Below are 230,686 nucleotides of genomic sequence, written 5' to 3'. Positions count from 1 at the left end.
GGGCGACGCGGCTGGGTCAAACCCCGGCGCGAACTGACCACACGATTCTGGCGGCGTTCGGGCATCCGCATCGTGCGCCGACCGAAGGTCAATCTGATTGCCAGTGTGCTGGTGTTGATCGTCCTGGCCAGCTGCGCCGGCCTGGTGCGCTACAACTACGACGATCGCAAGGCCCTGCGGACTTCGGCGCCGAGCTCCATCGGGTACGCCGCGCTGGATCGCCATTTCCCGGTGAATCAGTCCATTCCGCAATACATCCTGGTCCAATCGCCGCATGACCTGCGCACGCCCAAGGCCCTCGCGGACCTGGAACAGATGGCGGACCGGGTCAGCCAACTGCCGAATGTTGCTGCCGTCAGCGGCATCACGCGCCCGACCGGCAATGTGCCGGAACAATTCCGGGCGACGTATCAGGCCGGTGCCATCGGCACCCTGCTGGCGGACGGGTCCACCCTGATCAAAGATCACACAGGCGACCTCAACCGGTTGGTCGCCGGCGCGGGCACGCTGGCCGACAACCTCGGCAACGTGCGAGGCCAGGTCGTCCAGCTCGCCGCGAGTGTGCAGGAACTGGAGAGCGCCTTCGCGTCGGCGAAGAACCAGTACAGCGGCGACGCGCTGGTGAAACAGGTCGACCTCACGGCCCAGCTCGTCGACCATGTCAACGCGATCAGCAATTCCATGGGTTGGAACTTCTCGGCGGCCAAGAACGTCTTCGCCTGGATAGGCCCGGTGCTGGCGGCGCTGCAGGGCAACCCGCGATGCGATGCCGATCCGTCGTGCAGCGACACCCGCGGGGCGTTCGAGCAACTGGTCGGCCCGCAAAACCAAGCGGACCTCGATGCGATCAACGAGTTGGCCCATCGACTGCAGGAGTCCCCGGACAAACGGACGCTCAAGGCGTCGACCGACCGCGTGCGCGCCTCGCTGGCCAAGCTCACCAAGGTGTTGCACTCCATGGGGTTGGACAAACCCGGTGGCATGCAAACGAATCTGAACACTGTGCAAGACGGCGCGAACCGATTGGCCGGTGGCAGCCGCCAGGTGGCCGACGCCGTTGCTCAACTCGTCGACCAACTCAAGCAGCTCGGTAGCGGACTCAACGAGTCGGCGGCGTTTCTGTTGTCACTGAAACGCGATGCGGCACATCCGGCAATGGCCGGGTTCAATATCCCGCCCCAGCTGCTGCAATTGGAGCAGTTTCAGAAGGCGGCCAAGGTCTTCATTTCGCCGGACGGCCACTCGGTGCGGTATTTGGTTCAAACCAAACTGAATCCGTTCAGCACGGAAGCCATGGATCAGGTCAACGCGATCATCGCGGCGGCTCGTGGAGCGCAGCCGAATACCGCGTTGGCGGACGCCACCGTGTCGATGGCCGGATATACCGTCGCGCTGAAGGACACGCGTGACTACTACCAGCACGATATCCGGTTCATCATCGCGGTGACGCTCATCGTCGTCCTTTTAACCTTGATCGCCCTGCTGCGCGCGGTTGTCGCGCCGCTGTATCTGGTTGCTTCCGTGGTCATTTCGTATTTGTCGGCGGTGGGCATCGGCGTGCTGGTATTTCAATATCTATTGGGCCAGCAATTGCATTGGAGTGTGCCCCCGCTGGCATTCGTGGTGTTGGTCGCGGTGGGGGCCGACTACAACATGCTGCTCGTCTCGCGAATGCGCGAGGAGTCTGGACACAGCATGCGTTACGGCATCATCCGGACGCTGGGCTCGACGGGCGGCGTGATCACCGCGGCGGGTCTGATCTTTGCGGCCTCGATGTGTGGCCTTTTGTTCTCCAGCATCAGCACCGTGGTCCAGGGCGGTTTCGTGATCGGGGTGGGCATATTGCTGGACACCTTCTTGGTGCGCACCATCACCGTTCCCGCCATCGCCGCGCTGGTCGGACGGGCGAACTGGTGGCCGTCACAGGGGGGCGTGCCGTCGCCAAAACCGTCACTGGATGGACGCGCCGAGCCGCGGCCCGGTTAGCACCTGCACATGATGTATGTGAGACTACGAGGCGAATTCGAGCGGTCAGGAGTAGGGATGAAGAAACTACTCGCGGGAGTGACGGCGCTGGTAACCGTCGGTGCCACAGGGTGTTTCGGCGTCAATACCGCGACCGCCGACGAGTCGCCCATCGGCGGTCCGCCGACTCCGGGGGCCCCGGGCGACCAGACTGCGTTCGCGCTCGGCGGCGCTCACGTTCTGGGCATCCCCTACGACGAGTACATCCGTCAGGAGGGCGCCCAATGGTTCCCCGGTCAGAAGCGCGAAATCGTCCGTTACCCGGCGGGCCAGGTTCAGGGGCACGTGCTGGAGCGGCTCTTCCCGGGCATCGGCAAGCTCGATGAGCAGTTCCCGGGGCTGGGCGCGGACGGCCCCAGCGTCGGCGAGTCGGTGGACGTGGGAATCGACAACCTCGATGCGGCGATCCGCACCGGCCGCCCGGGTACGGCGATCGGCTTGTCGGAGGGCGCGTTCGTGGTCGACGGCGTGCAGGCTCGGCTGGCGAACGACCCGACCGCTCCCCCGCCCGACAAGCTCAACTTCGCCACGTTCGGCGATCCGATCGGGCGTCACGCCTTCGGTCAGAGTTTCCTGACCGCCATGTTCCCGGTCGGCAGCGTCGTCCCCGCGCTCGACTACACCATGCCGCCGCCGTATGAGAGCCAGTACGACACAAACAGGTTCGTGGCCGCGTACGACTCGATCGCGGACTTCCCCGACCGGCCGGACAACATGTTCGCGCTCGCCAACACGCTGCTCGGCCTCGCCACCGGTCACACGGCGGTGGCCTTCACGAACCCGAGCATGGTGCCGCCGCAGAACATCAGGACGACGATCAACTCCAGGGGCGCGAAAGACACGACGATCATGGTTCCGGAAAAGCACCTTCCGCTGGTCATGCCGCTGAAATACGTCGGGATTGACGAGGACACGCTGAACAAGCTCGACGCGATCCTGATTCCCCGCGTGAATGCGGGCTACTCGCGAAACGACGACCCGTCGACCGCCCCGGTTCAGGTGGACCCGGTGCACGGCTTCGACCCGGCGGAGGTCACCGCGCCGGCCAACCAGGCGACCTTCGGCGGCGACGCCGACCCGCTCTCGCAGATCCTCGCCGGTGCCACGTCCGTGTTCTCGCACGGCGCAAGCGAAGTTACCGACTGAGCGCGCCTATGTCTCAGTCGTCGATCCTCGCCATGCTGCACGGACGCGCCAGCCTGCGGCCCCACGACGTTGCCTACACGTTCACCGACTACCAGCACGACTGGGACGGTGTGCGCGAGACGCTCACGTGGTCGCAAGTCTCGCGCCGCACACTCAATGTGGCACGGGACCTCGGCCCGCACGGGTCGGTCGGCGACAGGGCGGTGATCCTGGCGCCCCAGGGCCTGGATTACATCGCGGCGTTCCTGGGGTCTATGCAGGCCGGGCTCATCGCCGTGCCGCTGCCGCTGCCGCATCGCGGTTCCAGTGATGCGCGGGTCAGCGCGGTCCTCGCCGACACGTCGCCGTCGGTGGTTCTCACGACGTCCGACGTCGCGGAGGATGTCGCCGAATACGTCGACCGGGCACGCATGGACGATGTCCCCAAGATCGTCGAAATCGATTCGATGAACCTCGATGTCGAGGGCGAAGCAAACGTTCCGACGGATGATTTGCCGACCGTCGCGTATTTGCAGTACAGCTCGGGTTCGACCCGAACGCCGACCGGGGTGATGATTTCGCATCGAAACCTCGAGGCCAATTTCGAACAGCTGATGCGCAGCTTCTTCGTGGACTTCGGAACCAAGTTTCCGACCGAGGCCACGATCGTGTCGTGGTTGCCCTTCTACCACGACATGGGTCTGGTGCTGGGCGTCTGCGCGCCCATCCTGAGCGGCCACCGCGCCGAGCTGACGAGTCCGGTCGCGTTCTTGGAGAGGCCGGCCAGGTGGATGCGAACGCTGGCCGAACATCCGCACACCTGGTCGTCGGCGCCCAACTTCGCCTTCGACCTGGCCGCCCGCAAGACCACCGACAAAGACCTGGCCGGCCTGGACCTCGGCGACGTGCTGGGCATCATCAGCGGCGCGGAGCGTGTCGAGGCGGCCACCCTGCACCGTTTCGTGGATCGGTTCGCGCACTTCAATTTCCGGGACCACATGATGCGTCCCTCATACGGCTTGGCCGAGGCGACCGTCTTCGTGGCGACCGGCACGTGGAGTGAATCCGCGCCGGCGGGCCACTTCGACGCCGAAGAGCTCGGGGCGGGCCGCGTTCGGCCGTGCGCACCCGGAAGGGGAACGGCGACCGCGAAAGCGACGGCGCTCGTCAAGTACCGCGTGCCGCAGTCGCCCATGCTCCGGATCGTCGACAGCGACACGAGCCGCGAATGCCCGCCCGACGCGGTCGGCGAGATCTGGGTGCACGGCGAGAACGTCGCCGACGGATACTGGCGCAAAACGCCGGCCGAGCAGCGATGCTTCGGCGCCACGCTCGTCGACCCGTCACCGGGGACGCCCGACGGTCCCTGGCTGAGGACCGGCGACCTGGGTTTCATCCACTCCGGCGAGCTGTTCATTGTCGGCCGCATGAAGGACCTGCTGATCATCCGCGGGCGCAACCACTATCCCGAGGACATCGAGGCGACGGTCCAAGAGATCACGGGTGGTCGGGTCGCGGCGATCTCGGTGCCGGTGAACAGCACCGAGAAGCTGGTCACGGTCATCGAGCTGAAGAAGCGTGGCGATTCCAGCGGGGAGACCCACGACGTCAGGCACTGGCTCACCTCCATCAAAACCGACGTCACCTCGGCGATTTCCAATAACCACGGCGTGAATGTCGGGGACCTCGTCCTGGTACCGCCCGGGTCCATTCCGACCACGACAAGCGGCAAGATCCGGCGCGCCGCCTGCGTGGAGCAGTACAGCCAGCACCAATTCGCCCGTTTGGACGCCTGAGCCCGCCCGGTGGACGCGCGCGCGCCTGCCGGTAGCGCGCTTCGCATAATGGTTCCACCCCCGCAGCGGCAAAGGAGCCACGATGAGCGCAACCAGCACTGACCGTCCCCTACGCGTCATCCAGTGGACGACCGGGAACATCGGGCGGCGCTCGCTGCACGCCATCATCGGGCGGCCCGACATGGAACTCGTCGGCGTGTACGCCCACGGCGAGGAGAAGGTCGGGGTCGACGCCGCCGAATTGGCGGGCTGGCCGGAGCCGACCGGGGTGCAGGCCACTAACGACATCGACGCGCTGATCGCCCTGGGCGCCGACGCGTGTTGCTACAACCCGTTGTGGCCCGACATCGACGAGCTGGTGCGGCTGCTGGAATCGGGGGTCAACGTGTGCACCAGCGCGGCCTGGATCACCGGCGGCAAGCAGACGCCGCAGGACCGCAAGCGAATCGAAGACGCCTGCCGACGCGGCAATTCGACGATCTTCGGCAGCGGCGCGCACCCGGGCATGACCAACATGGTCGGCATGGTGCTGTCCGCCTCGTGCGAGCGCGTCGACGAGATTCGCATCACCGAGTCGGTGGACTGCTCGACCTACGAATCGGCCGAAACCCAAACCGCCATGGGGTTCTCGCAAGACCCCGACACCCCGGGGCTGGCCGACAGTGTGCGCCGGGAGAGCGAGGTCTTCGCCGAGTCGGCCGCGATGATGGCCGACGCGATCGGCGCGAAGCTGGACAAGATGACCTTCGACGTCACGTTCACCGCGGCGACCGGCGACTCGGATCTGGGGTTCATGAAGATTCCCGCCGGAACCGTCGGCAGCGTCTACGGCTACCACCGCGGCTGGGTCGGCGATCGCAACGTCGTCAGCGTCGGGTTCAACTGGACCATGGGCAACCATGTCGTCCCGCCCAAACCACTCGAGCACGGGCACGTCATTCAGGTGTTCGGCCTGCCCAACATGCGCACGGTTCTGCACTGCCTGCCGCCCAAGGACTGGACGGAGCCCGGGTTCATGGGATTGGGAATGATCTACACCGCGATGCCGGTGACCAACGCCGTCCCGGCGGTGGTGGCGGCCAGGCCGGGCATCGTGACGCTGGCGGATTTGCCGCCGGTCACCGGCCGGCTCGCCCGATAGGGCCTATGCCGTTCGCCACAGCCGGCCGCCCCAGGAGGAACGCTTGCGTGCACTATGGTTAGGATGCCTAGCTGAGCAAATTTTCCGTTGACATCGATGTCGTCGGCGATGGTTGGTGAGCTTTGCGGCGAGGCCCGAAGCGGTGGGCGAAAGGCGGTCGGGTGATGGCTGATCCGAAATCAAGTCCTCGCCCCGGTGTCTTGACCCGCGTGCTGCAAAAGGCGTGGATCCCGCTGCTGCTGGTGGTCGTTTTGGCTTTGTCTGCACTCGTGGTGTCACGGCTGCACAAGCTCTTCGGCTCGGAAGATCTCAACGCGAACGCCGGCAAGGGGATCGAAATCGTGCAGTTCAACCCGAAGGTCGTCGTCTACGAGATTTCCGGCGCCCCGGGCACCACGGCAAACATCAACTATTGGGACGAGAACGCCAACACGCATCAGGTCGACAACGCGCCGCTGCCGTGGTCGACGACGATCTCGACCACGTTGCCCTCGGTGAGCGCCAACATCATGGCGCAAAGCAACGGCCCCACGATCAACTGCAAGATCACCGTGGACGGCGTCGTCCGCGACAACCAGAACTCCGACGGCCATAACGCCCAGACCTTCTGCCTGGTGAAGTCCGCATGAGCAATGTGAACAACGAGACCGATTCCGGCGCCAGAAGCGCCGAAGACGACGCAGCCACCGGCCCGATCAGCACTCGCGGCCTGTCGAAGGCCGAGCGCGGCCACCGCCCCTACCTCCCCCACGCGATCCGCATCTTTGCGATCCCGATCATCCTGGGCTGGTTAGTGATCACCGTCTTGGTGAACGTCCTGGTCCCCTCCCTGGAAGTGGTCGGCGAGGCGCATTCGGCGCCGATGACTCCCCTGGACGCGCCGTCGATGAAGGCGATGATGCGGCTGGGCAGTAACTTCCACGAATTCAACTCGAACAGCACCGTGATGATCGTCCTGGAGGGTCAGCAGCCGCTGGGCCCGGACGCGCACAAGTACTACGACAAGCTGATCCGAGACCTGCGCAAGGATCCCGCGCACATCCAGCACATCCAGGACTTCTGGGGCGACCGCCTGACCGCTGCGGGAGCGCAGAGCGCCGACGCCAAGGGCGCGTACGTGCAGGTGAACCTCGCCGGTAATCAGGGCACCACGCAGGCCAACGACTCCGTGGACGCCGTCCGCAAGGTGATCGATGAGAACAAGGCGCCACCCGGCGTGAAGGCCTATGTCACCGGCCCCGCGGCGCTATCCGACGACATGCACATCATCGGTAACGCCAGCCTGGCCAAGATCACGCTGTTCACTCTGGGCGCGATCGCGATCATGCTGCTGCTGGTCTACCGGTCGATCGTCACGACGCTGATCCAGCTTTTCATGACCTTCGTGGCGCTGGCGTGTGCGCGGGGCGTCGTCGCGGTTCTGGCCTATAACAACGCATTCGGGCTCACCACGTTCGCCGCCAACATCCTCACCATGCTGGCGATCGCCGCGGGAACTGACTACGGCATCTTCCTCGTCGGGCGATATCAAGAAGCGTTGGCCGCCGGTGAGGACCGAGAAACGGCTTACTACACCACATTCAAGGGCGTCGCCCCGGTCGTCCTGGGCTCCGGACTGACGATCGCGGGAGCGACCTACTGCCTGAGTTTTACCCGCCTGCCCTGGTTCAACACCATGGGCGCGCCGGTGGCGATCGGCATGCTGGTCGTGGTGCTCGCCGGGCTTTCCCTCGGCCCCGCGGTCGTCTTCGTCGGCAGTCGCTTCCACTTCTTCGAAAGGCAGGCGAAGCGAGGGCGACTGTGGCGCCGGGTGGGCACCGCGGTAGTGCGTTGGCCCGCACCGATTTTGGCCGTCAGCGCCGCCATCGTCCTGGTCGGCATGGTGGCACTGCCGGGCTTCAAGCCCAGCTACAACGACCGTCACTACCTGCCGTTGTCAGCCCCCGCCAATCAAGGGCAAGAAGCCGCGAATCGGCACTTCTCCGAGGCCCGGATGAACCCCGACTTGTTGATGGTCGAATCCAACCATGACATGCGAAACCCGGCCGACATGCTGGTATTGGACCGGGTGGCGAAAAACGAGATGCGCACGCTCGGCATCGCCATGGTTCAGGACATCACCAGGCCGCTGGGCATCCCGATTCAGCACAGCTCGATTCCGTTCCAGAACAGCGTCCAGAGCCAGACGACGATGCAGAACATGGGCTTTCTCAAGGAGCGCATGAACGACATCCTCAAAATGGCTGATGACTTGCAGACCCAAATCGACACCACGCAGCGCCAGTACGAGGTGTCGCTCGATTTGGCCAACGCCGCCGACGACAGCGCCAAGACCACGCAGGTGACGTCGCAGATCACCGACAGCCTGCGCGACCACATCGCCGATTTCGACGACACGTTCCGGCCGGTCCGCACGTACTTCTACTGGGAGAAGCACTGCTACGACATTCCCGTGTGCATCGGGCTGCGATCTTTGTTCGACACGTTCGACGGGTTCGACCAATTGGCCGAGCAGTTCCACTATTTGACGACCGACATCACGCACACCGCCAAAGCGTCACGCGACCTGACCGAGCTGTTTCCCACGCTGATCGCCACTTTGAAAACGACCAGAGGCATCACGCTGACGCTCTATCAGACGTTCAAGGCGATGATCGACCAGATGGAGGCGATGAGCAACACCGGGATCGTCATGGGTCAGAGCTTTGATCAGTCGAAGAACGACGACTTCTTCTACCTGCCACCAGAAGCCTTTGACAACCCCGACTTCCAGACGGGTCTGCGCATGTTCTTGTCGCCGGACGGTAAGTCGGCGCGATTCTTCATCACCCACCAGGACGATCCGATGACGCCGGAGGGAATCGAACGGGTGGCGGCCGAACGCACCGCCGCGCAGGAGGCGCTGAAGCAATCCTCGCTGGCCGACGCCAAGGTGTATCTCGGCGGAACCGCCGCGACGTTCAAGGACATGGCTGACGGTGAGAAGTACGACCTGATGATCGCCGTCATCGCGTCACTGACGCTGATCTTCATGATCATGCTGCTGCTGACCCGAAGCGTGGTGGCCGCGCTGGTCATCGTCGGCACCGCTGCCAGCTCGATCGCGGCGTCTTTCGGTCTGTCCGTGCTGATTTGGCAGGATTTGTTCGGCATCAATATCCACTGGATCGTGATGGCGCTGGCGGTCATCATCCTGTTGGCCGTGGGATCCGACTACAACCTGCTGCTGGTGTCCCGGTTCAGGGAAGAGATCCATCACGGCCTCAAGACCGGGATCATTCGGTCGATGGCCGGGACCGGTGGGGTGGTGACGGCCGCGGGTCTGGTGTTCGCGTTCACCATGGCGTCCATGCTGGGGAGCGATCTGCGCGTGCTCGGTCAGTTCGGGTCGACGGTCTGCATCGGTCTGCTGCTCGACACGCTGATCGTGCGCACACTGCTGATGCCGTCGATCGCTACCCTGCTCGGGCGGTGGTTCTGGTGGCCGCAGGTTGTTCACCCGCGCGGCGACAACGCGCGACGGCCGGTCAGCGCCTAGGCCGATGGTGGCGACCCGCAGCGCCCGGCTACGCCGCGCTTGCGATCGCCACTAAGCTTCGGCGAGCGCCACGCTCACCGCGACCGCGCCCGCGCCGACGTGCAGCGCCAGCACCGGTCCCAGCTCGGTGACGATCGCGGGCTCACACGCCGGTAGCCGCTTGCCCAGCGCCGTCGCCACCTCGGTGGCGCCGTCCGGGTTGTTGACGTGGTGCACCGCCAGGGCTGCGGTGCCGTCGCCGACGACCTGGCAGACCCGGTCGATCATCGCCTCCGTCGCGTGACTGATAGTCCGGACCCGTTGGGCCAGAACGAGTTTCCCGTCATCGATACGCAACAACGGTTTGAGCGCCAACGCGGTGCCCAGCCAGGCCTTGGCGCCCCCGATGCGGCCGCTGCGGCGCAGGTTGTCCAGCCGGTGCACCACGATGAAGGCGTGTCCGCGGGCCACGGCCTCGCGGGCAGCATCCGCGACGGTGTTCAGGTCACCGCCCGTGGCCGCCGCCCGGGCGGCGGCCAGGGCAACGAATCCGGTGCCCATCGCCGCCGATTTGGAGTCGATGACCCGCACGTTGGGATCCAGGTCGGCCGCGGTGCGCTCGGCGGCCCGGCAGGTTCCCGACAGCGCCGACGAAATGTGCACGGCCACCACACCATCGGCGCCGCTGTCGGCCAGCGCCTGTTGGTACGCGTCGGCGAGTTCGGCCGGGGTCGCCGCCGCGGTGGTCGCCGCCAGCTTGTGGATGTCACCCGGAATGTCGTCCACGCCGTCACGCAGGTCGGTGCCGTCGAGCAGGATGTGCAGGGGCACAACACGTATCCCCCACTTGTCGAGCAGGTCGGCCGGCAGACGGGCCGACGAGTCGGTCACCACCACGACAGTCACGAGCGCTACCCGCGGGGTTTCTCGTTCGAGATGCCGGCCTCGGCGAGCGCCTTGAGCATCAGCTCCGCGACCGCCTGGTGGGCCTCGAAATTCCAATGGATTCCGTCGGGGTTTCCCCGTCCGTTCATCACGTGTTCTGCGACAGCGGCTTTGAGATCGACCAGCGGTACATCGTGGCTTTGCGCCCACGCGGTGATGGCGGCCACGGTCCCCGCCCGACCGTGGTGGGCCCGGCCGTAGGTGTCGGCGATGTGCACCGACGGCAGCGAGGCCACGATCGGGATCCCGGGGCGGTTGAAATCGATTGCCCCACGAGTCTGTTCGAGATAGTCGGCGCTCAGGTGCGGCGGCAGGGCGGGCCTGGCCACCGGGGAGAGCCTGGGCTGCAGCCACCCGTAGCCGTCGCGCACCCACCGTCGCAGCCACGGCGGTCGCACGTAGCGGATCAGCTCACGCAGCGCGGTGGGCAGCACCGACGGCAGCGAATCCATGCCGCCGGTGGCGAAGATGACGGCTCCCGCGCGCGGTAGCGCCGCCCACGCCCGCGGGTCCTGGGTTGCCGCCCACCAGACGTCCCGACACGTCCAGCCGATGCGACCGATCAGTTCCACATCCCAATCCAATTGGGCGGCAACGATGTTCGGCCAGATGCGGGGATCGTCGGCTGGTAGGCCGCCGGTGGGGCCATAGTAGGCCAGCGAGTCGGCGAAGATCAGCAGTGTGGGACGTTGTTCAGAGGACATCGTTGGACACCTGTGCCGAGGCGTTCCATACGTCCAGACGCCAGCGGATGCTCTCGAATTCGTCGTCCTCGTCGCCGGAATGGCCGGAAAGCTGAACCCAGCTGGCGTTGCCCATGCCACCCAGAACCGGCCAGTTGCCGACGGGAAGCTTCAACAACGCGGCCGACAGCGCGGCGATCAGCCCGCCGTGGGCCACCAGCACCACCGGGCGGTCCGGCCCGTCGGGATCACCCCATTCCGGCTCGGCGGCGGCCAGTTCGGCGACCAACGGCACGCTGCGCGCCGCGACGTCCACCCGGCTTTCGCCGCCATGCGGGGCCCAGGTGGCGTCTTCGCGCCAGGCCAATCGGGCGCCGGGGGCCTGCGCGTCGACCTCGGTATGGGTCAATCCCTGCCAGTCACCCAGATGCGTCTCCCGCAGCCGCTGATCCACCCGGATCGCCAAGCCGGTCACCTCCCCCAGCCTGACCGCGGTGTCGTAGGCGCGATGCAGGTCCGACGACACGATCAGCAACGGCTGCACCTTGCCCAGCACCTCGGCGGCGGCGATGGCCTGCGCCCGTCCGAGTTCGCTGAGTTCGGAATCCAGCTGGCCCTGCATCCGGCTGCCGGCGTTGAACTCGGTTTGCCCGTGCCGCAACATGATCAGCCGACGAATCTTCATTGCGCGCTCGAGTCTTCGGAGTCCCCGCCGCGCTCGTCCAGGTCCACCGGCACCACCGGGCAGTCGCTCCACAACCGGTCCAGGGCATAGAAGTCGCGGTCGTCCTGGTGCTGAATGTGGACGACGATGTCGCGATAGTCCAGCAGCGTCCAGCGGCCTTCGCGGGTGCCCTCGCGCCGCGCGGGTTTGTAGCCCGCCTTGCGCATTTTCTCCTCGACCTCGTCGACGATGGCGTTGACCTGTCGCTCGTTGGACGCCGAGGCGATCACGAAGCAGTCGGTGATGGCGAGCTGGGCGGAGACGTCGATGACGACGACGTCGTCGGCGAGCTTCGCGGCGGCGGCGCCGGCGGCCACCGTCGCCATGTCGATGGCTTCCCGCGTGGCGCTCACCTGGGCTCCTCGCCGCCCGGCTTGCTGTAGAGCCGCCGCTTGGAGACGTACTGCACGACGCCGTCGGGCATCAGGTACCACAGCGGACGGTGCTCCTCGGCGCGGCGGCGGCAGTCGGTCGACGAAATCGCCAGCGCCGGAATCTCGACGAGCGTCAACGCGTCATCGGCGAGCTCGCCCAGGACGCCGGTGATGTGGTCGTGGCTCAACTCGTAGCCGGGGCGGCTGACGCCGACGAAGCGGGCCAGGTCGAACAGTTCCTCCCAGCCTTGCCAGGACAGGATGGATTCCAGCGCGTCGGCGCCGGTGATGAAGAACAGCTGGGAATCCGGGTTCAGCGCGCGCAGGTCGCGCAGCGTGTCCTTGGTATAGGTGGGGCCGGCGCGGTCGATGTCGACCCGGCTCACCGAGAACCGGGGATTGGACGCCGTGGCGATCACCGTCATCAGATAGCGGTCCTCGGCGGCGGAGACGTCGCGGTCCTTCTGCCAGGGCTGGCCGCTGGGCACGAACACGACTTGGTCGAGGTCGAACAGGTCGGCGACCTCACTGGCGGCAACCAGGTGGCCGTAATGGATGGGGTCGAACGTCCCACCCATCACTCCTAACCTGCGAAGCTGCTTTTGCACGATGTGCCAGCTTACTTGAGGCGGTGATCAGGGCCTGTCCGAGCTGTCGTCACATGCGCCCCATCAGTCCCCGCTCGGGGTCGCATGCCTTGTGCCCACCTCCGAGCGACAACACCGGAGGCGGGCCGGCTTGTCGCTCGGAGGTGGGCGCAAGCAGTGTCGTCTCGGACGGAGACTGCCGTGACTGGTGTGACAAGAGGTGCGGCCAGGACCTCCCACGGGCAGCCGTGGCCTCACACGGGCAGCAGCGACCTCACACGGGCAGCAGCTGGTCGATCACCGCGGCCAACTGCTTGGCGGACCGGCATTCGTGCATGGCGATGACCTCTTGATAGCGCGGCACCGCCGAGTCGCCGCTTCCCCACAGATGCTTGGGCTCGGGGTTCAGCCAGTGTGCGTGCCGGCTGGCGGTCACCATGTGCGACAGCAGCTCGGTTTCCGGGTTGCGGTAGTTGGTGCGGCCATCCCCCAGCACCAACAGCGAGGTGCGCGGGGAGAGCACGTTCGGGAACGCCTGCACGAAAGACGCAAACGCGTTGCCGTAGTCGGAATGGCCGTCGCGGCTGTAGACGCCCGACTCGCGGGTGATCCGCTGGATGGCCACGGCCAGGTCGGCCTCGGGCCCGAACATGTGGGTCACTTCGTCGGTGGTGTCGATGAACGCGAACACGCGAACGCGCGAGAACTGTTGGCGCAGAGCGTGTACCAGAAGCAGGGTGAAGTGACTGAAGCCGGCGACCGAGCCGGAGACGTCGCACAGCACCACCAGTTCGGGCCGGGCGGGGCGCGGCTTGGCCAGCACCACGTCGATCGGCACCCCGCCCGTGGACATCGACTTGCGCAGCGTCTTGCGGAGATCGATCGACCCGGCGCGGCTGCGCCGCCGGCGCGCGGCCAGCCGGGTCGCCAGGGTCCGCGCCAACGGCGCGACCACCCGGCGCATCTGGCGCAGCTGCTCGCCGGAGGCGCGCAGGAATTCGACGTTCTCGGAAAGCTGGGGTATGCCGTACATCTGGACGTGATCGCGGCCCAGTTGCTCCGCGGTCCGCCGCTTGGTCTCAGCGTCGACCATCTTGCGCAGCTGGGTGATCCGCTGCGCCGCAAGGGCTTTGGCGATCTCCTCCTGTGTGGGTGTGGGTTCGTCGCCGTAGGAGGCGAGCAGCCCGGCCAGCAGCTTGCCCTCGAGTTCGTCCAGGGCCATCGCCTTGAGCGCCTGGTAGGACGAGAAGGACGGGCCCCGGCTGGAACTGTATTTCCCGTAGGCCTCTACGATGCGGGCGATCATCGCCACCAGGCGCTCGTCCATGTCGGCCAGATCGGGGTTGTCGGCCAGCAGATCCAGCAGCATCTGGCGCATCGCCTCGACGTCGTCGGGTGGCAACGCGTTGTCGTCTGGGGTGTCGTCGGCCTCGTCCTCGGCGACCACCGCGCGCGCGCCCAGCGCCGCCGGGAACCACAGGTCGAACATGGCGTCATACGTTTCGCGATGATCCGACCGGCGCAACACCGCGCACGCGATCCCCTCGCGCAGCACCTCGCGGTTGCCCAGACCGAGGGTGGCCATCACCCGGCCGGCGTCCACCGTCTCCGACGGGCCGACCGAAATCCCCGCTGCCCGAAGCGCTTCCACGAAGCCGACCAGGTGCCCGGGCAGCCCGTGCGGGGCGAGCGGCCGGGAGGGGCGTATGCGGCGGGCGGCCATGGCGGTGTTCCTAGTTAAGCCGCAGCTCGCCGGCCGCGCGCTGTTGGTCGGATTGATGCTTGAGCACCACGCCCAGTGTGGCGGCGACGACCGCGTCGTCGATGGTGTCCAGGCCCAGCGCGAGCAGCGTGCGGCCCCAGTCGATGGTCTCGGCGATGGACGGCACCTTCTTGAGTTGCATCCCGCGCAGCACGCCGATGATGCGCACCAGCTCCTCGGCCAGGTGTGCGGGCAGCTCGGGAACGCGGGACAACAGGATGCGGCGTTCCAAATCGGGGCTGGGAAAGTCGATGTGCAGGAACAGGCAGCGACGCTTGAGCGCCTCGGACAGTTCGCGGGTCGCGTTGGAGGTCAGCACCACCAGGGGCGTGCGCTCGGCGGTGATCGTGCCCAGTTCGGGCACGGTCACGGCGAAGTCGGACAACACCTCCAGCAGCAGGCCCTCGATCTCGATGTCGGCCTTGTCGGTCTCGTCGATGAGCAGCACCGTGGGCTCGGTGCGCCGAATGGCGGTCAGCAGCGGACGCTGCAGCAGGAACTCCTCGCTGAACACGTCGTCCTTGGTCTGGTCCCAGTCCCCGGAGCCGGCCTGGATGCGCAAAATCTGCTTGGCGTGGTTCCATTCGTAGAGCGCGCGGGCCTCGTCGACCCCCTCGTAGCACTGCAGGCGCACCAGGCCCGACCCCGTGGCCTGGGCCACGGCGCGGGCCAATTCGGTCTTGCCCACGCCGGCCGGGCCCTCCACCAACAACGGCTTGCCGAGGCGGTCGGCCAGGAACACGGCCGTCGCGGTGGCGGTGTCGGGCAGGTAGCCGGTCTCGGCCAACCGCCGCGAGACGTCGTCGATGTCCTCGAACAGCGGCTTTGACCGGGCGGGCACACTCACAATCGGTTCTCCTAAAACGCTTTCTGCACGGGGATCTCAGGCCGGACGCGTCTGTCCGTCTCCCCACGCGATCCATTTGGTCGAGGTCAGTTCGGGCAGCCCCATGGGACCGCGGGCGTGCAATTTCTGGGTGGAGATGCCGATTTCGGCTCCGAAACCGAATTGCTCCCCGTCGGTGAACGCCGTGGACGCGTTCACCATCACCGCCGCGGCGTCGATAGCGTCGGTAAACCGTTGCGCCGCAGCCATATTGGTGGTCACGATGGCCTCGGTGTGGCCGGTGCCGTACTCGTTGATGTGGGCGATCGCGGCGTCGATACCGTCGACCACCGCCACCGCGATGTCCATCGACAAGTACTCGCGCCGCAGATCGTCCTCGTGTGCGTCCTGGGAAAAGCCCCCATGCACGGTCACGCCGGCGTCTTGCAGGGCGGTCACCAGACGCGGCAACGCCTCCTCGGCGATCGTGGCGTCGACGAGCAGCGTCTCCGCGGCGTTGCAGACGCTCGGCCGACGCGTCTTGGAATTCAGCAGGATCCGCTCCGCGACGTCCAGATCGGCGCCCTCGTGGACGTATACGTGACAATTGCCGACCCCGGTTTCGATCGTGGGCACCTGCGCGTCGCGGACCACTGCGTTGATCAGGTTGGCTCCGCCGCGCGGGATCACCACGTCGACCAGGCCACGCGCCTGGATCAGATGCGTCACCGTGGCGCGGTCGTCGGACGAAAGCAGCTGCACCGCATCGGCCGGCAGGTCCTCGCTGACCAGCGACGCCCGCAACACCTGCACCAGCGCCTGGTTGGACCGGGTCGCCGACGAGCTGCCGCGTAACAGCACGGCGTTGCCGGACTTCAACGCCAAGCCGAACGCGTCGACGGTCACGTTGGGTCGGCCCTCGTAGATCATTCCGACGACGCCGAGCGGGACCCGCTGCTGGCGCAGCTGCAGCCCGTTCGGCAGCGTGTAGCCGCGCAACACCTCCCCGACGGGATCGGGGAGCCCGGCGACCTGACGCAGGCCCGCCGCGATGCCCTCAACTCGCTTGGTATCCAAGGCCAGTCGGTCGAGCATCGCGGTCGGCGTTCCGGCGGCGCGGGCGGCCTCGACGTCTTCGGCGTTGGCGGACAGGATCAATTCCGCGTGGGCGGTGACGGCGTCGGCCGCCGAGCGCAGCGCTTGGTCTTTGGCGACGGTCGGCAACAATGCCAGCACACGGGAGGCGACGCGGGCGCGGCGGGCGGCGTCGTGCACCTCCCGGCGCAAATCAGGCTCCCGCTGTTGGGCCGCTCCGCTGCGCAATGGTGCCTGCAGACTCATTGAACCAGGGTATCCGGCCGCAAAAGCCCGGGTGACGCGGGCCGATCTACCCGACGCGCTCGCCGCGCCGGGCGGTGCGCACCTTGCTGCGCCGCTCCTCGAGGATGGTGCCGAAGTTCTGCAGCAGCGCCGGTGCGCGCATCACGAGATGCTCGATGTGTTCTCGGTCGATTTCGAGCGCCGTGACCTCTTCGACCGCATACGCGCTGGCCAGGTTGGGTTGGCGGGTCAACGCCGTCAGTCCGAGGAACGCCCCCTCGGACAGGGTGCTGATGGGCACGACCGTCCCGTCGTCGGCGGTGGCGGTGAGCTGCACCCGGCCGGCCACCAGGAACGTCATCGCCGTGGGCACCTGTCCGGCGTCCTCCACGAGCTCGTCGGTGCCGTATCGGACGATTCGCGCCGAGGAGCGCAATGACCGCTGTTCTTCGGTGCTGAGCCGCAGCGCCGGCGCCACCACCTCGTGCAGCGCGTGCTCCACGCGTTCGACCGTCGAGAAGTCGTCATCGGCGTCGTCGAGGTGCAGATTCTCCCGTCGGGCGGCGTACCAGGCCCACCGCAGGAACGTGGCCGTCGCGGCGCCGGCGTCGGCGGGTGAGTCCAACCCGATCGTCGTGCGATACTCGCCGGCGCCCACGGGCACCGAGCGAGGCACGCTGCCGGGCTTGAGCTGTGGCAGCGCCCGGGCCACCCGCGACAGCACCGCGCACACCCGGTCGGGCGCGTCGGCGGCGGAGAAGGTCGTCGTGATCGCCACTTTGTGCGGCCCGGGCGGGCGACTGAGGTTGGTGAACGACGTGGTGGCCAGCGCCGCGTTCGGCATGATCCGGATTCCGCTGCCGGTGTCGATGTGTACGGCGCGCCAGTTCACCTCGACGACGCGTCCGCGCGCGGTGCCGGTGTCGAGCCAGTCGTCGATCCGGAACGGTTGCTCGAACAGCATGAACAGGCCCGAGACGATCTGCCCGACCGAGTTCTGCAGCATCAGACCGATGACGACCGACGTGACGCCCAACGCGGTGAACACCCCGCCGATCCGCACACCCCAGATGTACGACGACATCACCGCCAGGCCAACGCAGATCAGCGCTATGCGGGCCACGTCGATGAAGATGGTGGGAAGCCTTTTGCGCCAGCTCTTTTCGGGAGCCCGCTCGAACACGGTCGCGTTGAGCCCGGACAACAGCAGCACCACCACCAGCAGGCCGAACACGGTGGTGAGGATGCGCACCGGGATGTCGCCGGCCGGAATCCCCGAGGCCTGAACCAGGAGCAACAACAGCGCGGCGAGCGGCAGCAGGTAGTTGCGCAGCAATCCGACCTGCCGGGCCAGGGGGCTTTGCCTGCGCAGCAGCGCATCGTGTAGTTCGGTCAGCAGGATCATCCCGACCGGCAATCCGATCGCGATACCGACCGCCCAGTAGAACCATGACGAGCCGAAGATGTTCATCACCGCTCCAGCAACCGGTAGATGGCCTGATCGGTCCCGCCGACCGAAATCGTGCCCGCCGCAGTGAACTGCCGGACATCGCGCATCGCTTCGTACACCTGCGAGCTGACATAAATGCCGGCCTGCGGTGCGCCGCTGTGCATTTGGTAGGCCAGACTCACCGCGCCGCCCCACATGTCGTAGACCAGGCCGGAGCGGCCCACCAATCCGCTGACCACGTTGCCGGTGTTGACGCCGACGCGAAGGCCCAGCTGATGGCGGCTTTGGCTGTTGAACCGATCGATGATGCGGCCGATTTCGAGGGCGAAGTCCACGGCACGGTGGATGCTGTCCAGTCGCGGGGTGACGACCCCACAGCTGGCGAGATAACCGTTGTGGAACGTGCGGATCCGTTCGACACCAAGGGATTCTGCGGCCGAATCGAACTGCCGGAAAAGTTCGTCGACGGTGCCCACCAATTCGTCTTCCGGCATCTCGGTGAACATTTCGTCGAGGCCGACGATGTCGGCGTAGATGATGGCGACGTCCTGATGTTTTTGGGCGATGGTCTCCTCGCCCTCGCGATAACGCTGCAGCACCGACTCGGGCATCAGGGCCAGCATCAGGCGATCGTTCTCGCGGCGCTGCTCGTTGAGCAGCTCCTCCTTGATCGCGAGGTTGCGGCTCATCTCGTTGAAAGCCGCCGTGAGATCGCCGATTTCGTCGCGGGTGCGCACCGGGATGTTGATGTCGTAGTCGCCGGAGCTGATCTTTCGGGTTCCCTCCTCGAGGCGCCGGACCGGGCGCACCGCCGCCTGGGCGACGAACATCGAGGCCACACAGATGGCGAAAATCATTGCCGTGACTGCGATCACGAGGTTCTTGCTGAACCGGCCCAGCCGCGCAAAAGCGTCGGAGTTGTCGCGGGTCGCCAGGATCGACCAGTGCAGATCGGAGTTGGGGATGTCCAGCGGCGCGTAGGCTTCCAACTCTCGATTGCCCGTGTAGTCGGTGGCGCTCATGACGCCGGTTTCCCCGCGCTGCGCGGCGCGAAGACCCGCGGTCGGCACCGGCTGGACCAACGTGGTGCCCCCCAGCCGCAGGGCCCGGTCCACGACGTCGGGCGGGGTGCCGGCCTCGATGGCCTCGTGCCGGTATTGTTTCGGGTCTTCGATGAATACCCTTGAGTCGGAACGCATCAGGTCGTCGGGGCCGGCCAGGTAGGTCTCGGTGGCCGGACCCATCCCCGCGGCTTCCCAATGCTTGTTGGCGGTCATGATCGTGTTGATCTTCCCGATCGGCACCGGCAGGGCCATGACCCCTTCGAATTTGCCGTTCATGCCGACCGGCGACACCACCCACGCGGTGGGGGTGTCCAGTTGCGGCTGATACTGCTGAAAGTCGGTGATCCAGACGAAGTCGACATCGTTGGACGCCACGGCTTTTTGGTAGGCGCCACGCAGGTTGGATCCGCGATAGGGACCGGTGAGAATGTTGGTCCCCAGATCCGGACCCTTCATGACGCTGTAGACGACGTTGCCCTGCATGTCCAGCAGGAGCGCATCCCGGTAATCGAAACGCGTGACGATGCCGCGCAGGAAAAAGTCGAAGCGGGCGTTGGCGGCCGACCACGCGCTGCCGTCGCCGGCGTCCTCGGCGGGCGGCGAGTCGGCCGTCGGCCTGGGCGCCGCGGTGTAGTGCGCCTGAAGGTATTTCTGCGCGTTGGAACTCGGCAGCACCGCCTTGAGATCGATCGCGTTACCGGTGATCCGTTTGATCGGTTTGATCATGTCGTTTTCGTAGTAATTGACCAGGGTCTGTTCTTCGGCCGGCGTGATGTTCGCGTTGGCCAGTTGGGCGAAGGCGGTGCTGAGGTTCGCCGTCGCTTCGTTGATGCCGAAACCGCCACTTTGCACGATCAGCGAACTCGTCAGCTCCCTGAACAACGCCTGCACTGCCCGCTTCTGGGACTCGCGCATCTCGATGAGCCGTTCGGATTCGACTTCCCGCAATGCGGTGCGGCCGGACACGGCTCCGATGAGACCGATCACCGCGACGCCCAAAATGCTCGAGAGCAGCATGGTGATCAGGATTTTGGATTGGATGCCGAACCGGAAACGGCTGCGCGGCTGGCGCGTACGCGTGACGGGCTGGTGAGCCGGGCCGGGTTCGATGCGGGGTGCGGCATCGGTTAGCTCGCTGGTCGTCAATTGCCTGCCCCTTTTCTCGGGATCCAGCTCCTCACGCAGCAGACTAGCGCGCGCACGCCGAGATATTGATGCGTTTGCCGTGACGCGATTGGGCGTCCAAAGCGCCGGTGCCCCACGTGTGCATCGCCATCGCGACGCGACTAACGTCGGGCCCCATGGCAGGGGTATGCGTAGTGGGCAGCGTGAACATCGATCTGTCGCTGGGCGTAGGCGCCCTCCCGCGGCCCGGCGAAACGGTGTTGGCGTCGTCGATGACACAAGCCCCCGGCGGCAAGGGCGGCAACCAGGCGGTGGCAGCCGCGCGCGCGGGCGCGCGCGTGCAGTTCGTCGGGGCCGTCGGCGACGACCCGGCCGCCGAGCAGTTGCGCGCCCACCTGCGGGCCAACGGTGTCGGGCTCGACGGGGCCGTGGAAATCCCCGGGCCCAGCGGCACCGCCGTCGTCGTCGTCGATGCCTACGCCGAGAACACCATCGTCGTGGCGCCGGGAGCCAACGGGCGGTTCACGCTGACCGATGACCGCGCGCGCGGCGTGGTCGCAGACTGCGATGTGATGTTGACCCAGCTGGAGATTCCGGTCGACACGGCGATCGCGGCGGCGCAACACGCCCGGTCGGCCGGAGCGGTCGTCGTCGTGAACGCCTCACCGGCCGGCCAGGATCCCGCTTCGCTGGGCGAGCTGGCGGCCGCCGCCGACGTGGTGATCACCAACGAAGAGGAGGCCAACGAATGGCCTTGGCGCCCAGCACACCTGGTGGTCACCCTGGGTTCGCGCGGCGCGCGCTACGCCGGCGCCGACGGCGAGTACTCGGTGCCCTCCCCCGCGGTGGACGCGGTGGACACCACCGGCGCCGGCGACGTGTTCGCCGGTGTGCTGGCCGCGAACTGGCCGCCCAATCCCGGCTCGGCGGGTGAGCGGCGACTCGCGCTACGCCGCGCCTGCGCGGCCGGCGCGCTGGCGACGCTGGTTCCCGGCGCCGGTGATTGCGCACCGGACGCCGAGGCGATCGACACGGCGCTTCAGAACGCGTCCTAGCCGCTTTGCCCGCGGCGGCCGCGCTCTAGTCCTCGGGGATTTCGCGTTCGATCTCGTCGAGCCAGATGCGCGCGGACATGTCCGAGGGGGCGCGCCAGTCACCCCGCGGCGACAGCGCGCCGCCGTGCGACACCTTGGGCCCGTTGGGCAATGCCGAACGCTTGAACTGGCTGAACGAGTAGAACCGCTGCACGAATACCTGCAGCCAGTGCCGGATTTCCTTGAGCGAGTACGACGGACGCTTGTCTTCGGGAAATCCCGGCGGCCAGTTGCCTTGCTCGGGATCGCTCCACGCATGCCAGGCCAGAAACGCGATCTTTGACGGCCGGAATCCATACCGCAGCACGTGGAACAGTGAAAAGTCTTGCAGCGCAAACGGGCCAACTTTCGCCTCGCTGCTTTGCAGCTCTTCCTCTTCGCCGCTGGGAACCAGCTCCGGCGTGATCTCGGTGTCGAGCACGGACTGCAGCACCTCGCTGACCTTCGACTCGAACTGCTGCGAGGAAATCACCCAGCGGATCAGGTGCTGGATCAGCGTCTTGGGCACGCCGCCGTTGACGTTGTAGTGCGACATCTGGTCGCCGACACCGTAAGTCGACCAGCCCAGGCCCAGCTCGGACAGGTCGCCGGTGCCCAGCACGATGCCACCGCGCTGGTTGGCCAGCCGGAACAGGTAGTCGGTGCGCAAGCCGGCCTGGACGTTCTCGAAGGTGACGTCGTAGACCTTCTCGCCGCGCGAGAACGGGTGATCGATCTCCTTGAGCATCAGCTGCGCGGTCTCGCGAATGTCGATCTCGGCGAACGTCACACCCAGGGCGCGGCACAGCTCGATCGCGTTGCGCTTGGTGCGGTCCCCGGTGGCGAAGCCCGGCAGGGTGAACGCCAGAATGTCGCTGCGCGGGCGTTGTTCGCGGTCCATCGCCCGCGCGGCGACGATCAACGCGTGCGTCGAGTCCAGCCCACCGGATATCCCGATGACGATCTTCGGGAAATCCAGCGCGCGCAAACGCTGTTCGAGGCCGGCTACCTGGATGTTGTAGCCCTCGAAGCAATCCTGTTCCAGCCGTTGCGGGTCGGCGGGCACGAAGGGGAACCGCTCGATCTCACGCCACAGCCCGATGTCGCCGCCAGGCGGGTCAAGCCGGAACTCGATGCGCCGGAACGACTCCGCCGTCGTCCGGTGGTGGCGCCGGTTGTCGTCGAACGTGCCCATCCGGAGCCGTTCCGAGCGAAGCAATTCGAGGTCGACGTCGGCGACGCTGCGCCGCTCCCCCATCGGAAAGCGCTCGGACATGGCCAGCAGGACACCGTTTTCGAACACCATGGTCTGCCCGTCCCAGGCCAGATCGGTCGTCGATTCGCCCGCGCCCGCAGCCGAATACACGTAGGCGGCCAGGCAACGAGAGGAGGCCGAACGAGCCAGCAGGCAGCGGTCCTCGGCGCGGCCGATGGTGATCGGGCTACCGGAAAGGTTGGCCAGCACCGTCGCACCCGCGAGCGCGGCCTCGGCGCTGGGCGGAATCGGCACGAACATGTCCTCGCAGATCTCCACGTGCAGCACGAGGCCGGGCACGTCGGAGGCGGCGAACAGCAGATCGGGACCGAACGGCGCCTCGACCCCCGCGAGCCGGATGGTGCCGCGCTCGTCGTCGCCGGGCGCGATCTGGCGGCGCTCGTAGAACTCCCGATAGGTGGGCAGGTACGACTTCGGCGCCACGCCGAGCACCTCGCCGCGGTGGATGACCACGGCGGCGTTGTAGATGCGGTGCCGGTGGCGGACGGGCGCGCCGACCACCAGGACCGGCAACAACTCGGCGGAGGCCGCGACGATGTCCGCGACGGCCCTGTCGACGTCGTCGAGCAACAGGTCCTGCAGGACGATGTCTTCAATGGAGTAACCGGACAGCGTCAGCTCCGGGAAAACGGCCAGCGCTACGCCGTCGTCGTGGCACTCCCGGGCCATCCGCAGGACCGCCTCGGCGTTCGCCGCGGGGTCACCGATGACGGTGTGATGCGTGCACGCGGCGACGCGGGCAAAGCCCTGGCTGTAAGCGTTGTAAAAGTCCATCGCCCTTCCATTGTCGCCTCGGGGGTGTCAACTCCTCGCCGCCGGGTATCCCCAACGCCATGAGCGACACTGCGGTCCTGGTCGTCGACATGATGAATACCTATCAACATCCCGACGCTGACGATCTAATACCCAATGTCGAGAAGATCATCGAGCCTTTGACCGATTTGGTCCGGCGGGCACGCACGTCCGACGAGGTCGACCTGATCTATGTCAACGACAATTACGGCGATTTCACCGCCGAGTTCTCCGGGATCGTCCGCTCGGCGCTCGACGGCGCGCGGCCCGATCTGGTGAAGCCGATCGCGCCCGCCGAAGGCAGCCGGCTGATGACCAAGGTCCGCCACAGCGCCTTTTATTCGACCGCGCTGGCGTACCTGCTGAGCCGGCTGGACACCAAGCGGTTGATCATCACCGGCCAGGTCACCGAGCAATGCATCCTGTACACGGCCCTGGACGCGTACGTGCGGCACTTCCCCGTCGTGATCCCGACCGATGCGGTCGCCCACATCGACGCCGACCTGGGCGCGGCGGCCTGCAAGATGATGGAGCAGAACATGTCCGCCGAGCTCACGACCGCGGCGGACTGCCTGGACCCGGCCTGATCCGTACCCTGGGCAGGTGACCGTCTCCCGCGCAGAATCCCCCGAGTTGGTCACGCTGCTGGCCGGGCGCCGGATCGCGGTGCTGACGGGCGCGGGCGTATCGACCGATTCCGGCATCCCCGACTACCGCGGGCCCGATTCCCCGCCCAGCAACCCCATGACCATCCAGCAGTTCACCGGTGACGCGGCGTTTCGGCAGCGGTACTGGGCGCGCAACCACGTCGGTTGGCGGCACATGGCCGACACGCTGCCCAACGCGGGACATCGGGCGCTGGCGGCGCTCGAGGACGCGTCGGTGGTCACCGGCGTCATCACCCAGAACGTCGACCTGCTGCACACCAAGGCCGGCAGCCGCAACGTCATCGACCTGCACGGCACCTACGCGCGGGTGATCTGCCTGAGCTGCGGCCACACCGTGAGCCGCGCGGCGCTGGCCGAGCAGCTGGAGGCGCTCAACCCCGGATTCATCGAGCGCGCCGAGGCGATCGGCGGGCTGGCGGTGGCTCCCGACGCCGACGCCGTCGTCGCCGATACCGCGTCGTTCCGCTATCTCGACTGCGTGCGCTGCGCCGGCATGCTCAAACCCGACATCGTCTATTTCGGCGACAGCGTTCCCAAAGACGTTGTGGCAGCAGCCTATAGGATGGTCGACGAGGCCGACGCGCTGCTGGTCGCGGGGTCGTCGCTGACGGTGTTCTCCGGTTATCGATTCGTGCGGCACGCGGCCGCCCTGGGCATCCCGGTCGCCATCATCAACCGCGGCAGCACCCGCGGCGACGACCTGGCCACGGTGAAGGTCGACGGCGGCTGCTCCGAACTGCTCGCGCTGCTCGCCGACGAGTTATCGCCGCTGACAACGCATTAGAAGGTGCACGGCATGCTGCGCACGGCGTGCACGAAGTTGCCCGCCAGGTACGTCGGCTCGCCCGCCTGGATGCCGGGCAGCTGACGAAACAGCTCGTGAAAGATGGCGCGCAGCTGCGCGCGGGCGACGTGCGCCCCGAGGCAGAAGTGCAGCCCGCCACCGCCGAAACCGACGTGCGGATTGGGGTCGCGCGCCAGGTTCAGGCGTTCGGGATGGTCGAACGCGTCGGTGTCCCAGTTGCCGGACGGGTAGAACATCACCACCTTCTCCCCCGCCAGAATGGTCTGACCGCCCAGCTCGATATCCGTTGCCGCCGTGCGGCGGAAGGTCATGACCGGGGTCGCCCACCGGATGAACTCCTCGACGGCGGTACCGATCCGGTTGTCGAAATCATGGAGAAGCCAAGCCTTTTCGTCGGGAAAATCGGTGAGCGCCTTCAGGGTGTGGCTGATGGTCTGGCGGGTGGTGTCGTTGCCCGCCACCGAGAGCAGCACGAAGAACGCGGCCACCTCCGCGTCTTCCAGGCGGTCCCCATCGACTTCGGCGGTGACCAGGCTGCTGATGAGGTCGTCGCCCGGGCGCTCGCGGCGTTCCGTGGCCAGGGTGCCGACGACCTGGTGAAGGTACAGCTGGTTCTCGACCAGGACTTCCATCGCCGGACGTCCGTTGAGGAATTCCGGGTCGGCCCAGGAGACCAGGGCGTCGGTGGCGTGCGCCATGCGCTCGCGCTCGGATTCCGGGATTCCCGTCATGTCCGAGAGGGTCCGGATGGGCAGCTCCTTGGCGCAGTGGTCGACGAAATCCGCACCGCTGCCGGCGGTCCGCAGTTCTTCGACGATGGTCTTGGCGTTGGCCTTGATCGAGTCTTCGATGCGGCGCACCTGCCGCGGGCTCAGCGCGGCGTGGGCCAGCTTGCGCAACTTGGTGTGCCGCGGCGGATCCATCGCCAAGAACGACTGCGACGCCTCGAGCAGCTCGACGGGAATGCTCTCGAACATCACCCCCTGGCCGGACAGGAAGGCGTCGTTGTTGCGGCTGACCGCGACGATGTCGGCGCGCCGGGTGACCGCCCAGAAGCCGGGATCGGTGGGATCGGGCATCAGCGAGTCTTCGACCGGAGGATGCCAACTGACCGGGCGCTCGGCGCGCAGCACGGCGAAGGAGCGTTCGCGATCCGCCGCCGTCGTGGACCAAAACGCCCGCGAGGACAGGTCGATCTCGTCGTAGGCGCGGCCGGACTTCTCGGCCCCGGGTGTACCCGTCATCACGGCCATGGCGCTGTCCCCTCCTGTATGACGCCGGTCACAAACTCCACGCGACGATATGCCTAGACAGTATGTCTAGTCAAGATGTCGAAAGCTCGGCTATGCTCGGCGCATGCCGTCGCTCACCCGCAAGCCGCCAGGCCATCGAAGCGTGGGGCGCGAGCAGCGGCGCGAGCAAATGGAGCGCCGGCTGCTCGACGCCACCGAACGGCTGATGCGCGACGGCGCGAGCTTCACCGAGCTCAGCGTGGATCGGCTCTCCGGCGAGGCGGGCATCTCCCGCGCCAGCTTCTACATCTACTTCGAGGACAAGGGCCATCTGCTTCGCCGGCTCGCGGGCCAGGTGTTCGGCGACCTGGCCGACGGCGCGCGGCGCTGGTGGACGGTGGCCGGGCGGCACGACCCCGACGACGTGCGCGCGGCGATGAGCAGCATCATCGCCATCTATCGACGGCACCAAGCGGTGCTGGTCGCGCTCAACGAGATGGCCGCCTATGACCCACTGACCGGGGAGGCGTATCGCGAACTGCTGACCGGCATCTCCGAACAGCTCACCCGGGTCATCGAAGAGGGCCAGGCCGACGGCTCGATCCGCCCCGAGCTGGCGGCGCTCACCACGGCCAGCGCGCTGACCTGGATGGTCGAGCGCGCCTGCCAGCAGAACCTGCCGGCGCAGCCGCCCGACTACGACGCCGAGCTGGCCACCACCCTGGCCGAGATCGTCTGGGGCGCACTGTATCTCAAGCCCGCCTCGGAGCATTGATCGCGTCGGTCCGGACCGCGCCGGGCTCTGCTACACCGCCACCAGATCGTCGGCGTGCACCGCGGGCCGGCGCAGCTCGCCGGGCAGCTCGCTGGTGGAGCGGCCCATCATGGTGAGCAGTTCCGTCGCGTCGTAGGCGACCACGCCACGGGCCACCATCGCCGCGTCCGGCCCGCGCAATTCGACGACGTCGCCGCCGAAGAACCGGCCGGACACCGCGGTGATCCCCGCGGGCAGCAGCGAGCGGCGCTGCCCGACGACCGCGCGCACCGCCCCCTCGTCGAGGGTCAGCGCGCCGGCGGCCTCGGCGGCGTAACGCACCCAGAACCGCCGCGCCGACATCCGGGCCGGCCGCGCGGCGAACACAGTGCCGACCGACGCGTCGGTGAGCGCGGTCGAGGCATCGGACGCCGCGGCCAGCAGCACCGGGACGCCGGCGTCGGCGGCCAGCAGCGCCGACGACATCTTCGAGGTCATGCCGCCGGTGCCCAAATCACTGCCGGGCCCGGCGATCACACCGACCAGATCCGCCGAACCCGATACCTCCGGGATGAACCGGGCGCCTTCGGTTTTGCGTGGATCGGAGTCGTACAGCCCGTCGATGTCGGACAACAACACCAGCGCCTCGGCGCCGACCAGGTGCGCCACCAGCGCCGAAAGCCGGTCGTTGTCGCCGAACCGGATCTCGTTGGTGGCCACCGTGTCGTTCTCGTTGACGATGGCCACCGCATGCAGGGCCCGCAGCCGATCCAGGGTGCGCTGAGCGTTGGTGTGCTGGGCGCGCATCGAAATGTCGTGCGCGCTCAGCAGCACCTGCCCGACCGTGCGGCCGTACCGGGCAAACGCGGCACTCCACGAATTCACCAGCGCGACCTGACCGACGCTGGCCGCGGCCTGCTTCGTCGCCAAATCCCGTGGGCGACGGGACAATCCGAGAGGTTCGATGCCGGCGGCGATGGCACCCGAGGACACGATGACGACGTCGGTGCCCGCCTTCATCCGCGTCTCGATCGCGTCGGCGAGACCGGCCAGCCGGCCGGCGTCGAATACGCCGGCTTCGGTGGTCAACGCGTTGGTGCCCACCTTGACCACCAGGCTGCGCGCGTTCCGGATGGCGTCGCGCTGCGGGGTCATGACTCCTCACCGCCGCCTCTGGTTCTGCGCCGCCCCTCCGCATCGCTGCGCTCTGCATCGTCGCCGGTGCGGCGCTGCCGCCGGGCGGCCTTGCGCTCCGCGGCCCCGACCCGCTCGCTGCGCTCGAGCCGCGCGTCGGTTCCCCTGCCCGACAACGTAACCTGCTGTCCCGCAGGCGTTTGCGGCTCCCAATCGAACGTCATGTCGCCGATGGTCACTTCGCACCCCGCGCGCGCACCCAGCCGCAGCAGTTCCTCCTCGACTCCGAGGCGCGCCAGGCGGTCGCCGAGATACCCCACGGCCTCGTCGTTGTCGAAGTTGGTCTGACGCACCCAGCGTTCGGGCCGCGCGCCGCTGACCACGAAGGCGCCCGGCTGCTGCGGATCCGGCTCGACGCGAAAGCCGCTGTCGTCGACGGGGATCGGACGGATCACCGGGCGGCGCGGCACGATCTCGGGTTGGGCGGCCTTGTATTCCGAGATCATCGTCCACAGCCCAAAGATCAATGGCTGCAGACCTTCTCGCGCGACGGTCGACACCAAGAACACCGGCCATCCGCGCTCGGCGATCTCGTCGTAAACGAATTCGGCGAGCTCGCGCGCCTCGGGGACGTCGATCTTGTTGAGCACCACCGCGCGGGGCCGGTCGGCGAGATCGCCCAGCGTCGCGTCCCCCCGCAGGGTGGGCGTATACGCGGCGAGTTCGGCCTCGAGCGCGTCGATATCGGAGATCGGGTCGCGGCCGGGCTCGGCGGTGGCGCAGTCGACGACGTGCACCAGCACGGCGCATCGCTCGATGTGCCGGAGGAAGTCCAGGCCCAGGCCGCGGCCCTGCGAGGCGCCGGGGATCAGGCCGGGAACGTCGGCGACGGTGAAGGTGTGCTCGCCGGCCGACACGACGCCGAGGTTGGGGACCAGCGTGGTGAAGGGGTAGTCGGCGATCTTGGGTTTGGCCGCCGAGATGGTGGACACCAGCGACGACTTGCCGGCCGACGGGAAGCCGATCAGGCCGGCGTCGGCGACGGTCTTGAGTTCCAGCGTCAGGTCGCGGGTCTCGCCCTGCTCACCCAGCAGCGCAAAACCGGGAGCCTTGCGCGCGCGGGAGGCGAGCGCGGCGTTGCCCAGGCCGCCGCGACCACCGGCGGCGGCTTCGAAGCGGGTGCCCGCGCCCACCAGGTCGGCCAGCAGCCGGCCGTTGTCGTCGAGGACGATGGTTCCGTCGGGGACTTTGACTTCCAGGTCGGCGCCGGCGGCGCCGTCGCGGTTGCTGCCCATCCCCTGCTTGCCCGACGGCGCGGTGACGTGGGGATGGAAATGGAAGTCGAGCAGGGTGTGGACCTGGGGATCGACGACGAAGACGATGCTGCCGCCGCGGCCGCCGTTGCCGCCGTCGGGGCCGCCGAGTGGCTTGAACTTCTCGCGATGGACCGAGGCGCAGCCGTTGCCCCCGGAACCGGCGCGCGCATGGATGACGACGCGGTCGACGAACCGAGGCATCGTGGGTCCTCTCACCCGTCTCGCTCGCCGAACGTGCGGCTACTGCGAGAATTGCCTCGAATTATCGCAGTGGGTGCACGCTCGCGGCGCTCAGTCGGTGGCTTGTCCGGCCGCGACGATGTTGACGGTCTTGCGGCCGCGCTTGATTCCGAATTCGACGGCGCCGGCTTCCTTGGCGAACAACGTGTCGTCGCCGCCGCGCCCGACACCAACGCCCGGGTGGAACTTGGTGCCGCGCTGACGAACGATGATCTCGCCGGCCTTGACGACCTGGCCGCCGAATCGCTTCACGCCCAGCCGCTGTGCGGCGGAATCGCGACCGTTGCGCGAGCTAGAAGCGCCCTTCTTGTGTGCCATGCCTTCGCCTTTACTACTTGATGCCGGTGACCTTCAGGACCGTCAGCTGCTGACGGTGGCCCTGACGCTTGTGGTAGCCGGTCTTGTTCCGGAACTTGTGGATGCGGATCTTGGGGCCCTTGGTGTGCTCGAGCACCTCGCCGGTGACCGCGACCTTGGCCAGCGCCGCCGCGTCGGTGGTCACCTTGGCGCCGTCCACCACCAGTGCGACCGGCAGCGACACATTCGAACCCGGCTCAGAGTCGAGCTTCTCGACCTTGACCACGTCCCCGACGGCGACCTTGTACTGCTTGCCGCCCGTCTTGACGATTGCGTAGGTCGCCATCGTTGCTCTGCTCCTTCTTCTAGCCGCTGCTCGGCGCGTCGCGCGCGAACCAGCCGCGGTGCACGTGGTGGGTCTGGGTTGCGGGCCTGCTCCGATTCCCCGGGAGTCCCGCTGCCGCCGGCCAAAGCTTAGTCGCCCGGCCTGACGACAACTGTCCAAGGGTACGTGACCAGCGGCTACAGGGTCAAACCGGACACGACCTGGCTGTCGGGGCTCAGTCCGCGTGGATCGGCGGCCCGGCGGGCCTGCCCGCCGCGCGTCGGCGCCGGGGGCGGCCCTGGGTTGGGCCGCCCTGGTCCGCCGTGGCCGAACCGCCGTCGTCATCGTCGGAATCGTCGGAGTCCTCGGTGTCCAGGTCGTCGTCGTCGTCGAGTTCGAGGTCCTCGTCGTCGTCGCCCAGGTCTTCCTCGTCATCGAGGTCGTCGTCATCCGAGTCGTCGTCCGAGTCGTCGTCGGAATCGTCGTCCGAGTCGTCGTCGGTGTCGTCGTCCGAGTCGTCGTCGGAATCGTCGTCCGAGTCGTCGTCGGTGTCGTCGAAGTCCTCTTGGTCGGTGTCGGAGACGTCCTCGTCGCGCCGCGCCTTCTTCTCGTCGAACTCGTCGCTGGTTTCCTCGGTGGCCTCGTCGGATTCGTCGTCCTCGGATGCCGTCTGCGTGGACGAGCCGGCCGCCATCGCTTTGAACATCGGGTGCTCGCCGGGCGAATGGACGGGCACCTTGGCCACGACCGGCTCCTCGGCCTTGTTCTTCTTGCGCCGGCCGCGCCGGCCCCCGGACTCGGACTTGCGGCCGTTCGACGGGGCCGAATCCACCGGGTCGGTGTGCAGCAGGATGCCGCGGCCGCCACAGTTCGGGCACGACGTCGAGAAGGCCTCGACCAGTCCGGTGCCCAACCGCTTGCGGGTCAGCTGCACCAAACCGAGCGACGTCACCTCGGACACCTGATGGCGGGTGCGGTCACGGGCCAGCGCCTCGGTGAGCCGGCGCAGCACCAGATCGCGGTTGGATTCCAGCACCATGTCGATGAAGTCGATGACGACGATGCCGCCGATGTCGCGCAGCCGCAGTTGGCGCACGATCTCCTCGGCCGCCTCGAGGTTGTTCTTGGTGACCGTCTGCTCGAGGTTCCCCCCGGAGCCAGTGAACTTGCCGGTGTTGACGTCGACCACCGTCATCGCCTCGGTCCGGTCGATCACCAGGGTGCCGCCCGAGGGCAGCCAGACCTTGCGGTCCATCGCCTTGGCCAGCTGCTCGTCGATGCGGTGCACGGCGAACACGTCCGGCCCGCTCGACCCGTCCGGCCCGGCGGGCGGCTCGTATTTGCTCAGCTTCGAAACAAGGTCGGGCGCAACGGAATTCACGTATTCGTTGATGGTGTTCCAGGCCTCGTCCCCGGAGACGACCAAGCCCGCGAAGTCTTCGTTGAACAGGTCGCGGATGACCTTGACCAGCACGTCGGGCTCTTCGTAGAGCGCCACGGCGGCCCCGGCGGCCTTCTCCTTGATCTCGATGGCCTTGGCCTCGATTTGCTTCCAGCGCTCCTGCAGGCGGGTGACGTCGTTGCGGATGTCGTCTTCCTTGACGCCCTCGGACGCGGTCCGGATGATCACCCCCGCGTCGGACGGCACCACCTCGCGCAGGATCTCCTTGAGGCGCTGGCGTTCGGTGTCGGGCAACTTTCGGCTGATCCCGGTCGACGACGCCCCCGGCACGTAGACCAGGTAGCGGCCCGCGAGCGACACCTGCGTGGTGAGCCGCGCCCCCTTGTGCCCGACCGGGTCCTTGCTGACCTGGACGACGACATAGTCGCCGGGCTTGAGCGCCTGTTCGATCTTGCGGTCGGACCCGCCGAGTCCGGCGGCCTCCCAGTTGACCTCGCCGGCGTAGAGCACGCCGTTGCGGCCGCGGCCGATGTCGACGAAGGCCGCCTCCATCGAGGGCAGCACGTTCTGCACGATGCCGAGGTAGATGTTGCCGACCAGGGACGCCGACGCGGCCGAGGTCACGAAGTGCTCAACGACGATGCCGTCCTCGAGGACGGCGATCTGGGTATACCGCGAACCCTGGTGTGGCGGCTCGCTGCGGACCCGGTCCCGGACGACCATGACGCGTTCGACGGCCTCGCGGCGGGCCAGGAATTCGGCCTCGGTCAGCACGGGGGGGCGGCGCCGCCCGGCGTCGCGGCCGTCGCGGCGTCGTTGGCGCTTGGCCTCCAGCCGAGTCGAGCCGTCGATGCCCTTGATCTCGTTGCTCGCGCTGCCGCCGTCGCCGCCGTTCTTGCCATTGCGGGGCGGCCGCTCGTGCACGACCGTGTTGGGCGGGTCGTCGGGTGAAGGCCCTTCGTCGTTGTCGTCGCCCGATCCGGATTTGCGGCGCCGGCGCCGGCGGCGGCGACGGCTGCCACCATCCGCCGAACCGTCGTCACCGCCCTCGGAGTCGTCGCCGTCGTCGGAGTCCTCGTCGTCGGCGTCGTCGGAATCGCCGGAGTCGGACTGGGCGCCCTTCTTGCCCCGGCCCTGCGGCTCGTCGTCGTCGTCGCCGTCGTTCTGGCCCTCGGGTCCGCCCTGCTCGCCGCGCCCGCGGCCGCGGCCCCGGCGGCCGCGACGGCGCCGCCGGTTCGACGGGCGGTCGACCTGCTCGTCGTCGTCGCCGTCGGAATCGTCGGAGTCGGCACCCTCGTCGGTGTCGGTGTCGGTGTCGGTGTCGGTGTCATCGTCGCTGTCCAGTGGCTGCGGCGCGACGAAGAGCGGCATGTAATGCGGCCGCTCGGCGGCGTTGTCGGGGGTTTCCAGCATCAGCCGGGATTCGGGTTCGCCGGCATCCACGACGGGTTCGGTGGCGGCGTCCGGGGATTCCTGGGCCTGGGCGGCCAGCAGGTCACGCACCCGCACCGCGTCGGCGCGGTCCACGGTGGAGTGTGCGCTGCGAATCCGCCCGTCCAGCTCGCTGAGCGCGTCCAGGACCCGTTTGCTGGTGGTTCCCAGCGTCCGGGCCAACGAATGGACCCTCAACCGGTCGGGCAGCTCCCCGGACCGGGCCGATTCTTCTGATGGGTCTGCAGTTGGTGCACCGTCTACCACGTATTCTCCTCAAGCCCCCGGGCGCGTCGTTGCGACGCGGCCACGCGAGGGCTTCGCTATGGGCCCGGGTCACTTCTCCCGGGCTTGTGATGGTCTCGCCCCGAGCGGCTCAGGTTAGAACCCACTCGGCGCCGTGCTGAATGACGGCCTGACATGCAGCGAACCAAGGCGACGGGGCTATGGTCGCGCTTGTCTAAGTCTTCATTCGGGTGTCTGACGCCGGTCCGGCGACGTTCACCCGACATCAGTATCCCACATCACGTCGGCGCCCAAGCCACACCTGATGCAGCCCGGTCGGACGAACCCCGGTCCGCAACGCGCCGCGGGGACGATCGTCGCAGCTCTAGGCGTCGGGAAACCAGAGCCCGATTTCTCGCTTGGCCGACTCGATCGAATCCGAGCCGTGCACCAGATTGAACTGCGTCTCGAGCCCGAAATCGCCCCGGATCGTGCCGGGGATCGCCTTCTCGACCGGGTCGGTACCGCCCGCGAGCTGCCGAAACGCCGCGATCGCGCGCGGTCCCTCCACGATGGCCGCGACCACCGGCCCCGAGGTGATGAATGCCAGCAACGACTCGAAGAAAGGCTTGCCCTCGTGTTCCGCGTAGTGCTGGGCGGCGAGGTCTTGGCTGACGTGCCGGAGTATCAGCGCGGCGAGGGTGAGGCCTTTTCGCTCGATCCGGCCGATGATCTCCCCCACCAGCTGTCGCTGGACGCCGTCCGGCTTGATCAGTACCAATGTCCGTTCGGTCACGGCGGACAGCGTACCGCCGGGCTACCCCTGCCTGCGCCGGACCTCGGCCCGGAAGTAGGCGATCAAGCCCCACAACCCGGTGAACAACACGCCGATGAACCCCACGCCGGGATACACGGCGAAGCCGGCGAGCAGGATCACCTGCACTCCGAGGTTGGCCCAGATGGCCCAGGGTTTGCGCTGCACCCCGCCCATCAGGATCAGCAGTACGGCCAGGCCGATCAGGTAGGCCAGCGACGCCGTCGTGAGGCCTCCGCCGACCGCGCCCACCACCGGGATCGCGAGCAGCACCACGATCGCTTCCAGAAACAGCGTGAGGGCCATCACCGCGCCGAAGCTGCGCCAGGGGTCGGGCCGGTTCTGGTCGGTCACTGCGGATCACGCCCGAACAGGGTGCGCGCCGCGCCGGCGGTGACGACCGAGCCGGTGATGACGATCCCGGTCCCGGAGAAGTCCTCGGCGTGGCCGTCGAGCGCGGCCCCCTCCACCTCGGAGTCGACCAGCGCGGTCGCGACGTCGATGGCGTCGCGCAGGTTCTCGGCGGTGCTCACCCGGTCGGGCCCGAACGTCTCGCGCGCCGCCAGGGCCAGCGATTCGACATCGACCGCCCGCGGGGACCCGTTGTGGGTGACCACGACGGCGTCGAACACCGGTTGCAGGGCGGCGAGGATGCCGTCGACGTCCTTGTCGGCCAGCACGCTGAGCACCCCTACCAGATAGCGGAAGTCGAATTCGCCCGCCAGCGTCTGCGCCAGCGCGGCGGCACCGGCGGGGTTGTGCGCGGCGTCGATGAACACAGTGGGCGCGCTGCGCATCCGCTCCAGCCGGCCCGGGCTGACGACGGCGGCGAAACCCGCGCGAACCGCCTCGACGTCGAGCTGACGCTGCGCGCCGGCGCCGAAGAAGGCCTCGACGGCGGCCAGCGCCAGGGCCGCATTGTGCGCCTGGTGTTCTCCGTGCAGCGGCAGGTAGACGTCGGAATACACCCCGCCCAGCCCCTGCAGCTGCAGCACCTGCCCGCCGATGGCGACCTGGCGGCCCAGCACGGCGAACTCCGAATCCTCGCGGGCCACCGCGGCGTCGGCTTGAACGGTTTGGGCCAACAACACTTCCATCGCCTCGGGCGCCTGACGCGCGATGACCGCCACGGTGTCGGGTGCGCCCTCGGGCGCCCGGGTGATGATGCCGGCCTTCTCCCCCGCGATGCCGGCGAGGTCGTCGCCCAGGTAGTCGACGTGGTCGAGGGCGATCGGGGTGATGGCCGCCACCGGGGCGTTGATCACGTTGGTGGCGTCCCAGCGCCCACCCATCCCCACCTCGACCACGGCGACGTCGACGGGGGCGTCGGCGAACGCGGCGAACGCCATCGCGGTCAGCACCTCGAACTTGCTCATCGCGGGCCCGCCGGCGGCCTGCGATTGCGCGTCGACCATCTGCACGAACGGCTCGATCTCGCGGTAGGTCGCCACGTACTGCGCGGGGCTGATCGGCTTGGCATCGATCGAGATGCGTTCCACCGCCGATTGCAGGTGCGGGCTGGTGGTGCGCCCGGTGCGCCGGTGCAGCGCGGTGATCAGCGCGTCGATCATCCGGGCCACCGAGGTCTTGCCGTTGGTGCCCGCGACGTGGATCGACGGGTAGGCCAATTGCGGTGAACCCAGCAGGTCCATCAGCGCGCTGATCCGGGTCAGGCTCGGCTCGATCTTGGTTTCGGGCCAGCGCTGGTCCAGCAGGTGCTCGACCTGCAACAGGGCAGCGATCTCGTCCGGGGTCGGGTCCGGGGTGGGAACCGCGCCGGGAACTTCGGGGTCCTCGGCCCACTCGGGCGGCTCGGTCATTGCAGCCCGGCTAGCCGCGCGTTGATCCGCTCGGTTTCCTCCTGTGCCAGGCGTTGACGGTCCCGGATCTTGTCGACGACGTTTTGGGGGGCCTTGCCCAGGAAGTCCTCGTTGGCCAATTTGGCGGTGGTCGACGCCAGCTCCTTGTGGGCCGCGGCCAGATCCTTTTCCAGCCGGCGACGCTCGGCGGCGACGTCGATGGTGCCCGAGGTGTCCAGTTCGACGACGACGGTGCCGCCGCTCAGCCTGACTTCCACCGACGCCGACGGGCGGAATTCCGGCCCGGCGGCCGTCAGCCACGCCAGCGACGTCACCGCGCTCACCTGGGTGCCCAGATCGGCTCCCTCGACGCCCGTCATCCGGGCCGGCACCTTCTGGCGGTCCGCCAGCCCCTGATCGCTGCGGAACCGGCGCACCTCGGTCACCAGCTTCTGCATGTCGGTAACGCGTTGCGCGGCAACCTGATCCAGGGCTATCCCGGACGGCTGCGGCCAGTCGGCGATCACCAGGGTCTCGTTGTGGGTCAGCGCCTGCCAGAGGGCCTCGGTGATGAACGGGATCACCGGGTGCAGCAGCCGCAGCAGGGTGTCCAGCGTCGCCGCCAGCACCGCCGTCGTGTGCGCGACCCCCTCGGCCAGTTGCGTCTTGGCCAATTCCACGTACCAGTCGCAGAATTCGTCCCAGGCGAAGTGGTAGAGCGCTTCGCAGGCGCGGCTGAACTCGTAGTTGTCGAACGCCGAATCGACTTCCGCGCGAACCTCTTCCAGTCGCCCGAGGATCCATCGGTCGGCGTCGGTGAGTTCGGCCGGCGGGGGCAGGGGCGCCAGCTGCGCGCCGTTGAGCAGCGCGAAGCGGGTGGCGTTGAACAGCTTGGTGCAGAAATTGCGCGACGCCCGGACGTGGTCCTCGCCGATCGCCAGGTCACCGCCCGGGCTGGCGCCGCGGGCCAGCGTGAACCGCAGGGCGTCGGCGCCGAAGAGTTCCACCCAGTCCAGCGGGTCGATGACGTTGCCCTTGGACTTGCTCATCTTGCGCCCGGATTCGTCGCGGATCAGCCCGTGCAGGAAGACATCGGTGAACGGCACCTGCGGGCCGCGGCGACCGTCCAGGGTGATGGCGTCGTCGTCGCCGACGAACGTGCCGAACATCATCATCCGGGCCACCCAGAAGAACAAGATGTCGTAGCCGGTAACCAGAACGCTTGTGGGGTAGAACTTTTCGAGCTCGGGGGTCTTGTCCGGCCAGCCCAGGGTGGAAAACGGCCACAGCGCCGAGGAGAACCAGGTGTCCAGCACGTCGGGGTCCTGTTCCCAGCCTTCCGGCGGCGTCTCGTCGGGACCCACGCACACCTGCTCCCCGTTGGGCCCGTACCAGATCGGGATGCGGTGGCCCCACCACAGCTGCCGCGAGATCGTCCAATCGCGCATGTCGTCGACCCAGGCGAACCAACGCGGCTCCAGGCTTGCGGGGTGAATCACGGTGTCGCCGTTGCGCACCGCGTCGCCGGCCGCCTTGGCCAGCGACTCGACGCGGACAAACCACTGCAGCGACAGCCGCGGTTCGATCGGTTCACCGCTACGCTCGGAGTGCCCGACGCTGTGCAGGTATGGTCGCTTCTCCTCGACGACGCGGCCCTCGGCGGCCAGCGCCTCGCGGACCGCGACGCGGGCCTCGAAGCGGTCCATCCCGTCGAATTGCGTTCCGGTATCGACGATTCGGCCCTTGGTGTCCAGGATCGAGATCATCGGCAACCCGTGCCGCAGCCCGATCTCGAAGTCGTTCGGGTCGTGTGCGGGCGTGACTTTGACTGCGCCGGTACCGAATTCGGGGTCCACGTGCTCGTCGGCGACGACGACCAGCTCACGGTCGACGAAGGGATGCGCCAGTGTGGTGCCGACCAGGTGGCGGTATCGCGCGTCGTCGGGGTGCACGGCGATCGCGGTGTCGCCGAGCATCGTCTCGACCCGGGTGGTCGCGACCACGATGTGCGGCTGCGAGTCGTCGAGCGAGCCGTAGCGGAACGACACCAGCTCGCCCTCGACGTCGAGGTAGTCGACCTCGATGTCGGAAATCGCGGTCTGAAGCACCGGCGACCAGTTGACCAGCCGCTCGGCCCGATAGATCAGCCCGGCGTCGTAGAGCCGCTTGAAGATGGTGCGGACGGCCCGCGACAGGCCCTCGTCCATGGTGAACCGGTCGCGGCTCCAGTCGACCCCGTCGCCGAGCCGGCGCATCTGGCCGCCGATGGCGCCGCCGGACTCGCGCTTCCAGTCCCAGACCTTCTCGACGAACAGCTCCCGGCCGAAGTCCTCCTTGGTCTTGCCGTCGACCGCGAGCTGCTTTTCCACCACGCTCTGGGTGGCGATGCCGGCGTGGTCCATTCCCGGCTGCCACAACACCTCATATCCCTGCATCCGCTTGCGGCGGGTCAGGGCGTCCATCATGGTGTGTTCGAGCGCGTGACCCATGTGCAGGCTGCCGGTCACGTTCGGGGGCGGCAACACGATCGAGTAGCCGGGCTTGGCGCTGGCCGGGTCCGCCGCGAAGTATCCGGCGTCGACCCACTTCTGGTAGATCGCGCCCTCGGCCGCAGCGGGATCCCACGACTTGGGCAGGTCGGTGGCGGGGCTGGGGCTGGCGGTCACCCGTCAATTCTAGGGAGCGCCGTTTACCCTCGTGTAAGTGCCCGAACCGTGAGCCGGGTCACCCCGCGAGCCGTTCAACCTGCAAGGACACACCCGCGGCGGGGAACCGGTCCAGCAGCGCGTCGCCCATCGCGGCGGCGGGCGTGAGGACGCCGTGCAGGTCCGGGAGCTTGTCACGGTCGAATGCCAGCGCCATGCCGCACTCCCCCAGCAGCACCGACGTCGCCTTGTAGCCCGGGTCGCCGCGCTGTTCCATGCGCGCCACGTAGCGGGCCCCGGTGCTGGTGGTGGTGTAGGTCTCGATGCGGTAGTAGCCGCGCTCGCGGGCGGACTCGCTCGGGCCGGTGCCCGCTTTGGGCACGATGCGCTCCACCAGCCGGCGCGGCAGGAGCCGGAAATAGCGGCTGCCCAACCCGAAGGTCGCGGCGCCCACCCCGCCGACCACGGCGGAGGCCACCGGCGCGATCGGCGACGAGCCCAGGCTCATGCTTTCGCTGTAGCGCAGCTGGCGGCCGTAGGCCCAGTCCAGCAGTGCGTTGCTGCGCCGCACGATCCGGGTGTTGTAGGGCGCCATGACGAAGCCCGCGGTCCACAGCCCGCTCAGTTCCGGCGCGATCCGACGACCGCGACGCCAGGGCAGGTCGGGCTGCGGACCGATGTCGGGTTCGGCGCCGCGGTCGCTGCTGAGCGTGTACGGGTCGGCGAGTTGGCGGCGGGCCTCGGGATCGCGGGACGCGGTGTCGAGCACCTCCAGCATCGACGCGACGGTGCCGCCGGACACCCCGCCCGAGAAGGAACGGACCACCAGGTCGGTGTCGGCGAGCTCGCCGGCGCCGTCGTCGCGCGCCGCGCGGTACAGCGCATACACACTGAGGTCCGAAGGCACGGAATCGAATCCGCACGCGTGCACGATGCGGGCGCCGGTATCCGCGGCCTGCTTGTGGAATTGGTCGATGCTGTCGCGGACGAACATCGCCTCCCCGGTCAGGTCGGCGTAGTCGGTGCCCGCCGCGGCGCAGGCGGCCACCAGCGGCAGCCCGTAGCGCGTGTAGGGCCCGACCGTGGTGATGACGACCTGGGTGCGCGCCGCCATCTCGTTCAGCGTCGAGGGCGATGAGGCGTCCGCGTTCAGGACGGGCCACGACCGCGCGGTTTCGCTCAGCGTGTCGCGGACGGCGCGCAGCCGGTCGGGCGACCGGCCGGCCAGGGCGATCCGTTTGTCCGGTGCCGAGCGGGCCAGGTAGTCGGCGGTGAGCTTCCCGACGAAGCCGGTCGCCCCGTACAGCACAATGTCGAATTCGCGCGGCGTTGCGGTCACGGGCCCGACGCTACCCGACTACGGGGGTGGCGACCGCTGGAGACAAGGAGTGCCGGGCACGGGGCCCGGCACTCCTTATATGTGCGGCTTATATGTATGCCAGAAGCCGTCGGTCAGCCGCGGCGTCCGCACACCGGCCAGGCGCCGATGCCCTGAGAATGCAGCACGTTCTCGGCGACGCGGATCTGCTCCTCGCGGCTCGCGCCGGACGGGGAACCGCTACCGCCGTTCGCGCGCCAGGTGCTGGGCGTGAACTGCAGGCCGCCCGCGTAGCCGTTGCCGGTGCTGATGCTCCAGTTACCGCCCGACTCGCACTGCGCGATGGCGTCCCAGTTGACGCTGTACGCCCTGACGGGCGGGGGCGGCGGGACGTCCGGGCCAGGAGGCGGCGGAACGTTCGGGTCGAAGCCCACGGGCGCCGGCGGGGCATCCGGAGCCGGAGGGGCATCCGGAGCCGGGGGCGGAGGCGCGTCCGGGGCCGGGGGCAGGGCTTCCGGGGCCGGAGGCGCGTCTGGCGCCGGGGCGTCCGGCGCGGGGGCGTCCGGGGCGGCAGCAGGAATGTTCGGGTCGAAGCTCACCGCTTCGTCTGCGTGGGCGGTGGCCGACGGGATGGTCACGAGCGTGCCCGTGACCGCGGCAAGCATGAGCGTCTTACGGACGTTCTGCAATATCTTTCCTTTCGCTGCGCGCGCGCCAAAGCAAGCCCACGCAGGTGGGCTGAAGGTGTTTGGCTTGAATGCCTGCTTTGGAACGTGCCGTCTGGGTCAGGCACGACAGCGGCGGGCCAGGTATGCCCGGCGGGTTGTCACCCACCGACCACGGTTGGGCTCTCGCCGTCCGTGGCGCCGCTCACACGCGGGTCCGTGGATTCAGTTTTGTTGATTACTTTTCCGTAACCCGTTGCGGGCTAACAGGGACCGTAGAGAACGCCGGCGCGTTCGTCATCTTCGGAAATCGCAGATCTCGTTTCGGTAACGACGCGATCACGCGGTGATAGCAGGCCCGTTCACGCAGGTCACGGTCGAATTTTCGGCGCGGAGGCGTCGGCCGGATCCGCAAACAAATGGTGAGCCTAATCACGCGTATTTTGTGAGCTGGCGCACGATTATTCGGGTCGATATTGCCGATTCGCCGCAGTGACAACGCATCTGCTGTCCACGTCGGAAGGGGGCGCAGCGTACCGCATGCCGGCACCGCTTCTCACGTCGCCACGCGGGAAAGGCAAGAAAAAGTCGAGAGCAGCCGAATTGCGGTGTCTTACAGAGATATTCGTCCGTCACAGTCCCACCCAGCCGAGTCGGTCGGTCAGACGTCGTGGATTATGCCTTCTGGCAACGACTTTCGCTAAACGTGCTCAGCGACAAGATCTTTCAGGAATGGGGGGCGCCTTTGCCGCAGGCCGGGATTCCCTGGGGCGCATGCACCTGGACAGCGCCAGGACGGGCGCGGGCATTTCCGCGAGGAAGCCTCAAATCGACACTGCCCCAACGGATCACGACGGATTACAGGCCGGCGCAGCGGACGGCGTCAGGCCTGCAGCTGCGCCAGAGCGCGCAGGTCACTCTCCGAGTTGACGTTGGCCAGGAAACGCGATTCCGGCAGCACGATCTGCTGGGCGTCGGAGGCGTCGATCAAGGCACGCATCGAGCGGGCACCGGCGGCGACCAGGCCGTCGATCCGCTCGGCCAGATCGGTGCGATACACCGCGGCGAGGTAGTGGCTGCGGCCGTCCCACGGCAGCACGATTTCGGCGTTGGTCTCGGTGGCCAGCCCAATCAGGTCGTCGATCAAACTCGCTGACAGCAGCGGCATGTCGACGGCGCAGACGAAGGCGAAGCGTGCGCCCGTTTCCGCCGCGGCGCGCAGGCCGCCCCCGGTCGCCGGCAGTGGCCCCTGGCCGCGCACCTCGTCGCGAAGCACGCGCGCCGGCACCTCGGGCAGCGGTTGCCCCGGCGCGGCCATCACGAAGATCGGCTCGCAGCGCTGGGACACCACCCCGACCACGTGCTCGAGCAGCGTGGCGGCCCCGCCGGGACCCGGCAGGGTCGCCTTGTCGCGGCCCATTCGCCGCGATTCGCCGCCGGCCAACACTATTCCAGCCAGGGACACTGTGGTGTCCGGCACCCGCTCGGCCACGTCAGTCGACGGTCCAGGTGTCGCGGCCCCGCAGCAGCGATTGCAGTGCCGCGGAGTCGAACGGCTTCGCCGACTGGGCCGCCTGAATCTGCGAGCGGGCCGCGTCGTCGTAGGTGGGCCGGTTGATGTTGCGGAAGATGCCCAGCACCGTGTGCTCGAGGTTCTGATCCGACAGCCGCGACAGGGCGAACGCGTAGGCCGAGTTGTCGCTGTGCGCGTCGTGCACCACGATCTCGTCGACGGAGACGTCGGCGGTCTTGGCCACCTCCAGACCGAACCCGGACTTCACCACGCAGTATTCGCCGTTGGCGCCGAACACAATTGGCTCGCCGTGACGGACGTTGATGACCCGCTCCTCGGCGCCTTCCTTGCGCAGCGCGTCGAAGGAGCCGTCGTTGAAGATCGGGCAGTCCTGCAGGATCTCGACGACGGCGGCGCCCCGGTGCCCGGCGGCGGCGCGCAGCACCTCGGTCAGGCCGTTGCGGTCGGAGTCCAGCGCGCGGCCGACGAAGGTCGCCTCGGCTCCCAAGGCCAGCGACACCGGGTTGAACGGGTGGTCCAGCGACCCCATCGGGGTCGACTTCGTGACCTTGCCGACCTCCGAGGTGGGCGAGTACTGCCCCTTGGTCAGCCCGTAGATCCGGTTGTTGAACAGCAGGATGGTGATGTTGACGTTGCGGCGCAGCGCGTGGATCAGGTGGTTACCGCCGATCGACAGGGCGTCGCCGTCGCCCGTGACCACCCACACCGACAGGTCCTCGCGGGCCAGCGCCAGGCCGGTGGCGATGGCGGGCGCACGGCCGTGGATCGAGTGGAATCCGTAGGTCTCGAGGTAGTAGGGGAAGCGGCTCGAGCAGCCGATGCCGCTGATGAACACGATGTTCTCGCGGCGCAACCCGAGGTCCGGCAGGAAGTTGCGGATGGTGTTGAGGATGACGTAGTCCCCGCAGCCCGGGCACCAACGCACCTCCTGGTCGCTGGTGAAGTCCTTGGACTTCTGGGGCTGGTCCTCGGCGGACAAGGTGGGGACCCCGTCGTTCTTGGTCAACTTCGGGGTCACACCGAGGTCTTTGCCCGCCAGATTGCCGATCAGGTCAGTCACGAGCGCCGCTCCTCCTCATCGCTTCGCTCTGCGTCGGCGCCGGCGCGAATCATGCGCCCGCCCCAACCGTTGCCGCCGCCATTCTGGCGACCATCGTCTTGTCGTTCTCGACTTCGGCCAACGTCCCGCCGAGCGCGGCGCGGATGACGCGGCCGATCTCGTCGGCCAGGAACGCGACACCCTGCACCTTGCTGACCGACTGCACGTCGACCAGGTACTTGCCGCGCAGCACCAACGCCAGTTGGCCCAGGTTCATTTCGGGCGCCACCACCTGCGGGTAGCGCCGCAGCACCTCGCCCAGGTTGGCCGGGAAGGGGTTGAGGTAGCGCAGGTGCGCGTGCGCCACCTTGATGCCCTTACGCCGGGCGCGGCGGCAGGCCTCGCCGATCGGGCCGTAGGAGCTGCCCCATCCGATCAGCAGCAGCTCGGCGTCGCCGGTCGGATCGTCGACCTCGAGATCGGGAACGGAGATGCCGTCGATCTTGGCCTGCCGCAACCGGACCATGAGGTCGTGGTTGACCGGCTCGTAGGAGATGTTGCCCGAGCCGTTCGCCGCTTCCAGACCGCCGATGCGGTGCTCGAGCCCCGGCGTGCCGGGAACGGCGAACTGCCGGGCCAGCGTCTCGGGGTCACGGGCGTAGGGCTGGAACGGTTCGTCGGGCTTGGCGAAGGCGTGCGTGATGCGCGGCAGCGTGCTGACGTCCGGAATGCGCCACGGCTCCGAGCCGTTGGCGATCGCGCCGTCGGACAACACGATCACCGGGGTGTGGTACGAGACCGCGATGCGCGCGGCCTCGAGCGCGGTTTCAAAGCAGTCCGACGGCGAGCGGGGCGCGAGGATCGCCACCGGCGACTCGCCGTTGCGGCCGTACAGCGCCTGCAGCAGGTCGGCCTGTTCGGTCTTGGTGGGCAGCCCGGTCGAGGGCCCGCCGCGCTGCACGTCGACGACGAGCAACGGCAGTTCTGTCATCACGGCCAGCCCGAGCGCCTCGGACTTGAGCGAAATGCCCGGCCCCGACGTGGTGGTCACGCCCAGCGCGCCGCCGTAGGAGGCGCCGATCGCCGCGCAGATGCCGCCGATTTCGTCCTCGGCCTGGAAGGTCAGCACGTTGAAGTTCTTGTGCTTGGACAGCTCATGCAGGATGTCGGAGGCCGGCGTGATCGGGTAGCTGCCGAGCAGGACCGGGATGTCCGCGAGCTGGCCGGCCGCGACGATGCCGTACGCCAGTGCGGTGTTTCCCGAGATCTGGCGGTATTCGCCCGACGGGAGGGTCGCCCGGGACACCTCGTAGGTGGTGCCGAACGCCTCGGTCGTCTCGCCGTAGTTCCAGCCGGCCTTCAGCGCCAGCACGTTGGTCTCCGCGACCTCGGGCTTGCGGGCGAACTTCTCCCGGATGAACTTCTCGCTGGTTTCGATCGGCCGCCCGTACATCCACGACAGCAGGCCCAGCGCGAACATGTTCTTGGCGCGCTGGCCATCCTTCTTCGTCGCGCCGATGGCCTCGACCGCGCCGAGCGTCAGCGTCGTCATCGCGACGGAATGCACGACGTAGTCGGACAACTCGTCGGTCTCGAGCGGGTTGGTGACGTAACCCACCTTGGTCAGGTTGCGCTTGGTGAACTCGTCGGAGTTCGCGATCACCATGCCGCCGCGGGGCAGGTCGCCGATATTGGCCTTGAGCGCAGCCGGATTCATCGCGACGAGCACGTCCGGCCGGTCGCCGGCGGTCAAGATGTCGTAGTCGGCGATCTGAATCTGGAAGGACGAGACGCCGGGCAGGGTGCCTGCGGGGGCGCGGATCTCGGCGGGATAGTTCGGCTGGGTCGCCAGATCGTTGCCGAAAAGCGCTGCCTCCGAAGTGAACCGGTCGCCGGTGAGCTGCATGCCGTCTCCGGAGTCACCGGCGAAGCGAATGACGACCTGTTCGAGGCGCTGACGGGCAGATCCGTTCGGGGAAGCCCCGTTCTGTGAGTCTGATCCGGCTCCGCTGCCGTTCGGATCCACGTCTTTGCCCTCCATTTGTTCACCGGACAGACAGTTCGCGCAGCTTCAGGTTACGCGTCAGCGAAGGGAGTCTCCGGCCATCACGGTTTTATGTCACTGGCGGTACCAATTATGGCACTGATTTTCGATCGCCATGGCCGACTCCGCCGCGTCATCTCGGCCGCGTTCTCGGGCAAAAGGCGACGTCAGCGCCGTCTACTGACGAGTAGCCCAGTAAACTGTGGTGTTGGTCACGTCTTGCGCGTTACCCAACCGTCGTTCATACCGTGTCTGCTTCCGGATGCCGCGCCTCCGCCGCCGCTTTTGGCCGCCGCCGTTTCCGGCATCGCAACCAGATACAACACGAACCCGGCGCCCGCCAGAGCACCCAAGAACGCGAAGGCGACGTTGTAGCCGGCCGCGACCACGATCGAGCCCGCGACGAGGTTCGACACCGCGGCGCCGACGCCCGTCGCGGCCGTCACCGCCCCCAGGCTGACGTTGAAGCGACCGGTCCCGTGCGTCACGTCCTGCACGACGAGGGGAAACAGCGCGCCGAACACGCCGGCCCCGACGCCGTCCAGCAGCTGCACGCTCACCAGCCAATAGGGGTTGTCCGAGAGCGTGTAGAGAAAGCCACGGGCGGCCAGGACGGCGAACCCGGCCAAAAAGATCGGCTTGCGGCCCCAGGAATCGACCTTGGCGGGGCGTGCTGGGGAGCTCCAGGAGCTAGTTAGGCGCTCTTGTCGCGACGCTCGGTGCGCGACGGCTTGCGCGGCACGATCGTCGGCAACACGTTGTCCTGCACGGTCTCCTTGGTCACCACGACCTTGGCGACGTCGTCGCGGCTCGGGATGTCGTACATCACCGGCAGCAGGACCTCTTCCATGATGGCGCGCAGGCCGCGCGCGCCGGTGCCGCGGTGGATCGCCTGATCCGCGATCGCCTCCAGGGCGTCGTCGGTGAACTCGAGCTCCACGCCGTCCATCTCGAAGAGCCGCAGGTACTGCTTGACCAACGCGTTCTTCGGCTCGGACAGGATCTTGACCAGCGATTCGCGGTCCAGGTTGGTGACCGAGGCGACCACCGGCAGCCGGCCGATGAACTCCGGGATCAGGCCGAACTTGATCAAGTCCTCGGGCATGACCTCGGCGAAGTGGTCGGTGGTGTCGATCTCGGCCTTCGAGCGGACCTCGGCGCCGAAGCCCAGGCCCCGCTTGCCGACGCGCTCGTAGATGATCTTCTCCAGGCCGGCGAACGCCCCCGCGACGATGAACAGCACGTTGGTGGTGTCGATCTGGATGAACTCTTGGTGCGGGTGCTTGCGGCCGCCCTGCGGGGGAACCGACGCCTGGGTGCCCTCCAGGATCTTCAGCAGGGCCTGCTGCACGCCCTCCCCGGAGACGTCGCGGGTGATCGACGGGTTCTCGCTCTTGCGGGCGATCTTGTCGACCTCGTCGATGTAGATGATGCCCGTCTCGGCGCGCTTCACGTCGTAGTCGGCGGCCTGGATGAGCTTGAGCAGGATGTTCTCGACGTCCTCACCGACGTAGCCGGCCTCGGTCAGGGCGGTGGCGTCGGCGATGGCGAACGGGACGTTGAGCATCTTGGCGAGCGTCTGGGCCAGGTAGGTCTTGCCGCAGCCGGTGGGACCGAGCATCAAGATGTTGGACTTGGTCAACTCGACCGGCTCGTGGCGCGAGTCCCGGCCCTTTTCCCCGGCCTGGATGCGCTTGTAGTGGTTGTAGACCGCGACCGCCAGCGTCCGCTTGGCGGTGTCCTGCCCGATGACGTAGCCCTCGAGGAACTCCCGGATCTCGATCGGTTTGGGGAGCTCATCGAGCTTCACGTCGTCGGCGTCGGCAAGCTCCTCTTCGATGATCTCGTTGCACAGATCGATGCACTCATCGCAGATGTACACACCGGGGCCAGCAATGAGTTTCTTGACCTGCTTCTGGCTCTTCCCGCAGAACGAGCACTTCAGCAGGTCCCCGCCGTCTCCGATGCGTGCCATGGTGCGTCAGTGCCTACTTCCTCTTCGCCGTTGGACTTCCCTGTCCCGCATGTATTCACCGACGCTACCCGCTTGATCGGGCCCGCCGCGACCATAAACGCCGAATCGCGCCCATGGTATTTGCGGGAGTTCATGCCGCTTCCGTATGGAGGAAAGATATAGCCAGACGGTGCCCGTCGCTCGCGAAAGACGCGCTTTGCGTGTCTTTGGCGTGTCGCGGTTGTAATGCGACCGAGTCCGGCGGCCGCCCGATCCCGCCTCCGACGGAGGTGCCGACCCGACCCCGAAACGATCACACGAGGCGTGCGTGAACCCCCAAGAAATCACCCTACAGTGGCCACGTGGGTTTGGCCGTGGGCTTGCGGTGGCCCAGCGGAACCGTGCTGCTCGATGGTGGCTTGGCCACCGAGCTGGAAGCGCGCGGCCATGACCTGTCCGACCGGTTGTGGTCGGCCAGGCTGCTCGCGGACGCCCCACGCGAGATCGTCGCCGTCCACGCCGCCTACTTTCGCGCGGGGGCCACGATCGCGACGACGGCCAGCTACCAGGCGTCGTTCGAGGGTTTCGCGGCGCGCGGACTGGATCGTCGGGAAACCGACCTGCTGTTGCGCCGCAGCGTCGAGCTCGCGAAGGCCGCGCGGGACGAGGCCGGCGCGGTGGGCCTGCTCGTCGCGGCCTCGGTCGGACCGTACGGCGCGGCGCTGGCCGACGGCTCGGAATACCGTGGACGCTACGGCCTGTCGGTCGGGGCCTTGGCGCGCTGGCATCGGCCCCGGCTGGAGACCCTGGCGGACGCCGGGGCCGACGTCCTCGCCTGCGAGACCGTTCCCGACGTCGACGAGGCGGAAGCGTTGGTCGACGTGGTGCGCTCGGTCGGGATGCCGGCGTGGCTGAGCTACACCATCGACGGGGCCCGGACCCGCGCCGGGCAACCGCTGACCGAGGCCTTCGCGGTGGCCGCGGGCGTCGACGAGATCGTGGCCGTCGGGGTCAACTGCTGCGCGCCCGACGACGTGTTGCCCGCGATCGCGAGCGCATCAAAGATCGGCAAGCCCGTCATCGTCTATCCGAACAGCGGCGAACGCTGGGACGGTCGCGCGTGGGTCGGCCCGCGCACGTTCGCGACGGAGCTTGCGGCGCAGTGGGTTTCGGCGGGCGCCCGCATTGTCGGCGGCTGCTGCCGGGTCGGCCCGGCGGACATCGCCGAGCTAGCCCCCTTGCGCCGAGCGTGCAATCAGGGCGAAAAATCAGCCGAAAACTCGCCGTGAGTGCACGCTCGGCGAAAAGGGGCTACGCGCTCTGGGCGGAAAGCTTCCGGTACTCCAGCACGGTGTCGATGATCCCGTAGTCCTTGGCCTCTTCGGCGGTCAGGATCTTGTCCCGGTCGGTGTCCTTGCGGACCGTCGCGGCGTCCTTGCCGGTGTGGCGGGCCAGCGTGGTCTCCATCAGGGTGCGCATCCGCTCGATCTCGGCGGCCTGGATTTCCAGGTCGGAGAACTGCCCCTGGATGACGCCCTGCAGCGAAGGCTGGTGGATCAGCACCCGGGCGTTGGGCAGCGCCATCCGCTTGCCCGGGGTCCCGGCGGCCAGCAGCACCGCGGCCGCCGAGGCGGCCTGCCCCAGGCACACCGTCTGGATGTCGGCGCGCACGTACTGCATGGTGTCGTAAATCGCCATCAGCGAGGTGAATCCGCCGCCGGGCGAGTTGATGTACATGGTGATGTCGCGGTCGGGGTCCAGCGACTCGAGCACCAGCAACTGCGCCATGATGTCGTTCGCCGACGCGTCGTCCACCTGGACGCCGAGAAAGATGATGCGTTCCTCGAACAGCTTGTTGTAGGGATTCGACTCCTTGACACCGAAGCTGGAGTGCTCGATGAACGACGGGAGGATGTAGCGCGCCTGGGGCTGGGTTTCGGGGTTCACTGGGCTTCTCCATTGGTGATGTGGGCGGCGCGGGTGATGATGTGGTCGACGAAGCCGTATTCCAGGGCTTCCTGCGCGGTGAACCAGCGGTCGCGGTCGGAATCCGCCTCGATGCGTTCGATCGACTGGCCGGTGAATTCGGCGTTCAGCCGGAACATTTCCTTCTTGATGACGTGGAACTGCTCGGCCTGAATGGCGATGTCCGCCGCGCTCCCGGTCACCCCGCCCAGCGGCTGGTGCATCAGGATGCGGGCGTGCGGCAGCGCGTACCGCTTGCCCTTGGTGCCCGCGGCCAACAGGAACTCGCCCATCGAGGCGGCCATGCCCATCGCGTAGGTGGCGATGTCGCACGGCGCCAGCACCATGGTGTCGTAGATCGCCATGCCGGCACTGATCGAGCCGCCGGGCGAGTTGATGTAGAGCGAGATGTCTTTGGTGGAGTCCTCGGCGGCGAGCAGCAGAATCTGCGCGCACAGCCGATTGGCGATTTCGTCGCTCACCTCCGAACCCAGGAAGATGATGCGCTCGGACAGCAAGCGCTCATAGACGGAGTCCGTGAGGTTGAGACCCTGCGAGTTTGAACGCATGTCAGTCACGACCGGGGTACCTGCTTTCTGTCAGATCTGTCTTCACCGACACTAACCAACCGGGCCCGCCGTTTCGCGGCCACGCGCCCCTGAAACGGGCGCGTTCGCTCACAGCGTCATCGCGCGGTCACTCCTCGGCGTCGGCCTTCGTGGATTCTTCGGCGTCACCGGAGACGTCATCGGCGGCCTCGTCCGCCCCCGCGCGCTTGCCGAAGAACTCGTCGGTGTCGACGGTGTTTCCGGCGGTGTCGGTGACCGTCGCCGCGCGGATCACCTCGGCGATGGCCAGCGCCCGGCGCACATCGGCGAACATGGCCGGCAGCTGGTTGTTCTCCTGAAGGTAGGCCACGAGCTGCTGGGGCTCGATGCCGTATTGGCGCGACGTGGCCACCAGCCGCTCGGTCAGGTCGTCCTGGCCGACCTGGACCTCGAGCTCGTCGGCGAGCGCGTCGAGCAGCAGCTGCCGTTTGACGTCGGTCTCGGCGGCGGTGCGCGTCTCGGTCTCGAACTCCTCGCGCGACTTCCCTTGCTGGGCGAGCACCTCGTCGAGCTTGGATTCGTCGTGGTCGAGGCTGTGCAGGGCGTTGTGCAGCGCGCTGTCCACCTGCGCCTTCACGATCGCTTCGGGCAGCGGGATGTCGACCTGCTCGAGCAGCGTGTCGATCGCGGCGTCGCGGATGGCTTCGGCCTGCTGCGCCCGCTTGGTCCGGCCGACCTGCTCGCGCAGGTTGGACCGCAGCTCCTCGATGGTGTCGAATTCGCTGGCCAATTGGGCGAACTCGTCGTCGGGCTCGGGCAGCTCGCGCTGTTTGACCGACTTGACCGTGACGGTCACCTGCGCGTCCTTGCCCGCGTGCTCGCCGGTGGCCAACTGCGCGGTGAACTCCTTGGATTCGTCGACGGACAACCCGACCAGCGCCTCGTCGAGGCCCGCGATGAGCCGGCCGGAGCCGACCTCGTGGGACAGCCCCTGCGCGGCGGCGCCCGGCACCTCTTCGCCGTCGATGGTGGCCGACAGGTCGATGGAGACGAAGTCGCCGTCGGCGACCGGCCGGTCCACCCCGGTCAGGGTGCCGAATCGAGCCCGCAGGGACTGCAGTTCGGCGTCGACGTCGTCGTCACTGACCTCGATCGGGTCCACCGAGATGGTCAGCGAACCCGGGTCGGGCAGGGTGAGCTTGGGCCGGATGTCGACCTCGGCGGTGAACGCCAGCTCCTCGCCGTACTCCTTCTTGGTGACCTCGATCTCGGGCTGGCCCAGCGGGTGCACCTCCGACTCGGCGACCGCCTGTCCGTACCGCGCGGGCAGCGCGTCGGTGACGACCTGGTCGAGCATCGCCTCGCGGCCGAAGCGGGCCTCCAGCAACTTCGCCGGCGCCTTGCCGGGCCGGAAGCCGGGCAAGCGCACCTGCCTGGCCAACTCCTTGTAGGCCCGCTGGAAGTCCGGCTCGAGTTCGGAGAACGGGACCTCCACATTGATGCGCACCCGGGTGGGGCTCAACTGCTCGACGGTGCTCTTCACGGGTGTGCTCCTCGGTGCTCGTTCCTGGTCGTCGGTGGGCCGCGCAGCGTGCGGCCGGTCGTGCTGGTCGGGGTGACAGGATTTGAACCTGCGGCCTTCCGCTCCCAAAGCGGATGCGCTACCAAGCTGCGCTACACCCCGCGCTGACCTCGATGATCCTAAGGCCCCGCAAAGCCAGGTCCGTCACAGGCTTGGGCGGCGACCTCGCGGACCTCACGGAGTGATCACAAAGCCGCGTCGATTAGATTTGATCTTCGTCGCCAGCTACAGTCACGCTCGACTAAATACATGCGGGCGTAGCTCAATGGTAGAGCCCTAGTCTTCCAAACTAGCTACGCGGGTTCGATTCCCGTCGCCCGCTCGGGGCTAACTATCTGCTCGATAGAGAGGCGCCATGAGCGACCTGACGACGGACCCGTCGATCCATGGCTCATGCGCGTCGGATTTCGTCGGGGTTCGCGACGCGTTCGAGCGCAATTTCACCCTGCGCGACGAGGTCGGTGCGGCCGTCGCGGTGTGGGTGGACGGGTCTCTCGTCGTCAACCTGTGGGGCGGCTGGGCCGACGCGGCCCGCACCCGGCCCTGGCAGCAGAACACCCTGACCACGGTGTTGTCCGGCACGAAGGGCCTGTCGGCCACCTGCGTGCACCAACTGGCCGACCGCGGCGAGCTGGACCTGCAGGCGCCGGTGGCCCACTACTGGCCCGAGTTCGCTCAGGCGGGCAAACAGGACATCACGCTGGCGATGGTGATGAGCCACCGCTCCGGCGTGATCGGGCCGCGCACCCGGATGCGCTGGGAGCAGGTCGCGGATTGGGACTACGTCTGCGAACAGCTGGCCGCCGCCGAGCCCTGGTGGGAGCCGGGCACCGCGCAGGGCTACCACATGACCACCTTCGGCTTCATCATGGGCGAGGTGTTCCGCCGGGTCACGGGCCGCACGATCGGTCAGTACCTGCGGACCGAGATCGCCGAACCGTTCGGCGCCGACGTCCACATCGGGCTGCCGCTGGCCGAACAGCACCGCTGCGCCGAGCGGATCAACAAGCCGCACGCCCGGGACCTGCTGGCCGACGCGAAGGCGCCGGGCTGGCCGACCAGCCTGGCCGAGCACCCCAAGGCGGGCCTGTCCGTCTCGATGGGATTCGCCCCCGACGACGAGCTCGGCTCACACGATCTGGGCCTGTGGCGCGAACTCGAGTTCCCCGGCACCAACGGTCAGGTGTCGGCGCTGGGGTTGGCGACCTTCTACAACGCGCTCGCCCAGGAGAAGGTGCTCAGCCGCGAGCACATGGACCTGGTGCGGGTCTGTCAGGGCGGGCTGGAAACCGACCTGGTGCTGGGGCCGCGGGTCGCCGACCACGGCTGGGGTCTCGGATACATGCTCAACCAACGCTGCGTCAACGGACCCAACCCGCGGATCTTCGGCCACGGCGGGCTGGGCGGCTCGTTCGGGTTCGTCGATCTCGAGCACCGCATCGGCTACGCCTATGTGGCGAATCACTTCGACCCCACCAAGGCCAACGCCGACCCCCGCAGCCTGGTCCTGTCGAACGCGGTCTACTCCGTGCTGGGTGTCATCTAGCGGCGCCGTTAATGGCCGCCGCCACCGCCGCCACCGCCGCCGTGTCCACCACCGCCGGGGCCACCCCCGCCGGGGCCACCGGGACCGCCGGGCCCACCCGGTCCGCCGGGCCCACCGGGACCGCCCAACCCACCGGGACCGCCGGGTCCGCCGGGGTTGAGGTACGGATTAGGCCCGGGTCCGCGCCAATTGTCGTGGCAATTCCCGGTGTCCCAGTTGTCGCCCCAGCCGGGGTCCCAGAAATCGCCGGGGCACCACTGCGGGAACGGAGCGGGATGCGCCTGCGCGTCGGTCGCGACGCCCAGCCCCGCCAAGCCCAGACCCGCGATGGCGGAAATCGTTGCTGCTGATCGAGCGAGAGTCTTCATGGAGACAACACATGCCCACCCCGATTGAATTCAAACCGGAGGCGGCGATGTTTCGCCATTATTTTTGGCAGGTCGGACACCAGAACACGTTGCGGCCCTCCAGCACGGTCGTGCGGATCGGGGCTTTGCACACGCGGCACGGTTCGCCGGAGCGCCGGTAGACGTAGGAGCGGGGGCGGTCGGGGCGATACGAGGGCGCGCCGTGGTCGTGTTCGGGCCGCACCACGATGATCTTGCCCCGGCGCAACCCGACCTTCATCAGTGCCACCAGATCAATCCAGGCCGCATCGAATTCGTCCTCGCCGACGTCGCGGCCGGGGCGGAAGGGGTCGATGCCGTGGCGGTACAGCAACTCGCTGCGGTACACGTTGCCCACGCCGGCCATGACGGTCTGATCCATCAACAGTGCCCCAATGGGCCTGCGCGACTTGGCAATTCGCTTCCACGCCCACGACGGATCGGCGTCGCCGCGCAGCGGATCGGGACCCAGCCGGGCCAACACGTCGCTGACCTGCCCTTCGTCGATCACCTCGCACACCGTCGGGCCGCGCAGGTCCGTGCCGTAGTCGGCGCCGATCATGCGCATCCGCACCTGCCCGACCGCCTCGGGAAACGACCCGTCGTCGGGACGTTCCCATTCGGTGAAGGCGCCGTACAGGCCGAGATGCACGTGCACGATGGGGCCACCGGCGTAGTGGTGAAACAGGTGTTTGCCCCACGCGCTGGTGCGTTGCAACACCCGGCCGTCGACCGCCGCGGCCGCGTCGGCGAAGCGGCCCTGCGGGCTGGACACTGACACCGGCGCGCCGGCGTAGCGGCGTTGGTGCAGCCGGGCCAGCCGGTGCAGGGTATGCCCTTCGGGCACGCGCGGACCTTTCCAGCGTCAGCCCGCCGCGCCGGGTACCGGCGGGGCTTGGTGGGTGCGTTCGTATTCGGCGAGGATGTCGATACGCCGTTGGTGGCGTTCGGCTTTCGACCATGGCGTGGTCACGAAGGCGTCGACGATGGCGAGCGCCTCGGCCACCGTGTGCATGCGACCGCCGATGCCGATCAGTTGCGCGTTGTTGTGTTCGCGGGCCAGGCTTGCGGTTTCGACGCTCCAGGCCAGCGCGCACCGGGCGCCGGGCACCTTGTTGGCCGCGATCTGCTCGCCGTTGCCCGACCCGCCCAGCACGATGCCCAGGCTGTCCGGGTCGGCCACCGTGCGCGTCGCGGTCGCGATGCAGAAGGCCGGGTAATCGTCGTCGGCGTCGTAGGTGAAGGCGCCGCAATCGATCGGCTCGTGGCCGGACTTTGCGAGGTGCTCGATGATCTGCTGCTTGAGCTCGAATCCGGCGTGGTCAGAGCCGAGGTAGACGCGCATGCCCGCAATCCTTACACAGCCGCGCGACGGCCCGAGCGCGCTAGGCGAAGTCGGGCTTCTCGGTGCGGCTGCGCTTGAGCTCGAAGAAGTGCGGGTAGGACGCGAAGGCCACCGAGGCGTCCCACAGCTTGCCCGCTTCCTCACCGCGCGGAATCTTCGAGAGCACCGGACCGAAGAACGCCACATCGTTGACGTGGATGGTGGGCGTGCCGACATCATCGCCGACCGCGTCCATCCCGGCGTGGTGGCTCTTGCGCAGCGCCTCGTCGTAGGCGTCGCTGTCGGCGGCGTCGGCCAACTCGGCCGGCAGGCCCACCTCGGCCAGCGACTGCTTGATCACGTCGTCCAGTTCTTTGTTGTCCTCGTTGTGAATCCGGGTTCCCATCGCGGTGTACAGCGGCGCCAGCACCTCGGCGCCGTGGGCCTGTTCGGCCGCGATCGCCACCCGCACCGGGCCGAAGGCCTTCGCCAAGCGTTCGCGGTATTCGTCGGGCAGGCCCTCGCGGTTTTCGTTGAGCACCGCCAGGCTCATCACGTGGAAGTTCACCTCGATGTCGCGAACCTTTTCCACCTCGAGGATCCAGCGCGAGGTGATCCACGCCCACGGGCACAGCGGATCGAACCAGAAATCGGCCTTGTTCTTCGCGGGCGCGTTGTCGGGCATGTCCTGTCCTCTCGTCGGTTGAAAGTCTGATCTGCACAACCGTAGGCCTCTCGCTCCTGTTCCCGGTTCGCCCGACCCGTAAGTTGGACACGTGGCACTCCCCAACCTCACCCGCGAACAAGCCGTCGAGCGCGCTTCGCTGATCACCGTCGCCAGCTACCAGATCGACCTCGACCTCACCGACTCCCACGGCGGTCCCGGCGAACGGACCTTCCGCTCGGTGACCACGGTGGTGTTCGACGCCCTCGCCGGCGCCGACACGGTCATCGACATCGCCGCCGACACGGTGCGCGGCGCCACGCTCAACGGTCGCGACCTCGACGTCTCCGGATACGACGAATCCACCGGCATCGAGTTGCGTGGCCTGGCCGACCGCAACGTCGTCGTGGTCGACGCGGACTGCCGCTACTCCAACACCGGTGAGGGTCTGCACCGGTTCGTCGACCCGGTCGACAACGAGACCTACCTGTACTCCCAATTCGAAACCGCCGACGCCAAGCGCATGTTCGCCTGCTTCGACCAGCCCGACCTCAAGGCGACCTTCGACGTGCGGGTGACCGCGCCCCGGCACTGGAAGGTGATCTCCAACGGCGCGACGGTGTCGGTGACCGACGGCCTGCACACCTTCGCCACCACCCCGCGGATGAGCACCTACCTGGTCGCCCTGATCGCCGGCCCGTACGCCGAGTGGAAGGACGCCTACACCGACGAACACGGCGAAATTCCGCTGGGCATCTACTGCCGGGCGTCGCTGGCGCCCTACATGGATGCCGAGCGGCTCTTCACCCAGACCAAGCAGGGATTCGGCTTCTACCACAAGAACTTCGGCTTGCCCTACGCCTTCGGGAAATACGATCAGCTGTTCGTCCCCGAGTTCAACGCCGGCGCAATGGAAAACGCCGGCGCGGTGACCTTCCTGGAGGACTACGTCTTCCGCAGCAAGGTCACCAGGGCGTCCTACGAACGTCGCGCCGAGACCGTGCTGCATGAGATGGCCCACATGTGGTTCGGGGATCTGGTCACCATGGCGTGGTGGGACGACCTGTGGCTGAACGAGTCCTTCGCGACGTTCGCGTCGGTGCTATGCCAAAGCGAGGCAACCGAATTCACCGAGGCATGGACCACGTTCGCGACGGTCGAAAAGTCGTGGGCCTACCGTCAGGACCAGTTGCCCTCGACCCATCCGATCGCCGCCGACATTCCGGACCTGGCCGCGGTCGAGGTGAACTTCGACGGCATCACCTACGCCAAGGGCGCGTCGGTGCTCAAGCAGCTCGTCGCCTACGTCGGGCTCGAGCACTTCCTGGCCGGGCTGCGCGACTACTTCCGCACCCACGCGTTCGGCAACGCCACGTTCGACGATCTGGTCGCCGCGCTGGAGAAGGCGTCGGGGCGCGACCTGTCCGATTGGGGGCAGCAGTGGCTGAAGACGACCGGGCTCAACACGCTGCGGCCCGATTTCGACGTCGACGGTGACGGCAGGTTCACGCGGTTCGCGGTGACCCAGAGCGGAGCCGCCCCGGGCGCCGGCGAGACCCGGGTGCACCGGCTGGCCATCGGCGTCTACGACGATGACGGGTCGGGAAAGCTGGTGCGGGTGCGCCGCGAGGAGCTCGACGTCGAGGGCCCGGTGACGGAAGTGCCTGCGTTGGTTGGGGCTTCGCGGGGACAACTGGTTCTGGTCAATGACGACGACCTGACGTACTGCTCGTTGCGGCTGGACGCCGAGTCGCTGCGCACCGCCCTGGGTCGCATCGCCGACATCGCCGAGCCACTGCCCCGCTCGCTGGTCTGGTCGGCGGCCTGGGAGATGACGCGCGAGGCCGAGCTGCGGGCCCGCGATTTCGTGGCCCTGGTGGCGGGCGGCGTGCACGCCGAAACCGAGGTCGGGGTGGCGCAGCGGCTGCTGCTTCAGGCGCAGACGGCGCTGACGTCCTACGCCGAGCCCGGCTGGGCACGCGAGGAGGGCTGGCCGCAGTTCGCCGACCGGCTGCTGGAATTGGCGCGCGCCGCGCAGCCCGGATCGGATCACCAGCTCGCCTTCGTCAACACGCTGTGCTCGTCGGTCCTGTCGACTCGCCATGTGGTGACGCTGGCCGACCTGCTCGACCGCTCCCCCGAAGACCTGGGATTGCCGGGCCTCGAGATCGACACCGACCTGCGGTGGCGGATCGTCACCGCGCTGGCCACCGCCGGCGACATCGACGCCGACGGGCCCGCCACGCCGTTCATCGACGCCGAGGTTCAGCGGGATCCGACCGCCGCCGGCAAGCGGCACGGCGCCCAGGCCGCGACGGCGCGGCCCCAACTGCAGGTCAAGGAGGAGGCGTGGACGAGGGTGGTCGAGGACGACACCCTGGCCAACATCACCGCCCGCGCGATCATCGCGGGCATCGCCCCGCCGGCGCAGCATGAGCTGCTCAAACCGTTCACCGCGCGGTATTTCGAGGCGATCTCGGGGGTGTGGGCGCGCCGATCCAGCGAAGTGGCGCAGACGGTGGTGATCGGCCTGTACCCGCACTGGGACATCAGCGAGGACGGCATCGCCGCAGCCGACGAGTTCCTGTCCGACCCCGAGGTGCCGGCGGCGCTGCGCCGCCTGGTGCTCGAGGGCCAGGCCGGGGTGAAGCGATCGTTGCGGGCGCGCCGTTTCGACGCCGAGTAGCTAAGCCGGCGAAATGCCGGCGCTCAGCACGCGGATCGCGCTGACCAGCCCGTCCACCAGGTCGCCGCGCTCGAATGCCGAGGAAGCGGCGGCCACACCCAGCGGCGCGGCCGACTCGGCGCCGCGGCCGCGGACAGCGGAACCGTAGACCACCTCGATGACCTTCTGGTCGGGCGAGACGGCCAGCAGCACCGCATTGTCCGGCGTCGGCACGTCGGCCAGGATCTCGCGGGCCCGCGCGGCGGTGTCGTTGCCCAGGTCGCCGAGGTAGATCGCGAAACGCGTCTTGGAGGACCGCGACCCGAATTTCAGCGCGTCGTCCACCGCGACGAGATCTTTGGTCGAGAACGGGAACTGCACCGAGAGTTCGCCGGGCTCGGTGACCCCGGAGATCCGTCCGCTGGCGGTGATCACCGAGCCGTAGGGCAGCTCGGCGGGTTCCCTCGTCGCTACCTCACCACGTGCCACTGGCGCCACCTCCGACTGAGAATTCCGACGTGCCGTGCCCCCCATGGCTGTGGCCGACCTCTTCGCCGATGGCGGCCCACAGGATCGGCGGATGCGTCCACTTCTCGCCCAGCTTGTAGGACGCCGGGTGCGGCCCCTTGCGGGACCAGATCAGCACCGACAGCGCGACCACCAGCAACACGGGTATACCGACGATGATCAGGTGGAGATGCATAGGACTCACGACGCAAACCGTATCCCACCAAGCGATCCACCGGCGCGACCGGACACCAGATTGTGGCTCAGGCCGCGCCTTCGCCGAGGTATCGGGCCCAGGCCGGGTCCAGCTCCTTGACCGTCGACAACAGCCGCCAGTGCTGGCCCGTCGGCGGCATCGGCGGCCGCCGCAGCGCCCAGCCGAGCTCGCTGAGCAGCTTGTCGCCCTTGCGATGGTTGCAGGTCGAGCAGCAGGCGACGCAGTTCTCCCAGGAATGGTCGCCGCCGCGGCTGCGGGGCACCACGTGGTCGACGGTGTCCGCCTTCGCCCCGCAGTAGGCGCAGCAGAACCGGTCGCGGTGCATCAGCGCGGCGCGGGTCATCGGAACGCGCGCCCGGTAGGGAACGCGGACATACGAGCGCAGCTGGATCACCGAGGGCACGACGATCGAGCGGGTCGCCGAGTGGATGACGGGCCCCGCCGGGTCGTGATGCACCACGTCGGCCTTGCCGCAGATCACCATGACGATCGCGCGCCGCATCGGCAGCGCGGTCAGCGGCTCGTAGGTGGAATTCAGCAGCAACACCCGCCGGCGACTCCAGATGGAAGCGCTCTCCGGGCGGGCCGGCGGATGGATCTCGACACTGTGCAGCGATGACACGGTTGTGGGCCCGGTTGACCCTGCCGCGGCCACCTGACTACTGCGGTGGCTGCGGCGTCTCTTGCCCTGCGCCATAGATCCTCCGCGAACAGTCCACCATGATTCGCCGCCAATCGCACCCCTATTGCAGGTGAAACGCCGTGTCCAACCGGTGAACAGCGAGAGCGGCGTCGGGCCGCCGCGGCTTGCCGTCGCGACGATGCCCCACAATGGACGGCGATGGATGAGGTAGGACAGTCCTTCTACGACGCCGTCGGCGGTGCCGAGACCTTCCACGCGATCGTGTCGCGGTTTTACGCTCAGGTGCCCGAGGACGAGATTTTGAGCGAGCTGTATCCCCTGGATGACCTCGAGGGCGCCGAGGAGCGCTTGCGGATGTTCCTCGAGCAGTATTGGGGCGGCCCGCGCACCTACTCGGACCGGCGCGGACACCCCCGGCTGCGGATGCGGCACGTCCCGTTCCGGATCACTCCCCTGGCGCGCGACGCGTGGCTGCGCTGCATGCACACGGCCGTGGCCTCCATCGATTCGGCGACACTCGACGACGAGCACCGCCGCGAGTTGCTCAGCTATCTGGAGATGGCCGCCGACTCGCTGGTGAACTCGTCGTTCTGATGCCCAGTTCTGATGCCCAGCGAACCGAACGGAGCAGCATGAGCCCGGCAGCGTGGTGGTCGAGCGCGGTGTTCTATCAGGTGTATCCGCGGTCGTTCGCCGACAGCGACGGCGACGGCGTCGGCGACCTGGACGGAGTGACGGCCCGCCTGGATCACCTCGAGCAGCTCGGCGTGGACGCGATCTGGCTCAACCCGGTCACGGTCTCCCCGATGGCCGACCACGGGTATGACGTCGCCGATCCGCGCGACATCGACCCGTTGTTCGGCGGGATGGCCGCCATCGAACGGCTGATCGCCGCGGCGCACCGGCGGGGCATGAAGATCACCATGGACGTGGTGCCCAACCACACCAGTTCGGCCCATCCGTGGTTCGCCGCGGCGCTGGCCGCCGGGCCGGGCACCGACGCGCGGGAGCGGTATTTCTTCCGCGACGGCCGCGGCGCCGACGGGGAGCTGCCGCCCAACAACTGGACCTCCGTCTTCGGCGGCCCCGCCTGGACCCGGGTGGTCGAACCCGACGGTCAACCCGGCCAGTGGTACCTGCACCTGTTCGACACCGAGCAGCCGGACCTGAATTGGGAGCACCCGGACGTCTTCGACGATTTCGAGAAGACGCTGCGCTTCTGGCTGGAACGCGGCGTGGACGGCTTCCGCATCGACGTGGCGCACGGCATGGCCAAGCCGGCCGGCCTGCCGGACGCGCCCGACGTCGAGTCCAAGGTGTTGCACCACACCGACGACGACCCGCGCTTCAACAACCCGAGCGTGCACGACATCCACCGCGACATCCGCAGGGTGATCGACGACTACCCGGGGGCGGTGACCGTCGGCGAGGTGTGGGTGACCGACAACGCCCGCTGGGCGGAGTACCTGCGGCCCGATGAGCTGCACCTCGGGTTCAACTTCCGGCTGGCGAGGATCGAATTCGACGGCGCCGAGATCCGCGACGCGATCCAGAACTCGCTCGCCGCCACCGCCCTGCAGGACGCCGTCCCGACCTGGACGCTGTCCAACCACGACGTCGGCCGGGAGGTCACCCGCTACGGCGGCGGCGACCTCGGCCTGCGCCGGGCCCGCGCGATGGCGATGGTGATGCTCGCCCTGCCGGGCGCGGTGTTCATCTACAACGGCGAGGAACTGGGGCTGCCCGACGTCGAGCTGCCCGACGAGGTGCTGCAGGACCCGACGTGGGAACGCTCGGGACACACCGAACGCGGCCGCGACAAATGCCGGGTGCCCATCCCCTGGTCGGGCGACGAGCCCCCGTTCGGGTTCTCGTCCTGCGCCGAGACCTGGTTGCCGATGCCGAAGGAGTGGGCGGCGCTGACCGTTAACAAGCAGAGCGCCGATCCCGACTCGACGCTGTCGTTTTTCCGGCGCGCGCTCGAATTGCGCAAGCGTCGCGTCGAATTCGACGGCGACGATGTCGACTGGCTGGACGCCTCCGGCGACGCGGTGATCTTCCGGCGTCCCGGCGGCCTGGTGTGCGCGCTCAACTGCGGCGCACAGCCGGTGCCCCTGCCGCCGGGGGAACTCGTCCTGGCCAGCGCGCCGCTGCTCGACGCGAAACTCCCCCCGGACTCCGCGGCCTGGCTGGCGTAGCCGGTTCGGGCCTGACGGCCCGAGTCCCGGTGGGCGGTTCGCCGCGTACTGCTCTATATGTGGTGCATGACTTCCTACGCGTGGGCAGTGATCGGGGCCGGGCCGGCGGGCGTCGCCGCGGTGGGGAGGCTGCTGGATCACGGCGTCGCGGCCGAAAGGATCGCGTGGATCGATCCCGCCTTCGCCGGCGGCGACATCGGGCAAAAGTGGCGGTCGGTGTCGAGCAACACGCACGTGGGTCTGTTCCTCGAATACTTCAACGGCTCCAAGTCATTTCGGTTCGACGAAGCGCCGCCCCTGCCGCTGCGCGAAATCGACCCGCAGGAGACGTGCGCGCTGGGCCTGGTCGCCGAGCCGCTGGTGTGGATCACGGGGCAGCTTCGTGAGCAGGTCGCCACCTTCACGACGACCGCGACCGCGCTGTACCTGGAAAACCGGCGATGGCGCATCGAGACCGAACGGGACGACATCGTGGCCAGCAACGTGATCCTGGCCGTCGGGGCGGTCGCCAAGAGGCTTCATTACCCGGAGCTCGACGAGATTCCGGTGGAGGTCGCCCTCGATCCCGAGAAGCTCGCGCGTGAGCCGCTGCGGGGTGCGACGGTCGGCGTGTTCGGCTCGTCGCACTCGTCCATGATCGTGCTGCCGAATCTGCTGCGCCATCCCGTCGAGCGGGTGATCAACTTTTACCGAAGCCCACTGAAATATGCTGTGTACTTTGAGGATTGGATCCTGTTCGATGACACCGGGCTCAAGGGCCAGGCGGCGGTGTGGGCGCGGGAAAACATCGACGGGGTGCTGCCGGACCGATTGGAGCGATGCCTGGTATCGGCGCCGGAGTTCTCCGGGCAGCTGGCCCGGTGTGACCGGGTGGTCTACACCGTCGGCTTCGAACGCCGGCGATTGCCCGAGACACCGCAGTTTGGGCAACTGGACTACAACCGCACCAACGGAATCCTTGCTCCCGGCCTGTTCGGGGTGGGGATCGCGTTTCCGCAGTACGCGCAGGACCGCTACGGGTACGGGCAATTCCGGGTGGGGCTCAAGAAATTCATGGACTACCTGGATGCCGTGCTGCCGCTGTGGCTGAGTTACGGCCCCTGATCTCCGCGCCGCTGGACCGCCGACGCCGCGTTTAAACTCAGCCTGATTTCGTTCGCCAAACCGGGGCGTCAGCCCAGCAGCAGCGCCGGGTCGCCGCGGCGGCGATACACCGAACCGAACCGGGCGTCCAGGCGCAGCCACGTCGGCGTGATGCGGACCCGGATCAATTCCTGGGCGTCGACGGCATCGGGTGACTGCGGCAGGAAACCCATCGCGGTCAGCGCGAACACGCAGCGCATCGGCAGCCCCACGTGTACGTCGGCGGCACTCACCTGGATGACCTCCTGGTCGAGCAGCGACACCGGCGGGCCGTGAGAGCTGCTGTGCTCCTTGGCAAGTCGCGCGCCGCTTTGGGCCAGACCGAGCACCACCCTGGCCGGGATGTCCTCGATGTGGGTGAATCCGGATTCCGGGGGCAGGGCGCCCCGCCACGCCGAGTCCATCGCGAATCCGGGATCGACGTAGCCCGAGTCGTCCATCGCGGCCAGGCCGCGCGCCAGCGCGTCCGCACCCACCGACAGGTCCGAGGGCCGGACCTCGCCCGGCACCACCCTGCTGGCCAGCACGTCGAAACCCGTTGCGACCCAGGCGGTCAGGAGCCCTTCGGATCGGGTCCGCAAGCGAATGATCGCCGCATCGTCGAGTCGCAGCGCGCGCTCGAGGAACGCGGCGAGATCCCGGCGGTGCTCGGCCCGAAATTGCGCGCCCAGCCACAGGCCGCGGTCGGCTACCTGATCCACCGCTGCAGATACTCCCGGTGCTGCGGCGAGAGCCGTACCAGCCGCTCCTCCTCGATGTGGACGGCGGCCAGTTGCGACTCGGCGATGACGGCGGGCTTCGAGTCCGGATCCGCGTTGACCGAACGCACTTCGTAGCCCAGCGTGAAGTCGACCGCCCGCAACCGCTTGGTCCACATCGTCACCTGCAGCGGAGAATCGGCCAGCCGAAGCTGACCCTTGTAGGTGACCTTGACCTCGGCGATGAGCAACCCGATCGTCAAGATGTCGACCTCGAACGCCTCGCGCAGGAACTGCACCCGCGCCTCTTCGAGGATGGTGACCATGGTGGCGTGGTTGATGTGCTGGTACATGTCGATGTCCGACCAGCGCACCAGCACGGGCGCGACGAAGCCGATGCTCAACTCGATGAACCTCTTCCGCTCGTGCGGGTCATGCGACGGATTTGTCGCGCGGCGACGGACAGCGTCGCGAGATCCTTGTCCCCGTTTTCCTGGATCTCAAGGAGCGTCCGTCGGGCCCGCTCGACCCTGGACGCGGACAGGTGCTCCCACTCGGCGATCTTCTCTTCACCGCTTTCGTCGGGCTCCCCCACGGCGAGCACATCGAAGCACAGCGACCGCAGCGAGGCGTAGATGTCGTCACGGATTGCCAAGCGCGCCAACGAGTGCCAGCGGTCCCTGCGGGGCAGCTCGGAGACCGCCGTCAGCAGGCCGTCGGTGCCGAGCCGGTCCATCAGGGCGAAATAGGTGTCGGCCACCTCGGCGGCGTCGATGTCGTTGATGTCGCCGATGTCGATGATGTCGAGCAGGCTGAAGTGGTAGAGCCCGGCGGCCACCGTGTAGGCCAGGTCTTTGGGCGCGCCCTGGGAGGCGAATTCCGCGGCTTCCTTTTCCACGATGGCCTTGTCGTCACCGCGCAGCCATTCCGACATCCGCGGCGTCAGCGCCTTCACTTTGGCGGCGAACCGGTTGATCTCGGCGCCGACCGCCAATGGCTGTGGGCGGTAGTTGAGCAGCCAGCGTCCGGCGCGGTCGATCAGGCGTCGGGTGTCCAGGGTGAGCCGATCCGACAGGGCGACCGGCAGATTCTCCGCGCGGATGCGGCGCCAGATCTCGCTCACGCCGAAGATGGCGTCGGTGGCGACGTAGGTGCGCACCGCGTCGACCGACCCGACCCCGACGTCTTCGGTGATCCGGAAGGCGTAGCTGATGCCGGCGGCGTCCACCAGGTCGTTGATCAGCATGGTGGTCACGATCTCGCGGCGCAGCTGGTGGGTGCGGATCTCGCCGGTGAACCGTTCCCGCAACGGTTTCGGAAAGTACAGGGGCAACCGGGACGCGAACACGTCCTGTTCGGTCAGTTCGGTTTCGAGCATCTCCTCTTTGAGCCCCAGCTTCACGTGCGCCATCAGGGTGCACATCTCCGGTGAGGTGAGCCCGATGCCGGCCTCGGACCGCCGCTGAATCTCCTTTTCCGACGGCAGCGCTTCGAGTTCCCGGTTGATGCCGCGCTCGTCGACCAGGTACTGGATCAGCCTGGCGTGCACCGGAAGCAGGCTGGCCGCGTTCGCGCGGCTGGTGCCGATCAGGTCGTTCTGGTCCTCGTTGTCGGTGAGCACCAGTTGGGCGACCTCGTCGGTCATCGACTCCAGCAGCGGCTTGCGTTCCTCCGGCTTGACCTTGCCGGCGGTGACCAGGGAGTCGATCAGAATCTTGATGTTGACCTCGTGGTCGGAGCAGTCCACGCCGGCCGAGTTGTCCATCGCGTCGGTGTTGATCCGGCCGCCGGCCAGGTCGAACTCGACGCGGCCCAAGGCGGTCACCCCGAGGTTGCCGCCCTCGCCGATCACCTTGGCGCGAACCTGAGAACCGTTGACCCGCACCGGATCGTTGGCGCGGTCACCGACGTCGGAGTCGGATTCGGACTCGGCCTTGATGTAGGTGCCGATCCCCCCGTTGAACAACAGGTCCACCGGCGCCTGCAGGATGGCCTTGATCAGGTTGGGCGGGGTCATCTCGGTGACGTCACCGCCGATGCCCAACACGTCGCGGACCTGGGGGCTGACCGGAATGGACTTGTGCTCCCGGCTGTACACCCCGCCGCCCTCGCTGATCAGCGACGTGTCGTAGTCGTCCCAGGTGGAGCGCGGCAGCTCGAACATCCGCCGGCGTTCCTCCCACGAGGCCGCGGCATCGGGGTCGGGGTCGAGGAAGATGTGCCGGTGGTCGAAGGCGGCGAGTAGGCGGATGTGCTTGCTCAGCAGCATGCCGTTGCCGAAGACGTCACCGCTCATGTCGCCGATGCCGACCACGGTGAAGTCCTCGGTCTGGGTGTCGACGTCCATCTCCCGGAAGTGTCGCTTGACGGCCTCCCACGCGCCCTTGGCGGTGATGCCCATGGCCTTGTGGTCGTAGCCGACCGAGCCGCCGGACGCGAACGCGTCGCCCAGCCAGAAGCCGTAGGACTTGGCGACGTCGTTGGCGATGTCGGAGAACGTGGCGGTGCCTTTGTCCGCCGCCACCACCAGGTAGGCGTCGTCACCATCGCGACGGATGACTTCCGTTGGCGGGTTGACCTTTCCGGTCGCGTGGTCGACGTTGTCGGTGACGTCGAGCAGGCCGGAGATGAACAGCTGATAGCAGGCGACGCCTTCGGCGCGGGTGGCGTCCCGGTCGGCCGCGGCGTCGCCGGTGGGCAACGGTGGCCGCTTGACGACGAATCCGCCCTTGGCCCCGACGGGCACGATGACCGCGTTCTTGACCGCTTGCGCTTTGACCAGACCCAGGATTTCGGTGCGGAAGTCATCGCGACGGTCCGACCAGCGCAGGCCGCCGCGGGCCACCGGGCCGAACCGCAGGTGCACGCCTTCGACCCGCGGCGAATAGACGAAGATCTCGTACTTGGGGCGCGGCAACGGCAGCTCGTCGACCAGCTGAGCGTCCAGTTTGATCGCCAGCACGTTGCGGGCCCGGGCCGAACCCTTGCGTGTCACAAAGTAATTGGTGCGCAGCGTCGCCTGCACCAGCGACGCGAAGGCGCGCAGGATGCGGTCGGTGTCCAGACCCACCAGGGCGTCGATGTCGGCGGCGACCGCGGCGGCGGCCGCCTGCGCGTCACGGCCGGTCGAGGAACTCGGGTTCGGGTCGAACAGCGCCTCGAACAGCGCGACCAGGGACCGCGCGGTCGACGGGTGCTCGTTGAGCACCGATTCGATGTAGGACTGGCTGTAGGGAAAGCTAGCCTGCCGCAAGTACTTTGCGTAGGCGCGCAAGAGCACGACCTGTTGCCAGCGCAGCCCCGCGCGCATCACCAGCTCGTTGAAGCGGTCGATCTCGAGGCGTCCCTGCCAGATCGCGGTGACGGCGTCGGCGAATCGCTCGGCCATCTCGTCGCGCTCGGCTTGCGTCGACGCCGACTCGATGGTCGGGTGCGGGGATATCTTGAACTGATAGATCCACACCGGCAGCCCGTCGGAGCGGGTGACCGTGAACGGCCGCTCCTCGAGCACCACCACGCCCATGCTCTGCAGCATCGGCAGCAGCTGGCTCAGCGAGGCGGTGCGCCCGCCCAGGAACCAGGTCAGCTGGGCGGATCCGTCCTCGCCTTCGAGGAACACCAGCTTGACCGAATTGTCGTGCAGCTCTTTGATGATCGCGATGTGATCGATGGCATCGGCCGGTGTGACGGCCTGCTTGTAGACCTCGGGAAAGGCGTCCGCGTAGTACTCCGCGTCGGCGTGCCCGACGGAGCCTTCGGCGGCGGCGGCGATCAGCCGGTCGGTCCAGGTGCGCGCCGCTTCGCTCAGCATGCCCTGGATGCGGATCCGGTTGTCCTCGGAGACGTCGACCGGCGTGGCGCCGGGGTCATCGGAAGGCAGGCGCACCATGAAATGCATGAGCGCCCACGGTGATTCGCTGACCCGCGCGGTGAATTCCAGGCGGGTGCCGCCGAATTCGTGTACCAGGATGTCTTCGATCTGCAGCCGCACCGCCGTGGTGTAGCGGTCGCGGGGCAGATACACCAGGCAGGAAACGAAGTACTGGAGGCTGTCGGCGCGCAGGAACAACAACGCATTTCGCTGCGGACCCAGATCCACCACCGCTTTGGCCATCGCCAACAACCGTTCGGCGCTGAGCGTGAACAGTTCCGAGCGCGGAACGGTTTGGATGACGTCGAGCAGCAGCTGGCCGGGGTGGATCGGGTCGCTGTCGGCCATCGCCAGCGCCTCGCGGACCCGACGCGAGATCGTGGGGATCTCCAGGACGTCGGCGTTCATGGCGGCAACCGTGAACAGCCCGACGAAGCGGTGCTCGAGCACGCCGCCGTCGGCGTATTCGCGAACGGCGATGGCGTACGGGTAGGCGCCGTAGCGCAGGTAGCTGCCCACCACGGATTGCGCCAGGACCAGCAGCCGGTCGTCGTCGGTCAGCCGGGGGCGCGAGCCGGTGCGGGTGCGCAGCACGCCGAGCCCGGGCGTCCCGTCACCCGAGACGCGGCCGTCGTGCACGTGGCAGCGTTGATAGCCGAGCAGCAGGAAATTCCCGTTGCCCAGCCAGCGCAGCAGGGCCGCGACGTCGTCGCGGTCCGGCGCCGAGAAGCGGTCCTGCGCGTTGGCTTCGACCTGGGCGGCGAGGTCGTTCAGCGCGGCGATCAGGCCCGACGCGTCGCTGGCGACCTGTTGCACGTCGGCGAGAACCCGGGGCAGCAGCCGCTCGACCTCGGTGAGCCCCTTGCTGTCGACGGAAGGCAGGAGCTGCACGTGGATCCACGCCTCGCCGGCGTATTGCGATGCCCCCTCGGGCTTCGCTTCGACGCTGAGCAGATCGCCGGCGGGATTGCGGTGCACGTCGAACACCGGCGTCATGATCGCCGTATAGGGAACGCCGAGCCGATGCAGCAGCACGGTGACCGAATCCATCAGCATGCCGCCGTGGTCGGTGACGACCTGCAGCGCCGGCCCGAACCCGGCGGGGTCCTCCGCGGGGTAGACGGCGACGCGGCTTTCGCCGTCGGGGCGGTGCTGGCCGAGCCGGTAGTGCGCGCTCAGCATGGCCGGGGTGACGATCGCCGCCGGGACCGTCAGGTCGATGGGCCTGGTCTCCGCGCCGCCGGACTGGTCGCTATGCGGACCGCGATAGCTTTCCACATAGGCTTTGGAGATCCACTGGGGAATGTCCTGCTGCTGGGTGAACGTCGTCCATGGCTCGAGGTCCTGTTTGGCTCCGGGATCGATCGTCATGCCGACTGCTCCCAACTGGCGACGGTTGTCACTGCGCTCAAACGCCCCGTTCCCGCGCGGCGGGGGGCAGAGCCGACACTAGTCGCGCGTCAGCTTGCGGTGGGTCACTCTGTGCGGTCGCGCCGCCTCGGCGCCCAGCCGTTCGATCTTGTTTTCCTCGTATGCCCCGAAGTTGCCCTCGAACCAGAACCACTTGGCCTCGTTGTCGTCGTCACCCTCCCACGCAAGGATGTGGGTGCAGGTGCGGTCCAGGAACCACCGGTCGTGCGAAATCACCACCGCGCAGCCGGGGAACTGCTCGAGGGCGTTCTCCAGCGAGCTCAGGGTTTCGACGTCGAGGTCGTTGGTGGGCTCGTCGAGCAGGATGAGGTTTCCGCCCTGCTTGAGCGTCAGCGCGAGGTTGAGCCGGTTGCGCTCGCCGCCCGAGAGAACGCCGGCCGGCTTCTGCTGATCTGGGCCCTTGAACCCGAACGCCGACACGTAGGCCCGCGACGGCACCTCGGTCTGGCCGACGACGATGTGGTCCAGCCCGTCTGAGACGACCTCCCAGACGTTCTTCTTCGGATCGATGCCCGCGCGGGTCTGGTCGACGTAGCTCAGCTTGACCGTCTCGCCGACCTTGACCGTGCCGCTGTCCGGCTCTTCGAGACCGACGATGGTTTTGAACAGCGTGGTCTTTCCGACGCCGTTGGGGCCGATGACCCCGACGATGCCGTTGCGCGGCAGGGTGAACGACAGGTCCTTGATGAGGGTGCGTCCACCGTAGCCCTTGTCGAGGTGCTCGACCTCGACCACCACGTTGCCCAGCCGCGGACCGACTGGGATCTGGATCTCCTCGAAGTCGAGCTTGCGCGTCTTCTCGGCCTCGGCGGCCATCTCCTCGTAGCGCTGCAGCCGTGCCTTGCTCTTGGCCTGGCGCGCCTTGGCCCCGGAGCGCACCCACGCCAGCTCCTCGGTCAACCGCTTCTGCAGCTTGGCGTCCTTGCGCCCCTGCACCGCGAGCCGTTCGGCCTTCTTCTCCAGGTACGTGGAGTAGTTGCCCTCGTACGGGTAGGCGCGGCCGCGGTCGAGTTCCAGGATCCATTCGGCGACGTTGTCCAGGAAGTACCGGTCGTGGGTGACCGCCAGGATCGCGCCCGCATATGAGGCGAGGTGCTGTTCGAGCCACTGCACGCTCTCGGCGTCGAGGTGGTTGGTGGGCTCGTCGAGGAGCAGCAGGTCGGGCTTGGACAGCAGCAGCTTGCACAGCGCGACGCGGCGGCGCTCACCACCGGACAGGTTGGTCACCGGCTCGTCGGGCGGCGGGCAGCGCAGCGCGTCCATGGCCTGCTCCAGCTGCGAGTCGAGGTCCCACGCGTCGGCATGGTCGAGCTCCTCCTGCAGCCGTCCCATCTCCTCCATCAGCTCGTCGGAGTAGTCGGTGGCCATCAGCTCGGCGACCTCGTTGAAGCGGTCGAGCTTGACCTTGATCTCGCCCAGGCCCTCTTCGACGTTGCCGCGAACGGTCTTCTCCTCGTTCAGCGGCGGCTCCTGCAGCAGGATGCCGACGGTCGCGTCGTTGGCCAGGAAGGCGTCACCGTTGTTCGGCTTGTCCAGGCCCGCCATGATCCGCAAGACGCTCGACTTGCCGGCGCCGTTGGGCCCAACGACGCCGATCTTGGCGCCTGGATAGAAGCTCAACGTGACGTCGTCCAGGATCACCTTGTCGCCGTGCGCCTTGCGGACCTTCTTCATCGTGTAGATGAACTCAGCCATGCCGCGGTTGTGCCTTTCTGGTCTTGCGGGTATCGGGGGGATCCCCGCGGACCATCCTAGGCACCGCCGGGCGACGGCTAAGCCGAGAGAGGCAGTCCGTCACCGCCCGCGCCGTCGTCGGCCTCGGTGGTGTCGCCGTCGGCGTCCGCGGGTCCGCTCGCTGCGGTGGCATCCGCGGTGGTCGGACCGGTGTATCCGGGCTTCTCGATCCGGACGATCGCGCGCGACACGTCCGGCCCGACGGAGGTCGCCCGCATCTCCAGTGACGAGCGGCGGTTGCCGTCGCGGTCCTCGTACTCGCTGGTGTAGACGTGGCCCACCACGATCACCGGTGCGCCCTTGCCCAGCGCGGCCCCCACCCCGGTGACCAACCTGCCCCAGCAATTGACGTTGATGAACAGCGAGTTGCCGGGCTCCCAGCCGCCCTCGGCCGTGCGCCGGCGCGAATTGCTGGCCACGCGGAACTTCATGACCTCCTGGGTGCCGACCTGCCGTCGCTCCGGGTTGTTGACGATGTGGCCGACGACGGTGAGCGGTGTTTCAAACATGGGTTGATCCCTTTCGATTGCTTTTGTGGCTATGGCTGCCAGTAAGCGCGGCGGCACCGACGGCTCGACGGGACAACGGGCGCCGGCCCACCCGCCCTGTGGACGAAACCGTGACTGTGGATCGATGCTGATATCCGCCGATGATTGGAAGGCGTGGGACGACTACCTGCACTGGCAGACGGCCGACCGGGCCGTGCCCAAGCGGATCAACAGGCTCATCGCGGAGGCTTGCCGGTCGCCGCAGGCGGGCCTCGGCAAGCCTGAGCCGCTGAAATACGGGCTCGTCGGCGCCTGGTCTCGGCGAATTACCCACGAACACCGGCTCGTCTATCGGGTCGTCGGCGATGACCTGCAGACCCTCCAGGTCCGGTATCACCACACCTAGTCGGTGGCGGACTCCTCGCGCGCCGGTCCCGACCCCTCGCGCTGCGCCAGCCGGCTCAGCATCGCGTTGTAGGCCGCCAGCTCGGCGTCATCGTCGCGGTCGGCGGCCCGGTCCAATCGTTTGGCGGTGCGACGGTCGCTGCGCGCCCACTGCACCAGCAGCGCCAGCATCACGATCACCAGCGGAAATTCCCCCGCCGACCAGGCGATGCCGCCGCCCAGCCGCTGGTCACCCAGCAGGTCGGTGTGCCAGCTCAGACCCAGCGAGCGGTAGTAGTCGGCGCCGAGCACCTTCTTGGTGCCCATCAACACCACCCCGAAGAACGCGTGCAGCGGTAGCGACGCGAACACCACGGCCACCTTGGCCAGCGGCGGGATCGGTCGCGGCGTCGGGTCCACCCCGATCACCACCCAATAGAACAGGTAGCCGCTCAGCAGGAAGTGCAGGTTCATCGCCAGGTGCCCGGCGTGACTGCTCGCGGTGATGTCGAAGAGGTTGGACAGGTACAACCCGTAGAACCCGGCGACGAACAGCACCGTGGCCACCACGGGGTTGGTGAGGAATCGCGAGAAACGACTGTGCAGCCCGGCCAGCAGCCACTCCCGCATGCCCGGCGGATCGTCGCGCCCCGCCGCGGGCAGCGCCCGCAGCGCCAGGGTGACCGGGGCGCCCAGCGCCAGCAGGATCGGCACCAGCATCGACAGGCACATGTGGACCACCATGTGCATGCTGAACATCGCCGGCATGTAGCGCCCGATTCCCGAGGACGTCACGAACAGCAACGCCGCGCAGCCGAGCAGCCAGGACACGGTCCGGCCCGGCGGCCACCTGTCGCCGCGCCGGCGCAGCCGCACCAGGCCGGCCACATAGAGCGCGGCGAGGACGATGGCCGCGGTGCCGAAGATCAGATCGAAGCGCCAGTCGAAGAGAATGCGTGCCACGGTCGGGGGCCCGTCGAAGTCGTAACCGATCTCGGCTTCGGGGACCGACGGCAGCCGGGCCGGCGGGGGCGGCGGCGCGGTGCGGCTCAGCCCGACGGCGATGCCGAACGTGAGGCCGAAGAGCGCGGCCTCGATCAGCGCCAGCCTGGCCAGCGCGGCGCGTGCCCGCGACGGGCTCGGATCCGCCTGCAGCGCAGCCACACTCACGCGCCGCTGGCGCCAGCCGACGCCACCCAACAGGCATAGCGCGACGAACTTGGCGACCACCAGGCGCCCATAACCGGTGGTGAGCAAATCGCCGGGCTGGACCCGCACCAGGGCGTTGACCAGTCCGCTCAACGCCATCGCCACCCAACACCACAGCGCGATCGACGAGAAGCGCCGCGCCGCCAGGCCGGTGTGGGCGCCGCCACGCAGGGCGTGGGCGAGCAAGGCGAGCAGGCCACCGGCCCACAGGCTGGCGGCGACCAGGTGGATCAGCAGGCCGTTGGTGGCCAGGTCGTGCGAGCCGCCGGCCGACGAATGACCGGTCAGGCCGAGCGGGATCAGCGTCAGCACCGACGCGGCGAGCAACACCGGCGTCCACGACCAGCGCAGCACCGACAGGCTCGCCACCGTGATCACGGCGGCCAGGATCGCGGTCCAGCGCCAGGCCGAGGCGGTGGCGATCAGGCCCGCCAACGACCAGATGCGCGCCGGGCCGATGTCGACGATCGCGCGACCGGACACGTCGGAGATGGTCAGTGGGACCAGTAGGGCCGCACACACCGCCCACACCCCCGACGCCACCGTCCCCAACCGCAGCGCGCGGTAGCCGTCGGCGTCGAGGACGCCGCTGCGTTGCGGCGGCACCAGGAAGGCGGCGAACAGGAACGACCCGACCGCCAGGACCGCGGCGATCTCCCCCGCCGCACGAACGAACGGCAACCCCAGCGTGGTCACCGGGCCCGGGTCAGGCAGGCCCGTCGCGGTCAGCGCGCTTGCCAGCGAGAGCGTCCCGATCCCGGCGGCCGTGCAGCCCGCCAGGGCCGCGACGCCGGCCAGCGCCGGCCACACCAGCGCGCGGCGCTGGGACGAGGCCGCGGTCGTGGCCGTGCCGGCCGGCGGAGCGACGGTCATACACCCAGGGTATGGGCGCGGGTGCCGGCTACCCGGGTCGGCTGCCCAGCCGGTCCTGATGCGCCTTGAGCTCGCGGGCCACGAACTGATCCCGGGCAATGCGTCCGACGTAGTTGGAGTCCCGGAGAATGTCGCGCAATTCGCGCAGGAAGGCGGCTCGCCGTTCGGCCAGGTCCGGGGCGGGGCCGATCAGGTCCTGATCCTCGACAACCTGGCGCGCGGTGGCGAACAACAGCGTCGACACCGATTCGCTGCTGCGGACCCGGGTCTGGGCCACATATTGCCGGCCGACGCCCAGCGCCAAGTCGGTCAGTTCCTGGTGGCCGATGTCGGCCGGGGCGTCGCGCAGCACGTCGGCGACGATCTCGTAGGCCTCGAAGAACACCCGCAGCATCGCGTCGGCCATCAGCGGACGCTTGGCGAACAGCAGCGCGTCGATCTCCTCGCCGCCGGCGGCGACGTGGGCTTGCCAGTTGTCGTGCCACGCCATCTCTTCGGCGATGTGGTCCCGGAAGGTCGCCGAGTCCGCGAAATAGAAGTCGAACTTCAGCAGATCGCGCAGCCGCGTCGCCTGGGCCCAGAACGCCGCCATGCGGTCGCCCTCGGCGTGCCTGGCGTGGGCCAGCGCGAGCTCCACGATCGAGGTCTCCAGGAAGGCGTGGATCACCGAGTTGCGGTAGAACGCGGCGGCGTGCTGGTGTTCGGGCGCGATGTGCCACACCGGCTCCCGGCCGCCGTCGACCCGGGTGATGGGGTGCCCGTTGGACAGGGCGTCGACCGCCGCCCGGACACCGTCGTGCGAGCGCAGGCGCAATGCGCTGGTGGACATCGGATTCTGTTTGCGTTCCAGATAGTCCAGCGAGTCCTGCAGCGTGTGGTGCAGCTGGCCCAGCGTCAGCGCCGCGCCGCGCGTGGTCAACAGCAGGGCGCACACCAGACCCGTCGCCGTCACCGGCGTCGCCTGCAGGATCCGCCAGGCGACCTCGAACGACATCTTCTGCAGGGCAAGCCGTTTGGCGTCCGGGTCCTGCGTCAGCGGGCCGTGCGGGGCGCCGAGGTACTGGCGCATCGACACCGCTTCGGGGAACCGGACGTAAATCTTGCCGTAGTTGCGTTCGCCCTGCGCCCTGATGAAGTTGTACAACCAGCCAACACCCTCGGGGGTCTTCTCCCCACCTCGGGCGTAGGCGGCGTATTCGGCGGTCTCGTGCAGCTGGTCGAAGCTGATCGAAACCGGTTGCAGCAGAATGTCTTCACTGCGCCCATCCAGGTACGCGTCGGCGACGTAGGCCAGCAGACCGAGCTTGGGCGGCAGCATCTTTCCGGTCCGCGAGCGGGTGCCCTCGATGGACCAGCTCAGGTTGAACCGCTTTTCGACGATGTAGCCGACGTATTCGCGCAGCACGTACTTGTACAGCTGGTCGTTGCCGATGTTGCGGCGGATGAAGATGACACCGGAACGCCGCAGCAGTGGCCCCATCGCCCCGAACGACAGGTTGATCCCGGCGAAGACATGCACCGGCGGTAACCGGTTCTCCTGCATGGCCACCGGCACCACGGCGCCGTCGATATAGGACCGATGGGAAAACAACAGCACCGCCGGGTGGGCTTCCAGGCCGGTGCGCATCGCGGCGACCTGGTACTCGTCGTAGTCGATCTCGGGATCGAACCCGCGGCTGATCATCCTGCCGAGCACCGAGACCAGGTCGACCGACGCCCTGCTCCACCCGGTGGCGAGTTCGTCGAGCATCTTCCCGGCCTCGTCGACGGTAGCGCCCGGGATCTTTGCCAGGCCGGCGCGAAACCGGTTGGACGCCAAGATCTCCGGCTTCACCAGGCGTGGCGACTTGTACTGCGGCCCGAGGATCCGGTACTCGACGCGTTCCATCGCCAAGATCGCGCGGCGGATCACGAATTGGGCGAAGTCGCTCTTGTCGTCCCCGACGGTGGTGTCACGCCACTGCCGGCGGAGTTCGGAGACCGTGGCCGATTCGCCGGCCACCACCCGCGCCCGCTGGGGTGCGTCGCGCAGGATCTGGGCCTGCATGCGTTGGTTGGGGTGGTAGGGATCCCGGCCGGGCAGCAGGCCGGTCAGCCTCGCGAGACGCCCGCGATCCGGCGGGGGTAGCCAAAACACCCGCACCGGCACGATCGAACGGTCCTCCCCCGACTCGAGCTGCTCGGCCAAAGATGTCATCGCTTCGGGCGGCGCGTCGAGCGCGGGCAGCGTGACCAGGTCGAAGTTCGCGCCCGGGTGGGCGGCACGCCGTTGATCCAGCCACGTCGTGACCAGTTCCATTTCGATCGGCGAGGCCATCGACGCCAATACCAGCGAGTCGGTTTCGGCGAGGATGGCGCTGGTATCTGCCGCCGGTTCGGTCATGGATGCCCTCGGGGCGGCGATTCCGGTGATTCGGCGCCGACGGTTCCGTCCGCGGCGGGCTGTTGCACCTCACCGTCCTTGAGAGCAACCTCGGATGCGTTCGGATTCGCCTTGGGCGCAGCCTTTTTCGCGGGGGACTTGCTCGCCGCTTTGGCCGGGGCCTTTTTCGCGGCGCCCTTTTTCGCGGCGGCCTTCTTGGCGCCGGGCTTCTTGGCGGTGGTCTTGGCGGCCCGGCTGCGGGCTTGGGCGGCCGCCTTCTTTTCGGCGTACAGGTCGACCTCGGGCAGTTCGCCGACGGGCCAGTTGGCGAGCGTGTCCAGATACAGCTGACGCACCTCTTCGATGCGCTCGGGGAGCGTGTCAACTGTCCAGTCCTGCACCGAGATCGGAGGAAAGACCGCGACGTCGACCGTGCCGGGGTTGATGATGGCCGAGTTCCTGGCGGCAACGAGCTCGGCATTGCGGATCACGATCGGGACGATCGGAATGCCCGCGGCCATCGCGAGGCGGAACGGCCCCTTCTTGAACGGACCGACCTCGGTGGTGTCGAGCCGGGTGCCCTCCGGGGCCATCAAAATGGAAAGCCCGTTCTTGGCCCTCTCCTCGACCGTGCGCATCGTCTCGAGCGCGGAGGCCGAGTCGTCCCGGTCGATGAACACCCCGTCCAGGGCCTTACCGAGCAGGGCCATGATCGGGTTCTTCTGCAGCTCCTTCTTGGCCACGGCGACCCAGTTGTCGTTGACCAGCGCTCCGGCGATGACGGGGTCAACCTGGTTGCGGTGGTTGTAGATAAAGACGGCCGGACGCTGCGCGGTCAGGTTCTCTTTCCCGACGACATTGAGATGCACTCCGGTGGTCGCGAGCACCGTTTGGGAGAACACGGAGGTGAAGAAATTGGCGCCGCGCCGCCGGCTTCCGGTCAGCACACCCATCGCCACCGCCCCGGCCCCGACGGGGACGATCGAGCCGAGCCCGGCAAGCGTGCGCACCTGGCGCCGCAGGCCCACCGGACCGCGGCTGCTGAACCGCAGGATCGGCCAGCCGCGGCGCTTGGCCACCGCCGCCATCTTGCCTTCGGGATTCGTCGGCCGCGGATTGCCGACCAGATACATCAGCGCGACGTCCTCGTCGCCGTCGGCGTAGAAGTAGCTGTCCTTGAGATCGATGTCGTGCTCGGCCGCAAAGCGTTGCACCGCAGCGGCTTTGCCCGGACCCCACAGGATCGGCTTCTGGACACCGCCGGTGAGTATGCCGTCTTCGGTGGTCTCGAATTTGTTGGTGAGCGTGTTGGGGATGCCGAGGAACCGCGCGACCGGATTGACCTGGATCGTCAGCGCCGACGAGCTGAGCACCACGGTGTGCCCGCGGGCCATGTGGGCGCGCACCAGCTCGCGCATCTCGGGGTAGATCCGCGACTCGATGCGCTGGACGAACAGCCGCTCGCCGATCTCGTCCAAGTCGTCGATCAACCGGCCCGCCAGCGCCGCGGCGGCCTTGCCGATGAGGTCCTCGAACTCGATGCGCCCCAGGGTGTGGCTCAGGCCGGCCTGGACCATGCCGAGCAGTTCCCCCACGCCCATGTCGCGGCGCAGCAGCCGCTCCTGGGTCAGGATGACCGCGGTGAACCCGGCGACCAAGGTGCCGTCCAGGTCGAAGAACGCGCCGATTTTCGCGCCGGCGGGGCTGGCCATGATCTCGGCCACCGAGCCGGGCAGTCGCATGTCCGCCCCGCTTTCCGGGGTGTCGTCGGCCCGCTCTTTGGATGCGCTCATGAGCCCGACGCCGATCGAGACGACAGGGCCGACTCGGTGAACGAGGCGGGGACCGCGCGCGGCGGCGGATCACCGGCCAGCGCCAGGATTTCGTCGAAACCGTCGAGCAGGCACTGGGCGAACAGCGCGTCGTTGCGTACCGAGGCCCTGTCGTAGCGCACGGTGATGGTGCACCACCCGCCACGCGAGATCAACACCACCATCATCGCCACGCCCGGCAGCGGGCCGATACCATACTGCCGCAAGACTTTTGCGCCGGCGAGGTAGGTGTCTCCCGGAAAGACGGGCAGATTGCTGGCCTGCACGTCCGAACCGATCACCGAGCCGGTGAGGCCCTCCAGCACGGCGGTGGGCAAGACGCTGAGCACCGGCGCAAAAGAACCGATGATGTTCATCGCGGGCTCGTCGCGGCGCTGGGTCATCTGCGCGCGGATCTTCTTCATGCGGGAGACCGGGTCGACGGTGCCGATCGGCGCGGCCAGGTTGACACCGGTGAACCGGTTGCCGCCGGCGTTGTCCGCTTCGGCCCGAAGGTTGACCGGAACCGCCATCGGCAGCGTGCTGATCGGCACGCCGAACGCCTCGTGGTACCGGCGCAAGGCTCCACACAGCCCGGCGAGGTAGGCGTCGTTGATCGATCCGCCGCCGGCTTTGGCGGCCCTGTGCAGGTCGGAGAGCGGGATGTCGATCGCCTCGGTGCGGGTGGTCAGGCTGCGCCGGCGCAGCAGCGGTGACGGCTCGGCGGCCCGGTTGAGGACCCGCATGCCCGACATGGCGTATCCGACGATTCCCGAGACGGTGGCCGCCGGTTCCAGCACCGCGCGCCCGGCCGCTGACACCGCCCCCGACAGCGCACCCAGGACGCCGCCGACCACAGCGAGCGGGAGGTGGTTAATGCCTTGGCGCATCAGGTCATTCGACGTCAGGTCTTGCGGGATGGGCAGCGGCAGCGTCGGCTTCGCGGGCGGGTCGCGCTCGAGGTCATAGATCTCGGCGAACATCTGGACCCCGCCGACGCCGTCGGTGACGGCGTGGCTGACATGCAACAGAGTCGCCGCCTTCCCGTCCGCCAAGCCCTCGACCAGGGTGGCCGTCCACAGCGGCCGGGAGATGTCCATTGGTGATTGCAGGTTGACCTCGGCGAGGTCGAAGACGTCACGCAGGGTGCCGGGTTCGGACACGCGCACCCGGCGCACATGGAAATCCAGGTTGAAATCGGGATCGACCACCCAGCGCGGCGCGGCCGTCGGCAACGTCGGGACGACGACCTTCTGCCGCAGCCGCAGCACCCGCCGGGAGGCGTTCTCGAACCGGGCCCGGAACTGCTGCCAGTCCGGTGTGGTGTCCAACAGCTCCAGCGCCATGATCCCCGAGCGGGTGCGGGGATTCGCTTCGCCCCGGTGCATGAGGTAGTCGACCGGCCCAAGCTCGTCGGACAGTTTGATCGCCTCGACGGACTCAGTCATGGTCATCAACTCGACGAACCAACCTTGTCACCGTCGATCACGCTCCCGCCTTGGTCCGCGAACCCTGATGGTCACCACAACGCTAGTCGGGTTACCCCGCTGGTGAAAGGAGATGCGAGGACTGCAGCGCGCGCTCAGCCGGCCGTCAGCTGGCGGAAGTGGCCGACAGCGGCAGCGAATCCAGGACCGAGCTGACGCGCCGCCCGTAGACGACACCCAGGAAGTCGGCGACCGCGTCGGCGGCCAGCCGCGACCGAACCGTCGGGGTGATGTCGAAAGCGTGATGCGCGTTGGCGAGTTCGGCGTGCGCCACCGTGGCGGCACCGGCCCCGCGCAGCGCCGCGCAGAAGGCGCGGGCCTGGCCACTGGGAACCAGTTCGTCTTTCTCACCGTGCAGCACGAAGAACGGCGGCGCGTCGGGGTGCACATAGGAAATCGGCGACGCCGCGGTGAACCGCTCCGGCTCGTCGGCGTAGCGGGCCTTCACGACGAACTGCTCCAGGAACGGCAGCATCAGTTCGTGCATGTTGTCGAAGTCGGTGAAGTCGTAGACGCCGTAGTAGGGGGCGACCGCTTGGACGGTGGTGTCGGCGTCTTCGAAACCGGGCTGAAAATCGGGGTCGTTCGGGGTGAGCGCCGCCAGGGAGGCCAGGTGCCCGCCCGCGGACCCGCCGGTGATCGCGATGAAGTCGGGGTCGCCGCCATAGTCGGCGATGTTCTCCCGGACCCACGCGATCGCCCGCTTGACGTCGATGAGATGCGCGGGGAAGGCGCTGCGCGGGCTCTTGCTGTAGTCGATCGACACGCAGATCCAGCCGAGTTGAACCATGCGGCTCATCAGCGTGTAGGCCTGCGGGCGCCTGCCGTTCAGCGCCCATGCCCCGCCCGGCACCTGGATGAGCACGGGCGCCCGGCACCCGGGGGCCAGGTCGTCGCGCCGCCAGATGTCGAGCAGGTTGTCGCGGCCGCGGGGGCCGTAGGAGATGTCGGAAGTCTGTGCCGCATACCGGCGGTGGGGCCCGGGCCTGCCCAACAGGCCACTGCGGGGGGCACATACGGTCCCGACGGTGGTCGGGTGGCATACCTGTTCACGGAAGCCGGGGCCGAAGGCCTCCTCGAGCGCGGTGGTGAGGGTTTGATCCGCCCGCTGGGCGGCCAACGTCTTGCCGACCCGTCCGATCGACGGATGCGCGACCCGCGACAGCGCATGACCGGTGACGACGTGCGGCGGGAACTCGGTGAAGAGCCAGCCGGTGAAAAAGCCCAGCGCGAGTGGGCCGCCTCGCAGCAGCAGGCTGCCGGCCCGATAGGCGACTTTGGCGTCGGCCGCCAGGCGTGATGCCTGGGCGCCGGCCCACGAACAGCGCGAAGTCAGGTCACTGGCCACGCTCATGACAACGTCACCTCTCGACGTCAGGCACACGCCTCGCTGCGGTTAACGGCCGATTGCCGGCCGATGTTGTACGTGTGTCGAGGTCCATCACGATAACCGATAAACGCGGCGCGGGAAGGCTTTTCGTGCGCGTGGCGGCGGGGAATCGGGCCGGGGGGTGCGGTTGGATAGACTGACCTGCGCATTGCCTCCGTAGCTCAGGTGGATAGAGCAAGGGCCTTCTAATCCCTAGGTCGCAGGTTCGAATCCTGCCGGGGGCGCAGGCAGGCAAATCCGCGGGCGGCGCAGGGAATCCCGCTACGTCGGCAGCACGTGACGACGGGGTGGCCCCGGCCTTACAGCACAGGTGATCAGCAGCCGACCGGACCGCCGCCCGCCGGGCAGGTGGGTATGTCAACGGGTAAGCAGCTCACCGACGTAGTTGCGACGGCGAATGCGAGGACCAGCGCGAACAGAACTTTCTTCCCCCTGGTCATAACCGGAAAGCGTACGCCCGGCCGGCATTCCCCGCGGCGGTGTTTGGCAGAAACGGCAGAAAATCCCGCCGGAGCGGGGCGGCCGGGCGTGACCAAAACCTGTTGCGCCACTTGCCGTTGTGAGGTCAGTGGGCCGCGACATACTGCCGCCCCGCTTCTCGCTTTCGAGTAAGCGCGGGATTGCGCGGGGCCGGACGCGTCATGCGTCGCCGCACCGGTCGGACATTCCCGGTCGATTGGCGCGGTGATGCAGGTCACGACGCTATTTAGGAGGGAAATCAACGGCCACAGAACGCACCGTTAGAACCGGCGGTAATGGCTATTCGGCCCGACCGCATACCACCGGACGACCGGCCTTGGTCAAAGTGACTATCCAAAGTTTGCAGATTCAGTATTCTGGGAGCAGCGTGTCGTGACGAGCAGTTGACGCCCTCGGGGAGATCATTAGTTAGGGCGTCTTCTCTTCGAGGGGTTGGCGATATATGGCGTCGAATGACTGGCAGCCGGTAGTCCGTGTCGGAGAGCCGAGGTTCATAGCCGGCGTAGGAAGTCGAATCAAAGTCGAAGTGAAGACGAGGGGCTGGCTGAGCCGAGATTGGCGATGTTACTTCGGATCTCAGGTATCACAGCAGCAACTCGACGCCCGGTATTCCTCCTATCCGTGCTGGGACGAAGTCCAGCGGATCGAGGGCTCCTGCTCGGAGAATGAGGCGGAGCGCTACATCGAAATGATCGATGCGGCAATCCATTACGCCAACATCAAGTTGCGTAGCAATGCCACGCCGAGGACCGTCCTCCAGGGGGCGGGCTTCGATCAGCGGGCGTGTGCGGTGCGTGAGCGTCAAGCCGAACTCGACGAGCTGGCCAAGAAGTTGGCGAAACCGGAGTCCTAGTCTCCCGCATGTCCGCCCGGGTCCCAGGGCCCAATGGCCGGGCAGGTCATGCGTTTGCGCAGGTCATTCCGGAAATTGGACGAAGAGTCCCAAAAGTTGCAGATAACGTTTTCATAAACACAGCATTAGTTGTAGATTCCGACTTCCCTGTCGCACCGGCAAAGATTGGCGCGGCGCACCGCTTCGGGCCCGGCGAACTCGGCTCGGCGGTGAATGGCGTTCAACCGCCGAGACGTCCAATACGACCGATCGCCGATGTTCTTCGTAGCGCCCTTTCTCGCGCGTCCGTCGGTAATCGCGCTCACACCGGCCGAGCCGGACAACCGGCCGCGCAGTACCCTTACCTCGCCCGTCACTCCGCCGCCGAACGAACCGGCGGGCAGACGGTCCCGCAAACCAAACCCCAAGCCGGAGGTGCCCGACATGGCCCAGTCCGATCTGGTGTTGCTCGATATCGACAACCGCGTCGCGCTCATCACGGTCAACGATCCCGACCGGCGCAACGCGGTGACCGCCGAGATGTCGGGGCTGCTGCGCGACGCCGTCGAGCGGGTCGAAGCCGATAACGACGTGCACGCGGTGGTGGTCACGGGGGCCGGCAAGGCGTTCTGCGCGGGAGCCGACCTCGGCGCCCTGGGCGCCGCCGGCGGCGGGGCGGCCGAAACCGGCCTGCAGCAGCTGTACGACGGCTTCATGGCCATCGGTAGTTGCCGGCTGCCCACCATCGCCGCCGTCAACGGGGCGGCCGTCGGCGCCGGTCTGAATCTGGCCCTGGCCGCCGACGTGCGCATCGCCGGACCCGCGGCGCTGTTCGATGCGCGGTTCCAGAAGCTGGGGCTCCACCCGGGCGGCGGTGCGACGTGGATGTTGCAGCGCGCGGTCGGGCCGCAGGCCGCCCGCGCGGCCCTGCTGTTCGGCATGCGCTTCGACGCCGAGGCCGCGGTGCGCCATGGCCTGGCGCTCAGTGTCGCCGACGATCCGGTGGCCGCGGCGCTGGAGCTCGCCGCCGGGCCGGCGGGCGCGCCGCGCGAGGTCGTGCTGGCGACCAAGGCGACCATGCGCGCCACCATCAGTCCGGGTTCGCTGGACCACGAGCAACACCAGCAAGCCATGCGCGCCGAGCTTGGGCCGCAGGCGCACTCGATCCAATCACCCGAATTCGCACAGCGATTGGCCGCCGCGCAACGCAGGTAGCCGGCGGACCGACGGGTCACAAATCGAGCAGCGCGATTTCGGGTGACTCGATCAGATCCCGTAACTCGCAGACGAATTGGGCCGCCTGTGCGCCATCAGCGATGCGATGGTCGAACACACAGGTCAGCGACATCGTCGGGCGCACCACGATCGCGGCGCCGAGGGCCACCGGTCGCGGCTTGATCGCTCCCATCCCGAGGATGGCCGCTTCGGGGTGGTTGATCATTGGTACGCCATCGTCCACACCCAGCGCCCCAAAGTTCGAGACGGTGAACGTCGAGCCCCGCAACTCACCCGGCGTCAGGGTACCCGCACGTGCGCCGGCGATCAATTCTGCTGCGCGAGCGGCCAATTCGCGGGTGGTCTTGGCGTGGGCGTCGGCGAGGACCGGGACGAGCAGACCGCGTTCGGTGGCCGTGGCGATGCCCAAATGCACTCGGTGTTCGACGCGCAGCTGCGGACCCTGCGGGGACTCCACCCAGGCCGAATTCAGGATCTCGTTGTGCCGCAACGCGATGACCAGCAGCCGCAAGGTCAGCACGAAGGGTGTGATCTTGTGGTCCGTCGCGCCGAGTCGATCGGACAGCCGCACCAACTCGGTGCAGTCCACCTCGACGGTGACGTTCGCCGCTGGAATCTCCTTGTGCGACAGGGCCATTTTCTCTGCCATCCGGGCCTGCACGCCACGAACCGATCGCACATCGGCGCCGTTCCCGGTCCCGCCGGCCGCCGACAGCACGTCCTCGCGGGTGATGACGGCACCGGGGCGGTGCGGTAACGAGGCCAGGTCGACCATCAATTCTTTGGCCAGTTTGCGCACCGGAGGGGCGGCCAGCGGGCGGCCGCTCCGCCGGCTGCTGTCGACGCCGGCATCGGCGCCATAGCCGACCAGTGTGGGCGGCGCCGTTTCAGCCGCCGGTGGGTCGTCGCTGCGCGGTGTCGTGTCGATCTGCACCAGCGCCTCCCCCACCTTGAGCACATCGCCTTCGGCGCCGTTGGTTTCGACGACCCGTCCGGCGTGCGGGCTGGGGATCTCGACCTCGGCCTTGGCGGTCTCCACCGTGCACAACACCTGGTTGAGCTCGACGTCGTCACCCACCGCGACGTTCCAATGCGTCACCGTCACCTCTTCCAGCCCCTCGCCGAGGTCGGGGACCCGAAACGGCTTGACCCGCTCCTGCGCCGACGGGGCGCTCACGGCTGTTCCAACGCGCGCTCGACGCAGTCGAGCAGCCGGTCGGGGCCGGGTAGCCACAACTTCTCCAACCGCGCCGGCGGGTAGGGGGTGTCAAACCCGCACGCGCGCAACACCGGCGCCTCCAGCTCGTAGAACATCTCCTCCTGGATGCGGGCGGCCAGTTCCGCGCCGAACCCCAGGCTGCGGGGTCCCTCGTGCATCACCACGCAGCGCCCGGTCCGGTGGATCGACGCGGCGACGGTGTCGAAGTCCAGGGGAACCAATGAGCGCAGGTCGATGACCTCCAGGCTCCAACCGCGTTGGCGCTGAGCCTCTTCCGCCGCGACCACGGCGGTGCCGACCAGGCTGCCGTAGGTCACGACGGTGACATCGGTGCCCGGCCGGCGCACCATCGCTCGCCCGATCGGTGGTTCGGGCCGGGAGGCGTCGACCAAGCCGCGGCCCTGGTAGCGTCGCTTCGGTTCCAGGTACATGACCGGATCCGGGCAGGCGATCGCGTGGCGCAGCAGCCAATACGCATCGGCGGGGCTGGAGGGCACCACCACCTTCAATCCGGCGGTGTGCGCCCAGTACGACTCGGTGGAATCCGAATGATGCTCTGCGGCACCGATTCCCCCGAACGAAGGGATGCGGACGGTCACCGGCATATTGATCTCGCCGCGGGTGCGGGTGCGGTACTTCGCCAGGTGGCTGACCACCTGGTCGAAGGCGGCATAGGAAAACCCGTCGAACTGAATCTCGGGCACGGGCACGAATCCGCGCAGCGCCAGCCCCACCGCGATCCCGATGATGGCGGACTCCGCCAGCGGCGTGTCGAAGCAGCGGCTCTCGCCGAACGCCTCGGCCAGTCCCTCGGTGGCCCGGAACACCCCACCGGCGACGGAGACGTCCTCGCCGAACACCAACACCCGGTCGTCGGCGGCCATCGCGTCGTGCAGGGCCCGGTTGAGCGCTTGGACCATGGTCAGCGACTGCGCACCGAGGGCAACGTTTTCCACTGCCGCGGTGAGTGTTTCGTCGTGGCTGGCGGGACGATCAGCGAGCTGAGTCATTGACGCCTCTCAATCGCTTCGGTCGAGTTCGGCCCGCAGCTGCTGTCGCTGTGCCTGCAGTCCCGGCGTGATTTCGGCGTACACCGAGGTGAACACCTCGTCGATGTCGAAATCGGGCGCATCGACCACCGCGTCGCGCAATTCGGTGCGCATCCGCTGTGCGCGGCCAATGACCCGCTCCTCCAAGCGTTCCGACCACAGACCCTGGGCCCGCAGGTAGCAGCGGTACCGCGCGATCGGGTCCAGCGCCGCCCAGTGATCGACCTCGTCCTGTGTCCGGTATCGACTCGGGTCATCGGAGGTGGTGTGTGGGCCCATCCGGTAGGTGATCGCCTCGATCAATGTCGGGCCGCCACCGGCGCGGGCACGGGCGGCGGCCTCGGCCGTCACGGCGTAGCAGGACAAGACGTCATTTCCGTCTACCCGGACTCCGGGCATGCCGTAACCAATCGCCTTGTGCGCCAGCGACGGTGCGGCGGTCTGCTTGTGGATCGGGGTCGAGATCGCCCACTGGTTGTTCTGCACGAGGAACACGCAGGGCGTGGTGAACACGGCGGCGAAGTTCAGCGCCTCGTGCACGTCTCCCGTGCTGGTGGCTCCGTCACCGAGAAAGGCCAGCGTCACCGAATCTTCGCCCAGCCGTTGCGCGGCCATCGCAGCGCCCACGGCGTGCAGGGTCTGGGTGCCGATCGGAATCGAGAGCGGGGCGCAGCACTTCTTGGTGAATTCCAGGCCGCCGTGCCAGGTTCCGCGCCACACGGCGCCGACGTGCCCGGGCGGGATGCCGCGCACCAAAAAGGCGCCCAGCTCGCGATATTGGGGAAACAACCAGTCGGTTTTGCGCAGGCACGCCGCCGCGCCGATCTGGGCGGCTTCCTGGCCGCGGCACGACGCAAAGAGCGCCAGTTCGCCTTGGCGCTTGAGGTTCACGAATTCGGCGTCGAGTTCCCGGGTGATCACCATCAGCTCGTAGAGCCAGCTCAGCGTCTCCGCGGGAAGGTCGCGGCCGTAACGGCGTTCGGGTGTCGGCGAGCCATCGGCGGCCACGAGTTGGACCGGTTCGAGGTCGACCGCCATGGGCATCGAAGACATCTGCGCCACACCGCCTCCCTCGCTGGGTGCCGCGTGGCCCCGCGAGCCACAGCGGGTCACAGCAAACGGTCAGCCGAGACCTACCGCGAGCGGAAGTCGATCGCCAGCTACACGAAAGGCTTCGCTCGCCGCGACACTGGCGTATCTCCCATTATGCCCTCAAATGAGAAGACACCGCGTTGATTGCGAAGACTGCGGAGCGTGTCGCGCGAGCCCCAAACGACGTGTCGCTGCACAGCCATCAAACGGTCAGCCGGGGACGGTCTCACCCGCCCTGCGCAACGTCATCTGCGCGTGCTTGAGCACCGGCGAGTCGACCATCTGTCCTTCGAAGGCGAAGACCCCGCGCTCGCTGCGCGCGGCCGCCAGCACCCGTCGCGCCCAGTCCAGCCGGTCCTCGCTGGGGCGATACGCCTCGCGCACCACCGGGATCTGGCTCGGGTGGATACACACGGTCCCGCCGAACCCCAGCGCGACGGCGTCCTCGGCCTCGGCCCGCAAGCCGTCGAGGTCGCGGATGTCGAGGTGGACCGCGTCGAGCGCCACCCGGCCGAAGGCGGACGCGTTGAGCAGCGCCGTCGACCGCACATGGTGGGCGACGTCCCGGTACGTGCCGTCGGCCCGGCGGCTGGAGCTACCACCGAGCGTGGCGACCAGGTCCTCGGCGCCCCACATCAGCGCAACCGTGCCCCGGGCCGCCGCGATTTCGGTGGCGAAGACCGCGCCGCGCGGCGTCTCCAGCAGCGCGATCACCTCGCGCGGCGCCAACGCTTCCACCTGCGCCGCCGATTCCGTCTTGGACAGCATCACCGTGGTGTAGGCGGTCGCGGCCAGGGCCTCGAGGTCGCGGGGGTATTCGTCGGTGTCGGCGGCGTTGATGCGCACGACGGTGCGCTCGGGGTCCAGCGGCGTCTCCTGCAACGCCTTGCGGGCGGCGGGCTTGTCCGCCTCGGCCACCCCGTCCTCGAGGTCGAGGATCACCACGTCGGCCGCGGCCGCGGCCTTCGCGAAACGTTCGGGCCGGTCGGCCGGGCAGAACAGCCATCCGGGGCCGGCGGCGTGCAGGTTCACTTGGCCTCCTGGTTGGACGGGCGTTTCTGGACCAGCGTGGTGCGCGCGGCGCGCGCGACGACGTCGCCGTGCTGGTTGCGTCCGGTGTGCTCGAGGGTGACGATGCCCTCGCCGGGCCGGCTCTTCGATTCCCGTTTGGCCGTGCAAACGGTTTCGGCGTACAGGGTGTCGCCGTGGAAGACGGGTTTGGGGAAGGACACCTCGGAGAAGCCGAGATTGGCTACGATGGTGCCGAGCGTCAGCTGCGACACCGACAGTCCGACCACGGTGGAGAGGGTGAACATGGAGTTCACCAGGCGCTCGCCCCGAAAGCCCGGCTGCTCGGCCGCCCAGGCCGCGTCGAGGTGCAGCGACTGGGTGTTCATGGTCAGCGTGGTGAACAAGACGTTGTCGGCTTCGGTGACCGTGCGGCCGGGGCGGTGCAGGTAGGTGGTGCCGATCTCGAACTCTTCAAACCACAAGCCCCGCTGGACAACCGACTTGCCGCCCTCGTTGCCGTCCGTCATGACAGTCCGAGCGATCGCGCGATGAGCATCAGCTGCACCTCGGTGGTGCCCTCACCGATTTCGAGGATCTTGCTGTCGCGGTAGTGACGCGCCACCGGGTACTCGTTCATGAAGCCATAGCCTCCGTGGATCTGTGTTGCGTCGCGGGCGTTGTCCATCGCCGCTTCCGACGCGATCATCTTCGCGATGGCCGCCTCCTTCTTGAAGGGCTTGCCCGCCAACATCTTTGCAGCGGCATCGTAATACGCCGTGCGGGCGACGTGGGCACGCGCTTCCATTCGCGCGATCTTGAAGCTGATCGCCTGGTACGAGCCGATCGGCTGGCCGAACGACTGACGTTCCTTGGAATACTTGACGCTCTCGTCGACGCAGCCCTGCGCCGCCCCCGTCGCCAGCGCGGCGATCGCGATGCGGCCCTCGTCCAGGATCGACAGGAAGTTCGCATAGCCCCGTCCACGCTCGCCCAGCAGGTTCTCCTCCGGGACCCGGGCGTCGGCAAAGCTCAGCGGATGAGTGTCCGACGCGTTCCAGCCCACCTTGCTATAGACCGGTTCGACGGTGAAACCCGGTGTGCCGCTGGGCACGATGATCGTCGAGATCTCTTTCTTGTCTCCCCCGACGCTGCCGGTGACCGCGGTGACCGTGACCAGTGAGGTGATGTCGGTGCCCGAGTTGGTGATGAACTGCTTGCTGCCGTTGATCACCCACTCACCGCCCTCGAGGCGGGCGGTGGTGCGGGTCGCGCCCGCGTCGGAGCCCGCGCCGGGCTCGGTGAGCCCGAAGCCGGCCAGCGCCCGGCCGGCTGTCAGGTCCGGCAGCCACCGGGTCTTCTGCTCCTCGGTACCGAACCGGTAGATGGGCATCGAGCCCAAACCCACACCGGCTTCGAGCGTGATCGCCACCGACTGGTCGACTTTGCCGAGTTCCTCGAGCGCCAGCGACAGCGCGAAGTAGTCGCCGCCCATGCCGCCGTACTCCTCGGGGAACGGCAGGCCAAACAGGCCCATCTCCCCCATCTTCGCGACGACCTCGTACGGAAAGCTGTGCTCCTCATCGTGTTTGGCCGACACCGGGGCCACCACGGTGCGCGCGAACTCGGCGACCGTGTCGCGCAGGTCTTCGTATTCCTTGGGGAGGGTCCCCGCGGTTATGGATGTGGTCATGTCTCGTCCTTGCTTTCTTCTTCCGGGATCAGCCGGGCCAGCACCTGATCCACGGTCACCTGATCACCCACGGAGACCAGCACCTCCACCTGCCCGGAAACGGGTGCGGCCAGCGAGTGTTCCATCTTCATCGCCTCGACGACGACCACCACGTCGCCTTCGGAAACGTCGGTGCCGGAGGGGGTTTGGACGGCGATCACGCTGCCCGGCATCGGACTGAGGATCTCGGCCCGCTGCGCTGCCGCGGCGCGATGGATCTTGTTCTCCTCGGCCTCGCGCAGGTGCCAGGTGCCCCGCTCGTCGGCGATCCACAGGTGCCGGTCGGCTTCGGCCCACCGGTAGTCGCGGCGCAGGCCGTCGATCACCGCGCTCATTCGTGCCGGCTCGACTTGCACAGCGGCCGAACAGGTTTCCCCGTCGCCGACCTGCACCGTGGCGGCCTCGGGAAGCCCCCACACCGACACGGTCTCGCTGCGCAGCGGGGTGCGCATGTCGGTGCGAACCGGCGCCGCGCTGCCGCCCACGCGCCATCCCGTGGGCGCCGCCCAGGGATTGCCGGCGAAGTGGCGCGCCCGCGACGCCAGGGCCGATTGCCGATAGAGCCCGGCCGCCGCGAGCACGTCGTCGGGGGCGGGCAGCGGCGCGAAGTCCGCCAATCGCTCGTCCAGGAGGGCGGTGTCCAGGTCGCCGGCGCGTACCCGCTCGTCGGCGAGCAGGAACCGCAGAAATTCGATGTTGGTTTGCACGCCCAGGATCGCGGTTTGGCTCAGCGCCCGGTCGAGTATCGCCAGCGCCTCGTCCCGGTCGGCCCCGTGGGCGATCACCTTGCTCAGCATCGGGTCGTAGTCGCTGCCGACCAGCGTGCCGGGCAGCAGCGACGAGTCGACCCGCACGCCGTCGCCGGAGGGTTCGAAGACCCGCAGCACCCGGCCTCCGGTGGGCAGGAATCCGCGCGCCGGATCCTCGGCGTACACCCGCGCCTCGATCGCGTGCCCGCGCAGTTCGATGTCGTCCTGGGCGAACGTCAGCTTCTCGCCGGCGGCGACCCGCAACTGCCACTCCACCAGGTCCAGCCCGGTGACGGCCTCGGTGACCGGATGCTCCACCTGCAGGCGGGTGTTCATCTCCATGAAGAAGAACTCGTCGGGACGCTCTGCGGAGACGATGAACTCGACCGTGCCCGCGCCGACGTAGTCGACGCTGCGCGCGGTGTTACAGGCGGCCGCGCCGATGCGCGCCCGGGTGGTGTCGTCGAGCAGCGGCGAGGGCGCCTCCTCGATGACCTTTTGGTGGCGCCGCTGCAGGCTGCACTCCCGCTCGCCGAGGTGCACGACGTTGCCGTGCGTGTCGGCGAGCACCTGCACTTCGATGTGCCTGGGGCGCAACACGAACCGCTCCAAAAACAAGGTGTCGTCGCCGAACGCGGAGGCGGCCTCGCGGCGGGCGCTGACGAGTGCCTCGCGCAGCTTGGCCGGCTCCTCGACCAGGCGCATGCCCTTGCCACCGCCGCCCGCCGAGGGCTTGATCAAGACCGGGTATCCGACGTCGTCGGCGGCCGCGACCAGTGCATCGTCGTTCAGCCCCGGTTTGGCCACGCCGGGGACCACCGGCACGTCGAAGGCGGCGACCGCGTTCTTGGCGGTGATCTTGTCGCCCATCACCTGAATCGCCTGGGCGGGAGGCCCCAGGAACACCACACCGGCCCGCTCGCAGGCGGCCGCGAAATCGGCGTTCTCGGAGAGGAATCCGTACCCCGGGTGGATCGCTTGAGATCCGGTGCGCACGGCCGCCTCGACGACCTTGTCGATGTTCAGGTAGCTCTCGCGCGCCGCGGCAGGTCCCAATCGGACGGCCTCGTCGGCCTCGAGGACGTGCCGCGCGCCGGCGTCGGGATCGCTGTAGACGGCCACCGAACGGATGCCCAGGCGCCGCAGCGTCCGGATCACCCGCACGGCGATCTCGCCGCGGTTAGCCACTAATACTGTCTCGAACACTGCACTCACATCCGGAAGACGCCGTAGGAGACGGGTTCCAACGGTGCTTGGGCGCACACCGAAAGGGCAAGCCCGACAAATGTTCTCGTGTCGGCCGGGTCGATGATCCCGTCATCCCACAGCCGGGCCGTCGAATAGTACGGGTTGCCCTGGTCCTCGTACTGCCCGCGGATGGGCGCCTTGAACGCCTCTTCCTCGTCGGCCGACCATGGTTTGCCCGCCGCGCTGAGCTGCTCACCGCGCACGGTGGCCAGCACGGAGGCGGCCTGCTCGCCGCCCATGACCGAGATCCGGGCGTTGGGCCACATCCACAAGAACCGCGGCGAGTACGCCCGTCCGCACATCGAATAGTTGCCGGCCCCATAGGATCCGCCAATCACGACGGTCAGTTTGGGCACCCGGGCGCAGGCGACGGCGGTGACCATCTTGGCGCCATGCTTGGCGATGCCGCCGGCCTCGTAGTCCCGGCCGACCATGAACCCGGCGATGTTCTGCAGGAACAGCAGCGGGATCTTGCGCTTGTCGCACAATTCGATGAAATGCGCGCCCTTCAAAGCGGATTCGCTGAAGAGCACCCCGTTGTTGGCCACGATCCCCACCGGGTGGCCGTGGATGTGGGCGAACGCGGTCACCAGGGTCTTGCCGTAGTTGGCCTTGAATTCGCTGAATTCGCCGCCGTCGACCAGGCGCACGATGACCTCATGCACGTCGTAGGGCACCCGCGGGTCCGGCGGCACCACGTCGTAGAGCTCCGTCTGCGCGCACGGCGGCGCGACCGGGGATCGCACCTGCCACGGGCTGGGCTCGCGCGGGCCGAAGGTGGCCGCGATCGAGCGGACGATCCGCAACGCATGTTCGTCGTCGTCGGCGAGGTGGTCGGTGACACCGGACACCCGGGAGTGCAGGTCGCCGCCGCCGAGTTCCTCAGCCGACACGATCTCGCCGGTCGCCGCCTTGACCAGTGGCGGGCCGCCCAAAAAGATCGTGCCCTGCTCGCGCACGATGACGGCCTCGTCGCTCATCGCCGGCACGTAGGCGCCGCCCGCGGTGCACGAACCCAGCACCGCGGCGACTTGCGGAATTCCCTTGGCGCTCATGGTCGCCTGGTTGAAGAAGATGCGGCCGAAGTGCTCGCGGTCGGGAAAGACCTCGTCCTGGCGCGGCAGGAAGGCCCCGCCGGAGTCCACCAGGTAGATGCACGGCAGCCGGTTCTGCAGCGCCACCTCCTGCGCGCGCAGGTGCTTCTTGACGGTCATCGGGTAGTAGGTGCCGCCCTTGACCGTCGCGTCGTTGGCGACGATCACGCACTCGCGCTCCGACACCCGGCCGATCCCGGTGATGATGCCGGCGCCGGGAGATTCGTCGTCGTACATGCCGTCGGCGGCCAGCGGTGAGAGCTCCAAGAACGGGCTGCCGGGGTCGAGCAGCCGGTCCACCCGTTCGCGCGGCAACAGCTTCCCGCGGCTGACGTGGCGTTCCCGCGCGCGCTCGTTGCCGCCAAGCGCGGCCGCGGCCAGCCTGGTGTTCAGCTCGCCGACCAGCCGGCGGTGCTCATCGGCGAACGACGCCTCGGGAGCCTTCGCGGGCGAGGTCATCACCTTGTCCATCGCCGCAGCAGCCTCCTTGCCGTCGGGCGGTCCAGCTTTTGAGTTAATGATCATTAACTCGGGGCCTGAGAATACCATTGCCGGCGTTGCCGGTCCAGGGGGCACCGTGCCCGGCGAATAACGCGAGTTAATTGCGAATAACTCGTGCTACGTTGGTGACGATTCACCACACGGAGGTCCGTCATGACAGCGTCTGCCTCCGACGGCCAGGCCGCTGGCGCTGAGGCCCCAAATCGTCGGAGCCAGTTGAAATCCGACCGCCGCCTAAAATTGCTGTCCGCCGCCGAGCGGCTGTTCGCCGAGCGCGGATTTCTCGCGGTCCGACTGGAGGACATCGGCGCCGCGGCCGGCGTCAGCGGTCCCGCCATCTACCGGCATTTCCCCAATAAGGAATCGCTTCTGGTCGAATTGCTGGTGGGCATCAGCACCCGGCTGCTCGCCGGCGCCCGGCAGGTGCGGGCCCGAAACTCCGATGCTTCCGCCGCGCTGGACGGCCTGATCGACTTCCACCTCGACTTCGCCCTGACCGAACCCGACCTGATCCGCATCCAGGACCGCGACCTGGCGTACCTGCCCGGGGCGGCCGAGAAGCAGGTGCGCAAGGCGCAGCGTCAATACGTCGAGGTCTGGGTGGGGGTCCTCCGCGAACTGAACCCCGAGCTGGCCGAGGCCGACGCCCGGCTGACCGCGCACGCCGTGTTCGGCCTGCTGAATTCGACGCCGCACAGCATGAAATCCCCCGATACGTCGCGCAGCAAGGGCGCGCGCGCCGCACGATCGCGCGCAGTCATGCGGGCGATGACGATCGCCGCGCTCGAGGCCGGAAACCAGTGCCCCTGAGCTCCCCGCCACAAGGTGAGTAAGCGCTTCAGCGCCCCGCACAGGTACCCTGCAAGCCATGAGGTGGACATGAACGATTCACGTCCCACCGAGCGGTTTAGTCCATCGCTACCGGGGCCGCAACAGCGCGGGTACGCGCCGCCCGCCGACCCCGCGTACGCCGATCAGACGCCGTACGCGCCCACCTATGGCGGGACGATGCCGCCCTGGGCGGCCACCGCCAACGAGACGAACACGACAAAGCGGTTACCGGCGTATTGGCAGCAAGACCTGCCGCCGTCGGACGACCCGCACTCGCGGGGCATGGCTCCCCCACCCCCCGAGGGGCCGAAATCGCCGCGCTGGCTGTGGATCGCCGCCGGCGCGGCGGTGCTGCTGGTCGTCGCCTTGGTGATTGCGCTGGCGCTCGCCAACGACGCGATCAAGACCCAGACCGCCGTTCCGCCGTTGCCGGCGATGCCAGAAACGACGCCGGAGAGCCCGACCCCGTCGGCGCGTAAGTCGCCGACCCTCATCCCGGCGCCGATACCCCCGACGAGCGGCCCCGAGCTGCCCACCTCGACGACGGGTCCGGCGGCAATGCAAGACGTCGTCTACACCGTCACGGGCGAAGGCCGCGCGATCAGCATCATGTACATCGACACCGGCGACCTCATCCAGACCGAATTCAACGTCGAGCTGCCGTGGAGCAAGCAGGTCAGCCTGGCGAAGTCGGCCGCGCACCCGGCCAACGTCACGATCGTCAACATCGGGCACAGCGTCACCTGCACCGTCACCGTCAACGGGGTTCAGGTGAGCAAGCGCGTCGGCGGGGGGCTGACGATCTGCGACGCTCGGGGCTGAGGCCCGCTCGAGGCGAACCCGTCACACGGCTTCGGTGACCGGGACCCCGCGCTGCGGGACGCGGACCACCAGCATCGCCACCAACCCGGCGATCAAGACCAGCGAAATCCCGCCCAGGCCGGCGCGCACGGCGCCGAACACGTCGACGAACACCGAGAACAGCCACGGCGCCAGGAACGCCACCGCCCGCCCGGTCATGGTGTAGAGGCCGAACGCGACGCCTTCCCGGCCGTGTTTGGCCATCTGCAGCAGCAGGGCGCGCGACGACGACTGCGTCGGCCCGATGAACATGCACAGCAGCAGCCCGCACACCCAGAAGGCCGCCGGGCCCGCCGACGCCATCAGGGTCAGTCCCAGGGTGATGATCGCGGCCAGCGAGGCCACGATGACGGGCTTCGATCCGACCCGGTGGTCGACGAACCCGCCCAGCACGGCGCCCACCGCGGCGACGACGCACGCCGCCACCCCGAAGATCAGCACGTCCGCCTGGGAGATGCCGTACACGTTGACGCCGAGCACCGCGCCGAACGCGAAGATCGCCGCCAGCCCATCCCGGAACAGCGCGCTGGCGACCAGGAAGTACACCAGGTTGCGGTCGCGGCGCCATTCCGCGGAAACCTCGGTCCACAGCTTGCGGTAACCACCCAGCATGCTCGTGGGCTGATACAGCTCGGCCGGCCCGCTCAGCCGTTGCGCCACGAACAGCAACGGCAGCGCGAACACCGCCAGCCAGGCCGCCGCCACCAGCATCGCCTCGCGGACATAAAGCCCGTCCTGCAAGGGAATTCGCAGCAGTCCGCGCGTCGCGCCCGGTCCCGAGTCCGATCCCGAGATGAATCCGGTGTAGATCACCAGCAACAGCAGGACGCTGCCGCCGTAGCCCGCCGCCCAGCCGAATCCCGATATCCGGCCGGCGGTCTGCGGTGTCGAAAGCTGGCGCAGCATGGCGTTGTACGGGACGCTGGCCAAGTCGCCGCCGGCCGCCGTCGCCCCCAGCAGCACCAGGCCGGCCCACAGGTAGCCGGGCCGGTCGCGGATGAAGAACATCGAGGCGGTCAGCGTCACCGCCGCGGCCGTCAGCACGCTCAGGGCGACCCGCCTGCGATGCGGTGACTCCACCCACACGCCGACGGCGGGCGCCAATATCGCGACGGTCAGCCCGGCGATGGCCGCGGCCCGGCCCAGCCAGCTCGCCGGCGTGGTGCTGCCCCCGATGCCCACCCCGACGCTGCTGGTCAGATACACGGCGAAGACGAAGGTGGCCACGATCGCGTTCAGGCCGGTCGAGCCGCAGTCCCACAGCGCCCACGCGACGACGCGAGATCGCACGGGGGCGGCGGAACGTAACTCCGGCTGACTCATGCCCGGCACTCTAGCGGCGCCACCGATCGGCTGCGGATCGCCTTTCGTCGGCTGTCTACGATTGGCGCATGCCGGTACCCGCTCCAAGCCCCGAGGCGCGCGCAGTTGTCACCGGAGCTTCGCAGAACATCGGTGAAGCGCTGGCCACCGAACTCGCCGCCCGCGGACACAATCTGATCGTCACCGCGCGACGCGAGGATCTGCTGAAGAATCTGGCCGCCCGCCTGAGCGACCAGTATCACGTCTCCGTCGACGTGCGACCCGCCGACCTGGCCGACCCGGGCGACCGCGCGAAACTGTGCGACGAGCTGGCCGCCCGCCCCATCTCGATCCTGTGCGCCAATGCGGGCACCGCGACGTTCGGTCCGGTGGCGACGCTCGATCCGGCCGGCGAGAAGGCCCAATTGCAGCTGAATGTCCTAGGGGTGCATGACCTTACGTTGGCGGTGCTGCCCGGCATGGTCGAACGCAGGGCCGGGGGCATCCTGATTTCCGGTTCGGCCGCGGGCAATTCGCCGATCCCCTACAACGCCACCTACGCCGCCACCAAGGCGTTCGTGAATACCTTCACCGAATCGCTGCGCGGCGAGTTGCGCGGGTCGGGGGTCAACGTGACGCTGCTGGCGCCCGGCCCGGTGCGCACCGACCTGCCGGCCGACACCGAAGCGTCGATCGTGGAGCGGCTGGTGCCGGACTTCCTGTGGATCTCGACGGAGCACACGGCCCGGGTGTCGCTGGATGCGTTGGGCCGCAACAAAATGCGCGTCGTTCCCGGCCTGACGTCCAAGGCCATGTCGGTGGCGAGCGGGTACGCCCCGCGCGCCATCGTGGCGCCCATCGTGGGCGCGTTCTACAAAAAGCTCGGCGGCGGCTAGGCGCGGGGCGGGTTGGGCAGCCCTCCTCTCACGGTCGTGCTGGCCCTCCGCTCACGGTTCGGGCCGGCCCCTCCGCTCACGGTCGTAACGCAGCGGCGGTTTTGCGCGCGATTCTTCGCCGTGGCGTTACGTCCGCGATCGACGGCGACGGAGGCACCCCACTACTTCCGGCGGCGGCGACCAGTGCCGCCGAAAATGCTTCTCACCGCTTCGCGTATCGCCGTGTTGATGCCGCTTTTCACCGTCGGGTTCTGCAGCACTTCCTCCCACATCGACGGGCCCTTTTCCCCTTTGGGTTCCGCCGGCTCCGGCATCGGCGGGACGGGTTCGTTCGAGGGGACGGGCGGGTAGTCGGACTGGGCTTGGGGCGCCTGCGGACCCTGGGGGGCCGGCTGGGGTTGCGCCGGGGGCTCAGCCGTGTGGCCGTACTTTGCCTGCAGCGGACTGTCTTTGGCCGCGGCCCCGATGGCCTCGTTGCCGATCGACGCCATCAGCGAGCGGGGCACCCGCATGCGGGTCCACGCGACCGGGGTGGGCGAGCCCTTCTCGGAGAGCACGGTCACGACGGCCTCGCCGATCCCGAGCGACGTCAACGCCGACTCCAGGTCGTAGACATCGGTTTTCGGGTAGGTGCGCACGGTCTTCGACAGCGCCTTCTGGTCGTCGGGGGTGAACGCCCGCAGCGCGTGCTGAATCCGCGCGCCCAACTGGGACAGCACGTCGTTGGGCAGGTCGGTGGGCAACTGGGTGCAGAAAAACACCCCGACGCCCTTCGAGCGGATCAGCTTGACGGTCTGCTCGACCTGCTCGAGGAAGGCCTTGGACGCGTCGGCGAACAACAGGTGCGCCTCGTCGAAGAAGAAGACCAGCTTGGGCTTGTCGATGTCGCCGACCTCGTCCAGGACGGTGAACAGGTCGGCCAGCAACCACATCAGGAAGGTGGAGAAGATGACCGGGCGCAACGACTGTCCGCCGAACTCCAACAGTGAGATGATGCCGCGGCCGCCCTCGACGCGCAGCAGGTCGTTCGGGTCGAGCTTCGGCTCGCCGAAGAACGTGTCGCCGCCCTCGCCCTCGAGGTTCACCAGCGCGCGCAGGATGACGCCGGCCGTCGTGGACGACACACCGCCAAGGGATTTCAGGTCGGCCTTGCCCTCGTCGCTGGTCAGGTGAGTGATGGCATCACGCAGGTTGGCCAGGGTGACCAGCTGGTAATTCTTTTCCTTGGCCCAGTGGAAGATCAGGCCCAGAGTGGACTCTTGAGTGGCGTTGAGCCCCAACACCTTTGACAGCAGCACCGGGCCGAAGCTGTCGACGGTGGCCCGAACCGGCACGCCGAGCCCACCGGTGCCCAGCGACAGGAACTCCACCGGGAAGCCCGTCGGAGTCCAGTCGTCTCCCGTGTCGCGGGCACGCGCGGCGGTTTTGTCGTCGCCCTTCCCCGGTGCGGACAGCCCGGACAGGTCGCCCTTCACGTCGGCCATCAGCACGGGTACACCCGCGGCGCTGAGCTGTTCGGCGATCAGCTGCAGCGTCTTGGTCTTGCCGGTTCCGGTGGCGCCGGCCACCAGCCCGTGCCTGTTCACGGTCGCCAGCGGAATGCGGATCTGCGCCGTCGGATCGGCGGCGCCGTCGACCACGACGGTGCCCAATTCCAGTGCCTGGCCGTCGACGGCGTAGCCGTCCGCGATCCGGCTCGCCGGCGTTGCCGCTGAATCGGTGCTCATCGTGCTGCGCCCCCTCTTCCCCAGTGATTCGGCATGCAGTTCGACAACGCTCACCCTACTTCTCGGGCGGATCCGGGGGCGAGGCCCAACGGCGACCCGCCGCGCCCGGCTCCGCCGCGCTTGCGATCGCCACGGGTCCGATGGTGGCGACCCGCCGCGCCCGGCTCCGCCGCGCTTGCGATCGCCACTAGTCTGAGCGCTGTGCGTGACGAATTGGTGTGGATCGACTGCGAGATGACCGGACTCGATCTCGGTTCGGACAAGCTGATCGAGATCGCGGCCCTGGTCACCGACGCCGATCTGAACATCCTCGGCGACGGTGTGGACGTGGTGATCCACGCCGACGACGCCGCCCTCTCGGCGATGGGTGACGTGGTGACCGAAATGCATTCGCGCTCCGGGTTGATCGACGAGGTGCGGGCGTCCGCCGTCGACCTGGCGACTGCCGAGGCGATGGTGCTGGACTACATCGGCCAACACGTCAAGCAACCCAAGACGGCGCCGCTGGCAGGAAACTCGATCGCCACCGATCGCGCGTTCATCGTGCGCGACATGCCGGCGCTGGACACGTACCTGCACTACCGCATGATCGATGTGAGCTCGATCAAAGAACTCTGCCGCCGCTGGTATCCGCGGATCTACTTCGGCCAGCCCACCAAGGGGCTCGCCCACCGCGCACTGGCCGACATCCATGAGTCGATCCGCGAATTGCAGTTCTATCGGCGCACCGCGTTCGTCTCCCCACCGGGCCCGTCTACCAGCGAAATCGAGGCGGTGGTCACCTCCCTTGACGGTGGACGAGACGCACCGGGACCAAGCGATTCGGCCAGCGCGCCGACGAGCCGCTAGTATCTACAGTCGCTGCTCGTGCAGGCCTGCGGGTCGGCACACAGCCATGGTGGGTGTAGTTCAGTTGGTAGAGCGTCAGGTTGTGATCCTGAATGTCGCGGGTTCGAGTCCCGTCACTCACCCCATTGGTCAGGGAGCATCGCCGCTCCCTGACCTTTTACGGTGGTAGCGACTCCGCGCACCGCTGTTGCACCGGTGAGTGGAATGCAGTGAATCGACAACGTCTTGCCTCGCCCATGATGCGAACGGCCATCGCGGCCGCCGCGCTGTTCCTCGCGGGCTGCGGTGGTTCGAGCCACACGTCGACGACGGTCATATCGACCCCGCCGGCTGAGACCAAAACGGTGACGAAGACCGTCGCCCCGCCGCCCCCACCGGGCCCGAAGACGTCCATCGAGGCCAACGGCACCTACATCGTCAACAAGGACATCGCGGCGGGCACCTATCGGACCGATGGCGGCAAATACGGCTGCTATTGGGCAAGGCTGCGCAGTTTCGACACCAACGACATCATCGACAACAACGTCGGCGACGGCCCCCAGGTGGTTCGGATCATGCGGACCGATACCGCGTTCATGACCCGAAGCTGCGGAAGCTGGCACAAGATCGACTGACCGAGCCGGTCAGGTGTTGGCGTTGCCCGCCTTCCACTCCGGCCACGGGATGTTCCAGTCGCCGAGCCCCTCGGTGCCCGGCAAGGTCGGGCCCACCGTGTGCACAACCTCGACGATGTCACCGCTCTTGCTGTGGTCGTAGAACCATTCGGCGTTGCTGGGGCTGACGTTCAGGCACCCGTGGCTGGTGTTGGTGTGACCCTGGGCGCCGACCGACCACGGCGCGGAGTGCACAAAGACTCCGCTGTAGGACATCTGGGTGGCCCAGTCGACTTCGGTGCGATATCCGTTGGGCGAGTTGACCGGAACCCCGTAGGTCGACGAATCCATGATCATGTGTTTGAACCGCGCGCCAACGATGTAGATGCCGTTGGCCGTTGGCGTGCTGTCCTTGCCCATCGACGTCGGCATGGTCTTGACGACCTCACCGTTGACCCGCACGGTCACGGTCTTCGTGGTGTCGTCGGCGGTCGAAATCACCTCGTCGCCAATGGTGAAGTGCGTCTTGACGTTGTCCTCACCGAACATCCCGTCGCCCAGATCCACGCCGTAGGTGTTGACGGCCACGTCGATGGTCGTTCCCGACTTCCAGAAATGCTCTGGGCGCCAATGTACTTCGCGATTGTTGAGCCAGTAGAACGCACCCTCCACCGGTGGGTTCGTGGTGATGGTGATGGCCTTCTGGGCCGCCGCCCGGTCCGCGATGTTCTCGTCGAAGCGGATCGCCACCGGTTGGCCGATGCCCACCACCTCGCCGTCGACCGGACTGACGTACGGCATGGTCAGGTGGGCCGGTGAGCTGGTCGCGAAGGTCATCTGCTTGCTGGCCGCGCCACCCAGCCCGGTCGCCTTGACGTTCAGCGTGTAGCGCCTGTTGTAGCCGAGCTGCTCGGTGGTGGACCAGCGCAGCCCGTCGGGGCTCAGCTTCCCGCTGATCGACCTGCCGTTTTCGTTGACCATGGTGACCGACGCGAGCACGCCGTCGGCGACGCTCACCGTCACCGGCGCATCCACCGTCACGCCGACGGCGCCGTCGGTCACCGAGGAGGTGAGCTTGGGGACCAGCAGGTCGGCAAAGGGCGTGCCCTTGTCGAAGATCACCTTCGCCGGCGCGGCCGCGTGGTTGCCACCGCAGGCGACGGCAAACACGGCAACCGCGGCGATCGCGGCCGCCAGCCACGATCTGCGTCCACGCAAAGGCGTCATCCAGTGACCTTCCATTCAATTCTCGAAGTTGGTCACCGCTGACCTCGCTGCACGCATTCTAAAGGGTTTCGCCGACCCGACATGCCCACACCGGCGCGGGCGGCCGTTCGGTGTCTCCGCCGCAATGAATTCGTCACTCGGGCGAGGTCAGCGACCTCGCGGCACCACATCTGCGCGGGCTTCCTGCAGCTGCGATTCGGCCCGGTCGCGGGTCGCGACGGCCTCGACGCGGGCGAGTTTGATGATGGCCGCCGTCATCACCGACGCGGCCGCCACCAGGGCGATCATCCCGGCGCGACCCGTGTTCAGCGTCTCGCCGAGCACGACCACGCCCAGGACCGCCGCCACCACGGGCTGCGACACCTGCAGCGTGGGCATCGACGCGGTCAGCGGGCCCGCCCGAAATGCGGCCTGGCTCCACACCACGCCCCCCAGCGCGACCAGGATGCAGGCGTAGAGCTCTGGAGCGCGGGTCACGGCGCCTAGCCCGTCGCCGAGCCGAGCGACGACCTCCTTGGTGAGCGCCGCAAAGGCGCCCCACAGCGCCCCCGACACGAAGGCGAACAACACGGCGGCCACCACGCCACCCCGGATGCGGCCGGCCACCACGCAGCCGACGAGCAGCGGCCCCAGGACGATCGCCACCACGGCCCAGGTTCTCAGCAATGCGCCACTATGGCCGGCCTGCGGATTGCCGACGACCACGACGACGACCACCGCGGCCGTCAACAGCGCGGCCCACACCCATTCCCCGCCGGTCACGGTGCGGTGCGACAACCTGGCGTTGAGGGGCAGGGCGAACAGCACCGACGACATCAGCAAGGCCTGGACGAGCAGCACCGATCCTTCACCCAGGGCCGCGACCTGCAACGCGATGCTCGCCGCCAACAACAGCGTGCCCCACCACCAGCGTTGGCTGCGAAGCAAATTGGCGAACAATTCGACGGAGCCCACCGCCCGGTCGGTGATGCGCTGCGCCGCGCGTTGCTGCAGCACGTCGCCCGTGGCAATGCACAGCGCGGAACTCAGTGCGAGCAGAGCGGCGATCAGTGTGTGCGACATGAAAATCTCCGTCGGTATCCGGTGGTGCGAGCTCCGGAGTGTTGGAAAACCCTTGCTGCACGACGCATATCGGAAGTTCAGCTGCGATGGGCGGTGGCCCTGTCAGCCCACCTTCTGGTCAATGACCGGCCCCCGTTCGGTGCGTCGCGGGCCCAGCGGCCGCGCCCCACCGCGACCTCGCCCTCTTCACCGGTTGCGGACCGCTCGCGCAGCCACACCAACGGCCTTGGGGCCCACCACGTCCAACGGCCCAACAGATGAATGAAGGCCGGCACCAAAACCATTCGGACCAGGGTGGCGTCGACCAGCACGCCGAGGGTGAGACCCAGGCCCAGCATTCGCATGAACGACACGTGCGCGGGAATCAACGCGGCGAACGAAATCGACATCACCACTGCGGCGGTCGTGACGACGCGCCCGATCCCGGCGATGCCCAGCGCCGTGCTCTCGTCGGTGGCGGCGCGCGCCTCGAGTGCGGTCGGCGGCGTCTCTCGGTCGGCCTGCGAGGCCAGCCAATACTCATGGATGCGCGAGACCAGGAATACCTCGTAGTCCATGGCCAGCCCAAAGGCGATGCAGAACAACAGCACCGGGATGTTGGCGTTCAACGTGCCGTTCGGTGTGGTGCCCAGGGCGCCCAGGTGGCCGTCTTGAAAGATCCACACCATCGCGCCGAATGCCGCCGTCAGTGACAGCACGTTGCACACCAGCGCCTGCAACGGCAGCACCGCGCTGCCAGTCAGCAAGAAGAGCAGCGCGAACGTGATGAGGGCGATCAGGGCGAACACGATCGGCAGACGCTGGGTGATCGCGTCGACGCTGTCGCGGTTGATCTGCGCCAGACCGGTCAACAGCACCGAGCGCCCCGAGGGTCCAGCGACCTGATGCAATCGGTCGAGCTGGGTATTTGAGGCGTTCGAATAGAGCGGGGCGGTGCTCGACACCGTCAAGAACGCGGCGCCGTTGGACATGCCGGTGGCCTCGGCCGGCGGGCCCACCCGCTCTCCGCCCACGAACGTGCCGGTCGGCGCGCTCACCGCGGAGACGTCAGGCACGCGGGACAGCTCGGCGGCGTAATGCTGCAGGTCGGCGGGGCTCAGGCCGCGGGCGTCGGGGACGACGACGGATACCCCGGTGCCCAGCCCGTTAGCGAAATCGTTGTCCAACATGTCGGCCACCTGACGCGCCGACGCCCCTCTGGGCAGCACCCGCTCGTCGGGGAAGCCCCATTTCACCCCCAGGAACGGCGCCCCGAGCAACAGCAGCAACACCACGACACTCAGACCGACCGACATGGCGTGGCGCAACACGTAGCGGGTCGACCGATACCAGAACTGTGTCTCGAGCGGTTGGTGTGCGTGATCGCGGAACGCACGCTGCCCGTGCAGCACGCGATGCATCACCCGGCGCGCGTTCAGCGAGTCCAACCGCGGCCCCAGCAGCACGATCGCGGCAGGCGTGACCACGACAGCGGCCAGGGCCACGATGATCGCGGTGACCACGATCGTGTACGCCGACGACTTCAGGAAATACATCGGGAACAGCGCCATCACCGCCATCGACAGCCCGACGGTCGTGGCCGAGAACAGCACGGTCCGGCCGGCGGTGGCCATGGTGCGATACAGCGCCCGGTCGCGGTCCTCGGTCCGGGCCAGCTCCTCGCGGTAGCGGGTGATGATCAGCAGGTTGTAGTCGATGGCCAGGGCCAGGCCCATGGCGATGCTCAGGTCCAGGGCGTAGGTCGACACGTCGGTGGCGAAGGTGATCAACCGCAGCACCGACATGGTGCCGACGATGGCCAAGAGGCCAAGGACGATCGGCAGCGTCGCCGCCACCACACCGCCGAGCACCCAGACCAGGACCGCGAAGCTCAACGGGATCGCGATGGACTCCATCAACAGCAAATCTCGCTGGTTCTGCCCGTTGATCTGCGCGTACGCCACAGCCATCCCACCGGCGCGAACGGCGACGCCGTCACGGTCGTGGACCAGTTCACGCATGAGCGTGCTGGCGTACTCCTGGGCCTTGTTCTCCCCGCCTCGCAGGTCGGCCACGATCATCCCGGACTTATCGTCCTTGCTGACCAGCTGGGCCGCCGTCTGAGGCGGCGATGTCCACGCCGAAGAGACGTCGATGACCCACGGCGATCGTTTCAAGTGGTCGACGATGTCTGTGCCGACCTGGCGCGCTTCTCCGCTGTGGGCGCCCGCGGGCGCTGTCAGCGCGATGAGCATCTTCTGGTCGGTTTGACCGAACTTGTCCCTGAGCAGTTCGGTCGCCCGCGCCGATTCCGATGTCGGGTCCTGGAAGCCGCCGGCCGACAGACGGTTGACCACCGGAATCCCGAAGATCCCGGCGGCCACGAGGACGAGAACGGCGGCGGCAATGATGCGCCTGGGCGCCGTGATGGCCAGCCGAGCAACTCCTCGCAGCACTGCCATCCTTTCCGTTCTGGCGCCCCGGCCTAGCTCTATACCCACAGCGAGCCCGTTTGACGCCCCCCTCAGGGACTCATTTCCGCGGCTGCGTCGGAGATGGACGCATGGCCTATGTAAAAGTAAGACGGCCGCGTTCGCGCAATGATTCCGTCACACCCGTGATCCGCCTTACACCCCAGCTCCTACGATGACGGCTTGTGGGCGGCGTCGCCGACGTTGTCGCGACGTTTCATAACCCCGGACTCGGGTACCGAAGAAGGGCGGCATTCCAGTAAACGAGCTTTGGTGGATTCGGTTAAATCACGGATTCGGCTGGGCCACAATCGAATTGGATGATCGATGAATACAACCAACGAAGCCATCAGGATCAAGCATCCAACCGAGAAGGACTGGCAAGCCGTCTACGAGAACCAGGCGCGCGCATACGGGGTTGCGGTGGACCCGCACGACGTCGCAGCCTGGACGCGCCGGACCAACCTGCAAAATATCCTGATCGCCGAAGACATGTCCGATCCGGAAAAGCCACACCTGGTCGGAACTTCCCTCTATTACCCACTGCGGCTCACGGTGCCGGGCGGCGCCAGTCTCGACGCCGCGTGGTTGTCGATGATTGCGGTCGCCGCGACGCATCAAGGTAAGGGAATCTGGCAACAGCTCAGCATCCACGGCTTCGGAATATTGCAGGAGCGTGGTTATCCCATTCTTTGTGGTGTTCCCACCCAGCCAACGGTTTACGAAATCCTTGGGGCCGGGGTGGCCAGCTACGCCAGGACCTACGACATCGAGCCGCGTTTCACCCAGCTGCGCAACAAACCCGACCGAAATCGGGCTCGTGAGGTCGACGCTGCCGAGGCGGCACGCTTGCTACCCTCGGTTTACGAGCGATGGCGCAGCATCACCCCGGGTGCGCTGAGCAGAGATGATGCGTGGTGGGACGACATCCTGGAAGACAGGATCACCCAGCGGGACAACGGATCGGCGCTCAATTTCATCGTCCACCCGGATGGTTTTGTGACCTATCGGGTGGCGGGTGCGTCGCCGCACGCCTATCGGCGGCCTTTCGGAAGCGTGATCGTCCAAGACTTCTGCGCGGTCACGAACGAAGCCCACGACGAGCTGTTGGCGACGCTGGTGGGCTCCAAAACGTTCGACAACGTCGTGATGGAGGTTCCTGTCGATGACCCGCTCCCGCTCAAACTCAAAGACCAACTCGCCGCGAAAACGATAGGCATGAGCGATTTTCTGTGGCTGCGAATCATGAACGTGCCCGCGGCGCTCGCCACCCGCGCTTATTCGGCCGACGCCGACGTCGTCTTGGACATCACGGACCCGCTCACCGTCGCGGGTGGACACTTCCGGCTGCGGACGCGCGATGGTGTCGGCGAGTGCACGCCCCACGACGGGCCCGCGGACGTCCAGATACGCCTCGGTGATCTGGGGACGATCTACATGGGAGCGCACCGACCATCGGAACTCCACAGGGCGAACCGCCTCACCGAGCTGCAGCCGGGCGCGGTGCGCACGCTGGACGCCATCTTCGCCACCGACCGCGTGCCCTATTGCGGCACGCTCTTCTGATCGCTCGTTGAGCCACGAATCAGATTGCGGCACAGACTATTTCGGATTCGTTTCGGGGTAACGCATCTCTCGGCGGCCGATGACCCGCGGCGGCGGGTCCGCCGCAACTCTGGCCGCCATCACGCGCCGCCGGTCGCGGGGCGAGCTGGGCGGCCGCGGCACAACGGGTTCACTGGCGGCCGAGCGGCTATCCTGGGACGCGGTCGGGATTTCACGGGACGGCCGGACGCCTGTTATTGTCGCCTACGCGGTCTCGGCCGACCACAAGCGCCGTTAGCTCAGTTGGTAGAGCAGCTGACTCTTAATCAGCGGGTCCGGGGTTCGAAACCCTGACGGCGCACCAGCTCACCGAATAGTTCATTATTTGGTGGCTTCTGCACTTCAGGGGGTTGACCCGATGGGTAGCGATCTCCGGGCAATCCCTTTCCCAGTAACCCTGCGGGTCCTAGCATCGCTGCGGTGGGGTTTTTCAGAGGGCTCGTGTGAAAACTGAGCTGAAGTGGGTCGAACCCTTCGAGGGCCACTTCCATGCCAACATCGACGACCGCAGCGAGTACCGGGTCCATCTGGTCTCGACGGGCGGCTTCCGCGCCGAACGGGTCGATGACGGCTTCGTGCACCACGACCTGGGCCGGGCCGGCAGCGCCGCCGAGGCGCAGGCGATCTGTCAGGACCTGCAAACCCGGGCCGTGCGGCGCGCAGCGTGGGAGGCCTACATGGCCGAGAACGACCCGCCCGGCTGGGAGTAGCCCCGACTACCCCTCGCGCGCTGCCGCCCCAAAAATTTGGCGTCGTATCCCGCCGCAAAAGCCCCTCCGACAGGTAATTTCTTGCTGGCACCGGTTGGCGCCGAAAGCGCCGACAGGCCCCTTGGGACATGCTGCGTCGAAGGAGCTGCAATGGGGTTCATCCGGCCCAACCTGCCGGTCGTCGACATGGCCGAGTGGACCACCCGCTCACGCGCCGAACGGATCGTGCCGATGGCACGCCACATCGCCGAGCACGGCTTCGGCACCCCGCTGGTGATGCACGTGATGTACGGCGTGAAGATCGCGCTCTACATCCTCGGCGGCTGGCTCTTCGCGTGGTCGACCTCCGGCATCGGCGGCTTCACACAGGTCGGCGCGTGGTGGTCGGAGCCGATTGTGTTCCAGAAGGCCGTGCTCTACACGATGCTGTTCGAGGTCGTCGGCCTCGGTTGCTGCTTCGGGCCGCTCGCCGGGCGCTACTTCCCCCCGATGGGGTCGATCCTGTACTGGCTGCGGCCCGGCACCATCCGGTTGCCGCCGTGGCCCGACCGGGTGCCGTTCACCAGGGGCAGCACCCGGACCCCGCTGGACGCGCTGCTCTACGGCATGCTGCTGTTGCTGCTGGTGACCGCGCTGTTATCCGACGGCGGCGGGCCGATTCCCGGCCTGGACACCGCGATCGGCGTGCTGCCGCGGTGGCAGACCGTCGCCGTCCTGGCGGTCCTGGCCCTAATCAGCTTGCGCGACAAGGTGATCTTCCTGGCCGCGCGCGGCGAGGTGTACGCGCCGCTGGCGCTGACGTTCCTGTTCGCCGGGGCGGACATCGTCGTCGGTGCCAAGGTCGTCTTCATGGTGATCTGGCTGGGCGCGGCGACCTCCAAACTCAACCGGCACTTCCCGTTCGTGATCTCGACCATGCTGGCGAACAATCCGTTCATCCCGTCGGGACCGCTCAAGCGGTCGATGTTCAAACACCACCCCGACGACCTGCGGCCCAGCGCGCTGGCGGGTTTCATCGCGCACTTCTCGACCGCGGTCGAAGGGCTGGTGCCGTTGGTGCTCCTGTTCTCACACGGCGGTTGGCCGACGGCCATCGCGGCGTTCGTCATGATCGTGTTCCACCTGAACATCCTGCTGGCCTTTCCGATGGGCGTGCCGCTGGAATGGAACGTGTTCATGATCTTCGGGGTGCTGTGGCTGTTCGTCGCGCACGCGCGCCTGGGGCTGTCCGACATCGCCCACCCGCTGCCGATCGCCGTCCTGTTCGCGGTGATAGCCGGCACGGTCGTCGTCGGGAACCTCTACCCGCGCAAGGTCTCCTTCCTGCCGGGCATGCGCTACTACGCTGGCAACTGGGACACCACCCTGTGGTGCGTGCGGCCGTCGGCCGACGAGAAGTTCCGCGTCGGCTCGCGCGCCCTGGGCCCGATGCAGCACCTGCAGCTCGAGCGGTTGTACGGGAGCAAAGAGGAGACCCTGATCCCGCTGCACCTGGCCCTGGCGTTCCGGGGCATGAACACCCACGGACGCGCGCTGCTCACGCTGGCACACCGGGCCATGGCCGACTACGACGAGGACGACTACAACCTGTGTGAGGGCGAAATCCTGTGCTCAATGGTGCTGGGCTGGAACTTCGGCGACGGGCACATGCACAACGAGTGCCTGATCGAGGCGCTACAGCAACGGTGCGGGTTCGAGCCGGGCGAGGTGCGGGTGGTGATCCTCGACGCCCAGCCCATCCACCAACAGCGGCAGGAATACCGGTTGGTCGACGCGGCGACGGGCGAGTTCGAACGCGGCTACTGCGACGTCGACGACATGGCCACCAATCAGCCCTGGGCCGACGACATTCCGGTGTACGTCCAGTCCGGGCGCGTCACCGATTCCTGACGCGCCGCACCGCCACCACGACGACGAGGGCCCCGACCCCCGCCAGCGACGCCAGCACCACGGGCTTCTGCACGAATCCGATCACCCGAACCTTCAGGCCGTCGGCGAGGCGCCGAGGATTGGCCCGCTCGGCAAGCGAGTCGACGGTGGCCGCCAGCTGGTCACGGGCGACGTCGATGTCCCGCTTGATGGCTTCGGGGTCCCGGTCCGCCACTGTGTCCTCCAAGTCGCCCACTATCCGGCTCATGCACCTGCCCGAACTACCCTAGATCAGCTGGCGGTAACCCCGACGCTCCGGTGAACAGAAAGGGCCCCACCTTGACCGAGACCACGCGGCTTGCACCCGGCGACAAAGCGCCCTCGTTCAGCCTGCCCGACGCCGACGGCAACAAGGTGTCGCTGGCCGACTACAAGGGGCGCCGGGTCATCGTCTACTTCTATCCGGCCGCGTCGACTCCCGGGTGCACCAAGCAGGCGTGCGACTTTCGGGACAGCCTGGCCGAGCTCCACGGCGCCGGCCTCGATGTCATCGGCATCTCCCCCGACAAGCCGGAGAAGCTCGCCAAATTCCGTGACGCGGAGGGGCTGACGTTCCCGCTGCTGTCCGATCCCGACCGCAAAGTGCTGACGGCCTATGGCGCCTACGGCGAAAAGCAGATGTACGGCAAGACCGTCACGGGCGTCATCCGCTCGACGTTCGTGGTCGACGAGAAGGGCAAGATCGCCGTCGCGCAGTACAACGTCAAGGCCACCGGCCACGTCGCCAAGCTGCGCCGCGACCTGTCCGTCTAGCTGATGACGGCGGCCTCGGCGTACTCGGTGATCGGCCGCGCGATCCCCTGTTCGTCGCACACCCGCTGCAGCTTCTCCAGCGTCTCGTCGATCCCCGGGCCAAGCCGCCTGCCGGGGGTGAAGGTCGCCGGAAGGTGCTGCATGCCCTGGATCACGCCGATGGTCGGATAGTGCACGGTGCCTTCGGGGTCGCAGCGGTAGTCGGGCATCCGGTCGAGGACCGCCGTGAGCATCGACTTGAACACCACCCGCGCGACATTCGAGCCGATGCAGCGGTGGATGCCTAGACCAAAGCTGAAGTGCCGGTTGTTCTTTCGCGCCAGGTCCAATCGATTCGGATCGGGGAACACCGCGGGATCGCGGTTGGCCATCGCCCAGGACAGCCACAGGCGATCGCCCTCCTTGAACTGCATGCCCGCGATCTCGAGATCGGCGGCGATCGTGCGGCCGTCCCCCGGCGCGGGCGTGAAGAAACGCAGGAATTCCTCGGTCGCCGAGGCGAGCAACGTGTCCGATTCCCGCCTCAGCAGTTCGCGCTGCTCGGGATTTTCGCCGAGCCATTCGAGCGCGTGCGCGGTCAACGCCGTCGTCGTGTCGAAACCTCCGCCGATGATCAGGCCGAGCATTCCGAGCAGTTCGGCGTCGGGGGCGGGTTCGCCGTCGATCCGCAGTCGTGCCAGCGCGTCCACGATGCCGGGGCGCGGGTGCTCGCGGATCTCGAGGAGGTGGTTGAACAGGTCCGCGCCCATCGCCATCGTCTGCTCCAAAACCCTTGGGGCGTCCGGGGAATCGGCGGGAGTGTAGACGTTGGCGTGGGCCGGCTCGCAATAGAGCTGCCACTTCTTCAGCGGAACGCCCATCAGGGCCAGCGTCAGGACGGCCGGCACGACGTTCGCGAGATCGTCGACGAAGTCGATCCGCCCGGTTTCGATCTTCTCGTCGATGCTGGCCCGCACGATCTCGTCGACGAATGGTTTCCAGCGTTTGATGGCCGCCGGCGACAGGTAGGGGTTGAGGATGCTGCGGTAGGCGGAGTGCTCGGGTTCATCCATCTCGAGCATGCCGCCACGTACGCCGGTGGCCTGCGGAATCGTGGGAATGGTGATGCCCTTGTAGCCGGTGCCTTCGCCGGTGACGTCATGGTCGTTGGACACGTGCGGGCATCGCGCGAGCTCGAAGACCTCCCGGCTGCCCGCCGCCACCCAATGCCCGTCGTAGGTGTCGGTCCACGCCACCGGGCACTTGGCGTGCATCTCCTCGGTGATTGCGGTGAACCGCTCGCGGTACTCCGGGGTGTGGCGATCGAAGTGGTAACGGTGGGTCTTGCCGGCCTTGGTGCGCGTGATGCCGGTGAGGGTGTCTTCCGTACTCACGGTGGCGTCTCCTGCGGACGAGTGGCTGCTGCCTGTAGAAGCAGTATGCGACGAGACTATCGGTCTCGTTAAGCATTCGGGCAGGCGAGTTTCCCGCTCAGCCGCGCTCTCAGGCCAGATTGGCCAGAAGCAGCGCCTCGCTGATCGCGGCGCGTTCCAGCACCCCCAGGTGCAGGCTCTCGTTGATGCTGTGCGCCTGGGTACCCGGGTCTTCCACGCCGGTGACGAGGATCTTTGCCTGCGGGAAGGCGGCGGCGAATTCCGCGATGAACGGGATGGAGCCGCCCATGCCCATGTCGATGGGCTCGGCCCCCCACGCCCGCCGGAACGCCGCGCGGGCCGCGTCGTAGACGTCGCCGCTGGCCTCGATGGCGTAGGGCTCGCCGAGGTCGCCGCGGGTGACGCTGACGTGCGCGCCCCACGGTGCGTGGCTTTGCAAATGGGCGGTCAGGGCGTCCAGGTGCGCGGCGGCGTCGCCGCCGGGAGCCACCCGCATGCTGATCTTGGCCCGCGCCCGCGGGATCAGCGTGTTCGACGCCTTGTCGATGGGGGTGGTGTCGATGCCGATCACCGTGATCGCGGGTTTCGCCCACAGCCGCTGCGGCACGGAGCCCGAGCCGATCTCGGACACGCCGTCGAGCAGGCCGGAGTCGGTGCGGACCCGCTCGGCCGGGTAGTCGGGGTAGTTCAGCGCGGCGGTGTCGGTTTCGTGCAGGCCCGCCACGGCCACGTTGCCGTCGTCGTCGTGCAGGCTGGCCAGCAACCGCACCAGGACGCTGAGCGCGTCGGGCACCACCCCGCCCCACAGGCCGGAGTGCAGCCCGTGGTCGAGCGTGGCGACCTCGACCACGCAGTCGACCAGACCCCGCAGCGACACCGTCAGCGCCGGGGTGTCGGCGCTCCAGTTGTCCGAGTCGGCGATGACGATCACGTCGGCGGCCAACGTGTCGCGGTGGGCCGCAAGCAATCGGGCGAGCGAGGGCGAACCGGATTCCTCTTCGCCCTCGACGAACACCGTCACGCCGACGGGCGGCCGGCCGCCATGTGCCCGAAAGGCCGCCAAATGCGTTGCGATACCGGCCTTGTCGTCGGCGCTGCCGCGGCCGTAGAGCCGCCCGTCACGTTCGGTGGGCTCGAACGGCGGCGACGTCCACTGGCCGCGGTCGCCCTCGGGCTGCACGTCGTGATGGGCATACAGCAGCACGGTCGGCGCGCCCGGCGGCGCGGGATGGCGCGCGATGACCGCGGGCGCTCCCCCCTCGCTGACGATCTGCACGTCGCCGAAACCGGCCTGCGACAACAGATCTGCCACCGCCTGGGCGCTGCGGTGCACCTCGGAGCGTCGGCCAGGATCGGCCCACACCGATTCGATGCGCACCAGGTCTTCCAGGTCGCGCCGCACCGACGGCAGCACCTCGCGGACGCGGTCAACCAGATCGCTCATGTCTTCCTCCTACGCACGCGCCGTCGAGCGTGGGGGCTAGGTACGAAGACCGGCGTGAATTCGCCCAGAGGACCCACACTCAAAGACAGAGGGAGGAGCCTACGTCGTCTCCAGGATCGCCACCGCGGCGGCGGTGTCCCCCTCGTGCGTCAACGACACGTGAATGATTACATCGGCCAGGTGTTTGGCGATGTCGCCGCTCAACCGCACCCGCGGCCGCCCCCACATATCGGTGACCACCTCGATGTCGCGGTGGATGTCCTCGGGCAGCACGGGCCGCTGCGCGAAGCGAGACCCTGACCATGCCTTGATCACCGCCTCCTTGGCCGCCCACCGAGCCGCCAGGTGACGCGCCGCCGACGAACTCTTGTCCGAGGCGTCGCGGCGCTCACCCGGGGTGAACGTCTCGGCGAAGACAGTGCCCGGCTGGTCGACCTGCTCGGCGAAATCCGGGATGGAGACGAGATCGATGCCTACTCCGACGATCGCCACGCACCGACCCTAGCCGACGTAAAGATCGTCTTCGCCGAGGCGGGCGTCGGCGTTGAGCAACATCGCCGCCTCCTGACGCTTCTCCGGCTCGTCGTGGTTGAACCGCCGGTCGGCCGGCTTCTCATACATCGGACGCCCGCCGGCGATCGCGGAGGCCAGCCGACGCTGACCGGCCAGCAGGCGCTGCTCGGCCCGCTTGCGGTAGCCGTCCCGATCGGCCGGGTCCAGCGCGGCGATGAACGCCTGCGGGTGCACCAGCGCGATCAGACCCGACACGTGGCCGAAGCCGAGGCTGGTCACCAGACCGGCCTTGAGCGGGAACTTGCCGCGCAGGTCCAAAGCCTCACGCACCCAGACGAAGTGACCGGCGGTGGCCAGCTCGTCGTCGACGCAATCCAGGCTGCGGTTGGGCGGGATGACGCCGTCACGCAGCATCTGGCACAGGCCCATCAGCTGGAACGCTGCCGCGCCACCCTTGCTGTGACCGGTGAGGGTCTTCTGGCTCACCACGAACAGCGGGTTGCCGGGCGACCGGCCCATCGAGTCGGCCAACCGCTCGTGCAGCTCGGTCTCGTTGGGGTCGTTGGCCAGCGTCGAGGTGTCGTGCTTGGACACGACCGCGATGTCGTCGGCTCCCACGCCCAGCTTGGCCAGCGAGCGGGCCAGCTGCGAGTCCTTGCCACCGCGACCGGCGCCGAGGCCTCCGAGCCCGGGCGCCGGGATCGAGGTGTGCACACCGTCGGCGAAGCTCTGTGCGTAGCCGACCACGGCCAGCACCGGCAATCCCATCTTGGCCGCCAGCGCGCCGTTGGCCAGCAGGATGGTGCCACCCCCCTGGGCTTCCAGGAACCCGAGGCGGCGCCGGTCGTTGGCGCGCGAGAACTTCGAATCGCTGATGCCCTTGGCCCGCATCATCTCGGTGTCGGCGGTGGCCGCCATGTCACCGAAGCCGATGATGGCCTCCAGGGTCAGGTCGTCGAACCCACCGGCGACCACGAATTCGGCCTTGCCGAGCCGGATCTTGTCCACGCCCTCCTCGACCGACACCGCGACCGTCGCGCAGGCCGCGACCGGGTGCACCATCGCGCCGTAACCACCGACGTAGGACTGCATGACGTGGGCCGCAACGACATTCGGCAGGACCTCCTGCAGGATGTCGTTCGGCTTGGCCCGGCCCAGCAGGTTGCCGTGGTACATGGTCTGCATCGAGGTCATGCCGCCCATGCCAGTGCCCTGCGTGGAGGCCACCAGGCTGGGGTGCACCCAGCGCAGCAGCTCGGTCGGGGTGAAGCCCGAGGACAGGAACGCGTCCACGGTCGCCACGATGTTCCACAGCGCCACCCGGTCAATGGAATTGGCCATGTCCGGGGTGATGCCCCACACCGTCGGGTCGAACCCGGTGGGGATCTGCGCGCCGACCGTCCGCGACAGCTTGGTCTTCCTCGGAACGCGGATCTCGGTGCCCGCCTTGCGGATCACCTCCCAGTCGCTGGAGTCCGGCACCGGCCGGGCCACGGTGTGCTCGGGATCGAACTCGACGAACGCACGCGCGTCGGCCTCGCTGGATACCACGAACGAGAAGTCCTTGTCGAGGAACACACTGACCAGAAGCGGTGAGGCGTGATCGGGATCGATCGCACCGTCGTCGACGAATTCGCGGATGCCGCACCGCTCGACCACGGCGTCGTGGTAGCGATCGACCAGCTCCGACTCATCGACCAAGTCGCCGGATTCGGTGTCGTACCAACCGGGTTGGGGATCGTCCTCCCACTTGACCAGTCCGGTGGTCCAGGCCAGCTCGAGCACACCGGCCGCCGACAGCTCGCCGGCCACCTCCATCTCGAAGCGGGTCCGCGACGAACCGTACGGCCCGAGTTCCGCGCCGCCGACGATGACCACCAGGTCGTTGAGGTCGACGTCGAGGTCCGCCCATTCGGGGGGCGGCGCGGGGCTGTAGCCGCGCGGCGGGGACGGCAAGGCGGCGATGCTGCCTTCGGCCTCGGGCGCCTCGGGGTCGTCGTCCTCGCCCGAGGCGGATCGCTCGCGGGCCTTGGCGGCCAGCTCGGCCATGTCGAGGTTGGCCTCCCCGAGTCCACCGGTCAGGTCGGCCTTGATCGGCTCTGCGGCGGCCGCCACCTTCGACTCGATGTCGCAGAGGGCCAACAGCATTGCCGCCATCTCGTCCGTCGAGTACGTGGTGACGCCGGCCTCCTCGACCGCGTCGACGATGGCGTCGTTGTGGCCCATCAGCCCGGTGCCGCGGGTCCAGCCGATCAGCGCGTGCGCCAGGCTGACCCTTGCCGCCCACGAGGATTCGGCGTGCCAACGACTCACCAACGCGTCGAGCGCCGACTTGGCCTCACCGTAGGCGCCGTCACCGCCGAACATTCCGCGGTTGGGTGAGCCGGGCAGCACGACGTGCAGCCGCGATGCGATGTCGCGCTCGGCGCCGATCTTCGACAGCCCGCCGATCAATCGCTGCACCGCCCACAGCAGCACCTTCATCTCCATCTCGGAGCGCGAGCCGGCCTCCGACAGGTCGCCGACGACGCGCGGCGCCGCGAACGGGAACAGCAGCGTCGGGGTCTGCGCGTCCTTGATGTGAATCGACTGCGGCCCAAGGCTTTCGGACTGCTCGGTGCCGACCCACTCGACCAGGGCGTCGATATCTGAGTAGGAGGCCATGTTGGCCGCGACCACCCACAGCGCAGCGCCGTAACGAGCGTGGTCGCGATACAGGCCCCGGTAGAACGCCAGCCGCTCGTCGTCGAGCTTCGACGTTGTGGCGATGACCGTGGCGCCGCCGTCGAGCAGTCGCGCGACGACCGACGCCGCGATCGAGCCCTTGGAGGCCCCCGTCACCACGGCGACTTCGTGTGCATACGGTCCGGGATCCGGATTCTCGGCGCCGGCCGCGATCCGGCCGAACAGCGACGCGTGGATCTGCCGGCCCGCGGCCAGGGCCTTGCCCTGCCACCAGGTGGCCTGGGTGGCCACGACATGGCCTGCGCCCTCGAACCTTTCGGACAGCTCCACCCACCGGGCGTCGATGTCGCCCTCGTCGGTCAGCCACAGCTTGACCAGGTCCTCGCGGGCGCTGGCCCACCGGTCGTCGAACAGCACCGCCTTCTTCGGCTCGAACACGGGCGCGACCAGGCGTGGCCAGTCCGCGCCGAGTTCGGCGGTCACCAGGTCGATCAGCTCGGCATCGGTGGCCGCCGGCGACGCGCTGACCGGGTCGTCGAGGCCCAGCTGGTTCAGCACCAGGCGGGCCGCCGACGCCAGCACGCCGTCGCGTCCGGTGATCTGGGCGGTGAATTCGCCCAGCGCGGCCGCGTCGATGGTCGCACCGCCACCGCCACCGCTCGACGACGGCAGCGCGACCGAGATGCCGTGGCGCGCGGCGACGGACGCGACCGCGGCGTCGATGGCCTTGTCGACGGCGGCGGCGTCGGCCAGGGCCCCCTCGTGCAGATGACCCATGGCGCCGCCGCGGACGCTGGTGCCCTCGCGGGTTCCCAGCGCGACTTCGACCGTGACGTGCTTGGCCCAACCCTCGCCCAGCTCCCAGGTCTTCTTGACCCGCTCGGCGATGGCGGCGGGCCGCTTGCCCGACGGCCCCAGCACCGTGCGCAGCTGGTCGTTGATCGCGTCGGAAAGCACTGGGCCGTAAGGCTTGTAGGTGCGTGCCAGCTTGGTCACCTGGGCGCGCAGCCCGGCCAGGTCGGCTTCGGCGGCGCCGTCGATGGCGCCGAGGTTCAGCTCCGAACCCAGGTCCACCAGCAGCTGGTTGCGCCGCGATGAGGCACCGTCGGTGATGGATTCGATGGAGTCCAGCTCCTCGATCTGGTCGATGCGCATCTTGGCCGACAACGCGATCAACGCCAACGTCGCGTCGGCGGCGTCGAATCCGATGTCGTCGGGGCGCGGGCCCGATGCGGCGGCCGCCGGTGCGGGGGCGGCCGGGGCGGGCTCCACCGGCGAACCGGATGCCTCCGGCGCCTCGACCGCGACCTCGTCGACCTCGGGCTCCGGCTCGGGATCGGTGTCGGTCGCGAACAGCACCGCGGCGTCGCGCTCGGCGTTGAGCACTTCGACTGTGCTGTGGGCATATTCGGGGAGCTTGAGCGTGTTGGTGGCCAGCCCGGCGACGGTCGGCGCGGACTTCACGCCGATCTCGACGAACCGCTCCACACCCAGGCCGCCGGCGGCCTCCTCGGTGAACAGCAGGTCCTGGGTCTCGATCCAGCGCACCGGGCTGGCGAACTGCCAGGCCAGCAGCTCGATCAGGACGGTGCGCGCCATCTCGATGCGACGCTCGGCGAGCCAGGTGTCGTAGTCGGCGAGGATGGGGTCGAGCGGCTCGGCCGGCACCAGGTCACGGATCTCCTGGATGAAGTCGCGGTCCAGGGTGAACGGGCGGGGCACCAGGTTGGGGATGTAGCGCCCGATGATGACGTCGGGATCCTTGTCGCGCGGCATGACCCGGTCGAGGGAGCGCCGGAACTCCGCGACTCCCACCCGCAACACCCGCGAGTGGAACGGCACGTCGATGCCCGGAACCAGGATGAATGAGCGCTTGCCGCCGGTGATCTCGCGACGCCGCTCCACCTCGGCCTCCAGCGCCTCGAGCCCGCGGACCGTGCCGGCGATCGCATACTGTGAGCCGCGCAGGTTGAAGTTGACGATCTCGAGGAATTCGCCTGTGCTCTCGGCGATTCCCGCGACGAACCCCGGGACCTCGTCATCGGGGAGGTCGATCTGCGACGGCCGGATCGCCGCCAGCCGGTAGTTGGACCGGCCCAGCTCGTCGCGGGGCACGATGTCGTGCATCTTCGATCCACGGTGAAACACCGTCTCCAGCAACGCTTCCAGCTCATAGATGCCGGTCACGCACGCCAGCGCCGTGTACTCGCCGACGGAGTGCCCGCAGGCGATCGCGTCTTCGACGAAGGCGCCCTGCTCGCGCATCTCGGCGACCTGCGCCGCCGCCACCGTGGCCATCGCCACCTGGGTGAACTGCGTCAGGTACAGCACCCCCTCGGGGTGGTTGTAGGGCACCCCGCTGGCGATGATGCTGGTCGGGTTGTCGCGCACCACGTGCAACACCGAGAAGCCGAGTGTGTCGCGGGTGAACTTGTCCGCCTTGTCCCACACCTTGCGGGCGGCCTTGGACCGGGCGCGGACGTCCATGCCCATGCCCTTGTGCTGAATTCCCTGACCGGGGAACGCGTAGACGGTGTGCGGGGCCGCCAGGCGTGCCGTCGCCGACATCACCAGGTCGGATCCAACCTTGGCGGTGACCTCCAAAACCTCTGCGCCCTGGTCGATTCCGACACGGTCGACGCGGAAGGCGACCTCGTCACCGGGCCGCACCATGCCCAGGAAGCGCGCGGTCCAGCCGATCAGTCGCGCCGGCGGGCGGGCCTGGCCGTCGGTGGCGGTCACCGCGTGCTGGGCGGCGGCCGACAGCCACATGCCGTGCACGATGGGCGATTCCAGCCCGGCCAGCAGCGCGGCGGCCCGGTCGGTGTGGATGGGGTTGTGGTCGCCGGACACCACCGCGAACGGTCGCATGTCGACGGGCGCGGTGGTGGTGACGTCGCGGCGGCGCCGACGCGGAGTGTCGGTGGCGTTTTCGGAGACCGCGCCGCCGGCGCGCACCGGGTCGGCCAGTTCTGCGGCACCGGTGCGTCCGAGGATCGCAAAGCGCTCGTCGAGGGTCGCGATCACCTCACCGTCGGCGCCGGCGATGGTGACCGAGACGGGAACGACGCGCCCCATGTCGGTGTCGGCGGCCGCCAAAGCCGTTGCGGTGATCGTCAATTGGGCCGGGTTCTTCGGCAGCGCGCCGACCATGTGCGCGGCGTGGTCGAGATGCACCAGGCTCAGCAGCCCCTCCACCACCGGGATGCCGGTGTCGGTGACCGCCGAACCGATTGCGGAGAAGACCGCGGGCCAGCACGGGCCGACCAGGGCGTCGGGCACGGTGGTGAGGCTGGGCGCCAACGGCTCCCCGAAGGTGGCCGTGACACCGGTGTGGTCGGCGACGCGCTCGGGGTCCCAGTCCACGGTGACGGTGGCCGTTCCGTCGGTGACCGGGGGCATGAACTCCGGCCCGTCGACGCCGGCGGCGATCGCCAGCACCGACCGCATGGCCGTGGCGGCATGGTCGGTGGAGACCACCGGCGTCGCGCCGTCAACGGTGTTGGGGGGCAAGGTGAACGGAATCTCGACCCAGACCCCTGACACCGGGACGCTGAGGACGACGCGGTCGCCTTCGACCTGCAGCCGCGCCCCGGTCGACGAGTGCGTGGCGCGGCGGCTTTCGGGTCCTTCGGAGTCTCCGTGCACCAGCCACTCGGAGGGGTCGGCGATCCGGTGGACCGGGTTGATCGCGGTGCGGCCGGCCCACTGCACGTCCGGGGCATCCAGCACGACGGCCAACGGCCCGGTCACATCCGCGCGGCCGGTGCGGCGCGACGTGACGGCCGTCGGCTCGATCCCGGCGGCCAGCGCCTCGTCGACGGCCGCCTGCTCGAAGCGGTCCAGCAGTTCACCGACGGGTTCGTCCATTCGGGTGATCCCCGCGACGGCCGCGGTGCCCGGAATGATGCACACCTGGTCGGCGTCGTAGCGGGCGTCGTGGGCCTGCCACAGCGAGTCGCTGCGCCACCAGCGCCGCACATCCTTGTCGATGACCGGCACGAAGTTGACCGGCTTGCCCACCGTCTTACACAGGGTGACGAAGAACGGAACGTCGGCCGGGTGCAGTTGGACGGTCTCGGCGTCGGGGTAGCGCTCGAGCAGCAGATCGATCGCCGCCCCGGGGTTCTCCAGCAGGGCCTCGTCGTTGAAGAGCGTCTCGATGGGGCCGAAATCCTTTGGGTGCAAACGCGCTTCGGCGCGCTGCAACATCTGCTGGAAACGGTCGCGCCAGGTGTCGGCCAGCCACGGGCTGCCCGGTGAGGCGGTGTCGGCGGTGGAATCGCCGTCCCCGATGGCCAGCTCGACGTAGCGCTGCAGCCACTGCAGGTAGGTCATCTCGCCGGCGTCGCCGAAGTACGGCTTGGCGGTGGTGGCCATCGTCGCGATGATCTCGTCGCGGCGCTGAGCCACGGCGTCAGCGTCACCGGCGACCTCGTCGAGCAGCCGTCCGCAACGCGAGGCGCTGTTGTCGATCTCGTGAATGTCCGCGCCGAGCTGGCTGCGGCTGGATGCCATGCCACCGGAGGCTTTCCCGGCGCCGATCCACTGGTCGGTGCCCTGGGTTTCCACCAGCATCCGCTTGACCGACGGCGAGGTCGTGGCCTCCTTGGCCGCCATTGCCGCGGTGCCGACCAGGATGCCGTCGATCGGCATCAGCGGGAAGCCGTAGGCCTGCGCCCAGCGCCCGGACAGGTAGTCGGCCGCCCGCTCGGGCGTGCCGATGCCGCCGCCGACGCAGACGGTGATGTTGGAGCGCGACCGCAGTTCCGAGTAGGTCGCCAGCAGCAGGTCGTCGAGGTCTTCCCAGGAGTGGTGGCCGCCGGCGCGGCCGCCCTCGATGTGCGCGATCACCGGTTTGGTGGACACCTCGGTGGCGATGCGGATGACCGAGCGGATCTGCTCGACGGTGCCGGGCTTGAAGACGACGTGACTGATGCCGACGTCGCCCAGCTCCTCGATCAGCTCGACGGCTTCCTCGAGCTCGGGGATGCCGGCGCTGATGACCAGCCCGTCGATGGCCGCGCCGGACTGACGCGCCTTCTGCACCAACCGCTTTCCGCCGACCTGCAGCTTCCACAGGTAGGGGTCGAGGAACAGCGCGTTGAACTGGTAGGTGCGACCGTCCTCCAGCAGCCCGGAGAGCTCGTCGATCCGGTTGGCGAAGATCTCCTCGGTGACCTGCCCGCCTCCGGCGAGCTCGGCCCAGTGGCCGGCGTTGGCCGCGGCGGCCACGATCTTGGCGTCGACCGTGGTCGGGGTCATGCCCGCGAGCAGAATCGGCGAACGGCCGGTCAGGCGGGTGAACTTGGTCGAGAGTTTGACCCGGCCGTCGGGCAGGCGAACCAGCGTCGGCGCGTAGCTCGACCAGGCCCGCGCCACCTCGGGGACGGCGCCGACGGTGAAGAGGTTGCGCTGACCCCCGCGGGTGGCGGCGGGCACGATGCCCACACCCAGGCCGCGGATCACCGGTGCGGTCAGCCGGGTCAGGATGTCACCGGGACCCAGGTCCAGGATCCACCGGGCGCCGGCGTCGTTGACGCGGGTGATCTCCTGCACCCAGTCGACCGGGCGCACCAGGATGGATTCCGTCAGTTCCCGGGCCAGGGCGACGTCCAGGCCCACCTTCTCGGCCCAGGCGCCGACGATGTCGATGCCGTCGGCCAGGCGGGGGGTGTGGAAGCCCACCTCGACCTGCACCGGATCGAACACCGGCGAGAAGACGTCGCCGCCGCGCAGCTTGTTCTTCCGGTCGGCCTCTTCCTTCTCCGAGATCTGCTGGCAATAGAGCTCGAAGCGGGACAGCTGTTCGGGGGTGCCGGTGATGACGACCGAACGGCGGCCGTTGCGGATGGACAGCACGGGCGGCAGGACGGTCCGCACGTCCTGCGCGAACTCGTCGAGCAGCCGGCTGATGCGCTCGGGGTCCGCATTGGTGACCGACACCATCGGCGGCCGGTCGCCCAGCACGGAGATCCCGCGGCGACGGGCCACCAGCGTCCCGGCCGCGCCGATCAGCTGGGCCAACGCCAGCAGCTCGACGTCGCGAGCGCCCCCGCCCTTGAGCGCCTCGACGGCGAGCACGCCCTGGGAATGCCCGGCGACGGCCACCGGCGGCGTCGCGCTCAGATCCATGCCTTGCCGCGCCAGCGCGCGCACGGCCGCGATCTGGGTGAGCAGCACGCCCGGGATCGATACCGCGGCCGAGGTCAGGTGCTTGTTCGACGGGATCGGGTCCTCGGCGGCCAGCGCGCGGACCCACGTCAGCGGCTCGAAGCCGATGGGACGCACCACGACCAGCTCTTTTGCCACCGGCTCGAGGAGCAGTTCGACCTCACCGACCAGCCCCGCCAGATCCGATTCGATGCCGGCCGACGACACCAGTTCTTCGAGGGTCTCCAGCCAGGCACTGCCCTGGCCACCGAACGCCACGGCGTAGGGCTCACCGGCCGTCAGGCGGTCGACAAGAGCGTGGGTGTCCCCGGCTGGGTGCTTGCCTCCCTGCGGGCCCTGCCCGTCGCGCTCGGCGGACACCCGGTCATGCTCGTGGATTGTCACCTTCTCTGTCTCCCCTGGTATGCGTCTTTACGTCTCGGTTCGTATGGGCGGTCACCACCAGAGGGTGGGCACTCGCCAGTGCTCCTCGATGCGGCGTGGTTCAGCGTCGAATCACAGCCGGGAAACGGCGGCCGGTGCGTTGTCGGCGACCGCCCGGATGGCGCTGAGCGGTGCGACGGACTTCATCGGCTGTACTAAGAGTGTCATAAGATTCCACCCCCGTTTTGCGTGGTGATCGGTTACTGGCGAGTTCTACGCATGGGTAACCGTGTCCTGGGTAACACGGGGTTTGACCGGCGGCGCGGACGCGATTCCCAAACCTGCTGCATGCAGGTGGTTACGGTCGAGTAGCTATAACTGCGCAGATCAAAGCAGTTTTGTTATCGAATCGTTATATAAATTTTTGGGGCCGCGGAGCGCCGTCTGAGCGGCATCACCGATGCCGACCGCCGGGCGGGCACACCGACCCGACGCGAAAATGAGCGAACGAGTGTTTGCTGGGCTTTCTAAGAGTCCGCATCCCGGTCGGACCGGCCGACGATGTGGGGCCGCTAGGCCCACTGCCCGAATTGGGGCTTGAGGATCTCGTTGATGTCCACGCCCACCCCGCCGACGCTGCGTTTGTCGATCTCAACCTGGTGCAAGTGGGCGGCGGGATGGGCATACCCCTTGGGCGAGCCCCAGTTGTGCTGCCAGAAGTAAGAGCCCAAACCGTCGTGCAGTGCCCAGTCGATGGTCTTCGAATTGGCGTACACGCCTGTGCGCTGATGGCCGATGACCGACTCCCACGACCGCAGGTACGGCGCGATCTGGCTCTTGTACTGCTCATAGGAGGGGTCGTCGTCGATCGAGGCATAGATGGGCGCCGTGGCGGGGCCGCCGGCCGCGGCGTGGAGCTGCATTCCGCGTTGCGCGTGCTGCAGGCCGGCGTTGGCGCCGCCCAGCCAGTCCGCGGTGTTGCCCTTGCCGTACTGGTAGCAGGAGACGATCTTGAGTCCGTTGCTGTGGAGGTCGCGCGCTTCGGCGACCTGGATCGGCTTGCCGAGCATCCACTTCCCGCCGGGCCGTCGGTCCGAGACGTACCGGATCGATCCCACGGCGCCCGCGGCGCGGATCTCGCTGGCCGGAATGACCCCGGCCGCGTAGTCCAGCAGGGTGCCCAGCGACGCCGAGGCCGGCGCGGCATCCAATGACGCACCCGCGGCGCCCAGACCCAGCAGGGCAGGCGCCGCGGCCGCGTATTTGAACAGGTCGCGCCGCGAAACCGATGACACAAGCCACAGGGTACGACACAAACCCCATGTGACACATTGGTCACACTGATCACATGTGCGTCACGGTGCCGTATCGGCGCTGCAGCGCGCCCGCCGCGCCCAACGTCGCGTAGGGGCCGGTCACCGCCATGAGGCTCAGCAGCGAGCGGACCCTGGGGTCGCCGCGCTTGAGATGTCTCAGCTCCAGCAGGGCGTTGATGTTGTCCAGCGTGTCGACCATCAGGCCGATGTATTGCCAGCGCCGCCGGTTGGGTTCGTCGCTGCCGAGATAACCGATGCCCAGGGCCAGGGCCCGGGCCCCGAAAATGCGGATCAGATACTTGAGCTCCGTGGACAGCATGTGATCGGGCACCCCGTTCATGCGAGTCTGGGACGCCGGGTAGGCAAACGCCGTGGCGCCCAACAGGATCCGACCGACGGCGGCGGCGGCGAACGCGCGGCGCAGGCCCGCGGGCTGCGGCGGTGAGGCTGGTTTCGTTGTTGTGGTCATGCATGCAGTCTTCGCCGCGCAGGTAAGTAGGTCGATTACCTTCGAGGTAGTGGTTTAGCTCCACGCAACGGCGTTAGGTTCTTCACGATGCCTGGGAGTACAGCGGGTCTGGCGGTGCGCGAGTGGCGCACCCGTCGGCGATTGAGCCAGATGGAACTCGCGCATCAGCTAGGTGTGTCGCCCCGCCACCTCAGTTTTGTCGAGACCGGCCGGGCCAATCCCAGCCGCGCGTTGTTGCTGCGCATCGGCGAGTCCCTGGACCTGCCGCTGGCCGCGCGCAACCGACTGCTGCTCGACGGCGGCTACGCACCGATGTTCGGCGAGCACACCCTGGACGCCGAACGCATGAGGCCGGTGAAGGCGGCCGTCGACTCGGTACTGGCCGGCCACGCCCCGTACCCGGCCATCGTCACCGATGCCTGCTGGAACCTGATAGCGGGCAATGTGGGGTGCGTCGTGCTCGCCGAAGGGGTCGACGCCGAACTGCTGCGCCCACCGATCAACGTCATGAGGTTGTGCCTGCACCCGCGGGGATTGGCGCAGCGGTTGCTCAACCGCGCCGAGGTGCACGCCGCCATCCTGGGCCGGGTTCGCCGGCACGCGCAGGCCACCGCGGCCCCGGACATCCGCCGTCTTTACGAGGAGCTCTCGAGTTATCCGGTGCCCAAGGGCGGCGACCGCGGCGAGCGGACCGGCGAGCTCTACGTGCCGTTTCAGATGCTCACGCTGGACGGCACCGAGCTCCGATTCGTCAGCATCATCGCCACCTTCGGCAGTCCGCTCGACATCTCCGTGGAAAGCCTGATCATCGAGTCGTTCTTTCCCGCGGACCCGGCGACCGGCGACTACCTGCGCGGTCTCGACGGTGATCGGAGGCTGCGCGCGATCGCTCAGCAGCACCCGCAGTTGCTTCCCTACATCGGCTAGCGTCAGCGCGTGGACCTTAATTTATTATCACTATAAAGTTAGTAGAGTTACCGCGAGCGCTTGACTGCCACCGGAGTTCAGATGGAACGCGACCAGCTCATCGACCTGACCCGCCGCGCCTTGAAGTTGGCGCGCGACAAGACAACAGACCTCGCGCCGAGCGAGCACCGGGTCGAGGCGCGGGACTACACCAGTCCCGAACGCCACGACCTCGACCGGGCCATGCTGCTGGCCAGCCCGCAGTTGGTCGGCTACGTGTCCGAACTTCCCGCCCCGGGGGCGTATTGCACCAAGACGGTGATGGGTCGCTCCATCCTGTTGACCCGGACTGCCGATGGATCGGTGAAGGCGTTCGACAACGTGTGCCTGCATCGGCAGTCGCAGGTGGTCACGGGATGCGGCACCGCCAAACGGTTCACCTGTCCCTACCACGCGTGGACGTACGACAACACCGGGCGGTTGGTGGGCCTGCCGGGGCGTGAGGGTTTCCCGGACATGACGCTGCGCTCCGACGGCCTGGCCGAACTCCCGGCCACCGAGTTCGCCGGATTCCTCTGGGTCTCACTGGATCCCGGTACGGCGCTGGACGTGGCCGCGCACCTGGGACCGCTGGCCGACGAACTCGATTCCTGGGGCATCGGGCGCTGGTCGCCGTTGGGCGAGAAGGTGCTCGACACCCCGATCAACTGGAAGCTGGCGATCGACACCTTCGCCGAGAACTACCACTTCGCCACCGTCCACCAGCAGACGTTCGCCACCATCGCGCGCAGCAACTGCACGGTGTTCGACTCCTTCGGCCCGCACCACCGGCTGATCTTTCCGCTCAACACCATTCTGGAGCTCGACGAGCTGCCCGAGGAACAGTGGAATCCGTTCCACAACATGGTCGTGATCTACGCGCTGTTCCCCAACATCGTGCTGTCGGTGACGATCGCCAACGGCGAACTGTTCCGCGTCTACCCCGGTGATCAGCCGGGCCGCTCGGTCACCGTGCACCAGAACGCCACACCGCAGGACCTGTCCGACGAATCGGTGGCCGCCGGCGCTCAGGCCGTCTTCGAATACGCGCACGCCACCGTGCGCGACGAGGACTACCGGTTGGTGCAGGGGCTCCAGGCCAACCTCGAGTCGGGCGCCCGCGACCACCTGGTGTTCGGCCGCAACGAGCCGGGGCTGCAGCACCGACACATCACGTGGGCGCAGGCGCTGGCGAGTTCAGCTCGCTGACTCATCGGCCGACAGCACCGCGACCAGATCGTCCAGAAGCGTTGCCAGCGCACCGGTTTGAGAGGGGCGCACCGCGGTCAGCAGTTCGACCGCCTCGCCCCGCCGCCCGGCGGCCACCAACGGCACCAGACGATCCGCTGTTGTCTGCAGGTCGGGGTCGGAAGGTTCGATGTTCGCGACGGTGGTGGTGAGCACCTCGACCAGCTCCCAATCCCGATACAAGGCGAGCGATCGTTCGTTGAAGGCGAACGCGGTCACCGGCTGCCCGCCCAGCATCCCGCGGTAACGGTAGGGCCCCTCCATGTATTCGATCGGCAGGCCATGCGCGGGCGCCGGCACCACCGGCTCACCGACGATGTCGAGTCCCAGTGTGGGACAGGTGATCCGGTGACGGTCGGGCATGTACCGGGCCGGGGCAAGCGGGCGCACCAGGGGCCGCACCGTCTCCGGCCACCGAACGTAGCTGCTGATCGTGACCTCGATGTCTTCGGCGCATTGCGGCGACGTGGCGGGATCGGGGTAGCTCGTGGTGACACCGGTGAAGGGCTGCAGGACATTGCCGTTCGTCCGGTCGAACTGCCGCCACATGCTCAAGTCGACGCCGTTGTCGAAGTTGATGGTGCGCCATTCGTGCGACCGGGCCCGCGGATCCCCCGCCGTTCCCCCGCCGCCGGCGTATTTTGGAAACCATTGCCGATCGACATGGCCACTGTTGCCGGAGACCTGGTGGATCTCCTCGCCCCAGCATAGGGTGCCGGTCATCGCCATACCGGTCTGGAAGTAGGAGTAGGTGTCGTCTTGGCCGAAGCAGACGATCTTGCCATTGTAGGTCGAGGCGCCCACCGGAGTCGGTGCGCGCGTGGGGGTTACGGCCAGGTCCAGCCGCATCCGCCGGCCGGAATGGTCCTCCCCCACCAGGCTGACGCGGTAGGTGTAGGGCAGTAGACCCCCGTCGCCGTTGCGGCACGTGGTCCAGGACGCGGTGCCCGCACCGCCGGCGTAGCTGATGTCGAGATAACCCGTGGCCAGCTCCAGCTTGCGGGACGCCCCCGGTTCGAGGTTGGCCGGCGGCATGTCGTAATCCGTGTACGTGCCGTAATCGCCGGTGTCGAGGTCGAAGAGCGCCATCGTGTAGAAATCGGCGACGATCGTCCCGCCGGGCCGGTTCTTGTTGAAAATCGTCAGGAAGGCAAAGGACCGGTCTGTCTCGGCGGCGTCCAGCTGGCCAGCGATGAACCAGGTGTCCGACTCCTGGTCGGGGTGTTCGCCTTCGGCGGCGGGAAACTCGAGCTGGCCGTCGCCGGGCACCAACTGGAATGGGTAACTGCGCCAGTCGCTCTTCATATCGCGCCCGCCTCGACATCGTCGCTGATGATCCGCTCGCGGCTTCCCGCCTCGCTCTTTCTTCGCTATGTTAGCGTCAATAGCGAATTACGGTCACGGTCGTACTGCACCCACCGCTGCCTCGAGGAGGCGCCCCGATGACGAAGAATTCCGACCATCGTTGTTACGACGAAGTGTTCATCGGAGGGCAGTGGCGCAAGCCCGCCAATCCCCAACAGCTCGAAGTGATCTCGCCGCACTCCGAGGAGCCGGTCGGTCACGTCCAGGCGGCCGGCCCCGAGGACGTCGACGCCGCCGTTGTCGCCGCTCGGCACGCCTTCGACCACGGACCGTGGCCGCGGATGAGCCACGCCGATCGGATGGCCAAAGTCGAACAGCTCGCCGCGATCTACGCCCGCCACAGCGACGACATGGCCGACCTGATCACCGACGAGATGGGATCACCGCGCAGTTTCAGCCGGATGGGCCAGGGGGCGGCCGCCGCGTCGCTGATCCACCTCGCGCTGGCCGCCGCCCGCGACTTTCCGTGGACCGAACGCCGCCAGGGCGTGCTCGGCGAAGTGCACCTGCGCCGGGCCCCGGTTGGGGTGGTGGGCGCGATCGTGCCCTGGAACGTGCCCCAGTTTTTGATCATGCCCAAGCTGATCCCCGCGCTCATCGCGGGGTGCACGGTGATCGTCAAGCCCGCACCCGAAACGCCTTTGGACGCTTTGTGGTTGGCCGAGATGATCGAGCAGCTTGACCTGCCCGAGGGCGTGGTCTCGGTGCTGCCCGGCGGCACCGACGTCGGCGAGGCGCTGGTGCGCCACCCCGGCGTGGACAAGATCGCGTTCACCGGGTCCAGCGCCGTCGGGCGCCGGATCGCCGCGCTGTGCGGGGAACAACTGAAACGCGTGAGCCTGGAGCTGGGCGGCAAATCGGCGGCGATCATCCTCGACGACGCCGACATCGACAAGACCGTGGCCGGGTTGAAGAGCGCGGGCCTGATGAACAATGGCCAGGCCTGCGTCGCCCAGACCCGCATCCTGGTCAGCGACCGCAAGCACGACGAGGTCGTCGACGCCCTGGCCGGCATGATGTCAGCGCTGCACGTCGGTGACCCGGCCGATGAGGCAACGGACATCGGACCGCTTGTCGCCCAACGCCAACAGCGCCGCGTCCAGGACTACATCCAGTCCGGCCGCCGCGAAGGGGCCCGCGTCGTCCTGGGTGGCGAACAGAGCCCGTCCGAGCGCGGCTGGTACGTGCAGCCGACGCTGTTCGCCGACGCCACCAATGACATGCGCATCGCCCGGGAGGAGATTTTCGGGCCGGTGCTCACGGTGCTGCGCTACCGGGACGAGGACGACGCGATCCGCATCGCCAACGAAACCGACTACGGTCTGGCCGGTTCGGTGTGGACGTCCGACATCGGGCACGGCCTCGACGTCGCGGCCGCCGTCCGCACGGGGACCTACGGCATCAACATGTACACCCTCGACATCGGGGCACCGTTCGGCGGTTTCAAGCAATCCGGCATCGGGCGCGAGTTCGGCCCCGAGGGTCTGCACGAGTATGTCGAACTGCAGACGCTGATATGCAAAGGGCAGTTGCCACCCCTATGAGGTGCGCGGCCTCCACCGGGGGTCGCGGCCCAGGCCGGCGAGAAGCCTTGTCTGCGCGTCACTTTCGGCGGGTACGGCAAGCGGGGCCTTGAACATCGCCCCCGAGCTCAGCGTCTGGGAATCCGTCGGTAACCCGACGCAAAACCGTTCACACCACTCGGGGTCCAAGCTGTCGTCGGCCCCCGCCGCACGCGCGAGGTCCCAGGTATGCACCAGGACATCGCGGGTCAGATTCGGGATGAGCGGGTAGGCATCGAGCCGTGTCGCTACGCCCGAGGTAAAGGCCTCGGTCAGCGAGCGGTACGTCAGTCGCCAGCGCTCGAGGGGATCCTCACGCGGGCGGTCGGGCTTGAGTCCCAAGGGACGCAACAGGAGTACGTCGTGAAAGCCGATGACGTGCTCGAGCACTCCTCGGGCATCCCAGGCATCGCACGGGGATGGACGGTCCCATCTGCCGGTCGCCGCGGCAACCGCCTCACCGAACCGGCGGCACACCGCCAGGTGCAGTTCGGCGTTGTCATCCATCGCCGTGATGCGGGTCCTCGGGCACCTGCAGCGTCAGCTCGACCGGGCAGCACAGCGCGCCATGCTGATTGGTCACCTGGATTTCGAGGTCGACCAGGCAGCGCGGCGGGTCCACCGAGGTGTCCCGCCGTTTGGCCACCGCCCGCCCGCGCCCGGTCATGGTGTCGCCGGCGTACACCGACCCGGTCAGCCGCATGGAGCGCCGCATCACGCGGCTGCGCGGCCCCGCCCACTCGGTCGCGACGCGGTCGGCGAAGCCGGCGAGGTGCATCGTGTTGACGTAGATCGTCGGATTCCCTTGAGCTTGAGCGTAATCCGGGTCGAAGTGGCCGGGGAAGTAGTCCCACGTCGCTCCGGCGTTCTCCACCACGCGCTGGTAGCTGATGTGGTCAACCACCTCGGGCAGCTCGACCGGGACGGTGATCCGGTCGAAGTCCAGGCCGTCGCCGGTCACGAGGGCGGCCCGGGGGTGAAGCGGAACAGGGTGTTGCGGGAGGTGGCGACCACGGCGCCGTCCTGGCGGCGATAGGTCTCCAGCGTCTCGACGAAATGGCCGACGCCCAGCCTGGTCCGCTTTTCCGGCGACACCGACACCAGCTCGTCGACGACGGTCAGGACGTCGCCTTCCACGATGGGTTGGGGAAACTCAACCTCGTTGGCCGCGTTGATGAATGTGGTGCCCGGTAGCGGCACCCGCAGGGCGATCAATGAACCGGACCTCCTCCCTCCGGGCTGCCAGGGCGGCGTGATCAACCAGCCCATCAGCAAAGCGGGTGGCGCGAGCAGGCCTCCCCATTGCCGACGAGCGAACTCGGAATCCCAATAGGAACGGTTCCCGTCGCGGACCATCGCGGCGAACAATTGGATGCGTGCGGCGCTGACCGCGGTGGCCGCGGTGCGGGGTTCGCTTTTCGTGCCGACCATCCGCAACGCATCCTCGTAGGTGCCGAAGGCCAGCCGCTGACTGAAATCCTGGTCCACGTATCGATGCCGCTCACATGACGAGCGGATGCCGGCTCGGGACCGAATCCCACTGCAACGTACGGGATGTGAAGTACCATCCGCCGCGCTCGTAGACCAGTGTGTCGTGGAAGACCCCGGTGGCCCGCAGCGCGGTGTCCTCGAACATCGCGGCGAAAAGCACGGCGACGCAATGTTGGTCGGCGTTGACCCCGTCGACGGCGATCTCGTGGTCGACCGTGATCAACCGTTGCCCGTCGCCGCCGTCGAAGGCCGCGCGCAGATCGGTGAACGCCTCGCCGTCACGGGTATAGCTGGCGCCGGAATGGCGGAAGGTGGCGATCCAGCGCTCGCGGTCGCCCTCCGAATAGGCGCGATTGTGCCGGGCGTTCAGGTTGAGGATGGCGGCGCGGCCGGTGGCGGCATGGAGCAGCTGCTGTTCCTGATAGGTCATGGTCATTGTGCTTCGCAGCCTCTCTCACAGTGACGGGCAACGTTACCGGGCAACGATATACCCCTCTTTTTCCCGATCCCATGCGCCCGGACTCACGCCCCGGTTGCGCAACAGGTCTTTGCGGATGCGGCCGATGATGTTCTTTGGCAGTTCGTCCACCGTCTCGACGTATCGCGGCACGCAGAAGTACGGCATCCGGGCCGCGCAGAAGTCGAGCAACTCGGCGCAGTCCAGTGTGGCCCCGGGACGCAGGGTCACGGCTACCAGGATGTCGTCTTCGCCCAGCTCGCTGGGGACTCCGACGGCCGCTGCTTCGGCGACGGCGGGGTGACGCATGACGACGGTCTCCACTTCGACCGATGAGACGTTTTCGCCCCGCCTGCGCAACGAGTCTTTGACGCGGTCCACATAGGTCAGGTTCTGATCGGCATCGAGCCGGCCCAGGTCACCGGTGCGAAACCACTCCGGGTGCGGGTCCACCCGCATCCCCTGGCCCACATAGCCTTCGCTCATTACGTGGGCCCGCTTCGGCCGGCACGCGATCTCTCCGACGGCGCCGGCCGGTAGCGGATCGCCGCGCTCGTCGATGATGCGCACGTCGAAATCGGGGTTGGGCCGGCCCGAGGTTCCGGGTACACCCTCGTCGGCCACGGCCTTGAGGGCGATCGGGAACGCCTCGGTCAATCCGTACATCGTGACGATGCGGCAGCCGTAACGCTTTTCGATGTCACGGTAGGAGGCCGCGTCGATGGGCGCGGCGGAGATGAACCGGAGCGGCAGCTGCGCGTCCCGCGTATCGGCGGGCAGGTTTTGCAGCATCGAGACCATCGCGCCGGCGCCGGCGAAACCGACGGCGCCGTGGGCGCGGATCTCATCCCACACCTGCGCCGGGTGAAAGGCTTTCGCCAACACGGTGGTTCCACCGACCAGCATCGGTGCCAGCACGCTGGGCGCCGCACTCAGATGGAAGAGCGGCATCGCCGTCCACAGCACCTCCCCCGCGCCGAACTCCCACGCCGAAGCGACGGTCGCCGCCACCGAGAACAGGTAATGCCACGTCGTGGCAACCGCTTTGGAGGGCCCGGTCGTGCCCGAGGTGTAGAACAGCACGCCCACGTCCGCCGCGCCGGCGGGGCTGTCGCCCACCGGGTGAACCGGCGTGCTACTCAACGCCTCGGTGAGCGAAACATCCAGCACCACAACGTCGGTCGCCGCATTCAGTCCGCCCGCGACCTCGTCGACGCGGGGCCGCCGCTCAGCATCGGTGAGGATCACCTTGGCGCATGACAGCCGAAGGGTGTGCAGCAAAAACTCACCCTTGTTCGCGGCATTGATGGCAGCGCTGACCGCGCCGATGCGCGCCGCGCCCAACCAGAAGTAGACCCATTCCGGGCAGGTGGCGGTGAACAACGCCACGCAGTCGCCGCGGCCGACGCCCAAGCCGGACAGTATGTTTGCCGCCGCGCGGGACCGCCGCCGCATCTGCTCGAAGGTCACGTCGACACCGGCGATCGACATCATCACCCGGTCGGGATGCTGCTCGGCCCGCCGATCCAGCACAGCCGGCACGGTGAAACCGTCGACACCGAAATCGGCGGGACCGGGCATCAGGGTTTCATCAGGCTTTCGCGGCCGCCGGGTCCGGCGCGCCGTCGGCGGTGTAGCCGAAATCGGACGGCGACGGTTGCGTTCCCGGGTAGAAGCGGTGCGCCCAGCGGCGAAGGGCCGCGTAATCGTGCGCCTCCTCGGGAGCCAGATTCGGCTTCTCGAGATACTTCATGTTCTCCCAGGTGAAGAAGTCCTGCTTGATGACTTCTTGCTGCAGCGCGAGGAACCGGGCGGCGCGTCCGGTCGGCACGTCACCGGTGTCGCCCGGCTCACGAACGGAGGCCTGCGTGTAGAAGTAGTCTGTGTAGTCCTCGTCGACCGGCGTCTGTCCGGTGACCTGAACGGTGGCCACCAGCTCGCTGGGGAATCGCACCACGCCCAGCCCCAGCGAGTAGTTGTCGTAGATGATCTTGGCGTCGACCGGCCCGTTCGGGGTCAGCCAGGTCTGCGCCCGGCCCCCGCCGAAATGGGCGTTGACCGTGGCGTGTAGGTGGTAGCCGGACACCTCGAACGACGCGGTGGTGGCGGGATTGGCGGCCTTGTGCACGTACTGAACGTGGTACGGGTCGGCGGCGTTCTCGATGATCATCTGCGGGTGCACCTTGACCCGGTTGAGCATCTGGGTGTGCGGGTGCAGGGGGTAGTACTCGTTGGTCTCCAGCTCGGGCAACACCGGCGGCTGCCAGTACGGCGCCCGACCGTGCCGCTCGTGCCAGGCCAGCACGAAGCCGTACCACTCCATGCTCGGATAGGTCCGGATGCGGACGTTGTTCTTGCAGCCGATCTTGCTGTAGGGAATCAGCGCGTTGCTGCCGTCACCGCGCCATTGCCAACCGTGCCAAGGACAGACGATGTTCTCGCCCTCCACGGTGCCGCCGACGGCGAGGTTGGCGCCGAGGTGCTGGCAGTAGGCGTCCATCACATGAACCTGGCCCGACTCGGTGCGAAAGAGCACCAGCTCCTCACCGAAGTAGTGCGCGCGCTTGACCTGACCGGGAGCCAGGTCGGAGCCGAAGGCGACGATGAACCAGCCCGTCGGGAAACGGTAGGTCGACAGGGCGATGCCGGCCTGCCCGAACTCTCGTTCTGAGGGGTCCTCGGCCGACTCCGGGGCCGGGTCCGAAACTGTACGCGTCACGAGCACTCCAGTTCGACGACTAGCTCTATTTTTACTATCTTAGGCATAGAACGTCAACGCGGCGCTCACCGGTTCCCGGTGCGTCGCCGCAGAATGGGGCCCGGCGATGACGGCTGCAGCGGTCGACCTGTCCGATCTGTCTTTGTGGTGCAACGGCTTTCCCGACGACCTGTTCGCCGAGCTGCGACGCAGCAGCCCACTGTTCCGGCACGAGCTGACGCCGGGAGTGGCCCAGACCGTGCACCGCGATTTCTGGATGGCGACCAAACACCGGCACGCGGTCCGCCTGCACCGCGACACCGAGTCGTTCACCGCGGCCGACGGCCCGCTCATCCAGCCGGTCGCCATGTTCTCGTCGTTCCCGACGATCATCACGTTGGACCCGCCGGAGCTGAACAGACGCCGCAAACTCATCTCCAACGCGTTCAATCCGCGCGCCATAGCCAAACTCGAGGAGGGGATCCGCGCGCGTGCCGCACGGATGATCGACGACTTGCTGGCCGCGGGCGGCGGGGACTGGATCGAGGACGTCGCCGACGCGTTGCCGATGTCGGTGATCGGCGACATCATCGGCATCCCGGACGAGGATCGGCCGCGAATCTTCGGCATCTTCGACCAGATCCTCAAAGCGCTTGCGCCCGAAGCACACCCGAGCGGGCGGGTAGAACTCGATCTCTTCGCTTCGGTGTTCAGGTACGCGATGGAGCTCACGGCCGAAAAGCGGCGCAATCCCACCGACGACATCTGGAGCACGCTCGCGACTGCGGTGATCACCGGCGAGGACGGCGAGCGATTCAGCTTGCCCGAGAACGAGCTCGAGTTCTTCTTCTTCGTGCTGGCGTTCGCCGGCAGCGACACCACCAAGAACGCGTTGGCCATCGGGCTGCAGGCGTTCGTGCGCAATCCACAGCAAATCGAGCGGTATCGCGCGCAGGAAGCGTTGCGGCCCGGCGCGGTCGAGGAGGTGCTGCGCTGGGCGTCGCCGGTGGCGTACTGGACGCGCACCGCGAAGGTCGACGTCGAGATGGACGGCCAGCGCATCGCCAAGGGCGAGCGGGTGGTGTCGATGCTGCGCTCGGCCAACCGCGACGAGGAAGTCTTCGATTCACCGTTCGTCTTCGACATCGGCCGCCAGCCCAACCCGCACGTGGCGTTCGGGGGCGGCGGACCGCACCACTGCCTGGGCGCCATGCTGGCCCGTGCGGAACTGCGCGCGGTCTTCGACGAACTGCTGCTGCGCTGCGATGACATCGAAATCGGCCCGGCCAAGGCCGCCCATCCCAACCTGACCACCAACATGTCGATCTACGACGAGATGGCGATATCGCTACGCGAGCGCCGCTGAGTCTGATTGCCCGACTTCTCACTCGCGCCGTTCCGGCGCTCGCCGTCGTCGGGCGAGTCAGTCCTCGACAAGCCGCAGCGCGGCCTTCGGGCACTGATCCACCGCGGCGCGCACGTCGATTTCCAGCCGCGCCGGCACGGGGCCGTCCGCGATCTGCACCACGTCGGCGTCCCCCAGCTCGAACACGTCCGGCGCAAGCGATTCGCAAAAGCCGTTGGCCTCGCACAAGTTTTCGTCGACCGTCACGCGCATCAGATGCCCTCCACTTCTCTTAGAGACCCTTGGGGCGGGTCCCGATCACCCCGCTGGCCGCGAGGCGTGTCAGTTCTTCGTCGGTCAGCCCGCACCGATCGCGCAGGATCTCTTCATTGTGCTCGCCCAGCTTCGGCGGCGGCCGCAGCAGCCAGTGGTCCTGGCCGTCGAGCAGGGCGAACGGCGGGCACGGGTAGAGACCGAGGCCGGTGCTGCCATGGTGCAGCGCCTCGAAAAACCCGCGCTCGCGCAACTGCGGATTGTCGGTGACCAGCGACGGCGATACCACCGGCGCGGCGGGAATTCCCGCGCCGGCCAGCCGTTCCACCGTCGGTTCAAGGGTCTGGCGGGCGAACCACTCCGCCAGCCGGGCGTCGATCTCGTCGGCTCGTTGCCGGCGACCGGCAACGGTGGACAGCACCTCGTCCCGGCACCATGCGGGACGGTCCATCACGTCGACCAGCGCGTGCCACTGCGCGTCGTCGCGAATGGTCACGGCGATCCAATCGTCCTTGTCGCCGGCGCAGCGGTAGATGTTCTGGATCGCCGTGCCGTGACCGCGATTGCCCCGACGGCTCAGCGTCACACCGAAGACCTCGGACTCGATCGCCTGGATCGCGGTGGCGTTGAGCACCGTTTCCAGCATCGGCAACTCGACCAGCTGGCCCTTCCCGGTGCGCTCGGCGAAGCTCAGCGCGGCGAGCACGGCGAACGCGGCGTGCACACCGGCCAGCGGGTCGCAGGCCCCGCGCGGGGTCACCGGCGGGGCCTCGGGCAGCCCGGTCACCCAGGCCAAGCCCGCGATCTGCTCCATGGTGGGCGCGAAGCCGACCCGATCCCGCCACGGGCCCTCGACGCCGAACGCGGGCATCCGGGCGAACACCAGTCTGGGGTTGACCCCAAGCAGCACCTCGGCGGTGAGGCCGAAGTGCTCCATCACCCGCGGCGAGAAATTCTCGATCACGACGTCGGCGCCGGAGACCAGTTCGGTGAACAGGCGACGACCCTCCTCGGATCCCAAATCCAGTGTCACCGAATGCTTGTTGGTGTTCATCGCGTGGAACACCCAGCCGTACTCCCACCAGTCGTCCACGTCGGTGCGCATTCCGCCCGAGTAGCGGATGCCGTCGGGCCGCTGGATGGATTCGATCTTGACGACGTCGGCGCCGAACGCGGCCAGCAGGTGGGTCGCGGCGGGCCCGGCCCAGAACGCGGTCAGGTCGATGATGCGAACACCGGCCAGCGGTAACCCGTCCAGCGCCGGTTCGGATTCGGATTCGTCACGGCGCCAAGGCGATTCGTCATCGTCCTCGCCAAGTGAGGGCGTGGCACCCACGCGTGCGGGCGCGCAGGCCGACATCAACCACGGCGGGCGGGGCTGGTGAAAACCGGCGGGGTTGTGGATGAAGGCGTCGCGCTGGCGCACGTATTCCAGATCCCGGATGGTGGAGCCGTTGCCCAGCGCGGCGATCGGCAGCCGGAACAGCTGTCCGAGCTCGACGATTTCGGCGACGGTCCGTTCGGCCAGCCAGGGATGGATCTGCTCGCGGATCAGGTCGCGGTATTGCCACCGGCCGATCTGAAACCGCAGCTGTTCGATCTCCTCCAATTGCGGGCATTCGACCATCGCGGCGAAGTCGAGCCACTGCTGCCCGGTGACCATGGTGATCCCGACGTAGCCGTCCTTGGCGGGCTCGATCGACGGCACTTCGGTGGTGCGGCGGATCGGCGGGACGCGCAGCAGTTGCGAATGCAGCCATTCGCTGCTCTGCATCGCGGTGAGCGCTTCCAGCATGGACAGGTCGAGGTGCTCGCCGGGCCCGCCGCGCTCGATGCGGCGGCGCACGGCCAGCGCGCCGAACGCCGCGAACACACCGCCCATGTACTCGCCCAGCTCGCCGCCGATGGAAATCGGGGGCCCGGCGGGATCGCCGCGGAAGCCGGGTGAGCCCGCCCACGCTTGCAAGGTGAACTCGCTGGCGGCGCGGTCCGCGTAGGGTCCGCTCCAGCCGAAATCGGAGATCGTCACGATGACGGCCCGCGGCGAGTGTTCCAGCAGTTGCCGCGGGTCGATCCCCATCGCCGCGGCCCGCGCCGGGCCCGCGGTGACGACGACGACGTCGGCGGCGCCCAGCGTGGCGCGAAAGCGCGCCGAATCCTCGGCGCCGGGCGCGAACGTCATGCTGCGCTTGCCCGCGTTGAGGTAGCTGAAAAAAGGAGCGGTGCCGTCTTCGGCGACCGGCGAACAGCTGGCGGTGTACCGGCGCAGCCAATCCCCTTGCGGCGGTTCGATTTTGTAGACCTGCGCGCCGGCGTCAAGCAGCAGCTTTCCGCAGTAGCTGCCCGCTATGCGGTCACTGATCTCGACGACACGCAAATCGTGTAGCGGTGTCGGCCGGCTGTCGGACCGCTCGCTCAATTGCACCCGCCCTTCCGATCGACGCGCGATCAGAGAAGCTATTTATATCATTACTGCTAAAATAGCTAAGCCAGCGAGTTGCTTTTGTTTCGAGGATCGGATGACCGCCTTGGGAATTGGCCCCGACGCCCGGCGCCGGTTGTCGGCGCCGCGGATCGCCGAAATCGTAGCCGATGAGTTGCGTCGTCAGATCATCGACGGCGACCTCGCCGATGGCGATCTGCTGCCGCGCCAAGAGGTGCTCGTCGAGCAGTTCAACGTGAGCCTGGTGTCGCTGCGCGAGGCGTTGCGGATCCTGGAGACCGAGGGGCTGGTGTCGGTGCGGCGGGGCAACCGCGGCGGTGCCGTCGTGCACGCCCCGGCGAAGACCAGCGCCGCCTACATGCTCGGCCTGTTGCTGCAGAGCGAGTCCGTTGAGGTGGCCGATCTCGGCATGGCGTTGCAGGAACTCGAGCCCGCCTGCGCGGCGCTGGCCGCCCGCCGTCCGGACCGGGCCGAGACGCTGGTGCCCGAACTCACGCGGATCAACGAGTCGATGGCCGAACACCTCGAAGACGGCCGCCGGTTCACCGAAATCGGCCGTGAATTCCATGATCTCGTCGTCCGCGGCTGCGGCAACCACACGATCATCGCGGTCGTGGGCAGCCTGGAGACGCTGTGGACCAGTCACGAACGGCAATGGGCCGACGAGAGTGCGTCGCGGGGCACCTACCCGTCGCTGGCTCAGCGCCGCGCCGTGCTCACCACCCACGTCAAACTGACCGAGACGATCGCGGAGGGCAACGTCGACCGGGCTCGTCGTATCGCCGGACGCCACCTCGCCGACACCCAAACCTACGTGCTGTCCGGTCAGCACGATCAACGCATCTATGCGCTCTCCCCGCAGGCCTTGTCGCGGTCGCGGGACATCCGGCACTCCTGAAGGGCGGCCTGCAACGGTCATGCGAACCGCATTGGTCACCGGCGGTAGCGGCGGGATCGGAAAAGGGTGCGCCCGCAAGCTCGTTGAGCGCGGCTACGACGTGGTGCTCTCGGCGCGGCGGGAAGATCCGTTGCGCGCCGCCGCCGAGGAGATCGGTGCGCGCCACGTGGTGGCCGACGCCTCCGATCCGATCGGATTCCCCGCCGCGATAAGCGCATTGGGGGAAATCGACCTCGTCGTCCACGCGGCGGGGGCGCTCGGCGGAACCTACGCGCGCAAGCAGACCTTCGAGCAGTGGCAGGCCATCATGTCGGCCAACCTGGATTCGTGCTTCGTGGTGACGTCCGCGGTGCTGCCCAGGATGAAGGCGGGCTCGCGGCTGGTGTTCATCTCGTCGTCGGCGGCACACGAGCCGATGCCGGCCCGCACCGCGTATTCCGCCTCAAAGGCCGGCATGAACGCGTTCGCGCGGGCCCTGGCGCTCGAAGTCGATCGCGACGGCATCAGCGTGCATATCGTCACGCCCGGCCCGGTGGCCACCGAGATGCTGCAGGACGTTCCGTTCGAGATGTACGCGATCGCGGTCTCCGACGTCGCCGAGGCGGTCGTCTGGCTGGATACCGTCGACCCATCGGTCGATTTGCCGGAGATCCGCCTGTCCGCGGTGGAGCGCGGCCCCTACGCGCGGCCGCCGGTCGTGCCCACCGAGGCCCGCCGCCGCGCGCAACGGGGTTGACGCCTACGGCGCCGGGAACGGCTTGATCACCGATTCGCCGAACTCGTGCAACGAGTCCGGTGCGGCGAAGTCGGCGAACCAGACGTAGAACCGCTCGACCCCCTGCCCGGCCAGTCCGCTGAAGTGCCCGACCAGCTCGCGGGCATCCCCGCAGACCAGTCCGGATCCCAGGTTGCCGAATCGCCGGGTGCTCACCTCGCGCACGGTGTCGGGATCGGCGCCGGACCGGACGAAGCCCACCATCTGCTGGATGGACAACCGGGCCGTCCCGGCGGCCGTGGCCAGCGTCGGCAGCTTGTCGAGCTGATGGGCAGGCAGATTCCACCAATCCGCGTATCTGCGAACGAGTTCCATCATCCGGGGTCCGCTGCCACCCAGGACCAGCGGTATCGGGTAGGACCGACGCGGGGCCTGCGGCGCCACCGCGGCCTCCCCCGTCCCGTCGCCCCAGTACTGCCTGAGCAGCCTCAGGTGGCGGTCGAGCTGATCGACCCGTGCTCTCGGATCCTGCTGGCCGACATCGAATCTGGCGAACTCCGCGGGCCACGACCCCGCCCCCAGACCGAGCTCGAATCGGCCGCCGCACGCCTCTGAGAGGGTGACGGCCTGTTTGGCCAGCACCGCGGGATGCCGGAAGGCGTCGCAGAGCACCAGATGACCGATCCGCAGCCGCTCGGTCTTGGCGGCCACCCAGGTGGCGATCCCCATTGCCTCCCAGATGCTTTCGTCGGGCAGGCCGGGCGCCTCGAGGTGATCGATGAAAGCGATGCCGTCGAAACCGCTGGCCTCGGCCCGGCGCGCACGCTCGGCGATGTCGCCCGCCGACAACCGGACCTGCGGCAGGAACAGATACCACTCGGCCATGCGCCACCTATGCGTTTGACCCCGTGTCATTGACGGCAGGGCTAGTTTATTATCTTTACTATGTTAGAGGTCTTATGGATGTAGGGCTGAACTCGGAGCAGTTGTCGCTCCGCGACGCCGTACGCGACATATTACGTACGGAGTGCCCGCCTGAGGCCGCCCGCCAAGCGCTCACGGATCCGGAGCGCTGGCGCGCCCTGTGGAAGACGGTCGTGGATCTCGGGTGGACCGAGCTCGCCGCCCCCTCCGAGGAAGAGGCGGGCGACTACGGGCCGGTCGAGCTGGCCGTGGTTCTCGAGGAATGCGGTGCCGCCCTCGCCCCGATCCCCTTGCTGAGCAGCGTCGGTCTGGCCGCGGGCGTGCTGCGTGACGCCGGACTCGACTCGGTCCTGGCCGACATCGCCGGTGGAACCGTGGCGACGCTGGCCGTCCACGCCCCCGGGTCGCGCCTGCCCGGGGCGCCGATGACCCTGCGCGACGGACGGCTGCGCGGTCGTGCGGTCGCGGTCCCCCACCTGTCGCGCGCCGAGCTGGTCGTCACCCTTGCCCGCGACGACGCCGGTGACACCGTGGCGGCGGTCGCGCGTTGCGGCGACGGTGTCACCGTGGTGCCCGCGGCTGACTCCACCGACCCCGCCCAGCCGTTGGCGACGGCCGACATCGACGCCGAGCCCGTGGCCGTCGCGAGCGCCGACGTCGAGTCCGCATTGACGGCGCCGTGGGTGGCCTGCGCCGCGGACCTGATCGGCGTCGCGAGCGCCGCGTTGCGCCGCTCGGTCGAGCACGCGAAGTCGCGGCGCCAGTTCGGCCAACCGATCGGCGCATACCAGGGGATCAAACACGCGTTGGCCGACAACTACGTCGGCCTGGAACGCGCCCGCAGTCTGACGTATGCGGCCGCGGCCCGGCTCGCCGATCCGGCTGCGGCACCCGGCGACGCGTGGACCTCCGCCGCGCTCGCCAAAGCGGCGGCCGGTGACGCGGCCGCCGCCTGTGCGCGCACGGCGGTCCAGGTGCACGGCGCGCTCGGTCAGACCTGGGAGCACGACGTCCACCTCTACGTCAGGCGCGCCTGGCAGGGCGCCGCGCTGCTGGGCGACAGTCGCGCGCTCTACCACGAGGTGGGCCGCCGATTCTGCGGGGGCGCCGCGTGAGCCCGGTGGTGGACGAATTCGGCGCGTGGTTGGCGGAGTTCCTGCCCGACGACTACTACGAGAAGTATCGGCAGTACCGGTGGGACCTGGGCCTGCGGCGCGATTACCAGCGGGCCGCGTTCGAGGCCGGATGGATCCAGCCGACCTGGCCCCGCGAACACGGCGGACGGTCCCTCGGTCTGCGCGACGCCATGGAGGTCCGGCTCGAGGCCGCGCTGCGCTCGGCGCCCAAACTGCCCAACATCGCCGGTCCCAACGTCGCCGCGCCCGGCATTCGTCAGTTCGGCACCGCCGCCCAGGTCGAGCGCCTGCTCGTCCCGCTGTTACGCGGTGACGAATGGTGGGCGCTGGGCATGTCCGAACCCGAAGCCGGGTCCGATTTCGCCGGACTGCGCACGCGCGCCGAACGCGACGGCGACGTGTTCCGGGTCAACGGCCACAAGATCTGGACCACCCAGGCCCACAAGTCGCGGTGGTGCACCCTGTATGCCCGCACGGATCCCGATGCGCCGAAACACCGCGGCATTTCCTGCCTGATCCTGGATCTGCACGCGCCCGGGGTCAGGATCGAGCCGATCCGCATGGCCTCGATCTCCGACGAGACGTTCTGCGAGGTCTTCCTCGACGATGTCGAGGTGCCGGGCGACAACCTGCTGGGGCCGCTCAACGGCGGCTGGAATGTCGCCCTGTCGTCGCTGCAGCATGAACGCCAGATGATCTGGATCATGAACTGGGTCGAGATCAAACGCGGGCTCGAGGCGGTGCGCACCGCCGGCGGCGGGGTCTCGGGCGACGACGTCTACACCGAGCTCGGCTCGCTGATCGCCGACGCCGAAGCCCTGCGGGCCACCGGATATCGCGCGCTGGGCAACGAGCTGGCGGGGCGGCCCAGCCCAGAAGCCGACACCATGAAGCTGCTCGGATCGCTTACGTTGCAGCGTGTTTGGGAACTCGGCGCCGCCGCTGCGGGCCCGGAGTCGGCCGCCGATCCGGACCTGCTGTTCGAACGTCAGGACGCGCTGGCCGCGACCATCTACGGCGGAACGTCGGAGGTGCAGCGCAACATCATCGCCGAGCGGCTGCTCGGACTGCCGAAGGGATGACCACGATGGACTACGACCTCGGCGACGACGCCGGACAACTGCGAAGCCACCTGCGCGAGCTGGTCGCCAACCACATCCCCGCCGACTTCCTCGGCGCCTGCACCGAAAACCCGCAGGACCTCGCCACCACCGAGACGTTCTGCAAACTGCTGGCCACCGAGGGGCTGCTCGCGCTGGCGTGGCCGAAGGAGCATGGCGGCGGCGGGGGTTCGGTTTGGCAGCAGACGGTGCTGCGCGAGGAGATGTGGGCGCAACACGAGCCGCGCGGTCCGCAGTACATGGGGATCAACTGGGTCGGGCCGGCGCTGATGCGGTACGGGACCGAGGAACAGAAAGCCAAGCACCTGGCGGCCATCGCCGCCGGGGATGTCATCTGGTGCCAAGGCTTTTCGGAGCCCGAGGCCGGAACCGACCTGGTGTCGTTGCGTACCCGCGCCGTCGCCGACGGTGACGGATGGCGCATCACCGGGCAGAAGGTGTGGACCTCGTACGCGCTGATGGCGTCGTGGTGCGTGCTGGCGGCGTGCACCGACCCCGACGCCCCAAAACACAAGCGGCTCACCCTGTTTCTGATCCCGATGGACCGTCCCGGTTTCACCGTCCGGCCGATCCCGTCGATGCTGGGGCCGCACCATCTCAACGAGATGTTCCTGGACGACGTGCAGGCGTTTCCCGGCGACGTGCTCGGCGAGGTCGGCGACGGATGGCGGGTGATGCGCGAGGCGCTGGCCTTCGAGCGGGTGGGCATCGCCCGCTACGCGCGGTGCGAGTCGCTGCTCGAACGCATGCGCAGCCAGCTCGGCGACGAGTGGGACGAGCTGCCCGAGACGATTCGGACGCGGTGGGTGCGGGCGCTGGTCGACCTGCGGGTCGCCCGGCTGCTGGCCTATCGCGCCGTGTCACTGCAGGACGATCCGGCGGCGGGCGCGGCCGCCAGCGCCGCGCGCATCGTCACGACGACCCTCGATCAGCAGGTGGCCGAGCTGCTGTTCGACGTGCTGGGCCCCACGGCGCTGGACAGCGGCAGTTCCGCGCCGCTGCACGGGGCGATCGAAGACCATTGGCGTTACGCACAGGCGGCCACCGTCGCATCGGGCACCATCGAAGTGCAGAAGATGCTGGTGGCACGAGACGTGTTGGGAGGAAGCCGGTGAAAACCGATCTGCCACAAGACATCAGCGACTTCGCCGCCGTCGCGGGCAAGCGGCTCACCCGATTAGGCGGACCGCCGGCCGCGCTGCGCGCCGAGGCCGACGACTCCGTCCGGGACGCGGCCCGTGCCGCGTTGAACGAGGTGGGCGCGTTCGACCTGGACGTGCGCTCGTCCCCGGACGATCTGCTGGCCGCCGCGGTGCTGTGCCAGGCCGCCGGCGCCACGGTGCTGCCCTATCCACTTGTGGAGGAGCTGTTGTCGATCGATGGCGCGCGGCTGGCCCTGGTGAATCCGAAAGCCCCGCGCATCGACCACGGCGATTTGGCCGGCGACTGGATCGCCGCGGACCTGGACGGCAACCGGTACCGGCCGCGGCCGGCCGCGCGCACCGGCGCCAAGCTGGGGCCGTTCCTGGTTCCGGCGACCTTGGGCGCACCCGAGGGAAGCGTCGGAGCCCCCGACGTTAACCTTCATCTCGTGCTCGGATCATGGCGGATTCTGGGAGCGGTGCAGCAGTCGCTGCAGATCGTCACCGAGCACGTGCGCGCCCGGATCCAGTTCGGTAAGCCGCTCGCGGACTTTCAGGCCGTCAGGTTTGCCGTCGCGGACGCCGCCGTCGCGGTGCGCGGGCTGCACGAACTCGCGAAGTACACGATCTGCCGACCCGAATCGCTGCCGGCGCCGATCCATTCGGCCGACGCACTGGTGCTTCGGCTCAAAGCCGCCGACACCGCGCGCCAGGTGATGCGCACGTCGCACCAGTTACTCGGGGCCCTGGGTTTCTGCGACGAGTCCGACGTCAGCGTGCTCGACCGGCACACCCAGCCGCTGATCCGGTTGCCGCTGGGCACCGACGAACTCGCCCTGCGCCTGATCCCCAGCGTGTCGGACGGGTCGCTGGAGACGCTGTTCAGCGAGCCGGTATCTGCGTGAGCCGCCGCACGACGATTGAGGAGGAACGGCGAAGGTGACCGCCGGCGACGATGCAGAGCGAAGCGATGAGGAGGAGCGGCGAAGGTGACCGCCGGCGACGATGCAGAGCGAAGCGATGAGGAGGAGCGGCGCAGGTGAGTAGCGAACCTGTCGCGGCCGAAGCGGCGGCGAACCCGTTCGCCGACGGGGTTCCCTTCGGAACCAAGCTGCGAGAGCTCGCCGAACAACGTGGGAACGATGCCGGCGTCACGATCGTCGCGCTCGACGGCACCGCGCAGACGCTGACGTTCGGTGAGCTCGACGCCCGCGCCAACCAGTGGGGCCGCGCCCTCGCCGCCGCCGGCGCCGCAATCGGTTCCCTTGTGGCGCTTGCTATTCCGAATTCCCAGCATCTGGTGCTGGCGACGCTGGGGTGCTGGAAGATTGGCGCGGTTCCGGTGCCCATGCACTGGGATCTTCCCGAGTGGGAGCGCGACCGGGTGCGCGAGGTGATCGATCCCGCCGTCGTCGTCGATGAAAAGAGCCGCTGGGACCTCGACGCCCGCGCGGCCGCCGAGTCCGACGGCCCCCTGCCGGTGGCCGTCTCCCCCACCGCCAACGGGATCTGCAGCAGCGGTTCGACCGGCGTGCCCAAGGTGATCCTCAACCTGGCGCCCTCACTGTGGATCCCCCAGCAGGGCGAGCCGTTCCTGTCGAACTGGACACCGGTTTCCCAGCCGCAGACGATCATGGTGCCCGCGCCGATGTATCACACCAACGGCTTCGCCACCTTCCTCATGCTGCTGGCGGGCGACCATCTGGTGATACTCGAAAAGTTCGACGCCGCATTGGCTCTCGATGTGATCGAGCGCTTTCGGATCACCAACTTCACCGCGACGCCCACCATGCTGGCGCGCATCGCGGCCCGGCCCGACGTCCGGGAGCGCGACCTGTCCAGCATCGTCTTCATTCTGCAGGGCGCCGCGGTGATGCCGCCCTCGTTGCTGCATACGTGGTTCGAACTGCTCAGCCCGGAGCAGATCGTGACGGCGTACGGGATGACGGAAAATCTGGGGCTCACCGCGCTGCGCGGCGACGAGTGGCTCGCCCACCCGGGCAGCGTGGGCCGCGGATTCCGGGACACCGAGATCCGGATTCTGGACGCAGAGAAGCGGCCGCTGGGTCCCGGCGAGGACGGGGACGTGTATCTGCGGGCACCGATGAGCGCGGGGTATCGCTACCTGGGTGGGGCGCCCCCACTGCCGTCGACCGAGGACGGCTTCCGCTCCGCCGGGGACATGGGCCACCTCGACGAGGACGGCTTTCTCTACATCGTGGACCGCCGCGTCGACATGATCGTCAGTGGCGGCGCCAATGTCTTTCCCGCCGAGGTCGAGTCGGCGCTGGCCGGCCACCCAGGTATCGCCGACGTGGTCGTGATCGGGCTTGCCGATCCGCAGTGGGGGCGCCGCGTGCACGCGGTGATCCAGCGCGCCGAGGCCGACGGCGCCGAGCCCCTCACCGAGCAGGGCGTGATCGACTACGCGAAGAGCCGCCTGGCCCCCTACAAGGCGCCCAAGACGGTGGAATTCGTCGACGCGATACCGCGCACCGCGGCCACCAAGGTCAACCGCTCGGCGATGATCGCGGCGCGGGGCGGCTGAGCGTCCGACCGTCGGTCGGCGCGACGACCCAGAAGGTATGGCTTCGCGGATGGGCCCCAGGACGCGGTAACCTCATTCTCAGAGCGTAAGGACTGCGCCAGGGAAGGGAACAGCGCCGATGACCGCCCCCAATGACGAAGCCGAAGTGACGCGCGGCGACCGCTTCATCAAGACCGCCGTCGCGATCCTGGGCGAGACGGGACGCACCGACTTCACCGTGCAGGAGGTCGTCGCCCGCTCCAAGACGTCGCTGCGGGCCTTCTACCAACACTTCGCCAGCAAGGACGAACTACTTCTGGCGCTGTTCGACAGAACCATCGCTCAATCGGTTCAGGCCTGGCGCGCCGAAACCGCGGGACTGGACAGCACGTCGGCCCTGAAATTGCTGATCGATCGGCTCAGCGAGCAACCGGAATCGAGCACCCAGGACAGTCTGAATCGCGCGCTGACCCTCTACAACCAGCACTTGGCCGAGACTCGTCCCCGTGACTACGCCCGGGTGCTCACACCGTTGCACCGGCTGACTCGCGACATCGTCGGGCAGGGCATCACCGAGGGCGTCTTCAACCCCGGATTGGACGTTGGTGCGGCCGCCGCCATCGTCATGCAGACGGTGATGGGCGCGCAGCGATTGCGTTGGCTGGGTTCGGAATTGAACGGCGCACCCGTGGATACGGGCCACCTCTACGACTTCTGCAGCCGCGCGCTCGGCATCCGCGAGACGGACGAAGAGTCGACGGTCCCGTCGCTGGCCGAGCTGTTCGCTCAGATCGGCATGCGCCCGGGCAGCCGCAACGGCGAGTTCGCGATGACCATGCCGGTCAGCCCGCAAGTCGTCAACACGTCCGGCGCCCTGCAGGGCGGCTTGATCGCGACGCTGGTGGACGTGGCGGGCGGCCAATTCGGGCTGGATTACCTGGAGCCGGGCACCACGATGACGACCTCGGATCTGTTTGTGCGCTACCTGCGGCCCGTCCGCCAGGGCTCGGCGTTCGCGGTGCCCAAGGTGTTGCGATCCGGACGACGGGCGATGGTGATGCAGGTGGACATCTTCGGCGACGGAGACGGCGACGACGACGAATTGCTCGCCACGGCCACCGTGAACTTCGCCATCATCAACGGCGCGACGCCGACGATCGGGCCGCGGGCCGACGAATAACGCGGGTGTCCCTCGCTGCCCAGCGGTGGTAACGTCGTTACCACGCAATGAGAATTTAGACCATTTGCAAGGAGATCGCCATGCCGTCTCGCGAGCTTCCCTTCCCGGTTTTCGACGCGGACAACCACATGTACGAGCCGCAGGAGGCGCTCACCAAGTTCCTGCCGGACAAACGCAAGAACGTCATCGACTACGTCCAGGTGCGCGGCCGCACCAAGATCGTGGTGCGCGGCCACATCAGTGAATACATCCCCAACCCGACGTTCGAGGTGGTGGCACGCCCGGGCGCCCAGGAGGACTACTTCCGCAACGGCTCACAGGGCAAGAGCTATCGCGAAATCCTCGGCGAGCCAATGAAAGCCATCCCGGCCTTCCGCGAACCGGGCGCGCGCCTGGAGGTCATGGACGAGCTCGGCATCGACTTCGCGCTGATGTTCCCGACACTGGCCAGCCTGGTCGAGGAGCGCATGAAGGACGACCCGGAGATGACCCATGACGTCATCCACGCCCTCAACGAATGGATGTACGAGCAATGGTCGTTCAACTATAAGGACCGCATCTTTGCCACCCCGGTGATCACCCTGCCGATCGTGGACCGTGCGCTCGAGGAACTGCAGTGGTGCCTGGAGCGCGGCGCCCGCACGGTGCTGGTGCGTCCCGCGCCGGTGCCCGGCTACCGCGGCAGCCGGTCGTTCGGGCTCGAAGAATTCGACCCGTTCTGGCAGGCCTGCGTGCGGGCCGAGATCCCCGTTTCGATGCACGCCTCGGACAGCGGCTACTCCGAATTGCTCAACATCTGGGAGCCGGGCGACGAGTTCCTGCCGTTCAAGCCGACCGCCTTCCGCAGCCTGGCCATGGGCCATCGCCCCATCGAGGATGCGTTCGGTGCCCTGATCTGCCATGGCGCGCTGTCCCGCAACCCTGACCTGCGGATACTGTCCATCGAGAACGGCGCGGACTGGGTGCCGACCCTGTTCCGGGGCCTCAAGGGCGTCTACAAGAAGATGCCGCAGGCGTTCACCGAGGACCCGATCGAGACGTTCAAGCGGTGCGTCTACGTCAGCCCGTTCTGGGAAGACCGGTTCACCGAGATCGTCAACATGGTGGGCACCGACCGGGTGGTCTTCGGATCCGACTGGCCGCACCCCGAGGGCCTGAAAGACCCGATCACGTTCGTCGACGAGCTGGCCGATTTCAGCGACGAGGACAAGGCAAAGATCATGGGCGGCAACCTGATGAAGCTGATGAAGGTTTCCGCGCCGGCGTCGAAGAAGCCCGTCTCGGCCTGATCGCGCGCCGGGCGCAGTCCGCTGGACGGCCGAAACATGATGTGCGCCCGTTGCTTTGGGCGGCCATCGCGCACTCGCACGTCGGCAGCGCGTAGTCGATCCACCTGATTGCGGGTGTGGGCATGACGTGACGGGTCCGCGTGGCGCCGCCGATGGCGCACTCGTGCAACGCGTTTCCGCACCCACGCGCCACCGCCGATGGCTATCTCGATTTTCGGCAACGTCAATTTTGCGCGTCGCCGAATTCGCCGGATGTAACACTCCGGTATCAAACCGTTGCGATATGCAACTAATACCATTGCTAATCTGAACATCTACGTGTGCAAAATTGGTCGCTTGATTTGACCCGGTTACGACTCTGATTAGCCCGCAGGCCCGTCGAAAACTGCGAGGAGGAACGGCCAGATGGTGGCCGAAAAGGACTGGGACCGAACGGTCGGCGCGGCCGAGGACGTGCGGCGCGTCTTCGAGAATGTCCCCATGCTGTTGGTCGGCCTCGAAGGGCCCGAGCACCGATTCGTCGCGGTCAACGCGGCGTACCGCGTCCTCAGTCCGCCCATCGACTCGATCGGGCTGCTGACGCGCGAGGTCTATCCCGAACTGGTGAGCCAGGAAATCATCCAGATGTTCGACCGGGTGTACCAAACGGGCGAGCCGCAATCGGGAACAGAGTGGCGGGTCCAAGCCGACTTCGACGGCGCGGGGCAGGCGCAGGAACACTTCTTCGACTTCATCGTCACGGCACGCCGCGCCGAGGACGGCACGATCGAGGGCGTGCAGCTGGCGTTCACCGACGTCACAGACCGGGTGCAAACGCGGATGGCCGCCGAGGCGCGCCTCGAGGAGCTGTCCGAGCGGTACCGCAACGTCCGCGATTCCGCCACGGTCATGCAGCAGGCGTTGCTCGCGCCGTCGGTGCCCGTCATTCCCGGCGCGGATGTGACGGCGCAGTATCTCGTCGCCGCGGAGGACACCGCGGCCGGTGGCGACTGGTTCGATGCGATTCCCCTGGGGGACAGGCTGGTTCTCGTCGTCGGTGACGTCGTCGGCCATGGTGTCGAAGCGGCGGCGGTGATGTCGCAGCTGCGGACCGCGCTGCGGATGCAGGTCGTGGCGGGATATCCGATCGCCGAGGCGCTCGAGGCCGTCGACCGGTTCCGCAAGCACGTGCCCGGGTCGAACACGGCCACAATTTGCGTCGGCGCGCTCGATTTCGGCACCGGCGAATTCCGTTACTGCACCGCCGGACACCCGCCGCCGCTGCTGGTGACGTCCGAGGCGACCTCGCGCTATCTCGAGCCTTCCGGCGCGGGTCCGCTCGGCAGCGGCACCGGGTTTCCGGTCCGCACCGAGTTCCTCGATGTGGGCGACTCGATCCTGCTGTACACCGACGGCCTGATCGAGCGGCCCGGCCGGCCACTGGGCGCCAGCACCGCCGAATTCGCCGAACTGGCCGCGAATATCGCCGGCGGCCAACGCGGCTTCGTCATCGAATCATCGATGCGAGCGATCGACCGAATCTGTTCGGAGACACTGGAACTGCTGCTGCGCTCGACCGGCTACAGCGACGACGTGACACTGCTCGCGGCGCAACGCCGCACTCCACCCGCGCCGCTGAACATGACGCTGGACGCAACCCTGCACGCCGCCCGCGCGGTACGCACTCGGCTCCGGCAGTGGCTGGCGGAGATCGGCGCCACCGCCGACGACATCTCCGATGTCGTGCACGCGATCTCGGAGTTCGTCGAGAACTCGGTCGAGCACGGGTACGCGACCGACGTCTCCGACGGCATTGTCGTCGAAGCGATGCTGTCCGGCGATGGCGATCTGCACATTTCGGTGATCGACCGCGGACGGTGGAAGGATCACCGCGAAGGCGAAACGGGCCGCGGCCGCGGCCTTGCCATGGCCGAAGCCTTGGTGTCGGAGGCGCACGTCAGTCACGGCCCCGATGGGACGACCGCGCGGGTGACGCACCACCTGTCGCGGCCGGCGGACTTCGTTACCGACTCGCTGGTCAGCCGCGCGACCCGTCAGCCGACGGTCAACTCCGAATTCGTCTCCGCGGTCACCGAACCGGGCCGCATCGTGGTCAGCGGCGACGTCGATTCCAACACCGCGTCCACGCTGGACCGTCAGATCGCGGTCGAAAGCCGTTCCGGCGTCGCACCGTTGACCATCGATCTCAGCGCGGTCACCCACCTCGGATCGTCGGGCGTCAGCGCCCTTGCCGCCGCGCGGGAGCGGGCACAACGACAGGGCAGCGAGTACGTGCTGGTGGCCCCGCCGGGAAGCCCGGCGCACCACGTCTTGTCACTGGTGCAGATCCCGGTGGTCAGCGGTCTGGCCGAGAACGTCGTCGCCGAGGGCTAGGACCGCTCGGACCGCTCGCCGTGCCGTACCTGGCTGAACGGCACCCCGCGGTCGGCGGCATATTCGCGGGGGAAGCCCAGCACCCGCTCGCCGATCACGTTGCGGGCCATTTCCGTTGTGCCGCCGCCGATCGCGACCGTCTGCCGCGACAGGTAGCGCAGCCCCGCCTCCAGGCCGGCGCCCGGCTCCCCCACCACGCCGGCGCTTCCCGCGATCTCCAGCGCCGTGTCGACGTCGGTGGTCACGGTTTCGGAGTGGAACAGTCTGATGAGCGTTCCGGCCGCCGGCGGCAGGACGCCGTCTCTGACACTGCGGTACACATGGCCGATCAACTGCTCGGCCACCGCGCGGTGCACCAGGACCCTGCCGGCCTTTTCCTGCACGCGTGGGTCGTCGGCCTGTCCGGTCTTCTCCACGAGGCCGACGTAGTCGACCGGGATCGCGTTGCCTCCCTCGCTGCCGCCGCCGCTGGCGAACTCCGAGCCCTGCCCCACTGCGCGGCGCTCGTGGTACAGCTGTCGCGAGGCCACCGCCCAGCCGCCATTGACCTCCCCGACAACGGCGTCGTCTGGAACGTCGACTCCGTCGAGGAACTCCTCGCAGAACTCGGTGGAACCGCTCAGCATGGTGATGTGCCGCAACGTGATTCCCGGATGAGAGATGGGCACCAGGAACATGGTCAGGCCCTCGTGTTTGGGCACATCCCAATTCGTGCGGGCCAGGCACAGGCCGTAATCGGCGGCGAACGCGCTCGTGCTCCACGTCTTGGCGCCGTTGATGATCCAACGGTCGCCATCGCGCTCGGCCCGGGTGAGCACGCCGGCCAGGTCCGATCCGCCGCTGGGTTCGCTCAACAATTGCACCAGCACCTCTTCGCCGCGCAGCGCCGCGGCGATGTGCTGCTTCTTCTGGTCTTCGCTGCCGGTGTCGAGCAGCGTTGCGCAGCAGATGGTGAACGTCGGGGTGTTAAGGATCAGGGGCATTTCGTAGTCGAGGGTTTCGGCGTCGAATGCCTTTTGGTATTCGTAGTCCAGCCCCAGACCGCCATACTCGCGGGGAAAGCAGATGCCGGCGAATCCGCCGTCGTACAAGCGCTTTTGGAGTTCTCGGGCCCGCAGCCAAGCCCGCTCGTCGTCGCGCGGGGCCGGTGGTGGGGCGTCGCGGTCGATGGCGGGCATGTTGTCGGCCAACCATGCCCTGGCCCGGGCGGCGAACTCTGCGACAGATTCGGTGTGCGTCATCTGTCCGAACGACCCGCCTTTTCGAACTCGTACACCCGCAGGTTGTGTTCCTCGGGCGTACCAAACATGCTGCGGTACAACGTAACCCGGCGAAGGTACAGGTGCAGGTCATGCTCCCACGTGACACCGATGCCGCCGTGCATCTGTACGCAGGCCTGGACGATCTGGCCGGCCATCTCCCCCACGTAGGACTTCGCGATGCTGGCCGACAATCCCGCCTGCGGCGCGCGACCCGCCACGTTGTCCACCGCCGCCCACGTGGTCGCCCGGCAGGCCTCCAGCCACAGCTTCATGTCGGCGAACTTGTGTTTGAGGGCCTGATACGACGCCAGCGGGCGACCGAATGTGTGCCGGTCCAGCGCCCACTGGGCGGTGAAGTCAAACACCGTTTGCAGGACGCCGACGACCTCGGCGCACTGCAACACCTGGGCGATCTGGCTTTGTCGATCGACCAGTGCGGGCGTCTCACCGGCGGTGCCGACGGCCGCAGACCGGGGCACGACGACACCCTCGAAGCGCACGCGGGCGTATTGCTTGACCAAGTCCACCGACTGCTGGGGCTCGATGCTGACGCCCGGAGCATCCGTCGGGACCAGAAACTGGCGAATCTCAGCGCCATTCGGGCCGCCGCGCGCCACCACCAGCAGCGCCGAGCTCTGGGCGCCCGCCTCGACGCGGTCCTTGACGCCGTCGATGCGGTAGCCGGCGTCGGTTTCGGTCGCCGTCACCGCGGGAGCCAGTGGCGCCCAGCCCTGGCCGGGCTCACAAACCGCCCACGACGCCACCGATTCACCCGCGATCAGCGCCTCGATGGCATCGGCGTGCGCTTCGGAGTTGGAGCACTCGGCGAGCGTCGACAGGACGGTGCTGACCGGATACAGCGGCCCGGGCGCGACCGTCTTTCCGAGCTGCTCGGCGACCATCGCCAGGTCGGCGAAGCCGCTCTCCGACACGCTCCCGCCGCCCAGCTCCTCCGGAACGAGCAGCCCCGTCCACCCGAGCTCCGCGGCGCGCCGCCACCACGCTGGGTCAAACGACGCCCCCTCGGCGTGTAGCTCCCGCACCCGGCGCAGCGGCGCTTCCTTTTCGAGAAAGGCCTGGGTCGTCGAGGTGAAGAGGACCTTTTCGGGGGAGTCGATGGTGGTCATGGTGCCGAGGGGATCCTTCTTGACATTCGATCGCTGCGGGTGCAACGGAAACGGTTTGGGTGTTTGATCATCCGCCCGATCGGTCCTCGGTTGGCTGGCATTTCTGATGTTAGCAACGGGCAATACGGTAAGAGATACCGGAGTTCAGTCGGTAAAAGCGGTGACGAGGTTTCCGCCTCGGCGAACAGCGCGGGCCGTCGCGTTTACCCGGACGAGCCGTTCCTACATGGCGAACACGCGGCGCACCGCCTGGGCGTGCAACGCCCGGTTCTCCCGGGAAACAATCCAATCCGGCACCATCGAGTCGAAGCCATTGAAGGTCGCTGCAATCACATGCAATTCGGTGTGGACGTAAGCGTGCAGCAGCCGATTGGCGTAGTCGATGGCCTCGTCGCGACAGGGATCGATCTCGGAGCAGCTGACGAACGTGGGTGGCAGCCCCTCGAGGTTCGCCCGGTGCGCCGGGACGTGTTGCCCACTGGCGCTGGCGTGGCCGAGGTAGTGATTCCATGCCCGGCTCACGGCCGGGCCGTTGAGGCCCGGGGTGCGCTGGAACTCGCGACGCGACGGCGTGGCGTCGGAGTCGAGCATCGGCTGGTGCAGGATCTGCATCAGGATGGCCGGACCTTCCTGGTCGAACATGCGCTGGGTCAGGCCGGCGACCAGCGCCGCGCCGGCGTCGCGCCCCATGACCGCGATGCGGCCGGCGTCGGCGTCCAGTTCTTCACTGTTGTCGACCACGTAGCGGAAGGCCGCTTCGACGTCGTCCAGCGCCGCCGGGCACGGATTCTCCGGCGCCAGCCGGTAGTCGACGGAAACCACCAGACAGCCGCCGTCGCGGGCCAACTCCACGCAGTGCGCATGGTCCGTCTCCAGGTTGCCGGTGACGAACCCGCCGCCATGGGCGTACACCACCAGGGGCGCCGGGGATTCGGTGTCGCCGCGGTACAAACGGAGCCCCAGCTGACCGCCGGGCCCGGCGATGGATCGGGAGTCGATCGAGACGCCGCTGGTGTCGGCCGCCGCGGCGCGCTGGGCGGCCAGCAGGTTGGCGTGCTCCCGTTCGGCGGCCAGTGTCTCGGCGCGGAACTCGAAGGCGCCCAACTCGACGGCGGCGTCGCGCAGTACCGGGTCGATGCGGGTGAGGCCGTGTGGGCGGGCCAGGTTCGTCTGTGTCATACCTATTCGTTTTCTCCGGCTCGTCATGCACGCTAAACCACCTTCAAGGTAGACCTGCGCGTTTGGCCGGAGGCAGACGAGGTAGGTATTGGCGCGAAAAGCCCCGGGGCGGCGCGGCGAACGGGACCGGCCGTGCCGAACGCGTTGCGGCATTGCCTAACCGGGGTGTGGCGATCGCGCGAGCCGTTGGGATTCGTTGCTATTTATACTATGATAGCTAAATTCCGCTCGGTACACACCCGCCGTGGACTCGCGGTCGACGATCGGTCCGCGCGAACGGCCTGACTCGGTTGTTTTCAGGAGGAAGCGCTGATGACGCTCAGCACTGACCCGAACGGTCAGCCCGTGGTGCCCCCGCTCGACTTCACCGGTGAAACCAGCCCCTATCCGTTCTTCGAGTACATGCGGCGCACGGACCCGGTCTGGCATGGTTCCCTGGCCGATTCCGGACAGCTGCCCGAGGAATTGCGGCCCGACGACGAATGGGTCCTGTTCGATTACGACGCTGTGTCCCAGGCTTTCCGCGACGACCGGGTGTTCACGTCGGCCGCCTACGACAAGACCATCGGGCTGGTGATGGGACACACCATTTTGGCGATGGGCGGCAGGGAGCACCACGACCACCGCAACCTGGTGGCCAAAGCCTTTCGTGCGACCGCGCTGGCGCGGTGGGAGCCCTCGGTCATCGGGCCGGTGTGCGATCAGCTCGTCGACGAAATCAAGAACGACGGCCAGGCGGACCTGGTGAAGGCGGTGACCTTCGAGTTCCCGACGCGGATCATCTCCACGCTGCTCGGTCTGCCCGCCGAAGATCTCGACCTGTTCCGACGCCTGTCGCTCGACCTCATCTCGATCCCGACCGACATCGAGGCGGGGTTGAACGCCGCCACCGAGCTCTACGACTACTTCCTCAAACAGGTCGAGCAGCGCAGGCGCAAGCTCACCGACGACATCATCGGAGACCTGGTCGCCGCGGAGATCGACGGCGAGAAGCTCACCGACGAGGCCATCATCGCCTTCCTGCGGCTGCTTCTTCCGGCCGGGCTGGAAACCACGTACCGTTCGTCGGGCAATTTGCTGTATCTGCTGTTGACGCACCCCGAGCAGCTGGCGATGGTCCGTCGGGACCGATCCTTGCTGCCGATGGCGATCGAGGAGGGCCTACGCTTCGAAACGCCACTGACCACGGTCATGCGTACCACGACCGAGGAGGTCGAAATCGGCGGTAAGACAATCCCGGCCAACGCCCAGATCGACATGTGTATGGGTTCGGCCAATCGCGACGAGACCCGCTGGACCGATGCCGATACGTTCGACATCTGCCGCCCGCGCCAGGCCCACATCGCCTTCGCGGGCGGCATTCACATGTGCCTGGGCATGCATCTGGCGCGACTGGAAACGCGGGTCATGTTGAACAGCCTGTTCGATCGCGTCGAGGATTTGGCGTTCGTCCCCGACGACGGCACCGGCGTGGAATCCAAGATCGTCGGGCTCACCTTCCGGTCGCCCAACAAGCTTCCGGTCACTTTCGCGCCCGCCGCATGAAAAGCCGCGCAGCGATCCTGCACGACGTGGGAGGGCCGTGGTCGGTCGAGGAATTCGAACTGGATCCGCCCAAGGCCGGAGAGGTCCTGGTGCAGATGGCCGCCGCCGGCTTGTGCCACTCCGACGACCACATCCTCAAAGGAGACATGTCGGCGCCCAATGAGGTGATGCGATCCCTCGGCCTGCCCACCATGTTCCCGACGATCGGCGGCCACGAGGGCGCCGGGATCGTGCGTGAGGTCGGCCCGGGCGTCACCGACTTTGCGCCAGGCGACCACGTGGTGATGTCGTTCGTCGCGGTGTGCGGCCAATGCCGTTGGTGCGCCAGCGGAATCGAGTACCTTTGCGACCAGGGCATCGGCACCATGGTCCCGGGAATGCCCACCGACGGCACGTTCCGCCACCACACGGCCGACGGCCGGAAGCTGGGCCACATCTCCAAGATCGGCGCCTTCGCCGAACACACGGTGGTATCGACGAATTCATTGGTGAAGATCGAGCAACACCTGCCGCTGGCCTCGAGCGCGCTGCTGTCGTGCGCCATCCCGACCGGATACGGTTCCGTCGCCAACCGGTCCAACATGCGTGCCGGCGATACCCTCGTGGTGATCGGCGTCGGCGGGATCGGCACGGGCGCCATCCAGGGAGCCCGGATCAACGGCGCCGCGCAGATCGTGGCCGTCGATCCTGTTGACTTCAAACAGAAATCGGCTTTGCAATTCGGTGCCACGCACAGCGTGGCGACGACGACCGAGGCGCTGGACCTGGTGCGGGGTCTGACGTACGGGGTGATGGCCGACGCCGTGGTGGTCTCACCGTCGTTGATCACCGCCGAGGACGTCCGCGATGCGGTGCGTCTCACCCGCAAGGGCGGCACCTGTGTGCTCACCGGCATGACGTCGCAGTTGACCCGGTCGGTCAAGATCGACCTGCAGGACTTCATCTTGACCAATAAGACGTTGGCGGGCACCATCTTCGGCTCGTGTAACCCGAAGGCGGACGTCGCCAGGTTGGCGAGGCTGTATGAGACGGGTCAGTTACAGCTCGACGAGATGATCACCAAGCGCTATCGCCTCGATGAGGTCAACGACGCCTACGACGATCTGCTCAACGGCAAAATCGTCCGGGGCATCATCGATTTCGGGATAGCCTGAAATCCTGCTTACATCTTGATCGCGGGGATCAGCCTACTGAGATTCCAGAGCCGGTCTCGTCGCGCCGACAGGCAGGAGATCGCCAGTGCGACAGCGGTTATCGCGGCCAGCACGATGATCGCCTGCCATAGTCGGGCGTCGATGCCGCCCAGGATGAGCTGCCGGAGCCCGTTGACGCCATAGGTCATCGGGTCGAAGCGGTGCAGGATCTGGAACGGCCGTGACGTGGTTTCCACGGGGTACATGCCGCCCGCACTGACGAGCTGCAACATGAGCAGAGCCATGATCAGCACCCGGCCCACCGCTGGACCGACAAGCGCGTTGATCGCCTGCGTCGCGGCTACGAACGCACCGGAGATCAGCACCATGAACCCCAGCATGGCCGCCGGATGGACGGCGTGCATACCGAGGGCGAACCGGACCACGCAGTAGAGAATGACGGCTTGGAATAGCGCGATCGCGGCGGCGGGCAGGTAGCTGGCGAGCACCACGCGGAATGCGAGCACCTCCGCCGCGATCGGGCGAGTCTGCAAGGGCCGCAGCACCATCCACAGCACCAACGCACCGAAGAACAAGGCGAGCGTGAGGAAGAACGGAGCCATCCCGGTGCCGAAGTTGGGCGCGGCGTTCTCATGTGAAGCCTCGAGTTGCACCGGACCACCAATGGTTTCGGCGACCGCATCCTTTTGCTGGCTTGTCCAGTTGGGTACCTGCTTGGCCCCGTCGGCGAGTTTGGTCGCCAGCTCGGCCGATCCCGCCTTGAGTTGTCGTGCGCCGTCGTCGAGCTTGGCGATGCCACCGGCCAATTCGGCGTTGCCGGTGGCGACTTGCTGGGCTCCGTCGCGCAGCTGGGTGAGCTTGTTCGTCAGCTCCTGTCCCTTGCTGCCGACCTGGTCGAGCGCCGACCCCAGGGGGCTGCCCGGGTTCCGCAACCCCGATGTCATGGCGATCGCCACGTTCTGCGCGTCGGTGAGCTGCTGGCGGATCTGGGGCGTGAATTGGTGACCCCGGAGCTGATCCTGGATGCCGCGCAGGTTGTTCGCCAGCGGATCCTGTCGTGCGGAGAGCTGGTCGATCACCGATGACAGCGAGTTTGCGGCGGCATCCTGCGCCCCGGCGATGGCACCGAGTTGGTCGTTGGCCTGCGCAAGAGCTGCCGCGCCCTGTTGCAATTGCTGCGTGCTGCCGCCGATTTGCGACACCGCCTTGGTCACCGCGAGCAGCGGGTCGGTGGCCTGGTTGATTCCGTCTGACAGTTGCTTGGCGCCCGTGGCAAGCGTTGCCGATCCGGACCGCGCGGTGTCCAGGCCGGACACCAGCTGACCGGCGCCGTCATCGAGTTGCGCGGCCCCGTCTGCGGCCTGCTTGATCCCCGATCCCGACGAAACCACCACCGACAGCATCTGATTGACGGCCTGTCCCGAGATCCGGCTGGACACGGCGTTGAGCACCTGGCCGATGGCGGTACGACCGATACTCGTCGAGATGTAGTTGTTGGCGTCGTTGTAGACGGCGATCAGGTTGGCCTTCTTGGGTTGCCCGGTCACCGGCGATGCAATGGCCGCGCTGAAATCGGGCGGTAATTCGACCATGAAGTAGTACTTGCCGTGGTCGACTCCGTTGCGTGCCTCCGCTAGGTCCACGACGTGCCAGTCAAGGCCGCCGTCCGCGGTCAGGCTCTTGGCGATCTCCGCGCCGGCGTTGAACTGTTGCCCGGATACGACGGCACCACGATCGGAGTTGACCAACGCCACGGGCATCTTGTTGGTGTGGCCGAACGGATCCCAGAACGCCCACAGGTACAGCGCCCCGTACACAAGGGGTAGCAGCATCAGTACGACGATGGCCACGCGCGTCAAGCGGCTACGGCCGAAACGTTTGATCTCCGAGCCAAAGGCGAGTCCAGCCAACATCGTTCAGCCCTCTCCGGTCAGGATGCGGTGATCGTGTAGTTCGTGGTCGGGCGCCTCCGTGCCGAGCGGGTTGGTCACCCCGACGACGACGGTGCGCTGCTCGGCGATCACGCCGAGCCTGTCGGCCGCGATCGTTCGCCGGGAATTGTCGCGAACCTGCTCGAGGTCGCCGACCACCAGGATCGGCCGATTCGACAACAACGCCAGCGTGATGCGCAGCAGAAACAGTTCGAGGTCTGACAGTTCGACGATGTAGGTGTCGGCGGACGGCGGGGCCATCTCGCCGAAGACCTCGGCCAGCTCGGCCGGACCCGATTGAAGCGGCACCGACGAATACCACGGCGCCAGCCACCGCCGTTGCTCGGCGAGCACGGTCTCCACGGTCACCGAATCCTCCAGCTCGTCGATGCCTTCGAAGGCCGCGATCGAGCACTGCCGGCGGATCGCGCGCGGGGTTGTTTCGCCGAGGACGGTGAGCGTGCCGTGGCTCGGCCTGAAACGTCCCGCGAGCGTCAGCAGCAGCGTGGTCTGCCCTGGGCCCCCGGGCATCTGAATCGCGTGAAATCCCGACGTCAGGGTTAGGTCGACCCCCGAGAAGAGCGGCCCGTGCTCACCGTCGACCCCCAATCCGCGGGCGATGATCACCGGCGCCGCGGCGTCCGGCCCGTCATTCGTACCCATGGTGAGGCCCTCCCTGACCGGCGGAAGCCCGAATCGATCCCAGCACCGCGGTGACCAGCTGCGCTAGCAGGTCGGGGTTGATGGTCCCGGGACGCAGGACCTCTTCCATCGCCACGCCGAGGTTGATGGTGACGACGAGCTGGGCGAGGTCGGCGAGCTCTCGATCGGATGCCACGGACGGGCTCGATTTGACGATGTGCACCGCTTGGTGGGCGGCGGCGGCGCGGCGGCGTTCGATGAGGCGCTCGCGCAGCTGGTTGTCGCGCTGGGCGCGCAGCCAGTATTCGACGAACAGCACGTAGAAATCGGAATGGTCGCGAACGGCGTCCAGCCATGACCGGCTCAATTCCCGTGCGGCCGCACCGGTGTCGCCGCCGCTGCTGTCCAGCGCTGTGGCGATCTGCTCGCCGCGGAGCTCGAATTCGCGGTCGAGCAGGGCCAAAAACAGCTCATCTTTGGATTCGAAATTCGAGTAGACCGCTCCCTTGGTGAAACCCGCGGCCTGGCCGATGGCATCGATGGTGGCCCCGGCGAAGCCTTCGGCGGCGAAAACCTTCGACGCCGCGTCCAGGATGCGGTCGCGAACCTCGCCGCGGGTGGGGCGGGTTCGGTGCGCCTTGACAGGAGACATGGTCAGCAGCATACTCCACGGTATCGAATGGATACTACTGAGTATCGAAAGGATGGCGCCAAGAAAGGTTGGCCAGGGTGTGATCCCAGAGTTCGCGCGCGAGGATCGGATCGTAGGCCGCCCGATTGGCTTTGGCGACTTTGCCTTTCGCGTAGTATTCGCCGACCGCCCAGTCGACGCCGGGCACGCTGGTCGCCAACCAGACCAGCTGATCGGCGCCATCATCCGCGGACTTGATCATTCGGCTGACGGGCGTGCGTTGCATGGTCGTCAGAAAGCGCGAGCCGGACGAATGACCGATATTGGTGTTGACGAAACCGGGGTGGACCACTGCCACCGAAAGGCCATCGGCCCGATACCGGCGATCTAATTCCTTGGTGAACAAGATGTTTGCCAACTTCGCCACCGCGTAGGCGGTGCTGGGCCGGCGCCGTGCCGTCGTGTCGAAATCGGCGAGCTTGACGTTGCGCAGCAGCCGCTGTGACGAGCTGGACGTGTTGACGATCGTGGCGCGTGACTCCAGCAGCACATCCAGCAATTGGGTGGTCAACAGGAACGGCGCCAGGTAGTTGACCTGATAGGTGCGTTCGTAGCCGTCGGGGGTCAGCTCGATCTTGCTGGCCATCCTGCCCGCATTGTTGAGCAACACGTCGATACGCGGATGTTGCGAACGAATCTTGCCCGCCAGCGCCCGCACCTGGGACAGGTCGGCGTAATCGACGACGAAGTGGTCCGCGTCCAATTCGGCGGCCACCGCGGCGGTCTTGGTTGGGGTGCGGCCCACCACGACGATCTGGTCGCCGGTGCGGCAGAGGCGACGCGCCGCAGCCGCGCCGATGCCGTCGCTGGCACCCGTGATGACAATCGTCCTGCGCGTCATGGCGAGACCTCCACGGGGAGTGTAGCGATCACGCGACAGGCGGGCCGCCGCTCAACGACGAGTTCACTGTTCGGCCAACGCCCCACCACCATCTGCACTCAGCTGAGCCGGGGGAAGTGCCAGCATGCCGTTAGGAGTACGGGCGGAGCCCGATCACCGCCGCAGTGAGTAACGAACCGGCAGGTGCTTGAGCCCGCCGACGAAGGTCGTAGCGACCAGCTCCGGGTCACCGGTCAGTTCAATGGATTCCAGGCGTGGCAGCAGCTCGGAGAAGAAGCTGCTGACCTCCATGCGGGCCAGCGCCGCACCCATGCAGAAGTGCACGCCGTAGCCGAAGGCCAGGTGCTTGTTGGGGTCGCGACCGACGTCGAAGCGGAACGGGTCGTCGAAGACTTCCTCGTCGCGGTTGGCCGATACGTAGGACAACAGCACGGATTCGCCTGCGGCGATGGGCACTCCGCGCACCACGGTGTCGCTGGAGGCGGTGCGCATGAACTCCTTGACCGGGGTGACCCAGCGGATCATCTCGTCGGTGGCCAGCGGCATCAGGTCGAGGTTGTCGCGCAGGCGTTGCAGCTGGTCGGGGTTCTCGATGAGCGCCTGCAGGCCGCCGGAGATGGTGGCGCTGGTGGTGTCGTGGCCCGCGGTGGCGACGATCAGGTAGTACGAGACGGTGTCGATGTCCGACAGCGGTTCGCCGTCCACGCGGGCGTTGGCGATCGCCGAGGCGAGATCCTCGGTCGGGTGCTCGCGGCGGGACGCCGTCACGCCGTTGAAGTACTGGAACATGTCGAACAACGCCGGCAGCTGATCCTCGTTGGAGCTGCCGCGCTTGAATTCGGAATCGTCGCTGCCGAACAGTTCCTGGGTCAGCTTGAGCATGCGGGGAAAGTCTGCCTCGGGCAGGCCCAGCAGCGACATGATCACGTAGAGCGGGTAGTTGACCGCGACCTCTTGAACGAAGTCGCATTCGGGACCGGCTGCCATCATCTTGTCGACGTAGATCTTGGCCAGTTCGTCGACGCGAACCTTCAAGGCCCGCATCGCCTTCGGGCGAAACCAGTCGGAGCCGATCGCGCGTACCACCCGGTGCTGCGGGTCGTCCATGTGGATCAGCGTGCGCACACCCGCGGCGGCCTGCATCTCGTCGCCTTCGGCGGTCGTGAGCACCGGACGCGGCCAGTTGGTGAAGAGCATGTTTTCACGCTCGATGTCCATGATGTCGGCGTGTTTGGTGATCGCCCAGAACGGTCGGTAATTCGGGACCTCCACCCACGACACCGGGGCGTTGGCGCGCAGGTGCGTCAACGCCGCGTGCAGCCCCTGCTCGTCGGTGTAGGCCAACGGGTCCGCCAGCAGGTTGGCGGCCTCGTCCATCGTGGTTGCGCTCACGGGTGAAACTCCTCGATTCGGGGCGCCCCCGCCGGCCGAAGACGGACCTTGAGGCGGGGCGCGTCAGGCATGCGGGTAACTTTACAGTAAGCAATCCAGTATGTGACCCCGCAATCCGTGGTGACCGCAAGCGGGTCGCCCCGCTGAGATTCGTCGCGCGACGGATCCTCGATGAGGTAGGACATAGGCATGCCGAAAGCCCAGGACTGGGGAGAAACGCTCGACGATCTCGAGCGCCGCCGTCAGCACGCGTTCGAAATGGGCGGGCCGGAGCGGCTCGACAAGCACCGCAACAAGGGCAAGCTCGACGCCCGCGCGCGAATCGAGTACCTCCTCGACCCGGGCACGTTCCGTGAGCTCGGCACCCTGGTCGGAGGTGAGACCGCGGCCGACGGGCTGGTCGTGGGCTCCGGTGAGATCAACGGCTCACCGGTGATGCTGGGCGCCGAGGACTTCACCACGCTGGCCGGCAGCATCGGTCCCGGCGGCAATTCCAAGCGGTACCGCATCGCCGAACTGGCGCTGCGCGACAAGATCCCGCTGGTCATGCTGCTCGAAGGCGCCGGCTTTCGCCCCACCGGCGGGCACTACGGGCGCACCCCGACCGACCTGCTGGCGCAGGCGCAATGCTCGGGGCGCGTCCCGACCGTCGCCGCCGTCCTCGGCCCCTCGGCCGGGCACGGCGCCCTGGTGGCCCCGGTTTGCGATTTCCGGATCATGAGCCGGCAGGGCGCGATCTTCACCGCTGGCCCCCCCGTCGTCAAAGAGTCGACCGGAGAAGACATTTCGAAGGAGGACCTGGGCGGGCCGGACGTCGCTTTGCCCAGCGGCGTGATCCACAATGTCGCCGAGGACGACGAAGCGGTGCTCGACGACGTCCGCCGCTACCTGTCGTACTTCCCGCCGAGCGCCTGGTCGTACCCGTCGCCGCAACCGACCGGTGCGGCCGCCGACCCGCGGGCGACGCCGGAGCTGCTCGACATCGTCTCCCGGGACAACCGCCGCGTGTACGACATGCGGGCCGTGCTCGACGTGGTCTTCGACAGCGCCGACTGGTTCGAGGTGCAGCCCCAGTTCGGCAGGGCGATCGTCTGCGCACTCGCCCACCTCGGCGGCCACCCGGTCGCGGTGGTGGCCAATCAGCCCCAGGTGCTCGCGGGCTCCATCGACGCCGACGCCGCGGACAAGGCGGCCCACTTCATCATGGTGGCGGATTCCTTCCACCTGCCGATCGTGTTCCTCGCCGACAATCCGGGCATGCTGCCCGGCAGCCGATCCGAGCGCGCCGGCGTGCTGCGCGCCGGTGCGCGGATGTTCGCCGCGCAGACGGCCGCCACCACGTTGAAGCTGCACCTCACGCTGCGTAAGGCGTACGGGTTCGGCTCGATGGTCATGTCGCTGTTGGGTTTCGATCATCAGGTCGCGACCTTCGCCTACCCCGGCGCGACGATGGGCGCCATGAGCGCCGCGGCGCTGAGCCGCGCCTCACACGCCGGCGAAGACCTCTCGGCGAAGCTGCGCAACGCCGAGCTGGAGGCGTCCTATCGATCGGCCGAACACATGGGGTTCGACGAGCTCATCGATCCCCGCGAGACGCGCGATGCTCTGCTCGCGTCCTTGAAGCGTGGCCTGTCGAGCAGGCAGGCCGCCGCCGAGCCGGTGTCCCGGACGGTCATCCTGCCTTAAGACTGCCGCGAGATTGCATCTACCGATTCGCGATACGCCGCGACGATCGGCTCGAGCTCGTCGGGCGTGGCGCCGTGCATGATGACCGCGTCGGCGCCGTAGTCGAACTCCTTGCGGATGCGGTCCACGCACTGTTGGGCGGACCCGGTGGCCGAGGGCTCCAGCCATTCGTCGGGAATCAGCGTCGCAATGTGCTCGATCTGTTCGGGCGTGCCCTTGTGGTCGATCCCGCCCGCGATCGACGTGACCACCGGGTCTTCGCGGAACCGCTGCAGCACATCGGGATCCCAGTCATTGGTTCGGACGAGCAGGTCGCCGTAGCCCTGCAGGTAAGTGGCCAGCCGCGCGACGGTCTTCTTCAGCCGCAGCTCTTCGGGCAGGTGGTCCCCGACGGTCGCGAAGCACGACCACACCCGCACGCTGTCGGGGTCGCGGCCCGCCTTCTCCGCGGCGGACTTCACGGTTTTGACGCTGCGCTGCAAGGTCTCCGGGGTGAAGTAGGTGTGCAAAATGACGTCGTCGAACACGCGGCCGCCGAGCGCGAGCGTGTTGGGTCCGAAGGCCACCAGGGCCAGCCGGATGTCTTCGTTGAAGTCCGGATCGAGAAAAAGGATGGGGTACTTGCCCATCGGGCCGTCGTGGTTGAAGATCAGCTCGCCGTGCCAGAGCCGGCGCATGACTTGGGCCCAATCCTCCATTTGCGCCGTCGTCACCGCCGGGATGCCGAAGGCCCCGTAGATCGCTGCGATGCCCCGGCCGACGCCCAGGGTGAACCGGCCGCCGGAGAGACGATGCATGGTGGTCGCCCACGATCCCGTGATGAGCGGGTGGCGGGTGTTGTGATTGGTTGCGGCGGTGGCGATCTGCATGCGAGTGGTCACCGCGCACGCCGCCCCGACCAGAGACGACGCCTCCTTGACGTTCCAGCGCTCGGAGATGAATCCGGTGCCGAAGCCCAGTTCCTCGCCACGGCGGGCCTCGTCCATCAAGGTCGCCGGGCCCTCACCGCCCGCGCCGGCCAGCAGATAGAAGCCCAGTTCATCAAGCGTACGATCACTCAATTCCAAACCCCTTGCTGGTAGCCGCAGTTCCAAACCTCGGTAATTTTGCCATCGACCACGCGGAACACCTCGATGCTGGCGATGTTGGTTTCGGTGCCGTCCTTGGTTTTGATCGTCGAGTCGTAGACGATCGCCACGTGTTCGCCGTCGTCGCCCTCGATGACGACGTTGAGGTCGAAGTGCAACGATTCGGCCGCCTGCCACATGTCCACCACCCGCTGGACCGCTTCGGCGTGGGTCAGCGTGCGGGAGGAACCGACCTCGTGCCGAATGACGGTGTCGCCCAACAACTCCTCGGCCAGCTCGATGTTGCGTTCGTTCCACACGACCAGGTTGTAGAGTTCGACGACGGTGCGCGCCGTCCAGGTGGGCGCCATCAGCCGGGCACCGCGTCGCGCAGGAATCGGTCGGTGATGCGCTGCACGCGCCGGGAGAAGATGTGCCCGACGTGGCTGCCGTCGTACCAGTACAACTGGCCGCCCCACCGTTCCTGCAACGCGTTGGCGGGCTCGCGCATCGCCATCCGGTCGTGCCACGCCCCGACGATCAGCCGGCGTTCCGGCGGCGGCGACGGCGTGACGGCCAGGGGGTCGATCACCGAGGTCAGCTGGGTGACGACGGGAGATTCCAGCAGCTCGCGAAATCCGTCGCGCGAGGGCCCCCAACGCTGAAGGTGCCGCGCGATCATCGCGTTGAGTCCCAGGATGGGCGTGTACAGGGCCACCGCATCGATCTGCTTTTCCAGATGCGACACCAGTGCGGCCACGGGGCTGCCCATCGAAATCCCTGCCACCACAACGGCGGTGCCTTGCGCCTGTGCCCAGCGCACCACGGCGCGCACCTCCGAGACGACCCGCATCATTCCCGCGACGTTGCCGAGCGGATCCATGTCGGGGTACGCCGGCCATTGCCGGCGCCGGCACCCGTGACCCGGCTGCACCGGCAGCGCGATGTTGAAGCCCAGCTTGCGATGTATCCGGCCGATGCCGGACATCAGCAGGTCTTCGGTGCCGCCCTGGCCGGCGCCGTGCACCCATACCAGCCAGGGTCGGGGGCCGTCGCGGTGCCGGCACACGTGCACCACCGCCCGTGCCGGGCCGCCCAACCCGTCGGCCGACAAGCTCGGCGGCAGCGCGGGATCGTGTTCGAAAGTCACCCGTTCGTATGCCAGGCCGGCGATGCGGTGCCGGCGTATCGAGGCTTCCCGCAACGGTTTCGGGTCGCCATGCGCGCGGTCGATGCCGAGCGCCGAGAGCTCCTCGGCCGCCGCAATGCAGGCATCGAGCGGGCGCATCGCCGCGGGGCTCCCACCGAGCAGCGAAAAGCCGCTCAGCACAAGCTCATCGAGCATGACCTCACCGAACTGGCGCGCACCGCGCGGCGACAACGGGGACCAATTAGTGGACTCCTGCAGGCCGGCCACGGTGCGCGGCACCAGCATTCCGAGTTCCCGGGCCGCGTCTTTGGCCAGGCTCAGCCCGTTCAATGCCTTCGCCATGTCGCTCACCTTCAACAGCTACGCCAGTTTGAACCCGGTGTATCCGCTTGCCGCGATCTCGTCGCAGCGCCGCCGGTATTCGGGGATTCCGCCGGTATAGCCCATGTACATCCGTTTCTTGCCGGGCACGTTGCCACCGTTGTACCAGGAGTTGCACGACGGATGCACCAGCACCGTCGGCGCAACAAGCGCCGTGGCGTGGTCGATCCACTCCTGCTGAGCGGTGCTCAATGCCTCGATGGTGCGGATGTCGTGGGCGCGCAGGTACGCGATGCAGTCGCCGATCCACTCCACGTGCTGCTCGAGGGCGGCGACGAAGTTCGTCGCGGCGCTCGGGCTGCCGGGGCCCTGAACCGTGAAGAGGTTGGGGAACCCGGCGACCGCCAGACCCAGATACGACAGCGGGCCTTCGGTGGCCCAGAATTCGCCGAGCGAGACGCCGCCGCGGCCGCGAACGTCGATCCGGCTGAGCGCGCCGGTCATGGCGTCGAACCCGGTGGCGTAGACGATGACGTCGAGCTCGTGCAGCCGGTCCTCGGTGCGGATGCCGGCGGGCGTGACCTCGCGGATCGGCGACTTGCGCAGGTCGACCAGGGTGACGTTGTCGCGGTTGAAGGTCTCGTAGTAGCCCTGGTCGATGATCGGTCGCTTACACGCGAACGGATGCACCGGCACCAGGGAGGCGGCGGTCTCCGGGTCCTTGACGATCCGCGCCACCGCCTCGCCGTACAGCTTGGCGGCCATCCGGTTGGCTTCGATGTCGAAGAAGATGTCGCCCCAGTTCAATGCGCCCATGACGCCGTGCTCCTCGATGGCGCGCAGTTGTTCTTCGCGCGTCGCCGACTTCAGCGGCGGCCTGCCGAGCATTTCGAGCAGGACGGAGAAGGCGCTCAGCCGGGCCGCGCCGATCGGGTGGGCGCGCTGGGCCGCACGGATCTCGCCATACCGGGCCTTCATGTCGTCGAGCTCGCCCGGGGCGAAGCGATGCACCCGCCAGGGCAGGGTGTAGGCGGGTGAGCGCTGAAATACCGACAGCTGCAGGGCTTCTCGGGCGACGACGGGGATGAGCTGGACGCCGGTCGAGCCGGTACCGATGACGCCGACGCGCTTGCCGGTGAGGTCGACGCCGCCCTCGGGCCAGCGGCTGGTGAACAGCGACAGCCCGGCGAACGTGCCCATCCCGGGGATGTCGGGTTCCAACGGCACCGACAGGATGCCGGAGGCGGCGACGACGAAGGGAACGCGGAAGGTTTCGCCGGTTTCGGTGCGCACCGACCACGTCGCGGCTTCGTCGTCGAACGTCATCGCGACGACCTTGGTGCCGAATTGGATGTCACGGCGGAGGTCGAGCCGGTCGGCCACGAAGTTCAGGTAGGCCTCGATCTCGGGCTGGGCCGGCATCGACTCGGTCCACACCCACTCCTGCTGAATCTCTTCGGAGAAGCTGTAGGAGTATTCGATGCTCTCGATGTCGCACCGCGCGCCGGGGTATCTGTTGAAAAGCCAGGTGCCGCCCACGTTTTCGGCCATCTCCAGCACACGGGTGCGCAGCCCGAGTTCCCGCAGCCGGTGCAGCATGTACAGCCCGGAGAATCCGGCGCCGATGACGAGAACGTCGAACGAGGGATCAGCGTCGGCCATCGTCACCGCCGGTCATCTTCAAGATGGTTCGCGTCAGGTGCAAGGACTTGATCTGCCAACGACCGTCCCGCTTCTCGTAGGTCTCGTGGTAGTGCCCGGCGCCGTACAACTCGCGGCCGTCACCGAAGATCAGCAGGTCCTCCATCGCCCAGATGCCGGTCGCGGTGGTGGCCGAGGTGAGCGTGATCTCGGGGGTGTGGCAGTGATGTTTGGTGGCCACGCCCTCGAGGCCGCCCATCACCATCGGTGCGAAGTTCTCGACGCGCTCGATCGGCGGCGCGGTCTGGGGGTCCGCACCGGCGGTGGACACCGCCATGTCGAGCGTCACCACGACGTCGGCGGTGAACACTCCGCGCCAGGACTCGAGGTCTTTGGTGTCCAGGAAACGGCAGTAGCGCGCCTTGAGCTGCCGGATGGCTTCCAGCTCGTCAGCCGCTGTCGTCATCTCACTCCCTTGCCGCGCGCGGGCCGGACTGCTGAAATCTATACTGTAATGGATTTAGTATCAACGATCGCGGGAGGCGCCGACGTGAAAGTCCCCTTCACCTGGAAGGTCACCGGCTGGTTCATGGTCGGCTGGTCCCCGGAGTTTCCCGTCGGCGAGGTCCGGCCGCTGCACTATTTCGGCGAGGACCTGGTCGCCTACCGCGACGAGTCGGGCGAGCTGCACGTCCTGGAAGCGCACTGCAAACACCTCGGCGCCCACATCGGCCACGGCGGCAAGGTGGTCGGCGACTGCGTCGAGTGCCCCTTCCACGGCTGGCGCTGGGGCCCGGACGGCTGCAACAAATACATCCCCTATCAGCCGGACCGACCCAACCGCGCGCTACACCTGAAGGTGTATCCCGTCCGCGAGCAATACGACTGCGTGTTCATCTGGCACCACCCGGACGGCAAGGAACCGCAGTGGGAAATGCCGGACATCTTCAGGAAGTTCCCCCAATTCGAGACCGATCCGGCGGCCTACTACCGGGCATATCCGGAGTTTTCCCGGCGCGCGGAGCGCGAGCCGGTGCATCCGCAGATCGTGGCCGAGAACGCCCCCGACAGCGCCCATTTCGAGTACGTGCACCACGCCACGGTGACACCCCGAGTCCTCGACTGGAAGATCGTCGACCACGAGTGGCAGTTCATCGCCGGCTGGCCTGATGCGAACAGCGACGACCCCGAGGACCTCGCGTTGCGGTTCCACAGCCACCTGTTCGGCCTCGGCGGGGCCATCAGCGTTTTCGAGGGCGCGCAGAATCACCGGCTGATCTTCACGTGCACACCGGTCGACGACGAGTGTTCGGACCTGTTCTACTCGATCTGGTGGCCGCGGATCCCCGGCGATGACTCCCCCGTACCGGAGGGCAAACTCCGGGAGGTCATCGAGAAGCAGTTCTTGTCCACCGTGTTCGACGACCTGCAGATCTGGCGCTACCAAAAGTACGTAGAGCGTCCGCCGCTGTCCAAAGTCGACGCGAAAGGCTATATGGCACTGCGGAAGTGGGCGACGCAGTTCTATGACGTCGCGCCGGTGGGCGCCCCCGCATGACGGACCTGCTGGCCGGACTGGCCGCACCCGAGCACACCGCGATCGTCACCCAGGAGTGCCAGGGCGCGGTGATGGGTCCCGATGCCGGCCTGGCCATGCTCGCCGAGGAGGCTCGCCGCGAGGCGCTGCCCAACATCGCGCGCCTGCTGCCCGCGGCCCGGGCGGCCGGGGTGCGCGTTGTGCATTGCCTGGTGCAACGGCGGCCCGACGGGCTCGGCTCCAATCACAACGCGAAGATCTTCGCGATGGGCGGCGGCAACCGGGTGGACATCACGCCCGGCACACCGGGTGCGGAGTTGCTGCCCGAATTAGGGCCGGAGCCTTCGGATTTGGTGTTGCGCCGCTGGCACGGCGTGGGCCCGATGGGCGGCACCGATCTGGACTCGGTGTTACGCAATCTCGGCGTATCCACCATTGTCGTGGTGGGCGTTTCGCTCAACATCGCGATTCCCAACCTCGTCATGGACGCGGTCAACGCCGCCTACCGGGTGGTCCTGCCCCGCGACGCGGTGGCCGGCATCCCCGCCGACTATGGTGCAGCGATGATCGCCAACACGCTGTCGCTGCTGGCCACCGTCACCAGCACCGACGATCTGCTGCAGGCCTGGGACAAGGGAGCCCGATGACCGATACCGCGCCGGAAGTTCGCGGCGGGTTCCCCGACGTCAAGCCCGTCGAGGACGCTCCCGCCGAGCTGGGCCCGTTCGTCGCCGCGCTGCGTCGCCTGCAGGACCTGACCGTGTCCACCAAGCCGGACCCCGCGCTGTGGGCCGCCGCGACGGCGCACCTGGAGAACGCCTGTGCGCTGCTGGACGGCCACCAGGTCCCGGAGATCGAGGCGGTGGCCGGCCGGGTGCTGACCCTGCCCGGGTTGGCCCATCCCCTCCTGCCGCCCTGGATGGTGACCGAGTCCGGCCCCGACGGTGTGAGGATGGCCGGGCATTTCACCGCCTCGCACATCGGCGGGAACCGGGCCGTGCACGGCGGCATGATCCCGCTGTTCTACGACTGGTTGTTCGGCATGGTGGTGTCCACCGCGGATATCCGGCCGACGCGCACCGCCTACCTGCATGTCGACTACCGGAATATCACCCCGATCGACCATCCGCTGAGCGCTCAGGGGCGCATCACCAAAGCCGAGGGCAGGAAAGTTTTCATTGACGCTACTATGACAGACGCGGACGGCACGTTGCTCAGCGAAGCCAACGGCCTGATGGTTCGCCTGCTACCCCACCAGCCGTGAGAGGCACGATGTCCGACACCACAACAACATTCACGGTGCCTGCCGTCGCGAAGGCCGTCGCGGCGGCCATCCCCGACCGCGAGCTGATCATCCATGGGGATCGCCGGTACACCTACGCGCAGGTGATCGACCGCTCCAACCGGCTGGCCGCCTACCTGCACTCGCAGGGGCTGGGGTGTCACACCGAGCGCGACGCGCTGGCGGGCCACGAGGTGGGCCAAGACCTGCTCGGCCTCTACGCCTACAACGGGAACGAATTCGTCGAGGCGCTGCTGGGCAGCTTCCAGGCGCGGGTCGCCCCGTTCAACGTCAACTTCCGCTATGTGAAAAGCGAGCTGCAGTATCTGCTGGCGGACTCGGGGGCCACCGCGCTGCTCTACCACGCCGCGTTCGCACCGCGGGTCGCCGAGATCCTCCCGGACCTGCCACAGCTACGCGTACTGATCCAGATCGCCGACGCCTCGGGCAACGACCTGCTCAACGGCGCAATCGATTACGAGGCCGCCCTGGCATCCGTGTCCCCGGAACCGCCGCCGGTGCAGCACTCCGCCGACGACCTGTACGTCCTGTACACCGGGGGCACGACCGGCATGCCGAAGGGCGTGCTGTGGCGCCAGCACGACATCTTCATGACGTCCTTCGGCGGGCGCAACCTCATGACCGGCGAGCCGTCCCAGTCCATCGACGAGATCGTGGAGCGCGCGGCCGCGGGGCCGGGCACCAAGTTGATGATCCTGCCCCCGCTGATCCACGGTGCGGCCCAGTGGAGCGTGATGACCGCGATCACCACGGGCCAATCCGTCGTCTTCCCTACGGTCGTCGATCATTTGGACGCCGACGACGTGGTCCGCACCATCGAGCGGGAAAAGGTCGCGGTGGTGACGGTGGTCGGTGACGCGATGGCCCGCCCCCTGGTCACCGCCATCGAGAAAGGGATCGCCGACGTGTCGTCGCTGGCGGTCGTCGCCAACGGCGGCGCCCTGTTGACCCCGTACGTCAAGCAGCGCTTGATCGAAGTGCTGCCGAACGCCGTCGTCGTCGACGGCGTCGGCTCGTCGGAGACCGGGGCGCAGATGCACCACATGTCGACCTCGGGGGCGGTCGCGACCGGCACGTTCAACGCCGGGCCGGACACGTTCGTGGCCGCCGAGGATCTGACGGCGATCCTGGAACCCGGGCACGAGGGGATGGGCTGGCTGGCCCAACGCGGTTACGTTCCGCTCGGCTACAAGGGCGATGCGGCCAAGACCGCCAAGACTTTTCCGGTGATCGACGGCGTTCGCTACGCCGTCCCCGGTGACCGCGCGCGCCACGGCGCCGACGGCTCCGTCGAACTGCTCGGCCGCGACTCGGTGACCATCAACTCCGGCGGCGAGAAGATCTTCGTCGAGGAGGTCGAAACGGCCATCGCGTCGCATCCCGCCGTGGCCGACGTGGTGGTCGCCGGGCGGCCGAGCGAACGGTGGGGCCAGGAGGTTGTCGCGGTCGTGGCGCTGGCCCAGGGCGCCCGCGCCGAGGCCGACGAGCTGGTGGCCCACGCCTCAAACACGTTGGCGCGCTACAAACTGCCCAAGGCGATCGTGTTCCGTCCGGTCATCGAGCGCAGCCCGTCGGGCAAGGCCGACTATCGGTGGGCGCGTGAGCAGGCGGTGAGTGGCTGAGCGATGTCATTGCTGCAGAAGGACGAGACGCTGACGGCATCGACCGAGGTGCGAGCCTCCGCGGAACAGGTGTACGCCGTCGTCTCCGACGTCACGCGGATCCCGGAGTGGAGCCCGGAGACCGTGCGTGCCCAGTGGCTGGCTCCGGACCGTTTTCGGGCCTGGAACCGAAGGCGGCTGGGGCGGTGGCGGACCGAAGCGGTCGTCGCCGAAGCCGCACCGGGACAACGGTTCTCGTTCGTCGTTCAGGCCATGGGCGGGGACTGGACGCAGTGGACATATCTCATCGAACCCGGCTCCACCGCCGGCACATCGCGCCTCACCGAAGTCGTCCGGATGTGTGTCCCATTGCCATGGGCCGCAGTGGCGTTCGAGCGCCTCTTCTTGTTCATCCGGGATCGTCGTAAAGATCTTCAAGCGAACCTCGAACTTTCGGTGGACCGGATCCGCACGATTGTCGAGGCAGGGAATCCATGAACTATCACGGGCGCATCGCTGTCGTCACGGGCGCCGGCTCCGGCATCGGCCGCGCACTGACGCAGGCCCTCACTCGCGGCGGGGCGCATGTCGCGGCCGCCGACATCGACGAAAAGGGCCTCAGCGAGACGCAAGCAGCGTGCCCACCCGGCCAGGTCACGCCGTACCGGGTCGACGTGGCGGACCGGGACGCGGTGCTGGGCTTCGCCGAAGACGTGCACCGGCAACTCGGGCCCGCCTCGATGTTGTTCAACAACGCCGGAGTCGACCTGTTCGCGAGCGTGGCGGACATGTCGTGGAAAGATTTCGACTGGCTCATCGGCATCAACATCGGTGGGGTCGTCAACGGCACCAAGGCCTTCCTGCCGCAACTCGTCGAGGCCGGTTCCGGCCAGCACCCGTCGCGGTTGGTGAACCTGTCCAGTGCCTTCGGGTTGATCGCGGTGCCCTACCAAGGCGCCTACAGCACCGCGAAGTTCGCGGTGCGCGGTTTCACCGAGGCGCTGCGCCAAGAGATGATCATCGAACGTCACCCGGTGACCGTCCACTGCGTGCACCCCGGGGTGGTCAAAACCAACTTCGGGGCCAACATGCGCGCCGCCGAGACGGAGGACCCCGACCAGGCGGCCAAACTCTTTGCGCGCGCGGCAATCACCTCCCCCGAGAAGGCCGCCCGCCTCATTCTGCGTGGGGCCGAGAAGAACCGGGCGAGGATCCTCATCGGCCCTGACGGGCGCGTGATGGCGGCGATGCCCCGGCTGCTAGGCGCGCACTACGCCGCGGTGCAGGCCTATGCCGCGAGGGTGACGAATTCGCGTTCGGGGCGCGCCGGCGCCTGACTACGGCAATACCCGCACCGGGACGTTGTTCCAGCCCGCGACGTTTTGCATGTTGACACGACGGCAGCCCGCCCAGTCCACCTCATAGCGGGGCATGTGATCGAGCAGCTTCTGCAGTGCGACAGAGCTTTCCATGCGTGCCAGCGCCGCCCCGAGGCAGCTGTGGATCCCGTACCCGAATCCGAGGTTCTGCGCCTCGGTGCGGTCACGCTCGATGTCGAAGACCTCTGGCTTCGTCCACGCGTCGGGATCACGGTTGGCCGAACCCAGCAGCAAAAACACCGGCTTGCCGGCGGGGATGGTGACGCCGTGCAGGGTGACGTCTTCGCGCGAGCAGCGCACGTTGTACTGGTTCGGGGATTCGTAGCGCAGCACCTCTTCGACGGCCGCGGGGACCTTGCTGCGGTCGTCGAGCAGTTTCTGCCATTGCTCGGGATGGCGCGCAAACAGCACCACCGCGTTGGCCACCAGCTTGGTCACCGTCTCGGCGCCGGCCCCACCCAATAGCACGGCGAACTGGGCGATTTCGATGTTGTCCAAGGCCGTGAGCTCACCGTTCTCGCGCTCGACGCGGGCCGCCACCAGGGCGCTGATCATGTCGTCGCGCGGGGCGGCCCTGCGCTCCTTCACCAACTGGTAGTAGGCGATCGCCATCTGCGTGGCGGCCTGCACGCCGGCCTCCGACATCTCGACCTCGCCCGGCTCGCGGTGCAGGAACGTGTCGAGCCACAGCCGGATCTGCTGACGGTCCTCTTCCGGCACCCCGAGCATCGTCGTGATGACCTCGACGGGGAACAACGCCGAGAAATCCTGGACGACATCGAATCCCGCGGGGTCGGTGGCGTCGAGATAGCGGTCGACCAGTCCGGTCACCAGCGGGCGCATCGCTTCGATGGCGCGCGGCGTGAACACCTTGTTGACCAGGCCGCGCATGTGCCGGTGCTCGGGCGGGTCCATCATGATGATCGACTTGTGCCCCATCGGTTCCTCGGAGCGCACAGCCGCGAGGTCCACGCCGCGCGCCGACGAGTACGTCTCGAAGTTCTTGTACGCCGCGGCGACGTCCACGTGGCGGCTCAGCGCGTAGAAGTCGTACCGTTCGCTGTAGTAGACGGGGGCTTCCTCACGCATCCGTCGGTAGGTTTCGTACGGCCCGTTGAAGAAGTCCTCCGAGAACGGGTCGAATTCCAGTTCGGCGACGGTCATTTCGCAACTTTCCTGAGTCGGCGGTGCGTGCGGGCCCGCGCGATTCGCAGGGCGGTGTTGGCGTAGAACCGCAACGAACTGCCGAACGGCGGCGCCGCGGTTCCGGTGATGCTGAACGGCAGGTCATTGCCGACCACGGTGCGGTAGTGGCTGAAGGTGTCGAACCCGGCCTTGCCGTGATAGGCGCCCATCCCGCTGCGCCCCACTCCCCCGAACGGCGCCGCGGACGGGATCATCTGCGCCGCAAAGTCGTTGCGGGCGACGCCGCCGCTGCGGGTGTTGCGGACAAAGCTGCGGAAATTCTCGTCGTCGGGACCGTACCAGTACGCCACCAGCGGCGCCGGCCGCCCGTTGATGTAGTCGATTGCCTCGTTCAGACGGGAGTAGCCCATGACGGTCAGCACCGGGCCGAAGACCTCTTCGTCGGCGATCCGCATCCGGTCGTCGATGTCGCGGACAATGGTGGGCGCAATTTTGCGGCTGGCGCGGTCGGGCAGCGACTCGCCCTCCGGGCCAATCGTTTCCACGCGGGCGCCGTGTGCCCGCGCGTCGTCGATCAGTCGTACCACTCGGTCGAAATTGGCCTGGTTGACGCTGGAGCAGTAGTCGGCGTTGGCGATCACCGTCGGGAACATCCCGCGCAACGTTTCGCGGGCGGTGTCGACGAAGCTGTCGAGGTGGTCGTCGGGCACCATGACGTAATCGGGGCAGACGCATACCTGTCCGCCGTTGACCATCCGGGCCCGCGCGATGCGCGCCGCCGATCGCGCAATGTCGGCGCCCGGCGCAACCACCACCGGGTTCTTGCCGCCCAGTTCCAGGGTCACCGGAACGAGGTTCTGGGCGGCCGCGCGTTGGACCAACGCACCCACCGACGGCGAGCCGGTGAAGAACAGATGATCGAACGGCAACGCCGCGAAGGCGGCCGCGACGTCGGCGCCACCGGTGACCACGTCGAGCTCGGCCGGGTCGAAGTACTTGGGCGCGGTCGCCGCCATCAGATCCGCGGTATGCGCGGTGATCTCCGACATCTTGATCATCACCCGGTTGCCGGCGGCGAACGCCGCCGACGCGGGCAGCACCACGAGGTTGACCGGGAAATTCCATGGACCGATCACGCCGACGACGCCGAGCGGGGTGGGCTCGACTTCGGCCCGCAGGCCACACAGCCGCGCGGCGGGCATCAGTTTGGCCGGACGCATCCATTGCGCCACATGGGATCTGGTGTGCTCGACCACAGAAGTGATCCCGATGATCTCGGTGAACAACGAGGCCGCCTTGGACCGGGTGCCGTAGTCGGCGGCCATGGCATCGATGAACGCGTCGCTGTTGTCCAGCAGCAGCGCCATCAGCCGATCGATACGGTTGCGCCGGACCGCGGCGGTGGGCGGCCCCTCGGCCACAAAGGAGCGCCGTTGCCGGTCCAGCATCGCCCGTAAATCGGCTTGCCGCCGCCCCGCCGGACCGTCAACCTGTTGGCCAACTGAACCCATGGCTGCACAGCTTACGGCAGCCGTAGCCGCGTCGATATAGTCTACTGTAATCTTTACAGTACGACCGTGTACCCGAGCCGGAGAGCAGCCGTGGAAAGTCAGCTTCAGGATGCCGTCACCGGCGACAAGCCGGGCGACTACCTGCGCGACCCGTACCCCTACTTCGCGCGGAAGCGCAGCGAGGGCGGCGTTTTCCACGGCACCGTCATGGACTACTCCAAGACCCCCGAGTCGCTGCGACCCAAGCGGTCCTTCGCGGCGGTGTCCTTCGACGCGGTGAACAAGGCGTTTCGCGACGGCCGGGTGTTCAGTTCGGCGATGTACGACACCACCATCGGCCTGTTCATGGGGCCGACCATCCTGGCGATGGAGGGCAAAAAACACCGCGACCACCGCAACCTGGTGTCCGCGGCGTTCAAGTCCAAGGCCCTGGCCCGCTGGGAACCCACCGTCGTCCGGCCGATCTGCAACGCCCTCATCGACGAGTTCATCGACTCCGGCCGGGCCGATCTGGTCCGCCAATTCACCTTCGAGTTTCCCACCCGGGTCATCGCCACCCTGTTGGGTCTGCCGGCAGACGACCTGCCCATGTTTCACCGACGCGCGGTCGAACTGATCAGCTACGCCGTCAAATACGAACGCGCCTTCGAAGCGTCGGCGGCGTTGAAGGACTACTTCCTCGAGCAGATCGAAGCGCGCAAGGCCGAGCCGACCGAGGACATCATCGGCGACCTGGTCACCGCCGAGATCGACGGCGAAAAGCTCAGCGACGAAGCCATCTACTCGTTCCTGCGCCTGCTGCTGCCCGCCGGGCTGGAAACCACCTATCGGTCCTCGGGCAACCTGCTGTTCCTGTTGCTCACCCACCCCGAGCAGCTCGCCGCGGTGCAGGCCGATCGCACCCTGATCGCACCGGCGATCGAGGAGGGCCTGCGCTTCGAGACGCCGTTGACCACGGTGCAGCGGTTCACCTCCGAAGACACCGAACTGGAAGGGGTCACGATCCCGGCCCGCTCGGTGGTCGACCTCTGCATCGGCTCGGCGAATCGCGACGGACACCGCTGGGAGCGCCCGGAAGAGTTCGACATCTTCCGTGCGCACGTGCCGCACATCTCGTTCGCCGCCGGGGAGCACACCTGCTTGGGTCTGCACCTCGCGCGCATGGAGACCCGGGTCGCGCTCGAATGCCTGCTGGATCGGGTGACCAACATCAACCTGCTCACCGATGACGATCCGCATGTCCACGGTCAGCCGTTCCGTTCGCCGACCGCGCTTCCGGTTACGTTCGACGCGAAGTAGGGTCCCGGGAATGGTCAAGGTAATGCAGGGCTTTCGGGTCCTCGAGGTTGCGCAGTTCACGTTCGTCCCCGCCGCCGGCGCGATCCTCGCCGACTGGGGTGCCGACGTCATTAAGGTCGAGCATCCGGCGCGCGGCGATACTCAGCGTGGCTTCGTCAACATGGGTGGCTTCCAGCTCAATCCCGACCGGCATCCGCTGATAGAGCATCCCAATCGGGGCAAGCGCAGCGTCGGGATCGACGTCTCCACGCCGGGCGGTCAGGAAGTGATCTACGAACTGGCCAAGTCCGCCGATGTGTTCCTGACCAACTACATGCCCGCGCAGCGACAGAAGCACAAGTTCGACGTGGAGCACATCCGCGCGGTGAACCCGAACATCGTGTATGCGCGCGGCTCGGCCTATGGCGACAAGGGCGCCGAGCGTGACGTCGGGGGCTATGACGGGACGGCGTTCTGGACGCGCAGCGGGGTGGGGTACGCGCTGACCCCCGAGGAGTTGGGCGGTGCACTGGGACAGGGCATTCCCGCGTTCGGGGACTCCATTGGCGGCATGTTCATCGCCGGTGGCATCTCGGCCGCGCTGCTGCACCGCGAGCGGACCGGCGAAGCGCTCGAGCTGGACGTGTCGTTGCTGAGCACGGCGTGGTGGGCGGCGGGCGCGAGCGTGACGCAGGGCATGGAAACCGGCGAGGTCATGCGCACCCCGATGCCCGGATCCGCGGCCGCATCGGTGAATCCCTTCCTGGGCAATTACTTAACCTCCGATGGCGGCACGATCAACCTGTGCATCGTCAGCCCGACGGGCTACATTCGCGACACCTTCGAGCACCTCGGCATCCCCGAGGCGGCCGACGATCCCCGCTTCTGCGACGTGCTGCCGTTGATCCAAAACGCCGACGCTGCCGCCGAGCTGATCGCAAAGGCCTTCGCCGGCAAGCCCTTCGACTACTGGCGACAACACCTGAAAACGATGAAAGGCCAGTGGGCGCCGTTTCAGAGCCTCCTCGATCTGGCCGACGACGAGCAAGCCATCGCCAACGACATGATCGTCGAAGTCGAGTCCAACGACGGCGGTGCACCGTTCAAGGTCGTCCGTGGGCCGGTGCAGTTCAACCACGAACCGCTCGTCACCACCCGGGCCCCGCAAGCATCCGAGCACACCGAAATCGTCCTGATGGAACTCGGGATGGACTGGGACCGCATCGCCGAACTCAAAGATTCAGGAGCCATCGCATGAATCGCGCCGACGACGATGCAAAACGAAGTGATGAGGAGGAGTGGCGCACATGAATCGCGCCGACGACGATGCAAAACGAAGTGATGAGGAGGAGTGGCGCACATGAATCGCGCCGACGACGATGCAGAACGCAGTGATGAGGAGGAGTGGCGCACATGAATCGCGCCGACGACGATGCAGAACGCAGTGATGAGGAGGAGTGGCGCACATGAATCGCGCCGACGACGATGCAGAACGCAGTGATGAGGAGGAGTGGCGCACATGAATGACGTCGCGATCATCGGCGTGGGCCTGCACCCCTTCGGTCGCTTCGAGGGCAAGTCCGCGATGGAGATGGGCGTCGACGCGATTCGGCTCGCGGTCGACGACGCGGGCGTGCAGTGGAAGGACATCCAGGCCGCCACCGGGGGCAGCTGGACCGTCGCCAACCCCGATGCCATCGTCGGCATGGTCGGGCTCTCGGGCATCCCCTTCACCAACGTGTTCAACGCCTGCGCGACTGCTGCCAGCGCCGCCAAGGCCTGCGCCGACGGAATCCGGTTGGGCGACTACGACATCGGAATCGCCATCGGCCTGGACAAGCATCCGCGCGGCGCGTTCACCGAGGACCCGGCCCTGGTCGGGATGCCGCGCTGGTACGCCGAGAACGGCCAGTACCTCACCACCCAGTTCTTCGGCATGAAAGCCAACCGCTACCTGCACGAGCACGGCATCTCCCAGCAGACGCTGGCCAAGGTGGCAGCCAAGAACTTCCGCAACGGCGCGCGGAACCCGAACGCGTTTCGGCGCAAACCGATTCCCGAAGACGAGATCCTCAACTCGACGATGCTGAATTACCCGCTCACCCAGTACATGTTCTGTGCGCCCGACGAGGGCGCCGCCGCCGTGGTCATGTGCCGCGCCGACATCGCGCACCGCTACACCGCCAAGCCGATCTTCGTGCGGGCGGTCGAGGTACGCACCCGTCGCTACGGCGCCTACGAGGTGAACACCACCTTCGCCCCGGTCGACGAGGACGTGGCGCCGACCGTGTATGCCGCGAAGGCCGCGTTCGAAAAGGCCGGTGTCGCACCGGAAGACGTCGACGTCATTCAGCTGCAGGACACTGACGCCGGCGCCGAGATCATCCACATGGCCGAATGCGGTTTCTGCGCCGACGGCGAGCAGGAGAAGCTGCTGGCCGACGGCGCCACCGAGATCACCGGCTCGATGCCGGTCAACACCGACGGCGGGCTGATCGCCAACGGCGAACCGATCGGGGCGTCGGGCCTGCGGCAAATTCACGAGCTGGTGCGCCAACTCCGCGGCGAAGCCGGCGATCTTCAGGTGGCCGGTGAACCACGCGTCGGATTCGCTCAGCTCTACGGTGCGCCCGGTACCGCCGCGGCCACCATCCTGACCACCTAGCGCAAGCAGACACCAAAGCACCCGACACGCCTTTGCGTTCCGTGCTTTTGCATCTGCTCACGCAAGAAAGGGCACCCATCCCCGTGGCTCAATCCACCCAATTCACCGGAGCGCCGATCTTCGACGCCGACCAGCACATGTACGAAACGCCCGAAGCGCTGACGAAATACCTTCCGGAAAGGTATTCGCGGGCCGTCCAATTCGCCCAGATCGGGCGGCAAACCCGCATCGTGATCAACAACAAGGTCAGTGACTTCATCCCCAACCCGACGTTCGAACGCGTCGCGGCCCCCGGCGCGCACGAGAAGTTCTTCGCCGGGGAAAACACCGAGGGCCTCACGTTGCGCGAGATGCAGGGACCGGCCATCGCGGCGCCGGCCGCGACCCGTAACCCGGTCGATCGGGTGGCCGAACTCGACCGCCAGGGTGTCGTCGAGGCGCTGAACTACCCCACGCTGGCCAGCCTGGTCGAGCACTCCTCGGCCGACGACCCCGAGCTCACACTGGCGATCATCCACGCGTTGAACCAGTGGATGGCCGAACACTGGACCTACAACTACGGCGACCGCGTCTTCTCCACACCCATCATCAACTTGTCTGAGGTCGACGCCGCGCAGCGCGAACTGGACTACCTTCTGGCCAACGGCGTCCGCGCCGCGCTGATCAAACCGGGTCCCGTGAACGGCGTCCACGGCTGGCGGTCGCCGGCGCTGCCCGAATTCGACCCGTTCTGGCGCGATGTCGAGGCCGCGGGCCTGCCGATCGTGCTGCATGCCAGCTACCCTCCGCTGGACGATTACGTCGGCACGTGGGAACCGCCCCACACCCAGAATTTCATGGCCATGAGCGCATTTCGCTGGATGGTGCTGGGGCACCGCGAAATTGCCGACATGATCACCAGCCTGATCTGCCACGGGACCCTGACCCGGTTCCCGAAGCTGCGCATCGCCAGCGTCGAGAACGGCAGTTCGTGGATCTTCCCGTTGTTCAACGACTTTGAAGACCTATACAAGAAGATGCCACAGAACTTCCCGGAGCATCCCCACGACGTGTTCCGCCGCAACATCTGGGTGAGCCCGTTCTGGGAGGGTTGCGTGGCCGACGTCGTCGACACGGTGGGATGGGACCGAGTGCTGTTCGGCTCCGACTACCCGCACCCCGAAGGCCTCGCCGAACCCAAGGGCTTCTGGAAATACGCCGACAACATGGACGAGCGGCGCACCTATGACTTCATGGGCGACAACGCGCGCCGGTTCATGGGCCTGCCGATCGCCAACCCCGACCCGGACGCCGTCAACCCGCCCGCCCTCGCCGGCACAGGTTAAGCCCGCCGAGCGCTAGGAAGCCTTCTGCGCGACCGGCGCGTAGGCCGGCTTGCCCAGGCCCAGCACGTACTGCGCGATCATGTTGCGGAACACCTCGAGGGTGCCGCCGTAGATCCCGACCAGCGGCGCGAACCTGAACACGTACTCCGCGGCGCCGTCGTCGGCCGCGCCGTCGGTGCCGATCGGCAGCGCGGACGCCGTGCCGAGGATGTCCATCAGGTCCGGGGAGATGTCACGCATCGTCTGCGCGAGGGCGACACGGCCGAAAATGCTGGGCGCACTGAGCGCCGCTTCCATGCGCGCGGCGCTGCGCCCCAACCGGTACGCCACCGCCGCATCGTCAATGAGCCTGCGCCCGTTCGGATCCCGCTCTGACACCTTACCCGCGGCCTTGTCCAGCGCGTCGGCCATGAACCCGGCCTGATGCATCATGATCGACACGTCCTGTAGCCCGTCGGGGGCGGCCGCCACCGCGCCGTGCTCGACGTTGAGCGGCTCGCGCAGCACCGTCCAGCCCGCGTTCACGTCGCCCAGCCGGTACTTGTCGTCGACGCGCACGTCGCTGTAGTAGACGATGTTGGTGCGATCGCCATCGACGGTGCGGATGCCCTGGATCTCGATGCCCGGGGAGTCCAGCGGGACCAGGAACATGGTCAGGCTCTTGTGCTTGGGGGCAGTCGGGTCCGTGTTGGTGATGAGGAAAACGTACCGGCAGTTGTGGGCACCGGTGGTAAACATCTTGGAGCCATTGATAATCCAGCCGTTCCCGTCCCGCACCGCGCGGGTCTTACAGGTGGCGATGTCGGATCCGCCCTCGGGTTCGGTGTAGCCCAGGCACAGCCGAACGTGCCCGCTGAAGACGCCCGGCAGCACCTCGTCCCGCAATTCGCTCGACCCGAACCGCGCGACCGAACGCGCCACCATGGCGGTGGTGCCCCAGGTCACCCAGGGCACGTGGGCGCGCCGCTTCTCGAGTTCCCAGATGCGGCGATGCACGCGGCTGAAGCCGCCTTCGGCTTCCGGCTTCCATTCGCGTTCCAGGTATCCGGCGGCGCCCAGCGCCAGGTGCACCCCTTCGTCGAAGTTGTCGCCGGTCTCGCGGTCCCGGCGCTTGACGTCCTCGGTCACATGGGTGCGCAGGAATTCGCGTGCTTCGTCGAGGAAACGCCGATCGTCGTCGGACAGCGTGACACGTGAGAAATCCACTATGCGCCCTTCCTCGAGTTGCCTTCGCGCGCCGCGACGAGTTCGCCGATGTACTTCGCGCTGGCCCCGGGATCCCCGCCGGCCAGTGCCCAGCCGCGGGCACGCACAAGATAGGCCGTCGCGGCCGCCTCCGCCGAAACACCAAGACCGCCTTGCACATGCACCGCCATGGTCGCGGCCTTGGGCGCCTCTTCCGCCATGAACACGAACGCCGAGGGCGCCAACTCGGGGCGTTCGTCGGGCTCGTTGTCGAGGAACCAGGCCGCGCGCCGCGCCAGATTGCGGCCGCCCTGCACGGTGATGGCGATGTTGGCCAGTGGATGGGAGATGCCCTGCAGCGTCGAGATCGGCACGCCCAGCGTGTAGCGGGTCTTGGCGAACTCGGCGGCGATGGTCATGGTCTCTTCCACCAAGCCCACCAACGCGGCCGCCGACAGCACCCGCCACTCATCCAGCGCGCGTTGATATTCCGCCGCCGCCCCAGGGCCGCTGGCCAGGACGGTTCGGGTGTCGGCGGTGGCCGGATCCACCCAGGCCATCGGCAGCCGACCGATGTTGTCCACCTTCGCCGGGCGGGTGCCGAAGCTCAGCGCGACGACGTCCTCGCCGTCGCGCACGACGATCTGGTCGGCGATCGACCCGGTGGGCAGCAGCCGCGCCCCGGAGGCGCTGTCGTGCTGGGGATCGAACGCGGCCAGTCGCGTGCCCTGGACCACATCGGGTTCCGCCGCGCCGAGTCGGGCCAGCAGGCGCGCGGCGCAGACCTGGTCGATCCACGGCACCGGCGCCAGCGACCGGCCGATCTCCTCGGCCACGAGCGTCAGGTCGACGAGCGTCGCGCCGTCTCCGCCCGCGGATTCCGGCACGGCCATCGTGGTTGCGCCCATGGCGCACAACCGCTCCCAGAGGTTCTTGTCGAAGCCGGTCTCCTCCGCGGCGCGCACGGTCTCGATCGGGCAATGCGTCTTGAAGAAATCGCGGTACGCGGCCTGCAACGCCTCATGATCCGACGTCAGGCTGTAGTCGAGCCTACGTAGTTCGTAACGGTCCATACTCAGCGTTCCTCCTGGCCACTGAAGAAGAATTCCTGGGCGTTGTTGTAGAGATAGTTTTCGAGGACGTCGGCGGGCAAGTCCAACGCGGCGGCCTCGGGCACGACGCGGTGCATTTTCAGGACGGGCCAGTCGGAACCGAAGATCACCTTGCCCTTACCGCGCGTCCGCATGTAGTGCAGCAGGCTCTCCGGTAACCGTTTCGGCGACCACGCCGACGTCATCAGGCGCAGGTTGGCGTACTTGATCAGCAGCCTGATCGCGATGTCCCACCAGGGATCCGCGCCGTGGATCATGCACAGTTTCAGTTCCGGGAACCGCACGCACACCCGGTCGAGGTGGATCGGATTTTGCACCTCCCCGGGGATGGGCGGCCCGGGGATGCCGGTGTTGATGCACAGCGGAAGCTCGAGCTCGGCGCATTTGGTGTAGAGCGGGTAGTAGACGGCGTCGCTGGGCGGGTACTGGCCGTCCCCCCAAAAACTCGGCCCCACAGCCGCATACGCCACGGGCAGGTCGTTGACGACGGCAGTAAGCTCCCGCAGGGAGGGCATCGGCCGCAGCAGGTTCACCCCGCCCATGGCCAGGGCGAACCGCTCGGGCTTGTCCTCGACGAATTTGCGCGCCGTCACCGACGGCTTGGCGAGGTTGTCCATCAGGATGGCCTTGCGCACGCCGTGCGCGTCCATTTCGTCGAGCAACTCGGTCAGCTCGACGGGCGCGAACATGGACTCCGGCCCCTTGAAGTAGTCGTCACGCACCTTGAGCATCCAGGTCGGTTGCTTCTCGGTCTCGCCGAAGTGCACGTTGACCAGGCAATCGATTGCTTTCATGTGGACATCGGCGCCTTTGCTGTTGCGTGACGTTTCGCCCAACGGTAATCGGCCTTGCCGTTGCCCAAGCGTTGGACGTGCTCGACGAACAGGAATTCCTTGGGCGCCTTGAACCGTGCCAGTTGCGTGGTGCACAGCGTGTGCAGCTCGTCTGCCGTCGCGGCGGCGTCTGCCCGGAGTTCGACGAGGGCGACGAGTTCTTCTCCCCAGCGCTCGCTGGGGCGCCCGACCACCAGCGCGTCGGCGATCGCCGGGTGGGCGCGCAGCACCTCTTCGACTTCCTCGACGAAGACCTTCTCGCCGCCGGTGTTGACCACCAGCGAGTCCCGGCCGAACAGCCGCAGGGTGCCGTCGGCCTCCAGCGCGGCGCGGTCGCCCGATATCACCACCCGCTTGCCGTCGATCTCGGGAAAGGTCTTGCGGGTTGCGTCGGGATCGTTGAAGTACCCCAACGGGATTCGTCCCTCCCTGGCGACCCAGCCCACCTCGGCCTCGCCTGGACGGAGAAAGCGGGTGTAGTCCTCGGAGAGGACCAGTCCACCCTCCCGCAGGGTGAACGTGTCGGTTTGCGTGTCGCGCCGGCTGTGGCCGAATCCCATGTTCCCGGTCTCCGACGAGCCGTACCCGTTGATCACCGTGACCTGGGGGATCAACTCCACCAGGGCGCGTTGGTATTTCGGGTTCGTCGCGGCGCCGCCGGTGCCGATCGCGTACAGCGACGACAGGTCATAGGAGCCGCGGCGCAGTTCGGTCACCAGCGGCGCCGCGTAGGCGTCGCCGACCATGGTCATCAAGCCGACCTTCTCGCGCTGCGCCGTTTCGAGAACCGTTCGGGGGTCGAGCTTTTTGCCGGTGTCGTACATCACCACGGGCGTGCCGGCCATGATCGCCGAGAACGCCGTCCACATGCCGGCGGCGTGCATCAGCGGCGACACGGCGAACCACGGCGCCCCGGCCGCCCCGCGCACCTTGTCGTGAATCTCCTCAGCGCAGGCGTGGTCTGCCCCCACCATCGACGACACATAGATGTCGGACTGCCGCCACAGCACACCCTTGGGCCGGCCGGTCGTGCCGCCGGTGCAGATCATCAGCAGGTCGTCCGGCGACCCGACGACGCGCTGGTCGGTATCCCCTTGCGCCAGGGCGTCTTCCAGCGACACCGCACCCGGTAGGTGCGGGGCCTCGCTGCCGTCGTCGACCGCGATCAGCAAGTCCGCGCCATCGCGGGCGAGGACGTCGGCGAACTGGGCGCCCAGCGCCCGGTGGTAGATGACCGCCCGGGGCTGTACGTAATCGAGAAGTTCACCGACCTCGCGCGGGGTGTAGTAGTAGTTGATGTTCACCGGGACGGTCCGGGCCTTGAGGCACCCGATGACCATGTCGGGGTACAGATCGTTGTGCATCACCAGCGCGACCCGGTCCTGCCCGCATTCCCAGTTCTGCAGTTCCGCCCGCTCCCGGTGTGCGCCGAATCCCTTGCTCGCCAGGAAGTTCGCCAGCCGGCGGGTGCGGTCCGCCGACTCGGCGAAGGTGCTGCGACGGTCGCCGCACACCGTCATCGTCCGGTCGCCAATGACGGCGGCGATCTCGTCGAGCACCGCGCCGATGGTCCATTCGCTCACGGAAGTAACCGCGCCCCGGTAATCAAGCAGCCGAACCGACTTGGACGCCTAGGAGGTCTATGGCGTTGTCTCGCATGATCTTTCGAACATCGGACTCGCTGAAGCCCTTCAGCTCCTCGGCGAACGACACCGGCGATGCGAGTCCTTCCCCGTGCGGCCAGTCGGAACCGAACAGGATCTTGTCGACGCCGATGACCTCGGCCAGCTCCGGCAGATCGTCCTCGTAGTAGGGGGCGATCCACACGTTGTTGCGCAGCTGCTCCACCGGGTCCTCGGGGAAATACTGGGGCTGGGTGTTGGCCGCCTTCTTGAGGCGCTTGATCAGCCGATGCACGAAGTAGGACCCGTTTTCGATGCTGACCGCCTTGAGTTTCGGGTGGCGGGTGAACACGCCGTGCACGATCATCGAGGCCATGGTGTCGTGAATGGCCCGGTCGTCCAGGAGCACCTGATCCAGCGGATCCTTCGCGCCGAAGCCCTCGAAAGTCGATTTCCCGCCCCACAGCGCTGCGATCGCCAGGTAACCGCTGTCGGAGAGGTGGAATCCCACCGGCACTCCCGCTTCGGCCAGCCTGGCCCACACCGGATCGTGGCTGGGATCGCCCAGCGACCGCGGCTTGACCAGCCCGGGCACCGGCGCGGGCCGCACCAGGACCAGCTTGGCGCCGCGCGCCAACACGAACTCGACCTCTTCGACGGCTTTGACCGGATCGGCCAGCGAGATGATCGGGGCGGAGATGATGCGATGGTCCGGACGGTCGAAGCCCCAGTCCTCGTCGAGCCACAGGTTGAATGCGTGCACCGAGGCCATCGTCGCCTCGATGTCGTGTTTGAGCGCCTCTTCAACTCCGCACGCGAACGTCGGCAGCATGAACACCGTCTCGATGTCCTGGGTGTCCATCACCGCGATCCGGGCGTCGCGGTTCTGGTACTCCGGGTGCTCGGCGAGCCGCTCGACCTTCATCAACGAGGCCGGGTCGACGCCTTCCGGGATCTCGCCGCGGAACAACAGGTCGAGGCAGCCCGGCACGATGATCGGGTCGAAGGTGACGTTCGGGATGAAGTGGTTGATGCGGTCGCCCATCAAGGCCCAGCTGCGTTTGCCGTCGCTGACGATCTGGACACCGCGCCGTTTGAACCGCTTGTCCAAATGGCGGGTAAACGAATCCAACGGTTCGTAGTAGTGATTGTCGACGTCGATCGCTCGATAGTTCAGGGTGGTCATGATGTTCCTTTCCGGCTGGTTAGGTGGCCAATGGCGGGAACCGCGGTGGCCGCTTCTCCAGGAAGCTGGTGATGCCTTCGACAACGTCGGGCCGCAGCAGCGACTCGTGCATGAGTGTTTCGGCGCGGGCGCTGACATCGGCGACATCGCGCAGCGCGTCGCCGTAGGCCTGCCGCTTGATGACCGCCAGCGACGCCGGTGAACAATTGCGCGCGATGTCGTCGGCGTATGCCAGGGCGCGCGACATCAGTTGTTCGGGCGCGACGACGTCCTTGACCAGTCCGAGTTGCGCGGCCTCCTCGGCGAAGAACGTGCGCCCGCTCAACAGCAAGTCCATCGCCGCGCCCCAGCCGGCGAGCCGCGGCAGGATCCAGGAGATGCCGTACTCGGCGATCAAGCCCCGCCGGGTGAACGCGGTGGCGAATTTGGCTCCGGCGGCCGCGAACCGGACGTCACACATCAGGGCGTGCGTCAGGCCGATCCCGACGCAGGCGCCGTTGACCGCGGCGATGATCGGCTTGCGCAGCTCGGTGAGGAAATGCGGGTGGCGGTCGCCGACCAGCTTGGTGACGTCGGTGTCGCCGTCGCCGAGTTTTTCGTCGATGGATCCCGCGCCACCCAGGTCCGCGCCCGCGCAGAATCCCTTGCCGGCACCCGTCAACACGATCACCCGCACCGCGGGGTCGGCTTCGGCGCGGTCGATGCTTGCGTAGAAGCCCCTCGAGATGTCGGGGCCCCAGGCGTTGAGGCGCTCGGGACGGTTGAAGGTCACGACCGCAACACCGGTTTCGGTGGTTTCATACAGCACCGCCTCATCGGTGACCACACGGTCGGCGGCGCCCATATGACCGTCCCCTCATAGCTGACCAACTGGCGAGTTTGTACCCATACTGTATACCTATCGGTACCGCATTCCACAACTGCGTCCACACCCCCGTGAACGGCGACTAAACAGCGATTTTGGGCGTCCGCTTGGCGCCGTGATCACCCCCTAGGCCGAGGGGCGGCGACGGGATGTGGCGATCGACACGCTGACCCATGTTTGCGTCGACCCCGGGATCGGGAACGCGTAGAGGAGCCGATCATCACATGGGGGAAGGAGAGGCAATGGTTGACACCAAGAGCGGACCGGTCGAACTCGTCCGGGGCATCGTGGAAGACGTCCTCGGGAGGACCAAGCAGGTCATCGGCATCATCATCGGCCACAACGACCTGATCGAAGAGGGCAAGGCCCAACAGGACAAGGCGGATGCGCAGCGCAGCGCCGGGAAAAAGGAAGCCGCCGCCGATAAGGCCCGCGGCAAGGCCAAGGCGTACGAGCAGCGTGAGCGGGCCGAACAGCAGTAGACGGTCGGTCTGAGCGAGCGGGCCCGGTTCCTAACCGGGCTCGCTTCGCGTGGTAATCCCTTCTACTGCAACACCGTTTGGATCAAACCCAGGCGCTGGTAGGCGTGCTCGATCTGGGCCTTCGCCTCCGCGGGTAATTCGGCCTGCGGCGGGCGGGAATGTGGATACGCGCCGATGGGCAACCCCAGCAGCGACGCGGCGTACTTGAACGCGCCGCCCCAGTGGGTGAAGTAGTCCGCGCGCCCCGGATAGCACGTCCACCACGATCCGACGTCGAGGTCGAACTGATCCAACCCGGATTCGCGGGCGTAGTCCATGGCCTCGACGAGCTTGTCGCTCTGCACCAAATCCCAATACTCGGAGAACAATCGCCGCTCGGGCGTCTCGAACAGGTAGCCCGAGGTACCCAGCTGCGCCGGGCACACGATCCCGTCGCGCAGCCACCCCGCCCGGTACACCGTTTTGTCGCATTCCCACACGGCCAGACCGGGCGCCAGCTGATGAAGCATGCGGCTGGCCGCCGGCCGGAAGGCGCCCTCCTTGGTGGCGCACACCGCGGGCACCTCGTGGTAGATGCGTGCGCTCTCGGCCGGCGTCAACACGTAGCCCGAGGACGGCGAATTGAACATGCCCAGAGCGATATTCGTGCGCGCAGCCACGTATTGGAAAAAGCGGAGCACGCCTTCGCCGCCGTGGGCCTCCATCATCGGCGTCTGGATGTAGACGATGTCGGCGCCCGCTTCCTGGGCGTGCAGAGTCAGTTCCAAACAGTCCTTCGCCGACATCGCCGCCGTGCAGGCCTGCACCACCACACCGGGATTGATGCTGCGCGCCTCCTCTACCGCAACCTCCAGCAGGCGTTTCCGCTCGTCGAGGGTCAGCGACCAGAATTCGGCAATGCCGCTGGTGCACCACAACATCGGGTGCCCGAGATCGCCGACGCAGTAGCGCACCAGTGTCCGGTAGGCGTCCCAGTCGATGTCGTCGCCGTCGGTCCCGCAGAACGGGGTGTAGAGGGAGTCACCGATCCCCCGCAATGCGCCGGGCGCCCACGCGCGTGCCTCTGCTGCCGTAGCCACAGTCGACTCCTTCTGTCTGCCAATCGATTTCTTCGACCCACGGTCAGGGAAGTCAGGTGAAGTCCGAACCGCCGTCGACGTTGATGTTGGCTCCGGTCATGTAGGAGTTGCGGCGCGAGGCGAGAAACGCTGCGACCGGGCCGATTTCTTCGGGGAGGCCCGCCCGTGGCATGTGCGCGGGATGACCGAAATGCTTGCCGATGGCCTCCATCAGGGCATAGGGATCATGGCCGTCGACGCCGACCGAATTCGCCCAGCCGACCAGTGATTCCGATGCGATGCTGCCCGGCGATACCACGTTGACCAAGATCTCGTCCTTGGCCAGCAGCAGGGACAGGTTCTTCGATACGCTCGTCAGCATCGATTTCGCCGCCGTGTACGCGGGCAGCATGACACTTTGTCGCTGAGTCGAGTGCGCCGAGAAGTTCACGATCCGCGCCCACTGCGCCTTACGCAGCAGCGGTAGCGCCGCCCGCACACAGCGCACCATGCCCAGCACCCCGTCTTCAACCGACTGACGCCATTGGTCGTCGGTCAAATCCTCGAAGGTACCCGCGGCGCCCGGCCCCACCGTGATGACCAGAGCGTTGAGTTCGCCGCCCCAGCGCTGGGAAAGCTCACCGAAAGCCGTGCCGACGGCGGCGTCGTCGCCGATGTCGGCGACGAGCCCGAGGGCGTCCGGGCTACCCCGTTGCGTGAGATCGGTCACCGCGGAATCCAGCGCGTCACGGCTGCGCCCGACGACCGCTACCCGGGCCCCCTCGTCGGCAAGGCAGCGCGCGGTGGCCAAACCCATGCCGCGGCTACCGCCGACCACCACCGCGGCGGCATTTGCCAGCCCTAGATCCATTGCTTGACCCGCAGCTCTAACCTGGCCATTTTCGCCTGTCCAGCCGATTTACCAAAAAGCCTACGATAGGTATTACAGTAGCAGAGGGAAATTACGACACGAAAGCGTATACGCAGGTCAGTACCGAAGAGCCGGTAAATTCGATTTTACCGGCAACGCGGCCGGCAGACCTCATGCACGAAACAGATTTTGATGGAGGTGCCCGTAGTGGCAAAACAGGCAACCGCCGATAAGCGTCAGCGACGCGAACGCGGGTCCATCAATCCCGACGACATCATCAGCGGCGCATTCGAACTCGCCGAGGAGGTGTCGATCGACAACCTGAGCATGCCGCTGCTCGGCAAACATCTCGGCGTGGGTGTGACGAGCATCTACTGGTACTTCCGCAAGAAGGACGACCTGCTCAACGCGATGACTGACCGCGCCCTGAGCAAGTATGTGTTCGCCACTCCCTATGTCGAAGCCAGCGACTGGCGGGAAACCCTGCGCAACCACGCGCGCTTGATGCGTAAGACGTTCATGGGCAACCCAATTCTGTGCGACCTGATTCTGATTCGCGCGGCACTGTCTCCGAAAGCGGCACGGATGGGCGCACAGGAGATGGAAAAGGCAGTTTCCAATCTGGTGGAGGCCGGCTTGTCGCCGGAGGACGCGTTCGACACCTATTCGGCGGTTTCGGTTCACGTCCGCGGATCAGTGGTGCTGCAACGGCTGTACGAAAAAAACCAGTCGTCGGATATCGGACCCCGCGCCATCGAGGACGCCGTTGCCATCGACCCCGAAAAGACCCCGCTCCTTTCCCAAGTCACCCGAATCGGGCACCGCATCGGCGCCCCGGACGAGACCAATTTCGAGTACGGCCTCACCTGCATCCTCGATCACGCCAGCAGGCTGATCGACGAGAGCAACGCAGCCAAAGGCAAGGCGGGGGCGAGCCGCCAGCGCAAGTCGCCGACCGCGCGAGGTCGGTCCAAGGCGCCAGCGAATCGCTGACCTAACCGAAACCGCTTGTCACGCCTCGGGTTCGGGCACGTAGAAGTGCTCGTCGCGTAGCCGGAAGGCCTCCCTGGCGCCGTGCTGGGCGCGGGTCTTGACGAAGTTGAATTCGCCCGGCCCGAATTGCAGGTTGGTGCCGAAGGCGTGGAACAGGTAGCTGGCGACCTCCTCGCCCTGATACGCCTGGCTCTGCTCGACAAGCCGGAACGCCTCCTTGGCGATGACGACCCCGTCGGCCGGCATCTTCGCCGCCTTCTCGGCCCAGTAGCGCGCCCGGGCGGTCACCGCGCCGGGATCGCAGGTGTCCGTGAAGATTCCGAGATGTTCGATCGCGCCCGCCTCGATGATGTCACCGGTCAACAGCAGGCGCCGCGCCAGCACCGGCCCGAGCCGGTGGAAGAACATGTGCAAGCTGCCCAGCGCTGGGCCCAGGAAGCGGGTTGCCGGCATGCCGACCTTGGTGTCCCGCGCGATGACGGAGATATCGGTCATCAGGGCCATCTCGAAACCGCCACCCAGCGCGTAGCCGGCGATCTCCCCCACCGTGACCTTGGGGAAACCCATGAAATTGTGATAGAAGCCAAAAGACTTGCGGTCCACGGCAAGTCGGCGACGCTGACTCGGGCGACGCTTGGCTGCCGCATCGTCGGACGCCTTGGCCTTGTCGCCGTACCAGCCGTACGCATTGTTCATGTCGGCCCCGGTGGAGAAGACCCCCTCGGCTCCGCGCAACAACACCACCGTGAGGTCGTCGTCATCGGCCACCCGGTCCAGGCAACGGGCGACGGCCTCGCGCATGCTGGCGTCATAGGAGTTCCGCTGTTGGGGATTGTTCAGCGTGACCGTCGCGATGCGCCGGTCTTGATCGATGTCGAAGAGCACGCGATCGTCAGAGGTGCTCGAAGCGGTCATTTATCGGACTCCTTTCGGCGCCTGCCGAACCGCGATCCGGCAAGCTTCTCGGGCCGTGACGCCAACGTGTTGACCTCGCCCGTACACAGCACTTCGTCGTCGAGCCACAGTCGCGCGGTCGACGTGATACCCCGTTCGCCTTCCGAGCGCGCGATGTCGAATCGCAGCTCCGTCAACACCGGTGTCGGTCTGCGGAACGTCACGGCCAAGGACCGGGTTTTGCCGGAAAGGCCGGTGACGCAATTGTGGTGCTGGATCACGCAGTCGAAGAAGACGCCCAGGAATCCGCCGTGCACCAGTCCCGGTGGCCCTTCGTAGATCACCGGGAATTCGACTCCTCCCGTTGCCTTCTCGGCATCGAATTCGGTGAACCGGTACTCGGGGAAACACGGGTTGTAGGCGCCGATGTCGGTGGCGTGATTGAGGTAGACGCGCCGGGGATCGTCGGGCAGTTCGCCGATGCGCGGTGCGTTGTCCGCCGGCGCGGCGGCCGACAACTCGCGCTCCCACTCGGTGAACTTCTCCAACATGGCATCCACCGCCGGGTGCGGATGTTCCAGCGACACCAGCAGCGAGCTCAGGCGGCGCATGGCGGCGGCGGCGGCCACGGTCTGGTCAAGCGGCGCCTCGCCGAATCTGGCGTTGTCGTCGGCGCGACCATCGGCGCCACTCCTCCTCATCGCTTACGCTCTGCATCGTCGTCGGCGCGGGCCATGATTCTCTCTTTCACCTGGGTAGTTTCGCAGGCAGCGTATCCTTGCTAACTTATACAGCGTATCAATCGTATTGCCTACTGTATGGGTAACCGTATCGGCGGAGAAAGGCCGGATCGACGGTGAGTCAAGGGGCCGGCTCGGCCGGAGCCGAGGGGTCGGTAACAGTGCACCGAGACGGTGCGGTGTTACGGGTGACGCTTGATCGCCCATCCCGGCGTAACTCGTTGACGCAGTTGATGATCGGAACTCTGGTCGAGTCGCTGACGGTTGCCGCGTCCGACGACTCGCTGCGCGCCGTACACCTCCGCGGGGCCGGAGACGATTTCTGCGCCGGCTCCGACTGGGTGGCCGCCAACGATCCCGGCGGCCAACGTCCCCGCACCGGTGATCTGGTGCGCCGGGTTCCCCATGCCGCTCACCGCGTGATCGAACTCGTCGCCGGCATTCAGCTGCCGGTGGTGTGCAGCGTGCGCGGATGGGCCGTGGGATTCGGTTGCAATCTCGCCTTGGCCGCTGACTTCACCGTGGCCGCCGACGACGCGGTGTTCTGGGAGCCGTTCCTCGACCGCGGCTTCAGCCCGGACTCGGGGTCCACCTGGCTGGTGCCGCGGCTCGTCGGCCTGGCGCGGGCCCGGCGGATGCTGCTGCTCGGAGAGAAGGTGAGCGGGAACGACGCGGCCGACTGGGGGCTCATTCACCAGTCGGTGAGCGGCCCCGACCTCGACCGCGCCGCCGAGGAGCTGGTTGCCCGGCTGGCCTCCGGTCCGACGGCGGCGATCGGGCTGGCCAAGCAGGCCATGAACTTCGGACAGCATGCGACGCTGGGCCAGTCGCTGAACCAGGAGTTGTTCAATCTGGAGTTATCTTGCCGGACAGGCGATTTCAAGGAGGGCCTGGAGGCCTTCCGGCAGCGGCGGGATCCGGACTTTCGTGGACGCTAGCTCTCGGGCGTCGAGCGCGGGACCTACGCACGGGAACTGCCTCGAATTCGTCCATACGCCCCACACTCGACGTTCTCTGCAAAGCGAAGGGATGACCGATGCCCACTGATTCGTTCGACACCATCAAGTACGAGGTCGACGGGCACACCGCGACGATCACCCTCAATCGCCCGGACGCCCTCAATGCGCTCAGCCCGCACATGATCACCGAACTGCGGGCCGCCTACGACGAGGCCGAAAACGACGACAACGTCTGGCTCACCATCGTCACGGGCACCGGCCGCGCGTTCTGCACCGGCGCCGACGTCAAGGAGATCCCCGAAGACGGCAAGGTGATCTACGAGCGGCCGTACCTGTCGACGTATGACCAATGGGAGGCTCCGCAGGAGGGCACGCCGCCCTTTCGCACCACGGCCAAGCCGGTGCTGACCGCGGTGAACGGAATCTGTTGTGGCGCCGGTATGGATTGGGTCACCACGACAGACATCGTCATCGCCTCCGAGCAGGCAACCTTTTTCGATCCGCACGTCAGCATCGGACTGGTCGCCGGCCGCGAACTGGTTCGGGTATCCCGCGTGCTGCCCCGCTCGATCGCCCTGCGGATGGCCCTGATGGGCAAGCACGAGCGGATGAGCGCGGAGCGCGCCTATGAGCTGGGACTGATCAGCGAGGTCGTCGAGCACGACCGCCTGCTGGACCGGGCCCACGAGATCGCCGACATCGTCAATTCCAATGCGCCCCTGGCCGTCCGGGGCACCCGCCTGGCGATCCTCAAGGGCCTGAATGTGCCGCTGCACGAGGCGGAGATACTCGCCGAAACCTTCCGTGAGCGGGTGCTGCGGACCGAGGACGCGGCCGAAGGGCCCAAGGCTTTCGTCGAGAAGCGCAAGCCGAATTGGCAATGCCGGTGAACAGGCCGATGAGTTTCGAAACCATCCTGCTCGAGGTCGACGCCACCGATCACGTCGCCACCATCACCCTGAACCGGCCCGAGCAGCTGAACGCGTTCAACCGCACCATGTGTGAGGAGATGGCCCGCGCCTGGCACACGGTCAAACTCGACGAGTCCGTGCACGCGGTGGTGCTGCGCGCCGCCGGCGACCGGGCGTTCAGCGCGGGACTGGACATCAAGACGCCCTATGGGCAGCCCGAAAACATCTGGAACCACGAAGATCCCGGCGAAGCCCTGAGTCCCAAATGGCAGAAAATGTGGAAGCCGGTGGTCTGCGCGGTCCAGGGGATGTGCACCGCCGGCGCGTTCTACTTCATCAACGAATCCGACGTGGTCATCTGCTCGGAAGACGCCACGTTCTTCGACTCCCACGTGTCGGCCGGCCTGGTTTGCGCGCTGGAGCCGATCGGCCTGATGCGCCGCGTCGGCCTCGGCGAGACGCTGCGCATCGCCCTGATGGGCAACGACGAGCGGGTCAGCGCCGACGCCGCGCTGCGTATCGGATTGGTCTCCGAGGTCGTCGCTTCCGGCCAGCTCTGGGACCGCGCCCACGAGATCGCGTCGACCATCGCCGCCAAGCCGCCAACGGCGACTCAGGGCACGGTCAAAGCGATTTGGGAGTCGCTGGACAAGCCGTATCGCGCCGCGCTGGAACAGGGCCTCATCTACACCCGGCTGGGAAACCCGCTGGGCACCGCGGAACTGGCCGCGCAGAAGACTCCCGGCGACGGGGCCACCAAACGCACACCGAAGATCCGCTGATGCCGCGTCACTCGCTCATCCAACGCATCGCCGATGTGCTCGACCTCGAACCAGACTCACGCGCCATCGAGTATGGCGGCCAATGGATCTCGTGGGAGCAGGTCGGCACCCTGGCGCAGCGCATCGCCGGCCTGAGCGCCGGCGCCGAGGTCGGGATGCTGCTGCGCAACCGGCCGGGGCACGTGGCGGCCTTTCTGGGTGTGCTGCTGGGCGGCGGAACCGTTGTGGTCATCAACCCGTCGCGCGGCGACGAGCGCACCAAGGCCGATGTCGCGAGGCTGCAGCTTCGATTGATCGTCGGCGAGCGCGACGATCTGACGGCGCTGGTGACGCCGGGCATCCCGACGGTCGCGATCTCGGGACCGGCCGACGACGTCGACGTGTCCGGGCAACCCGGCGCCGAGCCAGGCCCGTCGACCGGTGTCGCGGTGCGCATGTTGACCAGCGGCACGACGGGTCCACCCAAGCGAATCGACCTGACCTACGACATGTTGGCGCGCAGCGTGATGGGCTCCGAACCCGACCGCGCGCCGGCACCCACCGAGCTGCGGCGCGGCGTCGCCATCGTGAACTCGCCGCTGGTGCACATCGGCGGGGTATTCCGCGTGCTGCAATGCATCGCCGAGGCCCGACCGTTCGTGCTGTTGGAGCGATTCGAGCTGAACGCATGGGTCGAGGCGGTGCGCACCCACCGGCCCCGCGCCGTATCGCTGGTACCGGCGGCCCTGCGCACGGTCTTGCACTCGGACGTGTCGCCGGCCGACCTGGACAGCGTCCGGGCCGTCACCTGCGGCACGGCGCCGCTGTCGGCCGATGATGCCGACGCCTTCACCGATAAGTACGGCATCCCGGTGCTGACCTCCTATGCCGCAACCGAGTTCGGGGGCGGCGTGGCGGGCTGGACCCTTCCCGACCATCAGCGGTACTGGCGAGCCAAACGAGGCAGCGTCGGCCGGGCCAATCCGGGCGCTCAGCTCAGGGTGGTAGCCGACGACGGAACACCGCTCGGCCCAGACGAAGTCGGCCTGCTGGAGGTCAAGCCGGGCCAGCTGGGGCCGGCCGCGTTATGGATGCGAACCACGGACATGGCACGCATCGACGCCGACGGGTTCCTCTGGATTGTCGGCCGCGCCGACCAGGCGATCATCCGCGGCGGCTTCAAGGTTATGCCCGACGACGTTCGCGCCGCGCTGGAGAGCCACCCCGCGGTGGCCGGCGCGGCGGTCATCGCCCGGCCCGACGAGCGGCTCGGAGAGACGCCGGTCGCCATGGTCGAACTGCGCGAGCCGGGTGCGGCCGACGCCGACGCGCTGGTGGTGCATCTGCGAGAGCGCTTGGCGCGCTATGAGATTCCGACCGAGATCGCGATCGTCGACGCCATTCCGCGAACGCCGTCGGGCAAACCCGATCTCGGCGCGATCCAGGAACACTTCCGCGAGCTCGCGGCGCCGCGCAACCATGCGCGCTGATCCTGTGACGGTCGCCGCGACGTTGCGACAGCAGGCCCGGGCGCGCGGGGATCACCCGCTGCTGGTCTGCGACGGCGACCGCATCGGATACGCCGAAGCCGATCACCGGTCGGCGGAGCTCGCCCGCGGCCTGATCGCCCTCGGCGCCGGTAAGGGAACCCATGTGGGCCTCCTGCACCCGAACGGAAGCGACTTCGTCGTCGGCATGCTGGCGGCGGCGCGAATCGGTGCCGTGGTGGTCCCGTTCTCCACGTTCGTCACCGCCCGGGAACTGCGCGAGCAGCTGGTCGACAGCGACGTCGAAATCCTGCTGAGCGCCAGGTCTTTTCGGTCTCACAACTATGTGCAGCGACTGTCCGAGGTGATTCCGCGGGCCGACCTCGATTTCGGCGACCGCTTGTTTTGCGCCGCGGTGCCGCAGCTGCGCCACGCGGCGTTTGCGCACGACGCGGTACGCGCGCTGGCCGGCAGCGTCGACGCGGCGCTGCTGCGGGCGAGCGAAGACGTTGTCTACGACTGCGATCCGCTGGCGATCGTCTACACGTCCGGGTCAACCAGTACCCCCAAAGGGGTAGTGCATACGCATAGCGCACTGCTCCGACATCAGCGGAACCTCAACGCGATCCGCGGCCTGACCGCTTCGGACAAGCTGTTCTGCAATTCGCCGTTCTTCTGGATCGGCGGGTTCGCGTTCGGTCTGCTGGCCACCCTGGTGGCCGGATCAACCCTGGTCTGCTCCAACGCCATCGACGCCGGGGCCACGCTCGACCTGTTGGAGGCCGAACGACCCACCATGACCAACGGGTTCGCGGCCGGCATCGCTCACCTCGCCGAGCACCCCAGCTACGCCGAGCGTGATCTGTCGTCGATGCGGCGCGGCAACCTCTACCCGATCATGGCCCCCGACACCCGCCCCGCCGACCCGGAGCTGCGGCACAACATGCTCGGGATGACCGAGGCCGGCAGCGTCGTCCTGATCAGCGAGGACGAATCCGACCAGCCCGAGACGCGGCGGGGATCATTCGGCAAACCCGCGCCCGGCTTCGAGACGATGATCGTCGATCAGGACGCCTCCGGAGTCGGGGAACTCTGCATCCGCGGACCGTACGTGATGCAGGGCTACTACAAGCGCTCTCGCGAGGAGTGCTTCGACGCCGACGGCTGGTTTCACACCGGCGATCTGGTGCGCACCGACGACGACGGATTCGTCTACTTCGTCGGCAGGCTCAGCGCGATGGTCAAGACGGCAGGCGCGAACGTCTCGGCGGCCGAGGTCGAGCAGGCGATCACCCGGGTCACCGGCGCCGAGGCTTACGTGGTGGGCGTGCCCGATACCCAACGGGGCGAGCTGGTCGCGGCGGTGGTCGTGCAGCCGGATTTCGACGAGTCGGCCGTGCGGGAACGGCTCAAGGCGGAGCTGTCGTCGTACAAGATTCCCAAACGGTTTGTCTCCCTGTCCCGCGCCGATGTCCCGCTGTTGTCCAGCGGCAAGGTCGACACGCGGCGGCTGAGAAAGCTTTTCGATGCCTAGCACCATCGACCAACTGGTGCGGTTTCGGGCCCGGCACGACGCGGATACACCGATGGTGATCGATCCCACGTCGCGGCTCAGCTACCGCGAACTCGACTCCACCACAAGGGAACTGGCGGCCGTGTTTGTGGAAGCGGGCGTGGGCAAGGGCTGCCGGGTCGGGTTGATCATGCCCAACGGCACCCGCTGGGTACAGATCGCCGTCGCCCTGACACGCATCGGCGCCGTCCTGGTGCCGCTGAGCACGCTGCTGCAGGCCGGCGAACTCGTCGCGCAATTGCGGGTCGCCGCCGTCCAGTTCCTGGTGAGCGTCGAAGAGTTCCGCGGCCATCGCTACCTCGACGACCTCAAGGCGGTGCCCGAGTCCGAAATTCCGGCGTTGCAACAGGTTTGGTCGACCGATCAGCTCGACAGCGACCCCGCGAGTGACCGGGCCCGCCGGATCATCGATGCCATGACCGAAACGGTCACCCCCGCCGACGCGCTGGTCATCATGTTCACCTCGGGCAGCAGCGGATCACCCAAGGGCGTCCTGCATTCCCACGGCAACGCGCTGGGCGCCGTGCAATCGGGGCTGGCCGCGCGCTGCATCAGCGGCGAAACGCGCCTGTATCTGCCGATGCCGTTCTTCTGGGTGGGCGGGTTCGGCAGCGGAATCCTGTCCGTCCTGCTTGCCGGCGCCACCCTGGTGACCGAAGAATTGCCCCGGCCCGAAACCACGCTGAGACTGCTGGAGCGCGAACGGGTCACCCTGTTTCGTGGCTGGCCCGATCAGGCCGAGGCGCTTGCGCGGCACGCCGGCTCGGTCGGCGTGGATCTCTCGGCGCTGCGACCCGGCAGCCTGGAAGCCCTGTTGCCGCCCGAGCAGCGCGCTCGGCCCGGGGCGCGCGCGACGCTGTTCGGCATGACCGAGGCATTCGGGCCGTATTGCGGCTACCCCGCCGACACGGACATGCCCGCCACGGCGTGGGGCAGCTGCGGAAAGCCGTTTCCCGGCATGGAAGTCCGCGTCGTGGACCCCGAAAGCGGTATGCCCGTCGCGACGGGAACCGCCGGCATGATCCAGATCCGTGGACCGCACACGCTGCGGGGCATCTGCGGGCGCCGGCGCGAAGAGCTCTTCACCCCCGACGGCTTCTATTCGACCGGTGACCTCGGCCACCTCGACGAGCAGGGATTCCTGTTCTACCACGGGCGATCCGACGACATGTTCAAGGTCAGCGGAGCGACAGTCTACCCCAGCGAGGTCGAGCGCGCGCTGCGCACCATTGACGGGGTCGACCACGCCTTTGTCACCAGCGTGCCCGGCGCCGCGGGCGAACGGGTCGGCGCGGCGGTGGTATGCAACGACGCGCTCACCCGCGACCAACTTCATGCGTCGGCGCGAAAGTTGCTGAGCGCCTTCAAGGTACCCACGGTGTGGCTGCTGCTCCACTCCGGCGACGACGTTCCACGGGGCGGCACCGGGAAGGTCGACATCCGCCGGCTGCGGCAGATGTTGATCGACGCGAATCAGCCCTAGGGGACCCGCGTCCAGGGTTGACAATTCTGCGACTCGAAGGCCTTGACCGCGGAATTGATGTTCGCGTACATCGGACCGATGGAGGTATTCGTCTGCAGCACATGGTCCTTGTTCGCATCGGGCGTGCTGTAGGTGAACCACGAGCACATCGAGTCCTGCGTGGGCACATTGTTTATCCACACGCCGAAGGCCGAACCCGAGCCGCCCGTGTGGTAGAGCCCCGGCGCGATATCGGGCCCCACGACAAACACGCCGTTGCCGGGAATCGGGTCGAGTAGGTCGGCACGTGCGGGCGCCGCGAATGCGATCGCTGTCACGCACGCAACGAATCCGGCCACGGCACGAGGCGTTGGAGCCATCTCCTTCTCCATTCGTTGCCCACCCTGATGGCAGCGTATGCCTCAGTGGGCTTTGCTACAAGAGAAGGCGATGCCTACCGACGAGCTCCGGATACCGCCGACTTCGGTAGCCGACCGGCACGCGAGTGACCGCTCAGAACGTCACCCGTGACGAGCACGTCAAAGGCCAGATTCAGCCGCATCGGCTTGGTCACCGCCTGTCGCCACCGCAGCCGGGTACCACCCTCGGTCGACTCGCTCGTAAAGTCTTGCAACGCAACCGTTTCGTCCCTGTACGTCGCGGTGCCCGTCAGCCCACCGCGCAACTCGGTGAACGCGTACAGGACTGCCAGCGTGCCGATCGGGGTCTCGATCGTCACGTCCCAGTCGCCCTGGATGCTCACCCTAAACCTCCAGCGGTTCCCGGCCCACCGGTCGCCATACCGTGCCCCGCCGTTCGTATTCGAAGAGTTGCTCGACAGCGTGCGCGACTCGAGGACCATAGCCACGATCAAGCAGATGCAGTGCGAGATCGAGGCCCGACGTCACGCCCCCCGCCGTAATCAGATCTCCATCGTCGACGACACGGGCCGCGACCGGATGCACACCTGCGGCCTCGAGTAGCTCCAACCCCAGATGATGCGTGACCGCGTGGCGGCCTTCGATCAGTCCGGACATCGCCATGATGATCGAGCCGCCACACACCCCCGCCAGAATCACCTCCGGGTTGGCAGCGGCCTTGTGTAACAGCGGGGTCAGCGCGGTCTGGGCCGCCCGGGCCAAGACCACCGGGATGGTGTCGACACCGTCGTCGGGATCCCCGACGGTCGGTCCGCTGGCACCGGGCACGATCACCCAGCCGCGATCAGCCGGATCGATCGCGGCGGTGGCGGCCAGCGCCAGCCCGCGGGTACCGCTGATCACGGCGCGGGGCCCCTCGGCCGCCACCAACGTCACCGCTAGGTCGCCCGCGACCATCTCGGCACCGGCGGCCAGGACTTCGAACGGAGCGATGACGTCGAACGGGTCGAACCCGTCGTACAACACGATTTGCGCATGCACCCGGCTATGGTCACCCATCGCCGCACCGGAGAACAGTGGCTGGATTGCCACGTTGCGCCGGTATATTGCCAACCCATGCATGCTGTCGCGATCCTGGCTGAGCCCGATGCCATCGCGTTCGACCTTGCCATTGCGATTGAGGTGTTCGGCCGGGTCTTCTTCGAGGACGGCGCGCCGGGCTACCGAGTGCGCGTGTGTGGCTGCGAACCCGTCGTTACAGCGGGACCGATCCGGATCGCGACGGACTACGGCTTGGCTGAGCTCGGCGATGCCGACACCATCGTGGTGCCGGGCCGAAACGACGCCGCGGCACCGGTTCGCGACGACGTGATCGTCGCGCTGAAGTCCGCGTACGAAAAGGGCATTCGGATCGCATCGATCTGTAGCGGCGCCTTCACCTTGGCCGCCGCGGGAATCCTGGACGGCAAGCGGGCGGCCACGCACTGGTTGGCGGCCGAACTGCTGACGGCGACCTACCCGGCCGTAAGGGTCGACGCCGACGCGCTCTACATCGACGAAGGCCAGATCCTCACCTCGGCCGGAGCGTCTGCGGGACTTGACCTGTGCCTGCACCTGGTCGCCCGCGATTATGGGTCGGCCGCGGCGGCCGATGCCGCCCGCCTGGCCGTCACCCCGCTGCACCGCAGCGGTGGCCAGGCGCAATTCATCATCCGAAACCGCCGCATGTCCAGCACCGAACTCGATGAGTTACTGGTGTGGATCGAGAACAACGCGCACCGGCCGCTGGCGTTGCGCGACATTGCGCGCCGGGCGGCCAGTAGCGAGCGGACGCTCAATCGCCGGTTCAAGCACGAGACGGGCCAGACGCCGATGCAATGGGTCAACAACGTCCGGATCAGGCACGCGCAGCAACTGTTGGAGAGAACCTCCGACAGCATCGAAAAGATCGCGCGTCAAGTGGGTTTCGCGTCGACAACGAATTTCCGTGAGCAGTTTCGCCGGGTGGCCGGCGTGCCGCCGCAGAGTTATCGGCACACCTTTCGCCACCATGGCGGCGACGGTACCAGCTAGGGCGATCCGTCCCCGCCAGTCACCACCCCGCGCGCGATGAGGTGGTCGATCAACGGGACCGCGCCGGCGGCGAGATGCTCCGACATCGCCGCGCGCGCCAGCTCGCCGTCACGCTTTTTCAGCGCGGACAAGATCCGACGATGGTCCCTCATCGACTGCTCGGGCCAGCCCTCGATGGCGGGAAACACCGATTCGGGTGCGTAGCGGGTGATTTGCGACATCAGTTGCGCCAGCTTGGGCGAATCGGCGGCGATGTTGATGGCCCGGTGAAATTCGTGGTTCAGGCCGACGGTGTGCTCATGCTCGTCACCGGCATAGGCATTCTCCAACTGCGCCTGGATCTCTTTGAGCTCGCGTAGCTGATCGTCGGTGATGTTGAGCGCGGCCCGCGCGGCCAGCTCGCCGCCGACGTGCGCCTGCACGTTCGCCACGTCGGTGACATCGCGTCCGGTGACCGGCAGCACCACGAAACCCCGGCGCGGCTGTTGGGCGATCAAACCCTCGGCGCGCAGCGCGAACAGCGCCTCGCGCACCGGCGTGACACTGATGCCCAACTCCGCTGCCAATTGATCCAGCCGGACGTACGAGTCGGCGGCGTACGTGCCATCGAATATCCTGCTGCGGATCAAGCGCGCAACGTCCTCGGAAAGTTGCGGCCGCGCAGCGAAATCCGGAACGCTCATCGTGTCACACCCGATATTCGGCGAGCAGTCGCTTGCTGATGATGTTCTTCTGGATTTCGCTGGTGCCCTCGCCGATCAGCAGGAACGGCGCGTCGCGCATCAGCCGCTCGATCTCGTATTCCTTGGAATAGCCATAGCTGCCGTGGATCCGGAAGCTCTGCTGGGTGACCTCGGCGCAGTACTCGCTGCACAGGTACTTGGCCATCCCGGCGGCGACGTCATTGCGCTCCCCCGAGTCCTTCAGCCGCGCCGCGTTCACCATCATCAGGTGCGCCGCTTCGACTTTGGTCGCCATCTCGGCCAGCTGGAACGCGATGGCCTGATGCTCGGCGATCGGCTTGCCGAACGTCTCGCGTTGTTGCGCGTAACGCACCGCAAGCTCGAAAGCGCGAAGCCCGACGCCACAAGCCCGCGCCGACACGTTGACGCGGCCGACCTCGATGCCGTCCATCATCTGGAAAAAGCCCTGCCCCGTCGCCCCGCCGAGGACGTCATCGGCGCCGGCCTGGTAGCCGTCGAAAATCATCTCGGTGGTTTCGATGCCCTTGTAGCCCAGCTTGTCGATCTTGCCCGGAATACGCAGGCCCGGAACGACTTCGCCGAAGCCGACCGGCTTCTCGACCAGGAAGGCGGTCAGGTTGCGGTGCGGCTTGTCCGAGCCCTCGTCCGTGCGCACCAGCGTTGCCACCAGCGTCGCGGTGGCGCCGTTGGTCAGCCACATCTTCTGGCCATCGATCGTGTAGGTGCCGTCGTCGTTGCGTCGGGCCCGGGTCCGGATCGCGGCGACGTCCGAGCCCAGCTCCGGCTCCGACATCGAGAAGGCGCCACGCGTCTCGCCGGCCGCCATGCGCGGCAGGAAGCGTTGCTTCTGCTCGTCGGTGCCGTGCTGGCGCAGCATGTACGCCACGATGAAATGGGTGTTGAGCACCCCGGACACGCTCATCCACCCGCGCGCAAGCTCTTCGACGCACAGGGCGTAGGTCAGCAGTGATTCGCCCAGGCCGCCATATTCCTCGGGGATCATCAGCCCGAACAGACCCATGTCGCGCAGCTGGTCGACGATGGCCTGCGGGTAGGTGTCGGCGCGTTCGAGTTCAACCGCGTTGGGGATGACTTCCTTTTCGACGAATTGCCGGACGGTGGCGATGATTTCGGTCTGGACTTCGGTCAGCCCGAGCGTCTGGGCGAGTTTGGTCATGTGCTGTGTTTCCTTCCGGCTGCTCAGCCCGCGATGGTCTTGGCGTCCGTCAGGCGCTCGACGTCGGCGGTGGTCAGCCCCAGCAACCGCTGAAGGATCTCGGCGGTGTCTTGTCCCAAGGCGGGCGCCGGCGCGCTGGCGGGATGGATCCCGTCGAACGCCGCCGGTAGGCCCGGCGCGAAGTAGTCGCCGAGGCCCGGTTGCCGCAACCGCGAAAACAGCGGATTGTCAGTGACTTTCGGTCCCGCCGCGACCTCGGCAAAGGTGCGGTAGCGTTCGAACAGCACCGTGGTATTCGACAGCGCGGCGGTGACCTCGTCGGCGCTGTGATCGTTGAACCAGGTGGCGAACAACCCGGTCAGCACGTCCTGGTACCGGTACCGGTCGCCTTCGGACCCGAAGTCCACCCCGAGCGCCTCGGCAAGTGCCGACACAGCGTCCTGGGTGCCGGTGACCTCGACCAGATCGCGGAAGTGCCGCTTGGTCAGGGCGACGACCATGAACCGGCCGCCGTCGCGACTGGTGAAGTCCTGCCCGTACTGGCCGTAGATGGCGTTGCCCAGCCGTTCGCGTTGCGTCCCGTTGACCTGAGGTTCGGTGAGCAACCCCAGGTTGGCGGCGGTGGCCAGCGCGACGTCCTCCAACGCCAGGCTGATCCGCGTCCCCGCCCCGGACTTGTCGCGGCGATGGACGGCGGTGACGACGGACAGCGCGGCGTACAGTCCGCAGCACACGTCCCAGGCCGGCAGGACGTGATTGATCGGACCGGCATGATCGGCCGGGCCCGTGACGAGTGGATAGCCCAGGCCGGCGTTGACCGTGTAATCCACGCCGGTGGAACCGTCACCGCGCCCGAGTAACTGGACGTGGATGACGTCGGGGCGCTCGGCCGCCAGGACGTCGTGGCTCAGCCAGGACAGCCCGGCCGCGTTGGTCACGACGATGCCGTCACCCTCGACGATCAGGCGCTGGACCAGTGCCTGGCCGCCTTCGGAGCGCAGATCGATGGTGGCCGAACGCTTTCCCTTGTTCAGGCCCGTCCAATAGATCGACGTACCGTCCGCCGACAGCGGCCAGCGTTGCACGTCGGACGCACCACCGATAGGGTCGACCCGGATCACCTCTGCGCCAAGCTGATTCAGGGTCATTCCGCACAGCGGCGCGGCGACGAAGCTGGACACCTCGACAACGGTGAGGCCGTCCAGAGGCAGCCCGGGGTCGGTCATCTCGATGCGACCCGTTCGAAGACGGCGGCAAGCCCCTGCCCGCCGCCGATGCACATGGTCTCCAGCCCGTAGCGCGCCTGCCGCCGATTGAGCTCGCGCGCCAGCGTGGCCAGCATCCGTCCGCCCGTCGCCCCCACCGGGTGGCCCAGCGAGATTCCCGAACCGTGCACATTGGTCCGCTCATGGTCGGCCGCACCGAAATTCCATTCCCGCATCACCGCGAGCGCTTGCGCGGCAAAGGCTTCGTTGAGCTCGATGAGGTCGATGTCGGAGAGCTGCAGGCCCGCCTTGGACAGCGCCACCTCCGTCGCGGGGACCGGCCCGATGCCCATGACGTTGGGCGCCACCCCCGCCACCCCCCAGGACACCAGGCGCACCAACGGCTTCAGGCCGTACGCGTCGGCCCTCTCCGGCGTGGTCACCACGCACATGGACGCCGCGTCGTTCTGCCCGCTGGAGTTGCCGGCCGTGACCGTCGCCTCCGGGTCGTCTTTCAGCAGAACGGGTTTGAGCTTGCTCAGCGACTCCACCGACGTGTCCGCGCGCGGGTGTTCGTCGGCGTCGATGACTTCCTCGCCGCTGCGCGTGGGGACGGCAACCGGAACGATCTCCTCGGCGAGGACGCCGTCCTTCTGCGCGGCCACCGCGCGCTGATGCGACCGCACCGCCAGCTCGTCTTGTTCCTCGCGCGAAATCCCGTACTGGCGGCGCAGATTCTCGGCCGTCTCCAGCATTCCACCCGGCACCGGGTAGTGCCGTCCGCCGGCGGTCGTGCGTCCCCGCGCCAACCCGTCGTGCACCCGCACGCCGCCGCGAGCCCCGCCCCAGCGCATATCGGTCGAATAGAAGGCGACGTTGCTCATGCTCTCGCAACCCCCGGCGACGACGAGATCGTGGTCGCCATGGCCGACCTGCAGGCAGGCCTGGATCACCGCCTGCAGGCCCGACCCGCAACGCCGGTCGACCTGCATGCCCGGAACCGTCACCGGCAGGCCGGAATCCAGCGCGACCACGCGCCCGATCGCCGGCGCATCGCTGTTGGGATAGCAGTGGCCGAGGATGACGTCTTGCACGGCGTCGGCCGCCAGCCCGGTTCGCTCGAGCAGACCCTTCAGGGCGGTGACACCGAGGTCGACGGCGCTGAGCGCCTTGAACATTCCGCCGTAGCGGCCGATCGGCGTCCGCACCGGCTCACAGATGACGGTTTCACGGACCCCGCTCACAGGTGTCGGCCGCCGGTGATTTCCATGACGGTGCCGGTCATATACGACGACAGGTCGGAAGCCAGGAACAGGGCCACGCTGGCGACTTCGCTGGGCTCACCGGCCCGGCCCATCGGCACCTCGGCCACCTTCGAATCCCAAATGCGCTGCGGCATGGCCTCCGTCATCGCCGACCGGATCAAACCGGGGGCGATCGCGTTGACCCGGACGCCCAGATACGCCAGCTCTTTGGCGGCCGCCTTGGTCATGCCGACGATGCCGGCCTTGGCCGCCGAGTAGTTGGTCTGGCCGACCATGCCGACCTTCCCCGACACCGAGGACATGTTGATGATGGCGCCGCGCTTGTTTTCCCGCATGATGGCGGCGGCCAGCCGGGTGCCGTTCCAGGTTCCCTTCAGGTGGACGTTGATGACCTGATCGAACTGCTCCTCGGTCATCTTGCGCATCGTCGCGTCCCGGGTGATCCCGGCGTTGTTGACCATGATGTCCAGGCCGCCGAACCGCTCGACCGCGGTCTGGATCAGCGTCTCGACGTCGGAGGACTGGGTGACATCGCAGCGGACCGCGATCGCGACGTCGTCACCGCCCAGCTGCTTGGCCACCACCTGGGTCTCCTCGAGATTGACGTCACCGAGCACGACCCGCGCCCCCTCGGCGACGAAGCGCTCCGCGATGGCCAGACCGAGTCCTTGCGCTCCGCCGGTGATTACTGCGGTCTGACCTGCCAACAACGCCACCTGGATCACACATCCTTCTCTGTTATCGCCGCCATCGGGCACCCATCAGGCAAATATCATATTTGATATAGGATCCTCCCCTGAACCGGGGTGCCCCGGATCGGGAGAGGAGCGTGGAGCCGATGGCCACCGCCGAAATCGCCGAAGTCTCCGACGAGGACTTCCGCGAGATCCTGGCTCAGACAAGGCAATTCGTGCGCAGCGCGGTGGCCCCCCGCGAGCAGGAGATCCTCGACGAGGATCGTGTCCCCGACGACCTGCGCGACGAGGCCAAGCGGATGGGCCTGTTCGGCTACGCGATCCCCCAGGAGTGGGGCGGCCTCGGCCTCAACCTGATGCAAGACGTCGAGTTGGCGATGGAGCTGGGCTACACGTCGCTGGCACTGCGGTCGATGTTCGGCACCAACAACGGCATCGCCGGACAGGTTCTGGTCGGGTTCGGCACCGACGAACAGAAATCGCGCTGGTTGGAGTCGATCGCGTCCGGCGACGTCGTCGCGTCCTTCGCGCTGACCGAACCCGGCGCCGGATCCAACCCCGCCGGCCTGCGCACCAAAGCCGTTCGCGACGGCGACAATTGGGTGATCTCCGGGCAGAAGCGCTTCATCACCAACGCGCCCGTCGCCAACCTTTTCGTGGTGTTCGCCCGCACCCGGCCGGCCGACGACAAGGGACCCGGGATCGCGGTCTTTTTGGTGCCGGCCGATGCCGCCGGCGTGCAGGTGGGCGCCAAGGACGCCAAGATGGGCCAGGAAGGCGCGTGGACCGCCGACGTCGCCTTCGACGACGTCCGGGTGGACGACGCCGCACTGATCGGCGGCAGCGAAGACATCGGGTACCGCGCGGCCATGACCTCACTGGCCCGCGGCCGGGTGCACATCGCCGCGCTCGCCGTGGGCGCCGCCCAACGCGCGCTCGACGAATCCGTCGCGTATGCCGCCACGGCGACGCAGGGCGGGGCGGAGATCGGAAGCTTCCAGTTGGTGCAGGCGATGCTCGCCGACCAGCAGGCCGGCGTGATGGCCGGCCGCGCGCTGGTGCGGGACGCCGCGCGGCTGTGGGTCACCGATCAGGACCGCAGGATCGCGCCGTCGGCGGCCAAGCTGTTTTGCACCGAAATGGCCGGCAATGTCGCAGATCTCGCGGTGCAAATCCACGGCGGCAGCGGCTACATGCGAGGCGTTGCGGTCGAACGCATTTACCGCGACGTGCGCCTGCTGCGGCTCTACGAGGGCACCAGCGAGATTCAGCGCCTGATCATCGGATCGAATCTGGTCAAGGCGGCGGCGCGGACCACCACAACGAAGGAGCGTTAATGGCAGGCAGGCTTGCCGGAAAAGTGGCATTGATTACCGGCGCGGCGCGCGGCCAGGGCCGGGCGCACGCGGTGCGCATGGCCTCCGAAGGCGCGGACATCATCGCCGTCGATATCGCCGGCAAGCTTCCGTCCTGCGTTCCCTACGACCCGGCGAGCCCGGACGACCTGAGCGAGACCGTTCGCCTGGTCGAGGAAACGAACCGTCGCATCATCGCGTCGGTGGTGGACACGCGTGACTTCGACGGACTGCGAAGGGTCGTCGCGGACGGTGTCGCCGCGCTGGGCCGGTTGGACATCATCGTCGCCAACGCCGGGGTTGCGGCGCCGCAGGCATGGGACGACATCACACCGGAAGACTTTCGCGACGTCATGGACATCAACGTCACCGGAACGTGGAACACCGTGATGGCCGGGGCGGACAAGATCATCGAGGGCGGCCGCGGCGGCTCCATCATCCTGATCAGTTCCGCGGCCGGTATGAAGATGCAGCCGTTCATGATTCACTACACCGCCAGCAAGCACGCCGTCACCGGCCTGGCGCGCGCCTTCGCCGCCGAGTTGGGTAAGCATTCCATCCGGGTCAACAGCGTCCACCCCGGTCCGGTGAACACCCCGATGGGTTCGGGCGACATGGTCACGGCGGTGGGCAAGACGATGGAAACCAACCCGCAGCTGTCGCACGTCCTCACGCCGTTCCTGCCCGACTGGGTCGCCGAACCCGAGGAGATCGCCGACACCGTGTGCTGGCTGGCCAGCGACGAGTCCCGCAAGGTCACCGCCGCGCAGATCCCGGTCGATCAGGGCTCGACGCAGTATTGAGCTCAGCGCGGCGGGAATAGATCGCCGACGTCCGCGCTTTCAGGCCACATGAAAGCCTTCACCGAGACCGAACGCCAAGAGTTCCTGGCCGCGAAGCACGTCGGCGTCCTGTCCGTCGCGGCCACCGACGGCCGGCCGCCGGCCAGCGTCCCGATCTGGTACGACTACACGCCGGGCGGCAACGTCCGGATCATGACCGGCGCGTCCAGCCGCAAGGCGCGGCTCATCGAGCGGGCCGGGGTGGTGACGCTCGTCGTCCAGCGCGAGGAGCCGCCGTACCAGTACGTGGTGGTCGAGGGCAGCGTCGTCGAAACCACGAAGCCGGCCCCGGCCGACTTGCAGGAAGCAATCGCCATTCGCTACCTCGGCGAGGAAGGTGGGCGCGCGTTCGTCCGCAGCATGGAGGGCGTCGAGGAGGTGCTGTTCACCATCCGGCCCGACCGCTGGCTGAGCGCCGACTTCACCGGCGACCTATAAGCGCGGAGATATACGCGCATACGCCGATGTTTTGCCGCATGCGGCCAACCCATGCTGGCTAGCATGAGCAAAATCGATCCTCGGGCGGGCACGCCACCCTTGGAATGGAGCGACCTGGGCGTAGGCGAAGGCATGAACGAGCCCCTGCCGACCGGCACCGTGACACTGCTGCTGGCCGACGTCCAGGGTTCGACGCAGCTATGGGACTCCCAGCCGCGGGAGATGACCGCGGCGATCGCGAAGCTGGACCAAACACTCGCCCGGTTGGTCGGGGCGCATCACGGAATCCGTCCGGTCGAGCAGGGTGAGGGTGACAGCTTCGTCATAGCCTTCAGCCGCGCGTCGGACGCGGTGGCGTGCGCGCTCGCATTGCAACGGGCGCCGCTGGCGCCGCTGCGGCTGCGGATCGGGGTGCACACCGGCGAGGTTCAGTTGCGCGACGAGAACAACTACGTGGGGCCGGCCATCAACCGGACGGCGCGACTCCGCGAGCTCGCGCATGGCGGCCAAACGGTGTTATCGGGTACCACCGGCGATCTGGTTGCCGACACGCTCGCCGACGGGGCGTGGTTGAACGACCTCGGCATCCACGCGCTGCGGGATTTGCCGCGGCCGGAGCGGGTTGTGCAGCTGTGCCATCCCGACCTCCGCAACGAATTTCCGCCCCTTCGACACCGCGAATCCGTTGTCTCTCAGCGCCTTCCCGCACAACTGACCAGCTTTGTGGGTCGCGACGCCGAAATGCGCGAGGTGCGAGGTCTTCTCGCGCAGCACAGGTTCGTGACGTTGACGGGCGCCGGCGGTGCGGGCAAGACCCGGCTGGCGGTGCAGATCGCGGCCTCGGTCGCCGCCGACTACGCCGACGGAATCTGGTACGTGGACCTGGCTCCCCTCGCCGACGCCGACCTGGTGCCCATTACCACCGCCCGGGCGCTGGGGCTGCCGGATCAGCCGGGGCGATCCCCGGAGAAATGCCTGCTGCAGTTCGTCGGCGACCGCCACATGCTCGTGGTGCTCGACAACTGCGAGCACGTGCTGGACGCCAGTGCGGGACTTACCGGTGCGCTATTGGGGGGTTGCCCGCGACTGACGGTGCTGGCGACGAGCCGCGAGCCGATCGGCGTGAGCGGCGAGGTGACGTGGCGGGTGCCGTCCCTGTCGTTCGACGACGACGCCACGCGGCTGTTCGCCGACCGCGCGAGCAATGCGCGCCCCGGCTTCACCGTCGACGACGACAACGCGACCGCGGTATACGAGATCTGCCGTCGCCTCGACGGCATGCCGCTGGCGATCGAGCTGGCGGCGGCGCGCGTCCGTGCGCTGTCGCCGCACGAGATTCTGGCCGGCCTGCAGGACCGGTTCCGGTTGCTGACGGGCGGGTCGCGGACGTCGGTGCGCCGCCAGCAGACGCTGCGCGCCTCGGTGGACTGGTCACACGCGCTGTTGACCGAGCCCGAGCGGATCCTGTTCCGCCGGCTGGGGGTTTTCATGGGCGGGTTCGACCTCGACGCTTGCCGAAAGGTGGTCTGCGACCAGGATTTGGCGTCTCACCAGGTGCTGGACGTGCTCGCGCTGCTCATTGACAAGTCGCTGGTGACGGCCGAATCTGCCGGCGGCCCCATGCGATACCGGCTGCTGGAGACGATCCGCCAGTACGCGCAGGAAAAGCTCGGCGAATGCCCCGAGGTCGTCGCCATTCGGGACCGGCACCGCGAGCACTACGCTGATCTGGCGGCGGCCGTCGACGCGCCGGGCGACGAAAGGCTCGAACTCCTCCTCGATCGAGCGCAGGCCGAGATCGACAACCTGCGTGCCGCTTTCGCGTGGAGCCGGGAGAACTCCGACACCAACGGCGCGCTGCAACTGGCGACGTCGCTGCAGCCGCTGTGGCTCACCCGGGGCGGCCTCAGGGAGGGATCGGACTGGCTCGACGCGGGTCTAGCGGACGCCGAGCGTCAGGGCGCCGAGGTGTCGCCCCGAGCGATGGCGAGGGCGCTGGCCGACAAGGCATTCCTGGACAACATGCGCGACCCGGAAAGCCTTGCGCGAGCTCAGCGTTCGCTGGCGATCGCGCGCGAGCTGGACGATCCGGCGTTGCTGGTGCGGACTCTCACGGCTTGCGGTCGCCTCGCCGCGTGGAACGCGGAACTCGCCCGACCGTATTTGTCGGAGGCGGAAGACTTGGCACGGGCCATAGGTGACCGGTGGAGACTGGCCCAGATCCTCTACAGCAAGGCCCTGACGGCGACAGTCGGCACGGGTGATCCCGCCGCCGCCGTGGCGGCAGCGACCGAGGGGCGCGACCTCGCGGACGCGATCGGCGACCAAGGCTACTCACGCGGATGCCGTTGGTGTCTGATCGCTGCGCAATGGGTGTTCGGTGACGTCACAGGCGCCGCGGCGCGACTCCGCGAATTGATGAACGAAGCCGACGCGACGCACGCCCTGATCTGGCAGGTGTCCGCCCGCGAGCGTCTGGCCCACGTTTCGGCGCACACCGGACAGCCGGACGAAGGTCGCGCCCTCGCGGGTGACGCCCTCGACGGCGCCGCCGAGATCGGCCGGTATATGGAGGGCGTGGTGTACTCGTCGCTGGCCTACGCGGCGCTGGCCGGCGGCGATATCGACGCGGCCACCGAGGCCGGCGACACCGCACGCGAGCGGTTCGGGGACTGGCCGCTTGCGTCCACCACCGCGAAGCCCTGGGCGCAGGTCGCGCTGGCCCGCGGCGACCTGACATCCGCGCGTCGCTTCGCCGAGGAGGACATCGCGTCCGGTGCAGGGTGGTTCATGGTGCAGGCGCTGACGACCCGTGCGCGTGTGGCGCTGGCGGAAAACGAACCGGGCCACGCCGAACGCGACACCCACGACGCGCTGACCCGTGCGGTCGAATTGCGGGCGCACCTATTCGTTCCAGACCTGCTGGAGTGCCTCGCCCAGTTGGCACACCTTGCCGGGAGCCACCCGGAGGCGGCACGGCTCTTCGGCGCGGCGGATGCGGTCCGTCGGCGCACCGGCATAGTCCGCTTCCGGGTGTACGACGCGGACTACCAGGCGTCATCGGAGCAGACCCGTAACGCCTTGACGGACAAGGAGTTCGACGCCGCGTGGGCCGCCGGCGCTGCGCTGTCCACCGAGGAGGCGATCGCCTACGCCCGCCGCGGACGAGGTGAACGCAAGCGCCCGCCCACGGGCTGGGACTCGCTGACCCCGACCGAACGCGACGTCGTGCGCCTCGTCGCCGAGGGACTGGGCAACAAGGACATCGGCGAACGCCTCTTCATTTCCCCGCGCACCGTGCAGACGCACCTGACCCACGTCTACGCGAAACTCGGGCTCACGTCGCGGATGCAGCTGGCTCAGGAAGCCGCCCGCCGATCAGTGCTCGACTAGCTCCAGCGTGCCCAGCTCGCGGATCGCCTGGCAGCCGCGGCTGAGCATGGCCAGCACCATGTCGTCGCCACGCTCGGTGGCGGCGGCGAACGCGAACCCCAGCGCCGAGATCAGCGGCGCCTGCAGCACCCCGAGCCGGTAATCGCGCCAACATGTTTCGCGGTCGTAGTCGCTGACGCCGCCGGCCGTCAGCGCGCGATGGTAGTCGGCGACCAGCTCCTCCTCGATGGCAGCGCGCAGCTGCGAATTGAGGCTGGTTGCGGTGAAGTACGCGAGATCCCGGGTCGGCAGGCCCACCCCGAGCGTCTGCCAGTCGACCACGCTGACCCGGGTCCGGTCCGGGTCGAACAGCAGATTGTCCAGCCGGTAGTCGCCGTGCAGCAGGGCGAACCGGTCGTACTCGGACAGCAGCCACGGTGTGATCACACCCATTGCCGCGCTGAAGGTATCGCGGTCTTCGGCGCTCATCCGATCGCCCAGCTTCTCCAGCGTGATATCGGCGCTCATCTTCGCCACTTCGCCCATGCCGGCAGCGCCGGCCTCATCCGGGCGCCCGAACGCGATGCCGGGGAAATCGAGCCAGGCGGGATCGCACCAGGTCGGCGCGTGCAGGCCGGCGAGGGCGTTAACCGCCAGGCGCGCTTCGGCTTCGCCGCAACCGATGAGCTGATCGCCCTGCACCGCCGGCGCCTGATCCGCGAGCAGCAGGGCGAAATCCATTGCGTCTTCGGTGATCTCGGAGTAGAAGCACCGCGGGGTCGGCACCTGCACCCGGTCCACCACCGAGGAGTAGAACGCGCATTCGCTGCGGTAGCCGATCACCACCCGGTCGCGCACGGTGTCGTCCTGGGCGGGCAGCTTGATCACGAAGGTCTGCGGAAGGTCACCGGGATCCGTCGCGTAGCGGGCGCTCACCCGGTAGGTCGCCCCGGTCTGTCCCGTGCCGATCGCGACCACGTCCACCTCGGCGACCTCGACGGGCGCGCCGCGGCCACTGAGCGCGGCCGACAGCCATGCCGGGGTCACGTCGCCGGGGTAACGCGGTATCGACGACAGCACAGCACTCATTCCCAGCACGCCTCCTGCCCGCGGACAGCTCGATCCGACTGACCAACTGTAAGGCATACCGCAAGAGTTGCGGTCAACAGCGGTGATCTAATCGGCCAGAATGCGCCATTCGGCGGCCTCGTGCTGCTGGCGCCAGAATTCGTCGAAACGACCCCCCGCAGCGAGTAATTCGTCGACCGTGCCATCCTCGACCACCTGGCCGCTGTCGAGAAACAGGACGCGGTCGGCGTGGCTGATGCTCGCCAACCGATGCGCGACGATCACCTGGGTGCGCGATTGCGGGTCGGCGGTCAGCGCGTCGACCACGGCGGCCTCGTTCTCGGTGTCCAGAGCGCTGGTCGCCTCGTCTACCAGCAGTATCGGCGCGGGTTTGAGCAACGCGCGGGCGATGCTGACCCGCTGGCGTTCACCGCCCGAGAGCGCCGAACCGGCCTCGCCGACGACGCTGTCGGCGCCGTCGGGCAGCCGTGCGACGAGCTCGTCGACGCGGGCGAGCGCCACCGCGCGCGCGAACCGGTCGTCGTCGGCGCCGGGGTCCCCGGCGAAAACGTTGTCGCGGATGGACCCGTGGAACAGGTAGGGATGCTGGAACACGACGCTGCTCGCCGCCCGCCGGGCTTCGGCGTCCAGCGTCGCCGCGTCGACACCATCGATCAGCACCCGGCCGCGCGTGGGCTCGTGCAACCCCGCGATCAGCGCCAGGATGGTGCTCTTGCCCGACCCGGACGGTCCGACGATCGCCGTTGTGCTTCCCGGCTCCAACGAGAAACTCACCCCGTCGAGCACCAGGTCGGTGGCGCCACCGACAGCTGGGTACCCGAACGTCACGTCGTCGAACTCGATACGCGGGGCCGTGGCGCCCGGCAGCGTCGCGGCGCCCGCGTTCATCAGCGGCGCGGTGAGCACCGAGCGAATGTTGTCGAGCGTGGCGCGGGTGCTCTCCAGCGCCGGCGCCAGCTCGCTGATCGTGGTGAACGGCTCGAGGTAGCGCACGATGACGACGATCAGTGCGATGGCCTCGGCCACCGAGAGCGTTCCGTTCACCGTCAGCGCGGTGGTCGCCCCGGCCAGCAGGATCAGGGCCAGCTGGCTGGCGAGGCTGTACAGCAGCTGACCCGGCACCTGCATGGAGAGCAGCCGCATGGTCGCGCCGTGTTGGGCGGCCAGCGCGTCGCCGACCATGCTCCTGGCCGGTTCGACGCGCCGCGCGGCGCGCAATGCCTGCTGGGTCCGGGCGAACTCGATGATCCGCTCGGTGAGCGCGCTATTGGCCTCGGCCGCAGTGGAATCGGCGCGACGCGCCAGGCGCGCCGACGCCCACAGCGCGCCCAGCATCAGCGGCAGCCCGCCCAGCGCGGCCAGACCGAGTTGCCAGGAGACCGGCAGCAGGACGACCGCGATGGCGGCCGGCAGCAGCACGGCCGAGATCAACGGCGTGAGCAGGTTGACGACGAGGCCGACGAGTTCGGGGCCCGTCGCCGCGATCGCCTGCCGCGCCGTCGCGGTGTGCTCGGCGGTGAACCAATCCAGCCGCACACCGGGCAGTCGGTCGGCCACGTCATGCTGGCTGTGGTCCAGCACCGCGAAGCCCAGGTTGAAGCCGATGCGCGCCGTCGCGGTGTCGATCACCCAGCCGAGCGCGGTGGCGGCGGTCAGCCACCCCAGCCACATCATCGCGCGGTGTGGGGCCTCGCTGAACAACGCGCCCACCAGGGGAACCAGCAGCACGGTGGCCACCGCCCGCACCACCACGGAGATCAACGCCAGCACCGTGTAGGCGACGACCCGGGTGCGCCGATCCGCCGGCACCAGGCTCAACCACGTGCGGATCATCGGGCACCCTCCCCGGCCGCGCCGGCGGCCACCTCATCGCGCTGGCCGCCCTCCCACAGGCGCCGATACCGGCCATCGGCGGCCAGCAACTCGTCGTGGGTGCCGCGCTCGACGACGCGGCCGTGGTCGAGCACGACGATCTGGTGGGCCCGGGTGATGGTGTGCAGCCGGTGCGCGATCACCAGCACGGTGCGGTCCTGTGTCAACCGGTTGAGCGCTTGCTGCACAAGGTATTCCGACTCCGGATCGGCGAACGCGGTGGCCTCGTCGAGGATGAGAACGCCGGTGCCGGCCAGGATCGCGCGGGCGATGGTGAGGCGCTGGCGCTCCCCGCCGGACAGGCCGCTCCCGGCGCCCAGCATGGTGTCGTAGCCGTCCGGCAGCCGCATGATCCGGTCGTGGATCTGCGCCTCGCGCGCCGCCTGTTCGATCTGCGCCGGGGTGGCTTCGGGAGCGGCCAGCGCGATGTTTTCCGCCACGGTGCCGTGCACCAACTGCGTCTCCTGCAGCACGAATCCGACCTGGGCGTACAGCTCGTCGGCGGTCATCGACCGGATATCTTGTCCCCCAACGCGTATCGAGCCCTGATCGACATCGTGGAACCGTGCCAGCAACGCGGCCAGCGTCGACTTGCCGGATCCCGACGGCCCCACCAGCGCTGTGACCGTGCCGGGGCACAGGGTCAGCGACACGTCGTGGATCACGGGAACGCCCGGACGGTAGCCGAAACTGACGTCGTCGAACACCACCGCCTTCGTCGGCTCCCCCTGGGCTTGGCCGTGATCGCGCACGGCGAGTTCGGCTTCGTCGAGCGTGTTCTGCAGGCGCCGGGCGGCCAACATGCCGGCGCGGATGCCGCCGAGGCCGTAGGCGATCCCGAGCAGGCGTGCGCCGAAGGTGGTTCCCAGCAACAAGAATGGCAACAGGTTGACCGGATCCATCCGCCCCCCGACCACCAGCAGGGTGCCGGTGGTCGCGATGAGCCACAGGAAGGTCGACGGCCGGGTGACCAGATCCATGAAGGTCTTCTTGCCGGCCAGTGGGCGCTGCCAGGCGACCAGGAAGCCGACGTATTCGTCCAGGCGGCGCCGGAAACTCGATGCGGCGGCACCACCGAAGACGCGGATCACCGGCTGACCCTCCAGGTAGGCGCCGGCTTCGCCGCTCATCGTCTCCGCCCAGCGCTGCGACTGCGGGATGCGCGGGCCCGATTGAATCGTCAGGGACGAGGTCAGCACCAGGTAGACCAGGACGGGCGCGAACAACACCAGCGCCACCCGCCAGTCGACCACGAACAGATAGACGAGCACCGCCACCGGCGCGACGGCCGCGGCCACCGCGTCCGGGATGGCATGGGTGACCAGGTAGTGCAGGGACAGCGTGTCGTCCTGGAGCAGTTGCTTGATGGAACCCGATCCGCGCGCGGTGAACCAGCCCAGCGGCAGCCGAGACAGCTTGCGCAACAATCCCGTACGCAAATCGCGGGCGAATCGCGCGTCGACGACGTGGAGCCAGAGGGTGAGGGCCGCGCCCAGCAACGCCCCCAGGCCCAGCAACGACACCGCGGCGATGCCGACGTTCCACAGCCGGGACGCGGGCGCCCCGGACACCAGGAGGCGGGCGAGTTCGACCAGCAGCACGAACGGCGCCAGCTGCACCAGCGTGATGACCGCCTGCAACAGGCCCGACAGGATCAGCGCCGAGCGCAACGGCGCGAGCAATCGGCCCGCGGCCTGGGCGCGCCAGTTTCCGCGCGACACCGGGGCGGGCGCCGTCTCGGGAACCTGCCGAGCCGACTCCAGTTGCGCCGCAACCTCTTCCGGGGCGACGGTGGGCGCCACGCTTTCGGAGCCCTCGGGCTCGTCACCGCGGCGGGTGCCCATCGCCCGCCCGGCACTCCAGTACGCCTGGGCGTGCACCTCGGATTTCGGAAAGCCGAACTCGTCGCGCAGCCGGGTCCGCACCTGCTTGAGCGTCGTGGCCTCCGGCGTCGCCCACGCATACCAGTCGGACCAATCTCGGCTCTCGATCGCCGCCGCAAGCGATTTCTCGTCGCGGCGGGCGACCCAGTGCAGCCGCAGCCGCGGATGCTGTGCGATCGGGATCAGCGTGTCGTTGTCGTCGTGCTGTTCGAGGTACATCTCGATCGGGACCTCGTCCGGGACGACGCCGATGATCCCGTTCATCCCCGGGATGGACGCCGAATCGCCGATGAGCAGATACCCGGCCGGCTGCTCGCCGGGCATATCGAACCGCGACGAACCCATCAGTGCCATGACGGCGATGGTGGCGCCGGGCTGCACGGTGCGCGCCCACTGCGACGCCGGACCGGCCGGCTCGTGCAGCACGATGTCGACCGCGAAGCGTCCGGCCGCGACGTCGGCTTCCGAGATCGTGTAGGCGCGCTGAAACTCGGTCTTCGATCCGTCCGGATCGGGGAACCAGAACCGCAGCCATGCGGCCGGTTCGGCGTCCACGTCTTCGAACAGCGTGGGCGACGTCATGCGCACGCGCACGAAGTGCGGTGCGATCCGGACGGTTTCGATGACCGTCGCGGTGTGATCGCGCGCGCCGAAGCTGCGCAACATCACACCTTGGAATCCGCGTGCCATTAGCGGTCCTTTCTCGCGGCGCTCCGCGCCGGCACGGAGCTGACGATCCGGCGGGATCACCGCCACGAGGCCACGGATCGGTGCGGCCGGCGAGGGCCGCACAAACTGTGAATTCGACACCTGCCACGATCCCGCGCGGGCGGCACCCCGCCGCGGATCACCGGCCACCCGGTCACGACTTGGTACGTTACCCCCACAAACTAAGGGTTGCCTTACCATAGGTCAACCTTGGGGCCCGCCCACCTTCCGCGGCGTCAGTAACCTGGGAGACATGAGCGGTGAGTCGGCGGCCCCGGTCCTGCTGTACGACGGTGTCTGCGGGGTGTGCAATCGGGCGGTGCGCACGATCCTTCGCTTCGACCCCGCAGGTCCGCTGCGCTTTGCGGCCCTGCAGAGCGTCTTCGCCAAAGCGATCATCGAACGGCACCCCGAGATCGGCAACGTCGACTCGGTGGTGTTCGTCGACGACCCCGGACAGCCCTCGGAACGCGTGGCCGTCCGCTCAGCCGCCGCGTTGCGCGTCGCGGATTATCTCGGCGGGCCGTGGAAAGCGCTCGCGGTCGCCCGTCTCGTTCCGACCCCCGTGCGCGACTGGCTCTACGACAGGTTCGCCGCCATCCGCTATCGGGTCTTCGGCAAGTACGACAGCTGTCCGCTGCCGCCTCCGGAGGTTCGCGCCCGCTTCGTAGAGGACTGAGAACGCGTCAGTCCGTGGCGGCGCCGGCCGCCAGGTCCGCCTCGGATTCCCTGCGCTTGAGCTCGGCCAGCTTGCGGTCCTCGGCCGCGGCTTCGCGGTGCTTGAGCGCGGATTCGCGGTGCACGTCGCGGTGCGGCACCCCTTGTCGGACGACCCAGTCTTGGCTTTTGGCGACTCGCTCATGCTGGATCGCGGATTCCTCGAAGCTTCGTGCCGCGGACAGCCCCGCGCGAGCCGCGCGCTCGCACGCCGCGGCCACTCTGCGTTCGGCGAGTTCGACATCTTCTGCGGTGAAAGCGTTTTCGCCGGGTGGTGCCGGCTCGCGTCCGGTGGGCATGGCGTCTCCCTTGTGTCCTGTGAGTTCGATGTACCCCCCAGGACGGGTTTGACGCTTAGCCCGCTGAAGATTTCATTTCGAATGTTGACCAGTGCGGGCGGAGGGACTCGAACCCTCAAGCTCTTTCGAGCAATGGCACCTAAAACCATCGCGTCTGCCAATTTCGCCACGCCCGCGCGCCCGGCAATCGTATCGCCTGCGATATGTCCAACTTGTCTGCGACGGGCGCGCATTGACGCGCGGTACGGTCAAGGGGTGTCCACTACACACCGTCGCAGACCCGCGCTGATCGCTTTGGTGATCATCGCGGCGTGCGGCTGCCTGGCCCTGGGCTGGTGGCAGTGGACCAGGTTCCAATCGGTCTCAGGCTCGTTTCAGAACCTCGGCTATGCGTTGCAGTGGCCGCTGTTCGCGTGGTTCTGCGTGTACGCCTACCGCAAATTCGTGCGCTACGAAGAGGAACCACCCCCGCCGCGCAGCACCGAGGCCGTGACGGAGATCCCCGCCGGTCTGCTGCCCGACCGGCCCACGCCCCCGCCGCAGGCACCCGATGACCCGGCGCTGCGGGAGTACAACAAATACTTGGCCGAGCTGGCCGCGCAGGACGCCGAAAAACAAAAGAGGACAACCGCATGACCACACCGGAGACCCCGGGCGGGGCAGTGCCCGCCGTGCCCGTCGACAAGATCCGCACCGCCTTGCTCGGCTACCGGATCATGGCCTGGACGACGGGTCTGTGGCTCATCGCGCTGTGCTACGAGATCGTCTCGCACCTGGCGTTCGACCACGAGATCCGGTGGATCGAAGTGGTCCACGGCTGGGTGTATTTCATCTACGTGTTGACCGCCTTCAACCTGGCGATCAAGGTGCGCTGGCCGATCGGCAAGACGGTCGGTGTGCTGTTGTCGGGGACGATCCCGCTGTTGGGGATCATCGTCGAGCACTTCCAAACCCGGGACGTCAAAGCCCGATTCGGCTTGTAAGCCACATCCGCCACACCCGTCCCTGCCGGGGACGGGACCCGCAATGCCCACCTCCTAGCGACAACGCGCGCGCACGACCGGGTTGTCGCTAGGAGGTGGGCATTTCGCCTGTCACCCCGCGCCGCGACTGGTGTGACGAATGTTGCGAATGCCTCGCACGCCGGGGATTCAGCCCGCGGACCGGGCCAGCGTTTCAAGCGACGGCAACAGCAGTTGCAGCGCGCGACCGCGATGCGAGACCGCGTCCTTCTCGCTCGGGCTGAGCTCGGCCGCCGTGCGCTCGTACCCGTTGGGCACGAACACGGGGTCATACCCGAAACCGCCATCGCCGCGCGGTTCCCGGGCGATGCTGCCGGGCCATTCGCCCCGGACGACGACCTCGCCCGCCCCCGACACCAGCGCGCAGGCGGACACGAACGCCGCGCCGCGCCGTTCGTCGGGCACGTCGCGCATTTGCGCCAGCAACAAGGCGGTGTTGCCGGCGTCGTCGCCGTGGTTGCCCGACCAGCGCGCCGACAGCACCCCCGGCATGCCGTTGAGCGCGGCCACCTCTAGTCCGGAATCGTCTGCCACGCTTGGCAACCCGCTCGCGGTGAACGCGTCGCGCGCCTTGGCCAACGCGTTCTCCTCGAAGGTCGCGCCCGTCTCCGGCGCTTCCTCGAACGGGGCGACGTCGTCGAGCGACACCAACGTCAAGCCCGTCAGACCGGCGGCGTCGAGCACCCGGCGCAGCTCGGCCAGCTTCTTCGGGTTGCGGCTGGCGACCAGCAGGCGTGACGAGTGCAAGCGCGGCGGGTCGTCACCATCAGGCACGGTCAGCTGCCGAACGCCTTCGGCGCCGGAGCCCCCTCGGGGAGCTCACCGGGGTATGGCTGCGCTAACGCCTCGCGCTGGGCGGCGAACAACTTGTCGCAGGCGGCCAGCGCCACGTCGAGCAGCTTGTCCAGCGTCGAACGCGGGAAGGTCGCGCCCTCACCGGTTCCCTGAACCTCGACGAGGGTGCCGGTGTCGGTGGCGACGACATTCATGTCCACCTCGGCGCGGGCGTCCTCCTCATAGGGCAGGTCCACCCGGACCCTGCCGTCGACCACTCCGACGCTGACCGCCGCGATGGCGCACGACAACGGGCGCGGATCCGACAGCTTGCCCGCCGCCCCGAGATACGTCACCGCATCGGCGAGCGCCACGAATGCGCCCGTGATGGCCGCGGTGCGGGTTCCCCCGTCGGCCTGCAACACGTCACAATCGACGGCAATTGTGTTCTCCCCCAACGCCGCCAGGTCGATGCACGCCCGCAGCGAGCGTCCGATCAGCCGGCTGATCTCCTGGGTGCGCCCCGACAGCCGCCCCTTCACCGATTCGCGGTCGGAGCGCGTGTGGGTCGCCGACGGCAACATCGCGTACTCCGCCGTCAGCCACCCCAGCCCCGAACCCTTGCGCCAGCGCGGCACACCCTCGGTCACGCTGGCGGTGCACATGACCTTGGTGTGGCCGAATTCGATCAGCACCGAACCGGCTGGGTGGTCAGTGAAACCGCGGGTGATGACGACGGGCCGAAGCTCGTCGTCGAGGCGGCCGTCTTCTCGTCTCGTCACGACGCAACCCTAACGTGGAGTGTCAGACCCTCTCGGAGCGGCGGATATCGAACGTCTCACCGCACACCACCGCATGCACGGGACCATCGAACTCGGCCTTGGCCTCGCTGATCACGTCCTCCCGCGAGGTCCACGGCGGGATGTGCGTCAGCAGCAATTCGTGAACGCCGGCCTCGGCCGCGGCCCGGCCGGCCTCGGTCCCCGACAGATGCAGCGCGGGCGGCCGGTCCGCCGAATGCGTCCAAGACGCCTCGCAGAGAAAAACGTCGGCGCCGCGGGCCAGCTCGACGAGCTGATCGCAGACACCGGTGTCACCGCTGTAGACAAACGACGCGCCGGAGGAATCGGTGATCCGCAATCCGTAGGACTCGGTCGGGTGGGCCACTACCCGCGGCGTCACCGTCAGCTCACCGATCGTCACCGGCTCGCCGTCGACCCAGTGACGAACGTCGAAGATGTCCGAGCAGTCGTCGATCTCGCCGCCGTAGGGTGAGGACGCCGCGCCCAGCCGCGACCAGGTGTCGCCGGGGCCGTACAGCAACGCCTTACCGAGCGGGCGCGTCGGGTGATAGCGCCGCCATACGAACAATCCGGGCAAATCCAGACAGTGGTCGGCGTGTAAGTGCGACAACAGCACGTGCACGGAACCGGGGTCGGCATAGCGCTGCAGTGCGCCGAGAACACCCCCGCCGAAGTCGATGACCAATGGCGGAGTGTCCGGTGCCCGGAGCAGATAACCCGACGCAGGCGAATCCGGACCCACCACGCTGCCCGAGCAGCCGAGCACGGTTATTCGCACGGACACTACTGTGCCATGCCCGACAGGGCCATGACGAAAACATGGCCGCTTTGGTGTGACGAGAATCTCGCCCGGTCGTCAATCAACGCGCACCTGATGAACGGGCTGAACTCCGGACACGGCGGGACCGAGGAATCGCGCCGCCAGTCTGGTGAATGCGTCGGGGTCGCCGGTGGCTTCGAAGACGCGAGTCGCGGGCGGCGCATCATGCGGGCGAAGCAGGTCTCGCTCGGTGAGCACCCGCAGCACCTCTTTGGCGGTCTCCTCCGCGCTGGACACCAGCGTCACGTGCTCACCCATGGCCAGTTGAATGAGTCCCGACAACAACGGGTAGTGCGTGCATCCGAGCACCAGCGTGTCCACCTGCGCGCGCTGCAGCGGCTCCAGGTAGCCCTCGGCCAACCCGAGCACCTGACGCCCGCTGGTCACGCCGCGCTCGACGAAGTCGACGAACCGCGGGCAGGCCACCGCGGTGATCTCGGTGTCGCGGGCGGCCGCGAACGCGTCCTGATAGGCATGCGAGTTGATGGTCGCCTGGGTGCCGATGACGCCGATCCGTCCGTTGCGGGTGGTCGCGACCGCGCGGCGCACCGCGGGCAGGATCACCTCGACGACGGGCACGTCGTAGCGTTCGCGGGCGTCGCGCAGGCAGGCCGCGGATGCCGTGTTGCAGGCGATGACCAACGCCTTGACGCCGCGGCCCACGAGGTCGTCGCCGATGGCCAACGCGTGCGCCCGAACTTCGGGGATCGTCAGCGGGCCGTAGGGCCCGTGGCCGGTGTCGCCGACGTAGATGATGTCCTCGTCGGGCAGCTGATCGATGATCGCCCGCGCGACGGTGAGCCCCCCGACGCCGGAGTCGAAGACCCCGACGGGCGCCAGTGGTCCGCTCATGTCTTCCGGCGCGGCGACGCGGTGCCGGCCGTCCTTTTCGACCGGGCCTTGCGTTCCGGGGCGGACAACCAATAGGCGGCCACGACGCCGGCGATCGCACCGCACAGATGCGCTTGCCAGGACACGCCCCCGCAGAGTCCGAGCACCGGCATGGCGCCGAGCAGGACGCCGCCGTAGGCGAACATCACGACCAGCCCGATGACGATGTTGGACACCCGGCGCACGAATATCCCGAACACCAGCAAGAAGGCCAGCCAGCCGAAAATCAGGCCGGAAGCCCCGATGTGGTCGGTGGGGCCGCAGCTGCTGCCGACGTCACCGATGAGCCAGGTGCCCAAACCACCGAGGATCCATACGATGGCGGTCGCCCACACGAACCGGGACAGCCCCGCCAGCGTCATGAGGAAACCCAGCACGAGCAGCGGCACCGTGTTGGCCATCAGGTGCTCCCAGCTCGCGTGCAAGAGCGGGGAGAAGACGATGCCCCACAGGCCGTCGAGCTCGAGGGGCCGGATGCCGTTGGCATCCAGCGAGTGCCGGGTCATCTGGTCGACCAGCTCGACGAAGTAGAGCAACACGACGAAGGTGAGGATCGTGGCGGCGCCCACCATCGGCGTGGACCGCTTCTTCTCCTGGGCGGCGGGTGCCCTCGGAGCGGTCTTACCCATAGCTGCCCTTCCAGCGCGTTTCCGGCATCGTCCAGGCTACCGGCGCGGCGGGCGGATTCCTCATCGGCCGAGTGCGCCGGGCAGCACGTCGCGGTAGCTCGGGATCCCGGCGATCGATTCGGCGGCCAGCACCCCGCCCAGCACCGCTCGCGCCAGGCAATCGGCGGCCGCGATGCCGACCTCGGTGACCAGCCGCGTCTCGGGGGAGAACGCGGCCGGCACCGGCTTTGAACTGGGCGACGGGGGCTCGACCTCGACCGCCCCGGTGGCCAGGACGAACACCGCGTCCCCGTCGACCGGCGTGTGGGCCGGCCGGATGCTGCGGGCCAGGCCGTCGTGGGCCGAGATGGCCACCCGACGGCACGCCGCCGGGCTCAGGGCGGCGTCGGTGGCCACCACCGCGATGACGGTATTGAGCGGTTCCTCCAGCGGGTCCGACGGGGACGGCAGCCGGGCGAAGGCGCCGACCTGCTCGGGCGGCGGCGGAGAGAGTCCGAACTCGTGGGCCAAGTCGGCCATCCACGGCAACCCGGTCGCCCGGTCGGCGACCTCGCCCGCGGCGTTCACCACGGCCAGCGCGCCGACGGTCACACCGCTCGGCAGCGCCGTCGAGGCGGTGCCGACCCCGCCCTTCAGCGCCCCGGCCCGGGCCCCCACCCCGGCGCCGACGTTGCCCACGCCCATCGCCGCACCTTCTTGCACGGCGGCGGCGCAGGCCAGGTAGCCGAACTCGTCCGTCGGGCGGCACTGCCAGCCGCCGACCGGCAGATCGAAGATCACCGCTGCCGGCACGATGGGCACCACGCCCCCACCCATCGCCACGCCGCGTTCCTGTTCTTCCAGCCAGCGCATGACGCCGTCGGCGGCCGCCAGGCCGTAGGCGCTGCCCCCGGCGAGCAGCACCGCGTCCACGAACCGCACCGTGTTGGCGGGGTCGAGCAGATCGGTCTCGCGGGTTCCGGGCGCCCCGCCGCGGCAATCGACCGCGCCGACGGTCCCCGGGGGCGGGAGCACCACGGTGACGCCGCAGGCCCAGCCCGCGCCCAACGAGGCGTCGGGGTCCAATCGCTGGTAGTGGCCGACGCGGATCCCAGCGACGTCGGTGATCGCGCCCATCGCGGTCACCGGGACCCCATCAGCACCAACACCAGGTACTCCTGCAGGACCGTCAGCCACTGGTAGACGTCGAAGTGCACGGCCAGCGGATGATCGGCCGGCAGCCGCTCGGGGCCCTCGGGTCCGACCTCGAGCATGACGCCCAACGTCAGCCGGATGTCGTTGACCGCCCCGATCCAACAGTTCGCGTCTTCCTCGCTCAGCTCGAACCGGCCGCCGTCCTCGGGGACCGTGCTCAGCAACCGCTGTGCCGCAACGCGTTTGGCGTCGACGATGCCCGGCTCGTGCAGGCTGCGCAGCGCGGCGTTCAGGCTGTCCGCGGAATCTGCAGGCGCGGTGTCCTGGTCGTCGTTTCGGTAGAAGTCCGGCAGCAGCCGGCGCAGGGTGGGGTCTTTGGGCGGTTCGGCGTTGCCGGTCTTGATGCCGGTGATTTCTTCGAGTTCGTCTGCCGGCGAAGAAGATTCACGCTCGTCGAGTAAACCGATCATCGCGGTGGCGAGGTTCTTCAGCAGTGCCGCCTCATGGGACGCCAGGGCCGACCGGAAACGGGGACCGTCCGCGGCCTCGACGCGCTTCCATTTGCGCACAGGGAATCGCCAGCGCCTCGATCGTCAGCGGTCCTGCTGCAGCGTCGCCCACAAACCGGCGGCGTGCAGCTTGGACACATCGGCTTCCATGGACTCCCGGCTACCGGCGGACACCACGGCCTTTCCCTCGTTGTGCACCTGCAGCATGAGTTTGGTGGCATGCGGCTCGCTGTAGCCGAACAACTTCTGGAACACGTATGTCACGTACGTCATCAAGTTGACCGGGTCATCCCAGACGATCGTGACCCAGGGACTCGCCGTGACCTCGACCGGCGCGGACTCGCGTTGTCCTGTAGTGCCCGGCTTAGTGGGCGCTGACATAACAACCATGGCCTACACGATACCGAGGGATGCACGACGTTTCCGAGCCCGCGGGGCAGCCGATACCGTTATGGAATGAACGACTCGGTCGTCACCGGGCTGCTGACCGACAAGTACGAGTTGACGATGTTGGCGGCGGCGCTGCGGGACGGCAGCGCCAATCGCCGCACCACCTTCGAGCTTTTTGCGCGCCGTCTTCCCGAGGGACGCCGTTACGGCGTGGTCGCCGGAACCGGCCGGCTGCTCGAGGCGCTGCCGCAGTTCACCTTCGATGACGAGGCCTGCCGGTCGCTCGGGCAATTCCTCGATCCAGATACGTTGCGGTACTTGCGCGATTTTCGGTTCGGCGGCGATATCGACGGCTACGCCGAGGGCGAGCTGTACTTCCCCGGATCCCCGGTGCTGTCGGTGACCGGGACGTTCGCCGAGTGCGTGGTGCTCGAAACGCTGGCCCTGTCGATTTTCAACCACGACACCGCGGTCGCGTCGGCCGCCGCGCGGATGGTGAGTGCGGCCAGGGGACGACCGCTGATCGAGATGGGGTCACGGCGAACCCACGAACAGGCGGCGGTCGCCGCGGCCCGCGCCGCCTACATCGCCGGCTTCGCCGCGTCCTCCAATCTGGAGGCTCAGCGCTGCTACGGAATACCGGCCGAGGGCACCTCCGCGCACGCGTTCACCATGCTGCACGCGCGCGCCGACACCCCCGCGGAGTCGACCGAATTGGCGGCCTTTCGGGCGCAGGTCGAGGCGCTCGGCGTCGAGACCACCCTGCTGGTGGACACCTACGACGTGACGGCCGGCGTGGCCAACGCGGTGGCCGCCGCCGGCACCGGGCTCGGTGCCGTGCGCATCGACTCCGGCGAGCTGGGCGTGCTGGCCCGCCAGGTGCGCCAGCAGCTCGACGACCTGGGCGCCACCGGGACCCGCATCGTGGTCTCCGGTGACCTCGACGAGTTCTCCATCGCCGCATTGGCAGCCGAGCCGGTGGACAGTTACGGCGTCGGCACGTCGCTGGTGACCGGCTCGGGCGCACCCACCGCGAACATGGTGTACAAGCTCATCGAAGTGGACGGCCTGCCGGTGCAGAAGCGCAGCAGCCACAAGGAATCCCACGGCGGACACAAAGAGGCACTGCGCACCGCGCGCAGCTCCGGCACCATCACCGAGGAGATCCTGTATCCGGCCGGCCGTCAGCCCGACGTCGATGAACCGGCCCGGGTGTTGACCGTCCCGCTGGTCCGCGGCGGGGAGCTGGTGTCCAAACCGAACCTCGCCGCGGCGCGCGAGCTGGTAGCTTCCGGGCTGCGCAGTCTGCCGTGGGAGGGGCTGAACCTGTCGCACGGCGAACCCGCGGTCACGACGACGCAGATCCGCGCCTGAGCAAGGGAGTGACCACGTCCGACGTGTCCGTGCACGAGCTGCTGGCCACCGCCGTGGCCGCGCTCGGCGGCAGTGAACGCAGCGGCCAACAGGAGATGGCCGACGCGGTGGCGCGGGCCTTCGCCACCGACGAACACCTCGTCGTACAGGCCGGCACCGGCACCGGCAAGTCGCTCGCCTATCTGGTGCCCGCGATCGTGCACGCCCTGGACGACGACTCCCCCGTCGTCGTGTCGACGGCCACCATCGCGCTGCAACGCCAGCTCGTCGATCGCGATCTGCCCCGGCTCATCGATGCGCTGGCCGACGCGCTGCCGCGCCGCCCGCAGTTCGCGCTGCTCAAAGGCCGACGAAACTATCTGTGTCTCAACAAGATTCACAACGGCGGGGCGGCCGACGGTGACGACGTCGACGGGCGGCCGCAAGAGGAACTCTTCAACCCCATGGCGGTCAGCGCCCTGGGCCGCGACGTGCAACGGCTCACCGAGTGGGCGTCGACCACCGAATCCGGTGACCGCGACGATTTGAAGCCGGGCGTGCCCGACCGGTCCTGGTCTCAGGTCAGCGTTTCCGCGCGGGAATGCCTCGGGGTGGCCCGCTGCCCGTTCGGCACCGAGTGCTTCTCCGAGCGGGCCAGGGGCCTGGCCGGCCGTGCCGACGTCGTGGTCACCAACCACGCGCTGCTGGCCATCGACGCGGTCGCCGAATCCGCGGTGCTGCCCGAGCACGCGCTGCTGGTGGTCGACGAGGCGCACGAGTTGGTGGACCGGGTGACGTCCGTGGCCACCGCGGAGTTGACGTCGGCCGCGCTCGGGGTCGCCTCGCGGCGGATCGGCAGGTTGGTGAGCCCGGAACTGGTCCAGCGCCTCGACGCGACGACCGCCAACTTCGCGGCGGCGATCCACGACGGCACGCCGGGGCGCATCGACCGCCTCGACGAGGACCTGGCGACGTACCTGACCGCGCTGCGCGACGTCGCCACCGCGGCGCGTTCGGCGATCGACACCACGAACGACGCCAAG

General features: G+C 67.7%; 196 protein-coding genes, 6 tRNA genes and 2 pseudogenes (2 of these 204 cut by a window edge). 78 read left to right on the top strand and 126 right to left on the bottom strand.

Annotated features, from left to right (window positions below):
• From OCQ_RS07815 to OCQ_RS07790, 6 genes are all read left to right on the top strand, one after another.
• On the top strand, positions 1-1,986 hold the 3' portion of the coding sequence (locus OCQ_RS07815; RefSeq protein ID WP_014384182.1) for an MMPL/RND family transporter. Its footprint begins 1,023 nt before the window's first position; only the last 1,986 of its 3,009 coding nucleotides appear in the window; the start codon falls outside the window, past its left edge; the stop codon is at positions 1,984-1,986.
• Between the two features lie 57 nt (positions 1,987-2,043).
• On the top strand, positions 2,044-3,171 hold the full coding sequence (gene pe, locus OCQ_RS07810) for an acyltransferase PE (RefSeq protein ID WP_009953593.1): 1,128 nt from the start codon (positions 2,044-2,046) through the stop codon (positions 3,169-3,171).
• Between the two features lie 8 nt (positions 3,172-3,179).
• Positions 3,180-4,946, top strand: coding sequence for an AMP-binding protein (locus OCQ_RS07805; RefSeq protein WP_014384181.1), 1,767 nt, complete (start codon positions 3,180-3,182; stop codon positions 4,944-4,946).
• Between the two features lie 82 nt (positions 4,947-5,028).
• Positions 5,029-6,087, top strand: coding sequence for an NAD(P)H-dependent amine dehydrogenase family protein (locus OCQ_RS07800; protein WP_014384180.1), 1,059 nt, complete (start codon positions 5,029-5,031; stop codon positions 6,085-6,087).
• A gap of 164 nt (positions 6,088-6,251) precedes the next feature.
• Complete coding sequence (locus OCQ_RS07795; RefSeq protein WP_172417500.1) at positions 6,252-6,716, top strand: MmpS family transport accessory protein; 465 nt, start codon at positions 6,252-6,254, stop codon at positions 6,714-6,716.
• Positions 6,713-9,625: an MMPL/RND family transporter gene (locus OCQ_RS07790; protein WP_009953589.1), complete on the top strand. Its 2,913-nt coding sequence runs from the start codon at positions 6,713-6,715 to the stop codon at positions 9,623-9,625. The genes OCQ_RS07795 and OCQ_RS07790 overlap by 4 nt, the downstream gene beginning before the upstream one ends.
• Before the next feature lie 51 nt (positions 9,626-9,676).
• Here OCQ_RS07790 and OCQ_RS07785 read toward each other — a convergent pair whose 3' ends face one another.
• The 10 genes from OCQ_RS07785 to OCQ_RS07740 form a co-directional block, all read right to left on the bottom strand.
• Positions 9,677-10,510 (bottom strand): DegV family protein, encoded by an 834-nt coding sequence (locus OCQ_RS07785; protein WP_014711134.1) that lies wholly within the window; start codon positions 10,508-10,510, stop codon positions 9,677-9,679.
• Between the two features lie 5 nt (positions 10,511-10,515).
• On the bottom strand, positions 10,516-11,253 hold the full coding sequence (octT, locus tag OCQ_RS07780; protein ID WP_008255242.1) for a diglucosylglycerate octanoyltransferase: 738 nt from the start codon (positions 11,251-11,253) through the stop codon (positions 10,516-10,518).
• Entirely contained in the window at positions 11,243-11,917 is a 675-nt protein-coding gene (gpgP, locus tag OCQ_RS07775) for a glucosyl-3-phosphoglycerate phosphatase (RefSeq protein ID WP_008255240.1), read from the bottom strand. Before gpgP ends, octT begins: the two co-directional genes overlap by 11 nt.
• Positions 11,914-12,309 carry a ribosome silencing factor gene (rsfS, locus tag OCQ_RS07770; protein WP_008255239.1) on the bottom strand — a complete coding sequence of 132 codons (396 nt, stop codon included), beginning with the start codon at positions 12,307-12,309 and terminating at the stop codon, positions 11,914-11,916. The genes gpgP and rsfS overlap by 4 nt, the downstream gene beginning before the upstream one ends.
• Entirely contained in the window at positions 12,306-12,908 is a 603-nt protein-coding gene (nadD, locus tag OCQ_RS07765) for a nicotinate-nucleotide adenylyltransferase (RefSeq protein ID WP_009953587.1), read from the bottom strand. Before nadD ends, rsfS begins: the two co-directional genes overlap by 4 nt.
• Before the next feature lie 283 nt (positions 12,909-13,191).
• Positions 13,192-14,640 carry a vWA domain-containing protein gene (locus tag OCQ_RS07760; RefSeq protein ID WP_009953585.1) on the bottom strand — a complete coding sequence of 483 codons (1,449 nt, stop codon included), beginning with the start codon at positions 14,638-14,640 and terminating at the stop codon, positions 13,192-13,194.
• A 10-nt stretch (positions 14,641-14,650) separates the two neighbouring features.
• Positions 14,651-15,526 (bottom strand): AAA family ATPase, encoded by an 876-nt coding sequence (locus OCQ_RS07755; protein WP_008255233.1) that lies wholly within the window; start codon positions 15,524-15,526, stop codon positions 14,651-14,653.
• A 36-nt stretch (positions 15,527-15,562) separates the two neighbouring features.
• Entirely contained in the window at positions 15,563-16,846 is a 1,284-nt protein-coding gene (locus tag OCQ_RS07750; protein ID WP_026071540.1) for a glutamate-5-semialdehyde dehydrogenase, read from the bottom strand.
• Between the two features lie 46 nt (positions 16,847-16,892).
• On the bottom strand, positions 16,893-18,296 hold the full coding sequence (locus tag OCQ_RS07745) for a mechanosensitive ion channel domain-containing protein (RefSeq protein ID WP_009953582.1): 1,404 nt from the start codon (positions 18,294-18,296) through the stop codon (positions 16,893-16,895).
• On the bottom strand, positions 18,296-20,485 hold the full coding sequence (locus OCQ_RS07740) for an adenylate/guanylate cyclase domain-containing protein (protein ID WP_008255227.1): 2,190 nt from the start codon (positions 20,483-20,485) through the stop codon (positions 18,296-18,298). The genes OCQ_RS07745 and OCQ_RS07740 overlap by 1 nt, the downstream gene beginning before the upstream one ends.
• A 155-nt stretch (positions 20,486-20,640) precedes the next feature.
• Between OCQ_RS07740 and OCQ_RS07735 the strand changes: the two genes are divergently transcribed.
• On the top strand, positions 20,641-21,519 hold the full coding sequence (locus tag OCQ_RS07735) for a ribokinase (RefSeq protein ID WP_080587991.1): 879 nt from the start codon (positions 20,641-20,643) through the stop codon (positions 21,517-21,519).
• Positions 21,520-21,544: 25 nt separating this feature from the next.
• On the opposite strand, the gene OCQ_RS07730 is transcribed toward OCQ_RS07735, so the two are convergent.
• Complete coding sequence (locus OCQ_RS07730) at positions 21,545-23,587, bottom strand: NAD(+) synthase (protein WP_014382185.1); 2,043 nt, start codon at positions 23,585-23,587, stop codon at positions 21,545-21,547.
• 59 nt (positions 23,588-23,646) lie between these two features.
• Here OCQ_RS07730 and OCQ_RS07725 point away from each other — a divergent pair, with 59 nt between their 5' ends.
• Both OCQ_RS07725 and OCQ_RS07720 read left to right on the top strand, forming a co-directional pair.
• Positions 23,647-24,192 (top strand): cysteine hydrolase family protein, encoded by a 546-nt coding sequence (locus OCQ_RS07725; RefSeq protein WP_008255223.1) that lies wholly within the window; start codon positions 23,647-23,649, stop codon positions 24,190-24,192.
• 16 nt (positions 24,193-24,208) lie between these two features.
• A complete protein-coding gene (locus OCQ_RS07720; protein WP_014379682.1) occupies positions 24,209-25,057 on the top strand; it encodes an NAD-dependent protein deacetylase in 849 nt (282 codons plus the stop codon).
• On the opposite strand, the gene OCQ_RS07715 is transcribed toward OCQ_RS07720, so the two are convergent.
• The gene (locus OCQ_RS07715; RefSeq protein WP_014384176.1) at positions 25,054-26,331 is read right to left on the bottom strand and encodes a cytochrome P450; all 1,278 of its coding nucleotides are present in this window, start codon (positions 26,329-26,331) and stop codon (positions 25,054-25,056) included. The two genes, OCQ_RS07720 and OCQ_RS07715, sit on opposite strands and share 4 nt — an antisense overlap.
• A gap of 103 nt (positions 26,332-26,434) precedes the next feature.
• Here OCQ_RS07715 and OCQ_RS07710 point away from each other — a divergent pair, with 103 nt between their 5' ends.
• Positions 26,435-27,085: a TetR/AcrR family transcriptional regulator gene (locus OCQ_RS07710; protein WP_014384175.1), complete on the top strand. Its 651-nt coding sequence runs from the start codon at positions 26,435-26,437 to the stop codon at positions 27,083-27,085.
• 30 nt (positions 27,086-27,115) lie between these two features.
• On the opposite strand, the gene proB is transcribed toward OCQ_RS07710, so the two are convergent.
• From proB to clpX, 16 genes and pseudogenes are all read right to left on the bottom strand, one after another.
• Positions 27,116-28,219: a glutamate 5-kinase gene (gene proB / locus OCQ_RS07705; RefSeq protein ID WP_014384174.1), complete on the bottom strand. Its 1,104-nt coding sequence runs from the start codon at positions 28,217-28,219 to the stop codon at positions 27,116-27,118.
• The gene (gene obgE / locus OCQ_RS07700; RefSeq protein WP_014384173.1) at positions 28,216-29,715 is read right to left on the bottom strand and encodes a GTPase ObgE; all 1,500 of its coding nucleotides are present in this window, start codon (positions 29,713-29,715) and stop codon (positions 28,216-28,218) included. The genes proB and obgE overlap by 4 nt, the downstream gene beginning before the upstream one ends.
• Before the next feature lie 90 nt (positions 29,716-29,805).
• A complete protein-coding gene (gene rpmA / locus OCQ_RS07695; protein WP_008255217.1) occupies positions 29,806-30,072 on the bottom strand; it encodes a 50S ribosomal protein L27 in 267 nt (88 codons plus the stop codon).
• Between the two features lie 13 nt (positions 30,073-30,085).
• Positions 30,086-30,397, bottom strand: a complete 312-nt coding sequence (rplU, locus tag OCQ_RS07690; RefSeq protein ID WP_009953572.1) for a 50S ribosomal protein L21 — start codon at positions 30,395-30,397, stop codon at positions 30,086-30,088.
• A 214-nt stretch (positions 30,398-30,611) separates the two neighbouring features.
• Entirely contained in the window at positions 30,612-33,476 is a 2,865-nt protein-coding gene (locus OCQ_RS07685) for an Rne/Rng family ribonuclease (RefSeq protein ID WP_080587990.1), read from the bottom strand.
• Positions 33,477-33,819: 343 nt separating this feature from the next.
• Entirely contained in the window at positions 33,820-34,230 is a 411-nt protein-coding gene (ndk, locus tag OCQ_RS07680; protein WP_014382181.1) for a nucleoside-diphosphate kinase, read from the bottom strand.
• 21 nt (positions 34,231-34,251) lie between these two features.
• A complete protein-coding gene (locus OCQ_RS07675) occupies positions 34,252-34,554 on the bottom strand; it encodes a DUF4233 domain-containing protein (RefSeq protein WP_263645441.1) in 303 nt (100 codons plus the stop codon).
• A gap of 44 nt (positions 34,555-34,598) precedes the next feature.
• Entirely contained in the window at positions 34,599-36,068 is a 1,470-nt protein-coding gene (folC, locus tag OCQ_RS07670; protein WP_009955948.1) for a bifunctional tetrahydrofolate synthase/dihydrofolate synthase, read from the bottom strand.
• Positions 36,065-38,713: a valine--tRNA ligase gene (locus OCQ_RS07665; RefSeq protein ID WP_014384170.1), complete on the bottom strand. Its 2,649-nt coding sequence runs from the start codon at positions 38,711-38,713 to the stop codon at positions 36,065-36,067. The genes folC and OCQ_RS07665 overlap by 4 nt, the downstream gene beginning before the upstream one ends.
• Positions 38,714-38,771: 58 nt before the next feature.
• On the bottom strand, positions 38,772-40,031 hold the full coding sequence (locus OCQ_RS07660; protein WP_014384169.1) for a saccharopine dehydrogenase family protein: 1,260 nt from the start codon (positions 40,029-40,031) through the stop codon (positions 38,772-38,774).
• Positions 40,032-40,144: 113 nt separating this feature from the next.
• Positions 40,145-40,699 carry a transglycosylase family protein gene (locus OCQ_RS26770; protein WP_026071537.1) on the bottom strand — a complete coding sequence of 185 codons (555 nt, stop codon included), beginning with the start codon at positions 40,697-40,699 and terminating at the stop codon, positions 40,145-40,147.
• An 859-nt stretch (positions 40,700-41,558) separates the two neighbouring features.
• Positions 41,559-42,167, bottom strand: coding sequence for a molybdenum cofactor guanylyltransferase (gene mobA / locus OCQ_RS07650; protein WP_009955455.1), 609 nt, complete (start codon positions 42,165-42,167; stop codon positions 41,559-41,561).
• Between the two features lies 1 nt (position 42,168).
• Entirely contained in the window at positions 42,169-43,269 is a 1,101-nt protein-coding gene (locus OCQ_RS07645) for a 2-oxoacid:ferredoxin oxidoreductase subunit beta (RefSeq protein WP_014379675.1), read from the bottom strand.
• A 49-nt stretch (positions 43,270-43,318) separates the two neighbouring features.
• Entirely contained in the window at positions 43,319-45,274 is a 1,956-nt protein-coding gene (locus tag OCQ_RS07640) for a 2-oxoacid:acceptor oxidoreductase subunit alpha (RefSeq protein ID WP_085976484.1), read from the bottom strand.
• 230 nt (positions 45,275-45,504) lie between these two features.
• Positions 45,505-45,954, bottom strand: a pseudogene (locus tag OCQ_RS07635) (MFS transporter); the annotation flags it as partial.
• Between the two features lie 32 nt (positions 45,955-45,986).
• Positions 45,987-47,267, bottom strand: coding sequence for an ATP-dependent Clp protease ATP-binding subunit ClpX (gene clpX, locus OCQ_RS07630; protein WP_008255183.1), 1,281 nt, complete (start codon positions 47,265-47,267; stop codon positions 45,987-45,989).
• A gap of 359 nt (positions 47,268-47,626) precedes the next feature.
• On the opposite strand from clpX, the gene mmuM reads away from it, so the two are divergent.
• Positions 47,627-48,535, top strand: a complete 909-nt coding sequence (gene mmuM / locus OCQ_RS07625) for a homocysteine S-methyltransferase (protein WP_162130209.1) — start codon at positions 47,627-47,629, stop codon at positions 48,533-48,535.
• Between the two features lie 22 nt (positions 48,536-48,557).
• On the opposite strand, the gene clpP2 is transcribed toward mmuM, so the two are convergent.
• The 4 genes from clpP2 to OCQ_RS07605 form a co-directional block, all read right to left on the bottom strand.
• Positions 48,558-49,193 (bottom strand): ATP-dependent CLP protease proteolytic subunit ClpP2, encoded by a 636-nt coding sequence (gene clpP2 / locus OCQ_RS07620; protein ID WP_008255179.1) that lies wholly within the window; start codon positions 49,191-49,193, stop codon positions 48,558-48,560.
• Positions 49,190-49,780 (bottom strand): ATP-dependent CLP protease proteolytic subunit ClpP1, encoded by a 591-nt coding sequence (clpP1, locus tag OCQ_RS07615; protein ID WP_008255177.1) that lies wholly within the window; start codon positions 49,778-49,780, stop codon positions 49,190-49,192. The genes clpP2 and clpP1 overlap by 4 nt, the downstream gene beginning before the upstream one ends.
• A gap of 127 nt (positions 49,781-49,907) precedes the next feature.
• Positions 49,908-51,302 (bottom strand): trigger factor, encoded by a 1,395-nt coding sequence (gene tig, locus OCQ_RS07610; protein ID WP_014384165.1) that lies wholly within the window; start codon positions 51,300-51,302, stop codon positions 49,908-49,910.
• A gap of 64 nt (positions 51,303-51,366) precedes the next feature.
• A tRNA-Pro gene (locus OCQ_RS07605) sits at positions 51,367-51,443 on the bottom strand.
• Positions 51,444-51,592: 149 nt separating this feature from the next.
• Between OCQ_RS07605 and OCQ_RS07600 the strand changes: the two genes are divergently transcribed.
• Together OCQ_RS07600 and OCQ_RS07595 are read left to right on the top strand one after the other, a co-directional pair.
• A tRNA-Gly gene (locus tag OCQ_RS07600) sits at positions 51,593-51,663 on the top strand.
• 33 nt (positions 51,664-51,696) lie between these two features.
• Positions 51,697-52,887 (top strand): serine hydrolase domain-containing protein, encoded by a 1,191-nt coding sequence (locus tag OCQ_RS07595; RefSeq protein WP_009955465.1) that lies wholly within the window; start codon positions 51,697-51,699, stop codon positions 52,885-52,887.
• Between the two features lie 8 nt (positions 52,888-52,895).
• On the opposite strand, the gene OCQ_RS25880 is transcribed toward OCQ_RS07595, so the two are convergent.
• Genes OCQ_RS25880 through OCQ_RS07580 form a run of 4 tightly spaced genes read right to left on the bottom strand, consistent with a single transcriptional unit; the run spans position 52,896 to position 55,282 of the window.
• Positions 52,896-53,255 (bottom strand): hypothetical protein, encoded by a 360-nt coding sequence (locus OCQ_RS25880; RefSeq protein WP_074020979.1) that lies wholly within the window; start codon positions 53,253-53,255, stop codon positions 52,896-52,898.
• 58 nt (positions 53,256-53,313) lie between these two features.
• Positions 53,314-54,120 (bottom strand): Fpg/Nei family DNA glycosylase, encoded by an 807-nt coding sequence (locus OCQ_RS07590; protein WP_014384164.1) that lies wholly within the window; start codon positions 54,118-54,120, stop codon positions 53,314-53,316.
• Positions 54,121-54,138: 18 nt separating this feature from the next.
• Complete coding sequence (locus OCQ_RS07585) at positions 54,139-54,618, bottom strand: ribose-5-phosphate isomerase (protein WP_009955467.1); 480 nt, start codon at positions 54,616-54,618, stop codon at positions 54,139-54,141.
• Positions 54,619-54,658: 40 nt separating this feature from the next.
• On the bottom strand, positions 54,659-55,282 hold the full coding sequence (locus OCQ_RS07580; protein WP_008255169.1) for a mycothiol-dependent nitroreductase Rv2466c family protein: 624 nt from the start codon (positions 55,280-55,282) through the stop codon (positions 54,659-54,661).
• Between the two features lie 91 nt (positions 55,283-55,373).
• Between OCQ_RS07580 and pepN the strand changes: the two genes are divergently transcribed.
• A complete protein-coding gene (pepN, locus tag OCQ_RS07575; protein WP_014382173.1) occupies positions 55,374-57,947 on the top strand; it encodes an aminopeptidase N in 2,574 nt (857 codons plus the stop codon).
• On the opposite strand, the gene OCQ_RS07570 is transcribed toward pepN, so the two are convergent.
• The 3 genes from OCQ_RS07570 to OCQ_RS07560 form a co-directional block, all read right to left on the bottom strand.
• Positions 57,948-58,415 carry a DUF5130 domain-containing protein gene (locus OCQ_RS07570; protein ID WP_008255165.1) on the bottom strand — a complete coding sequence of 156 codons (468 nt, stop codon included), beginning with the start codon at positions 58,413-58,415 and terminating at the stop codon, positions 57,948-57,950.
• Positions 58,402-58,629: an aa3-type cytochrome oxidase subunit CtaJ gene (gene ctaJ / locus OCQ_RS07565; RefSeq protein ID WP_008255162.1), complete on the bottom strand. Its 228-nt coding sequence runs from the start codon at positions 58,627-58,629 to the stop codon at positions 58,402-58,404. The genes OCQ_RS07570 and ctaJ overlap by 14 nt, the downstream gene beginning before the upstream one ends.
• Before the next feature lie 67 nt (positions 58,630-58,696).
• Positions 58,697-59,347: an HNH endonuclease gene (locus OCQ_RS07560; protein WP_026071535.1), complete on the bottom strand. Its 651-nt coding sequence runs from the start codon at positions 59,345-59,347 to the stop codon at positions 58,697-58,699.
• A 144-nt stretch (positions 59,348-59,491) separates the two neighbouring features.
• Here OCQ_RS07560 and OCQ_RS07555 point away from each other — a divergent pair, with 144 nt between their 5' ends.
• From OCQ_RS07555 to OCQ_RS07545, 3 genes are all read left to right on the top strand, one after another.
• Positions 59,492-59,887: a globin gene (locus OCQ_RS07555; protein WP_008255158.1), complete on the top strand. Its 396-nt coding sequence runs from the start codon at positions 59,492-59,494 to the stop codon at positions 59,885-59,887.
• A gap of 38 nt (positions 59,888-59,925) precedes the next feature.
• Entirely contained in the window at positions 59,926-61,491 is a 1,566-nt protein-coding gene (locus tag OCQ_RS07550) for a glycoside hydrolase family 13 protein (protein ID WP_014941615.1), read from the top strand.
• Between the two features lie 87 nt (positions 61,492-61,578).
• Positions 61,579-62,595, top strand: a complete 1,017-nt coding sequence (locus OCQ_RS07545) for a pyridine nucleotide-disulfide oxidoreductase (protein ID WP_014384162.1) — start codon at positions 61,579-61,581, stop codon at positions 62,593-62,595.
• Positions 62,596-62,663: 68 nt separating this feature from the next.
• Here OCQ_RS07545 and OCQ_RS07540 read toward each other — a convergent pair whose 3' ends face one another.
• The 5 genes from OCQ_RS07540 to OCQ_RS07520 form a co-directional block, all read right to left on the bottom strand.
• Positions 62,664-63,335, bottom strand: a complete 672-nt coding sequence (locus tag OCQ_RS07540; protein WP_009955475.1) for a hypothetical protein — start codon at positions 63,333-63,335, stop codon at positions 62,664-62,666.
• Complete coding sequence (locus tag OCQ_RS07535) at positions 63,323-63,736, bottom strand: acyl-CoA thioesterase (protein ID WP_008255151.1); 414 nt, start codon at positions 63,734-63,736, stop codon at positions 63,323-63,325. The genes OCQ_RS07540 and OCQ_RS07535 overlap by 13 nt, the downstream gene beginning before the upstream one ends.
• On the bottom strand, positions 63,733-68,574 hold the full coding sequence (locus OCQ_RS07530; RefSeq protein WP_014384161.1) for an NAD-glutamate dehydrogenase: 4,842 nt from the start codon (positions 68,572-68,574) through the stop codon (positions 63,733-63,735). The genes OCQ_RS07535 and OCQ_RS07530 overlap by 4 nt, the downstream gene beginning before the upstream one ends.
• A 78-nt stretch (positions 68,575-68,652) precedes the next feature.
• Entirely contained in the window at positions 68,653-70,329 is a 1,677-nt protein-coding gene (ettA, locus tag OCQ_RS07525; protein WP_009955480.1) for an energy-dependent translational throttle protein EttA, read from the bottom strand.
• A 77-nt stretch (positions 70,330-70,406) separates the two neighbouring features.
• On the bottom strand, positions 70,407-70,877 hold the full coding sequence (locus tag OCQ_RS07520) for a single-stranded DNA-binding protein (RefSeq protein WP_009955482.1): 471 nt from the start codon (positions 70,875-70,877) through the stop codon (positions 70,407-70,409).
• 124 nt (positions 70,878-71,001) lie between these two features.
• Here OCQ_RS07520 and OCQ_RS07515 point away from each other — a divergent pair, with 124 nt between their 5' ends.
• Complete coding sequence (locus tag OCQ_RS07515) at positions 71,002-71,262, top strand: Txe/YoeB family addiction module toxin (protein ID WP_014384160.1); 261 nt, start codon at positions 71,002-71,004, stop codon at positions 71,260-71,262.
• On the opposite strand, the gene OCQ_RS07510 is transcribed toward OCQ_RS07515, so the two are convergent.
• The 5 genes from OCQ_RS07510 to lipQ all read right to left on the bottom strand — a co-directional run bounded on the left by OCQ_RS07510 (position 71,259) and on the right by lipQ (position 80,336).
• Positions 71,259-73,322, bottom strand: a complete 2,064-nt coding sequence (locus OCQ_RS07510) for a cytochrome c oxidase assembly protein (RefSeq protein WP_014384159.1) — start codon at positions 73,320-73,322, stop codon at positions 71,259-71,261. The two genes, OCQ_RS07515 and OCQ_RS07510, sit on opposite strands and share 4 nt — an antisense overlap.
• Before the next feature lie 28 nt (positions 73,323-73,350).
• On the bottom strand, positions 73,351-75,705 hold the full coding sequence (locus OCQ_RS07505; protein WP_014384158.1) for a glycerol-3-phosphate 1-O-acyltransferase: 2,355 nt from the start codon (positions 75,703-75,705) through the stop codon (positions 73,351-73,353).
• The gene (locus tag OCQ_RS07500) at positions 75,702-77,477 is read right to left on the bottom strand and encodes an HAD-IB family hydrolase/lysophospholipid acyltransferase family protein (protein ID WP_014384157.1); all 1,776 of its coding nucleotides are present in this window, start codon (positions 77,475-77,477) and stop codon (positions 75,702-75,704) included. Before OCQ_RS07500 ends, OCQ_RS07505 begins: the two co-directional genes overlap by 4 nt.
• Positions 77,474-78,943, bottom strand: a complete 1,470-nt coding sequence (locus OCQ_RS07495; RefSeq protein ID WP_095663058.1) for a WS/DGAT/MGAT family O-acyltransferase — start codon at positions 78,941-78,943, stop codon at positions 77,474-77,476. The genes OCQ_RS07500 and OCQ_RS07495 overlap by 4 nt, the downstream gene beginning before the upstream one ends.
• Before the next feature lie 145 nt (positions 78,944-79,088).
• The gene (gene lipQ / locus OCQ_RS07490) at positions 79,089-80,336 is read right to left on the bottom strand and encodes an esterase LipQ (RefSeq protein ID WP_009955409.1); all 1,248 of its coding nucleotides are present in this window, start codon (positions 80,334-80,336) and stop codon (positions 79,089-79,091) included.
• A 186-nt stretch (positions 80,337-80,522) separates the two neighbouring features.
• Here lipQ and OCQ_RS07485 point away from each other — a divergent pair.
• Both OCQ_RS07485 and OCQ_RS07480 read left to right on the top strand, forming a co-directional pair.
• Positions 80,523-80,596: transfer RNA gene (locus OCQ_RS07485), tRNA-Arg, on the top strand.
• Between the two features lie 698 nt (positions 80,597-81,294).
• Complete coding sequence (locus tag OCQ_RS07480) at positions 81,295-81,705, top strand: hypothetical protein (RefSeq protein WP_026071477.1); 411 nt, start codon at positions 81,295-81,297, stop codon at positions 81,703-81,705.
• Positions 81,706-81,830: 125 nt separating this feature from the next.
• Here OCQ_RS07480 and OCQ_RS26495 read toward each other — a convergent pair whose 3' ends face one another.
• The gene (locus OCQ_RS26495) at positions 81,831-82,130 is read right to left on the bottom strand and encodes a hypothetical protein (protein ID WP_014382163.1); all 300 of its coding nucleotides are present in this window, start codon (positions 82,128-82,130) and stop codon (positions 81,831-81,833) included.
• Between OCQ_RS26495 and OCQ_RS07475 the strand changes: the two genes are divergently transcribed.
• Positions 82,129-82,899 (top strand): enoyl-CoA hydratase, encoded by a 771-nt coding sequence (locus OCQ_RS07475; protein WP_014382162.1) that lies wholly within the window; start codon positions 82,129-82,131, stop codon positions 82,897-82,899. The genes OCQ_RS26495 and OCQ_RS07475 overlap by 2 nt on opposite strands.
• Before the next feature lie 16 nt (positions 82,900-82,915).
• On the opposite strand, the gene OCQ_RS07470 is transcribed toward OCQ_RS07475, so the two are convergent.
• The 8 genes from OCQ_RS07470 to OCQ_RS07435 all read right to left on the bottom strand — a co-directional run bounded on the left by OCQ_RS07470 (position 82,916) and on the right by OCQ_RS07435 (position 92,570).
• Positions 82,916-84,097: a dihydrolipoamide acetyltransferase family protein gene (locus tag OCQ_RS07470; protein WP_014384153.1), complete on the bottom strand. Its 1,182-nt coding sequence runs from the start codon at positions 84,095-84,097 to the stop codon at positions 82,916-82,918.
• Positions 84,094-85,149, bottom strand: a complete 1,056-nt coding sequence (gene bkdB / locus OCQ_RS07465) for a 3-methyl-2-oxobutanoate dehydrogenase subunit beta (protein WP_014384152.1) — start codon at positions 85,147-85,149, stop codon at positions 84,094-84,096. The genes OCQ_RS07470 and bkdB overlap by 4 nt, the downstream gene beginning before the upstream one ends.
• A 9-nt stretch (positions 85,150-85,158) precedes the next feature.
• Positions 85,159-86,241: a pyruvate dehydrogenase (acetyl-transferring) E1 component subunit alpha gene (gene pdhA / locus OCQ_RS07460; protein ID WP_179300659.1), complete on the bottom strand. Its 1,083-nt coding sequence runs from the start codon at positions 86,239-86,241 to the stop codon at positions 85,159-85,161.
• A gap of 249 nt (positions 86,242-86,490) precedes the next feature.
• Positions 86,491-87,312: an HpcH/HpaI aldolase/citrate lyase family protein gene (locus OCQ_RS07455; protein WP_009957494.1), complete on the bottom strand. Its 822-nt coding sequence runs from the start codon at positions 87,310-87,312 to the stop codon at positions 86,491-86,493.
• Positions 87,309-87,818, bottom strand: coding sequence for a MaoC family dehydratase (locus OCQ_RS07450; RefSeq protein WP_009957496.1), 510 nt, complete (start codon positions 87,816-87,818; stop codon positions 87,309-87,311). Before OCQ_RS07450 ends, OCQ_RS07455 begins: the two co-directional genes overlap by 4 nt.
• Positions 87,815-88,981, bottom strand: coding sequence for an acyl-CoA dehydrogenase family protein (locus tag OCQ_RS07445; RefSeq protein WP_008255120.1), 1,167 nt, complete (start codon positions 88,979-88,981; stop codon positions 87,815-87,817). The genes OCQ_RS07450 and OCQ_RS07445 overlap by 4 nt, the downstream gene beginning before the upstream one ends.
• Positions 88,978-90,975 carry an acetyl-CoA carboxylase biotin carboxylase subunit gene (locus OCQ_RS07440; RefSeq protein WP_041784849.1) on the bottom strand — a complete coding sequence of 666 codons (1,998 nt, stop codon included), beginning with the start codon at positions 90,973-90,975 and terminating at the stop codon, positions 88,978-88,980. The genes OCQ_RS07445 and OCQ_RS07440 overlap by 4 nt, the downstream gene beginning before the upstream one ends.
• A 5-nt stretch (positions 90,976-90,980) precedes the next feature.
• Entirely contained in the window at positions 90,981-92,570 is a 1,590-nt protein-coding gene (locus OCQ_RS07435) for a carboxyl transferase domain-containing protein (protein WP_041785427.1), read from the bottom strand.
• A 195-nt stretch (positions 92,571-92,765) separates the two neighbouring features.
• Between OCQ_RS07435 and OCQ_RS07430 the strand changes: the two genes are divergently transcribed.
• Together OCQ_RS07430 and OCQ_RS07425 are read left to right on the top strand one after the other, a co-directional pair.
• Positions 92,766-93,422: an SACE_7040 family transcriptional regulator gene (locus tag OCQ_RS07430; protein ID WP_041784848.1), complete on the top strand. Its 657-nt coding sequence runs from the start codon at positions 92,766-92,768 to the stop codon at positions 93,420-93,422.
• A gap of 63 nt (positions 93,423-93,485) precedes the next feature.
• Positions 93,486-94,265: an MmpS family transport accessory protein gene (locus tag OCQ_RS07425; protein WP_014379654.1), complete on the top strand. Its 780-nt coding sequence runs from the start codon at positions 93,486-93,488 to the stop codon at positions 94,263-94,265.
• A 21-nt stretch (positions 94,266-94,286) separates the two neighbouring features.
• Here OCQ_RS07425 and OCQ_RS07420 read toward each other — a convergent pair whose 3' ends face one another.
• The gene (locus OCQ_RS07420) at positions 94,287-95,627 is read right to left on the bottom strand and encodes an MFS transporter (RefSeq protein WP_041784846.1); all 1,341 of its coding nucleotides are present in this window, start codon (positions 95,625-95,627) and stop codon (positions 94,287-94,289) included.
• Between the two features lie 68 nt (positions 95,628-95,695).
• On the opposite strand from OCQ_RS07420, the gene cmrA reads away from it, so the two are divergent.
• Positions 95,696-96,502 (top strand): mycolate reductase, encoded by an 807-nt coding sequence (gene cmrA, locus OCQ_RS07415; protein WP_014384147.1) that lies wholly within the window; start codon positions 95,696-95,698, stop codon positions 96,500-96,502.
• 161 nt (positions 96,503-96,663) lie between these two features.
• Here cmrA and OCQ_RS07410 read toward each other — a convergent pair whose 3' ends face one another.
• Entirely contained in the window at positions 96,664-98,229 is a 1,566-nt protein-coding gene (locus OCQ_RS07410) for a helicase HerA-like domain-containing protein (protein ID WP_014384146.1), read from the bottom strand.
• 201 nt (positions 98,230-98,430) lie between these two features.
• On the opposite strand from OCQ_RS07410, the gene orn reads away from it, so the two are divergent.
• The 3 genes from orn (at position 98,431) to OCQ_RS07395 (ending at position 99,692) form a co-directional block, all read left to right on the top strand.
• The gene (orn, locus tag OCQ_RS07405) at positions 98,431-99,078 is read left to right on the top strand and encodes an oligoribonuclease (protein WP_008255097.1); all 648 of its coding nucleotides are present in this window, start codon (positions 98,431-98,433) and stop codon (positions 99,076-99,078) included.
• A 49-nt stretch (positions 99,079-99,127) separates the two neighbouring features.
• Positions 99,128-99,203: transfer RNA gene (locus OCQ_RS07400), tRNA-His, on the top strand.
• Positions 99,204-99,314: 111 nt separating this feature from the next.
• Positions 99,315-99,692 (top strand): hypothetical protein, encoded by a 378-nt coding sequence (locus OCQ_RS07395; protein ID WP_014382148.1) that lies wholly within the window; start codon positions 99,315-99,317, stop codon positions 99,690-99,692.
• Between the two features lie 9 nt (positions 99,693-99,701).
• On the opposite strand, the gene OCQ_RS07390 is transcribed toward OCQ_RS07395, so the two are convergent.
• The 3 genes from OCQ_RS07390 to OCQ_RS07380 form a co-directional block, all read right to left on the bottom strand.
• Complete coding sequence (locus OCQ_RS07390) at positions 99,702-100,913, bottom strand: L,D-transpeptidase (RefSeq protein ID WP_014384145.1); 1,212 nt, start codon at positions 100,911-100,913, stop codon at positions 99,702-99,704.
• 132 nt (positions 100,914-101,045) lie between these two features.
• The gene (locus OCQ_RS07385; protein ID WP_014384144.1) at positions 101,046-101,960 is read right to left on the bottom strand and encodes a DMT family transporter; all 915 of its coding nucleotides are present in this window, start codon (positions 101,958-101,960) and stop codon (positions 101,046-101,048) included.
• A gap of 77 nt (positions 101,961-102,037) precedes the next feature.
• Positions 102,038-104,401 carry an MMPL family transporter gene (locus tag OCQ_RS07380; protein ID WP_014384143.1) on the bottom strand — a complete coding sequence of 788 codons (2,364 nt, stop codon included), beginning with the start codon at positions 104,399-104,401 and terminating at the stop codon, positions 102,038-102,040.
• A gap of 336 nt (positions 104,402-104,737) precedes the next feature.
• Here OCQ_RS07380 and OCQ_RS07375 point away from each other — a divergent pair, with 336 nt between their 5' ends.
• The 4 genes from OCQ_RS07375 to OCQ_RS07360 all read left to right on the top strand — a co-directional run bounded on the left by OCQ_RS07375 (position 104,738) and on the right by OCQ_RS07360 (position 108,615).
• On the top strand, positions 104,738-105,976 hold the full coding sequence (locus tag OCQ_RS07375; protein ID WP_014384142.1) for a GNAT family N-acetyltransferase: 1,239 nt from the start codon (positions 104,738-104,740) through the stop codon (positions 105,974-105,976).
• A gap of 267 nt (positions 105,977-106,243) precedes the next feature.
• Positions 106,244-106,319: transfer RNA gene (locus tag OCQ_RS07370), tRNA-Lys, on the top strand.
• 139 nt (positions 106,320-106,458) lie between these two features.
• On the top strand, positions 106,459-106,725 hold the full coding sequence (locus OCQ_RS07365) for a hypothetical protein (protein ID WP_014384141.1): 267 nt from the start codon (positions 106,459-106,461) through the stop codon (positions 106,723-106,725).
• Between the two features lie 150 nt (positions 106,726-106,875).
• Positions 106,876-108,615, top strand: a complete 1,740-nt coding sequence (locus OCQ_RS07360; protein WP_014384140.1) for a DUF3556 domain-containing protein — start codon at positions 106,876-106,878, stop codon at positions 108,613-108,615.
• On the opposite strand, the gene OCQ_RS07355 is transcribed toward OCQ_RS07360, so the two are convergent.
• Positions 108,602-108,829 carry a DUF3618 domain-containing protein gene (locus OCQ_RS07355; protein WP_014384139.1) on the bottom strand — a complete coding sequence of 76 codons (228 nt, stop codon included), beginning with the start codon at positions 108,827-108,829 and terminating at the stop codon, positions 108,602-108,604. The genes OCQ_RS07360 and OCQ_RS07355 overlap by 14 nt on opposite strands.
• A gap of 104 nt (positions 108,830-108,933) precedes the next feature.
• On the opposite strand from OCQ_RS07355, the gene bcp reads away from it, so the two are divergent.
• A complete protein-coding gene (bcp, locus tag OCQ_RS07350) occupies positions 108,934-109,407 on the top strand; it encodes a thioredoxin-dependent thiol peroxidase (protein WP_014384138.1) in 474 nt (157 codons plus the stop codon).
• Here the strand turns inward: bcp and OCQ_RS07345 are convergent.
• The 6 genes from OCQ_RS07345 to OCQ_RS07320 all read right to left on the bottom strand — a co-directional run bounded on the left by OCQ_RS07345 (position 109,404) and on the right by OCQ_RS07320 (position 123,744).
• Positions 109,404-110,780 carry a cytochrome P450 gene (locus OCQ_RS07345; protein WP_014384137.1) on the bottom strand — a complete coding sequence of 459 codons (1,377 nt, stop codon included), beginning with the start codon at positions 110,778-110,780 and terminating at the stop codon, positions 109,404-109,406. The genes bcp and OCQ_RS07345 overlap by 4 nt on opposite strands.
• Before the next feature lie 109 nt (positions 110,781-110,889).
• The gene (locus OCQ_RS07340; RefSeq protein WP_014384136.1) at positions 110,890-112,224 is read right to left on the bottom strand and encodes a dipeptidase; all 1,335 of its coding nucleotides are present in this window, start codon (positions 112,222-112,224) and stop codon (positions 110,890-110,892) included.
• A gap of 99 nt (positions 112,225-112,323) precedes the next feature.
• Positions 112,324-112,716: a holo-ACP synthase AcpS gene (gene acpS, locus OCQ_RS07335; RefSeq protein ID WP_008255070.1), complete on the bottom strand. Its 393-nt coding sequence runs from the start codon at positions 112,714-112,716 to the stop codon at positions 112,324-112,326.
• A 9-nt stretch (positions 112,717-112,725) separates the two neighbouring features.
• Entirely contained in the window at positions 112,726-121,980 is a 9,255-nt protein-coding gene (locus OCQ_RS07330; protein WP_014384135.1) for a type I polyketide synthase, read from the bottom strand.
• A 551-nt stretch (positions 121,981-122,531) separates the two neighbouring features.
• The gene (locus tag OCQ_RS07325; RefSeq protein WP_009957520.1) at positions 122,532-123,254 is read right to left on the bottom strand and encodes a DUF1906 domain-containing protein; all 723 of its coding nucleotides are present in this window, start codon (positions 123,252-123,254) and stop codon (positions 122,532-122,534) included.
• A gap of 49 nt (positions 123,255-123,303) precedes the next feature.
• Positions 123,304-123,744: a hypothetical protein gene (locus tag OCQ_RS07320; RefSeq protein ID WP_014384134.1), complete on the bottom strand. Its 441-nt coding sequence runs from the start codon at positions 123,742-123,744 to the stop codon at positions 123,304-123,306.
• Between the two features lie 87 nt (positions 123,745-123,831).
• On the opposite strand from OCQ_RS07320, the gene OCQ_RS07315 reads away from it, so the two are divergent.
• On the top strand, positions 123,832-124,671 hold the full coding sequence (locus OCQ_RS07315) for a helix-turn-helix domain-containing protein (protein WP_080587986.1): 840 nt from the start codon (positions 123,832-123,834) through the stop codon (positions 124,669-124,671).
• An 81-nt stretch (positions 124,672-124,752) separates the two neighbouring features.
• Complete coding sequence (locus OCQ_RS07310; protein ID WP_014384132.1) at positions 124,753-125,898, top strand: aromatic ring-hydroxylating oxygenase subunit alpha; 1,146 nt, start codon at positions 124,753-124,755, stop codon at positions 125,896-125,898.
• Here the strand turns inward: OCQ_RS07310 and OCQ_RS07305 are convergent.
• Positions 125,887-127,242 (bottom strand): hypothetical protein, encoded by a 1,356-nt coding sequence (locus OCQ_RS07305; RefSeq protein WP_009957525.1) that lies wholly within the window; start codon positions 127,240-127,242, stop codon positions 125,887-125,889. The two genes, OCQ_RS07310 and OCQ_RS07305, sit on opposite strands and share 12 nt — an antisense overlap.
• 137 nt (positions 127,243-127,379) lie before the next feature.
• On the opposite strand from OCQ_RS07305, the gene OCQ_RS07300 reads away from it, so the two are divergent.
• Positions 127,380-128,846: an aldehyde dehydrogenase gene (locus tag OCQ_RS07300; protein ID WP_009957526.1), complete on the top strand. Its 1,467-nt coding sequence runs from the start codon at positions 127,380-127,382 to the stop codon at positions 128,844-128,846.
• Here OCQ_RS07300 and OCQ_RS07295 read toward each other — a convergent pair.
• The 6 genes from OCQ_RS07295 to OCQ_RS07270 are packed head-to-tail and all read right to left on the bottom strand — an operon-like array spanning position 128,841 to position 133,531.
• Positions 128,841-129,371, bottom strand: a complete 531-nt coding sequence (locus tag OCQ_RS07295; RefSeq protein ID WP_014384131.1) for a maleylpyruvate isomerase family mycothiol-dependent enzyme — start codon at positions 129,369-129,371, stop codon at positions 128,841-128,843. The genes OCQ_RS07300 and OCQ_RS07295 overlap by 6 nt on opposite strands.
• Complete coding sequence (locus OCQ_RS07290) at positions 129,364-129,825, bottom strand: MaoC/PaaZ C-terminal domain-containing protein (protein ID WP_008255054.1); 462 nt, start codon at positions 129,823-129,825, stop codon at positions 129,364-129,366. The genes OCQ_RS07295 and OCQ_RS07290 overlap by 8 nt, the downstream gene beginning before the upstream one ends.
• Entirely contained in the window at positions 129,822-130,352 is a 531-nt protein-coding gene (locus OCQ_RS07285) for an FAS1-like dehydratase domain-containing protein (RefSeq protein ID WP_008255052.1), read from the bottom strand. Before OCQ_RS07285 ends, OCQ_RS07290 begins: the two co-directional genes overlap by 4 nt.
• Positions 130,353-130,365: 13 nt before the next feature.
• Positions 130,366-130,791: a nuclear transport factor 2 family protein gene (locus OCQ_RS07280; protein ID WP_009957528.1), complete on the bottom strand. Its 426-nt coding sequence runs from the start codon at positions 130,789-130,791 to the stop codon at positions 130,366-130,368.
• Between the two features lie 36 nt (positions 130,792-130,827).
• On the bottom strand, positions 130,828-132,393 hold the full coding sequence (locus OCQ_RS07275) for an AMP-binding protein (protein ID WP_014384130.1): 1,566 nt from the start codon (positions 132,391-132,393) through the stop codon (positions 130,828-130,830).
• Between the two features lie 10 nt (positions 132,394-132,403).
• Entirely contained in the window at positions 132,404-133,531 is a 1,128-nt protein-coding gene (locus tag OCQ_RS07270) for an aromatic ring-hydroxylating oxygenase subunit alpha (protein WP_014382134.1), read from the bottom strand.
• Between the two features lie 106 nt (positions 133,532-133,637).
• Between OCQ_RS07270 and OCQ_RS07265 the strand changes: the two genes are divergently transcribed.
• Positions 133,638-134,876, top strand: a complete 1,239-nt coding sequence (locus tag OCQ_RS07265) for a cytochrome P450 (RefSeq protein ID WP_008255044.1) — start codon at positions 133,638-133,640, stop codon at positions 134,874-134,876.
• A 57-nt stretch (positions 134,877-134,933) separates the two neighbouring features.
• On the opposite strand, the gene OCQ_RS07260 is transcribed toward OCQ_RS07265, so the two are convergent.
• Together OCQ_RS07260 and OCQ_RS07255 are read right to left on the bottom strand one after the other, a co-directional pair.
• Positions 134,934-135,128, bottom strand: a complete 195-nt coding sequence (locus OCQ_RS07260; protein WP_009957531.1) for a ferredoxin — start codon at positions 135,126-135,128, stop codon at positions 134,934-134,936.
• 19 nt (positions 135,129-135,147) lie between these two features.
• Positions 135,148-137,553, bottom strand: coding sequence for a CaiB/BaiF CoA-transferase family protein (locus tag OCQ_RS07255; protein ID WP_014384129.1), 2,406 nt, complete (start codon positions 137,551-137,553; stop codon positions 135,148-135,150).
• Positions 137,554-137,647: 94 nt separating this feature from the next.
• On the opposite strand from OCQ_RS07255, the gene OCQ_RS07250 reads away from it, so the two are divergent.
• Together OCQ_RS07250 and OCQ_RS07245 are read left to right on the top strand one after the other, a co-directional pair.
• Positions 137,648-138,469: a FadR/GntR family transcriptional regulator gene (locus OCQ_RS07250; protein ID WP_008255038.1), complete on the top strand. Its 822-nt coding sequence runs from the start codon at positions 137,648-137,650 to the stop codon at positions 138,467-138,469.
• Between the two features lie 19 nt (positions 138,470-138,488).
• On the top strand, positions 138,489-139,205 hold the full coding sequence (locus tag OCQ_RS07245) for an SDR family oxidoreductase (RefSeq protein WP_008255037.1): 717 nt from the start codon (positions 138,489-138,491) through the stop codon (positions 139,203-139,205).
• Positions 139,206-139,208: 3 nt separating this feature from the next.
• Here OCQ_RS07245 and OCQ_RS07240 read toward each other — a convergent pair whose 3' ends face one another.
• Positions 139,209-140,069: an LLM class flavin-dependent oxidoreductase gene (locus tag OCQ_RS07240; protein WP_009957535.1), complete on the bottom strand. Its 861-nt coding sequence runs from the start codon at positions 140,067-140,069 to the stop codon at positions 139,209-139,211.
• Positions 140,070-140,143: 74 nt separating this feature from the next.
• On the opposite strand from OCQ_RS07240, the gene OCQ_RS07235 reads away from it, so the two are divergent.
• From OCQ_RS07235 to OCQ_RS07200, 9 genes and pseudogenes are all read left to right on the top strand, one after another.
• Positions 140,144-141,223 (top strand): acyl-CoA dehydrogenase family protein, encoded by a 1,080-nt coding sequence (locus OCQ_RS07235; protein WP_026071491.1) that lies wholly within the window; start codon positions 140,144-140,146, stop codon positions 141,221-141,223.
• Positions 141,220-141,795: pseudogene (locus OCQ_RS27385) on the top strand (acyl-CoA dehydrogenase family protein); the annotation flags it as partial. The gene OCQ_RS07235 and the pseudogene OCQ_RS27385, both read left to right, overlap by 4 nt.
• 9 nt (positions 141,796-141,804) lie before the next feature.
• Positions 141,805-142,326, top strand: a complete 522-nt coding sequence (locus OCQ_RS27380) for an acyl-CoA dehydrogenase family protein (RefSeq protein WP_438362691.1) — start codon at positions 141,805-141,807, stop codon at positions 142,324-142,326.
• Entirely contained in the window at positions 142,323-143,480 is a 1,158-nt protein-coding gene (locus OCQ_RS07225) for an acyl-CoA dehydrogenase family protein (RefSeq protein WP_009957675.1), read from the top strand. The genes OCQ_RS27380 and OCQ_RS07225 overlap by 4 nt, the downstream gene beginning before the upstream one ends.
• On the top strand, positions 143,477-144,412 hold the full coding sequence (locus OCQ_RS07220; protein ID WP_008255026.1) for an acyl-CoA dehydrogenase family protein: 936 nt from the start codon (positions 143,477-143,479) through the stop codon (positions 144,410-144,412). Before OCQ_RS07225 ends, OCQ_RS07220 begins: the two co-directional genes overlap by 4 nt.
• Positions 144,413-144,546: 134 nt before the next feature.
• On the top strand, positions 144,547-146,055 hold the full coding sequence (locus tag OCQ_RS07215; protein ID WP_008255024.1) for a class I adenylate-forming enzyme family protein: 1,509 nt from the start codon (positions 144,547-144,549) through the stop codon (positions 146,053-146,055).
• A gap of 118 nt (positions 146,056-146,173) precedes the next feature.
• Positions 146,174-147,214, top strand: coding sequence for a hotdog fold thioesterase (locus tag OCQ_RS07210; protein WP_008255023.1), 1,041 nt, complete (start codon positions 146,174-146,176; stop codon positions 147,212-147,214).
• 80 nt (positions 147,215-147,294) lie between these two features.
• On the top strand, positions 147,295-148,503 hold the full coding sequence (locus OCQ_RS07205; RefSeq protein ID WP_008255021.1) for an amidohydrolase family protein: 1,209 nt from the start codon (positions 147,295-147,297) through the stop codon (positions 148,501-148,503).
• Between the two features lie 405 nt (positions 148,504-148,908).
• Positions 148,909-150,876, top strand: coding sequence for a SpoIIE family protein phosphatase (locus tag OCQ_RS07200; RefSeq protein WP_014384128.1), 1,968 nt, complete (start codon positions 148,909-148,911; stop codon positions 150,874-150,876).
• On the opposite strand, the gene OCQ_RS07195 is transcribed toward OCQ_RS07200, so the two are convergent.
• From OCQ_RS07195 to OCQ_RS07185, 3 genes are all read right to left on the bottom strand, one after another.
• The gene (locus OCQ_RS07195) at positions 150,873-152,117 is read right to left on the bottom strand and encodes an acyl-CoA dehydrogenase family protein (RefSeq protein ID WP_009957678.1); all 1,245 of its coding nucleotides are present in this window, start codon (positions 152,115-152,117) and stop codon (positions 150,873-150,875) included. The two genes, OCQ_RS07200 and OCQ_RS07195, sit on opposite strands and share 4 nt — an antisense overlap.
• Positions 152,114-153,265, bottom strand: coding sequence for an acyl-CoA dehydrogenase family protein (locus tag OCQ_RS07190; RefSeq protein ID WP_043955648.1), 1,152 nt, complete (start codon positions 153,263-153,265; stop codon positions 152,114-152,116). Before OCQ_RS07190 ends, OCQ_RS07195 begins: the two co-directional genes overlap by 4 nt.
• A gap of 222 nt (positions 153,266-153,487) precedes the next feature.
• A complete protein-coding gene (locus tag OCQ_RS07185; RefSeq protein ID WP_008255011.1) occupies positions 153,488-154,444 on the bottom strand; it encodes an alpha/beta hydrolase in 957 nt (318 codons plus the stop codon).
• A gap of 312 nt (positions 154,445-154,756) precedes the next feature.
• Between OCQ_RS07185 and OCQ_RS07180 the strand changes: the two genes are divergently transcribed.
• Together OCQ_RS07180 and OCQ_RS07175 are read left to right on the top strand one after the other, a co-directional pair.
• Positions 154,757-155,989 carry a cytochrome P450 gene (locus OCQ_RS07180; protein ID WP_008255006.1) on the top strand — a complete coding sequence of 411 codons (1,233 nt, stop codon included), beginning with the start codon at positions 154,757-154,759 and terminating at the stop codon, positions 155,987-155,989.
• Positions 155,986-157,143 (top strand): Zn-dependent alcohol dehydrogenase, encoded by a 1,158-nt coding sequence (locus OCQ_RS07175; RefSeq protein ID WP_009957681.1) that lies wholly within the window; start codon positions 155,986-155,988, stop codon positions 157,141-157,143. Before OCQ_RS07180 ends, OCQ_RS07175 begins: the two co-directional genes overlap by 4 nt.
• Positions 157,144-157,151: 8 nt before the next feature.
• Here the strand turns inward: OCQ_RS07175 and OCQ_RS07170 are convergent, their stop codons facing one another.
• The 5 genes from OCQ_RS07170 to OCQ_RS07150 all read right to left on the bottom strand — a co-directional run bounded on the left by OCQ_RS07170 (position 157,152) and on the right by OCQ_RS07150 (position 162,625).
• The gene (locus OCQ_RS07170) at positions 157,152-159,056 is read right to left on the bottom strand and encodes a YhgE/Pip domain-containing protein (protein ID WP_014384126.1); all 1,905 of its coding nucleotides are present in this window, start codon (positions 159,054-159,056) and stop codon (positions 157,152-157,154) included.
• A gap of 3 nt (positions 159,057-159,059) precedes the next feature.
• Positions 159,060-159,737, bottom strand: a complete 678-nt coding sequence (locus tag OCQ_RS07165) for a hypothetical protein (RefSeq protein ID WP_014382127.1) — start codon at positions 159,735-159,737, stop codon at positions 159,060-159,062.
• Positions 159,724-160,380 carry a TetR/AcrR family transcriptional regulator gene (locus OCQ_RS07160; RefSeq protein WP_009957684.1) on the bottom strand — a complete coding sequence of 219 codons (657 nt, stop codon included), beginning with the start codon at positions 160,378-160,380 and terminating at the stop codon, positions 159,724-159,726. The genes OCQ_RS07165 and OCQ_RS07160 overlap by 14 nt, the downstream gene beginning before the upstream one ends.
• A gap of 22 nt (positions 160,381-160,402) precedes the next feature.
• Positions 160,403-161,248: an SDR family NAD(P)-dependent oxidoreductase gene (locus OCQ_RS07155; RefSeq protein WP_014382126.1), complete on the bottom strand. Its 846-nt coding sequence runs from the start codon at positions 161,246-161,248 to the stop codon at positions 160,403-160,405.
• A 153-nt stretch (positions 161,249-161,401) separates the two neighbouring features.
• Positions 161,402-162,625, bottom strand: a complete 1,224-nt coding sequence (locus tag OCQ_RS07150) for a cytochrome P450 (protein WP_014382125.1) — start codon at positions 162,623-162,625, stop codon at positions 161,402-161,404.
• A gap of 204 nt (positions 162,626-162,829) precedes the next feature.
• On the opposite strand from OCQ_RS07150, the gene OCQ_RS07140 reads away from it, so the two are divergent.
• Complete coding sequence (locus OCQ_RS07140; protein ID WP_014379629.1) at positions 162,830-164,326, top strand: acyl-CoA carboxylase subunit beta; 1,497 nt, start codon at positions 162,830-162,832, stop codon at positions 164,324-164,326.
• Here OCQ_RS07140 and OCQ_RS07135 read toward each other — a convergent pair.
• Genes OCQ_RS07135 through OCQ_RS07115 form a run of 5 tightly spaced genes read right to left on the bottom strand, consistent with a single transcriptional unit; the run spans position 164,323 to position 168,971 of the window.
• Positions 164,323-165,387 (bottom strand): TIGR03857 family LLM class F420-dependent oxidoreductase, encoded by a 1,065-nt coding sequence (locus tag OCQ_RS07135; protein ID WP_026071494.1) that lies wholly within the window; start codon positions 165,385-165,387, stop codon positions 164,323-164,325. The genes OCQ_RS07140 and OCQ_RS07135 overlap by 4 nt on opposite strands.
• A complete protein-coding gene (locus OCQ_RS07130) occupies positions 165,384-165,764 on the bottom strand; it encodes a nuclear transport factor 2 family protein (protein ID WP_008254988.1) in 381 nt (126 codons plus the stop codon). The genes OCQ_RS07135 and OCQ_RS07130 overlap by 4 nt, the downstream gene beginning before the upstream one ends.
• Positions 165,764-166,885, bottom strand: a complete 1,122-nt coding sequence (locus OCQ_RS07125; protein ID WP_041784844.1) for a PHB depolymerase family esterase — start codon at positions 166,883-166,885, stop codon at positions 165,764-165,766. The genes OCQ_RS07130 and OCQ_RS07125 overlap by 1 nt, the downstream gene beginning before the upstream one ends.
• Positions 166,886-166,903: 18 nt before the next feature.
• Positions 166,904-168,526: a flavin-containing monooxygenase gene (locus tag OCQ_RS07120; RefSeq protein WP_014384124.1), complete on the bottom strand. Its 1,623-nt coding sequence runs from the start codon at positions 168,524-168,526 to the stop codon at positions 166,904-166,906.
• Complete coding sequence (locus OCQ_RS07115) at positions 168,513-168,971, bottom strand: nuclear transport factor 2 family protein (protein ID WP_014384123.1); 459 nt, start codon at positions 168,969-168,971, stop codon at positions 168,513-168,515. The genes OCQ_RS07120 and OCQ_RS07115 overlap by 14 nt, the downstream gene beginning before the upstream one ends.
• A gap of 84 nt (positions 168,972-169,055) precedes the next feature.
• Here OCQ_RS07115 and OCQ_RS07110 point away from each other — a divergent pair, with 84 nt between their 5' ends.
• Genes OCQ_RS07110 through OCQ_RS07085 form a run of 6 tightly spaced genes read left to right on the top strand, consistent with a single transcriptional unit; the run spans position 169,056 to position 174,283 of the window.
• On the top strand, positions 169,056-170,063 hold the full coding sequence (locus OCQ_RS07110) for a Rieske 2Fe-2S domain-containing protein (RefSeq protein WP_009957694.1): 1,008 nt from the start codon (positions 169,056-169,058) through the stop codon (positions 170,061-170,063).
• Positions 170,060-170,689, top strand: coding sequence for a cysteine hydrolase (locus OCQ_RS07105; RefSeq protein WP_014384122.1), 630 nt, complete (start codon positions 170,060-170,062; stop codon positions 170,687-170,689). Before OCQ_RS07110 ends, OCQ_RS07105 begins: the two co-directional genes overlap by 4 nt.
• The gene (locus OCQ_RS07100) at positions 170,686-171,306 is read left to right on the top strand and encodes a PaaI family thioesterase (protein ID WP_014384121.1); all 621 of its coding nucleotides are present in this window, start codon (positions 170,686-170,688) and stop codon (positions 171,304-171,306) included. Before OCQ_RS07105 ends, OCQ_RS07100 begins: the two co-directional genes overlap by 4 nt.
• 8 nt (positions 171,307-171,314) lie before the next feature.
• Entirely contained in the window at positions 171,315-172,967 is a 1,653-nt protein-coding gene (locus OCQ_RS07095) for an acyl-CoA synthetase (RefSeq protein ID WP_014384120.1), read from the top strand.
• Positions 172,968-172,970: 3 nt separating this feature from the next.
• On the top strand, positions 172,971-173,444 hold the full coding sequence (locus OCQ_RS07090) for an SRPBCC family protein (RefSeq protein ID WP_008254977.1): 474 nt from the start codon (positions 172,971-172,973) through the stop codon (positions 173,442-173,444).
• On the top strand, positions 173,441-174,283 hold the full coding sequence (locus OCQ_RS07085; protein WP_014379622.1) for an SDR family NAD(P)-dependent oxidoreductase: 843 nt from the start codon (positions 173,441-173,443) through the stop codon (positions 174,281-174,283). Before OCQ_RS07090 ends, OCQ_RS07085 begins: the two co-directional genes overlap by 4 nt.
• On the opposite strand, the gene OCQ_RS07080 is transcribed toward OCQ_RS07085, so the two are convergent.
• Together OCQ_RS07080 and OCQ_RS07075 are read right to left on the bottom strand one after the other, a co-directional pair.
• The gene (locus OCQ_RS07080) at positions 174,284-175,489 is read right to left on the bottom strand and encodes a cytochrome P450 (protein ID WP_009957701.1); all 1,206 of its coding nucleotides are present in this window, start codon (positions 175,487-175,489) and stop codon (positions 174,284-174,286) included.
• Positions 175,486-176,919: an aldehyde dehydrogenase family protein gene (locus OCQ_RS07075; protein ID WP_014384119.1), complete on the bottom strand. Its 1,434-nt coding sequence runs from the start codon at positions 176,917-176,919 to the stop codon at positions 175,486-175,488. The genes OCQ_RS07080 and OCQ_RS07075 overlap by 4 nt, the downstream gene beginning before the upstream one ends.
• Before the next feature lie 153 nt (positions 176,920-177,072).
• Between OCQ_RS07075 and OCQ_RS07070 the strand changes: the two genes are divergently transcribed.
• From OCQ_RS07070 to OCQ_RS07055, 4 genes are all read left to right on the top strand, one after another.
• The gene (locus OCQ_RS07070) at positions 177,073-178,281 is read left to right on the top strand and encodes a cytochrome P450 (protein WP_014384118.1); all 1,209 of its coding nucleotides are present in this window, start codon (positions 177,073-177,075) and stop codon (positions 178,279-178,281) included.
• Between the two features lie 22 nt (positions 178,282-178,303).
• On the top strand, positions 178,304-179,518 hold the full coding sequence (locus OCQ_RS07065) for a CaiB/BaiF CoA transferase family protein (RefSeq protein WP_026071496.1): 1,215 nt from the start codon (positions 178,304-178,306) through the stop codon (positions 179,516-179,518).
• Positions 179,519-179,779: 261 nt separating this feature from the next.
• Entirely contained in the window at positions 179,780-180,925 is a 1,146-nt protein-coding gene (locus OCQ_RS07060; RefSeq protein ID WP_038535603.1) for a thiolase family protein, read from the top strand.
• Between the two features lie 83 nt (positions 180,926-181,008).
• Positions 181,009-182,250 (top strand): amidohydrolase family protein, encoded by a 1,242-nt coding sequence (locus tag OCQ_RS07055; RefSeq protein ID WP_014384116.1) that lies wholly within the window; start codon positions 181,009-181,011, stop codon positions 182,248-182,250.
• Positions 182,251-182,262: 12 nt separating this feature from the next.
• Here OCQ_RS07055 and OCQ_RS07050 read toward each other — a convergent pair whose 3' ends face one another.
• The 6 genes from OCQ_RS07050 to OCQ_RS07025 are packed head-to-tail and all read right to left on the bottom strand — an operon-like array spanning position 182,263 to position 189,032.
• Positions 182,263-183,456, bottom strand: a complete 1,194-nt coding sequence (locus OCQ_RS07050; RefSeq protein ID WP_014379618.1) for an acyl-CoA dehydrogenase family protein — start codon at positions 183,454-183,456, stop codon at positions 182,263-182,265.
• Positions 183,456-184,508, bottom strand: coding sequence for an acyl-CoA dehydrogenase family protein (locus OCQ_RS07045; protein WP_009957710.1), 1,053 nt, complete (start codon positions 184,506-184,508; stop codon positions 183,456-183,458). Before OCQ_RS07045 ends, OCQ_RS07050 begins: the two co-directional genes overlap by 1 nt.
• A gap of 2 nt (positions 184,509-184,510) precedes the next feature.
• Positions 184,511-185,341 (bottom strand): amidohydrolase family protein, encoded by an 831-nt coding sequence (locus OCQ_RS07040; RefSeq protein ID WP_008254960.1) that lies wholly within the window; start codon positions 185,339-185,341, stop codon positions 184,511-184,513.
• Entirely contained in the window at positions 185,338-186,963 is a 1,626-nt protein-coding gene (locus OCQ_RS07035) for an acyl-CoA synthetase (RefSeq protein WP_014384115.1), read from the bottom strand. Before OCQ_RS07035 ends, OCQ_RS07040 begins: the two co-directional genes overlap by 4 nt.
• A gap of 22 nt (positions 186,964-186,985) precedes the next feature.
• Positions 186,986-188,188: an amidohydrolase family protein gene (locus OCQ_RS07030; protein WP_014384114.1), complete on the bottom strand. Its 1,203-nt coding sequence runs from the start codon at positions 188,186-188,188 to the stop codon at positions 186,986-186,988.
• Positions 188,189-188,207: 19 nt separating this feature from the next.
• A complete protein-coding gene (locus tag OCQ_RS07025; RefSeq protein ID WP_009957714.1) occupies positions 188,208-189,032 on the bottom strand; it encodes an enoyl-CoA hydratase in 825 nt (274 codons plus the stop codon).
• A gap of 263 nt (positions 189,033-189,295) precedes the next feature.
• Between OCQ_RS07025 and mbp1 the strand changes: the two genes are divergently transcribed.
• A complete protein-coding gene (mbp1, locus tag OCQ_RS07020; protein ID WP_009957715.1) occupies positions 189,296-189,535 on the top strand; it encodes a microaggregate-binding protein 1 in 240 nt (79 codons plus the stop codon).
• A 62-nt stretch (positions 189,536-189,597) separates the two neighbouring features.
• Here the strand turns inward: mbp1 and OCQ_RS07015 are convergent, their stop codons facing one another.
• A complete protein-coding gene (locus OCQ_RS07015) occupies positions 189,598-190,614 on the bottom strand; it encodes a dihydrodipicolinate synthase family protein (protein WP_041784843.1) in 1,017 nt (338 codons plus the stop codon).
• Between the two features lie 52 nt (positions 190,615-190,666).
• Complete coding sequence (locus tag OCQ_RS07010; protein WP_008254948.1) at positions 190,667-191,464, bottom strand: SDR family NAD(P)-dependent oxidoreductase; 798 nt, start codon at positions 191,462-191,464, stop codon at positions 190,667-190,669.
• Positions 191,465-191,656: 192 nt separating this feature from the next.
• Between OCQ_RS07010 and OCQ_RS07005 the strand changes: the two genes are divergently transcribed.
• Positions 191,657-192,457 carry a TetR/AcrR family transcriptional regulator gene (locus OCQ_RS07005; protein ID WP_014384112.1) on the top strand — a complete coding sequence of 267 codons (801 nt, stop codon included), beginning with the start codon at positions 191,657-191,659 and terminating at the stop codon, positions 192,455-192,457.
• An 18-nt stretch (positions 192,458-192,475) separates the two neighbouring features.
• On the opposite strand, the gene OCQ_RS07000 is transcribed toward OCQ_RS07005, so the two are convergent.
• A complete protein-coding gene (locus OCQ_RS07000) occupies positions 192,476-193,372 on the bottom strand; it encodes an enoyl-CoA hydratase/isomerase family protein (protein WP_014711113.1) in 897 nt (298 codons plus the stop codon).
• Positions 193,369-194,052 (bottom strand): hotdog family protein, encoded by a 684-nt coding sequence (locus OCQ_RS06995; RefSeq protein WP_014384110.1) that lies wholly within the window; start codon positions 194,050-194,052, stop codon positions 193,369-193,371. Before OCQ_RS06995 ends, OCQ_RS07000 begins: the two co-directional genes overlap by 4 nt.
• Before the next feature lie 155 nt (positions 194,053-194,207).
• Here OCQ_RS06995 and OCQ_RS06990 point away from each other — a divergent pair, with 155 nt between their 5' ends.
• From OCQ_RS06990 to OCQ_RS06965, 6 genes are all read left to right on the top strand, one after another.
• Positions 194,208-195,029: an enoyl-CoA hydratase/isomerase family protein gene (locus OCQ_RS06990; protein ID WP_041784841.1), complete on the top strand. Its 822-nt coding sequence runs from the start codon at positions 194,208-194,210 to the stop codon at positions 195,027-195,029.
• A 98-nt stretch (positions 195,030-195,127) separates the two neighbouring features.
• The gene (locus OCQ_RS06985; protein ID WP_014382113.1) at positions 195,128-195,940 is read left to right on the top strand and encodes an enoyl-CoA hydratase/isomerase family protein; all 813 of its coding nucleotides are present in this window, start codon (positions 195,128-195,130) and stop codon (positions 195,938-195,940) included.
• Positions 195,931-196,743 carry an enoyl-CoA hydratase/isomerase family protein gene (locus OCQ_RS06980; RefSeq protein ID WP_014384108.1) on the top strand — a complete coding sequence of 271 codons (813 nt, stop codon included), beginning with the start codon at positions 195,931-195,933 and terminating at the stop codon, positions 196,741-196,743. Before OCQ_RS06985 ends, OCQ_RS06980 begins: the two co-directional genes overlap by 10 nt.
• Complete coding sequence (locus tag OCQ_RS06975) at positions 196,743-198,212, top strand: class I adenylate-forming enzyme family protein (RefSeq protein WP_014384107.1); 1,470 nt, start codon at positions 196,743-196,745, stop codon at positions 198,210-198,212. Before OCQ_RS06980 ends, OCQ_RS06975 begins: the two co-directional genes overlap by 1 nt.
• Positions 198,202-199,743 carry a class I adenylate-forming enzyme family protein gene (locus OCQ_RS06970; RefSeq protein ID WP_041784839.1) on the top strand — a complete coding sequence of 514 codons (1,542 nt, stop codon included), beginning with the start codon at positions 198,202-198,204 and terminating at the stop codon, positions 199,741-199,743. The genes OCQ_RS06975 and OCQ_RS06970 overlap by 11 nt, the downstream gene beginning before the upstream one ends.
• Positions 199,736-201,265, top strand: coding sequence for a class I adenylate-forming enzyme family protein (locus tag OCQ_RS06965; RefSeq protein WP_014384105.1), 1,530 nt, complete (start codon positions 199,736-199,738; stop codon positions 201,263-201,265). The genes OCQ_RS06970 and OCQ_RS06965 overlap by 8 nt, the downstream gene beginning before the upstream one ends.
• Here the strand turns inward: OCQ_RS06965 and OCQ_RS06960 are convergent.
• The 3 genes from OCQ_RS06960 to OCQ_RS06950 all read right to left on the bottom strand — a co-directional run bounded on the left by OCQ_RS06960 (position 201,262) and on the right by OCQ_RS06950 (position 202,665).
• The gene (locus tag OCQ_RS06960; protein WP_041785422.1) at positions 201,262-201,624 is read right to left on the bottom strand and encodes a hypothetical protein; all 363 of its coding nucleotides are present in this window, start codon (positions 201,622-201,624) and stop codon (positions 201,262-201,264) included. The two genes, OCQ_RS06965 and OCQ_RS06960, sit on opposite strands and share 4 nt — an antisense overlap.
• A 74-nt stretch (positions 201,625-201,698) precedes the next feature.
• Complete coding sequence (locus tag OCQ_RS06955) at positions 201,699-202,007, bottom strand: hypothetical protein (RefSeq protein ID WP_014384103.1); 309 nt, start codon at positions 202,005-202,007, stop codon at positions 201,699-201,701.
• A 1-nt stretch (position 202,008) separates the two neighbouring features.
• Positions 202,009-202,665 carry a DJ-1/PfpI family protein gene (locus OCQ_RS06950; RefSeq protein WP_009952875.1) on the bottom strand — a complete coding sequence of 219 codons (657 nt, stop codon included), beginning with the start codon at positions 202,663-202,665 and terminating at the stop codon, positions 202,009-202,011.
• Between the two features lie 75 nt (positions 202,666-202,740).
• Between OCQ_RS06950 and OCQ_RS06945 the strand changes: the two genes are divergently transcribed.
• Entirely contained in the window at positions 202,741-203,697 is a 957-nt protein-coding gene (locus OCQ_RS06945; protein WP_014384102.1) for a GlxA family transcriptional regulator, read from the top strand.
• On the opposite strand, the gene OCQ_RS06940 is transcribed toward OCQ_RS06945, so the two are convergent.
• Genes OCQ_RS06940 through fabG form a run of 5 tightly spaced genes read right to left on the bottom strand, consistent with a single transcriptional unit; the run spans position 203,694 to position 208,773 of the window.
• The gene (locus tag OCQ_RS06940; protein WP_009952873.1) at positions 203,694-204,380 is read right to left on the bottom strand and encodes a GntR family transcriptional regulator; all 687 of its coding nucleotides are present in this window, start codon (positions 204,378-204,380) and stop codon (positions 203,694-203,696) included. The two genes, OCQ_RS06945 and OCQ_RS06940, sit on opposite strands and share 4 nt — an antisense overlap.
• A gap of 4 nt (positions 204,381-204,384) precedes the next feature.
• Positions 204,385-205,578, bottom strand: coding sequence for an acyl-CoA dehydrogenase family protein (locus tag OCQ_RS06935; RefSeq protein ID WP_014384101.1), 1,194 nt, complete (start codon positions 205,576-205,578; stop codon positions 204,385-204,387).
• Between the two features lie 23 nt (positions 205,579-205,601).
• Positions 205,602-206,804 carry a CoA transferase gene (locus OCQ_RS06930; protein WP_014384100.1) on the bottom strand — a complete coding sequence of 401 codons (1,203 nt, stop codon included), beginning with the start codon at positions 206,802-206,804 and terminating at the stop codon, positions 205,602-205,604.
• Positions 206,801-208,027 (bottom strand): acetyl-CoA C-acetyltransferase, encoded by a 1,227-nt coding sequence (locus tag OCQ_RS06925; protein WP_014384099.1) that lies wholly within the window; start codon positions 208,025-208,027, stop codon positions 206,801-206,803. The genes OCQ_RS06930 and OCQ_RS06925 overlap by 4 nt, the downstream gene beginning before the upstream one ends.
• Positions 208,024-208,773 carry a 3-oxoacyl-ACP reductase FabG gene (fabG, locus tag OCQ_RS06920; RefSeq protein WP_008254916.1) on the bottom strand — a complete coding sequence of 250 codons (750 nt, stop codon included), beginning with the start codon at positions 208,771-208,773 and terminating at the stop codon, positions 208,024-208,026. Before fabG ends, OCQ_RS06925 begins: the two co-directional genes overlap by 4 nt.
• A gap of 113 nt (positions 208,774-208,886) precedes the next feature.
• Here fabG and OCQ_RS06915 point away from each other — a divergent pair, with 113 nt between their 5' ends.
• From OCQ_RS06915 to OCQ_RS06900, 4 genes are all read left to right on the top strand, one after another.
• A complete protein-coding gene (locus OCQ_RS06915; RefSeq protein WP_041785419.1) occupies positions 208,887-210,080 on the top strand; it encodes an acyl-CoA dehydrogenase family protein in 1,194 nt (397 codons plus the stop codon).
• Complete coding sequence (locus tag OCQ_RS06910; protein ID WP_009952866.1) at positions 210,080-210,901, top strand: mycofactocin-coupled SDR family oxidoreductase; 822 nt, start codon at positions 210,080-210,082, stop codon at positions 210,899-210,901. The genes OCQ_RS06915 and OCQ_RS06910 overlap by 1 nt, the downstream gene beginning before the upstream one ends.
• A 48-nt stretch (positions 210,902-210,949) precedes the next feature.
• On the top strand, positions 210,950-211,378 hold the full coding sequence (locus tag OCQ_RS06905) for a pyridoxamine 5'-phosphate oxidase family protein (RefSeq protein WP_009952864.1): 429 nt from the start codon (positions 210,950-210,952) through the stop codon (positions 211,376-211,378).
• Between the two features lie 132 nt (positions 211,379-211,510).
• Positions 211,511-214,771: a helix-turn-helix transcriptional regulator gene (locus tag OCQ_RS06900; protein WP_014384097.1), complete on the top strand. Its 3,261-nt coding sequence runs from the start codon at positions 211,511-211,513 to the stop codon at positions 214,769-214,771.
• Here the strand turns inward: OCQ_RS06900 and OCQ_RS06895 are convergent.
• From OCQ_RS06895 to OCQ_RS06885, 3 genes are all read right to left on the bottom strand, one after another.
• Positions 214,757-215,839 carry a phosphotransferase family protein gene (locus OCQ_RS06895; protein WP_036458479.1) on the bottom strand — a complete coding sequence of 361 codons (1,083 nt, stop codon included), beginning with the start codon at positions 215,837-215,839 and terminating at the stop codon, positions 214,757-214,759. The two genes, OCQ_RS06900 and OCQ_RS06895, sit on opposite strands and share 15 nt — an antisense overlap.
• Positions 215,840-215,926: 87 nt before the next feature.
• Entirely contained in the window at positions 215,927-217,672 is a 1,746-nt protein-coding gene (locus tag OCQ_RS06890; protein ID WP_014384095.1) for an ABC transporter ATP-binding protein, read from the bottom strand.
• Positions 217,669-220,284, bottom strand: a complete 2,616-nt coding sequence (locus tag OCQ_RS06885) for an ABC transporter ATP-binding protein/permease (protein WP_036458564.1) — start codon at positions 220,282-220,284, stop codon at positions 217,669-217,671. The genes OCQ_RS06890 and OCQ_RS06885 overlap by 4 nt, the downstream gene beginning before the upstream one ends.
• A gap of 271 nt (positions 220,285-220,555) precedes the next feature.
• Between OCQ_RS06885 and OCQ_RS06880 the strand changes: the two genes are divergently transcribed.
• A complete protein-coding gene (locus OCQ_RS06880) occupies positions 220,556-220,981 on the top strand; it encodes a thiol-disulfide oxidoreductase DCC family protein (protein ID WP_009952856.1) in 426 nt (141 codons plus the stop codon).
• A 7-nt stretch (positions 220,982-220,988) separates the two neighbouring features.
• Here the strand turns inward: OCQ_RS06880 and OCQ_RS06875 are convergent, their stop codons facing one another.
• Positions 220,989-221,318, bottom strand: a complete 330-nt coding sequence (locus OCQ_RS06875; RefSeq protein ID WP_014384093.1) for a hypothetical protein — start codon at positions 221,316-221,318, stop codon at positions 220,989-220,991.
• 92 nt (positions 221,319-221,410) lie between these two features.
• Positions 221,411-221,494, bottom strand: a tRNA-Leu gene (locus OCQ_RS06870).
• 79 nt (positions 221,495-221,573) lie between these two features.
• Between OCQ_RS06870 and OCQ_RS06865 the strand changes: the two genes are divergently transcribed.
• Positions 221,574-221,954, top strand: coding sequence for a hypothetical protein (locus tag OCQ_RS06865; protein WP_026071506.1), 381 nt, complete (start codon positions 221,574-221,576; stop codon positions 221,952-221,954).
• Positions 221,951-222,301, top strand: a complete 351-nt coding sequence (locus OCQ_RS06860; RefSeq protein WP_009952852.1) for a DUF3817 domain-containing protein — start codon at positions 221,951-221,953, stop codon at positions 222,299-222,301. Before OCQ_RS06865 ends, OCQ_RS06860 begins: the two co-directional genes overlap by 4 nt.
• 168 nt (positions 222,302-222,469) lie before the next feature.
• On the opposite strand, the gene rdgB is transcribed toward OCQ_RS06860, so the two are convergent.
• The 8 genes from rdgB to clpS all read right to left on the bottom strand — a co-directional run bounded on the left by rdgB (position 222,470) and on the right by clpS (position 228,290).
• Complete coding sequence (gene rdgB, locus OCQ_RS06855; protein ID WP_014384091.1) at positions 222,470-223,087, bottom strand: RdgB/HAM1 family non-canonical purine NTP pyrophosphatase; 618 nt, start codon at positions 223,085-223,087, stop codon at positions 222,470-222,472.
• Between the two features lie 29 nt (positions 223,088-223,116).
• Positions 223,117-223,896, bottom strand: coding sequence for a ribonuclease PH (rph, locus tag OCQ_RS06850; RefSeq protein WP_008254891.1), 780 nt, complete (start codon positions 223,894-223,896; stop codon positions 223,117-223,119).
• Between the two features lie 22 nt (positions 223,897-223,918).
• Complete coding sequence (locus tag OCQ_RS06845) at positions 223,919-224,701, bottom strand: cyclic nucleotide-degrading phosphodiesterase (RefSeq protein WP_008254889.1); 783 nt, start codon at positions 224,699-224,701, stop codon at positions 223,919-223,921.
• A gap of 72 nt (positions 224,702-224,773) precedes the next feature.
• Positions 224,774-225,589, bottom strand: coding sequence for a glutamate racemase (gene murI / locus OCQ_RS06840; RefSeq protein ID WP_014384089.1), 816 nt, complete (start codon positions 225,587-225,589; stop codon positions 224,774-224,776).
• On the bottom strand, positions 225,586-226,257 hold the full coding sequence (locus OCQ_RS06835; protein ID WP_036458477.1) for a rhomboid family intramembrane serine protease: 672 nt from the start codon (positions 226,255-226,257) through the stop codon (positions 225,586-225,588). Before OCQ_RS06835 ends, murI begins: the two co-directional genes overlap by 4 nt.
• 60 nt (positions 226,258-226,317) lie before the next feature.
• The gene (locus OCQ_RS06830) at positions 226,318-227,373 is read right to left on the bottom strand and encodes a P1 family peptidase (RefSeq protein ID WP_036458561.1); all 1,056 of its coding nucleotides are present in this window, start codon (positions 227,371-227,373) and stop codon (positions 226,318-226,320) included.
• A gap of 5 nt (positions 227,374-227,378) precedes the next feature.
• The gene (gene aosR / locus OCQ_RS06825) at positions 227,379-227,960 is read right to left on the bottom strand and encodes an oxidative stress transcriptional regulator AosR (RefSeq protein ID WP_014384086.1); all 582 of its coding nucleotides are present in this window, start codon (positions 227,958-227,960) and stop codon (positions 227,379-227,381) included.
• 24 nt (positions 227,961-227,984) lie between these two features.
• Positions 227,985-228,290: an ATP-dependent Clp protease adapter ClpS gene (gene clpS, locus OCQ_RS06820; protein ID WP_026071508.1), complete on the bottom strand. Its 306-nt coding sequence runs from the start codon at positions 228,288-228,290 to the stop codon at positions 227,985-227,987.
• A 66-nt stretch (positions 228,291-228,356) separates the two neighbouring features.
• Between clpS and OCQ_RS06815 the strand changes: the two genes are divergently transcribed.
• Positions 228,357-229,664, top strand: a complete 1,308-nt coding sequence (locus tag OCQ_RS06815; RefSeq protein ID WP_014384085.1) for a nicotinate phosphoribosyltransferase — start codon at positions 228,357-228,359, stop codon at positions 229,662-229,664.
• 8 nt (positions 229,665-229,672) lie between these two features.
• Positions 229,673-230,686: the 5' portion of an ATP-dependent DNA helicase gene (locus tag OCQ_RS06810; RefSeq protein WP_014384084.1), read on the top strand. It continues 1,014 nt past the right edge of the window; only the first 1,014 of its 2,028 coding nucleotides appear in the window; the start codon lies at positions 229,673-229,675; the stop codon falls past the right edge of the window.

Origin of the sequence: Mycobacterium paraintracellulare (assembly GCF_000276825.1) — a bacterium.
GTDB lineage: Bacteria > Actinomycetota > Actinomycetes > Mycobacteriales > Mycobacteriaceae > Mycobacterium > Mycobacterium intracellulare.
Note: the sequence above shows the minus strand (reverse complement) of the source record. Positions and strands in the feature narration are given on the sequence as shown.

Bases quoted from the DNA above. Each gene is read 5' to 3' on its own strand.
- pe (WP_009953593.1), top strand. From the start codon at position 2,044: ATGAAGAAACTACTCGCGGGAGTGACGGCGCTGGTAACCGTCGGTGCC.
- OCQ_RS07805 (WP_014384181.1), top strand. From the start codon at position 3,180: ATGTCTCAGTCGTCGATCCTCGCCATGCTGCACGGACGCGCCAGCCTG.
- OCQ_RS07800 (WP_014384180.1), top strand. From the start codon at position 5,029: ATGAGCGCAACCAGCACTGACCGTCCCCTACGCGTCATCCAGTGGACG.
- OCQ_RS07795 (WP_172417500.1), top strand. From the start codon at position 6,252: ATGGCTGATCCGAAATCAAGTCCTCGCCCCGGTGTCTTGACCCGCGTG.
- OCQ_RS07790 (WP_009953589.1), top strand. From the start codon at position 6,713: ATGAGCAATGTGAACAACGAGACCGATTCCGGCGCCAGAAGCGCCGAA.
- octT (WP_008255242.1), bottom strand. From the start codon at position 11,253: ATGTCCTCTGAACAACGTCCCACACTGCTGATCTTCGCCGACTCGCTG.
- gpgP (WP_008255240.1), bottom strand. From the start codon at position 11,917: ATGAAGATTCGTCGGCTGATCATGTTGCGGCACGGGCAAACCGAGTTC.
- nadD (WP_009953587.1), bottom strand. From the start codon at position 12,908: ATGGGTGGGACGTTCGACCCCATCCATTACGGCCACCTGGTTGCCGCC.
- OCQ_RS07760 (WP_009953585.1), bottom strand. From the start codon at position 14,640: ATGGCCGCCCGCCGCATACGCCCCTCCCGGCCGCTCGCCCCGCACGGG.
- OCQ_RS07750 (WP_026071540.1), bottom strand. From the start codon at position 16,846: ATGAGTCTGCAGGCACCATTGCGCAGCGGAGCGGCCCAACAGCGGGAG.
- OCQ_RS07745 (WP_009953582.1), bottom strand. From the start codon at position 18,296: ATGAACATCTTCGGCTCGTCATGGTTCTACTGGGCGGTCGGTATCGCG.
- OCQ_RS07735 (WP_080587991.1), top strand. From the start codon at position 20,641: ATGGCAGGGGTATGCGTAGTGGGCAGCGTGAACATCGATCTGTCGCTG.
- OCQ_RS07730 (WP_014382185.1), bottom strand. From the start codon at position 23,587: ATGGACTTTTACAACGCTTACAGCCAGGGCTTTGCCCGCGTCGCCGCG.
- OCQ_RS07725 (WP_008255223.1), top strand. From the start codon at position 23,647: ATGAGCGACACTGCGGTCCTGGTCGTCGACATGATGAATACCTATCAA.
- OCQ_RS07715 (WP_014384176.1), bottom strand. From the start codon at position 26,331: ATGGCCGTGATGACGGGTACACCCGGGGCCGAGAAGTCCGGCCGCGCC.
- OCQ_RS07710 (WP_014384175.1), top strand. From the start codon at position 26,435: ATGCCGTCGCTCACCCGCAAGCCGCCAGGCCATCGAAGCGTGGGGCGC.
- proB (WP_014384174.1), bottom strand. From the start codon at position 28,219: ATGACCCCGCAGCGCGACGCCATCCGGAACGCGCGCAGCCTGGTGGTC.
- obgE (WP_014384173.1), bottom strand. From the start codon at position 29,715: ATGCCTCGGTTCGTCGACCGCGTCGTCATCCATGCGCGCGCCGGTTCC.
- rpmA (WP_008255217.1), bottom strand. From the start codon at position 30,072: ATGGCACACAAGAAGGGCGCTTCTAGCTCGCGCAACGGTCGCGATTCC.
- rplU (WP_009953572.1), bottom strand. From the start codon at position 30,397: ATGGCGACCTACGCAATCGTCAAGACGGGCGGCAAGCAGTACAAGGTC.
- OCQ_RS07675 (WP_263645441.1), bottom strand. From the start codon at position 34,554: ATGGCCCTCACGCTGTTTCTGGAAGCGATCGTGGTGCTGCTCGCGATC.
- folC (WP_009955948.1), bottom strand. From the start codon at position 36,068: ATGACCGAGCCGCCCGAGTGGGCCGAGGACCCCGAAGTTCCCGGCGCG.
- clpX (WP_008255183.1), bottom strand. From the start codon at position 47,267: ATGGCACGCATCGGAGACGGCGGGGACCTGCTGAAGTGCTCGTTCTGC.
- clpP1 (WP_008255177.1), bottom strand. From the start codon at position 49,780: ATGCGTTCAAACTCGCAGGGTCTCAACCTCACGGACTCCGTCTATGAG.
- OCQ_RS07595 (WP_009955465.1), top strand. From the start codon at position 51,697: ATGAGCGACCTGACGACGGACCCGTCGATCCATGGCTCATGCGCGTCG.
- OCQ_RS25880 (WP_074020979.1), bottom strand. From the start codon at position 53,255: ATGAAGACTCTCGCTCGATCAGCAGCAACGATTTCCGCCATCGCGGGT.
- OCQ_RS07585 (WP_009955467.1), bottom strand. From the start codon at position 54,618: ATGCGCGTCTACCTCGGCTCTGACCACGCCGGATTCGAGCTCAAGCAG.
- OCQ_RS07580 (WP_008255169.1), bottom strand. From the start codon at position 55,282: ATGCCCGACAACGCGCCCGCGAAGAACAAGGCCGATTTCTGGTTCGAT.
- ctaJ (WP_008255162.1), bottom strand. From the start codon at position 58,629: ATGCATCTCCACCTGATCATCGTCGGTATACCCGTGTTGCTGGTGGTC.
- OCQ_RS07560 (WP_026071535.1), bottom strand. From the start codon at position 59,347: ATGGCGCAGGGCAAGAGACGCCGCAGCCACCGCAGTAGTCAGGTGGCC.
- OCQ_RS07555 (WP_008255158.1), top strand. From the start codon at position 59,492: ATGGATGAGGTAGGACAGTCCTTCTACGACGCCGTCGGCGGTGCCGAG.
- OCQ_RS07550 (WP_014941615.1), top strand. From the start codon at position 59,926: ATGAGCCCGGCAGCGTGGTGGTCGAGCGCGGTGTTCTATCAGGTGTAT.
- OCQ_RS07530 (WP_014384161.1), bottom strand. From the start codon at position 68,574: ATGACGATCGATCCCGGAGCCAAACAGGACCTCGAGCCATGGACGACG.
- ettA (WP_009955480.1), bottom strand. From the start codon at position 70,329: ATGGCTGAGTTCATCTACACGATGAAGAAGGTCCGCAAGGCGCACGGC.
- OCQ_RS07520 (WP_009955482.1), bottom strand. From the start codon at position 70,877: ATGTTTGAAACACCGCTCACCGTCGTCGGCCACATCGTCAACAACCCG.
- OCQ_RS07515 (WP_014384160.1), top strand. From the start codon at position 71,002: ATGCTGATATCCGCCGATGATTGGAAGGCGTGGGACGACTACCTGCAC.
- OCQ_RS07510 (WP_014384159.1), bottom strand. From the start codon at position 73,322: ATGACCGTCGCTCCGCCGGCCGGCACGGCCACGACCGCGGCCTCGTCC.
- OCQ_RS07505 (WP_014384158.1), bottom strand. From the start codon at position 75,705: ATGACCGAACCGGCGGCAGATACCAGCGCCATCCTCGCCGAAACCGAC.
- OCQ_RS07500 (WP_014384157.1), bottom strand. From the start codon at position 77,477: ATGAGCGCATCCAAAGAGCGGGCCGACGACACCCCGGAAAGCGGGGCG.
- OCQ_RS07495 (WP_095663058.1), bottom strand. From the start codon at position 78,943: ATGACTGAGTCCGTCGAGGCGATCAAACTGTCCGACGAGCTTGGGCCG.
- lipQ (WP_009955409.1), bottom strand. From the start codon at position 80,336: ATGAGCGTGGCCAGTGACCTGACTTCGCGCTGTTCGTGGGCCGGCGCC.
- OCQ_RS07480 (WP_026071477.1), top strand. From the start codon at position 81,295: ATGGCGTCGAATGACTGGCAGCCGGTAGTCCGTGTCGGAGAGCCGAGG.
- OCQ_RS07475 (WP_014382162.1), top strand. From the start codon at position 82,129: ATGGCCCAGTCCGATCTGGTGTTGCTCGATATCGACAACCGCGTCGCG.
- OCQ_RS26495 (WP_014382163.1), bottom strand. From the start codon at position 82,130: ATGTCGGGCACCTCCGGCTTGGGGTTTGGTTTGCGGGACCGTCTGCCC.
- bkdB (WP_014384152.1), bottom strand. From the start codon at position 85,149: ATGACTCAGCTCGCTGATCGTCCCGCCAGCCACGACGAAACACTCACC.
- pdhA (WP_179300659.1), bottom strand. From the start codon at position 86,241: ATGTCTTCGATGCCCATGGCGGTCGACCTCGAACCGGTCCAACTCGTG.
- OCQ_RS07450 (WP_009957496.1), bottom strand. From the start codon at position 87,818: ATGACGGACGGCAACGAGGGCGGCAAGTCGGTTGTCCAGCGGGGCTTG.
- OCQ_RS07445 (WP_008255120.1), bottom strand. From the start codon at position 88,981: ATGACCACATCCATAACCGCGGGGACCCTCCCCAAGGAATACGAAGAC.
- OCQ_RS07435 (WP_041785427.1), bottom strand. From the start codon at position 92,570: ATGACCTCGCCCGCGAAGGCTCCCGAGGCGTCGTTCGCCGATGAGCAC.
- OCQ_RS07430 (WP_041784848.1), top strand. From the start codon at position 92,766: ATGACAGCGTCTGCCTCCGACGGCCAGGCCGCTGGCGCTGAGGCCCCA.
- OCQ_RS07420 (WP_041784846.1), bottom strand. From the start codon at position 95,627: ATGAGTCAGCCGGAGTTACGTTCCGCCGCCCCCGTGCGATCTCGCGTC.
- cmrA (WP_014384147.1), top strand. From the start codon at position 95,696: ATGCCGGTACCCGCTCCAAGCCCCGAGGCGCGCGCAGTTGTCACCGGA.
- OCQ_RS07410 (WP_014384146.1), bottom strand. From the start codon at position 98,229: ATGAGCACCGATTCAGCGGCAACGCCGGCGAGCCGGATCGCGGACGGC.
- OCQ_RS07395 (WP_014382148.1), top strand. From the start codon at position 99,315: ATGATGCGAACGGCCATCGCGGCCGCCGCGCTGTTCCTCGCGGGCTGC.
- OCQ_RS07390 (WP_014384145.1), bottom strand. From the start codon at position 100,913: ATGGAAGGTCACTGGATGACGCCTTTGCGTGGACGCAGATCGTGGCTG.
- OCQ_RS07385 (WP_014384144.1), bottom strand. From the start codon at position 101,960: ATGTCGCACACACTGATCGCCGCTCTGCTCGCACTGAGTTCCGCGCTG.
- OCQ_RS07380 (WP_014384143.1), bottom strand. From the start codon at position 104,401: ATGGCAGTGCTGCGAGGAGTTGCTCGGCTGGCCATCACGGCGCCCAGG.
- OCQ_RS07375 (WP_014384142.1), top strand. From the start codon at position 104,738: ATGAATACAACCAACGAAGCCATCAGGATCAAGCATCCAACCGAGAAG.
- OCQ_RS07360 (WP_014384140.1), top strand. From the start codon at position 106,876: ATGGGGTTCATCCGGCCCAACCTGCCGGTCGTCGACATGGCCGAGTGG.
- OCQ_RS07340 (WP_014384136.1), bottom strand. From the start codon at position 112,224: ATGAGCGATCTGGTTGACCGCGTCCGCGAGGTGCTGCCGTCGGTGCGG.
- OCQ_RS07320 (WP_014384134.1), bottom strand. From the start codon at position 123,744: ATGACCACAACAACGAAACCAGCCTCACCGCCGCAGCCCGCGGGCCTG.
- OCQ_RS07315 (WP_080587986.1), top strand. From the start codon at position 123,832: ATGCCTGGGAGTACAGCGGGTCTGGCGGTGCGCGAGTGGCGCACCCGT.
- OCQ_RS07310 (WP_014384132.1), top strand. From the start codon at position 124,753: ATGGAACGCGACCAGCTCATCGACCTGACCCGCCGCGCCTTGAAGTTG.
- OCQ_RS07305 (WP_009957525.1), bottom strand. From the start codon at position 127,242: ATGAAGAGCGACTGGCGCAGTTACCCATTCCAGTTGGTGCCCGGCGAC.
- OCQ_RS07300 (WP_009957526.1), top strand. From the start codon at position 127,380: ATGACGAAGAATTCCGACCATCGTTGTTACGACGAAGTGTTCATCGGA.
- OCQ_RS07295 (WP_014384131.1), bottom strand. From the start codon at position 129,371: ATGGATGACAACGCCGAACTGCACCTGGCGGTGTGCCGCCGGTTCGGT.
- OCQ_RS07280 (WP_009957528.1), bottom strand. From the start codon at position 130,791: ATGACCATGACCTATCAGGAACAGCAGCTGCTCCATGCCGCCACCGGC.
- OCQ_RS07275 (WP_014384130.1), bottom strand. From the start codon at position 132,393: ATGCCCGGTCCCGCCGATTTCGGTGTCGACGGTTTCACCGTGCCGGCT.
- OCQ_RS07265 (WP_008255044.1), top strand. From the start codon at position 133,638: ATGACGGCTGCAGCGGTCGACCTGTCCGATCTGTCTTTGTGGTGCAAC.
- OCQ_RS07260 (WP_009957531.1), bottom strand. From the start codon at position 135,128: ATGCGCGTGACGGTCGACGAAAACTTGTGCGAGGCCAACGGCTTTTGC.
- OCQ_RS07250 (WP_008255038.1), top strand. From the start codon at position 137,648: ATGACCGCCTTGGGAATTGGCCCCGACGCCCGGCGCCGGTTGTCGGCG.
- OCQ_RS07245 (WP_008255037.1), top strand. From the start codon at position 138,489: ATGCGAACCGCATTGGTCACCGGCGGTAGCGGCGGGATCGGAAAAGGG.
- OCQ_RS07240 (WP_009957535.1), bottom strand. From the start codon at position 140,069: ATGGCCGAGTGGTATCTGTTCCTGCCGCAGGTCCGGTTGTCGGCGGGC.
- OCQ_RS07235 (WP_026071491.1), top strand. From the start codon at position 140,144: ATGGATGTAGGGCTGAACTCGGAGCAGTTGTCGCTCCGCGACGCCGTA.
- OCQ_RS27380 (WP_438362691.1), top strand. From the start codon at position 141,805: ATGGCCTCGATCTCCGACGAGACGTTCTGCGAGGTCTTCCTCGACGAT.
- OCQ_RS07225 (WP_009957675.1), top strand. From the start codon at position 142,323: ATGACCACGATGGACTACGACCTCGGCGACGACGCCGGACAACTGCGA.
- OCQ_RS07210 (WP_008255023.1), top strand. From the start codon at position 146,174: ATGACCGCCCCCAATGACGAAGCCGAAGTGACGCGCGGCGACCGCTTC.
- OCQ_RS07205 (WP_008255021.1), top strand. From the start codon at position 147,295: ATGCCGTCTCGCGAGCTTCCCTTCCCGGTTTTCGACGCGGACAACCAC.
- OCQ_RS07200 (WP_014384128.1), top strand. From the start codon at position 148,909: ATGGTGGCCGAAAAGGACTGGGACCGAACGGTCGGCGCGGCCGAGGAC.
- OCQ_RS07195 (WP_009957678.1), bottom strand. From the start codon at position 152,117: ATGACGCACACCGAATCTGTCGCAGAGTTCGCCGCCCGGGCCAGGGCA.
- OCQ_RS07190 (WP_043955648.1), bottom strand. From the start codon at position 153,265: ATGACCACCATCGACTCCCCCGAAAAGGTCCTCTTCACCTCGACGACC.
- OCQ_RS07185 (WP_008255011.1), bottom strand. From the start codon at position 154,444: ATGACACAGACGAACCTGGCCCGCCCACACGGCCTCACCCGCATCGAC.
- OCQ_RS07180 (WP_008255006.1), top strand. From the start codon at position 154,757: ATGACGCTCAGCACTGACCCGAACGGTCAGCCCGTGGTGCCCCCGCTC.
- OCQ_RS07175 (WP_009957681.1), top strand. From the start codon at position 155,986: ATGAAAAGCCGCGCAGCGATCCTGCACGACGTGGGAGGGCCGTGGTCG.
- OCQ_RS07170 (WP_014384126.1), bottom strand. From the start codon at position 159,056: ATGTTGGCTGGACTCGCCTTTGGCTCGGAGATCAAACGTTTCGGCCGT.
- OCQ_RS07165 (WP_014382127.1), bottom strand. From the start codon at position 159,737: ATGGGTACGAATGACGGGCCGGACGCCGCGGCGCCGGTGATCATCGCC.
- OCQ_RS07160 (WP_009957684.1), bottom strand. From the start codon at position 160,380: ATGCTGCTGACCATGTCTCCTGTCAAGGCGCACCGAACCCGCCCCACC.
- OCQ_RS07155 (WP_014382126.1), bottom strand. From the start codon at position 161,248: ATGACGCGCAGGACGATTGTCATCACGGGTGCCAGCGACGGCATCGGC.
- OCQ_RS07150 (WP_014382125.1), bottom strand. From the start codon at position 162,625: ATGGACGAGGCCGCCAACCTGCTGGCGGACCCGTTGGCCTACACCGAC.
- OCQ_RS07140 (WP_014379629.1), top strand. From the start codon at position 162,830: ATGCCGAAAGCCCAGGACTGGGGAGAAACGCTCGACGATCTCGAGCGC.
- OCQ_RS07130 (WP_008254988.1), bottom strand. From the start codon at position 165,764: ATGGCGCCCACCTGGACGGCGCGCACCGTCGTCGAACTCTACAACCTG.
- OCQ_RS07125 (WP_041784844.1), bottom strand. From the start codon at position 166,885: ATGGCGAAGGCATTGAACGGGCTGAGCCTGGCCAAAGACGCGGCCCGG.
- OCQ_RS07120 (WP_014384124.1), bottom strand. From the start codon at position 168,526: ATGGCCGACGCTGATCCCTCGTTCGACGTTCTCGTCATCGGCGCCGGA.
- OCQ_RS07115 (WP_014384123.1), bottom strand. From the start codon at position 168,971: ATGACGACAGCGGCTGACGAGCTGGAAGCCATCCGGCAGCTCAAGGCG.
- OCQ_RS07105 (WP_014384122.1), top strand. From the start codon at position 170,060: ATGACGGACCTGCTGGCCGGACTGGCCGCACCCGAGCACACCGCGATC.
- OCQ_RS07100 (WP_014384121.1), top strand. From the start codon at position 170,686: ATGACCGATACCGCGCCGGAAGTTCGCGGCGGGTTCCCCGACGTCAAG.
- OCQ_RS07095 (WP_014384120.1), top strand. From the start codon at position 171,315: ATGTCCGACACCACAACAACATTCACGGTGCCTGCCGTCGCGAAGGCC.
- OCQ_RS07090 (WP_008254977.1), top strand. From the start codon at position 172,971: ATGTCATTGCTGCAGAAGGACGAGACGCTGACGGCATCGACCGAGGTG.
- OCQ_RS07085 (WP_014379622.1), top strand. From the start codon at position 173,441: ATGAACTATCACGGGCGCATCGCTGTCGTCACGGGCGCCGGCTCCGGC.
- OCQ_RS07080 (WP_009957701.1), bottom strand. From the start codon at position 175,489: ATGACCGTCGCCGAACTGGAATTCGACCCGTTCTCGGAGGACTTCTTC.
- OCQ_RS07075 (WP_014384119.1), bottom strand. From the start codon at position 176,919: ATGCTGGACCGGCAACGGCGCTCCTTTGTGGCCGAGGGGCCGCCCACC.
- OCQ_RS07065 (WP_026071496.1), top strand. From the start codon at position 178,304: ATGCAGGGCTTTCGGGTCCTCGAGGTTGCGCAGTTCACGTTCGTCCCC.
- OCQ_RS07060 (WP_038535603.1), top strand. From the start codon at position 179,780: ATGAATGACGTCGCGATCATCGGCGTGGGCCTGCACCCCTTCGGTCGC.
- OCQ_RS07045 (WP_009957710.1), bottom strand. From the start codon at position 184,508: ATGGACCGTTACGAACTACGTAGGCTCGACTACAGCCTGACGTCGGAT.
- OCQ_RS07040 (WP_008254960.1), bottom strand. From the start codon at position 185,341: ATGAAAGCAATCGATTGCCTGGTCAACGTGCACTTCGGCGAGACCGAG.
- OCQ_RS07030 (WP_014384114.1), bottom strand. From the start codon at position 188,188: ATGACCACCCTGAACTATCGAGCGATCGACGTCGACAATCACTACTAC.
- OCQ_RS07025 (WP_009957714.1), bottom strand. From the start codon at position 189,032: ATGGGCGCCGCCGACCGTGTGGTCACCGATGAGGCGGTGCTGTATGAA.
- mbp1 (WP_009957715.1), top strand. From the start codon at position 189,296: ATGGTTGACACCAAGAGCGGACCGGTCGAACTCGTCCGGGGCATCGTG.
- OCQ_RS07010 (WP_008254948.1), bottom strand. From the start codon at position 191,464: ATGGATCTAGGGCTGGCAAATGCCGCCGCGGTGGTGGTCGGCGGTAGC.
- OCQ_RS07005 (WP_014384112.1), top strand. From the start codon at position 191,657: ATGGAGGTGCCCGTAGTGGCAAAACAGGCAACCGCCGATAAGCGTCAG.
- OCQ_RS07000 (WP_014711113.1), bottom strand. From the start codon at position 193,372: ATGACCGCTTCGAGCACCTCTGACGATCGCGTGCTCTTCGACATCGAT.
- OCQ_RS06995 (WP_014384110.1), bottom strand. From the start codon at position 194,052: ATGAGGAGGAGTGGCGCCGATGGTCGCGCCGACGACAACGCCAGATTC.
- OCQ_RS06985 (WP_014382113.1), top strand. From the start codon at position 195,128: ATGCCCACTGATTCGTTCGACACCATCAAGTACGAGGTCGACGGGCAC.
- OCQ_RS06980 (WP_014384108.1), top strand. From the start codon at position 195,931: ATGCCGGTGAACAGGCCGATGAGTTTCGAAACCATCCTGCTCGAGGTC.
- OCQ_RS06975 (WP_014384107.1), top strand. From the start codon at position 196,743: ATGCCGCGTCACTCGCTCATCCAACGCATCGCCGATGTGCTCGACCTC.
- OCQ_RS06970 (WP_041784839.1), top strand. From the start codon at position 198,202: ATGCGCGCTGATCCTGTGACGGTCGCCGCGACGTTGCGACAGCAGGCC.
- OCQ_RS06965 (WP_014384105.1), top strand. From the start codon at position 199,736: ATGCCTAGCACCATCGACCAACTGGTGCGGTTTCGGGCCCGGCACGAC.
- OCQ_RS06960 (WP_041785422.1), bottom strand. From the start codon at position 201,624: ATGGCTCCAACGCCTCGTGCCGTGGCCGGATTCGTTGCGTGCGTGACA.
- OCQ_RS06945 (WP_014384102.1), top strand. From the start codon at position 202,741: ATGCATGCTGTCGCGATCCTGGCTGAGCCCGATGCCATCGCGTTCGAC.
- OCQ_RS06940 (WP_009952873.1), bottom strand. From the start codon at position 204,380: ATGAGCGTTCCGGATTTCGCTGCGCGGCCGCAACTTTCCGAGGACGTT.
- OCQ_RS06935 (WP_014384101.1), bottom strand. From the start codon at position 205,578: ATGACCAAACTCGCCCAGACGCTCGGGCTGACCGAAGTCCAGACCGAA.
- OCQ_RS06930 (WP_014384100.1), bottom strand. From the start codon at position 206,804: ATGACCGACCCCGGGCTGCCTCTGGACGGCCTCACCGTTGTCGAGGTG.
- OCQ_RS06915 (WP_041785419.1), top strand. From the start codon at position 208,887: ATGGCCACCGCCGAAATCGCCGAAGTCTCCGACGAGGACTTCCGCGAG.
- OCQ_RS06910 (WP_009952866.1), top strand. From the start codon at position 210,080: ATGGCAGGCAGGCTTGCCGGAAAAGTGGCATTGATTACCGGCGCGGCG.
- OCQ_RS06905 (WP_009952864.1), top strand. From the start codon at position 210,950: ATGAAAGCCTTCACCGAGACCGAACGCCAAGAGTTCCTGGCCGCGAAG.
- OCQ_RS06900 (WP_014384097.1), top strand. From the start codon at position 211,511: ATGAACGAGCCCCTGCCGACCGGCACCGTGACACTGCTGCTGGCCGAC.
- OCQ_RS06895 (WP_036458479.1), bottom strand. From the start codon at position 215,839: ATGAGTGCTGTGCTGTCGTCGATACCGCGTTACCCCGGCGACGTGACC.
- OCQ_RS06890 (WP_014384095.1), bottom strand. From the start codon at position 217,672: ATGATCCGCACGTGGTTGAGCCTGGTGCCGGCGGATCGGCGCACCCGG.
- OCQ_RS06885 (WP_036458564.1), bottom strand. From the start codon at position 220,284: ATGGCACGCGGATTCCAAGGTGTGATGTTGCGCAGCTTCGGCGCGCGC.
- OCQ_RS06880 (WP_009952856.1), top strand. From the start codon at position 220,556: ATGAGCGGTGAGTCGGCGGCCCCGGTCCTGCTGTACGACGGTGTCTGC.
- OCQ_RS06875 (WP_014384093.1), bottom strand. From the start codon at position 221,318: ATGCCCACCGGACGCGAGCCGGCACCACCCGGCGAAAACGCTTTCACC.
- OCQ_RS06860 (WP_009952852.1), top strand. From the start codon at position 221,951: ATGACCACACCGGAGACCCCGGGCGGGGCAGTGCCCGCCGTGCCCGTC.
- murI (WP_014384089.1), bottom strand. From the start codon at position 225,589: ATGAGCGGACCACTGGCGCCCGTCGGGGTCTTCGACTCCGGCGTCGGG.
- OCQ_RS06835 (WP_036458477.1), bottom strand. From the start codon at position 226,257: ATGGGTAAGACCGCTCCGAGGGCACCCGCCGCCCAGGAGAAGAAGCGG.
- OCQ_RS06830 (WP_036458561.1), bottom strand. From the start codon at position 227,373: ATGGGCGCGATCACCGACGTCGCTGGGATCCGCGTCGGCCACTACCAG.
- clpS (WP_026071508.1), bottom strand. From the start codon at position 228,290: ATGGTTGTTATGTCAGCGCCCACTAAGCCGGGCACTACAGGACAACGC.
- OCQ_RS06815 (WP_014384085.1), top strand. From the start codon at position 228,357: ATGAACGACTCGGTCGTCACCGGGCTGCTGACCGACAAGTACGAGTTG.